Here is a 230,686-nt window from a genome sequence, read left to right as displayed (position 1 = left end):
AACCGTACAGTTGCGTTTTAACTGTGAACTGAAGTCTATCGAGCAGGATGTGAATTTTGTACGCGTTCTTGTCCATGATCGAGCGCAGGAAAAAGATTTCTCGGTTGATGCCGCCTATCTGGTTGGAGCTGATGGCGCGCGCAGCACCGTGCGCGACGCGATTGGCGCAAAACTGGAGGGCACTTATGGACTTTCCCGCAACTACAATATCGTTTTCCACGCACCTGGATTGGACAAGGCGCACGACCATGGCCAAGCCGTTATGTATTGGCAAATCAATGGCGACGTTCCCAGCCTGATCGGTCCGATGGACCGGGGCGACAAATGGTTTTTCATGCCTACCAAAATGCCGGAAGGCGTGAAGATCAATGACGGCGACGCGAAGGAATTGATACATAAAGCCACCGGGATCGATCTTCCTTACGAGGTGCTAAGTACCGATGAATGGGCTGCAAGCCGTTTCCTCGCTGATCGTTATCGCGACCGTCGTATCTTCCTCGCAGGAGACGCATGCCATTTGCATCCACCCTTTGGCGGATACGGCATGAACATGGGTATTGCGGATGGCGTTGATCTAGGTTGGAAGCTTGCGGCGGCTTTGCAAGGTTGGGGTGGCCCCAAATTGTTGGACAGCTATGAGCTCGAACGGCGTCCTGTTCATGAATCGGTTCTTGATGAATCGGTCGCTAACCACGCGATGCTGGGCAATCAGCTGTGGACCGATGGACTGGAAGATGATTCGGAAATAGGAAGTCGATTGAGAAGTGAGGTGGGACAGCGGATTCAATTGGCTAAGCTGCGCGAATTTTCAACGCTCGGCGTCGTGTTAGGTTACCACTATGATCAATCGCCGGTAATTGTGTCTGACGGGACTGTCGCGCCGGCGAAGGACTTTATCAATTATGTGCCTTCCGCAAGGCCGGGCCATCGCGCGCCTCATGCATGGATGCATGATGGCACTTCTTTGTACGACCATTTCGGGATGGGATTTACTTTGCTCGTCACCGATGACGTAGGCGATGACATCGTTGAGACCGTGCGCAGGCAGGCGCATGCTGCTGGCGTACCGTTAGTGGTTCTAAGGCCAATCGAGGCTGGAATTGCACAACTATATGGCAGCCGACTTACTTTGATCCGGCCTGACCAGCATGTCGCTTGGAGAGGTGATGACTGGCCGCCGCACTCCATGTATCTGTTTGAGCGTGTTACCGGACGTTCCACTAACGTCTGAATCAATGCGGAGAGTTAATCATGAATTCCAACAAGCAGACGCAACACAGGCACAGCGCGCTCGGTGTGCACTCGGTAAACCGTTTCGTTTTCTCCGTGCCCGACCTTGAGGTGGCGCGTCACTTTTACGAATCGTTCGGCCTGGATGTACGTCAGCATGGCCGGATTCTCGACCTGTACACGCTAGGCCATCCGCATTGCTGGGCTCAGATTCATGAATCGGAAAAAGGGAAGCTCCTCGAGTACGTCAGTTATGGCATCTATCCGGAAGACGAGGCGGCCTTTCGCGAGAGGCTCGCCTCACTGGGCCTGAATGCAGCTCCTCATCCTTTGAGCGACGGTGCGGGGCTTTGGCTTTCCAGCCCTGACGGAATTCTTTGCCAATTACTCCCTGCGGAAAAGGTATCTCCGTCTTGCAAATCCGTGCATTCCACATCGGATGCATCGGTGCCAGGATGCGGCCGTGCGCCCAAACGCAGTGCCGCCAAAAAAGTAAGGCCTCGCCATCTTTCTCATATCTTGATGTTCACGCCGGATGTGAAGCAAATGATTGCGTTTTCCGAAGATGTATTGGGATTACGCCTGTCGGATCACTCCGGCGATCTGATCGCATTCATGCATAGCCCTCATGGCAGCGACCATCATCTGGTCGCCTATGCGAAGTCGCACGCACCCGGCCTGCATCACTCAAGCTGGGACGTGGGAAGCATTGATGACGTCGGTCTTGGGTCCGAGCAAATGCGGGAACAAGGTTTTGTAAAGGGATGGGGGATCGGACGTCATGTCTTGGGTTCCAATTACTTTTATTACGTTCAGGATCCCTGGGGCAGCTTTGCCGAATACTCGTTCGATATCGACTTCATTCCTTCCAGCATGAACTGGCTTGCGCAGGACCATCCACCGGCTGATTCCCTGTATGTATGGGGTCCTTCAGTACCAGAGGATTTCATTACAAACCATGAACGTGCGGCAGACACGATTTGATACACCGTTTATAGACTTTATTGGGATGGGAATTTTATGAGATTCATTGCTTTTCAAAACTCGGTCGGCAAAGCAGCGCTGGGAGTGCGTGTTAACACTGAACTGGTCGATATCTCCGCGCACGGACTGCCTTCGGACCTGGAAGAATTTCTATTGCTTGGAGAAGGGGCGATCGAAGCTGCGCGGCGTATCGTCGCGAGTTCGGCTGCACGTTTGCCGCTTGCCGGATTGACGTATTTGCCACCCGTGGCAAATCCCCGCAAGGCGCTCGCCATTGGACTTAACTATAGGGACCATGCGGCGGAAAGCAACTTTGAGCCGCCAAAATATCCTGTCATTTTCAGCAGATTTCCTTCGTCGTGGGTGGGCCACGACACCCCGATAATTTGCCCCAAGGTGTCAAGCCAGTTGGACTATGAAGCGGAACTTGTTGTCGTCATCGGCAAGGCAGGTCGCTATATCGCAAGGGACAAGGCATTGGATCATGTGGCCGGCTACTCGCTGTTCAATGATGGATCGATTCGCGACTACCAACTGCGCACGCCTCAGTGGACATTGGGGAAGAATTTTGATGCTAGTGGCGCTTTCGGTCCGGAGTTCGTTACCGTCGACGAACTTCCATCGGGGGCAAAAGGATTGAAGCTGACCTGCCGCCTGAATGACAAAGTTGTACAGCAGGCGAATACCAGCGAGATGATTTTCGATGTCCCGTCGCTTATTTCGATTTGCTCTGAAGCGATGGCACTCCACCCCGGCGACATAATTATCAGCGGTACGCCTGCAGGGGTAGGGCTGGCTCGCACCCCGCAATTGTGGATGAAAGCTGGGGATGTATGCGAAGTGGAACTCGAGGGGCTAGGCATTTTGCGAAATCAGATTGTGAATGAAACTTAAGCCAGCGGATTTCGTGCCCAATATGCGAGCTATTGGCTTTCGCATCTGGTTATACCGCTCTCTGGCCTATTGCCACGTACGTGCTCGTTATGCGCATATGCCGTGCTTTTCTAGCCTGATGCCATGGTGTCCGCCTCTTTCTTAACAACCAAATCGGAGTAAATATGTATTTTGTTCCTGGGATGAATCAGGGGCCGCAGCTTGGACGGTCCGTCCAACTTAATTTTGGCGGCGATTGGGGCCAAGCCAACTTTCACCGTGTCTGCGGCTGGCTATGCCAGGAAGTCTGTGACCGTAGTGAAGCCGGGTCAAGAGTCGCAATCTGGAATACAACCGGCGGCAGCGATGCAATACGATATGTTGCAGACCGCACCCTTGACTTTGCAGTTTCGACGCCAGCCGCTTTCGCGAGAATGGCCATTCGTGGAACCGGGCCGTTCAGCGGAAAACCGTTATCGAAGCTTCGTGCGATTGGAGTGCTTCCGCAAAGGGACAGGTTAGTAATGGCAATCGATGCGAAATACAATGTCCGCACCTATGCAGAATTGCGCGCACTGGCACCGAGTCTAAAGGTGGCAGGCAGCCCGAACGACGGCAATAACTTCATTGGTTATGCCACCGAGCAGATGATGAACGCGTCTGGAATTCCTGCGTCTACAATAACTGCTTGGGGCGGTGACTTCGTGACGAAGGTGCGCCCGGATCAATGCATTGCGCTTGCGCTGGCTGGTGAAGTCGACGCCGTCATTCAGGAAGCGATCATGTCTCCTTGGTGGAGCACTCTGATGAAAGAGAGGAAGATGGTGCTGCTTTCCTATGAGGAAACTGCTCTCAGGACGGTGAATACTGATCTGGGGTGGGAATCAGGGATGATCGAGCAGGGATACTTTCCTCAACTGGAGGAATCCGTGACTGCTCTCGATTTCTCGGACTTTATTTTGCTTGTTCATGCGGATATGCCGGACGATCTTGCGCATCTGTTGACTTGGTGCTTGTGCGAGACGAGAAAATCCCTTGAACGCCACTATCAGCATCTTCCGCCGGAGCGAAGCCCGCTCGGATATCCATTAGATCCGGTAACGATGGCCAAAACTCCGATTCCGCTCCATTCCGGAGCGGTCCAGTATTATCAATCCATTGATGCGTTAGCGGCTTAGTCCGCTTAGCCTGCCAACTTCCAATGGCAGGCTAAAATTGGCTGGTCTGGGCGGGCATCGCATGGCAAACACCATGCGATGCCCGCCTGCTTTGGGGCGTGAACGGAAACGCTGCTTGCTGGTTGTGCGGGGCCGCCGCCTCCTTGTCGCACATAGCGTCCGGCAGGAAAACAGACTGGATTGATGTGAGTAGCGAGCGGACGAGGCCGCTCGGATTCCCTAGAAGCGATGCCGGATACCGGTAGCGACTCCGGTACCGGAAGCAAGGTTCGTTGCGCGGTCGTGGATCAGTGCGGTATACCAGTCGGTCCGTTTGGACAGGATATAGTCATAGCCAATCGTGGCTGTGCTGCGCGTGCGGTCCATGGTTCCAGCTTGTTCACGCTCCGTACGCGCCCAGCCGGCAATGATGCGGCCCGGACCCATAGGCGCTTCTGCATTGAGCGCTAACGTTTGCAAGGATATCTCTGTCGTGCCGCGCGGTTGTAATCTGGCGGACGCAAATTGTGCATACACCTTCGCGACGGTGAAGTTGTAGGACACACTTGCGATGGTACTGGTTTCCTGTTCTGCAATATAGGGCGTGCCGGCAGGGTCCGTACGGGTGCGTGGCACCGTGTAAGCCGCACCGGTGATGCGCCCATGGCTTACTGCGGCAGCGAACTTCTGATTGCTATAGTTCATCGTTGCTTCGATGCGCCTTCCATTTCCGCTTGCTTCATTCAGCGAGTACTGCAGTTGCGTGTTGAATCCGGCGACACTCGGTGAATTGTAGACAATGGAGTTGCTCCAGCTACCGTCGCTATTGCGGGAAGCCAGCATCGGCTGTGAGCCGACAAAGGTATGCATCATGAACGGGCCGAGAAAGGTCGAGTCCTCGAATGGCGTAAATCGCAATGTCTGGACATAACCCCCTGTCGGAATTCTTCCGATACGTAAAGTTCCGGGCTTGCCTCGCAATCCAACCCAAGATGCCCGCGTAAAGAAGCGGTTGGCAGCCGCGTCGCCCGGATGCCGTCCAGCTTCGCCGGTGTCAAGCCGAAAATGGGGGCTCAACTCAAAGATTGCGACATTGCCACCGCCGAGGTCTTCGACTCCTTTGATGTCTATGCGCGACATGCTCATGAGACCGCCCTGGACCGCGTTGATCCTTGTCTCGCCGGCCAATTTGCGTTGGTATGCACCGCCATCCACAATGCCGCCGAGCGTGATGCTGCTCTGGGCATGGGCGGACACAGTGAGCAACGCTGCAGCAGCTGCGGCGGTATGTTGATGTAATCTCAACTGATCTCCTTTACGTTTTTGTAATTAACAATTGTTCACGGTCGAACGTAGTAGGAGGAGTTAATGCAGTAGCCGTACTTATTGGTATAGCTTCTGCAAACCATCTACCAAATTGCAATTGCTCGATCGTGACGCACCTAATTTACGTGGCGGTCGGTGATCTGCGAAGATGATAAAATGAAGGCGGTGATAGCAACCTTGGATCGCATCCCATGAAGTTCAGTGCTGTCAGAGATTTTATTGCTGTTGCGGAAAGAGGCAGCCTGCGCGCGGCCAGCCGCTATCTCGATATTCCGCAACCGACGATCACACGCAGCATTCAGGAACTGGAAAAGGAACTTGGCGTTCCGCTGTTCGAGCGAAGCGCCCGCGGCGTCCAGTTAACCTCCATGGGGCAGGCTTTCCTGCGCAGGGCCAATGCGGTACGCAGTGAACTCCAGCATGCAAAAGATGAGATAGCGCAGCTCAAGGGAGAGATGCATGGCTCGCTGACGGTGGCGATGTCGAGCGTACCGCATCTTGCGTTATTGCCTGGCGCGCTCAAGCCATTCCGCAGCCGCTTTCATGGTGTGACGCTGCGTCTCATCGATGCGGTGCTGCCGAAGGTGGAGGCGTCGCTCAAGGATGGAACGATTGACGTCTATATCGGCCCGGCGCTGAAGGAAAGCAGCGATCTGCGGCGGGAAAAATTGTTCGACAACACTTTTGTGATTCTAGGCCGCAAAGGTCATCCGCTGGCAAACGCCAGTTCGCTGGCGGAGCTGGTGGATGCCGAATGGATCACTACATCAATCACTGCAAAGACGGATGAGGGACTCAATCCGCTGTTCCGGCAGTATGGATTGCCGCCGCCACGGCTGGTAATGCAGGCGGAATCGTCGTTGAGTTTTCTGGTGTCGATGGCGTATTCGGATTTATTGATGATGCTGCCGGTGCAGTGGTTGCAATTTCCATTGTGGCAGGACGTGCTACAAGAGATCCGTGTCAAGGAAGTGTTGCCTGCTCCGCCGATATGCATCGTGCACCGTGAAGGGATGCCGTTGACGCCGGCGGCGGAATACTTTTGCGACATGGTGCGACGCTCAATAGGCCACTTGCAGAAATTAAGCCGGCAACGCTAGAGCACAGTCAATTATCTATTCCCTGTGATCCACAATTCGGATCGGCCGGCGTAATTTCATATCTTCCCGGATCGGCGTGTGCAAAGTAAGGTTGCTTCTCAAGCTGGAATGGCAAATGCATGTTCGTGTTCGAGGTTTGGAGAACACGCATCGACAATCCAGGATTACGTAGAGACGGTGTCATAACTCGCTTCATGTTGGCACTTCGGATAATGTCCGCAGCTTTAGAAATGGGGCATGAGAGCCTGTAGTCATCGCGCTGGAGATGCGTGAGAAGAGCCGGCAAGCGATGTTCGTCCAGATCGTACGATAGCGTCTCAGATCAGGCTTGTACGACGATATTTCTCTCTCAGCGCTCATGTGGTGCGCTTCTGGCTCAGGGTGCCGGAAGTCAACGCGGTACTGCGTGAGTCTTGACGTAGTAGATCGAGCGCTGGATCACCGATACGGACATCGGCTCTCAATAAGCGTCGAGGAGCAAAAATCGTTGCGCCGGATAACGCACTAAGTCCACAGTTTGATTTGCAAGCGATACTACACACCATAATGAGGAGAGACACAGTGAATGTGAAGCAAAGAAAAATCGAACAAGTATCAGCTGGTCGTCGCCTGATACTTCTGGGGGCGCTGATATTGGGTCTCGCGCCCCAGGCTGCGCTGGCGCAAACTTTCCCGGATCGCCTCGTCACAATCGTGGTTCCTGGCCCGCCGGGCAGCTCGGTCGATGCTTCGGCACGCGCTGTTGCGCAATCGATGTCGAAGTCCTGGAAAGTTCCGGTGGTAATTGAGAACCGTCCTGGAGCCAGCGCGACTTTAGGGACTGCGGTGGTAGCGAGGGCGGCCGCGGATGGTCACACACTGCTCTACACTTTCACGCCGTTTGTACAGGCTCCGCATATCTACAAGTCGCTGTCTTATGATCCCGTTAAAAGCTTTGTGCCTGTGATACAAACGGTCAATGCGCCACTTTGGCTTGGTGTCAACGCCTCTCTTCCTGCCCGGTCCGTTAAAGAGTTCGTGGCTCTTGCAAAAGCCGCACCCGGCAAGATCACCTATGCGACTCCCGGCGCTGGCTCGACAGCGCATTTATTCGGCACCTTGCTTGCGCGCACCACCAGCGCCGATATGTTGCATGTACCTTACAAAGGGGTCCCTCCAGGTGTACTGGACGTTTCGACAGGGCTCGTATCTTCTTTGTTCGCCTCTTACTCGGATTTGGCCTCATACGTTCAGTCGGGGAAGATTCGCTTGCTTGCGAGCACAGGGACGCATCGATCAACGCTCACGCCGGACATTCTCACCATGAAAGAAGCGGGGTTCCCCGGCTTCGAAGCGGTCGGCTTTGGCGGCTTCTTCGCGCCAGCCGGCACTCCTGCCTCGACGGTAAAACGCATTGCCGATACCGTCGCGCAGGCAATGGCCCAGAAGGAAATCCAAAATCAAATGGTTGGTTTTGGGCTTGAACCGGTTACATCCAGTCCCGCCGAGTTTGATGCGTTGGTGAAAGCACAGCTGGATTTATGGAAGCAAATTATTATCAATACCGGGGTTAAGCTTGAATAAGGTTCGTCATTCTCACTGCTGAGAACAAGCCGGTTCGACAGTGCGAGCGGCTTAATGAAAACGACCCCGGATCAATGCCCATGAAGTTCAGTGCTGTCAGAGATTTTATTGCTGTTGCGGAAAGAGGCAGCCTGCGCGCGGCCAGCCGCTATCTCGATATTCCGCAACCGACGATCACACGCAGCATTCAGGAACTGGAAAAGGAACTTGGCGTTCCGTTGTTCGAGCGCAGCGCCCGCGGCGTCCAGTTAACCCCCATGGGGCAGGCTTTCCTGCGCAGGGCCAATGCGGTACGCAGTGAACTCCAGCATGCAAAAGATGAGATAGCGCAGCTCAAGGGAGAGATGCATGGCTCGCTGACGGTGGCGATGTCGAGCGTGCCGCATCTTGCGTTATTGCCTGGTGCGCTCAAGCCATTCCGCAGCCGCTTTCATGGTGTGACGCTGCGTCTCATCGATGCGGTGCTGCCGAAGGTGGAGGCGGCGCTCAAGGATGGAACGATTGACGTCTATATCGGCCCGGCGCTGAAGGAAAGCAGCGACCTGCGACGGGAAAAATTGTTCGACAATACCCGTGTGATTCTAGGCCGCAAAGGTCATCCGCTGGCGAACGCCAGTTCGTTGGCGGAGCTGGTGGATGCCGAATGGATTACCACATCAATCACTGCGAACGCGAATGAAGAACTCAATCCGCTGTTCCGGCAGTATGGATTGCCGCCGCCACGGCTGGTAATGCAGGCGGAATCGTCGTTGAGTTTTCTGGTGTCGATGGCGTATTCGGATTTATTGATGATGCTGCCGGTGCAGTGGTTGCAATTTCCATTGTGGCAGGACGTGCTGCAAGAGATCCGTGTCAAGGAAGTGTTGCCTGCTCCGCCGATATGCATCATGCATCGTGAAGGGATGCCGTTGACACCGGCGGCAGAATACTTTTGCGACATGGTTCGACGCTCGGTTTGCCACATGCAGACGCTAAGCCGGTAGGAAGATCGCTGTATCCAACAGTGACTAGCGCCTTTGGCCTGGTTGCCGTCTATTTGCTTACAGTCGTCAAGGCCCGGCTCGAAGGAACGGGAATATTTCATGAATCAGGTAAATCAATTCGCGCGCCACGTGGTGGATAACTATAAAGGTGTAGCGGTTGCAATTGCGGACGGGGTTCACCATACCAAACTGGCCGACATCAATAAGCGGCTCGAACAGCTTCACCTGATTGCACGCCAGATCATGAAGGAAAAGTCCGACGGTAATGATGATGTCGCAAGAGACATGGTGGATGAGTCGTTGATCCCGATGACTAGTGCAGTGTTTGCCGAATTAGCGGATCTGGAACGACAGCAAGAGGTTCTGGTAACCACATTGCTTGATTAGGTTAATGAACACAACCGCAGCGGGAATAACTTGTTTCTTTTGCTGGGAGGCGCCGCAGCCATTATCGGACTTGAATTCGTCTATGCCATCATGCGCCCGCCGCGAAATATGGTGACGCGCATTCAATCCGGCTGTTTACGGTGCAGCAAGCATCGCTACCCGTTTCGTTTCATTTCGGATAGATTGAAATTCGAACTCAATTCGATAATAATAAACTTAAAATTATCTTATTTTGAGAAAAATATAAATATATATAAAATTAATTTCCCTAATATGATATTATTTTCGTTAATTGGGTAGGCAACGGCAAAGTCGCCTCCTGCATCTTTTTAAAGAAGAACCGGGTCACAGTTTTCAAATGAAAGCCCGTTTTAACGACGGCGATTTTTCCTGTTAAGGAGTAAGCATGGGTATTGTGCACGAGCACATCGATACGTTTCCTTTCGAGCAGCCTGTTCGCATCATCAAGCGGCAGGAGGAGCTGCTGCTGGCTCCGCCAATTTCATCCAGAATGAAAAAGGGGCGCGATCATGCGCCGATAGAAGCGGTCCATTTCACTCCGGAATTCGTAGATCAGCCTTTTGGGCATCCGCGCGGCGTGTACGAAAGCGAATTCATCCGTGTCGAATGGCAGACGATGATGGACAACCGTCAGCCTTTTTACCATCGCAACTGCGGAGCGGACGAGATTTCCTATCAGGTATGCGGTGAACGTTTTCTAGTGACCGATATGGGCACCGCCCGTCTCGAGCGTGGCGACTTTTCCCGCTTGCCGAATGGGACCGCGCATGACAATTACGGACGCCGGGAAATCCATCTTTTGTTCTATATCCCTGGCCCGGTCGTGGAGTTGCAGCCAGCCGCCCGGACTTCCGACATGCAGATTCCGCCGTTTCCGGGATGGGAAGCACAGACGATCAATGAAATGCTGACCGAGGGTCTGGGTGGTCCGGGCAAAGACATTGCCATGTTCCCGGTCGACGAAAGAATGCTGCTTGAAACCGCGAACGACGATCCTTCGCGCCTGCAGATCATCCGCGCCGCTGATGTCATTGGCACCACGTGGCTTTATCGTGCTGCAGACGTCATGCTGGGGAGAACCTATGCAGCTGCGTCCGACGGACGGGTATACCGCCGTCATGTCAATGCGCACGAGGTCCAGTATCAGCTCAGCGGGCAGCGCAGCCTTGTTACACAGCGCGGTGTCCTGCAGATCGAACCGGGCGACTTCGTCTGCATTCCCGCAGGTGTTGCGTTCACTAGTATCCACAAGGAGCCCAGCGCGCATCTCACGCTCGTTTCGACGCGCGAAATGCCGCAGGTACCTGAAGCGTCCAAGAAGGGGGCGCCGGTTTCCATGGATGAGCTTGAGCGCCTGCGCAGTTGAAACCCGGTCCTGTTAATTGATGAGAGAGATTTTCCAATGACGGTAATGATCGCCGCACGAGCCTATCAAAGCTCAAATAGATTGCAGCTGGAAACCATTCCTGTTCCAGAGCCGGGACCGCACGATGTTCTGGTCAAGGTCGCCGCCGCCGGTATCGCACCGGGAATGATGAGACTGCTGGAGAACGGACGCTTCAAGCATCTGCCCACCACCCCCGGCCACGAGATTGCTGGGACCGTGAGCGCCATCGGCGCACAGGTCGAGGGCGTCATGCTGGGGCAGCGCGTACGGGTTCATCCTATCCTCGCCTGCGGCCGTTGTGAATACTGTATGTCCGACCGCGAACAGATGTGCGCCGAGACCGCGATGATGGGACACGCCGCCTTTGGTCGCGGGCCCATGCCCTTGTACGAACGCTATCACGATGGCGGACTGGCGGAATATGTACGTGTGCCGGCCCGACTGGTGGATGTACTGCCGGACCATGTGAGCTTCGCCGTGGGGGCCAAGGTGCATGACCTGGCCAACGCGGTGCGCGCGCTGAAATGCGCGGCGCTGCCTGCGACGTCGGGCCGGCTCGTGATCACAGCTCCGACCGGCACAATGGGCACGGCGACGATCAAGCTGGCCAAATTTTACGGTGCGCGCGAGCTGGTGCTGGTGGGGCGTTCGGCCGAACGTCTCGAGAGCCTGCGTCAGCTTGCCGGCGGGTTGCCGGTACAAATCGTTGCCTTCGACACGCTGGCCGCCGGCTGGGAAAGCACCCAAGGCCTGACCAGCCGCATCAATGAAATCCTTCCGATGGGAGCGGATGCCGTCATCGATTACCTGCCGGAGGGGCCGGGAACCGCTCAAGCCTGCGCCGCGATGGCGATCGGCGGGACGCTGGTCCATATGGGAGGCAATCATTCTTCATTGCCGTTTCCGATCAGAGTCATCATGCATAACTGCTGGCGGATCGTCGGAACGCGCTCCTGCACGCGCTCCGATACGTCCGCAGTGCTGGATCTGTTGAAGTCCGGCGAACTGGCGGCGGAAGATCTGATCACGCATCGCTTCGCATTGGCGCAGATAAACGAGGCACTTGCCGCAACCGGCAGCCGACGTGAGCCGATGTGGATGACGGTCGTGCATCCGACCGGAAGCTTTTGACGCCGCGAATGCCATAGATATGTACAGATTTTAATCCGTTCGAGGAGAGACCATGTCAAAGTATGTTGCTACCATCGATGCAATGCGGTGGCTCCCAAAGAGCCTGATCGACAGGCCGTTGGTGAAGTTGGGCTTGCCGCGTTTCGGCAATGCAGTCTTGCTGTCGCTCGCTGCCTCGCTTCCGGCATTATTTGCGTCCCCGGCCAGCTACGCGCAGGATTTTCCAGATGGCCGTCTCGTCAGGATTGTGGTGCCTGGTCCGGCTGGCAGTTCCATGGACAGTTCTGCCCGTGCCATCGCCGATCCATTGTCGAAACTTTGGGGCGTGCCGGTTGTCGTCGATAACCGACCGGGCGGCAGTACGATCATCGGCACCATCGAGGTCGCCAAGGCCGCGGCGGATGGTCATACCTTGCTGTACGCATCTACGCCTATCGTCCAGCTTCCGCACTTGTATCGCAGCGTTCCATTCAGCCCGTTCACCAGCTTTACGCCGGTGATTCAGGCGGTGAACGCGCCACTCTGGTTTGCGGTGGGCGCTCAGGTGCCTGCCAAGACAGTACAGGAATTCGTTGCACTCGCCAAAACTGCCCCCGGCAAGTACACCTATGGAAGTCCCGGCTCCGGTTCCAGTCCGCATATCCTGGGAAGCGTGCTGGCAAAGAATGCCGCCATCGATCTATTGCATGTCCCGTATAAGGGCACGCCGCCGGCCCTGAACGATGTGGTCGCTGGCGAAGTATCAAGCTTGTGGGCGGGTTATTCCGTACTTGCCGCGCAGGCCAGGGCTGGCAAGATCCGCATCCTCGCCAGCAGCGGTCTGGCACGTTCGTCGCTTACACCGACTGTTCCGACCATGAAGGAAGCCGGGTATTCCGGTTTCGAAGCGGTAGGCTTCGAAGGCTTCTTTGCACCCGCCAAAACGCCACAGCCTGTTGTCGACCAGATCGCGCAGGCGGTGACAAAAGTGATGGCAATGCCGGAGGTGAAAGCGCGGATCGCGGGTTTCGGTCTGGAACCGGTGGCGAGCAGTCCACCGTCGTTTGCCAAGTTCGTGAGCGGCCAATCCGAGATATGGAAGAAGGTCATTGTGGATGGCGGTGTTCAGCTTCAATAATTTCGCTATCCGGGCACACACGCAACAAAAGAATTGGAAGTTTCATACATGACGACAGTGACTCATCCGTATCGACGCTTTTCCCTGCAGGAGCGCGACCGCCGCTGGGCGGCGGTACGCAGGCTGATGGCGCGTGAAAATATCGCAGCGATCGTTGCCCCGCCGAATCCCGGCAATTCGACGGACTGGCAAGCAGATGCTCGGTATCTTTCGCATTGCGGCGGCGGCGCAGATACCTCGATCGGCGTCGTCTTTCCACTGGAAGGCGATGTGACCGTAGTCGCGGCCTCCGCCCGTGAACGCTGGGGCTCAGCCGTGCAAGACTGGGTCAAGGATGTGCGCAGCGTTAATCGTCAATATGGCTCGGCGATGGCCGAGCGCCTGCTCGAACTGGGGCTCGACCGCCAGCGTATCGGTATCTCCGGATTGAATGGCGGAACCCGTACGCCGGAAGGGACCATCATGCATGGCACGTTCCGGGCGCTTGCCGAGGCGCTTCCGAACGCTGAATTTATCGATGTCGGCGAACTGATGCAGGAAGTACGCGAAGTCAAAAGTGCAGAGGAAATCGCGGTGCTGCAGTGCTCGATCGATATCGTTGAGTGTGCGCTTGATGCACAGCTCAACGCGGCCCAGCCCGGCGTGCCGGATTACGTCGTGTGGGCGGAAACCATGCATGCGATGTTTCGCCGCGGCTCGGAGCTGTCCGTTCATTTCAACTGGTTAAGCGGATCCAATCCGGGCAGGACATTGACGCGCCCCACCGCCCGCCCGCTGGAGGAAGGCGACCTGATTCTCGGCGAGATCGAAGCTTCGGTGCTGGGATACCGCGCTCAGCGCCTGCCGGTCGTCGCGGTCAACAAATGCCCGGACATTATTCGCGATCTGTCCGCCGCACATGGCGAGCTTTACAGCGCGCTGCTTGAAAAGTTCAAGCCCGGCGTCAGCGTCAGGGAGCTGATCAACGAAACGGTCGGCATTGCCCGGCGCATTGCACCGGGCAGCGGCCCTCTCGCAGGGCTGCGTGCTTCATTGATTCTGCACGGCCGCGGCCTCGGAGACGACCGGCCGCTCGTGTTGACCCATCTTGACGGCGTGCCGTTCTATGATGCGACGACCAGAGCACTGGACTTCACGATACCTCAGGATGGTATCTACATATGCAAGCCCGCGGTCGCTACGGCCGATGGCGCCTATCAGTTCGCCTGGGGCGATACAGTTCATGTCCAGGCCCGCGGCGCGCAACGCATGGGAAAAATGCCGCACGGCGTGCAAGTCTCGCCGAGGCGCTCCTTTACGGACTGGCCCACGGATGTCACAGTCTATTCACAGCCGGCCGGCGGACAATGACTTGAGAGGGATGACAACATGTGCAGCACAGCGGGAAATGCAATAGATGCCGCAGTCGGCGATGTTCATGCGTCGATGCAGGCGCCGAGCATGGCGTTGATCGAAGATCTGGTCATAGCCAATCACATTCTTTTCGATCAGGGCGTGGTCGACGCATTCGGGCACGTCAGTGTCCGTCACGACAGGCAGGCCGACCGCTTTCTGCTCGCGCGCAATATGGCGCCCGGACAGGTGACGGCAGACGATATTATCGAATTCACTCTGGATGGCGCCCCGATCAATGCGAACGGACGCCGCGTCTATATCGAGCGCTTCATCCATAGCGAGATTTATCGACGCTATCCGGAAGTCCATGCAGTCGTGCATAGCCATTCCTCGGCAATTGTTCCGTTAAGTACCGTGAAGAGCGTCCGGTTGAGGGCACTGTTTCATATGGCCGGTTTCATCGGCCAGGATACGCCGACGTTTGAAATCAGGGATGTTGCAGGACCGGCATCGGATCTGCTGATCCGGGACAGCATGCTCGGTGCGGAGCTTGCCCGTTGTTTCGAACATAACGAGATCGTGCTGATGCGCGGGCATGGCTCCACGTTGGTTGCGCGCACCGTGCAGCAAGCAGTCTTTCGCGCGGTTTATGCCGAGCTGAACGCCCGCTATCAGACCGCCGCAATGAATCTGGGCGAAGTCACTTATCTCACGGCTGAAGAAAGCAAGGCGTGTGCGCAAAGCCATGAAGCACAAGTTCAACGGCCATGGGATTTGTGGAAGGAACAGGCCGCGCAGAAGCGCCTGCGCAGCTGAGCGTTGTCGCTCCTGTCATGTGTGCCGGGCGGCACCACAAACGCTCAACGCATCTGTCTTATTCTGTGTAATCAATGAGGAATATCATGCAATCTGAAACCATCGTCATTTCCGGGGACTTCCACGGCTTCGTGGTCAAGTCCGACAAGCCGAACGCACCCGGCCTGCTGCTGATCCAGGAAATTTTCGGCGTGAATGCCAATATGCGGCAAGTTGCGCATGACTACGCGGCGCTTGGTTATACCGTGTTGGTCCCGGATCTGTTCTGGCGCACCGCGCCCGGTATCGATCTCGATCCTGCAGTTCCTGCCGACCGTGAGCGCGCGATGGAACTCAACAAGGCTTTCGATGATGCAACCGGCATCGCGGATCTGCGCGAAGCGGCGCAACTGTTGCGTACGCAATTGACGCCCGGCCAAAAGGTGGGCGCGGTCGGATACTGCCTGGGTGGACGTTTGGCATTTCGTCTGGCGGCAGAGAAAACGGTGGATGCTGCGGTGTCCTATTACGGTGTCAACATCCATGGTTTTTTGCAGGAAGCAAAAAAACCGTCGCCGTTGCTGATCCATGTTGCTGGCGCCGACTATCTGTGCCCACCGGATGCGCAGGAAGCCATCAGGCGGGCGTTTGCCGATGTGCCGTCGGTCGAGGTAAGACACTATGACGGTGCCGGCCATGGCTTCGCCCGCGCTCATTCCCAGCATTATTCCGCGAGCGCAGCAACGTCTGCGGGGGAAGCGACAAGCAAATTTCTGATGCGGAACCTCAACGAAGAGGGCTGATTCTTAAGTCTGGTTCCGACCCGATGTTACGGCGCCGCAGGCGCCGTTTCGCTGTTCCAGCCCCTGTTCCATTACGGAGCCCGTTCGATAATATCCTTAACCCGAGGCGCAGGCGCAGGCGCATTGACGGCGCCATTCTTTACAGCAGTTTCGCCCTGACTGTTCCGATTATGCCGGACGCTTTGCCAGCGGCGCCGCGTTGTCGCGGGCCCGCCGAGGCCTTCTTGTCACGGGTCGCCATGTCGACCCGGCTCTAGCCAGCTGCGACATGTGCGTGATGTACCGGTTGCAGCGATTCGTTTTTCAGCGATGTTTCGATTTCCCTCGCTGCGGCCTGAACCAGGCTGGCGAGGAGAGGGACTGAAGTATCGTCTACCGCGCTCGGGACTACATAGCTGATGCTGCCGATCGCATGTTTGTCGTCGTTCAGCAAAGCTGCAGCGATACCGATTCTTCCGGGATCGATTTCACCACGCGACACCACATGACCGGTCTTGCGCAGCTTGGCCATATTGGCACGGAAGTCATCCCAGGATTCCCCCAGGCTGCTTTCCCGGATTTCATCCTGATGCGTTGAGTAAAACTCCTTCAAGAGGCGCAGTGGCTGATACGCAAGAATGATCCGGGAAGTAGCGCCGCGAAAGAGCGGCATCGGTCGTCCACGCTCATAACTGATGAGAGGTTGCGGCCCTTTGGTATGCACTTGATGCATGCAGAGCACGCTATCGCCGAACGATCTGCACAACAGGACTACTGCGCCATCCGGTGCAAAGGTCGAGATCTTTTCCATGACCGGCCGGGCAACTCTCAACAAGGGATCGGTAAGCTGTATTTGCCGATCGAGCTTGATGATGGCGGGCCCGAGAACGTATTTCCCTGTGCTCGCCGTGGTGACCAGGCCCACCTCTTCCAGCGCCAGGACGTAGCGATAAGCGGTGCTCATCGACACCTGCAATTCCTTCGCGATTTCCTCGACTGTCCATACAGGATTATCAAGCGTGAATAATTTGAGGACGCTAAGCGAGCGATCGGTCGTAGCCATGTCGTTAATTTATTTTGTAGCGGCAACTGAGGATGGGTATGAGAAGAAGGTGGAGCGATTTGAAGCCAAGCGTATTGGAATGCGCATGAAAAATTTTTCCATGTATATCGAAACGTGATGTTGCTTCATACATCAACCCCTATGATTCGCATTATAAGAGAAGAATGCCATGGAGAATGTGGGAAATTTGTCGGTCGTTCGCCAAAAACGCTGGCTGAAAACTTTACATTGATTGATTAATGGTCAGAACATCCTAGGTAACGCCTCCATTACGTGAGCCCGCCCCGAGCAACATTTCCGGAGCGAACAAAATTTCTCTTACTTTAATTTAAATAGCGAATAATGATCGTACTATTTGCAAAATAAGACATAGCAATAAAATTAAATAATAAAAATTCTCAAAATACGATATTATTTAGTCCTTGATCTAACTTTTGTGCAAGTAAAAGGGGCTAAATATGAAACTCGTCAGTTATCGGTATAAGGAAAAACAATCGTTTGGGGTCGTCGTGGGCGACAAGCTTATTGACGCGTCCGGTGTGATCGATGGCGCCGACTCTATAAAGACCCTGCTGGCGAGAGATATGGTCCCGCAACTGCAAGCGGCTGCACTGGAAGCCAAGGCACACATTCCACTGTCGGAGATCGAGTTTCTACCAGTAATACCGGATCCGGGCAAAATCTTGTGCGTGGGTATCAATTATCTTTCACATGTCAAGGAAACCGGACGCGAGGTACCGAAACATCCGATGATCTTCACGCGCTTCGCCGATTCGCAGACTTCGCATGAGGCGGCTATCGTCCGTCCGGCGGTTTCGGAAAAGCTGGATTTCGAAGGCGAGCTCGCGGTCGTCATCGGCAAGACAGCGCGTCATGTGAAGGCGGAACACGCGCTCGGCTACGTCGCCGGTTATGCGTGCTATAACGATGGAAGCGTGCGTGACTGGCAGAAGCACTCGATTCAATTCATCCCCGGAAAGAACTTCCCGTCCACGGGCGGCTTCGGCCCATGGATGGTGACTAGCGATGAAATCGCCGATCCGGGCTCGCTAGACCTGGTCACGCGTCTCAATGGCGTCGTCGTGCAGCAGGCGAATACCAGCGACTTCATCTTCTCGATTCCAGCACTGATCGAGTACTGCAGCACCTTCACCGAACTTCATGCAGGCGACGTGATCATCACCGGAACCACAGGCGGCGTGGGCGCCTTCCGCGAGCCTCCGCTCTGGATGAAACACGGCGATGTGGTCGAAGTCGAGATTCAGGGCATCGGTACCTTGCGCAATACCGTGCGTGATGAGGCGGCCACTTGAGCGGCGGATGCAAACGACAGGAACTTTCTCGTTGCTGAACCCGTGCAAGAGGACATAAGCAAATGACTCATCAATTACACTCTGCCGACGTACTCATCGTCGGTGCTGGCCCGACCGGTCTGACGCTGGCGAATTTGCTCGGGCAGGAAGGCGTCAATGTGATCCTGATCGATCGCAAGCCATCAACGGTCGGCGAGCCCCGCGCCGTGTCGATCGACGATGAATCGCTGAGAACCATGCAGGCAGCCGGACTGGCTGACGAAGTCTTGAAAGACGTTGTACCCGGTTACGGTGTTCATTACTACACACGACCAGGTGGAAGATGCTTCGCCAAAGTGGAGCCAACCGCGAGCGAATATGGTTTTCCACGCCGTAACGCCTTTCGGCAACCGTTGTTCGAAGCAAGCTTGCGCCAAGGATTGAAACGGTTTTCCAATGTACACGTACGCTTCGGGCACAACCTGGTGTCATTCGGCAACTCGCACGCCGGCGTGAAGGCGCAGATCGAGGTCGAAGGTGGAAATCCGATTACCGTACAGGCAAGGTATATGGTGGGCTGCGACGGCGGCCGCAGCCCAGTGCGGGAAATGCTTGGCATCGTGCTAGCGGGTTCGACCTTCAAATCGCGCTGGCTGGTGCTGGACACCGAAGATGACGATGATCCTTTCTGGCAGACGCGTGTCTATTGCGATGCGCGCCGTCCGGTAGTCGATGTGCCAGGGCCGCATCATACGCGGCGCTTCGAATTCATGATTCATCCGGACGAAAACGGCGACGACGCCATGCAGCCGGAAACAATGGCGGAATTGTTGCGCCCATTTCGCGGCGACCGACCGACCAACATCATCCGCAAGGTGGTCTACACCTTTCACGCCCGCATGGCTGAACGCTGGCGCGTGCAAAGCGTTTTTCTGGCCGGCGACGCGGCGCATCTGACTCCGCCTTATGCCGGACAAGGCATGAACAGTGGCGTGCGTGATGCGCATAACCTGGGCTGGAAGCTTGCGGCCGCCATCCGTGGCCGGATTACCGATGCGGCACTGGACTCTTATGAAATGGAACGGCGTGGACACGCCTGGGCATTGATCCGTCTCGCGCTCAACCTGGGTGAGGTCATGGCGCCGCGATCGCGTTTTCATGCGTGGCTGGCGCATACCTTCTTTTCGCTGACGAGATATGTCCGTCCGGTCAATGACTATTTCCTGCAAATGCGATTCAAGCCCAAGCCGCGCTATGACGCCGGCTTGCTTGGTCCTGTGGACACACTGGGCAAGTTCAGCTTGCGCGGACGCATGTTTCCCCAACCTAGGGTGGCATGCAGTGGGCTGGAAGACACGCCGCTCGACGACGTGATCGGCAACCGCTTCGCCATCATTTGTTATGCACCGGATTCGATTGATGCGCTTATGGCGCCGACGCATCCGCTCTGGGATGCGCTGGATATGGCACGCATCGTGATTCATCAAAAGGACAGTCCGCACTTCAATTTAAAAGACCACCCGTCATGGATTCAGGTGAGCGACAAGAACGGTCTGTTGAAAAACTATCTTGCCGCGCACCACGGAAAAATGATTCTGGTGCGTCCCGACCGCTATGTCGCCGGCGTTTTCGACAGGGCAGATGAAAGCCATTTCGCAGATGACCTAGCGAGAAGCATGGGAATCACGCTGGCTGCAAAACCAATGTCGGCCGGTAGTCGTGCCGCTGCTTGAAACAATGAGGAAAGTCATGGGTAATCTACAAACCGATACGCCGCTCCAATTGTATTTTCTGCATATCACGAGCGAGAAGCCCGACAGGTTGGCCGATTTCTATGAAGGTCAGATGGGTTTGCAAAAATCGAAGGATGGCGATAGCTGGGTAATGCGCGGCGGCGCCCGTTCGGCGGTAATCAGCCTTGGTCCATCGGCATCGCTGCTGTATCCCGCCTATGCCGTGGACAGCCAGCAGAGTCTGGTGAAACTGAAAGAACGCCTGCGGGCAAACGGCGTGGAGCTGGAGCCGCTCAGTAGTCCGCTGTATCGCGAAGGAGCATTTCTGGTTGTGGATCCTCAGGGACGCAAAATCGCTTTCGGCGAAAAGATCTCGACGCAAATCCAGGATGCGATGCCAGCTCGCCTGCAGCACACGGTTTTCCAGACGACCGAGCTCGAGACGGTGGTGAAGTTCTATACGGATGCGATAGGGTTTTCTGTCTCCGACGAAGTGGTGAATGAGGAAGGAAAGACCATGGTGGTTTTTCTCCGCTCAGATGATGAGCACCATTCGCTGGCCTTCTTTCGCGGCTCGAAAAACGAATGGGATCATCACTGCTACGAGACCAATGAATGGAACGATATCCGCGACTGGGGCGACAGCTTTGCCAAGCTGAGGATTCCGATCTTTTTTGGCCCGGGACGGCATGGTCCCGGCAACAACCTGTTCTTCATGGTCACAGACCCGGATGGTAACCGGCTCGAGTTTTCGGCGGAACTGCAGCGCGTTTCTCCCGAGGTGGCACCGGGCATCTGGGAGCATGGAGAGTACACGCTCAACTCCTGGGGAAGTGCCTGGATCAGAACCTGAACGTCCGCAACGTGCATTGTTGCCGGTCGTGTAGAGAATCCGGCCGACACCTGTTCTAGCCTATCGGTCTCCAGCCTTTCCTGTCGGAGCCGAAGGCTGGATGGGCGCCGGTGCGTCTCTGTCTCATACAGGGGCATCAGCGTAACGCGAATCATGTTTGCCCAAGCGAGGCGGCAGAACAACTGCCCCTCCGATCCTCGATGCCATGCAGTTAAATCACCGTCTTGCTTGCGCCGATAAAGAACGGCGTTTCTAAAGGATACATCATGTCGATGTTGTTTCAGAACCAGAAGGATTTCTGGTCCGGGCTCATTTTTATTGTCATTGGCGCAGTGGCCGTCTACATCGGGGGCGATTATGCGATGGGCACCGCCGGCCGCATGGGGCCTGCATACTTTCCCACCATACTCGGTAGCCTGCTTGCCATTATTGGCGCTATTGCGGTTGTTAGATCGGTAGCGACCTCCGGGGAGGCAATCGAGAAATTCACGATCAAGGGCATGACCCTGGTGATCGTTTCGACCTTGCTGTTCGGCTTCGTGGTGCGCGGCGCAGGCCTGGCGATCGCCGTGGTGCTGGTGGTGCTGCTCAGCGGACTGGCCAGCATCCGGTTCAAGTTCGTGCCCTTTCTGGCCGTAGCAGGCGGTCTGGCCGTCTTCAGCGTGCTGGTGTTCGTCAAGGCCCTGGGCTTGCCGATGCCAATGTTCGGCCCGTGGCTCGGCTTCTAAGGGGAAGGGATAATGGAAATTCTAAATAACCTCGCACTGGGCTTCGACACCGCGCTGACCTTGTCCAACCTGCTGTACTGCCTGATCGGCGTCTTCCTCGGTACCGCCATCGGTGTGTTGCCGGGCCTCGGGCCGGTGGCCACCATTGCGATGCTGTTGCCGATCACCTTTTCGCTGCCACCAGTGTCGTCGCTGATCATGCTGGCCGGTATTTACTACGGCGCGCAGTATGGAGGGTCGACCACGGCTATCTTGGTCAACCTGCCAGGCGAATCGTCGTCGGTGGTCACCGCGCTCGACGGCTACCAGATGGCACGCAACGGCTACGCCGGCAAGGCGCTGGCCACGGCTGGAATCGGTTCCTTCTTCGCCGGTACGGTGGCCACCCTGTTGCTGGCCTTGTTTGCGCCGCCACTGGCCGAACTGGCGCTCAAGTTCGGTCCGGCCGAATATTTTTCGCTGATGGTGCTGGGTCTGGTGGCGTCGGTGGTGCTGGCGCACGGCTCATTGCTGCGTGCGATCGGTATGATCATCCTGGGCTTGTTGCTGGGTCTGGTGGGCACCGACGTGAACTCGGGCACGCCGCGCTACACCTTCGATGTGCCGCAACTGGCAGATGGCATCAACTTCGTGGTGGTCGCCATGGGCATGTTCGGCCTGGGGGAAATCATCCGCAACCTGGAAGACCAGCACAGCCGCGACCTGACCATCAAGAAAGTCACTGGGCTCATGCCGAGCAAGGACGACTTCAAGCGCATCGTAGCGCCCATCCTGCGCGGCACCGCGCTCGGCTCGGCGTTGGGTGTCCTGCCCGGCGGCGGCGCGATGCTCTCGTCGTTTGCTTCCTATTCGATCGAGAAGAAGATTTCGAAGAATTCCGCCCAGTTCGGCAAAGGCGCCATTGAAGGTGTGGCCGCACCAGAAGCTGCCAACAACGCCGGCGCGCAAACTTCCTTCATTCCGATGCTGACCCTGGGGATTCCATCCAACCCGGTAATGGCATTGATGATCGGCGCCATGATTATCCAGGGCATCCAGCCGGGACCGGCAGTGATGACGGAACAGCCGGCGCTGTTCTGGGGCATCATCGCCTCGATGTGGATCGGCAACTTCTTCCTGATCGTGCTGAACCTGCCGATGATCGGGCTGTGGGTGCGCATGATCATGGTGCCTTACCACTTCCTGTACCCGGGCATCCTGGTGTTCTGTGCGATTGGCGTATTCAGCTTGAACAACAGCGAATTCGACGTGTTCGTGATGGCAGGCTTCGGATTGTTCGGCTATATCTGCGCCAAGCTTGAGATGGAAGCCGCACCGATGCTGCTGGGCTTTATCATCGGGCCGATGATGGAAGAGTACCTGCGGCGTGCGCTGCTGCTGTCGCGCAGTGATCCGATGGTGTTTTTGCAGCGTCCGATCAGCGCCACGATGTTGATCGTGTCGGCGATTGCGATGGCAGTAGTGCTGCTGCCATCCCTGCGAGCGAAACGGGAAGAAGCGTTCGTCGAGTAAGCGATGACATTACTGAATACATTACCGGGCGTGCGCGATGTCTGATACAGGCACGCAGGAGGGTGGAAGGTACATCTTTACCGAAGACGAGATACGCTCGGTCTTGCTCGGGTTGATGTTGACGATGGCCTTGGCCGCACTTGATCAGACCATCATCTCGGTGGCATTGCCTACGCTGGCGACGGACCTGCAGGGTCTTGACCTGATGGCATGGGTGGTGTCGGCCTATCTGATCAGTGCTGCGGTGGTTACTCCTGTCTTCGGCAAGCTGAGCGACCTGTACGGGCGACGAATAACGCTTTTGTCCGCCATTTGCCTGTTCATGCTGGGCGCCGCCTGCGCTGCTATTTCGCAATCGATGTGGCAACTGGTGATTGCACGCGTGGTGCAAGGACTGGGGAGCGGAGGCCTGATCGCCGTATCGCAGGCGGCAATTGCCGATGTGGTATCGCCGCGGGAACGCGGACGGTATCAGGTATATTTCAGCACCGTGCACTTGGTATCCAACGCGGTCGGCCCGTTGCTGGGAGGACTGCTGACGCAATATCTGTCCTGGCGCTGGATCTTTGGATTCAACCTTGTTCTTGGCGCGCTGGCGTTTTTCGCTTGCGGCAAGGTACTGACCCGTCTGCCGGTGCCCAGGCTCAAGCGCCCCATTGATTATCCCGGCGCGCTACTGTTAAGTGCCGGATTGACCTTGCTGCTGTTAGGCCTGACCCAGATTGGCAAGGCAGCATGGCCGCCCGGTCCGGTAACGGCATTTCTATTCATCGGCGCCGCAATTCTGCTTGCCTGTTTCCTTGTGCATGAGAGCTACGCCACCGAACCGATCCTTCCTTTGCAGCTGTTTCGGCTCCCGGCGGTCTCCATCAGCTATGCGATGCTTTTCATCGCCTACATGCAGCTCGTTGCGCTATCGGTGTTGATTCCAATGCGCGCGCAGACGGTTCTTGGCCTGTCGACCAGTGCTGCGGCGTTGTATTTGATGTCCATGACCTTGTCCGGCCCTGTCGGTGCGTTCCTCGCCGGGAAGCTCATGGCGCACACCGGAAGAGCAAAGTGGTGCCAGGTTGCCGGTGCTGCGTTTGTAGCCACAGGTCTTTCGGGGCTCGGGCTGATGGATGAACATCCTCCCCGACTGACGTTCGCGCTACTGATGCTGATTGGCGCCGGCGTCGGATGGCAGCTTCCCACATCGCTGGTAATGATACAGAACGCCGTCCCTGCCGGTCACGTCGGCGTGGCTACCGCTACCGCTGCATTCTTCCGATCATTGGGCGCGGCAATCGGTACTGCAGTCCTTGCCGCGCTTCTGGTGTCTTTGCTCGAGGAAAAAGTTTCGTCTGCGCTAAGAGCAACAGCCGGGAACAACGTGATGAGCCTGCTGATTGACGGCAGCGTGAAAGCTTTGAGACAAGCTGAGCAGGAACAGCTACTGAAGGCCGCATCCGAGGCGTTCCGCGATCTATTCCTGATTAGTGGCGCATTCGCCTTTGTCGGCTTATGCCTATCCCTCTGTCTCCCCGACACAAAATTAAGCGGAAAAGACCCCGGTTCTCAAGCATAAAAAGAGTGCCGGACAGCGAATGCCCGCTCGATTGCGATAAAAATTAAAAAATAAAAAACTAAATAAATTATCAAAATAAGACAAAAATATTGACTTTAAAAATAATAATAATCATATTATGAATTTGTATCACTGAAGAAGCCTTAAACCAAAACTGCCGGTGTGGGCCGGCAAGGGAGACATTATGAAGCACTATTTAGGACCTATTCTGGTAACAGCCGGCCTGAGCGCGCCTGTAATTGCGATGGCGGAATCGAATCTGGCGATTTATGGCGTCGTCGATGCCGCAGTCGAATCCATCAAGTCCGGCGACGCAAGGGCGCTACGCGTGCAATCCGGCGGTCTTTACCAATCCCGTATAGGCTTGAGAGGCAGCGAAGACATGGGTGGTGGACTAAAGGCCATTTTCAATCTGGAAAATCGCTATAACCTCGATGATGGCTCGCTCGTGCAAGGCATTTTGTTTGGCGGACGCGCAGTGGTCGGATTGTCCGGCAACTGGGGCACGGTTACGGCAGGACGCGAATACAATCCGATCTATCAGATCAAGGTGTATTCCAATCCATTCGGAGTCGATCCCTACAGCGTGACGCAGGTGTTGATGCGTGGCGGCGCATCGAGGGCAAACAACGCGTTGCGCTACGATAGTCCAACCTGGTCCGGCATATCGGTCGGTGCCATGTACAGTGCCGGCGACGAGAATCCCGCGAATTCAAGTGCGGGACGGCATGCTGGTCTCAGCGTGCAGTATGCAAATGGTCCATTGTGGATGGGCGCAGCATGGAATCATGTGAACGTTGAGTCAGCCGCAACAGAAGATACCGATGAATGGCTGATCGGTGCACGTTATAACTTCGGTCCTGCGAGCCTGTATGGTAATTACTGGGAATTCAAGACAGCCAACCGTACAACGCCCGATGCAGAAACGGTAGGCTGGGTACTGGGCGCTACGGTCAAGGCGGGTGCACGCGGCCTGGTCCTGGCAAGCTATGGGGTTCGGAATTCGCGTAGTCCGGCAGCGGTGGCGAATGACGATGCGGATCAATTCCTGATCGGATACGAATACAGCCTGTCCAAACGAACTACGGCATATACGCAGTTCACAACCATCACGAACAAAGGGCGCTCCAATATCACGGTCAGTGGCTTCGCCAATACTGGCGCTGGTACGGCCAATGTCTCTGATCCACGGGCCTTTCAAGTCGGGATACGCCATACGTTCTGATTTCATGGGATTGTGCTCAGTTTTATTTATCTGCGATTCAACAACTAATGCAGACCCGCGAGCACTACAACAATGCGAGAAATGTTGTAAAAACGCTAAATTTATACGAATATTGATACCCGTAAAGCGAGCGCTAAACTACCAGACCGCTTTGGAATTCTTCTTTACGTCTCCAGTTGAAAGAATAATTCTGCTGATATCGGAGCACCTATTTGATGAAACATTCCGATAGGTCGATTTACTGTTCGAATCCAAATGAATCTAGGGCGCCCACTATGTGATCCCGTAGGTGAGATCCAGCATTGGAGAATGCGTCACCGGGAAAACAAAAAGCCCGGTCACATGACATGGACCGGGCTTTTTGCTTGAATTCGTTGGTGGGTCGTGAGTGGCTCGAACACTCGACCTACGGATTAAGAGTTCCGTCTGCTACTTGGCCGCCAGACAAGGCAGGAATTAGGGACGGCAGAGAGAGTTGTCTAATACTCCGCGTATTTCAACTGGCCGCAAAGCCGCGAAACATTAGGGTGGTTTTCTCTTATTAGACGTGATTAGCGACGAAACATTAAGCGTTGTCCCAGCAATTCTTCGTGCTACATTGCTGTTTTGCAACCAGCTTCTTCGAAATCTTGGACTTAAATAAAAACTCAACTCAGTCGAGCACAGCAGCGCGAAAGTTAGAAAAGAGGCATATAAAAATTTTCGTAGCGTTGTTTGCCTTAGGTGTCGGAGCAGCGACCATCGGGGCCGGAATTTATGAAATTCTCCACTTAGGCAAACCAAGAGGCAGCTTTCTTCCACAAGGCGCCGTACCAGTTATGGCGGCGGTACTTTTCGTCGTTATAAAGTTTCTCGAATTTGACGACAAGCGATCATCGGAAAAGAAAATAGCCAAGATTGAAGAGCGCGCTCTCGAGCATCCTGAGAAGCCTCAGCTGGCATGGGACTTGGCGCGTGCGAAGCTAGAAAGTTACCTTGATCGAAATTTGTCGCAAGTACGATCAATCTATTGGCTCACATTGTTCGTAATGGCATGTGGGTTTGGATTTGTCCTGTATGGGCTTATGAGGGCATTTGACGAACCAGAAAAACTGGCTGTATCCATAGTTGCGTCGGCATCCGGGGTAATAATCAGCTTTATTGGTGGGTCGTTTATCCTTATCTATAGATCTATACTGTCACAGTCGCGAGATTACGTCACGGTTCTCGAGCGTATTAACGCAGTAGGGATGGCGGTCCAAGTGATCGAGAACATCCCAGATGACATGGCTCAGCTTAAACACGAAACGACTGCGGGTCTGGCAAAGCAACTATTGGGGCTTTATGCAACACGTCCCGATACTAGGACGCCATCTGCACCTGGTTCGGAGTGACTGTCCCGCGCCAACGACACTTCACGTAAATCTCTGTGGTCGTCACAGATTCATGACCGCAAAGCACCTGAATTTTTTCCAATGACACGCCACTGAGCAACATGGCCGTGGCTCCTTTTCCCTTGAGATCGTAGAAGCCGAAGTTCTCGACCTTGGCCTTCTTGCGATATCGCTGCAGCATCGAGCATAGGCCGCTGTAGGTGTATGGCTTCCCCTTCTTCGTGTGGATAAGGGGCATACCAAAAAACGGGCCCAGCGTGCCGTATAGCGACTGCAGGACAGCGTCGATCTCCGGTGTGATTTCGATATCGAGGTCCGCGCCGGTCTTTCCCTGCTTCGTCCGGATAACCCGCTTCTTCGTGCCTTGGTCAATCTTCGTCGTGATGTTTTTGGACGTCCAGTTCATGATGTTCTCAGGCCGCTGCAAGGTGCGGTAGGTCAGATCCATGAAGGCCCGGACTGGCTTCTCAGTGATCGCATACACGGCATTGAATTCGGCATCCTCGACATATCGTTCCCGCTTCTGTTCCGGATTGCGCTTGATGCCAACGCATGGATTCAGCTTGATGCCGGAGTCCGGTTGCCGAAGCATCCAGCTGAACGCCGCTGACAGGCACGACTTCTCACGGTTTGCACGCACCGGACGGCCGTCCTGCGCGCCAATGTCCAGATATTGCGCAACGTGAAAGGGCTGCACCTGCGACGGAAGCATCGCGCCGAAGAAGTCCTTTAGCACCGCAACGTCCTTCTTGTAGTCTTCGTATGTTCGTTGAGCAAGGCCGCGCTGAGCCTTCGACAGCCCGACGCTCTTTTCGCAATACAGCACGAATTCATCCAGCCAGTACGTCATGGTCCCGAAGGTGCCAGTGGCGTCGTTATAGTGCTCAGCCTTGGCTTTGGCCTCGGCCAGATCCGCCCCCAATCGTTCCCAGCGGTTGTCCTTATGGACGTAGTAGAACGCTCCATGCTTCGGGTATAGCCTGGCGTGTTTCTTCGGATCTAGCCCGAGTTGGTTTGTTTTGCTTTTGCGTCCCATTGTCATAATTTACACTTTCGTGCTGACTAGCCTGACTTTGGCATTCCGGCCGTGCTTCTGACGGAATGCCTCGATATTCGGTTGCCCTGAGCTAGAGAGTTCGTCAGGCACCCGAGGCGTTTACCGGGGGTGACCTGATCGAAGTAGGCTCGTGCGATCAGAGGCATGCCGTTCGGACGCACCTTCACATCTGTAAATCTGTTGTGTTTAAACCAGCGCACGATCGCGGCCGGCTGCGTCAACGGGTGAACAATTGCGAAGATTTCCTCGTTCGAGAGAAAAAGGGGATTTGCGCTCATGATGTGCTCCTATCCTGCTTTCCATAGTTCGGCGTCAACGCGCCGGAATTCCACTACCCAGATCCAAGGGTTTGCCGCCCAGCTGCCGGCGCCGTTGATAGCTTCCCAAAGCGTGCGGTATGAATCTACCGGGTTGATGCCCATCTGGCAGCTCGGGTTGCTGTAGTCGAGCCAGCTGTCCAATTCCCGTCGGATGCCCTCAGTGATCGCGTCCGCTTCACTGCAGTCGTTCAGCTGCTCAATGCGCACGCCCGTCACGTCCAGGAGAATGCGGCTCTGATTACGGCGCATGAACAGCGAAGATTTCCACTTCACTGGCTCAACTGGGCGGTCGTCATGGACAAGCGTATCGCCAGGATAGTCAGCGCGGTAATACAGGCCGCGTTGAATTGGATCTAAGCCAGGATCAGACGTACGGACATTTTCCAGTGGCGTCCAAGTTTCTTTTACCCAGAGCCGGTCGCCTGGCTGGCCGTAGGGGTTATCGCTCATCAGCCATTCGCGATTTCCCGGATCCATAACGTATTCATCAGACCATTCGCTCGGTTCCAACAGAGATGGTTTCCGGCGGGGCTTAGCTATCCGCCGCGTCTGCGTCTTCGATCCGTCGAGGATGGTGCGCACCATCGGCGCGCTGAAAAGGATAGGGCGTTCTTTCATGCTACGATGCGCTCCAAAAAAGGGAGGGAATATGTGGAAGTGGTTTCAGCGGGGTGCAGAATTTATAGTGATTAGCACAGTCATTTCGCTCTGCGTAATTGTGCTGCTTAAATTGTTGAGTTTTGAAAGCAAAATTATTTGGAGCGAAGAAGCAGCCGGATGGGTTCAAGCAATCGGCTCTATTTTGGCAATCGGCGTGGCGATATGGGTATCGCATGACCAGCATGTAAAACAGCAGGGTCGCGAGCAAGCACGCGAGACATATGAAGTTAGTGGAATTTTGTTCAGTCTCAGGGGGGAGCTGGAGTCGTCCCTGGCCGGAATTAAGCGCAATATCGGAACGTTGATTGAAGTGTCCCCTGGTCCAGAATTTAACGTTACGTATCCACTTCCTGAAGATCCGTTCGTAATCTACGCGGGGCTTATTCCAAAGCTGGGTATGATTCCCGACCATGTGCTCCGGACTCAAATTATTGAGACATATGCAAAAGCCAAAAGCTTGGTGCTGACTTTCATTTTTAATAATCAGCTGGTTGAAGAGCATGCCCTCGCTAAACAGCGGGCGGAGAATACCAAGCAGCCGGAGGACATCCAGGCGCAAGACAAGGCGTGGAATCACTTGAAGACTTATGGGATAACACTTCGTAGCAGCTACAGGAGTGCTATGAGCGACGCTGAGCAGCTTCTGATTAAATTGCCCAAACCTTAAATTGACGTGGCCACGCAAAATAACAGAGTTCTTCTTGAACCGTCGCTGCTCATAAATTGCAGGTATCGCGATACGGACTTCAGTTTGCTTCATGCTAGGATTCCCGCAAAAAGGGAGGGGTATGGAAAAGCTGAAATTTTGGGAGTGGATTGGCTATGCTCTTTTTGCGATTGCGGGAATCGCTGCAATTATTCTTATTGCCCGCGCGATTGGCGATGACGACACAGACTGGCCAGCCTGGGTTCAAGCGGTCGGCTCGATCATTGCGATTGGCATAGCAATCTGGATCCCTGCACGGCAACGGGAAAGGGAGCTCAAAGAAAAGCGCCTTCAGCAAGCTGAATTGGAGTTGATATTGGCGCAGCAGGTGTATTTTCTTCTGATTAATTTGCGCGATGAACTTAAGACCATCGAAAAATACTCGCATATGCCGCGACGTGTTTATCGCGATGAAGTCAGCCGTGTCTTTGAGGATATGTTGCAGCGAATTTCGGCTATTGAGGCTCGAGAGATCAATTGGATTCGCACCCAAAGTTTGTTTTTTGCACGTAACGCTATTTTTGATACCCACACGTCGCTTATGGAGCCTCGCCTTTTTGAGCACCCATACTCCGGTGAAGAAAAAGCCGTTTTGGCTACGCGAATCGAGGCTATCAACACGGAGGGACAGCGAGCACATAGAACCATGGCAGAAGCAGAGAAGGCCATTGAAAATTTGAAGTAGGCTCATACGAAAGATTCCGTTTTAAACAATTCCAAGTTGTTTTGCTTTGCCCGTCGAGTGGCTCGGGAATTCTTGGCATGGTGCTCGGCGTCATACCGCAGATGGCAACGCTGGCACCAGGCGCGCAGGTTTGCCGGATTGCAGTTCTCCGGCGTGTGGTCGAGATGGGCAATCGTAAGAACGACGTCGATCCACTTGCCGGTTCCTTCGTAGTCGAAATGACAAACACGGCCGAGCTGAACTCCGTTGTCGGCGTCGAAGACATAACCGTCCATGTCCATGAAAGTGTCTGCACTTTCACCAACGCCGCGAACGATCCGAGAACGGTTCGGTACCCCGCATCCTTCGCAGGCGTTTCCGGCGCGGGCTAGGATTGCTGCCCGGATTGCCTTCCAGTTCGCCGGGTACCGCCCCTTGTTCTCTGGCTTGATCGGCATAGTGCTTACGCTGCTTCCTGCAGCTGGTCGCCAATCTCGGAAATGAGACTGACGTGGACCTCGCTCTGGATTATGGTCAGCAGCTTAGCTGCGTCTTTCTCGGTCGGGTGTACCTGCACACGGAAGCTGATCACGACTGTGCCGCCTTCCTGACAGGTGAACTTGAAGTGGTCTACTTTGGATTCCGAAAAGGCGATATCGTCCTCGTCGTGTACACCGTGGTGCACACGGAATTGCATTTGCTCGAAGGTGTCGTCCCATTTAAGTGCGCCCAGCTTCGGATTGCGCAGGTTAGGCGCATGGGTCTTGTCGTCGATCAGTTCACCCTGGACGGATTCGTCACGGAAGTAGATCGCGTTCTTGAGGGTCGAGGAGAACATCGAGAGTGCATCGTTTGACATACGTGCATCGATAGCAAGGTCGCATGCAAGGATGTTGTCTTCGCCGTGTTTCTCAGTGCGGGCGTTAACGTTGGCGAGTTTTACGAGCTGGTGGTCGAATCGAACATTGTTAATCCTGTTTTTATGGTTGAGTTACGCAGCAAGCTGCTCGGCGAACTGACGGCCGTTCAAGGACGCATACAACCGCCTGGTTGCTGCTGCCAGGCTGGCCGGTAAGCCCGCTACTTGGACTGTCTCGCTTGGCTGGGACGACCCGCCGGGAAGAGAAAACCTGTAAAGGGTGCGAACACGAAAATAAGTATCTGGCATTTGGCAAGGTCATCTGGATCTGCCTTAGCAAAGATCACAAAGGCAACCGCCGCAACCACGGCAAACGATGCAAGGGGGATATGTGAACGACGAACCTATTTTTACATCCACGGGACAGGCGCTGTCTGTCTCGTTCTTGATCATGTCGGTCGAGGCACGGCAGAAGAATGCGTTCCGCCTGGTGCTCATGCGCATCATTGAATCGGTGGAGGAGCCCAGCGCTCGCCTGCGTGCATGGTACAAGGAACTCCAGGGGGAGCCGGGCACGGTCAACTTTGCTGGTCTAGACCCTTACGAGGTGCGCGGCCAGTGCGCCATGGTGGCCCGGGAAGTTCAGGATCACCTGCCGGCGCCAGAGCGGGATGTGGTCTGGCGAAGTACGGACAGCAAAAAGAGAAGGGCGAGGGAGTACTCGGCTTCGCTCGCTACGTCCGGCCGCAGCTCACCATTACTGACGAGATTGCCCTGCGCGCTGGTCTATGGATACTTCGATAGTAACTTGCGCAAGCCGAAGGACGAAAAGAAGAATATCGGCGGCCTGTCATACCAGGAGATCAGCGAAGAGCGCGGTATTCATGTGAAGACGCTCAAACGTGCAAATTCCATCATTGCTGGCACGTCCAACATCCTTATGGAAATGGCACACGAACGGCTGACACCGATGTTCTTAAGAGACGGGCTTATTAGGATGTAACACAAGGATCGGGACTAGGATGGTAGCAATCCTTGTTCCGAAATTCTTGGGGCTAAGATTAAACCGAGACTTAATCTTCGCGACTTCTGCTACTTTCCAAGGCTGCGAACCGAGCTCTCAATTTTTTGCGGAGATCCTCCTCAGAGGACCACTGAATAAATCGGTGACCTTCAAGATCAAAATGTATTTTTTCTTTCTTGTTTGACAGTAAGATGAGTTCCTTGCCTAGAGCGTGCGCAAAGCCAGTTTCGTAATAACAGTTTGGTCTTGCTCCAGTTAGATCACACAAAACATATTTACTTTCCGCGATTTGCTCGAGAATTTGGTCCGAAATCTTTCCTGAATCTTGAACCTCGTCGATACGGACGCAATCTAACCCGAACTCATTAGCTACGGCCTTATAGGCGCCAGCATAGGCCGAGTCCATCTCTTCATCGCCAAATTTCATCACGACAAAGATTTGTTGTTTTGAAGGTTGAAGCGCTTTTTGGATCAAAGAAGAGAGGGCCTTAGCGGAATACCGACTTTGCACTTTTCCAAGGACCTCAGCTGTACAATCGTACTCAGCAAATGATTCCTCCTTGATTTGCTCAATAATGCTCTTATCTTCAGTGGCCTTGAGAGCTACTTTAGTCTTATAAATCTTTACGAAAGTGGCATTCTTCATATTGAAGAGTTTCGGACCATGTTTCGTATTCAAGAGCACAACTTGGCCGTTAACAAAAGGAACGACCACGTCGTTAATTATTGCCTCTTCGCTGTAGTTATAAAACGTATAGAACGAGCTGTACTCAATACGAGCATGATATTTCATAGTTCAAGTAAATTAGATTGTCAAAATGCAATTTATAACATGTATTAAGCCAAGCTCACAAAGTGCATTACGTAAATGTTTCTCATGGTCTACGATATGACCATACTGCAAATCAGTGTGACTAAAACCCGCCTCTGAGCGGATTTTTCCTTTTTGATGCCCCATAACCTTGGGATAGATTCTGTCTGGAGCACAGGTTAGAATGTTGCTCATGAGCTATGAAGACCATCAAAAGCAGTTAATGCGCAGGCAGAATGAAGAGATCGCGAGGAAGAATAGCGAAGGCGGGGGTGAAGCTGTTGTAGGTATCTTAGGCCTGCTCTGGCTAATGGTCATTTATCTCCCGTTTGTGATCATTGCGGTAGCAGTCGGTATCTACGCAAACAAGCACTGGGGTTTTCAAACTTTTCCTGCCTTCATTACAGCTGTCCTGGTGGCGTTTGCAGCCTACTTTCTAATCAACCTCATTGAATCGTTTTCAGACGGATTAAAGGAAGAGGGCAATTACTGGTATATCCCGATAAAGCTCTTTGTACTTGTGACAGTAACTGGAGCTCCGTTCGTTTTGGGATACCAGTTAGGCGCGTCGGCAGTTGATAGCAATCACCCTTGGCAACGTATGTTAGCCGGTGGTTTTGTAGGGCTGCTTCTCGCTGGACCGGCATACGCTCAGGTCATTTTGTCAAATAAGGAAGGCTACTGAACACTAGCGCCGCCAAAGAAATTTGATGTAGCAAAGCTTTTGGAGCCCGCACCTTAATAGGTTGCGGGCTTTGTTGTTTTCAGGCTGCCGATTGTCTCTTACTCCCTCCCAGTGGAGTTGGCTTACCAGTGATCGACTAGAGTCCTTCGTTCACTGGCTTTCTATTCGAGGCCGCCAGCGTGATCCGAGTGGCGGTATGAGTTACGGCCACAGTTGCAGACGAACCAAGGCCCGGCGGGACCCAGACGTGAGCAATCGTGTGCTGCTCCCAACCGCAGTGCATCGCGGTGTTCCGCTTGGCGCGGACTGCCACACTTACGAGCGCATGATCTTCTACCTTCAACAGCACACCAAGAACGGACGCTGGGTGATCGACTCGTCGTTCCCTGTAAATGCTCACCGTGTGCAGGATTCGCGGGATGCACCGGAATGGCTGGAAGCCAAGCGCCTGTTCGGATTCCCACTATCGCCGGTTCAAGAGTTCCTGCTCACTAAACATACAGGCAACGCAGTGAAGCGATCACCTCTGCAAACACTTAAGCCGCGCCTTCAGAACGTCGGCTCCCGGCTCAAGGTGGTGGAGTCTGTATCTTGGCGTAGTGACAAGCAGAACAGTGTGCAGCGTGGATACAACTACAAGTGGCAGCAGGCCCGAGCCCGTTATCCACTCATCGATATCGGCTTGTTCGCATCGCCGGTCCGTATCCGTGAAAAAGAATGCGCGGCGCTCGGCACACCAGCGTGCCTGGCGCTGTTCGCCGGTTTTCAGGACCGCCATGCAAAGCTCATTGTGTTTGAGGCGGGAAAGGGCGTTGTCCATGGACTTTGCGGAGCAAACAAAGAATTGCGGAGCAAAAGAAAACGGCCTCCTTGTCTGGAAGCCGCATATTCATTGGTGGGTCGTGAGTGGCTCGAACACTCGACCTACGGATTAAGAGTCCGCTGCTCTACCAACTGAGCTAACGACCCAACGAGGCCCGAATTATAGCAACATTTCGCTCAAGCGGAAGGGGCGCGTTATTAAATTGTTCTTCCTGCTGGAATGCATCGTTTCATCCGCAGGCATGTACCTGCAGATGCCTTGTTGCATCACTTCTTTGCAGAGCACGCCGGCAATGTCGGCCGGACCGTGGCAAGCGCCGGAAGATCGTCAGGACCAGCGGTGTTGTTGGTAAATGTACAGCCGTAGTCGGGTTCGGCGATTACCGATGGCGTCAACATGTCATCACCAGCTGGCTTGATGCCGCGTTGTTCCCAATCCGTCATGGCCTGGAACGCCGACACCTGTTCCGCCACGGAAAAATCGCAGTGACTCGGTGCACGGATCGCTCGTTGTACCAGCAGGTTGTCGGTGCCTTTTTCTATGGCACGCTTGCGATAGATCTGTTCCATGTGAAATGGCACGTACATGTCGCCCAAGGTATGCAACGTAACTACAGGCACATCAAATTCGGCATTGACCTTTGGCACCCAGCGCAGGCGATCGCTGCGCAGACGATTGGCATCGCGTGCGGCTTTGATGCGGAGAATATCCTTGTTCATTGCAGCTTCATCTACGGTAAACGGCATCAAACTGAAGACAGGGGACTGCGGGTGCGGCGCCACAGAGCGGGGCTGAGAGGTGCGAAGAGGCGTAAAGACGAAGGCTAATATCGTCAGGGGGCTTTTGTTTGGGTTATTGAGGTTTCTGGATGAATTCGGGATTTAGTCGCATATAGCTGGACGACTTCTTCCCACTTAAGGGGAAGGTTGGGATGGACACGGGCGTGGAGGCGTGAAGTGGTTATGCAGAATCAGGGGCTTGCTCGACCTTCACACCCCCACCCTAACCCTCCCCCTACAAGAGGGAGGGGATTTGACGGTGGATGGTAGTGGAGTTTGTTCGACTCATTTACACGGGTTGTATATTCAATTCGTCAGAACGGAACACCAGACTGGTTCGTTAGCCCTCATCAATCCACCCAAATCAACCCATCGCCGAAGTCACCTTCAACACTTCCTCCGCGGTCGTTGCACCTTCACTGATCTTGAGCGCGCCGGCAATCCGCAACGGCTTCATGCCGTCGGCGATGCTTTGTTTGCGCAGCGCATGGATATCGGTTTCTTCCTTGATCAGCCGGGAGAAGGGTTGCGTAATGTTGAGCAGTTCGTACAAGCCGGTACGGCCGCGATAGCCGGTCTGGCGGCATTCGGGGCATCCGACGGGCCGGTAGATCTTGTCGGGCCTGGGCAGTTTCCAGCCTTCGGTCAGGCCGTTCCAGACATCGTCATTGAGTTCGCCGTCGGGTTGCTTGCAGTCGGGGCACAGCGTGCGCACCAGGCGCTGCGCCATGATGCCGATCAGTGTGGCTTCAAGCAGGTAGTACGGGACGCCGAGTTCGAGCAGGCGCATCACCGCGGATGGGGCATCGTTGGTATGCAGCGTCGACAGCACGAGGTGGCCGGTGAGGGCTGCCTGGATCGCCATCTCTGCGGTTTCAAGGTCGCGAATTTCGCCGACCATGATGATGTCCGGGTCCTGGCGCATCAGGGCGCGTACGCCGTCGGCAAAGGAGAGGTCGATGCCATGCTGCACCTGCATCTGGTTGAACGAGCCTTCCACCATCTCGATCGGGTCTTCGACCGTGCAGACGTTGACTTCGGAAGTGGCCAATGCCTTGAGCGTGGTGTACAGCGTGGTGGTCTTGCCAGAGCCGGTCGGACCGGTCACCAGGATGATGCCGTGCGGTCGTGCGGTCAATGCATCCCAGCGTTGCGCATCATCGAGCGGGAAGCCGAGTTCGGGCAGTGTCTTGACCACGACGTCCGGGTCAAAGATACGCATCACCAGCTTTTCGCCGAAGGCGGTTGGCAAGGTCGACAGACGCAATTCAATTTCCTGCCCGCCGCCGGTCCGTGTCTTGATGCGGCCGTCCTGCGGGCGGCGCTTTTCGATTACGTCCATGCGGCCAAGCAGTTTGATACGGGCGGTCATCGCGATCATGACGGCAATGGGTACCTGGTAGACCTGATGCAGGACGCCGTCGATACGAAAACGGATTACGCCGAGGTCGCGTTTCGGTTCGAGGTGGATATCCGATGCGCGTTGTTCAAATGCATATTGCCAGAGCCAGTCGACGATGTTGACGATGTGCTGGTCATTGGCATCGAGCGTCTTGTTGGCCTTGCCGAGTTCAACGAGTTGTTCGAAATTGCTGCGCAGTGAAACATCCTGATTGCCGAATTTGTTGGCACCCTTGATGGACTTGGCCAGTGTGAAGAACTGGCTGGTGTATTGCGCGATGTCGAGTGGATTGGCAATGACCAGGCGAACATTGCGGCGCGTGATTTTCGAGATCTCGGCCTCCCACTCTATCGAGAGCGGTTCTGCGGTGGCGACGATGACTTCGCTCTGCGTGAGTTCGACCGGAAGGATATTGAAGCGCGTGGCATAGGTGGCGGACATCACATCGGCCACCTTGGTGAAATCGATCTTGAGCGGGTCGATGCGTAAAAAGGGCAGCTTGACCTTGCCCGCCATCCATTCGGTCAGCCAGTCTAGCGTCAGCAGTTTGTGCGGCGGCTGCGCGGACTGCACCTTGCACTGTGCGACCGCGGTCAGCGGATGCATGGCCATGGTAGCGTTGCGCAGCAGGGCCTGAGCCTGGTTGAACTGAGCCTTGACCTGCGCTTTTTCCACGATGCCGTCCGCCAGCAGCCATGTGAAGATCTGCTGCAGGTCCAGTCCCCTGGACGCAGGCTTGGTCGTACTCTGCGCCGGCTGCTCGAGTTTCGTGCTCATTCCGCTGTATCCTCGGTTCTGGCTTGCCGTGCCATGTGCCAGGCCTTGAGCCCGTTGACCCACGACTTGGTGGGGAGTTTGGTCGCACTGGTGACCTGCTTGCCACGCTCATGCAATGCGGCGAAGTCGAGTTCACGTTGCGTCTTGAAGGCGACGGCGACGACATTGCCCTCATGGACGGGCGCGAGGCACATCACGTCAGCGAAGGCATAGCGCATGGCCTTGTAGTTCTTGTTGTAGCTGGGATGGTCACCGAACAGGTTGACTGTGAGGATGCCCTGCGGCGTCAGGCAGGCGTTGCAGGCTTCGTAGAACTCGGGCGTGTCGAGCACCGGGCCTTTGGCGGTCGCGTCATACAGGTCGACCTGCAACACATCCACGGTGCCGTGATTGGCCGGGTCGCTGACGAAGTCCAGCGCATCCATTTCAATCACAGCGAGGCGCTCGTCGTCTTCCGGCAGGCGAAACATCGAACGGCAGACGGTGATCACGCTCGGATTCAGCTCGACGGCAGTCACATGGGCTTCGGGAAAATGCTTGTTGCTGAACTTGGTCAGCGCGCCGGTACCCAGGCCAAGCTGGACGATGCGGTCCGGCTTTTCAATGAACAGCATCCAGGCCATCATCTGCTGCGCATATTCCAGTTCGATCCAGTCGGGTTTGCGGATGCGCATTGCGCCTTGTATCCACTCGGTGCCGAAGTGCAGGAAGACGACGCCGTCCTGTTCCGACAGCGTGATAGGTTCGAATTTCGGCTTGCGCGGCTTGGCCGGCGCTTTCGCCTTGCCGGGGCCGGCTTTGCGATTGGCTTGCGCTTCCATGGAATTGCGTTTGATGAGCATGGCTGATGTCTGACTAGGTCCGGCTGGGTCCGGCGTCTTGGCCCTGTTAGGCTGAGACGCCCGGGAAATGTTTCTGCCATTCTACAGAATGATGTTCTTCCATTGCGCCAGTTTTTCGTCGAACGACAACTGGGCGTTGGCCGGGGAAGACGAAGGCAGGACCAGGGTTTCAAAACCGGCATCGGCAAACTGGGGTGCAAATTTGCCGGAAGTCTTGCCGTTAAAGCAAACCCGGCGCAGCTTCGGGCATTGCTGCCGTAGAAGCGCAAAATCGTTGGCCTGCGCGCGGCGGATATCAGCATCCAGGCTGCCTTCCCGTTCGCAAAGTGCGATCACGTCCCACAAACCTATGCCGTGGGAAAGCACACGCTGCAGGCGTTGTTCATACGGCAACCCTGTCAACGGGTCGTCCAGTACCGCCGATAGCAGCCGCCAGAACTGATTCCGGGGATGCGCATAGTATTGATCGGCTGCAAGTGATGCAGCCCCAGGAAAGCTGCCAAGGATGACGATACGGGTCGAACGGTCGAGGACCGGCGGGAAGCCGGCGAGGAGGGCGGTAGATAAGGACGATGACATAGGGAAATTGTAGCAAGCGGTTCTGCGGGCAAGTGGCGGTTAATGTTATTGTTTGGGTCACAAGTGCGGGTCGCGAGTTCCGCCGGAGGTAGGTAATCCGGGGCCGGTTAAGGACATCATCGCGGGCGCAATGACAGGCTTTTGATGGAGGTTGAACGATGACCAGGAAAGTCATGGTGATTACTGGCGGCAGCCGCGGTATCGGTGCTGCCACCGCCCAGTTGGCCGCAACCCGCGATTATGCGGTGTGTATCAGCTATGTGCGCAACCGTGATGCCGCCGATGAAGTCGTGCGTGCCATTGAGAATTCCGGTGGGGAAGCAATCGCGGTACAGGCCGACGTTTCGTCGCAGGAGGACGTGATCAAACTGTTCGAGGCGGCCGACAATACGCTCGGCACCGTTGATGCACTGGTCAACAATGCCGGCATCCTTGAGCACCAGATGCGCGTCGAAGATATGGATGCAGGGCGGCTGGCACGCATCTTTGCCACGAATGTTACGGGCAGCTTCCTGTGTGCAAGGGAAGCAGTGCGTCGCATGTCAACCGCACGCGGCGGCAAGGGTGGGGGCATTGTTAATGTGTCGTCGATTGCCGCACGCCTCGGTGCGCCGGGAGAGTACGTTGACTATGCGGCATCAAAAGCAGCAATCGACGCCATGACAATCGGCCTGGCACAGGAAGTCGCAGCCGAGGGCATACGCGTCAATGCTGTACGCCCGGGCGTGATCTATACGGAAATCCATGCCAGCGGCGGCGAGCCGGGACGCGTTGACCGCGTCAAGGACGCGGTGCCCATGAAGCGTGGCGGCGATGCGGTGGAGGTCGCCAATGCGATTCTCTGGCTGCTGTCTGACCAGGCTTCATATACGACCGGCTCTTTCATCAATGTCACAGGCGGCCGCTAACACCTTCGCCACGATGCCGTCTTCGCCGATATCCGTGCCCGCCATACCAAAGGAGGGACACACCAGCATGTACCTCTGGCATGGGAGCGCCATGTTGATCGGTCCCGGCATTGATTCGAGTCCGCATGCGCATTTTGCGGTGCAATTGACGCTTGGGCTGGACAAGCCATTCCGCGCGCGCCTTGGTCCTGATCAGCCCTGGATCGAAACGCGTGCCGCCGTGTTTGCGCCCAACCAGTTTCATCAGATCGATTGCGGCGGTGACATGCTGGCGCACCTGCTGGTGGAGCTGCCGCAGCGGCAGCAAACGGTATCGACGGTGATCCCGGCGCAGTACGATGCATTGCCGCATTTTGCTCAAGTGCGTGCCGTCTTCGCTGCGGCGAGGCACGGACAGCTGGACAGTGACACGGCGCGCGCTGCGGCGCACCAATGGCTGCATTGCGCGATCCCGCAGGCACAGTCGCCAACAGGTTTTGATCGGCGCATTGCCAGGGCGCTCGAGTGGCTTGCCGCCAATCCGGGTAAAGAACCCGGCGGCGCCTTGCTGGCTGCCGAAGTGCACCTGTCCGAGAGCCGGTTCACCCACTTGTTCCGCCAGCAGACCGGTATGTCGCTGTCGCGCTATCTGCTGTGGATGCGCCTGCTGGCCGGTGTGGCGGCAGTGGCCCGTGGCGAGAACATGACCAATGCGGCCCATCAGGCAGGCTTTGCCGACCTGGCGCATATGAGCCGCACTTTTCGCAGCACCTTTGGCGTGGTGCCGTCGGAACTGCAAAAGATGACGATTGCGTTCAAGCAGAACCCGGCATGACGGCCTAAGATGAGAATCGTATCGGCCCACAAGAGCCGGCGTATTCACATTGGAGACCCTCATGACCACCTTCTCGCAGTCCCAGGAACGCCAGATCGATAGCCTGCTGGCAAAGTATGGCGAAAGCCATCTCAATCCCACCAACGAAGTCATCCACTTCATCTGTATCCCGGCCATCGTGTTCTCATTTCTGGGCATGATCTGGGCATTGCATCCGCTGGCCGCAGTCGCCGTGACAATCGCGTCGCTGCTCTATTATTTCCGCCTGTCCGTTCCGTTCGCGATCGGCATGCTGCTGATGTCCGGCATCATGCTGTGGATCTTGTCGGTGCTGCCCCAGTCACAGGTTCTTAACGTGTCGCTGGTCGTCTTTGTCGTAGCGTGGATCGGTCAGTTCATCGGCCATAAGATTGAAGGCAAGAAGCCTTCCTTCTTTGACGACCTGCGTTTTCTTTTGATCGGTCCGCTCTTTGTACTGAGCTTCCTGTACCGCCGTTTCCGTATCGCCTACTGAGCGCCGGCACATCATGAAAATTGCGGTTTTCGGCGCGGGTTCCATCGGTGTCTACGTCGGTGTGTCGTTAATGGCTGCAGGTGCCGATGTCGTGCTGATCGGACGCAAGGCTATGGCCACGCGAATTGCGGCCGAGGGCGTGGTACTCACGGATCTGCATGGCGGGGAGGTGCGTCTTGATGGCGGCGAGATCCCATTTGCTGAAGATCCGGCGGCGCTTGCCGGCGCGAGGTTGATCCTGGTGACGGTCAAAAGTGCGGATAGCCGTGCCGCAGCATTGGCGATCAAGTCACATGCGACGCCGGGGGCGCTGGTTCTAAGTCTGCAGAATGGAATCGGCAACGCAGACATTCTCAAGGAAGTGCTTTCCGGACATGAAGTCATTGGCGGCATGGTGCCATTCAATGTGGTGCAGATGCCCGGTAACCGGTTTCATCGGGGGACGGAAGGAGAGTTGATGGTTGCGGCCTCCGCTTCCCTGTCGCCGTGGCTCGAAGTTTTTCGCAAGGCGCGCCTGCCGCTGGTGGAGCGTCAGGACTTCCATGCCGTGCAATGGGGTAAGTTGCTGCTGAATCTTAATAATCCGGTCAATGCCTTGTCTGGCCTACCGCTCAAGTCGGAATTGTCGCAACGGGCTTACCGGCGTTGCCTGGCCCTTCTGATCGATGAGGCACTCGTGGTATTGAAGGCCGCGGGCATCAAACCGGCGAAGGTCGCCCGTATCGGGCCGCATTTGCTGCCGCGCTTGTTGCGCCTGCCGGATTTTCTGTTTACCCGCGTTGCCGCCGCAATGTTGCGCATTGATCCTGAGGCTCGGTCATCGATGTGGGAAGACATGCAGGCAGGGCGCAAGACCGAGATCGATTATCTCAATGGCGCCGTCGTGCGGCTCGCCGCGTCGGTGGGTCGCAAGGCACCGGCAAACGAACGTATCGTTGCGCTCATCCATATCGCCGAGCAGCAAAGAGAGTTGACTCTGGACGGCAAGAGCCTGCTGGATGCGTTGAAGTCGGGGGCGCCTACGCTCGCACAGTCAGGGGTATTGCACTGAATAACATCGCCGCATCACGGCTTCAACGCATTCCAGGCCGCTTCTGCAAAAATCTCCCTATATGCCTTGATATCCGTCTTTGCGCGTCCGGATAGCCACAAGCGCGCATAATCATGTGCCGGTCCGGTCATCAGGGAACCGAGCACTTCCTTTGGCAAAGACTTGAGGCTCCCCTTGTCCAGGTAAGGCTGAAACCATTCCAGCACTGCCATTAGATGGGCACGCGTGCGTTCACGCATTTCGCCCGCCATCTCGCTTCTTGCCAGTGCACCACGACTGTAGAGGACAAAGCGCGCCTTGTCCGGATTGGCAGATACCCAATCGACATAGGCATACGCGATCGCCTTGACCGCGTCTTCCGCGCTGGTCGCAGCCTGTAGCAGCTGATGCTGATATGCATTGTGTTCAGCCAATGCATCCATGTAGAGCGTCGCTGCAATGCTCTCCTTGCTGCCAAAGTGGTGATACATGCTGCCCACGCTGGCCTGTGATCGCTCGCGAATCATGTCGATGGTAGTCGCCTCAATGCCGTGTTCGGTAAAGCAGGCGAGGGCGGCATCAAGAATTTCCTGTTTGCGACTTTTCTTTGTGTCCTTCATGGTCGAGCGCATTTGACTAGAATATTCTTCTAGAATACTATTCTAGTTCGGTAATTGCTGTAGTTTCGGAAGCCGCACCATACCGCGTACCGGGCGCGGCGGCAAATTTCATCTGAGATACCTGAGCGAGGACACACATGAACCAGACGCTGGCGATGTACAAACAAATGGGCAATCAAGGCTTTAGCAAGGCAGTAGCCAATTTTGCGCCCTATTTCTCGACGATAGCTCCGACCTTCCTGGACCTGCGCCCAGGTTATGCCGAGGTGACGTTTGCCAATCGGCGTGAAGTCCACAACCATATCGGCACCGTGCACGCGATTGCCTTATGCAATGCGGCCGAACTTGCCGCCGGCACCATGACCACTGTGTCGATTCCGGATGGCCGTCAATGGATTCCCGTGGGCATGCAGGTGCAATACCTTGCCAAGGCTAAAACCGATATAAGGGTTATCGCCGACGGTGCTGCAGTCGATTGGCAGCAAACCGGGAATGTCGACGTGCCGGTGGCTGCGTTCGATAGCGCAGGCAAAAAGGTATTCACCGCCCGTATCACCATGAACTTGAAGTAAGGCGGTCATAACAGGAGCCGGACATGAATCTTTTGCTGCGCATGTTGTATGTATTCATCCTGTCGTTTTTCAGAGAACGACTGCCGGCCGACGCGATGATCAGCAGGCTCCGTCTGCGAACTTTGCCAAACGACCTGGATGTCAACCTGCACATGAATAATGGGCGCTATCTTACGATCTGCGATTTGAACCGGGTAGATCTCTTCATTCGTTCAGGCCTTGCCAGAGTCATGCTGAGGCGCAAGTGGATGCCGATCATTGCAGAGCACACAATGACTTATAAGAAACCGCTGAAGCTGTTTGAGCGCTTTGAAGTTTCGCTGGCTGTGACCCACTGGGACGAAAAGTATTTCTACATGACGCATACCTTTATGGCCGGAGACCGGGTCGTGGCAATCGGCACGTCCAAGGGCGTCATCAAGTCACGTCAAGGTGTTGTGGATCCGTTGACGGTCATGCAGGCAGTAGAAGCGTCGCGCGGGGTCGTCGGCACAGCGGCCTGAAGGTTTAAGAGCGGGTACATCCGCTTATTCTTGCCTGATGCATGCTCGCCTGCCTCAGGCCAGTTCTCTTCTACGCACCCTTAGTTTTCCGTTGCGAAATATTGCCTATTACGGCATTAACATATCGCAAGTTCTTGCCGTGTTGAAGGAGATTTCAATCAATTAATTATTTCGGCCGCTCAATAACATGGAGGCTTCTACCATTAATTACAAATTAAAGGAGCGTCGACATGAGGAGAATGCGTCCCCCGGTTCTTAATAGTCTTCTTCTCACCATGTTGAGCGGGCTGGCTGCCTGCGGTGGAGGTACCGATAGCACTGGTGGCGGTGCAACAAGTCAGGGTGGGACAGGCAGTTCAAGTTTCGCGGCCGAAGCGGTTACCGTGACATGGACTAAATGTGCGGAAGAGTATGGGACGTGCTCCTTTTCGGGTACCACACAGGTTCGCTACGGATTGAACGGAACCTATGCAACGCGTACGGCTACAAGCAGTATTGGTTGCAGTAATGAAGTATTCGGCGATCCACTGCCTGGCGCGGACAAGATTTGCGAGTATGCGGTGACTACACCTTCTCCGACACCGACACCGACACCGACACCGACACCGACACCGACACCGACACCGACACCGACACCGACACCGACACCGACACCGACACCGACGCCAACGCCAACGCCAACGCCAACGCCAACGCCAACGCCAACGCCAACGCCAACGCCAACGCCAACTTCCTGGACAAAATGCGCAGATGAATACGGAACATGCACATTTACAGGGACACGCACGGTGCGTTACGGACTCAACGGTACCTATGCGACACGGACTGCAACCGGTTCGATTGCCTGTAACAACAACGTGTTCGGCGACCCGCTTCCCGGTGCAAACAAGATTTGTGAGTACGACTCATCAACGCCGACACCTACTCCTACGCCCACACCGACGCCCACACCGACGCCCACACCGACGCCCACACCGACGCCGACTCCTACGCCGACTCCTACGCCGACGACGTGGACAAAATGCGCAGATGAATACGGAACATGCACATTTACAGGGACACGCACGGTGCGCTATGGACTCAATGGCACCTATGCAACACGGACCGCGACCGGTTCGATTGCCTGTAACAACAACGTGTTCGGCGACCCGCTTCCTGGTGCTAACAAGATCTGTGAATACGGTTCCACGACGCCGGCGCCCACACCAACCCCCACGCCTACTCCTACGCCCACACCAACCCCGACCCCATCGCCAGGCACCGACTGCAGCGCCATCGTCGATCGCTGCTTCGACCTGACCGCGCCCCAGGTGACGCGGTATAAGGGCGGCAAGGAAGCGGCGGCGTCTTATACATTCGACGACGGCTATACATCAAGCGACAAGATCGCGGCAATTTTTGAAAACCGTGGATTCAGGGCGACGTTCTACATCGTGCCGACGACAGTCGAAGGCACGACGGGTTGGGACTTCTGGAAGACCCTGCACAACAAGGGGCATGAGGTTGGCAACCATTCGATGACGCATACGATCGATATGTCAGATCCAACGCTCAGTGACCAGACCCTCAATACCGAGATCAATGGTGCGCAGCAATTGATCGAGCAGAAGCTGGGCGTACGTCCGCTGACGTTTGCCTTCCCCTGGCACCAATACACAAGCAAGGCCTTCTCCATCGCCAATCAGAATCACTTTTCCGTGCGTCAAAAGGAAATCAGCGGAGGTAACTATGCCTTTGCGTTCTTCGATCAGGACCACACAGCGACGCTTGCTGAAGCTCTTGCAACTGCAAACAATCAGCTGACCGATATGGTGAATTCCGGCGGCTGGCTGGTCGCGGGTGGGCATGGGGTCGATGGTGATGGATGGAGCCCGGTGACGTCCCAGTTCCTGCAGGATCACTTAAGCCATGCAAGTCAGTATGCCTCCAGACTGTGGATCGACACCTATGCGAATGTCGCTCGCTACCGCCTGTGCAGGCCGCAGGTGACGCCGACCGCGACCGCAGCGTCGTCAAGCAGGGCGACCGTACGACTCGCGGGCAGTTTTAATGCAGGCGTTTGCAATGCGCCTCTTACAGTAGGGTTGCCGGTGAAGGAGACATTGAAGGGTCAGGTGCAGGTGCGTAACAGTGCCGGGAATACCGTGGCCTCGACGATCTCCGGCGGGAAGTTACTGTTTGATGTGCGGCCTGGGGAGACGGTGACGGTGGAAGTTACGCCGTGATGTGGCAAGTGCTAGTGAGATATTGAATGATGGGTAAATAAAAAGCGGGGCGTTGAAGCCCCGCTTTTTATTTCGAGTAACCGGACAAATTAGTCCAGCTACAACCGTAGGTCAAAATGGTTGAGGGCCGCTCCGTAAAGCTCCTTCCTCCTTCTAGGGGGAAGGTTGGGATGGGGGTGGAATGGTTGTTCGATCGATTGTGATTGTTCGACCGCAGTACCCTCTCACTAGCCCTCCCCCTACAAGGAGGAGGGGATCCTACGGTGCGTACTGGCAGGGCATTGAAACTATCAGAACAGTATGTAATTCATCGAAACTTCACTGACTACGAGCGGGAAATGCGCAGGAAGCGAACCCGTTCCCTTACTTCCCTGCCATCCCCAGCAACATCTCATTCAACCTCTTCACAAACCCTGCCGGATCGGCAAGGTTGCCGCCTTCAGCCAGCGTTGCCTGATCAAACAGGATGTGTGCCCAGTCGTTGAACTTCGCTTCCTCGTATTTCAGTCGCTGAACCAATGCATGGTCAGGGTTGATCTCAAGGATGGGCTTGGACTCGGGCGCATTCTGACCAGCTGCCTTCAGCATGCGCAGCAGGTTGCCGGACAGTTCATGCTCGTCCGCGACCAGGCAGGCCGGAGAATCGGTAAGGCGGAAAGTCACGCGCACATCCTTGGCTTTGTCGGACAAGGCGGACTTCATCTTCTCGACCAGGTCCTTGTACTGGTTCTCGGTTTCCTCATGCTGTTTCTTCTCGGTCTCGTCTTCGAGCTTGCCGAGATCAAGATCGCCCTTCGCCACCGATGCCAGTTCCTTGCCTTCCACTTCGTGCAGGAAGGAGAGCATCCATTCGTCTACACGATCGGTCAGCAGCAAGACTTCAACGCCTTTCTTGCGGAAGATTTCAAGATGGGGGCTGTTCTTCGCTGCCGCATAGTTGTCGGCAGTGACGTAGTAAATCTTGTCCTGGCCTTCTTTCATGCGGCCAATGTACTCTTCAAAGGATACGGTCTGTGCATCGCTGTCGTTGTGGGTCGATGCAAAACGCAGCAGCTTGGCGATACGTTCCTTGTTGGCCTGGTCTTCGCCCACGCCTTCCTTGAGCACCTGGCCAAATTCGGTCCAGAACTTTGTGTACTTGTCCTTCTGCGCCTGGTCTTCGCTGTTGGCGAATTCCTCCAGCAGGCCCAGCACGCGCTTGGTCGAGCCTTCACGGATGACCTTGACGTCGCGCGACTCCTGCAGAATCTCACGCGAGACATTGAGTGGCAGGTCGGCGGAGTCGATCACACCTTTCACGAAGCGCAGGTACACCGGCATCAGCTGTTCTGCGTCGTCCATGATGAAGACGCGCTTCACGTACAGCTTGATGCCGCCGCGCTTGTTGCGGTCCCACAGGTCGAACGGCGCGCGGGCAGGGATGTAGAGCAGCTGGGTATATTCGCTGCGTCCCTCAACGCGGTTATGGGTATAGGCCAGCGGCGCTTCGAAGTCATGCGAAACATGCTTGTAGAATTCTTCGTACTGCTCGGCGGTGATGTCGGATTTGCTGCGGCTCCAGAGCGCGCTCGCCTGGTTGACCGTCTCGAATTCGTCCTTGACGACGGTTTCCTTTTTCTCTTCGTCCCATTCTTCTTTCTGCATCAGGATGGGGAGCGAGATATGGTCTGAATACTTGCGGATGATGGATTTCAGCTTCCAGACGGACAGGAACTCATCTTCGCCTTCGCGCAGGTGCAGGGTGATGTCGGTACCGCGTGTCGCTTTTTCGATCGGTTCGACGCTGAAGTCGCCTTCGCCGGCTGATTCCCAGCGCACGCCCTGGTCAGCGGGCAGGCCGGCGCGGCGGCTGTCGACCGTGATGCGGTCGGCAACAATGAAAGCCGAATAGAAGCCGACGCCAAACTGGCCGATCAGTGCCGCGTCCTTTTGCTGGTCGCCGGACAGTCTCGAAAAGAATTCCTTGGTGCCCGACTTGGCAATGGTGCCGAGGTGCTCGATCGCCTCGTCGCGGCTCATGCCGATGCCGTTGTCGGAAATGGTGATGGTGCGTGCCGCCTTGTCGAAAGTGACCTTGATCTTCAGGTTCGGATCGTTTTCAAACAGGGCGTTGTTGTTGATCGCTTCAAAGCGCAGTTTGTCTGATGCATCCGACGCGTTGGAAATCAGTTCCCGCAAAAATATTTCCTTGTTGGAGTACAAGGAATGAATCATCAATTGCAGCAGCTGCTTGACTTCTGCCTGAAAACCCAGGGTTTGCTTTTCGGCTACGACCATTTTTACCTCGAAATCAATGAAAGAATTGTCAGGGGGCCAAACCTGCACATGCCCGGAACGGTTTCCAAATCTACGCACCGGAAGTGTTGGTATGACAACTCCTGCCAGTTGGGGATAGTTTGGCCAATTTCAAGACCCTGAATGTCCGCCGGCAACGCGACCTTGAAGGCATTCAGGCTTTCCCCAGCTCCTGCTCAAGGAAGCGCAGCACCGACACATCGCTTGCCGAGGCGACATTGACGCGCATCCGGGTAGATGGCAACTGGCTCGGCGAGAACAGGCTGCCTGGGGCCAGCAGAATCCCTTGTTCCAGCGCTTTTTCGGTCAGCACATGAGTGTCCCGCCCGGTGTCGGCCCACACAAACATGCCGGCGGGCGTGGTGATATCGATGGTCAGGCCGACCCGTTCCAGCTGTTTGACGGTCTTGTCACGCACGGTATCGAGTTTGCTTCGTAGCCGGTCGACATGCTTGCGGTAATGGCCTTCGGACAGGATCTTGTAGACGATGCGTTCGCCAATATCGGAAGTCGTCAGGGTGGACAGCATTTTGCGGTCGGACAGGCGTTTGGCCATGTCTTCCGAGGTGGCGATGAAGCCGACCCGCAGGTTGGCGGCCAGGGTTTTGGAAAATCCGCCCAGGTAAATGACGCGGTTCAGCTGGTCCAGCGAAGCGATGCGGGTGGCAGGCTGCACGGTGCTGCCCGGATGCAGGTCGCAATAAACGTCGTCCTCGACAATAGTGAAATCATGCTGTTCGGCGATTTTCAGGATCTGGAAGGCTTTGGCGGCCGACAGTGAAGTCGACGTCGGATTGTGCAGCACGGAATTGATGACATAGAAGCGTGGCTTGTGCACCGCCGCCAGCTCGGCCAGCTTGGTGATATCCGGCCCGTCCGGCAGACGCGGAATGCCAACCACCTTGGCGCCAAGTGTGGCGAACGAGCCGAACATCAGAAACCACGCAGGATCATCGACGAAGATGGTGTCGCCCGGCTGCGCAAAATGCCGGGCTACCAGATCCAGGCCTTGCGTGATGCCAGACGTGGTAACGATCTGTTCGGGTGTCGCCGCGATTTCCAGCTCTGCCAGTTTCAATTGCAATTGCTGACGCAAGGGCAGAAAGCCTTGCGGGTTGCCATACTGCAGCAACAGGCTCAGGTTTTGCCGGCTGATCGCACGCAAGCCGTTGGCAATCAGTTCGCCGTCCAGCCAGTCACTTGGCAGCAAACCCGAACCGGGCGTGTGCTGGGCCGGATACTGACGGAACATGTTGCGCACCAGCCAGACTACATCCAGCTGTTGTGGCGGCATTTCGGCAGGGCGGGAATTGCCCGCCGCGATCATCGGCGAACGTTCACGCACATAGAATCCCGAGCCGCGCCGGGATTCCATATAGCCTTTGGCCACGAGCCTGTCATACGCCTCCACCACGGTAAAGCGCGATACGCCATGCGTCTCGGCGAATTGCCGGATCGACGGCATGCGCGCTCCACTGCGCAATAATTTGTCGTCTATCCGCGCTTCAATGGAACGCACGATCTGGTCGACCAGCGATTCGCTTCCTTCCCGGGACAAGGTCTGCGAGCTGACTACGCTGAGTGCGGCGGCTTTACGCGAATTGGCTGTATTGGTCATTTTGCCGTGACAGTGATTAGGATTATTTGAGGAACTGTACTGGTACTGTATTGGTTTTGTCGATTAGCATAGTCCAACCTTCTTTACACTGCAACCGAAAGCCGACGATGACCATGCCGCTCCCGACCCGTGAACAACTTGACGCTGCGGCACAGATTATTTATCGGGCGATGCCACCAACACCCCAGTATTCGTGGCCGCTGCTCAACGAAGCGCTGGGTACCGAGGCTTGGGTCAAGCATGAAAACCATACGCCGACCGGTGCCTTCAAGGTGCGTGGCGGACTGGTGTACATGCATGAACTGGCAAGGCGTGCGCCGCATGTACGTGGCGTGATTTCGGCCACACGCGGCAATCACGGCCAGTCCGTCGCATTTGCCTGCGGGCGTCAGGCAATGCAAGCTACCATCGTGGTCCCGCAGGGCAACAGCAAAGAAAAGAATGCGGCGATGCGCGCACTTGGCGCCAACCTGATTGAACATGGCAGGGAATTTCAGGAAAGCCGCGAACACGCTGTCCAGCTGGCCGAGGAACAACGTTTGCACATGATCCCTTCCTGTCACCATGATCTGATCAACGGTGTCGCCAGTTACTGGATGGAGCTCTTCTCCGCGCAGCCAGACCTCGACACCGTATTTGTGCCGATCGGGCAGGGCTCCGGCATCTGTGGCGCGATCGCCGCGCGGCACGCGCTAGGCCTGTCTACCCGGATCGTCGGTGTGGTTTCCGCACATGCGCTGGCCTACAAGCTCTCTTACGAGCAGAAGCGCAAGCTGGAATCGCCGGTGACGACTATTACAGCGGACGGCATGGCATGCCGCGTTCCGGACGAAGCATCGCTGGCATGGATCATCCGCTATGCGGACGACGTGGTCGCGGTCACCGACGATGAAGTCGAAGCAGCCATGCGTCTGTATTTCATGACGACGCACAATGTCGCGGAAGGGGCGGGAGCTGCGTCGCTGGCCGCCGCAATGCAGATGAAGTCCCGGCTGGCAGGCCGCAAGATCGGAATCCCGCTGTGCGGGGGCAATGTCGATGGCGAACAGTTTGCCCGCGTCCTGCAAGGGCATCCACATACTCATTAATACTTTGGGAAATTGTCATGGAATCGTTGCTGCCTCTCGCCTTGTTTGCCTTTGTCTCATCGATCACGCCCGGGCCGAATAACATCATGCTGACTTCGTCGGGCATCCTGTTCGGCTTCCAGCGTTCGATTCCGCACATGCTGGGTATAACCTTCGGCTTCGGCGTCATGCTGGCGCTTTGCGCTGCAGGTGTCGGCAGTTTGTTACTGGCTGTTCCGGCAATTCATATCGTACTCAAGGTATTGGGCTCGACCTATCTGGTCTATCTTGCGTGGAATTTGCGCAGCATGGCTTTCCGTCAGCATGAAAACCAGCATGCACGGCCAATGTCCTTCATGGGCGCGGCGCTGTTCCAGTTCGCCAACCCGAAGGCATGGGTCATGGCGGTAACAGGAGCTTCGGCTTTCCTGCCGCTGATGCAGCCGGTATGGTTTGCGATTGCCTTGTTCTGCCTCGTATTCTGCACCGTCAATCTGCCGTGCATCGGTATCTGGGCCGGCACAGGAGCGGCATTGCGTCGCTATCTTGCGGAACCACACTGGCAGCGTTTGTTCTGCGTAATGATGGTGCTGTTGACCTTGTATTCCGCCGTGGCGATCTGGCTGTGAATGTGCCAGATCGTAAGCCATTAAGCACCTAACGGGTAAGCAGGCACGCAACTAATCGAATAAGCACGTACCAGGGGAAAGCGGATGAACGCAGCAATGAGCCAGGAAAATCGTGGCATGTGGATGGGCATGGTGGGCGTGGCGATCTTCAGCCTGACCTTGCCTTTTACCCGGATGGCAGTGGCGGAACTGAATCCGGTGCTGGTCGCGCTAGGGCGTGCCGTCGTGGCGGCCATGGGCTCCGCCGCATTGCTTTGGTGGGTGGGTGCGCCGCGTCCCACACCAAGACAATGGCGTGCGTTGACTATCACTTCACTCGGTGTGGTGGTCGGCTTCCCGGTATTCAGCTCCATTGCCATGCGGTACGTACCGGCGTCGCATGGTGCGGTGGTCATCGGTATTCTGCCACTTGCCACCGCGCTATTTGGCGCATTGCGTTTTGGCGAACGTCCTTCCGTCGGCTTCTGGATTGCCGCGTTTTTTGGCAGTGCATTGGTCGTTGGTTTTGCGTTGTGGCAGGGTGGCGGCGAATTCCATGTCGCGGATCTGGCGCTGTTTGCCGCGGTCATCGCCGCCGCGATGGGTTATGCAGAAGGTGGACGCCTGTCGCAATCCATGGGCGGACAACAGGTCATCTCCTGGGCGCTGGTGCTTTCAATGCCTATTCTGCTGCCGATCACCGTCTGGCTTTGCTGGAATTACGGTTTGGATGCCTCTCCGCGCGCATGGATAGGATTTGGTTATGTGTCGTTATTTTCGATGTTTATTGGGTTCTTCTTTTGGTATAAAGGCTTGGCCCTCGGCGGTATCGCACGTGTAGGACAGGTGCAACTGCTGCAGCCTTTCCTGACGCTGATCGGTGCCGCCCTGATTCTTGGCGAAGCGCTGGATGCGCGAAACTTTCTGTTTGCGATTGCAGTGGTGGCCGTCGTCGCGGTCGGCAGGCGGATGAGTATCCGGCGTTGAGTCGTTGACAGTTAAAATAATTGTCCATGCCAACCCTTCAACCGTTTGGTAACCCCTTCGACAACCCATTACTGGAGAATACCGTGTCCTATTACGACAAACTCAAAGCCCTTAACATCGAATTGCCTGCCGTTGCCGCCCCCGCTGCCGCCTATGTGATGTATGCGCAGTCCGGCAATACGGTCTTCCTTTCCGGCCACATTGCCAAGAAGGACGGCAAGCCATGGGTCGGCCAGCTCGGCAAGAACATGGAAACCGAAGAGGGGAAGCAGGCCGCACGCGCGATTGCCGTCGATCTGATAGCGACTCTGCAGGCCGCCTGCGGCGGTGACCTCAATCGTGTCAGGCGCATCGTCAAAGTGATGAGCCTGGTGAATTCCACATCGGAATTCACCGAGCAGCACCTGGTGACCAACGGCGCATCCGAACTGTTCGGCGAAGTGTTCGGCGAGGCAGGCAAGCATGCCCGTTCCGCCTTCGGCGTCGCGCAAATCCCGATGGGCGCTTGCGTTGAAATTGAATTGATCGCGGAAATCGCATGATTTCGCGTTATCGCCCGGACCAGGGTTGAAACCAACGGAGTACACATGATCCAGCGCCGATTCAGGCAAGTCGATGTCTTCACCACGCTGCCTTATCAGGGCAATCCCGTTGCCGTCATCCTGGATGGCGACGGCTTGACGACCGAACAGATGCAGGCGATCTCGCGCTGGACCAACCTTTCCGAAACGACCTTTGTCTGCACTGCCGCCGATCCCTCGGCCGATTACCGGTTGCGTATCTTTTGTCCGGCCAGCGAAATGCGTTTTGCCGGGCATCCTACCATCGGTAGCGCGCACGCCTTGCTGACATCGGGCTTCCGCCCTAAACAGGAAGGAATGCTGGTGCAGGAATGTGGCGTTGGATTGGTCAATCTGAAGACCGGTCCGGAGGGCGTTTCGATCGCCTTGCCCAAGGCGTATTTCAAAGAAGTTGACGAAGCGGCACGCACGGCCGTCGAGGACGCGATCGGTGCACCGCTGCTGGATACACCGGTGATTGTCGATCTTGGCGTAGCGTGGTTGACCGCACAGGTCGCGAGTGGCGAGGCATTGCGTCAACTGAAACCGTCCATGGAAGCCATTTCCGCAATCGCACGGCGCGTTGGGGCCAACGGTCTCAATCTGTTTGGCCTGGACAGCGATACGCCGGAAGTCCGTTCGTTTGCCCCGCATGAAGGAACGCCGGAAGATCCGGTGTGCGGCAGTGGCAATGGGGCTGTGGCCTATTACCTGCGACAGCGGCGTGGTGCTGTGGATTACCAGGCACGACAGGGCAGGTGCGTCGGCCGCGATGGACATATCCGTATCGTCCATGATGGCGACACCATCTGGCTTGGTGGCCAGGCAGTGAACTGTATTGAGGGATACATCGTTGCCTAGAGCGGTCATACGAACCTGCATCAATCCAGGCTGTCGCGGGGCATTACTGGCAATCGCAGGTAAAACAAGCGGCAGCCAGCGGCAACTACCTACAAAATTTTGCGGTTCCGTCGAACGATCAAAACCGGGATCGCGCTGCATGCACTACAATCTCCATTCCGGCCTGCGTCTACCCGATGCCGGTTTGACAAAAGCCCGCCACGAGCAAGGCTTAACAAGGTGAATGAGCGGTGCGCCATTTGCCATCAACCAAGTGAGACAAGTATGAAAATGGAAAATCCTACCCCGATTCAGTGGCAATTCTCCGAGCGCGCACAACAGCTGCAAAGCTCGGCCATCCGTGAAATCCTGAAGGTGACAGCCCGTCCGGAAGTCATCTCTTTCGCGGGCGGATTGCCTTCTCCCGAGACCTTCCCGGTCGAGCGCATGCGCGCCGCCTTTGACACCGTGTTGTCGAAGCAGGGCAAGGTCGCACTGCAGTACGGTCCAACCGACGGCTATGGCCCGCTGCGGGAATGGATTGCCAATTCCCTGTCCACCGATGGCGCCAAGATCGTGCCGGAACAAGTGCTGATGGTCTCCGGTTCTCAGCAAGGCCTCGACCTGCTGGCCAAGGTCCTGGTCGATGAAGGCAGCAGAGTCCTTGTCGAGACGCCGAGCTACCTCGGCGCGCTGCAGGCTTTTTCCATGTACCGTCCCGAATTCGTTTCCGTTCCCACCGATGAGTACGGCCTTCTGCCCGAGCATCTCGCTTCCGTCGGCAAGGGCGCCCGTCTGCTGTACGCACTGCCGAACTTCCAGAATCCGACCGGCCGCACCATGCCGGTCGAGCGCCGTATCGCTCTTGTCGAAGCCTGCGCGCGCCTTGGCCTGCCGCTGATCGAAGACGACCCGTACGGCGCACTCAGCTATCGCGGCGAACCGCTGCAAAAGCTGCTGACCATGAATCCGAACGGCGTCATTTACATGGGATCGTTCTCGAAAGTGCTGACGCCCGGTATCCGCCTTGGCTATGTCGTTGCCCCGGTTCCATTGATCCGCAAGCTGGAGCAGGCGAAGCAGGCCGCCGACCTGCATACCGCGACACTGACACAGATGGTGGTCTATGAAGCGATCAAGGACGGCTTCCTCACCGAGCATATCCCGACCATCCGCAAGCTGTATGCGGACCAGTGTAATGCGATGCTGCAGGCACTGACGGAATTCTTCCCGTCCTCGGCAACCTGGACCAAGCCGGAAGGCGGTATGTTTATCTGGGTAACGCTGCCCAAGCATATCAACAGCATGGAATTGCTGGATGAGGCGATCGAGCAGCTGGTCGCCTTTGTCCCCGGCGCTCCGTTCTATGCGAACACGCCGGAAAACAATACCCTGCGCCTGAGCTTCGTGACGGTTCCGCCGGCAAAGATCCGTGAGGGTGTGGAGCGTCTTGGCAAGCTGATTGCGACAAAACTGTAAGCTTGTACATCGCCGCTGCGAGTTTGGTTCTGCAAAGGTGATGTGCGGTGAATAAAAAAATGCCCCGACAGGGGCATTTTTTATGACATCGATCACGCGCGCAGCACGATTGAATGATCTCGACCAAGCCGTTCATTTACTTCCCCGTTATTCCAAATAGGAAAAATCTATGTTGTAGTTTTCCTGAAAACCAATGCTTTGAGGAAACTCTTTTGTTAGACTCGCCTGAGACCCGGTGTTTTTTCCGGGCATGCATCTACACAAGAGTGGTCAATGAACATCTACGGCACCAGCGGCGACGACAATCTCACGGGAACAGCAGGTAACGACGTTCTATACGGGAGCGCTGGCAATGACACCCTGGACGGTGGTACGGGTAACAACGCCCTGTACGGCGGCAACGGCAATGATTTTTATATCATCCGCAATCGCTTCGATTCGATCTGGGATGCTGCCGGAACCGATAGCGGCATCATTTACGCTGATTTTTACAAGACGAATGAGGACATAGAAAACTGGACGTGGGCCAGCGGCGTGCAAAAGCTGCCGTACTGGATCGACTCACTGGTGCCGGGAACCGCGCCAAGCTTCCAGTCGCTGCTGATGGGTGGCAAGACAATCTACTACACCTTTCCCACCGCTGCGCCTGCTCACTTTACGGCTGAAGACGCCTACGGCTTCAAGGCCTTCACAGCACAACAACAAACTTTTGCACGACAAGCCTTCGCGTATATCTCCAGCGTCATCGGCGTCCAGTTTGTCGAGACGACCAATCCCGCAGCCTCCAACACCATCGTACTGGCAAATAATGTACAGACCGGATCGGCAGGTTACGCGTATTTCCCGTTTGACGACTATCAGGGTAGCGATTTGCTGCTCAACTACACAGGCAGCAGCGCGCGCAACCTGACGCCGACCAATGGCGATTATTCTGCGTTGACGCTGATTCATGAGCTGGGGCATGCGCTCGGTCTCAAGCATCCGTTCACGTCTGTCGATTCGCTTGGCAATGCTAGCGACGGTCCTGCACTTCCCATTGCGGAAGATACCTCGCAATGGACGGTGATGAGCTATAACAGTCGCCCTGCGGAATACAGCTTGCGTTACTCGCCACTGGACATCGCCGCGCTCCAATACCTGTACGGACCGAGTACCAGCGCGCAGACCGGGGACAATGTGTACACCCTGAGCGCGTCTACGCCAAACTTCATCTGGGACGGCGGCGGTATCGACAGCCTTGATGGCACCAACACCACACAGGGCGTCACGCTGTACCTCGAGGCGGGTTATTGGGGTTACCTAGGCAGCAAGGCATCGCTGATTACCTCGCCCGCTCAGGTGACGGTCAATTTCGGTACGGTGATCGAAAACGCCAAGGGTGGAACGGGTAGCGACACCATCATCGGCAATGCCGTCGACAATCATCTCTATGGTTATGCCGGCGACGATACCCTGAGCGGTGGGAGTGGCGGCGATGTTCTCGAGGGCGGGGACGGCAACGATACCTTCCTTGGCGTGTCCGGCGCTGACCTGATCTATGGTGGCGCTGGCACCGACGTGCTGTTGCTGTCCTCTGGTATGACGAAAACCCAGGTGCTCAAGCTGCGCAGCGATGCAACGCTGGTCACCGACAGTAGCGACAATGTGGCGGTGTGCCGCGGTGTTGAACAAATCCGGTTCAGCGACGGCATACTGGGCGTGAGCGGATTGACGGCTGGCCCCAGCCTTGATTCCATGCTTGGTCAGATCTATGTTGCGGCGTTCCGTCGTGCGCCTGAGACCGAAGGTTATAACTACTGGGCCAAGGATGTAGCCACACGTGGTTATGTCGCCGTGGCGGACACCATGTTTTCGCTAGACGTTGTCAAAGCGATTTACCCGACGTGGATGACGTCGACTGAATTCGTCACAACAATTTACAACAACGTTTTTAACCGTGCGCCGGATACTGAAGGGCTCAACTTCTGGGTGAAGCAACACGCTTCCGAATCACGCGGACAACTCGTGATGGCAATGACCAATGCCGCGCTGGGCTCGCCGGATGGTACTCCTGGCAAGGATTTCTTCCAGAACCGTCTCGACTGGTCGCTGTATGCAGTCAATTATCAGAGCGAGCATCAGCAGGCAATGACCCCCGAGCATCTGGCTACGCTGACCAACAGTGTTGGCGCAGACGGGGCCAGCCTGGTTACACTGATCGGGCAGGCGGCAAGTGGTGTACTGGTTTAATATCAATTCCAATCTGTAACGTAACGAATGAAACAGCCACCAATGCCGCATGTGGCAATGATGGCTGTTGCGATACAGATCGCAGGACAGGGAAGACAGCAAGCAGAAACAGGAGAACAAACAAGCAGGGCGCAAGCCGCACCCTGCAACCCTCTGTTTAATTCGACACCAGGCCAGCCGGCTTGATCTTCGACTCCAGCAATTTGCCCTTGCGTGCCCGCTTGCCGATATGGCCTGTCAGGTCGGATGCGGTCAGACGAAGCTCCTGCGATTTGCCGCCGCGCCCGATGCCGATCACAGTTACGCCTTTCTGGCTGATCGGTTGCGCCGCAACCAGCTTCTCGTTCTTTTCGAGCTCCATCAGGATCACGCCGCGTCCGCCGCCGGACAAAGCCTTGATCTCGTCCATGCCGAACACCAGTAGTTTTCCCTTTTCGGATATGCAGGCGATTGCGCTGGCATTGGCGCTCACCGGACGGGGCGCGACAGGTTCGTCGCCTTCGTCCAGCGTCATGAAGGCCTTGCCGGCCTTGATGCGGCTGACCATTTCGCCGGCCTTGGCGGTAAAGCCGTAGCCCGCCGTCGACGCCAGCAACAGCAGCGTATCGGACGGCCCGACAAAGTAATGCAGCAGCCGTGTGCCGCTCGCCAGTTCGATCAGGGTGGTGACCGGTACGCCGTCACCACGTGCGCCCGGCAGGGATGTCACGGGCACCGAGTAGATCCGTCCATTCGAACCGAAGGCGAGCAGGGTATCGACAGTGCGGCATTCGAACGTGCCATACAGGTTGTCACCCGCCTTGAACGTGAACTGCGCCGGATCGTGGCCATGGCCGGTACGCGCGCGGACCCAGCCCTTTTGCGAAATCACCACGGTGACCGGTTCGTCGATGACTCTTTGCTCGACGCTTGCGCGTTCGGCTTCCTTGATCAGGGTGCGGCGGGCGTCGCCGAATTGCTTGGCATCGGCTTCGATTTCCTTGATCACCAATCTCTTCATTGACGCCGGATTGTCGAGCAAGTCGTGCAGAGTGGTTTTTTCCTTGCGAAGCTCATCCAGCTCCTGCTGGATCTTGATGGCTTCGAGGCGTGCCAACTGGCGCAACCGGATTTCAAGGATGTCTTCGGCCTGGCGATCGGACAGCTTGAAGGCCTGCATCAGGGCGGGCTTCGGCTCGTCGGACTCGCGGATGATGCGAATCACCTTGTCGATGTTCAGCAGGACGGCTTCGCGGCCTTCCAGGATGTGGATGCGGTCATCGACCTTCTTTAGCCTGAACTGGGTGCGGCGGGTGATGGTCGCAAAACGGAAATCGATCCACTCGCGCAGGATATGGGTCAGGCCCTTCTGGCGCGGACGGCCGTCGCCGCCGATCATCACGAGGTTGATCGAGCTGCCGGTTTCCAGTGAAGTCTGGGCCAGCAGAATGTTCATGAACTCGGTCTGGTCCTGGTTCTTCGACTTGGGTTCAAGGACCAGGCGTACCGGCGCATCCTTGCCGGATTCGTCGCGCACCGTATCGAGCACGGACAGGATCATCTGCTTGGTCGCCAATTGCTCGGGCAGCAGCGATTTTTTGCCGACCTTCACCTTCGGGTTGGTCAGTTCCTCGATTTCTTCCAGCACTTTCTGGGACGAGGTGCCCGGCGGCAGTTCGGTAATGACCGCCTGCCATTGTCCGCGTGCCAGGTCTTCGATTTTCCAGCGTGCGCGCACCTTGAGCGTGCCGCGACCGCTCTCGTACATTTCCGAGATTGCGGAGGTCGGGGTGATGATTTGTCCGCCGCCTGGGAAATCCGGGCCGGGGATGAATTCCATCAGTTCGGCATGCGTCAGCTTCGGGTTGCGAATCATCGCGACCGCGGCCTTGGCAACCTCGGTCAGGTTGTGCGAAGGGATTTCCGTTGCCAGGCCGACCGCGATACCGGATGCGCCGTTGAGCAGTACGAAAGGCAGGCGCGCCGGCAGCAGCTTCGGCTCTTCCGAGGTACCGTCGTAATTCGGCGCAAAATCCACCGTGCCCATGTCGATTTCATCGAGCAGCAAGCGGGAGATCGGCGTCAGCCGCGCTTCGGTATATCGCATCGCCGCGGCACCATCGCCGTCGCGTGAGCCGAAGTTGCCCTGCCCATCAATCAGCGGATAGCGCAAGGAAAAGCCCTGAGCCATGCGCACCAGCGCGTCATACACGGATTGGTCGCCGTGCGGATGCAGCTTGCCCAGTACGTCGCCAACCACGGCTGCGGATTTACGCGGCTTCGCGGTGGCGTTCAGACCGAGTTCATGCATGGCATACAGAATGCGGCGCTGCACCGGTTTCTGCCCGTCACTGACGTCGGGCAGGGCGCGTCCCTTGACGACCGAGATCGCGTAGTCCAGATAGGCGCGTTCGGCAAAAGTGGCCAGCGTCAGCGCTTCGCCGTCGCCAGACGGCATCTCATCAAACAGAGTGGCTTGTTCAGTCATGTGTTCAGAATTTATTCGAGTGTGGATGCCGGCATGTTGCGGCGTCCGGGTATGGTCATGTGTATGCGTTTTGCACCGGACATTTCGCCGGCGAACGAAGCAGAAGCAACGGCCAGCGTCTGCGCAGCCGGCTTGTACATCTGGTAAAACTGCTTGACGATCTGTACATAGTTGCGCGTTTCCGGATAGGGCGGGATGGCATTGTTGTACTTCTGCACCGCGCCCTCACCAGCGTTATACGACGCGATCACCAGTTCCGGGCGGGATGGAAACAGCTTGTGCAGGTCGCGCAGGTAACGCGCCGCCAGCCGGATATTGGTTTTCGGGTCGGTCAGTTTTTGCGCGATGCTGCGTTTGCGGTCGCCTTGCATGCCGTAGCGTTCCGCGGTTGCCGGCATGATCTGCATCAGTCCGATGGCCCCCTTGGGCGATACCGCATGCGTGTTGAAGCCCGACTCGGCCGCCATCACCGCTTTCAGCAATGCCGGATCGAGAGAGAATTCCCGCGCCGCGTCATGCACCAGGGTTTCCACTTTCTTCAGGCCGGGATGACGGGAGAGATAAGCCGACAGTGGCGTTTCGATTCGCTCAGCCGATGCGGCCGACGCCCCGAGTTGCGAGGTATCAAACGATGTCGTTCCCCGCAAATAAAGCTGATAGCGCGCGTCGATTTTCTCGGTGGAGAAATGCGCGACGCCCTCCGCATCGACGTAGCCGTAGATGTCGGCTCGCGCTGGTAGCGCGGCCAACATCAGCAAGGTCAGGCAAAGGGCAACGAGAAGTCGCATCGCGTGTTTTGGCTTGGTTTCGGCTTGGCTTAGATATCGGCTTCCGCTTCGTTGCCGTGCTCTTCCAGCCATGCGCGGCGGGCAGCGGCTTCGCCTTTGCCCATCAACATGTTGAATCGCAATTCGGAGGCAGCAAGGTCAAAGTCGCCAAGTGACACCGGCAGCAGGCGGCGGGTATCCGGATTCATTGTGGTTTCCCATAGCTGCTCGGCATTCATTTCACCCAGGCCTTTGAAGCGTGAGATTCCCCAGCTGCCATCCTTCAGCCCATCCTTGCGCAGCTTGTCTTCAATCGCTTCGAGTTCACCATCGTCGAGCGCGTACAGCTTCTGCGCCTGCTTCTTGCCGCGTGCCGGCGCGTCGACACGGTACAGCGGCGGACGGGCGACGCAGATATGGCCGCGTGCGATCAATTGCGGGAAGTGTTTGAAGAACAAGGTCAGCAATAGCACCTGGATGTGCGAACCGTCGACGTCCGCATCGGAGAGGATGCAGATCTTGCCGTAGCGCAGGCCGCTCAGGTCGGGCGTATCGTTCGGGCCGTGTGGATCGACGCCAATCGCCACCGCGATGTCATGGATTTCATTGTTGGCGAACAGTCGGTCGCGCTCGGTTTCCCAGGAGTTGAGCACCTTACCGCGCAGCGGCAGGATGGCCTGGAATTCCTTGTCGCGGCCCATCTTGGCCGAACCGCCCGCCGAATCGCCCTCGACCAGAAAAATCTCGTTGCGCGAGATGTCGTCGGATTCACAGTCGGTGAGCTTGCCGGGCAGGACCGCCACGCCTGATGATTTCTTTTTCTCGACTTTCTGGGCGGAGCGCAGGCGCGATTGCGCCTGCTTGATCACCAGGTCAGCCAGTTTCTTGCCGTAGTCGACATGATGGTTCAGCCACAATTCGAGCGCTGGCCTGGTATAGGTCGACACCAGGCGGACGGCATCGCGCGAATTCAGCCTTTCCTTGATCTGTCCCTGGAACTGCGGGTCGAGTACCTTGGCCGAGAGCACGAAAGAAACACGGGCAAACACGTCTTCCGGCAACAGCTTGACGCCTTTGGGCAGCAGCGAGTGCATTTCGACGAAACTCTTGACCGCGCCGAACAAGCCTTCCCGCAAACCGGCTTCATGCGTGCCGCCCGCAGGCGTCGGGATCAGGTTGACATAGGATTCGCGCACCACGTTGCCGTCTTCGGTCCATGCAACCACCCAGGCGGCGCCTTCACCTTCGGCAAAACCTTCCACGTCGTTGCCGGCGTACTGCTGGCCTTCGAACAATGGGATCAGCGGTTCGGCATGCGAAGCCTGGGCCAGCGATTCGACCAGGTAGCCGCGCAGGCCCTGGTCGTATTGCCAAGTCTGGGTATCGCCGTTTTTAGCGTTTGTCAGCGTGACTTTCACGCCGGGCAGCAGGACTGCTTTTGAACGCAACAGGCGCTGCAATTCGGCGCCGGGAATCACGGGGGAATCAAAGTACTTGGGATTCGGCCAGACAGTGACGCGTGTACCGGATTTTTTCTCGTCCTTGACCAGCGGACGGGATTTCAGCTTTTGAATCACATCGCCGTCGGCAAAAGTGAGTTGGTGCATGCCGCCTTCGCGCCAGACAGTGATTTCCAGCCGAGTGGACAGGGCATTGGTGACTGAAACACCGACGCCATGCAGGCCGCCGGAAAAGGAGTAGGCGCCGCCCGATCCCTTGTCGAATTTGCCACCCGCATGCAGCCGGGTGAACACGATCTCGACGGTCGGAACCTTTTCTTCGGGATGCAGGCCGACCGGGATGCCGCGGCCGTCATCTTCCACGCTGACACTGCCATCGGCATTCAGCGTGACCATAATGTTCTTGCCGTGTCCGCCAAGTGCTTCGTCGGACGCGTTGTCGATCACTTCCTGGATGATGTGCAGGGGATTTTCGGTACGGGTGTACATACCCGGCCGCTGCTTCACCGGCTCAAGGCCCTTCAGGACCCGGATCGACGATTCGCTATATTCGGAGGCGGAGGATTTTTTAGTTGCCATTCAAGTGAAAACGCCAAAGATGCGGTTATTTCCAGAGGGAATGTATTTAAACATAAGTCCCAGCATTCTAATGAAAAACGTGCCGGGCGTTGAGAAGAAACGCGATTGCCGGAGGCCCGGCAGAACCAGTTCTATTTGGGGGTGCAATGGTGATATGCAACGCTTCTGTATCGTTTGTGGATAAAAAAACCAGGGGTTGGGTCAGTGTAGTTTCATACGCCGTTTCCGGTCGATTTTTCATGGTTGCTGGAAGTTTAAGTAGTCCGGTATCACAAAATGTTTATAAAATGTAACCCCATGCCAAATACCATCTTTCCCTTTGCCGTGCGCCCCATCGGCTTCTCCGACGAGGAAGAAGCCGCATTTGACGTCGCCTTCGCGGAAAGCCATGGCAAAGGATACGGGTATTTCAGGCTGGCGGAGGACAATCTTCAGGATCCAGACCTGTATGTGGTCAATGCAGAACAGCTGAAGGCAATGATTATCCTGTCCGATTTGGGGGCCAGCGATGTTCGACCGGCACTCCTGGTTGGCACACCGCAGATTGACTTGTCGTATCCACGGGTTGCCCGCCCCCTGGAATGGCCTGCGTTTTTCGTCGCGCTGGACGATCTGGTGGAGAAAAGGGCGGATGCACTTGCCCGACTGGAAGCGTCCGACGTGGTCATCGTTCCGGAACGCCGCCGTCGGCAGAGACTGGATATTGACCTGACCGATCCGGCCGAGTACGAAAAGATGCGGACAAAAATCCCTGAAGATGGCGCAGTCCTCATCGTCGACAAGAACACCGCCTCCCGCGATTACCTGTCCGATTTACTGGCACGGCAGCCAGGGCAGGTGTCGGTGCCGGTGCTATGGGCAGGCGATGAAATGGCGGCAGTCGATATTTGCAAGCAACAGCCGATTGCCGTGGTGCTGATCAATACCTCGACGCCGGGTGTCGATCCCTATCGTCTTTGCTGGGGGATCAAGGAAAAAGACTCGCCGGTGAAAACCACCGTCATCCTGTTGATCAGCAAGCCCTTTGAGTACGACAGGGAGCAGGCTCATTATGTTGGCGTGGAAGGTTTTCTCAACAAGCCTCTGGCCAGCAATCACCTGATCACGGTACTGAAGAAATATTTGCCATCGGCCAGATAATCGAACACGCCGAACAGGAGCTCTGCAGCCGGGGTGGCGCCCCGGCGCGCTTGCCACATTTGCTTATTTGCTAAGGAGCCGCATACCGCGTTCCAGGCCTTCGATGGTAACCGGGAACATCCTGTTGTTCATCAGCTGACGAATTACCGCAATCGACTGGCGATACTGCCAAAGGCCTTCCGGTTCCGGATTGAGCCAGATGAACTTCGGGAAGGTGCTGGTGAAACGCTGCAGCCATTCCGCGCCGGCTTCCTCGTTGTTGTACTCCACCGAGCCGCCCGGCTGCAAAATCTCGTACGGGCTCATGGTCGCATCACCAACGAAAATCACTTTCGTATCCGGTGTGTACTTGCGCAGGATGTCCCAGGTCGGAAAGCGCTCCGCATGCCGGCGCCGGTTGTTCTTCCACAGGTAGTCATAGACACAGTTGTGGAAGTAAAAGAACTCCATGTTCTTGAATTCCGTTTTCGCGGCCGAAAACAGCTCCTCGGTACGGGCAATGTGGTCGTCCATCGTCCCGCCGACATCCAGCAGCATCAGCACCTTGATGTTGTTCTTGCGTTCCGGTTGCATCTTGATGTCAAGGTAGCCGGCATTGTTGGCGGTGGCGCGGATCGTATCGTCGAGCGCCAGTTCTTCTTCGGCGCCTTCACGCGCGAACTTGCGCAAACGCCGCAGCGCAACCTTGATGTTACGGGTGCCGAGTTCGCGCTCATCGTCGTAATCGCGATAGGAACGTGCTTCCCATACCTTCACCGCGGTACGGTTGCCGCCCTCGCCGCCAATGCGTATGCCTTCCGGATTCTGACCGCCATTGCCGAAAGGGGATGTGCCGCCGGTACCGATCCATTTGTTGCCACCCTCATGGCGCTCCTTTTGCTCCTTCAGCAATTCCTTCAGGCGGTCCATCAGCTTGTCGTAGCCAAACTTCTCGATAGCCGCCTTTTGCTCCGGAGTGAGTTCGCGCTCCATGCGTTTTTGCAACCACTCGAGCGGGATCTCGGGATGCTTTTCAAAGATCGCATCGATGCCACGGAAGTACAAGCCAAAGGCCTTGTCGAACTTGTCGTAATGCGCTTCGTCCTTGACGAGCGTGGTCCGGGACAGGAAGTAGAAATCGTCGAGCGAAGGACTGATGACGTTCTTCTGCATTGCTTCGAGCAGGATCAGGAATTCCTTGATCGAAACCGGGATCTTTGCATCCTTGAGGGTAAAGAAAAAATCAATCAGCATGGGACTCTCCTGCCTCGAGTTTGAATTGCAGGTTGGTTTTCACCCCCGGCCATTCATTTCGGATGATGCTGTACACGACGGTGTCGCGGATGCGGCCATCGGCCATGATCATATGATTGCGCAGCACGCCGTCACGCTTGGCGCCGAGGCGTTCGATCGCTGCCTGTGAACGGTGGTTGAACCAGTCGGTGCGGAATTCGACCGCGATGCAGTCAAGCTTCTCGAACGCATGCGTCAGCATCATCAGCTTGCATTCCGTATTGATGCCGCTGCGCTGCATGCTCTTTGCATACCAGGTGCCGCCGATCTCGACACGGCGATGTGCTGGGTCGATGTTCAGGTAGCGACTGCCGCCGATAATGCGTCCGCTCTTGTTGTCACGCACCGCAAATGGAAAGGCGAGGCCGCGCTCACGCAATGCGAGTAAGCCGTCGATGTAGTCCTGTACGGCTTCCGGCTTCGGCACCATGGTGAAGAAAAGCTTCCACAGTTCGCCATCCTGGACCGCGACGCGGATTTCGTCCGCGTGTTGCGGTGCCAGCGGCTCCAGTGTCGCATGCCGTCCCTGCAGCGTGACCTGTTCAACAAAATTCATGGACTATTGCCTCGGTGCCTTAACGATTACTCAACAGGGATTCAACGATTGGTACGCGACATGAACACCAGGCGTTCAAACAGATGCACGTCCTGTTCATTCTTCAGCAGCGCGCCATGCAGCGGTGGAACAATGCTCTTGGCGTCCTTGCTGCGCAACGCTTCCGCCGGAATGTCTTCCGCCAGCAGCAGCTTGAGCCAGTCGAGCAGCTCGGATGTCGACGGCTTCTTCTTGAGGCCGGCGACTTCACGCACTTCATAAAAGGTCTGCAGCGCCTGTGCCAGCAAATCTTTTTTCAGATCCGGGAAGTGCACATCGACGATCTGCTGCATCGTGTCCTTGTCCGGGAATTTGATGTAGTGGAAGAAGCAGCGGCGCAGGAAAGCGTCAGGCAGTTCCTTCTCGTTGTTCGACGTGATGATCACCAGCGGGCGATTTTTTGCCTTGACCATCTCGCGTGTTTCGTACACGTAAAATTCCATGCGATCGAGTTCGCGCAGCAAGTCGTTCGGGAACTCGATGTCAGCCTTATCGATTTCATCAATCAGCAGCACAACCTGCTCATCCGCCGTGAAAGCTTGCCACAACACGCCTTTCACGATGTAGTTGTGAATGTCCTTGACTCGTTCGTCGCCGAGTTGTGAATCGCGCAGTCGCGACACCGCATCGTATTCATACAAGCCTTGTTGGGCCTTGGTGGTGGATTTGATGTGCCACTGGAGTAGCGGCATGCCCAGCGCAGCGGCGACTTCTTCCGCCAGCATGGTTTTGCCCGTACCCGGCTCGCCCTTGATCAGCAAAGGGCGCTGCAGCGTCAGCGCCGCATTGACGGCGAGCTTCAGGTCGTTGGTAGCTACATAATTTTGGGAACCTTCAAAGCGGGTATCTTGTCGCATGGCGGGTGTTGTCCAGAAGAAGTAGAAGAAACAAGAACAAGTATAAGCGAGAACGCGGAGGCCGGCAGAACGCCTGAAACGATTGGCGTACGCCGAATTTGCTCACTTTTCCCACCAGATAGCCACACCATGAAAATATCCCTGATGAAGTTAAAGGTGATGTGGCGTCGTTTCCGACGCAGTTCGCCGGAATACAACGACCATCATCTCCGCTATGTGGCGCAAATCCAGGCGCTGATGCGTCGCGCCGATCCCTTCGCTTCGTGGAACGAGCGTGCAAACTGGATGATCGATATTGCGCAGTGGCTCAGAATGACGCCCCGTGATGGGATCCCTGACGCCGAAACATGGGAGCGGCTGAGACATCAGCGCACACGCTTTCTGCTTGACTGGCTGGACCGCAACCGCGATACCAAACGGATAGTGCAGGCGACATTGCAGAAAACGCTGCGCGAGGCGGTTGGTCCCGAACTGTTCTGCGTTACCGGCCTGCCGCGCGAGCCGGCTTTTTTCAGCGAACTGTGGGAGCGCGTCATTCGCATGCTGCTGCCACGTCCGCCAGGCAAGCAGGATTTGTCAACGCTCTTTACGGCAATGTTTCCCAAGCCCGCCGATGCCGACTGGCTGCTCGGTCTTGATCAAAACACATTGACACGCATCTGGAAGCTCTGTGCCGATGAAGCGATTGCGCACAACTATCGTCAGCAAATCGATGAAGCTTTAACCTATCTGGTTTCGATGATCATTGCGGTCGGCGTCGGTTCCGAATTCCGGCAGCGTCTGGAACCGCGAATGCCGCTACAGGCAACGCCATTTTTTGCCTTGCGACGCGAACTTGAAAAATACCTGCTCTCCGGCGTGCATGACGAATCTTGCCTGCGCAGCGTACGCATGCTGGTTGCCGTCTGTCAGGCGCAGACCGATCGCATCTACGCCGACCTTGATGAGCACGGCGTATCGGTCAGCCTGGTTTATCGGGTAGAGCGCATGCGCGCCCAATTGACACGCATGTCCCGCTTGATCGACCTGCGCTCCGCACTGCCTGAGGAAGAGAGCGCGGCACAGGTGCATGCTTTGCTCATCGACCTGATCGAAGCGCATCATCACCGCTCCTCCGTGCAGGGTCTGGCCGGCCGCAGTTTTTCCCTGTTGGCGCGCAAAATGGTCGAGCGTAATGCCGATCATGGGGAGCACTACATCGCACGCGACGGCAATGAATACCGTGCGATGTTCAAGGCGGCTTTGCGCGGCGGCACATTGACTGCCTTTACCGTACTGGTCAAGGGTATCCTTCCCGCCGGAGGTACCGCACGCTTTTTCGAGGGTGCATTCGCGTCGCTCAATTATGCGTCGAGTTTCCTGCTGATTTCCGCAGTGGGCGGCACACTCGCGACCAAGCAGCCGGCCATCACGGCGCCAGCCTTGGCGGCAAAGATGCAGTCGCTGGATACCCTTGAGGGTTTGCGCAAGCTGATGCAGGAAATCGCCTATCTGCTGCGTTCCCAAGCTGCGGCCGTGTTTGGCAACCTGATGGCTGTCATTCCGGCGATGCTGGTCATTTCCCTGGTGTTTATCTACGCGGTCGGCTCGCCTGTCATGGATCCGGCCAAAGCCATGGCATCGATAAACAGCTTATCGCTGGTCGGCCCGACGCCGCTGTACGCGGCCTTTACCGGTATCCTGCTCTGGATATCGAGCCTGGTTGCCGGCTTTGCCGACAACTGGTTCGCGTTGCGCAAGATGCGGGAATCCATCACGCATCATCGCCGCCTGGTGCACGCACTGGGCACGACGCGTGCGGAGCGGTGTGCGAAGTGGATCGAAAGGCACGTTGCCAGCGTGTCCGGCAATGTGTCGCTTGGGGTCTTGCTCGGCATGTCTCCGGTGCTTGCGCAATTTTTCGGGCTGCCGCTGGACGTCCGGCACGTGACCCTGGCAACCGGGACGCTCACGGCTGCGGTCGCCAGCCTTGGCTGGCATAGTCTGCTGACGCCAGAATTCTGGCTGGCCGTCTTTGGCATCCTGGGTATCGGCGCGCTGAATGTCGGTGTTGCGTTTGCCTGTGCGCTCGCGCTGGCATTGCGTGCACGAGACGTTCCGCGGCGCGTGCAACGACTGGTGTATCGTGCGGTGCTGCGGCGATTTGCGGCGTCGCCATGGCTGTTCCTGTTTCCGGAGTGGCGCGAGAGTAGTGTGGAACCCTTGCCGGCGCAACCGGCTGTCGAGCAACCGCCCGAAGAACGGCGTACCGGATCCGACCGGTAAATAGCTGCGATTTCTGGAGAGTTCGCGCCCCATCATGGCGGCGTGGACTCCCCGGAAGTCTTAATGTAGAATTAAGCGGTTTTGGTGCGTGAAAGCAATAACCGTCTGTTTCAGCGGCCGCGCTTAAAGTTTATCCGCCAGCGATTCGACCGGCGCCGTCCGCGAACCCGAATTTCACCAGTCTCTCTACGGTGCTCGGGTCAGTCGAATCCCTTGCGGATAAGTTTTGAAAATTCGTATTAATTACCCAGCTATCATGAAAAAAATCTTTGCGCTTCTCGCGCTTGCGGGTGTTGCGAACTTCGCTGCCGCGGCAGACATCGTCGGCAACGCCAAGGCAGCAGAAAATAAGGTGGCAATGTGTGTCGGCTGCCACGGCATCCCCGGTTACAAGGCCACATTCCCCGAGGTCTATCAGGTGCCCATGCTGGGCGGGCAGTCGGCCAAATATATCGAGAACGCGCTGAATGCGTACAAGAAGGGTGAGCGCAAGCATCCAAGCATGCGCGGTATCGCCGCCGGCCTGTCGGATCAGGATATCGCCGATGTTGCGGCCTATTACGCACAACAAAAATAAGAGGGGACGGATAATGAAAAAGATTCTCGCAGGCGCAGCCGTGCTGCTGTCGTTCAACGCATTCGCCGCTGGTAATATCGAACAGGGTAAGGCCGCAGCGGAGAAGTACAATTGCGCGTCCTGCCACGGCAAGGACTACAATTCACCGATCGATCCGAGCTATCCAAAGCTTGCGGGCCAGCACGAGGATTACCTGGCGCAAGCGATGATCCAGTACAAGCGTGGTGGCGATGGCGCCAATGGCCGCGGCAACGCAATCATGGGTGCGCAGGTAAAACCCTTGTCCCGTCAGGATATCCAGAACATCGCCGCTTACCTGCACAGCCTGCCTGGCTCGCTGGTGCTGCGTAAATAAAAAAACCGCTCCAACTCGGCGATACACCAGCGGTATAACTATTAGCTATAACTGCGAACTATAACCGCGGCACAAAAACGTGTCGCAAGCCAGTCCTTACAAAATGCCACGCTTGTCGTGGCATTTTGCGTTACCGGGTTCAGAAAACAATAGTTTTCCTGGTCGGTTGCATTGACGGCGCCTTCACTGCGTTGCTTTGTTTCCTTTTGGCACCGCCACTCCACGATCCCACCATCCGACCGGTCTTTTTATAGTCTGGATACCGTCTCCGCGCTCTAGGCTGGCGGTTGAACACTCTCGTCCGGATGATATCCAAGGCAATAGAGGGAAACGATTGTGCCGCGCCGGTATCAGCTGGCCGTGGTTGACATTCTTATCAAGGTAAGGAGGTTGAAATGAAACTGGATGAACTGAAGCAAGGACTGACGTCGTTCTGGGATTCGATGGCAGAAGGCTGGCAGCATATGCGACAGTCGGCATCCAGCGCACTGACGCGCTTCAAACCAGGCGATACGACCAGTCTTCCTGCGCGGACCGAGGTGGACGACGCATTTTTCATCCCATCAGGTACATGGTCGATGTTGGGAGGCGACTTATTCGAAGACGAAAAGCGCGTGATCGTCAAACTGGAGATCCCAGGCATCGACAAGAGCGATCTGGATATCGAGGTGCAGGACGGGACCCTGATCGTCAATGGCGAGAAACGTTTCGAGCGTGAAAGCACTGAAGGCCGTTACCGCGTGCTGCAATGCGCGTACGGCAGTTTTCGCCGTGTATTTCCATTGCCGGTTACCGTGATTGCCGATCAGGCGCAGGCGACATATCGCAACGGTGTGCTACGGGTAGAGCTACCCAAGGCGGATTTTGAAAAACCGCGGAAGATGTCGATCAAGGTGGAATGATGGTCGGGTAAAAATCGACTGCGGTACACCAGTCGTGCAACGGAAGCGGCCTGACAATCAGCGCCGCTTCACACATTCGATATACGCAGCGCCATCTGGTGGTAAGCCGCTACGCTGCGAATTCCATATCATTTCACCGAGGCATTCCATCATCTCGTGATGCGCGTCATGCTCGGACCCTAGTCGTTGGGCCAGCCCGAGAAAGGCTGCACGTATTCCTGGTGGCTGGTCGATAGAAATCTGCTCCGCGATGGACAGATGCATGGACAGATGCAGGAAGGGATTGCTCTGCCCGCGTTCGACGGAATAGTCCGCAGCCAGCGCGTTTTCGACATCCGACAGATCATCCGCATATTCCTGATGCTGAACGATCCAGTCGCGCGCAATCGCTTCCAGCGGCGTCAGAATTTCGTTCGCGCGCACCTTGCGAAAAGTTTCGCAAAAGAAGCGGCGAACGTCATGCTGTGAAGGGGTAAACATCGTCAATGGCTCAGCCGTAAAAACAAGACATCATTGTATCGCCTGTATCCGATGGCGACAGGCGATACGCGAGCGTGCCCGCATCGCAGACATCTCTCAACACCTTTTTCAAACGCCTTTTTCAGGCAGCGGCGTCTTGTCCTTGTACTCGCAAAGATCGGCAATGATGCAGTTCCAGCATTGCGGCTTGCGCGCGATGCAGGTGTATCGTCCATGCAGGATCAGCCAGTGATGCGCATCGTGCCGGAATTCATCCGGCACAAACTTGAGCAGCTTCTGCTCGACTTCATCGACATTCTTGCCGGGCGCGAGGTTGGTACGGTTCGACACGCGGAAGATATGGGTATCCACCGCGATGGTTGGCTCGCCGAATGCGGTATTCAAAACCACATTCGCCGTCTTGCGTCCTACACCGGGCAGGGCCTCCAGCGCTTCACGCGAACGCGGCACTTCGCCATCGTGCTGCTCGATCAGAATGCGGCAAGTTTCGATGACGTTCTTTGCTTTTGTGCGATACAGGCCAATGGTCTTGATGTAGCTTTCGAGCTCCTCAACACCCAGCGCGTAAATGGCAGCAGGTGTGTTCGCGACCGGGTAGAGCCTGCGGGTCGCCTTGTTGACCGATACATCGGTGGCTTGCGCCGACAGGATGACCGAAATCAGAAGTTCGAAAGGTGTCGTGTACTCGAGTTCGGTGGTCGGGTGGGGATTCGCTTGGTGGAAGCGTCTGAAAATTTCCAGGCGTTTTACGGCATTCATTGCTGGTCGTTCGCTTGTTCGTCGAGCTTGCTGTTGATGTCGGCCACCTGCTTGCGCACGCCACGGGACAAGTCATCCATGGTGGTCGTCGTCGGCGCCGGCGTGGCGGCCATCTTTTCTTTCTGAACGCGGGCGCGTTCCATCGCTGCCTGGATGATGGCTTTTTTACGTGCCTGTGCCGCCATCTCCTCGGGTGTCAGCGTCGATTCGGCTTCTACCGCCTTCAGCTTCGCGGCAGCTTTTGCTGCCAGGCGTGCATCGTTTTCTTCCTTGTCACGACGCAGGCGAAAAATCCTGAACCGATGCCGCTCACGAGCGGCGTCGGCTTGTTGCTGGGACCACGCCGCCCAGCCAGTCTTGCCTGGCGTGACGTCGACCATCGCAATGCAATCGACCGGGCAGGGCGCGACGCAAAGATCGCAACCGGTGCAGAGGTCGGGAACGACGCTATGCATATGCTTGGCCGCGCCGACGATGGCATCGACCGGGCAAGCCTGAATGCACAACGTGCAACCTATGCACAAGGATTCATCGATCACGGCAACCGGACGGGGCCGTTCGACACCGTTGACCGGATTGAGCGGAATGACGGGTTTGCCGAGTAGAGCGGCGAGACGCGCCACGCCTTCCATGCCGCCAGGCGGGCACTGGTTATAGTTGGCTTCACCGGCGGCGACCGCCTCGGCATACGGACGGCAGGCGGCATAGCCGCACTTCGTACATTGCGTCTGCGGTAACAGGTCTTCGATCTGGTCGGCCAGGGTGGGAATGTGGGACACGGCAGGTTTTGCGGGGAAAAAGAGGATTATCCCGGGAAACCGCTGCTGCCACAAATAAAAAAGCCGTTCGCAATCTGCGAACGGCTTTTTCGGGGAGTTATACGCTCAGGCGTTGAATCAGGAACTGGCCTTGATAAATTCGCCAATCTTCGGACAGATCACTTCGCGCCAGCGGCGGCCAGAGAAAATGCCGTAGTGACCGCATTTCGGCGCGGTGAAGTGCTGTTTCTTCGACTCGGGAATGCTCGAGCACAGGTCATGTGCTGCCTGGGTCTGTCCCGTGCCGGAAATGTCGTCAAGTTCACCTTCAATCGTAAACAACGCGACGTTCTTGATGTCCTGTGGACGTACCAGTTTGCCTTCGACTTCCCAGGTGCCTTTGGGCAAGTTGAATTCCTGGAATACCGTCTTGATCGTCTCGAGGTAATACTCGGCTGGCATATCAAGGACCGCGTTGTACTCATCGTAGAACTTGCGATGTTCTTCCGCCGACTCGTTGTCGCCTTCGCGCAGATGCATGTAGAAATCCCAGTGGCTTTGCGCATGTCGGCCAGGGTTCATGGCAACGAAGCCGGCATGCTGCAGGAAGCCGGGGTAGACCTTGCGGCCAAAGCCGGGATAGTTAGGCGGGACGCTGTAAATCACCTTAGTCTCGAACCAGGAGTAGGGCTTTTTGGTTGCCAGATCATTCACCTGCGTCGGTGAACGGCGCGGGTCGATCGGTCCGCCCATCATCGTCATGCTCTTCGGCAGCTTGGGATCGTTGGCACTGGCCATCAGCGAAATCGCGGCCAGCACCGGCACAGTCGGCTGGCAGACGGAAATCACATGCACATCGGGGCCAAGGCGGCGGATGAAATCCTGCACGTAATAGATGTAATCGTGCAAATGGAAAGCACCGTCGCTCATCGGCACCATGCGGGCATCGGTCCAGTCGGTGATGAAAACGTCATGTTCCGACAGCAAGGCGCGCACGGTATCGCGCAGTAGTGTCGAATGGTGGCCGGACAGTGGCGCCACCAGCAGCACCGTTGGCTGCTTGAGGCTGGCAAACTGTTTGTTGCTCAGGTCTTTCTTGAAATGGATCAGGCGACAGAAAGGTTTCTGTTCCTCGATTTCTTCGAACACGCCAACCGGCTTGCCGGCGACGGGAACGGTTTTGATACCGAACTCCGGCTTTTCGTAATCCTTGCCTAGTCGGTACAGTAATTCGTAGCCGGCAGCGATGCGCTGCGCATAAGGCGTATGCGCAAGAGGCGAAACTGGATTCGTGAAGAGCTTGGCAGAGGCTTCCGCCCATTGAATAAGCGGGTTCAGAAAAGTCCGATTCAGCTCGTGGAATTGATAAAGCATAGTGGCCTCTTTCAGGGGGTACCGGTATCGCTAGATTCTGCAGGGAAATTTTCCTTGCTGCAATGCATCACTTACAATTTTCGGTTGTTTTCGTCAAAAAATAGTCTGACCGGTCGGTCGAATTTTGCCAAACAATCAAGACATGCTTGATGAACAAACGGCGTTCACCAGACTAGCTCTTTCCGTTAAGTAACATAGCACAGAAATTAGCGGAAGCAACAACAGACTCGAACACTTACTGTATCTTGGGGCCCTAGCTACTATATGGGTCCATTAAAGCTTCCAGCAAGATACACTTAAATGAGATTTGCCTTGTAAATAGCCCCGCATTTTTCAATGTGCTCTACCTAAAGACAGCGATATTTAAATCGCTCAATTGCTAGGTGGGCTTTCGGTGCACTTACCCAAAAAAGCAACAGTGTCGGCTGTCTCCATACTGTTTATTGCGTCTTGAACAGTACTGAGCACGACTCGTGCCAGAGCGATTTCCGAGCGCGATGAAACAAATTGCGTTGAAATTTCAAGTGATATCCTGGAAATCGTCCAAAAGATTGCGCTACGGCACTCTGCAATGCATCAAAAACGCAAAATGGTTGTAATTTTTACGGTGACAATGAGCGACGCGGGTAGCGGTTTGAAAATCTGCGTACATTCGAGCCTGCTAATCAGATAGTCGAACCGAGTACTCATTTCTTTTGCTCAAGTTTGGTTAATCACGGCGATAGTCGCAATCCACCCTCTCAACATGTGCGGTAAGTCAGTTTTAGCATAACGTTTTACACAGATGTGATCGCGCATCCAACAGTAATGACGAGCAATATTGAGGAGTGACAGGAAATTATGTCGAAGCAGTCCATGTCGCTGGGGCTGTTCTACACAAACAGGCAAATCATCAATTGCGCTTACGTTTTACCGATGCGAGCCGGTATGATGCGGTTTTGTACCCGAGACAAGCGTGTATCGATAAATGGGTTCAACAGGAGACGGCTATGCCAGTAAGCTTCAGAAGTTTTGCGATATCGGCGGTATTGTCCCTGGTCACCATCACGGCCTCGGCTGCGGAGACGATCCAGCCGTTCGAAGCAAACACGATGAAGCGCATTGTCGATACCCAAAAGGGCAAACCTTTTGTACTCGTTGTCTGGTCGCTCGACTGCGAATACTGTCAGGCGAGCCTGAAAAACCTTGCGGAGGAAAAGCGCAAGCGCAAGGACCTTCATGTCGTTACGCTCTCAACCGATCCTCTGGGCGATCCGCAAGCTGTTGCATTGATGAAGAAGAAACTTGAGTCCACAGGGATGAGCAGCAACGCGTGGGCTTACGGCGATGCGCCTCCTGAGCAGCTACGTTATGCGATTGATCCAAAATGGCATGGCGAAATGCCGCGCAGTTACTGGTTTAATGCACGCGGCGAACGGGTGGCGTATTCAGGCCTAATCACTGCCGAAATCATTGCAAAACTGGCAGCGCGATAAGCGCATGATCAACAAGGTGCTGTCTGTGCACGCCAAGCGACCTCCTCGATTGAAAATGTTTGTGATCCCGTTTGTGATTCGCGGCTTGCCAAACGCCATGATTTGCTGCACTATTGATTAAAACAGACTTCAACATCGTTGAAAACATATGACTTTCGCGCGCTTTTACTTTTATTTTTACTTTAGCTATTCCAGCCCAATGGCGGTGGAGAAGCGGTAAGCGCGCGAATAAAAGAGCCGAACCGAATCCTAGAAAAACCGCCAGCGATGGCGGTTTTTTCATTTGTACAGTCTTGAACCTTTCTACTTGGAGAAAAACATGCCGCGCACCGATGACTTACGCATTCGCGAAATGAAAGAACTGCTGCCGCCTTCGCACCTTATCCGCGAGTTTTCCTGCAGCGAGCATGTGGCTACCACCGCCGCCAATGCGCGCCTAGCGTTGCATCGTATCCTGCACGGACAAGATGATCGCGTCATGGTCGTTATCGGGCCGTGCTCCATTCACGACACCAAGGCCGCGATGGAATATGCGCGGCGTCTGGTCAAGGAACGCGATCGCTTTGCCGGTGAACTTGAAATCATCATGCGGGTATATTTCGAGAAGCCACGTACCACGGTAGGATGGAAGGGGCTGATCAACGACCCTTACATGGACAACAGCTTCCGCATCAACGACGGCTTGCGCATGGCGCGCGAACTGCTCATGAATATCAATGAATTGGGCCTGCCGGCGGGTACCGAATTCCTCGATGTGATCAGTCCGCAATATGTGGCCGACCTGATCAGTTGGGGCGCGATCGGTGCGCGTACCACGGAATCCCAGGTCCACCGTGAACTCGCCTCAGGCCTCTCTTGCCCGGTGGGCTTCAAGAATGGAACCGACGGCAACATCAAGATTGCAGTCGACGCAATCAAGGCGGCGTCGCAGTCCCACCATTTTCTCTCTGTAACCAAGGGCGGTCACTCGGCGATCGTTTCTACCAGCGGTAATGAGGACTGCCACATCATTCTGCGTGGCGGCAAAGCGCCGAATTATGATGCGGCCAGTGTTGACACCGCTTGCAAGGAAATCGCGGCAAATGGTCTGGCTTCGCGCCTCATGATTGATGCATCACATGCAAACAGCTCGAAAAAGCCCGAGAACCAGGTGCCGGTCTGTGCCGACATCGCAGCGCAGATCGCCGCAGGCGACACGCGTATTGTCGGTGTGATGGTGGAGTCGCATCTGGTGGCGGGTCGCCAGGATCTGATTCCCGGTAAGGAACTCACCTACGGCCAGTCCGTCACGGACGGCTGCATTGACTGGGATTCCAGCGTCAAGGTGCTGGAAGGTTTGGCGGAAGCCGTGAAGCAGCGTAGGTTGCAGGAACAAGACTAAGCAGTTGTGTATGTCATGGCGGTGTCGCGGGCTGCGTCCTGATTCGGGGCGCAATCCGCATGGCGGACTGTTGAAAAGCTTCATCTCAATCCGGCCTGCGGCACTTCAACGTGCTGATATTGCGGTGTTTTTGTTGCTTTTTTAGAATCGTTTGGTCAACACCATTTGCTCGCCGTCTCGGTGCATTTCGGTGCGGTTCAGGAAAGTCATTCCGAGCAGGATGAAGGGCAGACCCTGCTCCTGCACAACCGCATCGACCTGGTTCAGTTCGATGTCACCCACCTTCACGGTATTCAGCTTGACCGCATAAGCAGGGACGGCGCCGTTGGCCGTATTGAGGTAAGTGACCCGGCCCTTACGGTAATCTATGCCAAGACGCGTTGCGTCGGATGCCGGAATAGCCACCATGGTTGCGCCTGTGTCGAGCAGCATGCGCACCGTGCCGCCGTTGATCTGTCCCGGCACCACAAAATGCCCGCGGCTGTCTGCCTGCAAGGTTACGCTCACACGTCCATTGGATGCGCCGCTGCGGCTGACGTGATCCCCGATGGCAATTGCCTGGCGTTTACCGTTGGCTTCTATCGTGGCCGAGGACTCGCTCGCACTGACCAGACGTATGCCTTCAGTGATTGTCGCCCCGACTGAATAGGTCTTCGGTGCCCCGCCGTTGACAACCAGTACTGCTTTGTTGGGGAAGAGGCCGACCACGCTGATGTCGGCTGCGTGGACAGCGGAAACTGTGAGAAGCAGGCCGGCAGCGGAAACGAAAGAGCGCATGGATGACAGGTGAAAGTTAGATGGGGAAGCTTTCGGTAGTAGGAAAGCTTCGCCAAAAGCATAGCATCTTCTATTCCCTATGAACAACACCGGCGGCAGTACGCAGGTTCCAGGCGAGGGCTTCATATGCCCGTTTCGAGACCTGCGGTCCACGAAACGGAGGTCATGACGGTTCAATCCCTGAAGTTGTTGAATTCCAGTGGCAATTCGCTTACTTCCTTGCGCAACAGGGCCATGGCAGATTGCAGGTCATCGCGCTTGGCACCGGTAATACGTACGGCGTCGCCCTGAATGCTGGCCTGTACCTTCATCTTGCTGTCCTTGATGACGCGAACAATCTTTTTTGCGTCGTCAGACTCGATGCCGTTCCGGATCTTGATAATCTGTTTGACCTTGTCGCCGCCGATTTTTTCAACTTTGCCAATATCGAGGAAGCGGACATCGACATTGCGTTTGACCATCTTGGCGGTCAGTACGTCGCGCACCTGACTCAGTTGAAATTCGCTGTCGGCATAGGCCGTGAGTTCGTTTTCCTTCTGTTCGACTCGGGCATCGCTGCCTTTGAAATCAAAGCGGTTGGTGATTTCCTTGTTTGCCTGGTCAACAGCGTTTTTGACTTCGACGGTATTGGCTTCGGATACGACATCAAAAGATGGCATGGCTATTCTCTCTTGCTATGTTGATTAGGTTATTGCCCGCTGCTATCCATTATTCTGTTGTTCTGTCGGGCAGCGACTTGTCATGCTGAAAACATGGCCCATTCTAGCTGACAAAAAAACGGGTGACTAGTTTGGCGACCCTCTATAATTTCAGCCCTATGACTGCAGCGCTCCCACTCCATCGCGACTTTTCCCTGAAGCATTTCAATACCTTCGGTATCGATGCCAAGGCAGCCTTCTACCTCTCTGTAAGCGACGACGATATGCTTGATGCCGTACGTCGGGATCCGGACCTGTCGCGCATGCCGCGACTGGTGCTGGGGGGAGGCAGCAACCTGCTGTTGACCGGCGATTTTCCCGGCCTGGTGCTGCATATGAGTACCAGGGGAATTGCCATCGTCGGGGAGGATGAGCGGTTCATTTATGTCAGGGCCGCAGCCGGGGAGAACTGGCACCAGTTTGTATTATGGACACTGGCGCATGGGCTCGGCGGGCTTGAAAACCTGTCGCTGATTCCCGGTAGCGTGGGCGCAGCTCCCATCCAGAATATCGGCGCCTATGGAGTTGAAACAAAGGACAGCTTTCATTCCCTGACAGCTTTCGATTTCACGACCGGTGAGCGGCTGGCACTCTCGGCGGAAGAATGCCGATTTGCCTATCGCGATAGTATTTTCAAGCATGAGCTACGGGATCGTGCAGTCATCCTTGACGTGACATTCGCCCTGCCACGCCATTGGCGGCCAAACCTGCAGTATGCCGATGTGGCTCAGGAATTATCCGCACGTGACATAACGGCCCCTGACGCCAGGCAAGTGAGTGATGCCGTAATTGCGATCCGTACGCGCAAGCTTCCCGATCCCGCGTTGATCGGCAATGCAGGCAGTTTCTTCAAAAACCCCGTGGTGCCGCGCGAACAGCGTGACGCTCTGCTTACGCAGCATCCAACGATGGTGAGCTACGCACAACCGGATGGAAGCTTCAAGCTGGCAGCAGGATGGCTGATCGATCAGTGCGGCTGGAAGGGCAGGACCTTGGGCGCTGCGGGCGTGTATGAAAAACAGGCGCTGGTGTTGGTCAATCGCGGCGGCGCGAAAGGTGCGGATGTCGTCGCGCTGGCAAAGGCTATTCAGGCCGATGTAATCTCGCGCTTCTCGGTGCGGCTGGAGCCTGAGCCGGTGTACATCTGATCTGGTCGATCCTCAGCCAGCAGTTGAACAGGCGTTCCAGTGTAGGCTCTGAGTAGCGATGCACCTTGCCAGTCGAAAAAATCCATCGATCTCATTTGTCACGTTATGACTTGGGATCGGTATAACACACCATAACGCCCAATAAAAAAGGTGCGCAGCGCACCTTCTTGCATTCATCTATGGCGGAGCCGGCGAGGAGGGCGCATCGTAGCGCTCTCCCGCCCACTCTTCACTATTACCTTACGCCGTGACGAAGTGGCAGACGTAATCCAGCGTCTCCAGTGTTTCGATATCGAAGCTGGAATTGCCTGGCACATTGAAGCTCTGACCGCCTTCGAACGTATTCCAGGCTTCTTCGCCTTTCAGACGGATGCGGCATTTGCCAGCATTGAGTTCCATGATTTCCGGCGCGCCGGTATTGAACGTCAGCGAGGATGGGAAAATCACGCCGATGGTTTTTTTACTTCCGTCTGCGAACTGGACGGTGTGCGAAACGCACTTGCCGTCGAAGTAGATGTTGGCTTTCTTGACGACGGAAACGTTGTCGAATTGAGTAGTCATGATGTCGAGTTTAATAATGATTTTTAGTCGCCGCTTTTCTTGTCAAGACGTGGCAGTGCAACGGACGGATTAGCGGTCAACAGGCCGGCTTTGCCGTAGATGTTTAGTTTGTCCCGCGTATCGATGATGTCGAGGTTGCGCATTGTCAGCTGTCCAATACGGTCTTGCGGCGTAAATGCACCTTCGCCTTTTTCCATCGTCAGGCGATCCGGATGATAGGTCAGGTTGGCCGACTCGGTGTTCAGGATCGAATAATCATTGCCGCGGCGCAGTTCCACGGTCACTTCACCCGTGATCGCGCGCGCCACCCAGCGCTGCGATGCTTCGCGCAGCATGATCGCTTGCGGATCGAACCAGCGACCTTGGTACAGCAGGCGACCGAGTTTGCGACCGTTGTCGCGGTATTGTTCGATGGTGTCTTCGTTGTGGATGCCGGTCACCAGACGTTCGTAAGCAATGAACAGCAAGGCCAGGCCTGGAGCTTCATAGATGCCGCGACTCTTGGCTTCAATAATGCGGTTTTCAATCTGGTCGCTCATGCCGAGGCCATGACGACCGCCGATGCGGTTGGCTTCCATCATCAGGTCGACCGGATTCGAAAAGACGATGCCGTTGAGCGCAACCGGACGGCCTTCCTCGAAACGGATGCTGACTTCTTCGCGCTTGACTTCAACATCATCACGCCAGAAAGCGACACCCATGATCGGTTCGACAATCTTCATACCGCTGTTCAGATGTTCGAGATCTTTCGCTTCATGCGTTGCGCCCAGCATGTTGGAGTCGGTGGAATAGGCCTTCTCGACCGACATCTTGTAGTTGAAGCCGGACTTGATCATGAACTCCGACATTTCCTTGCGGCCGCCCAGCTCCTGGATGAAACGGTCATCGAGCCAGGGCTTATAGATACGCAGCGCCGGATTCACCAGCAGGCCGTAGCGGTAGAAACGTTCAATGTCGTTGCCCTTGAACGTACTGCCGTCACCCCAGATATCAACCTGGTCTTCCTGCATCGCGGCCACTAGCATGGTGCCGGTCACCGCGCGGCCCAGCGGCGTCGTGTTGAAGTAAGTCACACCAGCAGTCGAGATGTGAAACGCGCCGCTTTGCAGCGCAGCGATACCTTCTGCGACCAGTTGCTCGCGGCAGTCGATCAGGCGAGCCTGTTCGGCGCCGTACTGCCTGGCTTTTTCCGGGATTGCATTGTAGTCGGGTTCGTCAGGCTGGCCCAGGTTCGCGGTGTACGCGTAAGGAATTGCGCCTTTCTGACGCATCCAGTGCAGGGCTGCGCTGGTGTCGAGGCCGCCGGAAAAGGCGATACCTACTTTTTGATTGACGGGAACGGACTGAAGTATGGTCGACATGATCTCTGCTTCGCTTGCTGGGATTGTGGATGATGAATCGGAAAAGACGGTGGGCCTGAGGCGTTAGGCGTTATTTATTCGAGCTTGCCTAACACCAGATATTCAAGAAGCGCCTTCTGGACGTGCAGGCGGTTTTCCGCCTCGTCCCATACCACCGACTGCGGGCCGTCAATCACGTCGGCGGCGACTTCCTCGCCACGGTGCGCGGGCAGGCAGTGCATGAAGAGGGCTTCAGCGTTGGCGCGCTGCATTTTCTCGGTATCGACGATCCAGCCGTCGAATGCCTTCAGCCGCGCCGCGTTTTCTTCTTCGTAGCCCATGCTGGTCCAGACGTCGGTAGTGACCAGATCGGCACCGGCACAGGCGTCGGACGGGTTGGGGAAGAAAGTGTAATTGGTGTTGCTCGGCGCAACCAGTGACTGGTCGATTTCATAGCCCTTCGGCGTCGATACATTCACATGAAAATCAAAGACCTGTGCCGCCTGCAGCCATGAGTACAGCATATTGTTGGCGTCACCGATCCAGGCGACGGTCTTGCCTTTGATGGAGCCGCGATGCTCGATATACGTGAATACGTCGGCCAGTACCTGGCAAGGATGGTGTTCGTTGGTCAGGCCATTGATCACCGGTACACGTGAATGCGCCGCAAAGCGGTCGATGATGTCATGCCCAAAGGTGCGGACCATGATGATGTCGCACATGCGGGACATCACCTGTGCCGCGTCCTCGACCGGCTCACCGCGACCGAGCTGGCTGTCGCGGGTGTTCAGGTAAATGGCGGCGCCGCCGAGCTGGTGCATGCCGGCTTCGAACGACAGGCGGGTGCGTGTCGAGTTCTTTTCGAACACCATGACCAGCGTGCGGTCGACCAACGGGTGGTGCGGCTCGTAATTCTTGAATTTGCGCTTGATGATTCGGGAACGTTCGATCACGTACTCGAATTCATCAAGCGTAAAGTCAGAAAACTGCAGGAAGTGTTTGATAGCCATAAATGAAAACGGCGGCAAGTGCTTGGTTGGCTCCTGCCGCCGGATGGTTGTAAGCTGTTCAATTATAAGAGATTTTCTGTCGAAAAGATAACTCGGCGCCATCCAGCGGAGCACTCGAGGTCAGTACAGCTTTTGCGACGACTCGTGCACCAGTTGTTGGTAAAGCGCATGTCGCAAGGGTGCAATCTCACCGGAATCGACAGCGGAAAGAACTGCACAGCCCGGTTCTGTCAGATGATGACAATTGTAGAACTTGCAATTCCCCAGGTGCGGGCCGAACTCACGAAAGGCACGTTCCAGCATGCCTTCACTCAGGTGGTAGAGGCCGAATTCCTGAAATCCCGGTGAATCGATGATGTTGCCGCTCTTGTTCAGCATGAAAAGACGCGTAAACGTCGTTGTGTGCTTGCCGGAATCAAGTGCGGCGGAAATTTCCCGGGTAGCCAGTTCCGCGTCCGGCACCAGCAGGTTGATCAACGACGACTTGCCCATGCCGGATTGGCCGATCAGGATGGTCGACTGGCCTTCCAGAAGTGGTTGGAGGGTCGCGCAGGTGTGTTCCGGATCCTTGCGCGCCGAGACCTCATGGATAGGGTAGCCAATCCGTGTGTACATGCCGAGGCGCTCGCGAGTCTTGGGCAGCAGATCGGCAACATCGATCTTGTTGAGGATGATATGCGGGGCGATGCCGCCGGCTTCGGCCGCAACCAGTGCTCGCGACACCAAGTCGTCTGAATAGCCCGGTTCCGTTGCGACCACAATGAATAGCTGCGTCAGATTGGCCGCCAGCAGCTTGGATTTGTACTGATCGGAACGGTAGAGCAGGGTCTTGCGTTCCTGGATGGATTCAATGACTGCCTGATTGGCCGAAGTCCGCTTCAGATCGACGATATCGCCGACGGCGACGTCGCTTTTTTTGCCACGGGTGACGCACTGCAACTTTTCTTCACCCGCCTGTACCAGATAATGCCTGCCGTGCGCTGCGATGACGGTCCCGGTTGCTCCACTCATCGTCACTGGGCGGCTTGCCGATAGATCGCATCCACCTTGGCTGCGCTGATGAAGTCGTTTTCGGAAATTCCCCCGCGACCGCCATTGACAGAGTGTGTATCGAACTTCGCCACACAGCGGTTATAGGTAATGATCAGTTCCGGGTGGTGATCATCGGCGTGGATGGCATAGGCGATGGCATTCACGAACGCCAGGGTTTCATAATAGTTCTTGAAGTTAAAAGTCCTGACGATCTTGCCGTCCTTAAGCTCCCAGCCTTCGACAGCAGCGAGATGCTCGGCGATTTGCGCATCAGTCAATGCCGTTTCAGTGTGCCGGCCTTTTTTCTGGATGAGTTCTGCAGCGGTTACCATGGTGAAATCCTTGTTGTCTTTATTGGCTGGCAAGTAAATGTTGAATACGGACGCTTGCCGGCGGGTGTGAATCGTAGAATGCGGAATGCAAAGGGTCGGGTGTCAGGGTCGATGCATTGTCTTCGTAAAGCTTGACCAGCGCCGAGACCAGGTCCTGGGCATTTGTGTACTGGGCGGCAAACGCGTCTGCTTCAAATTCATGCTTGCGCGACGTGATCGAGTTCAGTGGCGAGAGTACGAACGTGAATACCGGCAGTACCAGCATGAACAGGATCAGGGCCATCGCGTCGTTGTTGCCGATCAACAAAGGGTCAACGCCAAGACCGGTATAAAACCATACCTGCGTCTTCAGATAGCCGAGCAGGGCAAGGAAGCCCAGCGAGATCGCAAACATGACAACGATACGCTTGACGATGTGCTTGAGCTTGAAATGTCCCAGTTCGTGCGCCAGCACGGCCTCAATTTCCTGCGGACCGAGACGGGCGAGCAAGGTATCGAAGAAAACAATACGCTTGGCGCCGCCAAAACCGGAAAAATACGCGTTCCCGTGTGCGCTGCGCTTGGAACCGTCCATGACGAACAGTCCTTTGGAAGCAAAGCCGACGCGCTGCATCAGGTTTTCAATCCGGCTACGCAGACTTTCGTCCTGCAGCGGCGTGAATTTATTGAATAGCGGCGCGATCACGGTTGGATACAACACCAGCATCAACAGCTGGAAGCCGGTCCAGACAAACCAGGCATACAACCACCAGAGGTCGCCGGATTTGTCCATCAAGGTCAGGATTACCCATACGAGCGGCAGTCCAATGACAATGCCGACCAGGGTGTTTTTGACCAGGTCACTGATGAACAGGCCAAGGGTCATCTTGTTGAAGCCGAACTTTGCTTCGAGCACAAACTGCTTGTAGTAATCGAAAGGCAACTCGATCAGCGCGCTGATCAGGCCGAACGACGCCAGCAGCGCAAGCTGATAAGTCATGCCTGGACCGGTCATCTTGAACAGCGTAACAGACAGCCATTGCAGACCACCAAGCAGGGTGAAGCTGATCAGTACGACGGTATTGACCATCAGGGAAAGCATGCCAAGCTTGGTGCGAGCCACGGTGTAATCGGCCGCTTTCTGGTGTGCATACAATGGAATTTTTTCTGCAAACTCCGCCGGTACGGCATGGCGGTGGGCGACCACATGGCGAATATGCCGTGAACTCAGCCAGAAACGGAGGAGCACGGTTACGCCGAGGAAGCTGATAAACAATACGGAGAACGCAAGTGAAGACATGCTGTGCCTGTGAGAAAATGGCGGTTTACCAAGGAACAAATTATGTCACAAGCTACTGAAACGAATAACGGTGCAGACGCAATCGTGCGTCCAAATGAATTTAATCTGGTTTGGGTGGACATGGAAATGACCGGGCTGGACCCGGATTCCGACCGCATTATCGAGGTTGCGGCGGTCGTTACCGACGCCAACCTGAATGTGCTTGCCGAAGGGCCGGTATTTGCAATTCATCAACCTGATGAAGTGCTCGACAAGATGGATGCCTGGAACAAGGGTACCCATGGCCGTTCCGGCCTGATCGATCGTGTCAAGGCATCCACGGTGAGCGAGGCGGATGCCGAAGCAGAACTTGTCGCTTTCCTCAAGCGCTATGTGCCTGCGGGCAAGTCGCCGATGTGCGGTAACAGCATTTGCCAGGATCGCCGCTTCATGGTGCGTGGCATGCCGAAGCTGGAAGCCTTTTTCCATTATCGCAACCTTGATGTATCCACACTCAAGGAATTGTGCAAGCGCTGGAAGCCTGAACTGGCAAACGGCTTCAAGAAGCACCAGAAACATACGGCGCTCGCCGATATCATTGAGTCGATTGAGGAATTACGCTATTACCGCGAGCATTTCATCAAGGCATAGCGCTAAAGGCCTTCAATAAGTTCGTATAGATCCATTTCATGTTTACCGGTTTGCCGGACAGGCAAGCAGGATTCGACTTCAGGGTCGGGAGCCGGTAAACTTCAGTCCCTTTTTTCAAAAGCCGAAACATGGCCTCCGCTACAGATATTCCGTCGACCGACGCGCTCGACACCGCACCCGATAACCGCAAGGTTCCGACCGAACTGATTGCGAAGGAGGTTGCACGCCGCCGCACCTTCGGCATCATTTCCCACCCGGACGCCGGTAAAACCACGCTGACTGAAAAACTGCTGCTGTTTTCAGGCGCGATCCAGCTCGCCGGCACGGTCAAGGCCCGCAAGAGCGGCCGTCACGCCACCTCCGACTGGATGGAAATTGAAAAGCAACGCGGCATTTCGGTGGCTAGTTCGGTCATGCAGTTTGAATACCGTGATCACGTCGTCAACCTGCTCGACACTCCCGGCCACCAGGACTTTTCCGAAGATACCTATCGCGTGCTGACGGCCGTCGACTCGGCGCTCATGGTGATTGATGCTGCCAAGGGCGTGGAAGAACAGACGATCAAGTTGCTCAACGTCTGCCGCATGCGTGCGACGCCGATCCTGACGTTCATGAACAAGATGGACCGCGAAACGCGTGATCCGCTGGAACTGCTCGATGAAGTCGAGTCCGTCCTCAAGATCCAGTGCGCGCCGGTGACATGGCCCATCGGCATGGGCAAGAACTTCCGCGGCGTTTATCACCTGCTGCGTGACGAGATTTTGCTGTTCAAGGCCGGCTCGGAAAGGGCGGACCAGGAGTTTGAGGTCATCAAGGGTATCGACAACCCTCGATTGACTGAAATGTTCCCGCAGGAAATCGAGCAACTCAAGATGGAAGTGGAACTGGTGCATGGCGCCTCGCACCCTTTTGATCTTGACGCTTTCCTTGCCGGCACGCAGACTCCCGTGTTTTTCGGATCGGCAATCAACAACTTCGGTGTGCGCGAAATCCTCAATGCGCTACTGGAATGGGCGCCGGCACCGCGTTCGCGCGATGCGACCGTGCGTGCCGTGGAGCCGGTCGAAGCGCCGTTTTCCGGTTTTGTGTTCAAGATCCAGGCCAATATGGATCCGGCGCATCGTGACCGCATTGCCTTCCTGCGCGTATGCTCCGGTCGCTTTGAGCGCGGCATGAAAATCAAGCATCTGCGCCTGAATCGCGAAATCAAGGTGTCGAGCGTGGTGACTTTCATGGCGTCCAGCCGCGAGCAGGTGGAAGAGGCTTACGCTGGCGACATTATCGGCTTGCCCAACCATGGCAACATGCAGATCGGCGATAGCTTCTCGGAAGGAGAATTGTTGCAGTTCACCGGTATTCCGTATTTTGCGCCGGACTTTTTCCGTTCGGTGCGGATTCGCAACCCGCTAAAGATCAAGCAACTGCATAAAGGTTTGCAGCAATTGGGTGAAGAGGGCGCGGTGCAGGTGTTCAAACCGGTGCATGGCGGCGACCTCATATTGGGAGCGGTCGGTGTGCTGCAGTTTGAAGTAGTCGCCAGCCGTTTGCTCAATGAATACGGCGTCGATGCGGTATTTGAAAGCACTAGCATCAGTAGTGCCCGCTGGATTTCAAGCGATGACAAGAAAGCGCTGGCCGATTTCGAAAAATCGGCTGCCGGCGCGAACATCGCTTTCGATGCGGCAAACAACATGGCCTACCTCGCCACATCGGGCGTCAACCTGAAATTAACCCAGGAGCGCTGGCCGCAACTTACTTTCCACGCTACGCGTGAGCATGCGGTAAAGGTCGGCTGATATCCTGACACGCCCAACAGGGCCAGCACGAGAAGCCCTTCAAACCGCCGGTTTGAAGGGCTTTTTTTATTTTCCCGCCGATAGGAATGCGAATGATCAGTGACGTCAGCTCGATATCGAAAAATTCGCGTGTTGCGTGCAGTTACACGCAATTACCCTGCAATTGATGGGGGAATCGGTGCAGGGGTTTGTCGTGTTTGCGCAAGATCAAACAAATCCGAGGTCTCCCGCCTATACTCACCCAACGTTTTTCAGAACCCGCTTTTTGCGGCTTTTTGGTGCGGGGAAAGCCCGGCACACTTCTCGCTCCTACGTCTCCATCTTGCACTTTTCTGAATCAAGAGGTATGCATGCTAACAGCAACATATGCAACGATCGCCATCGCAACCGAACAGGACAAGACGCGCAACATGCTTTGCCGGCTGCAGCAGTACGTTGAAACCGCGTGGAAGAGCCTGCACAACCTGGATCTCGCTTTTATTGATACAGCCTTTGGGAAACTTACTCAGTACGACCGGTTTTTCCGGACACGAAAGATCGAGCTTTACCTCATTCCCTCGTTACGTGGCATGAGCAGGGATGCCGAGATCGTTATAGCCGAACTCGACAGCATCTCTGCCAGGGCAGCTACAACCCTTCGTACGATTAGTGAACAACTCACCAATGCTATCGAACTCGGTAGCAGCAAGGCGACGGAAATTTGTCATTCCATGCAATTGTATTGCCGTCATATGGACATGCGGCTGGAAAAGGAAGAAAGGGAACTGATGCCGCTCGCTCGCAGAATGCTGTCGGTCGAGCAATGGTTCTCGATTGCCGCGCAACTCCTGTCGGAGCAATCCGGTGGTCTGCCTGATCGGCGCCGTCGCGGCGAAAGTTCTCAGCCGTCCAACGGTTTCAGGCACCGCAGGACTTCCGCTAACCTGCATTAAGCTTCACGCTTCGTCACAGCACCTTCGCTTTACAACATCCCGTAACATTCGATCAATTTCGGAGTGCTTTGTCGCTCCCGAATTGATCGGCACCGCATTTTCCATGCTTGCATAGTGTGATGTTTCTTGGCATGGTGTGGCCCATGATTTCATTCCGGTCGCGCATGCCAAAAATTCTCAAGTTCACCAGGTTTTCCCTGCGTGATTTCCTCGTCGCTGCCGGGCCGGCTGTCATAGCGATTCTGGCAACATGTCTGCTTGCTTACTGGCTTGTGGATCCGTCGCCGCCATCCGTGGTGACGCTCGCCACCGGGCAGGACAATAGCGCCTACCAGGCCTTGGGCAAAAAATATGCGGGTGCGCTGGCAAAACACGATATTCGCGTAATCCAGCAGGACTCCCTTGGATCTGAAGAAAACCTGCAGCGACTGAAAGATCCGGCGTCACGTGTCGATATCGCTTTCGTGCAGAGTGGTTCCACGGAGCAGGAAGACGCCGAACGTGTCGGTTTGGTTTCGCTGGGAAGCCTGTTCACGGAACCGGTCTGGCTGTTTCTGCGTGGTGACCGCGGTGGACGCAGCGTGACGCACCTGACCCAGTTGAAAGGTTTGAAAATCAACGTGGGCCCGGAGGGGACCGGCGTACCAAACCTGTTTCGCAAAATCTTGTCGGTCAATGGGGTGGAAGCAGGGGATCTGAAGCTGGGTGCGCTGGAAAATACACCAGCAACGGTGGAATTGCTCGCAGGCCGTATCGATGGCCTGGTGTTCAGCTCGGCGCCGGACGCACCGCTCATCCAGATGTTGCTACAAACTCCCGGGATCAGGCTCTTCGACTTCGCCCAGGCCGAAGCTTATACGCGGCGCTTTCCTTTTCTGTCGCATGTAGTGCTGCCACGCGGGATCGTCGACCTTGGCAAAGATCTTCCTCCCAAGGATTACCATTTGATCGCGCCGACCGCGACGCTGGTGGCGCGGTCGGACCTGCATCCCGCCATCATCGACCTGTTTGTTGAGGCTGCGACAACCATCCATGGAAATGCGGGCTGGTTCAACAGGAAGGATGAGTTTCCGACGGCAAGCTATACCGAAATTCCTGTCTCGCCGGCGGCGCAGAAGTTCTACAAGAACGGGCCGCCGTTGTTGCAGCGATATCTGCCGTTCTGGCTGGCCAATTTTTTTGAGCGCATGTGGGTGGTGGTCGTGGCGCTTGGTGCGTTGATCCTGCCGCTGTCGCGGATCATTCCGCCAATCTACGTATGGAAAGTGCGCTCTCGCGTCTATCGCTGGTACGGCCAGTTACGTGCGGTTGAACAAGCGATCGAAGAAGTGCCGCCCGAAAAACAGGCTGAAGTCTATCCCGCCCAGTTGCAAAGACTGAACGACATTGAGGAACGCGTCAATCGCATCTCCATTCCGTTGTCATTTGCCGATGAATTATATGGACTTCGCAGCCACATCAATTTCGTCCGTCGCCGGGTAGCGTCATTGATGCAGGCGGAGGCGCCAAACCTGCGGCAAGGCACCTCCGGGCATTGAGTCGATCTGCAGGCGATTTAATAACCTCAGGCACCGACCCAGGGCAGGCCGGCCTTGCACCAGCCTCCCACGGATTTTCGATGGCCGTCGGCATCCTTGTCGCCTTCAAAACCCTCCAGTATGTCAAAGCAATGGGGATAGCCGTTCTCGGTTGCCAGTTTGGCCGCGTGACGAGAACGGACACCAGAGCGGCACAAAAACAGCAAGATCTGATTCTTGTCAGCAGTCTGCGCCAGTTCATCCATGAAAGCCGGGTTTGGTACGCCGCCGGGATAAGTGCTCCACTGCACCGCGGCATGCTGGTCCTCAGGGATGGCCACACGACCAACCCAGTCGCGCTCCGCGTTGGTCCTGACGTCGACGAGTTTGACATTCGGGTTAGTCTGGAGAAGGGCGTAAGCCTCCGAGGGGGTAACAGCACCCGCATACGGAAGTTGATTTTCCTGCCCGCGTTCGCGAGCCTTGTCGAGTATGTCCATGATGGTTCGAATTTCGTTGGAGTGAATAAGCAATTTACCGCATGTTCAATTTGCTATTTTATCCCGGCGACGCATGAACTAGACTGACATCGCAATGCACAAAAACCGTGCGTATTTCTGGCCTGTCAGATGCTTTTGCACCAAGTTGGGGATTCGAGGCAAAAACGCACCGAAATGGGGATGGGTTTGCCTAGCCTAAATGCCAAGAAATATGTTTCAACGTCGCACTATTTCCGCTAATTTGCGTGCATCAGGACGGTGCGTGGCATTTGTGATTTCTCAAGTTGGTGGCATGGAATCTGCTATCATTCCGGCCTGAGTTTCGGTCGCACTTCGATGTGTACTGCGCTTGCAGCACGGCGGATACCATCGACTCAAAATTATCCGCATATCTAAGACACATTTTGCTCATTTAGGAGATTCGCATGGCACGTACGGCCGCAGAGGTCTTGAAGTTGGCGAAAGACAACGAAGTCAAATTCGTTGATTTTCGTTTTGCAGACACCCGAGGCAAGGAACAACACGTTACCGTTCCCATTTCGCAGTTCGGCATGGACAAATTCGACTCGGGCCACGCCTTCGATGGTTCCTCGATCGCCGGTTGGAAAGGCATTGAAGCTTCTGACATGCTGTTGATGCCGGATCCCAGTACCGCCAACATTGACCCGTTCATGGAAGAAACCACGCTGTTCATGCAGTGTGACGTTATCGAGCCGTCCGACGGCAAGGGTTACGACCGCGATCCACGTTCCATCGCCAAGCGTGCTGAAGCCTATCTCAAGTCCTCCGGCCTGGGCGATACCGCCTACTTCGGCCCGGAACCTGAATTTTTCATCTTCGACAGCGTTCGCTGGAAGATCGACATGTCCGGCTGCTTCGTGAAGATCGATTCCGAAGAAGCGTCGTGGACCACCGGCGACAAGCTCGAAGGCGGCAACACCGGCCACCGTCCGACCGTCAAGGGCGGCTACTTCCCGGTTCCGCCGGTCGACAGCTTCCAGGACATGCGTTCGGAAATGTCCCTGATCCTCGAAGCGATGGGCATTCCGGTTGAAGTTCACCACCACGAAGTCGCCGGCGCTGGCCAGAACGAATTGGGTACCAAGTTCTCGACACTGGTTGAGCGTGCCGACTGGACGCAGAACATGAAGTATGTGATCTGGAACGTTGCCCATACCTACGGCAAGACAGCGACCTTCATGCCGAAGCCGATCGTTGGTGACAACGGTTCCGGTATGCACGTGCACCAGTCCGTCTGGAAGGATGGCCAGAACCTGTTCGCAGGCGACGGCTACGCAGGCCTGTCCGACTTCGCACTGTATTACATTGGCGGCATCATCAAGCACGCCCGTGCACTGAACGCGATCACCAATCCGGGCACCAACTCGTACAAACGTCTGGTTCCTGGCTATGAAGCACCGGTCAAGCTCGCTTACTCGGCGCGTAACCGTTCGGCTTCGATCCGTATTCCGCACGTTGCCAATCCTAAGGGTCGCCGCGTCGAAGCGCGTTTCCCGGATCCTCTGATGAACCCGTATCTGGGCTTTGCTGCATTGCTGATGGCAGGTCTGGACGGCGTGCAGAACAAGATCCATCCGGGCGAAGCAGCTTCCAAAGACCTGTACCACCTGCCGCCGGAAGAAGACAAGCTGATCCCGACAGTGTGCTCGTCGCTCGACCAGGCGCTCGAGTACCTGGACAAGGACCGCGAGTTCCTGACCCGTGGCGGCGTGTTCAGCGACAGCATGATCGATGCGTATATCGAACTGAAGATGACGGAAGTCCAGCGCTTCCGCATGACCACGCACCCGATCGAGTTCGACATGTATTACTCGCTGTAAGACGCGCAGATAGATCGAGCTTGCAAGCTTGCGTGCCTGGCAACAAGTACGCAAGGTAGACTGATCGATCGTTCGACTGTTGCAGAAAGGGGAAGCTTCGGCTTCCCCTTTTTTGTCGTACGGAACTGTTGTGCTATAAGTCGTTCTGAGTTCGAATGTTTGTAAAGGGCCGCTACTTGTCCTAAACTTGTAAGCACCTTTACTGTTTCCACGCAGAAAGATTATGAAACAACAATTGATTGGACTGGCCTTAGTTGCAGCCGCTGCCGGACATGTCCATGCACAGAGCGAGGTATTTCTTTGTGTCGACGAGACTGGCAAGAAGGAATACAAAAATACTGGCACTACCAAGGGCTGCAAAAAGATTGATCTTCCCGGCATCACCATGATTCCCGCGCCACCAACAGCGCGCAAACCCGTTGTCCAGACCGCTGCGGCAAAGCCGTCGGCATCGCCGTCGGATTTCCCGAAAGTCGATGGCGACACGCAGAAAACCCGTGACAACGACCGCCGCCAGATCCTCGCAGATGAAATGAAGAGCGAGGAGCAGAAGCTTGCGAACCTGAAAAAGGAATTTAACAATGGCGAGCCGGAACGCCGTGGCGATGAGCGCAATTATGCGAAATACCAGGAACGCGTTGCGACCATGAAGGACGATATCAGCCGCAGCGAAAAGAATATCGAGGCACTAAAACGCGAGATTGGTAATCTAAAATAGCAATGCGCGCTTCAGGTATGACGCTTGCATAACAAGGGCCGCCTACGCGGCCCTTTACTTTTGGATGAATGTGAAAACAACGCGAAATCCCCTGGATGGACTGGATCTGCTTTCCTCGGCGGTCATCATCCTCGATCCGGAAAGCCGTATCACCTATGCCAATGCGGCGGCGGAAAACTTGTTCGAGAGCTCGGCCAGGGCTCTCGTGAGCCAGAAACTGGAAGATCTGTTTTTGAACGGAGACCACCTGTCCGAAATTTTCGAGGAAGCCGTACAGCATCGCTTTGCCGACAAGCGTCTTGACCTGACGCTGGAGCGGGCGGGGCGTGAATCGCTGCAGGTCCATGTGATCGTCACGGCGCTCGACAATCCTGACACGCCGGTGCTGATCGAACTACGGGAAAATGTCCAGCAACTCAAGCTCGACCGCGAAGAACGCCTGCTCGACCAGAGCCAGGCCAACAAAGAACTGATCCGCAACCTCGCGCATGAAATCAAGAACCCGCTCGGCGGTATCCGTGGCGCCGCGCAATTACTGGAATTTGAACTGCCCGAAAGACAGTTGAAGGAATTGCGCGAATACACCCAGGTCATCATCAAGGAAGCTGATCGCTTGCAGACATTAGTTGATCGTCTTCTTGCGCCGCATCGTCGTCCGCATATCGTCGGTGACGTCAACATCCATGAAGTCTGCGAGCGCGTGCGGAGCCTGATCGTCGCCGAATTCCCCAATGGTCTGACCATCAAGCGCGACTACGACCTGTCGGTGCCCGAATTCCGCGGCGACAAGGAGCAACTGATCCAGGCAGTGTTGAACATCGCGCACAACGCTGCGCAGGCACTGTCGTCCCGCATGAAAGACGGCGACGCGCAGATTACTTTGCAGACCCGGGTCGCACGCCAGGTGACGCTCGCGAAGATTCGTTACAGGCTGGCATTAGACTTGCATATTATCGACAACGGGCCGGGCATCCCACCCGACATCCAGGATCGCATCTTCTATCCCTTGGTATCGGGCCGGGAAGGCGGCAGTGGACTGGGCCTGACTCTCGCACAGACGTTCGTCCAGCAGCACATGGGCGTTATCGAATGCCAGAGCAAGCCGGGATGCACCGATTTCAGAATACTGATACCGCTGCCCTGAATAACGGGCCGGCTTTGATCAATGCCTTATGACGCGGGATACAAACGAAAATATGAAGCCAATCTGGATTGTCGACGACGACGAATCAATTCGCTGGGTACTCGAAAAGGCCCTTGCCCGCGAAAATCTCGCTACCAAAAGCTTTCCGAATGCACGTGAAGCGCTCGAAGCACTGCAGACCAGCGTGCCGCAGGTACTGGTGTCCGATATCCGCATGCCAGGTGAGTCCGGCCTCGAACTGCTGCAGGTGGTCAAGGCCAAGTATCCAGGCTTGCCGGTCATTGTGATCACGGCGTTTTCCGATCTCGACTCGGCCGTGGCGGCATTTCAGGGTGGTGCGTTCGAATATCTCGCCAAGCCTTTCGATATCGATAAGGCAGTTGAACTGATACGCCGCGCGCTGGAAGAAAGCCTGCGTGAGTCTGGCGTCGAACAGGTGTCGGCCGAGACACCCGAAATCCTCGGCCAGGCTCCCGCCATGCAGGACGTTTTCCGTGCGATCGGGCGCCTGTCGCAATCGAACGTGACGGTGCTGATCACCGGCGAATCCGGTACCGGCAAGGAACTGGTGGCGCGCGCATTGCACAAGCACAGTCCGCGTGCGACCCAGCCATACATCGCGCTGAACACGGCGGCGATTCCCAAGGACCTGCTTGAATCGGAATTGTTCGGCCACGAGCGCGGCGCGTTTACTGGCGCTCAAGCGACACGGCGCGGCCGATTCGAACAGGCAGAAAACGGTACGCTCTTCCTTGATGAAATCGGCGATATGCCCTTTGATTTACAGACGCGCCTGCTGCGCGTGCTGTCAGATGGTCATTTCTATCGCGTCGGCGGGCATCAGCCCTTGAAGGCAAACGTCCGCGTGATCGCGGCGACGCATCAGAACCTGGAACAGCGGGTGAAAGAAGGCCTGTTCCGCGAAGACTTGTACCACCGCCTGAACGTGATTCGGCTGCGTTTGCCCAGTCTGCGTGAGCGCCGCGAAGACATTCCGCTGCTGACCCGTCACTTCCTGGCGCAAAGCGCAAAGCAGCTCGGCGTCGAAGCCAAGCGCATGTCCGATGGCGCGATGCAATTTCTCGCCAGTCTCGATTTGCCGGGCAATGTGCGACAGCTGGAAAACCTGTGTAACTGGATTACCGTGATGGCGCCCGGGCAAACGGTCGAGGTCAAGGACCTGCCGCAGGAGTTGACCCATGGCCAGGACTATGTGCCGCCCCCTGTGAGTGTGAGCATGCCTGTCTCCGTCAGCATGCCAGTGCAGCCACCGCTCATGCCGACGTTGGCCGATGCGCCTGCAACCATGTCTTCCATGTCAGCGTCTTCCTCCTCGTCTCCGGCCCCGACGCCTGTCAACGGCCATGCGGCGGCCGTCAGCGACAAGGCTGGCTGGATCGCCTTGCTGGAGTCCGAAGCGGCTCACATGCTGGCGGCTGGCCAGCCTGAAGTGATGGATGCTTTGGGGCGCCAGTTCGAGTCGGCGCTGATCAAAACCGCACTCAAGCATACGCATGGCCGCAAGAACGACGCTGCTATCCGGCTGGGCATAGGGCGCAACACGATCACCCGCAAAATTCATGAACTTGGCATAGACGGAGCCAAGGACGACTGACCTCAACGGCGTCTGTGGGCGCCGCTCTCCTTTCGCCATTTCCCGACTTGCGGAAGCTGGCTACGGGCAGCACCGTAGGGGCTTCATCGGAGTGTCGCGTAATTTATCCAGTGCCCCAAATCGGACCAACGCTACGCACCAGCATGGAACTTTACCATTCGCAAGGCACCGCAATGTCGCACGCAATACAGTAAGAATATTCCTCATTGCTGCCCAGGGATTCCGTCGGGCGTAGGGCTTTTGTGAAAAATCGCTTTAACTTTGTCCATATCGTCGCTGCGGTGCTGGTGACAGCCGCCGCAATGCTGTTGCTTGGAAATCTTTCCGCTGGTGAAAAAAAGATAGATACCCGTGTCGAAAGCCTGTATAGCGTTACCGATCCGCAATATCTACGATCAATGGGCGTACTTCTCGGGCCGACCATCATTGAAGGAAACACGGTTAAACATCTTGAGAATGGTGTCGAGATTTTTCCGGCCATGCTGGAGGCTATCGGGTCGGCCCGTAAAACAATCACCTTTGAAACCTATATCTACTGGTCGGGGGATATTGGTAAACGCTTCGCCGAAGCCTTGCGTGAACGCGCGCAGGCAGGCGTTAAAGTCCACGTCCTGCTTGACTGGGTTGGCAGCGCCAAAATGGACGAGGCCTTGCTGGAAGAGATGCGCAAAGGTGGAGTCGAAGTGGAGCGCTACCATAAACCGCATTGGCTCAACCTGACACGAATGAACAACCGCACACATCGCAAGCTTCTCATCGTGGACGGACAAGTGGGTTTCACCGGCGGGGTAGGCATCGCCGATCAGTGGAATGGAAATGCGCAGGATAAGGAACATTGGCGTGATTCGCATTTTATGGTGCGCGGACCTGCGGTATCCGAGTTCCAGGCAGTCTTCCTGGACAACTGGATAAAGGCGACCGGGCGTGTCCTGCATTCCGAGGATTACTTTCCGAAGATCGACAATGCGGGAAAGATGCCGGCCCAGATGTTCAGCAGTTCGCCAACCGGGGGCAGTGAGAGCATGCACCTGATGTACCTGCTTTCCATTGCATCCGCACGTCAGTCCATTCTGTTGTCGAGTTCTTATTTCGTGCCGGATGAATTGGCGATCAATGCCCTTGTCGAAGCCGCGAAAAGAGGTGTGAAGATACGCATCATCACGCCGGGTGAGGATATTGACGCATCGGTCGTGCGGCACGCATCACGGGCGCGCTGGGGCGAGTTGCTGGAAGCAGGCGTCGTGATCGCTGAATACCAGCCCACCATGTTTCATTGCAAAATCATGATTGTCGACGGCTACATGGTGTCGACCGGCTCGACCAATTTTGACAATCGTTCATTCCGGCTCAATGACGAAGCCAACCTCAATGTCTATGACGCAGGCTTTGCCGCAGAAATGACCAAGGAGTTCGAGCAGGATTTCGCAAAGACGCGGCCCATTACCTTTGAACAGTGGCGCAACCGGCCGTGGAAGGAGAAAGTGATCGAGCACGCTTCTTCTTTGCTAGGCAAGCAACTTTGATCGGCTGATTGACTGATTGACTGGTGAGTCCACATGCGGCGATTCGGCGTCGCGGTGGCCGGGACATGCTCTATGACTGTCGACGCGGGTAACCTTCCGCAGTGATGCGGTCCCAGACTTTGTCTTTTTCTTCTTGTGTCATGAACACCCAGTTCGCCACCTCGGCAACGGTACGGCCGCATCCGCGGCAGACATCGTCAAAGGTTGTTGAACAGACGGCAACACAAGGCGTGTCCGGGCGGGAAGGTTTTTGCATAGAATAGGGGACCCAAAACGCCAATGATAGGGCAAAACCATGTATCAGCTCTACTACTATCCCAGCAATGCCAGCCTTGCGCCACACATGCTGCTCGAAGAACTGGGCGTCCCTTATCAACTTGTCCTGGTTGATCGGGACAAGAATGCGCACAAGGGCGCCGACTACCTTCGCCTGAATCCGACAGGTCGCATTCCCGCCTTCGTCGATGGCGATCTTGTCTTGTTTGAAACGGCTGCCATCTGCCTGCACCTGGTGGATACGCATCCTGAAGCCGGGCTTGCACCCGCAGTCGGTACGGCGGAGCGCGCGCATTTCTACAAATGGCTGATGTACCTCACCAATACCTTGCAGGCGGAATTGATTACGTATTTTTATCCGGAGCGACTGGCTACGGATCAAGCAGGCGCCGAGGATGTGAAGCAGCATGCGGAGGCCAGGATCGGGGCGATGCTCGACTTGCTGGACGACGCGTTCGCCAAACATGGTGGGCCTTATCTGCTTGGTGAGACATATAGCGTGGTTGATCCATATCTCTTCATGCTGTCGCGGTGGACGCGGATGATGGGTAACCCTGCGCGTAATCGTGCGCATCTTGGGCCGTTTTTGCAGAGGATGGTTGAGCGTACGGCGATCAGAAGGGCGTTGGAGCAGGAAGGGTTGGCGGCGCCGTTCTTTTGATTGCGAGATGGGGAGGGGTTGGATTTATTGATCCCTCGCGCTATTGCCGAAGCAGAAGGATGATCGAGCTTCGCACCCCCACCCTAACCCTCTCCCTAAAAGGGGGAGGGGACCTGACGGAGGATGTGGCGATGTCATCAGAGTTGTGTGGGCGCTTTTCTGTTTTCGTTATACGTTTTTATTCATGCTTGCTTAATCGTCGCCACAAGGTGGTGCGGCTTATGCCGAGATGATTCGCGGCAGCTTCCCGGTTGCCGTTGAATCTTGCAAGCACGGCATGAACCGATTCCTTTTCATTGGACCTTGAGTCAACCATCGAAGGAGCGAGCACCGGCATGGCACCATGCGCAGTTTCCCTGGTCAATTCAGGTGCCACTGCTGCAACGAAACTCGGCGACAAGGCCTGCAACGGTTCTGCGGCCAGAAATAAAGCCGCGCGTTCCATCAGGTTGCGTAGTTCGCGCACATTGCCGGGCCAGCTATAGCTTGCGAGCAAAGGCACACATGCCAGGATCTCCGCATGCAGGTTCGCATGCGGGCGCGTGCCGAGCGCGGCAAGCGCATTCTTCAGCCCCCATTCCGCGAGCGCGGCAAGGTCATCGGCGCGTTCACGCAACGGTGGAAGTGTCAACCGCAATACGCCCAGACGGTAGAACAGATCGGCTCTGAAGCGCCCATCCCGGACGCGCTGGTCGAGATCACAATGCGTGGCGCTGATGATGCGCACATTGACCGGAATCGGCCGCGTGCCGCCGACGCGGACGACTTCCCGTTCCTCCAATACGCGCAGTAACCGGGTCTGCAATGGCAATGGCATTTCGCCGATTTCATCCAGGAACAGTGTGCCCCGATGGGCTGCTTCAAACAAACCCGCATGACCGCCACGACGCGAACCGGTGAAGGCACCTTCTTCATAGCCGAACAACTCCGATTCCAGCAGCGATTCGGCAACGGCGCCGCAATTGATGGCGACAAATGGCTGGCGTGCCCGCTGGCTTTCGCGGTGAATGGCCTGCGCCGCCAATTCCTTGCCGGTACCGGTCTCGCCCTGGATAAGTACGGTGGCAGGGGACTTGGCAAACAGTTCAATCGAATGGCGCACGGCCTGCATCGCCGCCGACTCGCCGCGAAGATCGTTCAAGCCGTGCTTGGCGCGCAAGGCATCGGCAAGGGGATTGGCGCGGGCGCGGCCTGACTCCAGCTGGCTGAAGCGGGCGAGTTCCAGCGCGTCTTCGAATGCCTGTCGGATCGACGCTGCCGAATACACGAACACACCTGCGAGACCGGCTTCTTCGGCCAGGTCGGTGATCAGGCCGGCACCGACGATAGCCTTGATGCCGGCGGCTTTCAGCTCGTTGATCTGGGCACGCGCATCCTCTTCGGTGACATACGTGCGCTGCGCGATTTTCAGGTTGAAGGTCGCCTGGAATTCGGCGAGCTCCTGCATTGGCTCCTGATAGGTGATCAGGCCGATCTCGGCGGTGATTTTTCTGGCGCGTGCGAGAGCCTGCAGAACATCGAAGCCGCTGGCTTTGGCGATGATGACCGGCAACGACAGGCGGCTTTTCAGGTAGGCGGCATTGGATCCGGCGGCGATGACCGCATCGCAGCGTTCTGTTTCCATACGCTCGCGGATATGCCGGACGGCATCTTCAAAACCGAGATGGATCGGTTCAATGCTGGCACGGTCGTCGAATTCAAGGGTGATATCGCGGAACAGGTCGGACAGTCTGGAAATGGCAACTGTCCAGATAACGGGTTTGTCACTCGGATCAGGCAGGGAATGGCTTCGGGAGCGCATGTTTCACCTCGTGTTTCAATGTTTCAAGTGTAACGCAACTTGAACTGGTTGGTGAAACGTGAAATAGAACGTTTCGATAACATCTCGAGCTAAGTTATTGATCTATATAGAGCCTCTTCGATACTTTTCAAAAACTTCCCGTATGGCACACCGATTGCAATACTCACCCGGAATGCAATTCGTTGAAACATCCAACAAGGTGAATACATGACAGTCCCATCCGCAGGAGCCGCCTTTCGTCAGGCAGTACGCGAAGAATCCCCGCTGCAGGTTGTCGGCGCGATCAACGCCAACCACGCGTTGCTGGCCAAACGTGCCGGTTATCGTGCCATCTATCTGTCGGGCGGCGGCGTGGCAGCCGGCTCGCTCGGCCTGCCCGACCTCGGCATTTCCAATCTTGACGACGTGCTGACGGATGTCCGTCGCATCACGGACGTCTGCGACCTGCCGTTGCTGGTCGACGTCGATACCGGCTTCGGTTCATCGGCCTTCAATGTGGCGCGTACCGTCAAGTTGATGATCAAGTTCGGCGCAGCGGCGATCCACATCGAAGACCAGGTTGGCGCCAAGCGTTGCGGCCATCGCCCGAACAAGGAAATCGTCAGCAAGCAGGAAATGGTCGATCGCATCAAGGCGGCCGTCGATGCACGTACCGATGAAAATTTCGTCATCATGGCGCGCACCGACGCGCTGGCCGTGGAAGGCCTGGAAGCCGCGCTGGACCGCGCACAGGCTTGTGTTGAAGCGGGCGCCGACATGATCTTCCCGGAAGCCATCACCAAGCTCGAGATGTACAAGACCTTTACCGATGCGGTGAAGGTGCCGGTGCTGGCCAACATCACCGAGTTCGGTGCGACCCCGTTATATACGGTCGAGGAATTGAAGAGTGTTGATGTCGGCCTTGTGCTGTATCCGCTGTCCGCTTTCCGCGCGATGAACAAGGCTGCGGAAAACGTGTATAACGCGATCCGCCGCGAAGGCACGCAAAAGAATGTGGTCGACACCATGCAGACGCGTATGGAACTGTATGAGCGCATCAACTATCACGATTTCGAGCAAAAGCTGGATGCCTTGTTTGCCCAGCAAAAAGCCAAGTAATCCGCATTCCACGTATCTTATTTTTTCCAGGAGACTTTGATGAGCGAACAACAAGCCGCCGGCTTCAAGCCAAAAAAATCGGTTGCCCTGTCCGGCGTAACTGCCGGCAATACCGCCCTCTGTACGGTGGGCAAAACCGGTAACGATCTGCACTATCGCGGCTATGACATTCTGGACGTCGCGGACACTTGCGAATTTGAAGAAATCGCCTATCTGCTGGTACACGGCAAACTGCCCAACGTCGCTGAACTCAAAGGCTACAAGGCCAAGCTGAAAATGCTGCGCGGCCTGCCGGCCAATGTCAAGGCGGCGCTCGAAACACTGCCGGCGTCCTCGCACCCGATGGACGTGATGCGTACCGGCGTATCGGTGCTTGGCTGCGTACTGCCGGAGAAGGACGACCACAACACGCCGGGTGCACGCGACATCGCCGACCGCCTGATGGCATCGCTGGGTTCGATGCTGCTGTACTGGTACCACTATAGTCACAACGGCAAGCGTATCGAAGTCGAAACCGACGACGACTCCATCGGCGGCCACTTCCTGCACCTGCTGCACGGCAAGAAGCCGTCGGCAGCATGGGAAAAGGCGATGCACACGTCGCTGATCCTGTATGCGGAGCATGAATTCAATGCGTCGACGTTTACTGGTCGCGTCGTCGCCGGTACGGGTTCCGACATGTATTCCGCGATCACCGGTGCAATCGGCGCATTGCGCGGTCCGAAGCATGGCGGCGCGAATGAAGTCGCATTCGAAATCCAGAAACGTTACGACAATCCCGACGAAGCGGAAGCCGACATCCGCCGCCGTGTCGAAAACAAGGAAGTCATCATCGGCTTCGGCCACCCGGTGTACACCATCTCCGATCCACGCAACAAGGTCATCAAGGAAGTCGCACGCAACCTGTCGGCCGAAGCCGGTTCGACCAAGATGTTCGACATTGCCGAGCGCCTTGAAACCGTGATGTGGGACGTCAAGAAGATGTTCCCCAACCTCGACTGGTTCTCCGCCGTGTCCTATCACATGATGGGCGTGCCGACAGCGATGTTCACGCCACTGTTCGTGATCTCGCGTACTTCCGGCTGGGCTGCACACATCATCGAGCAGCGCATCGACAACAAGATCATCCGTCCGAGCGCCAACTACGTCGGTCCGGAAGACCTGAAGTTCGTGCCGATCCAGGAACGCAAATAAAGCAAACAATGCGTAGGGGGTGTCTGTGCACCCTCTACATCGTGACTCTTTTCTTTACTGATCCATGAATCTCGCAAACCGCAAACCCTTGCCTGGGACCAAACTCGATTATTTCGACACGCGTGCCGCCGTCGACGCGATCGCACCCGGCGCGTACGACAAGCTGCCGTACACCTCGCGCGTGCTCGCCGAGAATCTCGTGCGCCGCTGCGATCCGGCTACCCTGACAGCCTCGCTGAAACAGATCATCGAACGTAAGCGCGAACTGGACTTCCCATGGTTTCCTGCCCGCGTGGTCTGTCACGACATCCTTGGCCAGACCGCACTGGTCGACCTCGCAGGTCTGCGTGACGCCATTGCCTCGCAAGGCGGCGATCCGGCCATGGTGAATCCGGTCGTGCCGACCCAGCTGGTGGTAGACCATTCGCTGGCCGTCGAATGCGGTGGTTTCGATCCGGATGCGTTCGACAAGAACCGCGCCATCGAAGACCGTCGTAACGAAGACCGTTTCGACTTCATCAACTGGACCAAAAAGGCGTTCAAGAACGTTGACGTCATCCCTCCCGGTAACGGCATCCTGCACCAGATCAATCTCGAGCGCATGTCGCCCGTGGTGCAGGTGAAGGACGGCGTGGCTTATCCGGATACCCTGGTGGGTACCGACAGCCATACGCCGATGGTCGACGCGCTTGGTGTGATCGCCATTGGTGTCGGCGGTCTTGAAGCGGAAACCGTGATGCTGGGCCGTGCTTCGTGGATGCGCCTGCCGGACATCATCGGCGTCGAACTGACCGGCAAGCCGCAACCCGGCATCACCGCGACCGACATCGTACTGGCGCTGACCGAATTCCTGCGCAAGCAGAAAGTCGTCTCCGCCTACCTGGAATTCTTTGGCGAAGGCGCGGCCAACCTGACGCTGGGCGACCGTGCGACCATCTCCAACATGGCGCCCGAGTTCGGTGCCACCGCAGCGATGTTCTATATCGACGAGCAGACCATCAAATACCTGCGGCTCACCGGCCGTGACGAAGAACTGGTCAAGCTGGTCGAAACCTATGCGAAGGAAACCGGCCTCTGGGCGGACAGCCTGAAGAATGCGGAGTATGAACGCGTGCTGAGCTTCGACCTGTCTTCGGTGGTACGTAACATCGCCGGACCGTCCAATCCGCATAACCGTGTGCCGACCAGCGAACTGGCCGCACGCGGCATCAGCGGCAAGGTCGAGAATGAGCCGGGCCTGATGCCGGACGGCGCCGTGATCATCGCCGCAATTACCAGTTGCACCAACACCAACAACCCGCGCAACATGATTGCCGCCGGTCTGCTGGCCCGTAACGCCAACAAGCTTGGCCTTGCACGCAAGCCTTGGGTCAAGAGTTCGCTGGCGCCGGGATCGAAGACCGTGGCGCTGTACCTGGAAGAAGCGGGCCTCTTGCCCGAGCTCGAAAGCCTCGGCTTTGGCGTTGTCGCTTTTGCCTGTACCACCTGCAACGGCATGTCGGGCGCACTGGACCCGGTGATCCAGAAGGAAATCGTGGAACGTGATCTCTATGCGACCGCAGTCCTTTCCGGCAACCGCAACTTCGATGGCCGCATCCATCCGTATGCCAAACAAGCCTTCCTGGCATCGCCGCCGCTGGTGGTCGCCTATGCCATCGCCGGCACGATCCGCTTCGACATCGAGAAGGACATCCTCGGGACCGATGCGAATGGCAAGCCAATCCGCCTGGCGGACATCTGGCCGAGCGATGCGGAAATCGACGCAGTGATTACGCAAAGCGTGAAACCCGAGCAGTTCCGCAAGGTCTATGAGCCAATGTTCACGTTCAGCGTGGATTCGGGCGAAAAGGTCAGCCCTCTCTATGACTGGCGCCCGCAGAGCACCTACATTCGTCGTCCGCCGTATTGGGACAAGGAAGGGCAGGGGGCGCTGGCCGCCAATCCGCGCACGCTCAAGGGCATGCGTCCGCTGGCGGTCCTCGGTGACAACATCACGACCGACCACCTGTCGCCGTCCAACGCCATCCTGCGGGACAGCGCTGCCGGCGAGTACCTCGAGAAAATGGGCTTGCCGGAAGAGGACTTCAATTCCTACGCAACCCATCGCGGCGACCACCTCACTGCCCAGCGCGCCACTTTCGCCAATCCGACGCTGAAGAACGAAATGGTGATGGTGGACGGCAAGGTCAAAGCAGGTTCGCTCACGCGTATCGAGCCCGAGGGCAAGGTCACACGCATGTGGGAAGCGATCGAGACCTACATGGAGCGCAAGCAGCCGCTGATCGTGATTGCCGGCGCCGACTATGGTCAGGGTTCTTCGCGCGACTGGGCAGCGAAGGGCGTGCGCCTTGCCGGCGTGGAAGCCATCGTTGCCGAAGGTTTTGAGCGCATCCACCGTACCAACTTGGTTGGTATGGGCGTGCTTCCGCTGGAGTTCAAGCCTGGTGTCAACCGACTCACTCTCGGCATTGACGGTACGGAAACCTACGACGTCATTGGAGAGCGCAAGCCGCGAACCGATCTGACGCTTGTAATCCATCGCAAGAATGGCGAGCGTGTCGAAGTACCGGTAACCTGTCGGCTCGATACTGCCGAAGAAGTCCTGATCTACGAAGCCGGCGGCGTGCTGCAGCGGTTCGCGCAGGACTTCCTTGCATCGACGGCAAAGGCAGCCTGAAACCTGCCCGTTAACTGAGGTGCGCTCGCATCAAGCTGGCATGCGCAGCGCACCTCTAAGGTTTTGCAAAGGGTGATGTCGATCGGTATCGATCGGTGTCGATTGATATCATCCGGATTCAAAAGGACAACACCCCATGGCCCACGTACCCCAGATAAAAATTCCCGCCACCTACATGCGTGGCGGCACCAGCAAAGGCGTGTTCTTCCGTCTCCAGGATTTGCCTGAAGCCGCACAGGTACCCGGCGCAGCACGCGATGCGCTGCTGATGCGCGTGATCGGCAGTCCCGATCCGTACGGCAAGCAGATCGACGGGATGGGCGCTGCCACATCGAGCACAAGCAAGACAGTCATCGTCGCAAAAAGCAGCAAGCCCGACCACGACGTTGATTATCTCTTCGGCCAGGTTTCCATCGACAAGCCATTTGTCGACTGGAGCGGCAATTGCGGCAACCTCTCGTCAGCGATCGGACCTTTCGCCATCAGCAATGGGTTGATCGATGCCAGCCGCATTCCGAAAGATGGCATGGCTACCGTGCGTATCTGGCAGGCCAACATCGGCAAGACCATCATTGCGCATGTGCCCATGACCAATGGCGCGGTGCAGGAAACCGGTGACTTTGAACTCGATGGAGTGACTTTCCCGGCAGCGGAAGTGCAATTGGAATTCATGGATCCGGCAGCGGAAGAAGAAGGTGCCGGCGGTGCGATGTTCCCGACAGGCAATCTGGTTGATGACCTCGAGATTCCCGGCATCGGCACGCTCAAGGCCACCATGATCAATGCGGGCATCCCGACCATCTTCGTGAATGCGGAAACGATCGGCTACACAGGCACCGAATTGCAGGATGCCATCAACAGCGATCTCAAAGCCCTGGCCATGTTCGAGACGATCCGTGCCTACGGCGCAGTGCGCATGGGCCTCATCAAGAACGTCGACGAAGCGGCAACGCGCCAGCACACGCCGAAGGTTGCGTTTGTTGCCAAACCGGCCGATTATGTCGCTTCCAGCGGCAAGAAGGTCACGACCGACGATGTCGATCTGCTGGTACGTGCGCTGTCCATGGGCAAGCTGCATCATGCGATGATGGGTACGGCCGCGGTCGCAATCGGCACCGCGGCGGCGATACCCGGCACGCTGGTGAACCTTGCCGCCGGTGGCGGGCCCCGCACAGCGGTACGCTTTGGACATCCGTCCGGCACGCTGCGGGTTGGCGCCGAAGCCACGCAGGTCGATGGCGACTGGAGCGTGACCAAAGCCATCATGAGCCGCAGCGCGCGCGTGCTGATGGAAGGTTGGGTACGTGTACCCGGCGACGCGTTCTAAGGTTCCGACCTTGTGATGTAGTAATGTCTTGACGCCGGTCTGAAAGCGGGTTGGGGCGCAGGCTTATTCTGAATGCGTGCCAACGGAAATGGAGGAATCATGCTGTTGACTACTGCACCTCATTTGCCATGACAGGCGCCATGACATCCACCACGCGCCCCAGCTGGGACAAGGTCCTAGTCGATATCGTCGACTACGTGCTGGACTACCGGATCGACTCCGGTCTGGCCTACGAGACCGCACGTAACTGCCTGATCGACACGCTTGGCTGCGGTCTCGAAGCATTGGAGTATCCGGCTTGCACCAAGCTGCTCGGGCCAATTGTGCGTGGCACGATCGTTCCCCACGGGGCCCGTGTGCCTGGTACGCAGTTCCAGCTTGATCCGGTGCAAGCCGCGTTTAACATCGGCACGATGATACGCTGGCTGGATTTCAACGATACCTGGCTCGCCGCCGAATGGGGACATCCATCGGATAACCTCGGTGGCATTCTGGCGGTGGCCGACTGGCTGTCGCGCAATGCGGTGGCGACTGGCAAGCGACCCTTGGTCATGAAAGATGTGCTGACCGGCATGATCAAGGCGCACGAGATTCAGGGCTGCATCGCACTCGAAAATTCTTTCAATAAAGTCGGACTCGACCACGTCGTGCTGGTCAAAGTGGCATCGACCGCCGTCGTTGCGCAGATGCTCGGCCTGACGCGCGAAGAAATCCTCAATGCCGTATCGCTCGCGTGGGTCGATGGCCAGGCACTGCGTACCTATCGTCATGCCCCCAACACCGGTTCACGCAAATCATGGGCGGCAGGTGATGCGACCGCACGCGCCGTGCGGCTGGCACTGATGGCGAAGACCGGCGAGATGGGATATCCCTCCGTACTGACCGCCAGGACCTGGGGTTTCTACGATGTGCTGTTCGACGGTAAACCCTTCCATTTCCAGCGGCCCTATGGCAGCTATGTGATGGAAAATGTGCTGTTCAAAATTTCCTTTCCGGCCGAGTTCCACGCCCAGACAGCGGTGGAAGCGGCGATGACCTTGCATGCCGCGTTGAAGAAGATCGGCAAGTCTGCGGAAGACATCAAAAAGATCACCATCCGTACCCACGAAGCCTGCATCCGCATCATCGACAAGAAGGGGCCGCTGAACAACCCGGCCGACCGCGATCACTGCATCCAGTACATGGTGGCCGTGCCGCTGCTCTATGGCCACCTTACCGCAGCCGATTATGAGGATGATGTCGCAGTCGATCCACGCATCGACACATTGCGCGACAAGATCGTTTGCGTGGAAGATCCTTTGTTCACCATCGATTACCACGATCCGTTCAAGCGGTCGATTGCAAATGCGTTGACAGTCGAACTCACTACTGGCGAAGTGCTGGACGAAGTTGTCGTCGAGTATCCCATCGGACATGCACGCCGGCGCAAGGAAGGCATTCCCCTGTTGGAAACAAAGTTCAGGAATAACCTCGCCCGCAGGTTTCCGACAAAGCAGCAGAAGGCGATTCTCGATGTGTCACTGGACCAGGCGACACTGGAAACGATGCCAGTGAATGATTACGTGGACCTGTACGTCATCTGAGCCTCAATGTTGTTCCTGCGTTTTCACTTCGCGCACATGGCGCGTAAGTGCTTAGTAAGACAGCTGTCCCATACTTGAACATCAAGATTGGATTACAAAAGAATTGCTTATGCCCTGCGATGAAGCAGGGACATCATTCAGACAGGAGACGCCATGAACTTCTCGGATTTCTACCAGCAGTCGATCACCGATCCACAGGCATTCTGGGACAGGGAGGCCAAGCGCATCGACTGGAATGAGCCCTACACCCAGGTACTGGATTACTCCAATCCACCATTCACCAAATGGTTTGGCGGCGGCAAAACCAACCTTTGTCATAACGCGGTCGATCGCTGGGTCGCAACGCAGGCGGACAAGCCAGCGCTGATCGCTGTCTCGACTGAAACCGACTCCGAGAAGGTCTATAGCTTTAAGGAATTGCAAGCAGAAGTCATGCGTGCTGCGGCGATGATGCAGTCGCTCGGCGTGAACAAGGGCGATCGCGTGCTGATCTATATGCCCATGATTGCGGAGGCGGTTTTTGCGATGCTCGCGTGCGCGCGTATCGGTGCGATTCATTCAGTCGTATTCGGCGGATTTGCTTCCAACAGTCTGGCAACACGCATCGATGACGCGAAACCAACGTTGATTGTGTCCGCCGATGCCGGTTCGCGTGCCGGCAAGGCGGTTGCTTACAAACCCTTGCTGGATGAGGCCATCCATCACGCGCAGCATAAACCCGCGCATGTGCTGATGGTCAATCGCGGTCTTGTGCCGACGACAATGATGGCTGGTCGCGACGTCGACTATGCCGCATTGCGCGAACAGCATTTCAATGCGCAGGTGCCGGTGACCTGGCTGGAATCGAACGAGTCTTCCTACATACTCTATACCTCGGGTACGACCGGCAAGCCGAAAGGCGTGCAGCGCGACGTCGGCGGTTATGCGGTTGCCCTTGCCGCGTCGATGAAGCATATCTTCTGCGGCAATCCGGGTGAGACCTATTTCTCGACGTCGGACATCGGTTGGGTGGTTGGCCACTCCTACATCGTATACGGACCGTTGATCGCCGGCATGGCGACCGTCCTGTACGAAGGCTTGCCGATCCGTCCCGATGCCGGCATCTGGTGGAGCATCGTCGAGAAGTACAAGGTCACGCGCATGTTTTCCGCGCCGACCGCGGTGCGCGTGCTGAAGAAGCAGCCGCCGGAATTCATGAAGAAATACGATCTGTCGTCACTGAAGGCCTTGTATCTGGCAGGTGAGCCGCTTGATGAAACGACGTCGCAGTGGATCGCGTCGGAACTCGGCGTGCCCATTATCGATAACTACTGGCAGACGGAAACCGGCTGGCCGATCCTGACGGTGGCTTGTGGCGTGGAAAACAAGCCGACCCGACTGGGCAGCCCCGGCGTACCCATGTACGGCTACAAGGTCAAGCTGATCAACGAATCGACCGGCGTGGAATGCGCCGCAAACGAAAAAGGCGTTGTGGTGATTGAAGGTCCCTTACCGCCGGGATGCATGCAGACGGTGTATGGCGACGACGAACGCTTTGTCAAAACCTACTGGTCCAATTTCAAGGAACAGGTTTATTCGACGTTCGACTGGGGGATTCGCGACGCGGATGGGTACTACTTTATCCTTGGGCGCACGGACGACGTGATCAACGTCGCCGGGCATCGTCTTGGCACGCGTGAAATCGAGGAGAGCATCTCCAGCCATCCAAATGTGTCGGAAGTCGCTGTGGTGGGTATCGACGACAAGTTGAAAGGGCAGGTCGCGGTGGCGTTTGCGATTGCAAAAAATGGCGACGCCGTTGCCAGTGCGGAAGGACGGAAGGCGCTGGAGGCCGAGGTGATGGCCGTGGTGGATAAGCAGCTGGGTGCGGTGGCGCGTCCGGCGCGTGTGCATTTTGTGTCGTTATTGCCGAAGACGCGGTCGGGGAAATTATTGCGGCGCTCAATCCAGGCAATTTGTGAAGGCCGCGATCCGGGGGATTTGACGACAATCGAGGATCCGACGTCCCTGCAGCAGATTCGGGCGGTGTTGGCTGATTAGGCGTAGTCGTCGTCGCGCATAGAGGAAGGGCTCCTTCCCCCTTTTAGGGGGAAGGTTGGGATGGGGGTGTGAGGGTTGATTGACCGACTGCGCTGGCTCGACCACCCGACCCCCATCCCAGCCTTCTCCCTGCAAGGGGGAAGGAGCCAGAAGTAGGTTGTGCGATGTATGTAGGCGATTCAAATAGTGCGTCAACAACACCTCAACCCCACATCACTCAATCGTCGCCACCACCGGCGTATGATCCGACGGCTGTTCCCACTTGCGCGGCACCTTGTCGACCACACACGCGGTACACCGTGCAGCCAGCGGCGGCGAGAGCAAAATATGGTCGATCCTTAATCCCATGTTCCGCCGGAAGGCCATCATCCGGTAATCCCACCAGCTGTAGATCTTTTCCGGCTGCTCGAACAGCCGGAACGAATCCTTGAAGCCTAGAGCAATCAGCCGCTGGAATGCGGCGCGCTCAAGGTCGGACACCAGGACCTGGCCCTGCCATGCGACCGGATCATGCACATCGCGATCATCCGGTGCAATGTTGTAGTCGCCCAGCAAGGCAATACTCTCATAGGTCTTCAATTCATCTGCCAACCAGTCGTGCAAGGCTTCCAGCCAGCGCAGCTTGTACTGATACTTGTCCGACCCGACCGCCTGTCCGTTCGGGATGTAGGCACAGACCACGCGTATGCCTTCGATGGTCGCGGCGATGATCCGCTGCTGCTCATCCTCGAAGCGGGGATTGTTCTTGACGACTTCGCTGATCGGATGCTTCGACAGAATGGCAACCCCGTTGTAGGTCTTCTGGCCTGTAAAGACGACGTGATAGCCCGCTGCTTCAATCTCAGCGACAGGGAACTTGTCATTGGTGAGTTTGGTTTCCTGAAGGCAAAGAACGTCGACTGGATTCTCGACCAGCCATTGCAATACTTGCGGCAAGCGTACTTTCAGGGAATTTACATTCCAGGTGACAAGTTTCATAGCAGAATAGCCTCAATACCGGCGCGGTGGTCCGCGCGTTCAGAATAAACAATGTCCGCCGCCGGCAGGGCCGGGAGCGGACAGATCGGTGATCCGGAGCGCGCTTATACGCATCCGGACAGGAACAATTAACAAGACGACTACAAGACCGAGAATTAAGCAGCCTTCTTGCCGTTACCGTTTGCACGGTTCAGCAGGAATGTGGTCAGCAGGGGAACCGGCCGGCCTGTCGCGCCCTTGGCCGGGCCGCTCTTCCAGGCCGTGCCTGCGATGTCCAGGTGCGCCCATAGATATTTGCGTGTGTAACGCTCAAGGAAGCAAGCCGCCGTAATGCTCCCACCCGGCGGACCGCCGATGTTGGCCATGTCGGCAAAGTTGGATTTGAGCTGTTCCTGGTATGCGTCTTCGATCGGCATGCGCCATGCCGTGTCGCCGGACGTCTTGCCCGCGGTGAGCAACTCATCGGCCAGATCGTCGTGATCGTCGTCATGGCGTGTGAACAGGCCGGTATTGTGATGGCCCAAGGCGGTCACGCAGGCGCCGGTCAGGGTCGCGATGTCGACCACCGCCGCCGGCTTGAAGCGCTCGACATAGGTCAACGCATCGCACAGGATCAGGCGGCCTTCGGCATCGGTATTCAGGATTTCAATGGTCTGGCCAGACATCGACGTGACAATGTCTCCTGGCTTGGAGGCGCGTCCGGACGGCATGTTTTCGCAGGTCGGGATGACGCCGATGACGTTCAGCTTCAGGTTCATCTCGCCGATCGCGCGGAAAGTGCCGAGCACCGATGCTGCCCCGCACATGTCGTACTTCATCTCGTCCATGTTGGCGCCGGGCTTGAGCGAAATGCCTCCGGTGTCGAAGGTGATACCCTTGCCTACGAGCACCGTTGGGGCTTCCTTGGCCTTGCCGCCCATGTGCTTGATGACGATGAACTTCGGCGGTTCCTCACTGCCTTTGGTCACGGAGAGGAAGCTTCCCATCTTGAGGGCTTCGAGTTGCTTGCGTTCGAGGACTTCAACCCCGAAGCCGAAATCCTTGCCCAGTTGCTTGGCTGTATTGGCGAGGTAGGTCGGGGTGCAGATATTGGGAGGAAGATTACCGAGTTCCTTGGCCAGATCGACGCCGTTGGCCAGGGCGATACCTTGCGCAATCACGTTCTTGGCTGCGGCATCGGCACCCGCGCTCAAAAAAGCGATCTTTTTGACGCCGCGGGCAGGCGGTTCTTTCTCGCTCTTGGTCACGCTATAGCGATACTCCGTGTCGCGCACCGCGAGAATGGCGCAGCGAATGGCCCAGGCGGTATCGCGTTTCTTGATCTGGTCCAGAGGAAGGGCAATGGCACCGTCCGCCGCGCCGATCGACGAGAACGCCTTGGCGGTTGCCTGCAAGGCAGTGACAAATGTTTTGTCGGAGAGTTCGGCATCCTGGCCCAGGCCTACCAGCAGGATACGCTCGGCGGCGATGCCGTCCAGGCCGCGTAGCAGCAAGGTCGATCCCGGCTTGCCGGTGATGTCGCCGGACTTCAGCGCCGCGGCGATCTGACCTTTGCGGTCCAGAGCCTGAGCGGCCTGCGACAGTTTCTTATCTTCAAATACGCCTACGGCGATGCAGCCTGTCTTGAAACCGGCAAGTCCGGTTTTTGCGTCGAATGGTTTTATGCTAAAGTCCATGGTCACTCCTTTTGAGACGCAATTATAGTCTTCAATTCAATGATCTTTCAGCGCGCTCTTCGTCGCGAATTGGTAAGTACCGCCGGCGCTGTCTTCACCACGCTTTTCACGATCACGATTACCGTGATGCTGATCAAGATACTCGGCCAGGCAGCCGGGGGAAAAATTGCATCGCAGGATGTCATCGCTCTGATCGGATTTGCGGCGCTTCGTTACCTTTCCGTGATCTTGATCCTGACCGGATTCATTTCGGTGCTGGTCGTCGTCACTCGCAGTTACCAGGACTCCGAAATGGTCGTGTGGTTCGCGTCCGGCATGAGTCTGTCAAAATGGATTGCGCCCGTGATGAGCTTCGGCGTTCCCATCGTCATACTCATTGCCTTGCTCAGCTTCTTTGTTACCCCGTGGGCCAATCGCCAGAGTGCGGAGTACCGTGAACGCTTTCAGAAGCGCGAGGACATCGCCAGAGTCTCGCCGGGACGGTTCCAGGAATCGTCATCGGCTGACCGCATCTTCTTTGTTGAGGGCGTCAGTGGTGATTCGACCAAGGTCAGGAACGTCTTCGTCAATACCATACAGAACGGCAGAACCAGTGTCGTGGTGGCCAAGGAAGGAACGATCGCCATCGATGAGCGTGGCGACAAATTCCTTCTGATGGACAAGGGCCGGCGTTATGACGGCGTCGCGAGCCAGTCGGATTTTCGTGTCATCGAGTTCGAGCGCTACGGTGTGCTGGTGGCGCGCCAGTCACAGGCACTGGTCGGCGACATGTCGGCCCGTTCATTGTCAACACCGCTGCTTCTGGCGAACCTGAATAATTTCAACGGTGGTGAACTGGTCTGGCGCCTCTCTCTCCCTATCATGGGCTTGCTGCTGATGCTGCTTGCCATTCCGCTGAGCTTTGTCAATCCGCGCGGCGGCCGGTCCGCCAACCTGCTGATCGCGTTGCTGCTATTCATTATCTACAGCAACATGGTCAGCGTGTTCCAGGCTGCCGTCGTGCAAAAACGGCTCTCGCTGGACACCGCCTGGTGGCCGCTGCATGTTGTCGCCGCCTTGCTGATCGCCTTCCTGTTCTCATGGCGCTTGCTGGTGAACCATCCTTATCATCCGGCTAGCCTGTGGGGTGCGTTCAAGCGCACCGTGTTTACCCGGAAGGCGGCGGTCCGATGAAAGTTTTACATCGTTATGTGGCACGCGAGATCATCGCCGCCGTCATCTTTGCGCTGGTAGCTTTTCTTGCGCTGTTTGCCTTTTTCGATCTGATCGGTGAACTGCCGCAGGTAGGTCGTGGCAATTACCAGCTTCAGCATGCTTTCTTGTATGTGACGATGGGGCTGCCCGGGTATGTCTATGACCTGATGCCGATCGCTGCCTTGATCGGTAGCATTTACACCTTGGCACAGTTGGCGGCGCGCTCCGAATTCACCATCATGCGCGCGTCGGGGCTGTCGACCGGCATGGCGAGCTGGATGCTGGCACGGGTTGGGATCGTGCTCGTCATCGTGACTTTCCTGTTCGGCGAATTTATCGCTCCCGCGACCAGTGCAATGGCTGAAAAATGGAAACTGCAGGCACAGGGCGCGTCGATATCACAGGAATTTCGTACCGGCTTATGGACCAAGGATGTGATCCGCCAAAACGGACTAACCGGTGAAACCGTCGGGACGCGCTTTCTCAATGTAAAGGATGTAACACCGGCCGGCCGGCTGCAAAACGTGAAGCTGTATGAGTTCGACCGCGACTTCCGTCTGATTGCGGTGGTCACCGCAGCGTATGCGGATTATCAGGCCAGGAATGTCTGGCGCTTGTCGGATGTGACGGAGACGAGCTTCGGCGCCAAGCTGAGCGATATCACGGCCACCATTACGACCAAGACCCTGCCAGCGCGCGACCTGGTGTCCGAAATCACGCCAAACATCCTGTCGGTGCTGTTTGCCGATCCGGACCGTATGTCGGCGTATGGCCTCGCCGTGTATACCCGCCACCTTGCGGAAAATAACCAGACGACAGAGCGCTACGAAATCGCGTTCTGGAAAAAGGTGTTTTACCCATTTGCCGTGCTGGTGATGATGGCACTGGCACTACCCTTTGCCTATCTGCATTTCCGCGCCGGTGGCGTCAGCCTCAAGATCTTTATCGGCATCATGATCGGTGTCAGCTTCCAGTTGCTCAATAGCTTGTTTTCGCATCTGGGCCTGCTCAATACCTGGCCTCCGCTGGCGACCGCTGTGTTGCCCAGTATGATGTTCCTGGTGATTGCGATCGGATCGCTATGGTGGGTCCAAAAACACTAGGAAACCTGATGAAACATCGTGCCCTCGTCCTGTTTGCTCATGGTGCCCGCGACCCACGCTGGGCCGAGCCTTTCCAGCGTCTGCAGCGGATTGTTGAAGAGCAGAAGCCGGATGTCGCCGTGTCGTTGGCCTATCTTGAATTAATGACGCCGCGCCTGCCGGAACTGGTTAAAGACCTGGTCGAGGACGGCTGCAAGGAATTGACCGTGGTTCCTGTCTTCTTTGGACAGGGCGGACATGTATTGCGTGATCTGCCAGTGATCATCGATGAAATCCGCCATCAGTATCCGCTGTTGCAGATTACGGTGGCACCGGCGGTCGGAGAGAGTCTGGATGTGTTGAATGCGATCGGACGTTATTGTCTTGGCGCGTTGGGGAATGGGTAAGCATCGCCACGACTACTGCGACACTATTTCCCGTCCGAGTCCTTGTCCGAATTTCGCGGCGCAAACGCCTCGCCAATCATTACAAGCACCGGCCCTTGGCAGCCTGATAAACCCTGTTCAAGACCACCCAGGCTAAGACGCATCACGCGTTCATTCTCCCGGCTGCAATTTTCCACCACGACGACCGGCAGGGCAGGTGAGCGCCCCTGTGCCAGCAATTTTTGCGCAGTGGTGATTGCTTCCTTGCCGCCCATGTACTGGATCAGCGTGTCGCAATCCGGAAGCGTCGTTTCTTCGGGGTGATTGGGTGCGGTGCTGGAAGTAAAAAACGCCACGCTGCGGGCGACGCCTCGTTTGGTTAGCGGTTGCCTGGTGGATGCGGCCGCGGCGAGTGCTGCCGTGATGCCGGGAACAATGTCAACGTCGATGCCGGCCGCTTCAAGTGCGCGCAGCTCTTCATCGGCCCGTCCAAACAGCATTGGATCGCCGCCTTTCAGGCGTACTACCAGTTTGTATTTCTTCGCGCAGGCGACCAGCTGTTCATTGATGACATGCTGGGCAGTCGAGCGCTGTCCGGATCGCTTGCCAACGGAAATCTTGTCGGCTTGCGGACATAGCGCCAGCATCTCTTCGGTCACGAGCGCGTCGTACAGGACAACGTCGGCCTGCGAAAGGATACGCGCGCCGCGGATCGTGATGAGGTCGGCGGCGCCGGGGCCGGCGCCAATCAGGTAGACCTTGCCGAGTGCCCGGCCTGCAACTTCACTTGATGGCATCGGCAGTAGCCTTGACTAATTTATTAAGCCAGCCGGATCATGCCGGCCGCCACCGTCTGGTGGGTCACTTCATCGATCAGGATAAAGGCACCAGTGGCACGGATGGCATCGTACGCATCGGCGGCGAGGGGCTGTTGTACGTTGATCGATACGGTAGCGATATCGTTGAGCCTGAGCGCGTCAGCGTTGCGGCGCTCCTGCGTATTGATATCCAGCAGCGTATCAATCGCAGTCACGCGTGCAGCGACCTGCTTGGTGGTGTGCTTGAGCCAGTACTTGCGACGCATGTCCAGCGGATCTTCCGATAGCCAGCAGATATCGGCATTGACAGACTTCAGCAGCGTGGCAGGGGCTGCGGCTGCCGCCAGCATGTCGCCGCGCGAGATGTCGAGATATTCGTCCAGCAGCACAGTCACCGACTGCCCGGACGTAGCGACGTCATGCGAACCGTCGAGCGTCAGGATATCCTTGACGGTCGCAGTCTGTCCGCTTGGTTGCACCACGAGCTTGTCGCCCTTGCGCACCTTGCCGGCTTCGATACGTCCCATATAGCCACGGAAATCGTTTGCTTCATGCCCATTGTGGCGCGCGACCAGCTGCACCGGAAAACGCAGCGGTTCTTCATGCGAATCTTCGTACACCGACAGCGATTCCAGCAGATTGATCAGGGTCGGGCCCTTGTACCATGGCATCTTGTCGCCAGCGACAACCACATTGTCGCCAGCCAGTGCCGACAGCGGAATCGGACGCACATCTTTCAGGCCGAGCTGTTTGGCGAAATCGAGATAAGCGCCGACGATGCGGTCGTACACGGTCTGGTCATAATTGACCAGGTCCATCTTGTTGACCGCGACAATCACGTGTTCAATGCGCAGCAGGTGGGCAATCGTGGAATGGCGCTTGGTCTGTGTCAGCAGCGTCACGCTGCCGTCATCGCCCAGCTTGACCTTGGACACGTCGATCAGGATGATCACCGCGTCGGCGGTCGATGCGCCGGTCACCATGTTGCGTGTGTACTGTTCATGGCCAGGTGTATCGGCAATGATGAACTTGCGCTTCGGCGTGGCGAAGTAGCGGTAGGCGACGTCGATCGTAATGCCTTGTTCGCGTTCCGCTTCGAGGCCATCAGTCAGCAGCGACAGGTCGACGGTGTCGCCCACTGTGCGCTTGTGCTTGGCGCGGGAAATCGCATCGAGCTGGTCGGCGAAGATGCCCTTGCTGTCAAACAGCAGGCGACCGATCAGTGTGCTTTTACCATCGTCCACCGAGCCCGCGGTGATGAAACGCAGCAGGCCGCGTTCGGCGCCGGCATTGATCGACAGGGCTTGTTGTTCAGCTACGGCGTTCATCAGAAATATCCTTCTTTCTTGCGTTTTTCCATCGATGCTTCGGATGTCTGGTCATCCATGCGGGTCGCGCCGCGCTCGGTGATCTGGGTAACAGCGGTCTCGGCAATGATCGCGTCAACGTCTGCCGCGTCGGAAGCGACCGGGCAGGTGCAGGAGATGTCGCCGACGGTACGGAAGCGCACGACGCGCTTTTCAACGGCTTCGCCTTCGCGTGGCGGCGTCAGATCGGTCAGCGGCACCAGCAGGCCGTTGCGTGGAATGACTTCGCGTTCATGCGCGAAATAGATCGGTGGCAGTTCCAGCTTTTCGCGGGCGATGTATTGCCAGACGTCGAGCTCGGTCCAGTTCGAAATCGGGAATACACGCATGTTTTCACCCGGATGCACACGGGTGTTGTACAGGTCCCAGAGTTCAGGACGCTGGGCCTTCGGATTCCACTGGCCAAATTCATCGCGGAAGGAAAAAATGCGCTCCTTCGCACGAGCTTTTTCCTCGTCGCGGCGTGCACCGCCGATGCAAGCGTCAAACTTGTGCTCGGCAATCGTTTCCAGCAGCGTCACGGCCTGCGCCGCATTGCGTGAATCGGTCTGGGGATTGCGCAGCCGCACCGTGCCGCGCTTGATGGAATCTTCCACCGAACCGACGATCAGGCGCTCACCCAGTTCAGCCACGCGCTTGTCGCGGAAGGTGATCACTTCCGGGAAGTTGTGACCAGTGTCGATATGCACCAGCGGGAACGGGAACTTGCCTGGACGGAAAGCCTTTTCAGCGATACGAAGCAGGACAACGGAATCCTTGCCGCCGGAAAAGAGCAGGGCGGGGTTGGTGCATTCCGCAGCGACCTCGCGCATGATGTGAATCGCTTCCGACTCCAGCCAGTCAAGGTGACGGTTGCTGGCAGCATCCAGAAAAAGTTTTTCGACTGCGGTATTCATAATGTTATCCATGCCATCGTTGTTACGCTATTTGGTTCTTCCCCGTTCTCGGAAGAGATCAGGTTGTCGCGACTGCCTTGATTCTTACCAGCTTGCCGTCGACCACATGCAGTCCGCATTCCTTGGATTCGGGGTTTTCCCACCACCAGCGGCCGGCGCGCACATCCTCGCCAGGCTGGATCGCCCGTGTGCACGGCTCGCAGCCGATCGATGGATAGCCTTTGTCATGCAGCGGGTTGTACGGCACGTTGTTGCTGCGGATGTAGTTCCAAACGTCTTCCTCGGACCAGTCGGCCAGGGGATTGAACTTCGTCATTCCATGCGCAACGTCGTCTTCCTGTACCGCCAGTTCGGCGCGGGTGCTTGACTGGGCGCGGCGCTGGCCGGTGACCCATGCCTTGTTGCCAGCGAGGGCGCGGTTCAGCGGCTCGACCTTGCGGATGCGGCAGCATTCCTTGCGCATGTCCACGCTGTCATAGAAGGCGTTGAGGCCATTCTGCGTGACGTAAGCATCGATCGCCGAAGTCTCCGGCTTGTACAGTGCGACTTCGTAGCCATAGGTTTCCCTGATGCGGTCGACCATGGCCAGTGTTTCCTTGTGCAGGCGACCGGTTTCCAGCGTAAAAATGCCGATCGGCAGTTTCGCCTTCAGGATCAGGTCGGTCAGCACCATGTCTTCCGCAGCCAGGCTGGACGCGAATACCGCCGGCGAAAACTCGTCGGCAATACGCTGCAGCGTTGCCGTCGTATTGTCGACCAGGATATTCAAATCGCTCATGCCGACACTCCGGAGCGCTGCACACGACGGAACAGCGGCGACTTCTGGTCCCACGAGGCCTGATAGACCTCGGAGAAATCGGTCAGTCCCTTGAGTGCGTCATGGATGTTCTTGTCTTCACGTACGGCGAAGGCATCGAAGCCCACGCGTTGCATGTAGAACAACTGGTCGCGCAGCACGTCGCCGATGGCGCGCAGTTCGCCGGTATAGCCGAGGCGGGCGCGCAGGTTATAGGCAATGGAATAGCCTCGACCGTCAGCGAACTTCGGGAAGTCGACGGCGACGAGCTTGAAATGCGACAGCTCACCCTTTAGTTCTTCGGGGCGCTCGCTGCTGCCGATCCACACGCCGAGGTCGGCGCGACCTTCCAGTACAGCGCGTTGCTGCTGCCAGACTTTCAGGGGCACGATCACCTTGCCCGCCGGGATCGCAACGGTGTCGGCCGTATCGTTTTCTGTCAGGCGCAATACGGTCCAGTCATCCGAAACGACTGCCTTGTTCTTGATGATGTTACGCATATGCGTCTTCTCCTATCTTGTGTTCGATGACGATCGGCGTTGCGTAAACGAATTCCTTGAACGGCGCGACGCCAATGCGGCGTGCCGTATCGATAAAGAGTTCATCTTCGTGGCGCTCGCGCAGGTAGACCTGCAGGATGCGGTCGATCACTTCCGGCATCTGATGTGCGGAGAACGACGGGCCAATGATCTTGCCGATGCTCGAATTGTTACCTTGTGCGCCGCCCACCGACACCTGATACCACTCGCTGCCGTCCTTGTCGACGCCGAGAATGCCGATATGGCCGACATGGTGGTGACCGCAGGAGTTGATGCAGCCGGAAATGTTCAGCTCTATTTCACCGATGTCGTGCTGGAAGTCGAGGTTGTCGAAGCGCTCGGCGATATCCGACGCGATCGGGATCGACTTGGCATTCGCGAGCGCGCAGAAGTCGCCGCCCGGGCAGCAGATCATGTCGGTCAGCAGGCCGATGTTCGGCGTCGCCATGCCGTGCGCTTTTGCTTCTTCCCAGACCCTGATCAGGTCCGATTGTTTGACGTCCGACAGCACCAGGTTCTGCTCGTGCGTGACGCGCAGTTCGCCGAAGCTGTAACGATCGGCCAGGTCGGCGGCGAATTCCATCTGCTCGGCGGTCGCGTCGCCCGGCGGCACACCGGTTTTCTTCAGCGACAGTACGACGGCAGCATAACCCGGCACCTTGTGCGGCTTGACGTTACGCTTGATCCAGTTGGAGAACGCCTTGTTGTCGGACTTGAACTGTTCGACGGCCGCATCGCTCGCCGGCAGCGTCTCGTAAGCGGGGGCGGTGAAGAAGGCGGCGACGCGGTCGAGTTCTTCCTGGGTCAGCGTGCTCGGACCATCCTTGATGTCCGCCCATTCTGCTTCAACCTGACGCGCGAACTCTTCGATCCCGATGGCTTTCACCAGGATCTTGATGCGTGCCTTGTACATGTTGTCGCGGCGACCGTACTGGTTGTAGACGCGCAGGATCGCCTCGATGTAGCTCATGACGTGCTGCCACGGCAGGAAGGAACGGATTTCGCTGCCAAGGATAGGCGTACGGCCCATGCCGCCACCCACCAGCACGCGGAAGCCGACCTCGCCCTGCTCGTTCTTTACGACCGACAGGCCGATGTCATGCACCATGATGGCGGCACGGTCTTCCAGTGCGCCGTTGATGGCGATCTTGAATTTGCGGGGCAGGAAAGCGAATTCGGGATTGAAGGTGCTCCACTGACGCAGGATTTCGGCGTACGGACGCGGATCGATGATCTCGTCGGGGGCAATGCCGGCAAATTCGTCGGAAGTGATATTGCGCACGCAGTTACCGGAAGTCTGGATCGCATGCATTTCGACCGATGCCAGCTTGGACAGGATTTCAGGTGTATCTTCGAGCTTGATCCAGTTGAACTGGATGTTCTGGCGCGTCGTGAAATGTCCGTAGCCACGGTCATATTCGCGGGCAATGTGCGCGAACAGGCGCATCTGTTTGGAAGCGAGCAGGCCGTAGGGGACGGCAATGCGCAGCATGTAAGCATGGCGCTGATAGTACAAGCCGTTCTGCAGGCGCAGCGGGCGGAACTCGTCTTCCAGCAACTCATTGGACAGACGGCGGCGCACCTGGTCGGCATACTGTGCAACGCGTTCCTTGACGATCTGATGATCATATTGGTCGTAACGATACATCTTCTTCTTCCAATCTTAAAAAACCAATTTGGCGGCGACACCCGTCAGCGTGGTAGCCAGCAGGCCGCGCAGAAATTTTTCCGGGACCGCTTTCGCGACCAGTGAACCGAGGGTAATGCCGGGAACCGAACCGATCAGCAAGGTGACCAGCAGTTCCCAGTTGATGGAACCGAGATACCAGTGGCCGGCAGCAGCAATGGCTGTCAGCGGAACCGCATAGGCGATGTCGGTGCCGGCAATTTCCGCCGGGGATAGGCGAGGATACAGTAATACAAGAATGGTCGCACCTACCGCCCCGGCGCCGATAGAAGAGATCGTGACCAGGGTGCCGAGCAGGACGCCGACAACCACGGTGACGATCGTCAGGTTGCGGCCTTGCAACTGTTTTTCCGGATGGGCCAGCATCCAGGCTTGCATGCGGCTACGGAACAACAATGCGGCGACCGTCAGCAGCACCGACCCGGCGATGGAATAACGAATGATCTGGCCGATCTGCTTGTCCAGTGCGCCAAAGTATTTCAGCGCCAATGTGGCAAATAGGGCGGCAGGTAGTGCTCCGTAGCAGAGGTGGCGGACCACTTCCCAGCGTACTGTGCCGCGCACACGATGGGCAAGGGTGCCGGCCGTCTTGGTGGCGGACGCAAAAGCGAGGTCGGTGCCGACAGCCACTGTTGGCGAAACGCCAAACATGAGTGTAAGTAATGGCGTCATCAGAGAACCGCCACCGACACCCGTCAGGCCGACCAGCAGGCCAACCGCAAACCCGGAAACTATATAAGAAACAGTCATGTCACCTCGCGCAAAGGAGTGTGAATCGTAATAAACTAATTCCTTATTCCAAACTACTTAGTATTTATTTGCTTATATGCTCATTTGGCATATGCAAGAACAAAAAATAAGGTAGTGTTGCCATAAGGGAAACAATGAATCTTCACCAACTGCGGTTTGTGCGCGAGGCCGTCCGCCAAAACTTCAACCTGACAGAAGCCGCAAAGGCCCTCTACACTTCCCAGCCCGGCGTTTCCAAAGCCATCATCGAACTCGAAGAGGAACTGGGCGTCGATATTTTTACCCGGCATGGTAAGCGCATCCGTGGCCTGACCGAGCCAGGTCGCGCCGTGCTTCGCTCGGTTGAACTGATCATGCAGGAAATCGAGGGGCTCAAGCGCATCGGGAAGGAATTCGCGGCGCAGGACAGCGGCAGTTTTACAATCGCCACAACCCATACACAGGCGCGCTATGCGTTGCCGAAAGTCGTGCAGGCGTTCACGCAGAAGTTTCCCAAGGTCAGGCTATCGCTACTGCAAGGCAATCCCAAGCAGATCGCGGAAATGGTATTGAAGGACCAGGCCGACCTTGCCATTGCCACTGAAGCAATCGCCAACATTGACGGCTTGATTACCTTGCCCTGTTATCAATGGGAGCATGTGGTGGTGGTTCCTCACGGCCATCCTTTGCTGGATGCAAAAGTCATCACGCTGGAAGAGATCGTCCACTATCCGCTGATCACTTATGACAGCGCATTTACTGGCCGCGCGAAGATCGACCATGCATTTGCGATTCGGGAGCTGAAACCGGACATTTTCCTGGAAGCCATTGATGCCGATGTCATCAAGACCTACGTCGAACTGGGCATGGGTGTCGGCATTATTGCCGGCATGGCCTTCGATGCGGAACGGGATAAGGGTTTGCAGGCAATTTCCGTTGGCCATCTGTTTGGATCGAACGTATCGCGTGTCGCGCTGAAGCAGGGCGCCTATTTGCGCAGCTATGTATACAGCTTTATCGAATTGCTGACACCGACGATGAACCGTAAGTTGATCGAACAGGTGATGAGTGGTGAAAAGGATAGCTACGAACTATGAAGCCAGTTCCGGGAAGGCAAATGCAGGCATTGGCCACCTGGCCGTTCGACCAGCGCCGGCAGATCGACTTCGTGCTCACAGATATCGACGACACGCTGACGTCGGAGGGTGCACTCCTGCCAGAGGTGTTGGCCGCCATTAATGATTTGCGTAGCGTCGGCATACGCGTGATTGCCGTGACAGGACGTCCGACCTATTGGGCCATGCCCCTGTTGAAACTGTGCCGGTTTGACGCAGTGATTGCCGAAAACGGCGCCAGCGCGTTCTGGCATGACGTGCAGGGTCGGATGCAATCGTGGTTTTATGCAGATGCATCTACGCGGAAACAGCACCGCGCGGCGCTGGAAGAATTTATACCGGTGCTGCAGCGGCGCTTCCCCGACTTGCCGGTCGCCGACGATGCGCCACAGCGGGTGGGTGATCTGGCGTTTGATATCGGCGAAAACGTCCAGCCCAGGTCAGCTGATGGCGTAACTGCCATCGTGGAATTCATTGCCGCGCACGGCTTTTATGCCACCGCCAGTAGTATCCATGCGCATGCGTCCCTAGCGCATTTTTCCAAGCAGGTTGCCAGCCAGCAGGTGCTTGAAAGCGTCTTCGGTATTGTTGATGCGGACGCCTGTAAGCGCTGCCTTTTTATTGGTGATTCAGGCAACGATGCCGCGATGTTTGCGCATTACCCCTATACCGTGGGCGTTGCCAATATCAGCAAGCACCTTGTGCGACTGGATGTCGCTCCGGCTTACGTCACGCAACAAGCCTGTGGCGCCGGCTTTGTAGAGGCCGCGCGCGCGGTGCTGACCGCGCACGGCATCCCGGAACACAGAAACATTTCTGCCCAGTAACCTTTTATTTGGGTTAAAATCGCACCCGTCATTGGGGAGTAGCCGCCCTCCGAAAACGAGAGGGGCTTGCGTCAACAGACTTAACTTGCGTCATCGACAGCAGGTTATGGCGCAAGCGATCCAGGTTTGGCGAGACCTTTGACCATGCCGCCTCAGCTTAGGGCCGGAGGGCGCATGGTCATTGGTAATTGTCCGGCCCTGGAGCACTTATGGAAGCATTCTTCATTTCGACCGGAATTGTCGCCCTCGCAGAAATGGGCGACAAGACACAACTTCTTTCCCTGCTGCTCGCAGCCAGATTCCGGCGTCCGATACCTATCATTCTTGGCATTCTCGTGGCAACCTTGCTCAATCACGCCTTTGCGGGCGCGCTTGGCAGCTGGCTGACTTCGCTCGTCGGCAAGGACGCCCTGCGCTGGATACTTGGTTTGTCCTTTCTTGCAATGGCCGCTTGGACCATGATCCCCGACAAGCTCGACGACGTTGATGCCAAGCCTGCACGCTTCGGCGTCTTTGGTGCGACAGCGGTAGCGTTCTTCCTCGCTGAAATGGGAGACAAGACGCAGGTGGCGACCATCGCATTGGCAGCAAAATATTCTGCTTTTATCCCTGTGGTGGCCGGGACAACCCTGGGCATGATGCTCGCCAATGTGCCGGCCGTATTCATCGGCAGCCGGATCATGCATGTCGTGTCGCTCAAGCTCGTGCATGGCATCGCTGCGGTGATTTTCGCAATCCTCGGCGTACTTACTCTCCTGAACGTCGGCAATCTGCTGTAAGCCACATTACACGGGTCGGTAACCCAGGCGCCGCGACAACTGTTCCGCGTGCGCCCGTGTGGCCCGGGCAATCTCACCGTCCCAGCTCTCATCGATATGCGCAGACGATCCGACGACGGTCAATGCAAAACGCATCCGACCGTCGTGATCGAAGACCGGCGCCGAGAAAGCATTGAAGCCTGCCAGCAAGCGTTCCGCCGCGCGCGTGACTCCCGAGGCGCGGACCGATGCCGGGTCCAGGTGACCGATCATGCGGGCCATCGCATGGCGCCGTGTTTCTTCGAGCAGGGGTTCGAGTTCCTTGCGCGTTTGCGGCGCGTCGAGCTTTTCACTACGATTCTGGGCGAGTTCGCTGCGCAGCATGGCGTCCGTCTCGGTAGACGGCAGGAAGGCAGCAAAACAAAGTCCGCTTGCGGTATAGGTCATCGGCATGACACTGCCGATCTGCAGGTTGATGGTGACCGGCCTGCGCGACTGCAGCAAGCGGATATAGGTAGGACCAAAATTTCCCCAAGTCGCCAGTGCCACAGTTTCGCTGGTGGCATCACGCAAGGCGGCCATGGTTTCGTCGGCAAGTTTGACGGCGTCCAGCCTGCCGAGCGACACCAATCCCAGTTCCAGTGCCATCGGCCCCAGATCATACAGGCCCGTGGCAGCGTCCTGATATACCAGTCCCACCCGGATCAGACTGACGAGATACCGATGCGCCTTGGCTGCCGGCATGCCTGCCGCCTTGGCGAGGATCGATAGTGACACCGGACCGGCTGCATTGGCCAGGGCAACGAGCAAGGGAGCCGCAACCTCGATCGATTGAATGCCTTGTTGACCTGCCGCAGCAGGTTTGCTCGTGTCGTCGCCGGACGTGTTCACCATGCTTTTCATACAATGCTAGAATGACAGGGCGTTATGGAATGGTAAATGCATTTAACAATGCGTAATAATGTTGGAGTGTAAAGCAAATTGGTCGATGCTGGTTGATGCGGACAGAATTAGCGCCGATGACACCTCACACCGATCATTGACAGTCACCGTCACGTTACAACAAGCGAACAAGCGGCCCGTGTGAGGCCGGTATAAAGGAGATCCATGCGTTATCCACTGATTCTCAAGCTTATCGCCGGCACTGCACTCATCGCGGCCGGCACTCTTGCCAATGCGCAGTCCTATCCTTCCAAGCCGGTTCGCTGGGTCGTACCGTATCCGCCGGGAGGCGGTTCGGACGTGATCGCGCGGACTATCGGAGCGCAGTTATCCAAACAGGTCGGGCAGCCAGTCGTCATCGAAAACAAGCCGGGCGCCGGCACTATCATCGGCGCCGAGACGGCGGCACGTTCGCCGGGTGACGGCTACACCGTTTTTTCGGGCGATAACGGGACCTTCGTGTTCAATGGCGCCTTGTACAAAAAACTTTCCTACGACCCGCAAAAGGATTTCGCGCCGGTTTCCCTGATCGCGCGCTTTCCACTGCTGCTGGTCGCTAATCCAGGCGCGGGATTCAAGGATGCCAAGGACCTGATCAGCAAGGTCAAGGCCGCGCCTGGCAAGTACAACTACGCTTCGGTGGGAGCAGGTAGCCCGCATCATCTGGCAATGGAGATGTTCAAGCAGCGCACCGGCGCCTTCATCGTCCATATTCCGTATCGCGGCGCAGGCCCGGCAGTGCAGGATGTGCTGGCGGGACAGGTGCCTATGATGATCCTCGATCTGGCCACCGCGCTGCCGCACATCAGGACCGGCAAGCTTACCGCGCTGGCGGTCGCCTCCGACAAACGTTTGTCGCTGCAGCCTGACGTGCCAACCTTGAAAGAGCTTGGCTACAACGATCTGGAAATGTACGCATGGCAGGGCATGGCCGTTCCGGTCGCGACGCCCAAGGACATTGTCGCTCGCCTGAACAGTGAAGTGAACAAGGCGCTGACCGCGCCGGACGTCACCAAGCGCCTGACCGACCTCGGTATCGAACCGCTGCCGGGTACCCAGGAACAGATGGCTTCCTATATCAAGAGCGAGACGACGCGCTGGCATGCATTGATCAAGGAACGCGGCATCACGCTTGATTAAACCTACCAAGGACAGGATTTTCAGATGAAACTGGCAACACTCAAGGATGGGACCCGCGACGGTCAGCTGGCCGTGGTATCGCGCGACCTCAAGACTGCGCACCTCGCTGACGGCATTGCGCTGACCATGCAACGCGCACTCGATGACTGGGGTTTTATCGCGCCGCAGCTGGAGCAGCTGTATGAACAGCTCAATGCCGGCAAGGCGCAGCGCAGCTTCGATTTCGACCCCAAGCGTTGCATGGCACCGTTGCCTCGCGCGTATCAATGGGCCGATGGTTCCGCCTATGTCAACCATGTCGAGCTGGTCCGCAAGGCGCGTAACGCGGAAATGCCGGAATCCTTCTGGCATGATCCGCTGATGTACCAGGGCGGCTCCGATGACTTCATCGGGCCGACCGACGACATCGTACTGGCATCGGAAGAGTGGGGCATCGACTTCGAGGGTGAAGTCGCGGTCATCACCGATGATGTGCCGATGGGCACGACGCCGGAGCAAGCGGCAAAACATATCAAGCTGCTGATGCTGGTCAATGACGTTTCGCTGCGCAACCTGATCCCCGGTGAACTGGCAAAAGGCTTTGGCTTTTTCCAGTCCAAACCGGCGTCGAGTTTTTCGCCGGTTGCCGTTACGCCGGACGAACTGGGATCGGCCTGGACGGACGGCAAAGTGGGCTTGCCATTGCGTGCCATCTGGAACGGCGCGTTGGTGGGTCAACCGAATGCGGGCGTCGACATGGTATTCAGCTTTCCGCAATTGATTGCGCATCTCACCAAGACCCGCAACGCGCGCGCCGGCTCCATCATTGGCTCCGGTACCGTGTCCAACAAGGATGCGAACAAGGGATATACCTGCATCGCCGAAAAGCGTTGCCTGGAAATGATCGCCAACGGCGAAGCGAAAACGCCGTTCATGAAATTTGGCGACACCATCAAGCTGGAAATGCTCGATGCGAACGGCAAGTCGATCTTCGGTGCGATCAACCAGCAGGTATCGCAAGCAGCTTCGCCGAAGAGACGATAAACCGCAGGACTGGTCTTTCAGTCTTCAGGAGGCACGATGAATACCATTACCGCAACCGAGGTCGGACAAGCGACAAGCCTGCCGGCGGCCGTTCCTGTCCATGGCCTGCATCACTTTGCCTATCGCTGTCGTGACGCGGAAGAAACGCGGCATTTTTACGAGGATATCCTCGGTTTGCCCTTGTTTCACTATATCCGCAGCGACGTCGTACCGTCGACCGGTGAATACTGTCCCTACGTGCATATATTTTTCCGGATGACCGACGGCTCATGTCTGGCATTTTTCGATCTCGGCGACAATGTCATGCCCGCGCCTTCCCCGAATACCCCGGCGTGGGTCAATCACATCGCATTGCGCGTCGATTCGGTCGAGCAATTACAGGACATGAAACAGCGGCTGGAAGGGCATGGCATCGAGGTGCTGGGCGTCACCGACCATCGCATTTTCCGGTCCATTTACTTCTTTGACCCGAACGGGATACGGCTTGAACTTTGTGCACAGCTTGCGCCCGAAACGCAGATGCGTGCCGAGCAACAAGGCATCCATGGAAAGATTGCGGCTTGGTCGCAGGAGAAGGCGGAACGTCTTGCAGGCAAGCAGGGTAGGTAATCGCTTGTGAACGAGCAGGGTGCTACCTATCCGGGCAAGTACTTTGAACTGGATGCCTTCGCCTGACCGGTCGGTTCCGGGTTTATACTGAACAGTCCGTGGGTATTGTCGAGGAGAGTCCCGTGCACAGCCTGTTTCCCGCCTGGCCATTGATGGCCGCTTTCTTCCTGGCCAGTCTGGCACTGGCCGTTACGCCCGGACCAGGCGTGATCTATGTCGTAACACGTACGCTGGCACAAGGCCGCCGTGCTGGCGTGGCGTCAGTCGCCGGGGTGGCACTGGGAAATCTCGGTAATGCGATCGGTGCGGCAATCGGACTTGCTGCGCTGTTTGCCGTTTCGTCGATTGCCTTTACTGTCGTCAAATACGCTGGCGCTGGCTACCTGATCTATCTCGGGATAAAGGCCCTGCGGGCGCCTGTTGCACCTGACGCAGCTGTCGCACCTGAGGCGCCCGCTGCAAATGCTGCACACACTATCAGTCAGGAACAAAAGTTCGATACCACAAACGTCAGGCGCATTTTCCGCGATGGCTTCCTGGTTGCATTACTCAACCCGAAGACGACGATTTTCTTTGCGGCTTTCCTGCCGCAGTTTATGGATCCTGCCGCACCGGCGGTTTTGCAAAGTGTTTCTCTCGGTGCAGTCTTTGTGCTTATCGCCGCGACAACGGATTGCGTTTATGTGTCCGTCGCGAGCGCCGTGGCGCCAATGCTGAACCGGATGCGCGGCGCTGGCGCGATCGGGCGATATGTGACTGCAAGTACCTTTATCGGCTTGGGGGTATTTACTGCTTTTGCGGGCGGGCGTTCGGCTAAATAAACCAGTGTACTTAACCGGTGTATTGCATCGCATGCCGCCGAAACGCTGACATGCCGATCCAAGGCATTCGACAAAAAAAGCCCGGAACTCTTGGCGTTTCCGGGCTTTTGTTTTATGTCGGCCTGATCAGGCGGCCAGCCGGGCCGGGTTGGTGATCTTGCACCCATCGAGCAGGAAGGCAAGGCTGATGACGAGCACCAGTTCGCCTTCAGCCGAGCGGGCAGTACCGTTGACACCCGGAACGGCGAGGGCGGTCAGTGGTTTGATCACGAGGTCCGCCGTACCGTCCACGGCTTCCACCGCCAGAATGTAAGGCTGAGGTGCCGCGATCACGATGCCAACCTTTTCCTTGCATTCTTCGTAACCAAGGATGCCGGCTAGCGAACGTACCGCAAGCGGGCGGCCCTGGTCACGCAGGACCGGTGCGCCTCCGACTTCGGAAAACTCTTCCGGTAATTCAACCACACGCTGCACGACCGCCATTGGCATCGCGAGGGCGGCACCGGCAGTACGTACCAGCATGGTCGGGACGATGGACAGTTCGATCGGCAGGCGGATCGTGAAGCGCGTACCTTCGCCCAGCGTGGAATCAATACGGATTGCGCCGCGATGCTTTTCCACGGCGGTCTTTACAACATCCATGCCGACGCCGCGGCCCGATACGCTGGAGGCGACTTCCTTGGTTGAGAAGCCGGGCAGGAAAATCAATTGCAGCGATTCTTCAGTGGTCTGTGCGGCGTTCTCGCCGATCAGGCCTTTGGCGAGCGCCTTGGTGCGCAGCTTGACCGGGTCCATTCCTTTGCCGTCGTCCGAAATCTCGATCATGACGCTGCTGCCTTCCTGCCATGCTTTCAACAGGATCGTAGCCTTGGCGGGTTTCGGTGTGCCGGCGCGTTCGTCCGCAGTTTCGATACCATGGTCGAGCGCATTGCGCAGCATGTGGACCAGCGGGTCGTACAAGCTGTCGACGACCACGCGATCGACTTCTGTCTCCGCGCCTTCGATGATCAGGTCGACATCCTTGCCAAGATCCTTGGCCAGTTCGCGCACCAGACGTGGAAATTTCTGGAACAAGCGTCCGACCGGTTGCATGCGGGTCGACAGAGTTGCGCGTTGCAATTCCGTCGAATAACGTGATGCGCGACTGAGCGTTTCCTGCAGCGTTGCCATCAGCGCGGCAGCCTGGCCTTCAAACTTGAACTCAGAAAGTTTTTCGAGCAACACGCTAGCCTGATTGGCTGCCTGCACTGATTCGCCTGCGACTTCGAGCAGGGCATCGAGCTTGATCGCATCGATACGGATGCTGTCTTCCTTGACCTGCGCAGTGATCGGGCGGATTTGCTCGTCAGGCGCGGGCTTGGCCAATGGCGTGACATTGGTTGGCGCGCTTGCCGCCAGCACAGCAGCCGTAACGGTATCGGGAAGGGTGCCAGCGGGCACGACCGCGCGATAGAGCGCTTCCCAGTCCAGTTCATCGTCAGACATGGCTGCGTCGCCAGTGGCCGCGATGACAGTCCCAGCCTCGGCCGGCGTCGCGACGGCGACCGGCGCCGCAGGAGCCTCGGCCTTGCCTTCAATCGCCTGCGTCAGGATGTCTTCCAGCGCCGCAGGCATTGCGGGCAAGGAGTCGGGCGATGCACCGTTGGCCAGTTGCTTGAGCTGGTCGCCGACAAAACCGCTGGCTTGCAAGCCAGCCTCGATGGCGGTCGGCGTCACCGGTACCTGGCCGGTACGCAAGCCATCGAACAGGTTTTCCGTCAGGTGGCATGCCGACACGATGGCCGGCAGGTTCATGAAGCCCGCGCCGCCCTTGATCGTATGGAAGGAGCGGAACAGCGCGTTCAGTGTGTCGGTGTCGTCGGGCCGCCGCTCCAGAGAGAGCAGGTGCTCCTCGACGTTCGTTGCCAGGTCAAGCGCCTCGACAACGAATTCCTTGAGCATGTCATCCATTAGAACCCCAGATCAGCAAGCAAGCTATCCACATCGTCCTGTGCCATGGCGACGCCAGGAGCGGCCGGGCCTTGCATCAGATCGACCGGTTTGCTTTCGGCGGCGGCAATAGCGGCTTTTACTTCGGGCGGTGCATTATCGCGCAACACCTGCGCCAGTTCGCGTTCTGCGGTGCTGGTGATATGGACGATTTTCTTGATCAGCTGACCGGTGATGTCCTGAAAATCCTGGGCCATCATGATATCGAGCAGACGCGCCTTTTCGGTTTCCGTGGCTTCCATGACAACGCTGGCAAACTGACGGGAATCGCCGGCCAGCGCCTTGAATTCATCGATGCTCAGTTTGCCGTCGAACAGCATGGCCCAGCGGGTCTCGATGTCTCTAGCTTTTTTGGACAAGGCTTCCTGTTCCGGAATGCAGGTATCGACCGTGTTAAGCACCTTGTTGGCAGCTTGTTCAGTCAGCGAGGCGACGTGTTCGAGACGGCCTTGGGCATCGGTAATCTGGCTGGCCACATCGGACAAGGAACGGTCGTAGCCGAGCTGACGGAGCGAATCGTGCAGCATGCGCACGATGCCACCTAGGCGTTCGTACATCGGCTTGTCGGACTGGTCTTCTTCGTGCTCCGGGGTGGTGGCCTCGCCAACAAGCAGTTCCGTGACGTGTTCGCTGCTTTCGCTGACAACTCCGGATTCAGGTGCGGGTGCCATCGGAGCAGCTGTTTCTACGCGTTGCGCGGCTACTTCGTCAAACAGTGCTTCAAGGTCATCTGCAGCGTCGGTCATATTGGTACATCCCTTTGTTCGTAGTCAGCCTGATCATCGGCGGCGGTCGAGCACCGGTCGCCATGTCGGAATATCTTTTCCCACATCCGTCGAGTATTCGCCGCACGCCCTGGTAAAGACGCTTCAGCCGGAAAGCGCGCGGACACCAGACACGAGCGGCCGCACGTACTTTCCCTGCTTATTGATGACGATTATCGACTACGAATTTCTTCTGCGCAACACGAACATGCTGCGGCAACCTGGATGAACCTTAAACTCGCCCCAAACTGTTGCGATTATTACGATTATCGAGATGCGTATTCGCCGGGCAAACCCGACGGACGCCAAGTTGCCTTATCGTCTATTGAATCTCTGTCAAGAGCTCAAGCGTGGCTTTATATAAAGGATGGTCCGGGTCGGCAAAGGCATCACAGATGGTCAGGTGGTTGAGGCCGGGCAGCGGTACATCGGCGCGGTGATTCGGCTTCCATGCATTGGCAATCAGCTCGGTCTGACGCCGGAACTCGTCCGACTCCAGCGCCCCATAGGCAGTAATGAATGGCGCCGTATTGGGCTGTGGCATGAGGGCTGGTGAAAGCACGGGAACGTCCTCTTCGGTCAGCTTGAGGTCCACATTGACGAAGTCCGCATAGCGCACCGGATCCAGGTCGTACAATCCCGACATCAGGATGCCACCCTTGACCAGGTTGGCCGGCAAGTCACTTCCATAGATATCCCAGTGCGCGGCCATCATCATCGCGGCCAGATGTGCGCCTGCGGAATGACCTGCTACGACAATACGGTCTCGGTTGAAGTCATAGTTGTCGGCATTGCGGTAAAGCCAGGCAAGGGCACGCAATTGCTGCTGTACGATCTCCGCGATCGAGGCGTGCGGCGCCAGCGTGTAGTTGGTCAGTGCGACATTGAAGCCAGCGCGTGCGTAGGCGGGTGCGACGAAGGAAAAGTCAGCCTTGTCGAGCGAGCGCCACCAGCCGCCGTGAATAAATACCAGCAAGGGCGCGTCTCCGCGGCTGGCCGGGAAAAAGTCCAGTCTTTCGCCACTCGCGTCGCCATAGGTAATGTCAAAGAGTGCCGGCTGGCTGCGTCTGACCTGCATCGATTCCTTCAACCAGCGGGTGAAGATATAGGGATGGTCAGGAATGGACGCGCGGGCGTTGTACTGCTGGCTGTAGTAGTCGGTTCTGTCGTTCATGGAAGGCGCATTCATCGTTTGCAGTTATCCGGTCAGTATCCGCTTGTATAGCAGATAAAAGAGAGAGTTTAACGGGGATTGCAGGCGCAAGCTTGACGAATTGACTCACGGTAGGGCGGGGGCTTACACTGCGTGCATTCTGGTGCCCGCAACCGCGATCGCGGTTGCAGTTAAACGGGAAACACGACGCCTGCGCAAGAGTTCAAGAAATCAACTCTTGAACTTGCCGGCCTAACGTGTGCTGCCCCCGCAACGGTAAGCAAGCGTCGTCTTTTGACGGCAGCCGGCCTCTACGCCACTATGCAGTTTGCATGGGAAGGCGGCCCGGTCAGTCTTGTCAGCCCGGATACCGGCCGGAATGGTGCATGAGCGGAACAGGTTCAGGCACCCAGCGCATGCAGGCGGGGTTTCCTGCGGCTCCTTCCTCATTCAGAGTCTGTCACATGCCTATTACGCCTATTCCTTCTGTCGCATTGACAGCCGATACCATCCTGTCCACGCAACTTGATGCCGCGATCAACAACAAGACAAAACCGCTGGGCAGCCTTGGCATGCTCGAATCGCTCGCGCACCAGATCGGCCTGATTCAACGTACGGCATCGCCCCGGCTCGTCGCCCCGACCATCGTGGTGTTTGCCGGTGATCACGGTGTGGTGGAGGAAAAAGTATCTGCATTTCCCCAAAGCGTGACCTGGCAGATGGTCGAGAATTTTCTGGCCAACGGGGCAGCCATTAATGTGTTTGCCCGCCAGAATGGCTGTGCGTTACAGGTCGTCGATGCTGGCGTCAATCACGATTTCGGCGAGCGCCTTAACTTGATCGACTGTAAGGTCGGCTACGGTACACACAACTTTGCGAAAGCACCGGCAATGACCCGCGCGCAATGCGCACAGGCGCTGGAACATGGCGCCGCGTTGGTTGGCCGGCTCGAAGGCAATGTGATTGGCTTTGGTGAGATGGGTATCGGCAACACGACCTCGGCGGCGGCATTGATGCACAAGATGACCGGCGTTTCGCTGGATGCGTGCGTCGGTGCAGGCACAGGCCTGTCGGCGGAAGGCGTTGCGCACAAATTGCAGGTGATTGAGCAAGCGGTAAAGCTTCATGCGAATGCCAGCGATGCGCTCAGCGTGCTCGCCACATTTGGCGGGTTTGAAATCGCGATGATGGTAGGTGCGATGCTGGCCGCGGCCGAACGCCGCATGGTGTTGCTGATCGACGGCTTCATTGTCACCAGCGCTTTACTGGTCGCCGCAAAGCTGCAACCGGCAATTCTCGACTACTGCGTGTTTTCGCATTGCTCCGATGAGCGCGGGCATAGTGAGATGCTGGAACACCTGAAAGCCCGTCCGCTGCTGCAGCTTGGTCTACGCCTGGGTGAGGGCAGCGGCTGCGCTCTTGCACTGCCCCTGCTGCATTCCGCCGTCAATTTCCTCAACGAGATGGCCACCTTTGCATCCGCGCAGGTCAGCGAACAGGACGCGTAAACCCCATGCAGCCCTCCGGCACGCCAGCTATTTCTATCGCAAAGAACTGCCTGCATCAGGTCAGGTTGTTCTTCATTGCCTTGCAGTTTTTTACCCGACTGCCCATTCCGCGCTGGGTAGGTTTCGAGCCGGACTGGCTGCATCACGCCAGCCGCTATTTTCCGGCGGTGGGTATTGTGGTCGCCGCCGTCACTGCCGCTGTGTATTGGCTCGCCAGCTTGCTGCTGCCGCCTGCGGTCGCAGTGCTCCTTTCCACCATCGCAGGGATCTATCTGACCGGAGCATTCCACGAAGACGGATTTGCTGACACCTGCGATGGGCTGGGTGGCGGCATGACCCGTCAGCGCGTGCTGGAGATCATGACGGATTCACGCATCGGCGCGTACGGTGCGATCGGCATCATATTGCTGCTCGCACTGAAATGCGTGACGCTCACTTATTTGCCGACGCAGTCGGTGCTCGCCGCATTGCTGATCGCGCATCCCTTGTCGCGTCTGGCGGCGGCATCGCTGATCTGGCGGCTCGCGTATGCGAAGAGCGAAGGCAAAGCCAAGCCGCTGGCACAACGCATGACAAACAAAGAATTCCTCATTGCGGCAAGCTCCGCGCTACTGCCCGCGCTGGCATTGCTTGGGCTAGGCTGGGTACCGTGGCAGAGCCTGCTCGCCGCAATCGCTGCATGTGTCCTTTCGACGTTTTGGCTCGCCCGTAAATTTACTCGCCGCCTTGGTGGCTACACCGGCGACTGTCTCGGTGCAGTCCAGCAGGTAAGCGAAATCAGCTGTTATCTCGCCTTGCTGGCAATGGTGCACTGACCATGCGCCTGTTTCTCATTCGGCACGGCAAGCCGGAAGTCGACATGGGGACCTGCTACGGCAGCAGCGACCTTTGGGTATGCGAGCAGGAGCACCGTCGCGTGGTGGACGCGCTTCTGCCGGCCTTGCCGCGTGGTGTGCCAATTTTTAGCAGTCCGCTACAACGATGCCGTGTACTGGCTGAAGCGCTTGCCGAAGCCGTAGATGCTCCCGAAATGTCACAGGATAGCCGGCTTGCCGAGATGCATTTCGGAAACTGGGAAATGCGCGCATGGGAGGAAATACCGCGCAGCGAAATCGATGCGTGGGCGGCTGATGTGGTGCATTACCAGCCGGGCAGGGGCGAAAGCGTACTCGACGTCGCTACGCGTGTGCGGGGCTTTTATGACGATATGCGCGGCAGTGGGGTCGCCGAAGCGATTGTCGTTTGCCACGCAGGAACGATCCGGCTCTTACAGCAATGCCCTTCGCATTCATTGCCGAGCGACATTGCACATCATGCTGGCGGGGTCCGACATACCATTCGCTATGGAGAGCTGATTATTCTTCCTTGTTCTTGATTGGTAATGACGAAACGTTGCCTGATTGATCACCATGGATCACCTGCATAAGCCTTTGCTTACCTATAGACGAGCATCGTGCAATTTTCGTTACGCTTGTTGTCGCCCGTTACTGCAAGCTTTACAATAGCGGGGTTTTGGTGCCCGCCCGCATATTCATGCAGGCAGTTAAACGGGAAACACGATGCTCGATCGAGCACAACGTGTGCTGCCCCCGCAACGGTAAGCAAGCGTCACTACAGAAGCCGAAATGGTGACTGTGTGACAGACGGTCCTTCGTACCACTGTGCAGTCCGCATGGGAAGGTCGACCGGTTCATCTTGCCAGCCCGGATACCGGCCAGAACAGGTGGAAGCATGCGGACGGGGACCGTCGCGACGCAGACCGGCAATGCCATAGGCGTTTCAGGCGCGACAGGCTAACCGGGCTCTCTCGATATCGACATCCAGTTCGAATGCTTTCTTTCAATCCAGCCTGCGGGGAAGCAGGCCGGTTGTCTATTCACTGGAATCACAACATGCATTCATTCGTATCCCTGGCCTCTCCGGCAGCTGGAAAGCCGTTGGCCATGGCGCTCGCCGTCTGCGCAGCTTTTTCCGTATCAAGCGTCGCGTTGGCCGAAGAAAAAAAACTCGAATCGGTCGTCGTCACTGCAACGAGAACTCCACAGATCGCCGCCGAAGTATTGAGCGATCATGCGGTCATTACTTCCGAAGACATTGCAAGGTCCGGACGTACCTCGCTGGTCGATCTGCTGCAACGTCAGCGCGGCATGGAAATCGTACGCAACGGAGGGCCAGGAGCCACGTCATCCGTATTTTTGCGTGGAACCGACAACAAGCAGAATATTGTTCTTGTCGACGGCGTACGGGTTGGCTCTTCAACCAGCGGCGGCGCAACCTGGTCGGCGATTCCGCTGTCCCAGATTGATCGTATCGAAATCGTTTACGGACCACTGAGCACCATGTATGGCGCGGATGCTGTCGGTGGCGTTATCCAGATTTTTACCAAGCAGGGTGACGGGCCGCCGAGCCCCACGGTGTCCGCAGGCGTCGGCAGCTACCATACCTACAACCTGGAAGCGGGCGTATCGGGATCGACAGAAGGCTTCCGCTACGCGCTGCGCGCATCCCATGAAAAGTCGGACGGGTTCTCATCAACCAAGAGCGGTGCATTTGGTTTTAATCCGGACCGTGACGGCTATGACAATAACAGTGCCAGCGGACAGTTCAGTATGCAACTGACCAAGGGACATGAGCTGGGATTGACGTTCCTGCATAGCGAGCTTGAAAACCAGTTTGATAACAGCGCAACGTTCGACGACCGCAGCAAACAGAAACTCGCTACCTACGGCGTCTACAGCAAGAACCAGATTACGCAAAACTGGAACAGCCAGCTCCAGGTGGCACAGTCTCAGGACCGCTCGGTATCCGACATGCGTACCGGCCGCACACTGTTCGACACGACACAAACTCAGGTCAGCTGGCAGAACAATATTTCGGTCGCGACCACCGATGTGCTGCAACTGCTGGCTGAACACCGTCGTGAAGAAGTCGATTCGACGACCACTGAACTTATCGGTGCGCGCACGACCAATTCACTGGCGGCTGCCTACCAGTTAAAACGTGGCGCGCACCTGGCGGCAGCCAGTATTCGCAACGACGACAATTCACAGTTCGGATCGCGGACGACGGGCAATCTGTCGTATGGATACCGGCTGAGCAATGCCTTGCGAGCCAGCGCCAGTGCCGGTACCAGCTTCCGTGCGCCTACTTTCAATGACCTGTATTTTCCCGGTTTTGGCATTGCTACCAACCGCCCGGAGAAGGGCCGCAATGCTGAAATGGGTCTGTACTACGACGACGGTAAGTCGCAATACAGTGCCGTGTACTACCGTAATCGCCTGAGCGACCTTCTGGTGAATACCAATGTTTGCCCTGTGGAACAGGCAACACACCCGTTCGGCTGCTCCTACAATGTCAACAAGGCCTTGCTGACCGGATTGACCTTGGGGATGACGCAGGCATTGGGCGATTTCAAGTTGCGTGGTTCGCTCGACCTGCAAGACCCGCAAGATGAAACTACCGGGCGACAACTTGCGCGCCGGGCGAAGAAGCATGGCACGCTGGCGCTGGACTATGGCGTCGGCAAGGCAACGGCTGGCGGCGAGCTGATTTTCTCCGGCAGGCGCTTCGATGACACCAACAACCGTAACCGCCTCGGCGGCTATGGCGTATTCAACCTGTATGCGACCTACGACTTCGCACCCAACTGGTCACTGTTCGGGCGCTGGAACAACGTGTTCGACAAGGATTATGAACTGGCAAGAAACTACAACACTGCCGGCTCCAATGTCTTCGTCGGAGTGCGTTACGGGATACGTTAACTTTCGGAATGCACGTGCATAGCCCAGTCGTCTCATTACCTTCTTTCCAGGAACGCCGGAGAGCGGTCGGCATCCTTGCGATGCTGGCCGCCATCGGCTGCGCCACGGTGCTGTTTGCATGCGCCATCGGCTCCGTCTCCTTGTCGGCATCCGAACTGTTTGGTGCACTGGCGGACATCCTGTCAGGGCAGCCGGCAAGCCTCGCAGCGACGTTGCTGGAATTGCGGCTTGGGCGTGCACTGTCGGCGTTTGTGACAGGAGCGACGCTTGCGCTGGCCGGCGTGATGATGCAGGCCTTGCTACGCAACCCCTTGGCGGACCCGTATGTCCTCGGCGTCTCGGGAGGGGCTGCGGTAGGCGCGCTCGCCGCCATCCTTTTCATGGCGGCAGCCTGGGTAGTGGACGTCGCCGCATTTGGCGGAGCCATAGCGGTAGCGTTTCTGCTGCTCCTGCTTGCGTATCGGGATTTGCGCGGCGGCGGTGGAGACGGCAACGCGCCGATGCTGCTGTTGACCGGGGTGATTGTCGCCGCAGGTTGCAGTGCACTGATCACGCTCATGCTGTCGGTTGCACCGGATAACCGTTTGCGCGGCATGGTGTTCTGGCTGATAGGCGATCTGTCGGCAACACCTTTGCGCTGGCTGCCATGGCTGATCTGGGGCGGAGCGCTGATGTTCGCTGTGCGGGTGGCGCGCGCGATCAACGTGATGGCCTTGCATGCGGAAGCCGCTGCAACGCTTGGTATCTCGGTTGCCAGACTGCGGCAGGGCCTTTTTTTATGTTCTGCCCTATTGACGGCGAGTGCGGTAAGCAGCGCCGGCAGCATCGGGTTTGTCGGTCTGATTGTTCCTCATGCCTGTCGTTTTGCATGGGGCCCCGATCACCGTCTGTTGCTGCCGGCCGCCACACTGGCCGGCGGTAGTTTCCTGGTGCTCGCGGACACCCTTGCGCGCACCATCATCGCGCCACAACAATTGCCTGTCGGCGTGATCACCGCGCTGATCGGCGTGCCGGTGTTTCTGGTGCAGCTGCATCAGCTTTACAGGAAATAGCGCGGATGCAGACAATCAATCTTTCACTGCGTATCGGCTCCCGCGTCCTGGTCACCGGATTGGACTGGCAAGTAGAAGCCGGACAAAGCTGGTGCGTGATCGGACGTAATGGCGCAGGAAAAAGTACGCTGCTGCGTACCCTGGTCGGTTTGCGGCAACCGGACGGCGGCGCTATCCATATCGATGGACGTCCTCTCGCAGACTGGTCGTTGACCGCGCTTGCTCGGCAGCGGGCTTACCTTGCGCAGGGCCGCAACGATGCCTTCGGTTATCGCGCGATTGAAACCGTACTCGCCGCGCGCCATCCCTACCAGGACGATCGATACTGGGATGCGGAGGACGATTACCGTGTTGCGCATGCCGCCTTGCGCGCGCTCGATGTCGCCGAGCTGGCCGAGCGCGACGTCCGTACGCTATCCGGCGGCGAGCGCCAGCGAGTTGCCATTGCCGCGACGCTGGCGCAGGAAGCGCCACTGCTGTTGCTCGATGAACCGGCAAGCGCACTTGATCTCGCACATCAGGTCGGCGTCATGGAATTGCTGGCACGCCTGTGCCGTACGGAGCAAAAATCCATCATCCTCGTCAGTCATGATCTCAATCTGGCGCACAGCGTCGCGAGTCATGCCTTGCTATTGATGGGTGATGGCGAGTGGCAGGCCGGACCGGTGCAGGAAGTGATGACGGCGGACCTGCTAAGCAGCTGTCTCGGTTATCCGATTGATCTTGTCAGGCATGGCAAGCGAACCATTTTTATTCCCGCAGAGGAGTCGTACCATGAGTGACGATATCAACGAACGCCACCGCGCCAGGATGCAGCGCAAGAAGGAAGTGGTCGACCAGAAGATCGAAGCGGCCAAGCGCGATGCTGGCGTACTGCTGGTGAACACCGGCAATGGCAAGGGCAAGAGCTCCAGCGCCTTCGGCATGGCGATCCGGGCATTGGGCCATGGCATGCAGGTCGGCGTGGTCCAGTTCATCAAGGGCGCGAAGTCGACCGGCGAAGAATTGTTCCTGCAGCGCTTTCCCGATGAAGTCAGTTTTCATGCCATGGGCGAGGGCTATACCTGGGAAACGCAAAATCGTGAGCGCGATATCGCCGCCGCCGAGCGTGCCTGGGAACAGGCCAAGAGTTTCCTGTCTGACCCGGCAATCGGCTTCGTTGTCCTCGATGAACTCAACATCGCACTCAAGTACAAGTATCTCGACGTGCAGCGGGTGATTGCTGATCTGCAGGCCCGACCACCCATGCAGCATGTTGTCGTTACGGGCCGAGCAGCGCCGCCAGAACTGATTGAAGTGGCGGACACCGTGACCGAGATGCAACCGGTCAAGCATGCATTCGCCGCGGGCATTGCCGCCCAGCCCGGCGTTGAATGGTAAATGGTAAACCTATGAAGGTAAGCCTATGAAGCACGCTGCATCGGCACGTATCCTTCTTGTCTCGGCCATGTCGTCCGGACAGGGCAAGACCACCGTGACCGCCGCGCTCGCGCGCAAGCTGAAACGCCAAGGCAAGCGGGTAAGGGTGTTCAAGACCGGTCCCGACTTTCTTGATCCGATGATGTTGCAGCGTGCCGCTGGGAGCCCGGTGCATTCGCTCGACCTGTGGATGGTCGGCGAAAACCGCTGCCGTCATTTGCTTGCGCAGGCGGCGGCAGACGCCGACGTCATCCTGATCGAAGGCGTAATGGGCTTGTACGACGGCACCCCATCATCGGCTGACCTTGCCAACGCCTTTGGTGTGCCCGTCATGGCGGTGCTCGACGCGTCGGCCATGGCCCAAACGGCGGGGGCTGTTGCTCGTGGTTTGCGCGACTATGGTCCGGTCCAACTGGCCGGTGTGCTCGCCAATCGCGTCGCCAGCGCAAGGCACGCGCAAATGGTTGCCGACGCCATGCGCGACATTCCCTTGCTGGGCACCCTGGCGCGTCAGGAACAGTCCTTACCTGAAAGGCATCTAGGTCTTGTACAGGCAGACGAAATTGGCAATCTCGACACCTTGCTCGACCATCTCGCCGACCAGCTGGACCTTGATCAGGCGGCCTGGGAGGCGATGCCGGAGATTATCCTGAATGATCCCGCCAGCGATGTGCCGATCGAGCCGACGCTCAAAGGAAGAAAAATTGCAATCGCGCGTGACGCGGCATTTGCATTCCTTTACCCGGCCAACATCGATTGCCTGCACGCGCTCGGCGCTGAATGCCTGTATTTCTCACCGCTGGCAAATGACGTCGTCCCGGCGGATGCCGACGCGGTATATCTGCCGGGCGGTTATCCCGAACTGCATGCGCGGACCCTGTCACAGGCCGACCAATGGCAGGCATCGATCCGTAATGTCCATGCCGCCGATCTGCCCATCGTTGCTGAATGCGGCGGCATGATGGCGCTCACCAATCAACTTGTGGACCTGGAGGGTACGACCTGGCCAATGGCCGGCGTCCTGCCCGGAAAAGTCAGCATGCAAAAGCGGCTTGCCGCACTCGGTCCACAAGCCTGGAGAACTGGCCAGGGAGAATTGCGCGGCCATGCTTTCCATTATTCGCACATGGAGTCGACGTTGCAGCCGATGGCTCACACCATCAAGCACCCGATGAATATCGAGGGTGAAGCGATATATCGCGTCGGTTCGCTCACCGCGTCGTATTTCCATGCATATTTCCCGTCATGTCCTCGGGCAGTGGAAAGTCTCTTTCTTCAAACGGCGGCACCATGACGGCAACACTTGTGATTGGCGGCGCCCGTTCGGGGAAAAGCGCACATGCTGAGGCGCTGGCAACAGCAAGTGGAAAGCGGATGATCTACATCGCTACCGCGCAAGCCGGCGATGCTGAAATGGCCAGCCGTATCGCCCACCATCGCCAGCGACGTGATACGGCGTGGGAGACGATGGAAGAGCCGCTCGTCCTGGGCACGGCGATCACACAATGGAGCAGGCCGGACACGGTGATCCTGGTCGATTGCCTTACGGTGTGGTTATCCAATCTGCTTTTCTCCGGGCAAAATGATTATCCCGACGTTGGCCCGATCGTTCCGCCCACGGCATTTACTATCGAGCGGCAATCCCTGCTTGACGCGATTGCCAATGCAAGCGGAGACGTGATACTGGTGACTAATGAAGTTGGCATGGGCGTGGTGCCGCAAGGTGCGATTTCACGCTGGTTTGTCGACGAAGCAGGGCGCCTGAACCAAGCGGTAGCCGCGCTCTGCGATCGCGCTGTATTTGTCGTGGCCGGCTTGCCGATCATGCTCAAGGGACAGCCATGCTGACTGGCATCTCGCCCTTGTGGATTGCCATCATGATGGCAGCAGGCGTGCTGCTAGACTGGCTGCTGGGTGAGGCGGGCCGTTTTCATCCCCTGGTTGGCTTCGGCAAGCTCGCGGGCAAGATCGAAGGTTTGCTGAACCGTGGAAACGGTGTGACCCTGCGCGGCATCGCCGGCTGGATTCTTGCCGTGGTACCGCTGGTGGCGTTGTCGAGTGTGATCATCCACTTTGCCGCACAACTGCATTGGATATTTGCCACAGCACTGCACGTCATCCTGCTTTATTTTTGCATCGGCCTGCGCAGCCTTCGCGATCACATCATGCCCATCGCAGAGGCGTTGGCAAGCGGCGACCTTGCCGCAGCACGCCAGCTCACATCGCGTATTGTCAGCCGCGATACCGGGCGCGCCAGTAGGAGCGACCTCGCCAAGGCCGCGGTCGAGTCAACACTGGAAAACGGCAACGATGCGGTCTTCGGCACCCTGTTCTGGTTTGCGGTTGCGGGTGGACCGGGCGCATTGCTGTTTCGACTTGCCAATACGCTCGATGCGATGTGGGGATACCGCAATGCCCGATTCCTCGCGTTTGGCTGGATGGCCGCACGTACCGACGACGTGCTCAACTGGATTCCCGCGCGGCTGACCGCGTTGTCGTATGGCGTGCTTGGCGATACCCGACGCGCACGCGAATGCTGGATGACGCAGGCCGCGGCATGGCCAAGTCCGAATGCCGGACCCGTGATGTCGGCTGGCGCCGGTTCACTCGGGGTGGCCTTGGGCGGCACTGCTGAGTACGACGGCATCGTCGAAACGCGGCCACCCCTGGGCATCGGGCGCGAAGCAGAAGGAGTAGACATCGTCCGTGCTTGGCAGTTGGTGGCACGTACGACCCTTCTGTGGCTTATTGCAGCCGGTGTGTTGGCATTTGTGATCGAGAGGATGATCCATGCTTGAACATGGCGGTAACCTGCGCGACGCGGCTGCGCGCTTCGGTCGGCCCGAAGCCGACTGGCTCGATCTGTCCACGGGCATCAATCCGGTGTTCTATCCGATTCCTGCGACCGCACCAAATGCATGGCACCGGCTTCCACAACCCGACCGCGCTTTGGTCGAAGCGGCGCAAGCCTATTACGGCGCCCCACGAATGATGCCGGTGGCAGGAACGCAGGCTGCGATACAGGCCTTGCCAAGATTGCGCGACAAGACGAGCGTCATCATTTCCGCACCTTCTTATGCCGAGCATGCGCACCGCTGGCAACAGGCTGGACACGTGGTTCGGGAGGTAGACTACAACCGGTTGGCGGAGCACGTCGACGATGCCGATGTCGTGGTTGTAGTCAATCCCAACAATCCGACTGGGGCCATGATTGCCCCTGAAATCCTTCTGGAGTGGGCGGAACGACTGGCGGCACGCGGTGGCTGGCTGGTGGTCGACGAAGCATTCGGCGATACCGTGCCGGAGATGAGTGTTGCACACTGGACTGATCGGCCGGGATTGATTGTGCTGCGCTCGGTCGGAAAATTCTTTGGCCTTGCAGGACTGCGACTTGGCTTTGTCGCTGCTGAGCAGAACATGCTGGACCAGCTCGCCGAGTGGATCGGTCCATGGTCGGTCAGCGGTCCGGCGCAACAGATCGGCACCGCTGCATTGTCCGACATCACGTGGCAAAGAGAAATGCATGCCAGGCTGCGCCGCGATGGCGATCGCTTGCGTGGCCTGTTATCGGAGTATGCAGTCGCCTCGAGCGGTACCGCACTGTTCCAGTGGTGGCCCGAGAAGCATGCGGAAGAGTTTGCACATCACATGGCGGAACGCGGTATCTGGGTGCGGTTGTTTGTCCATCAGGCGCATGGTATCCGGTTGGGATTGCCCGGCGACGAAGCAGGATGGCACCGCCTGACCGCAAGCCTGGATGACTGGAAAAGGAAAAGCTGATGATCGGAGTAGAACGCACACGGGTCCGGATAAAAATATGGCTAGGATTGGCTGCACTACTGAGTGCGCAAATTCTTCCTGCCTGGGCTGCGATCAACATGCGCGACGATGCAGGTGACATGGTGACACTCGCGCAACCGGCGCGGCGTGTGATCTCTCTTTCGCCTCATGTAACGGAAATGCTGTTCGCCGCCGGCGGTGCGGAACGCATCGTCGGGACCGTCAACTACAGTGACTATCCGCCTGCCGCGAAAAATATTCCGCGCGTCGGCGACAACCGCTCCGTGGATATCGAACACCTGCTGTCGCTGAAACCCGATCTGCTGGTGGTCTGGCGTCACAATGCATCGTCACGCCAGATGGATCAGCTCAGACGCCTCGGTATTCCACTGTTTTATAGCGACCCCAACAAGCTGGAGGACATTCCGGAGTCAGTGATGCGACTCGGTCGACTCATGGGCACCGAACAGCAGGCACAGCAAAGAGCAGGCGAACTGCGCAGGCAACTCGACACTCTTGTCTCAAAATATCGCAACCGGCCCCAGGTCCGCGTGTTTTACCAGGTATGGGACAAGCCGCTGTACACGCTCAATGAGCGGCACATCATCACCGACGCGATCCGGGTTTGCGGCGGCGAAAACATTTTCGCATCCCTGTCGATGACTGCACCAAGCATTACCCAGGAAGCCGTGGTCAAGGAAAACCCGGAAGTGATCGTCAGCGGCGACAGGAACGACCAGGCTGTCAGCGGCATCGAGATCTGGAAACAGTATCCATCCATGCTGGCGGTCAAGCGCGGCAACCTGTTTGCCATTGACGGCAACCTGATCAATCGTTCCGGACCGCGCATCATCGCCGGTGCGAGTGAACTGTGCGCGCGTCTCGAACTTGCAAGAGGCCGCCGGGGAGACGGTTCATGAACTGCTATCAGCGTATTGCATGTCTTAGCACCGAGGCGGTCGAAACTCTCTACGCGCTTGGTGCGGAAGACCTGATTGTCGGAATTTCGGGATTTACGGTACGTCCTGCACGCGCCCGCAGCGAGAAACCAAAAATCAGCGGATTTTCCTCGTCGCGTATAGAACGCATACTGGCCGTGGAACCGGATCTGGTCATCGGGTTTTCCAACATGCAGGCGGATATCTGCCGTGACCTTGCCGCAGCGGGAATTGAGGTGCATCTGTTCAACCAGCGCGATATCGCCGGCATTCTCCGCATGGTGCGGGTATTGGCCAAGCTGGTCGATCGCACGGACGCGGGCGAACAACTTATCGCCGAGTTACAGACTGCGATCGCCTCGGTCACAAAGCAAGTCCACGCAGAACCCTTGCGCCCTCGTGTCTATTTCGAAGAGTGGAACGATCCACTCATCAGCGGCATCGGCTGGGTATCCGAAATGATTACGCTCGCCGGCGGGGATGACGTCTTTGCCGATCTCGCCGCACATTCGAGCGCAAAGGAACGCATCATCGCCGATCCGGCTGAAGTGATACGACGTGCTCCCGACATCATCGTCGGCTCCTGGTGCGGAAAGAAGTTCCGTGCCGAAACCGTGTGCGGGCGTGAAGGATGGGATGTCATCCCGGCGGTCCGCAACGGCATGGTCCTCGAAATCAAATCCGCCGATATCCTGTCGCCCGGACCGTCCGCCATCACGGAAGGCTTGCCGCAACTGGCCGACATCATTCGCCGCTGGCATCAACAACAATCATGAACTTTCCCTTCTCCACCCTGATGGTGCAGGGCACGACCTCCGACGCCGGCAAGAGTACCGTTGTCGCCGCGTTGTGCCGCCTGCTCGCGCGCGATGGTATCCAGGTCGTTCCCTTCAAGCCGCAGAACATGGCGCTCAACAGCGCTGTGACAACGGATGGCGGTGAAATCGGGCGTGCGCAGGCCTTGCAGGCGCAGGCGGCCGGATTGCAGCCGCACACCGATATGAACCCGGTACTTCTCAAGCCGTCGAGCGATACCGGGGCGCAGGTCATTATCCACGGACACGTGCGCGCCGATATGAACGCACGCGATTACCATCAGTACAAAACAGTGGCCATGGGTGCGGTACTTGAGTCCCACCGCCGGTTGAGTTCTCAGTATCAGGTTGTCATGGTGGAAGGCGCCGGCAGTCCGGCGGAAATCAATCTGCGCGACCGCGACATCGCCAACATGGGTTTCGCGGAAGCGGTCGACTGTCCTGTGATCCTGGTCGCCGATATCGACCGCGGCGGCGTGTTCGCGCATATCGTCGGTACGTTGTCCTGCCTGTCCGAAAGTGAGCGGGCGCGCATCGTCGGCTTCGTGATCAATCGTTTCCGTGGCGATATCAGCTTGCTGCAACCCGGCCTCGACTGGCTGGAGCAGCAGACCGGCAAACCTGTTCTTGCCGTGCTTCCTTATCTGCACGGATTGTTTCTCGATGCAGAAGATGCGGTCAAGCCGGAACAAAACGAGCAGGGCAGTTTCCGTGTCGTCGTACCCGTACTGCCGCGCATCAGTAACCACACGGACTTCGATGCCTTGCGTGCGCAACCGGACATCGATCTGCGCTTCATTGGGCCCGGCCAGTCGATTCCTTCGGCAGACCTGATCGTTCTTCCCGGAAGCAAGAGCACGCGCGCCGATCTGGAATGGTTGTTACGTAACGGTTGGGATGAAGCCATACGCAAGCATGTGCGTTACGGTGGCAAGGTGATCGGCATTTGCGGTGGATATCAAATGCTTGGACGCTCTGTGTCCGATCCGCATGGCGTCGAAGGTACGCCTGGCGTGACGCAAGGGCTTGGATTGCTGGATGTTGATACCGAAATGACGCAGGCCAAGCGCCTGGCGCGCGTGGAGGGACGCTGCGCATTCGCCGATGCCTTGGTGACCGGCTACGAAATCCACATGGGACAATCCAGTGGCCCGGCCACGGAACGGCCAGCTTTCCAGATTGCTGACCGTGCAGAAGGTGCACGTTCGGACGATGATCTGATTCTCGGCACCTACCTGCATGGCGTTTTTGATGCACCAGAGGCGATGCGCGCTTTGCTGGAGTGGGCAGGGCTGAAAGACGTCAAACCTGTAGACCTTGCATCATTGAGGGAAGCAAGTATCGACCGAATTGCGGATGCGGCTGAGTCCTTGTATCAGGCACTGAAGAGATATCGCTGAGATGTAATAAACCAAGCTCGAAGTGCTAACTCGTGTCCGATTTCATCTCGCCTTGAGATTAGCCGGACTTCCGAGTTCGGCCAATAGGAGTCCGTCAGAAGTTTAATTCAGCGCTCTAATTTTGCCGGACATCGCTATTGTTCGCCAAATGCTCCTTGAAATTCCCTAGTTAATATCACGAAGCTGCCGCTGGATTGTAAGTTGAGCCAAGCAACCAAGACACGAAGAAGAGAAATACCAGCAACATCGCGAACAACGTCGAAACCCGACGGCTGTCTGCCGGATTCTCTATCACTGCCGGTTTGCCAAATCCCACGCCAATAAGATAAGCCGTGAATACGGTGGTCAGATAATGCACGGCGCCAAACATCTCTCCCAGTTCGCCTTTGCGTGGATGGTCGATTAGTACGTGCGACAACAAGACAAGTAAAAGATACGCGATTGCCGCCGACAACGGTGGAAGATAAAGCCCAAATGACTCTACCCATCGCTTGACACCAGGCCTCGTACGCGCGATCAAAGGCAGTATAAGGTTATGGGTAATGCCCACAATGAAAATTAGCTTAACGAGAATCGTCTTATGCAAGCTGGCACTTCCCAGTGCCAAGTTGTGGAGATTCGTTTCGTATTGACGATTATTCTGCCGGAAGAACTCGGGAGAATCGACCCCCAGGACCCGCTGGAACCAACTGATCTCCTCGAGCGCTGCCAGCGCCACGAGAGCGCTTAAACCTGCAATGGCAATTACCTCCAAGCTCACCCACGACTGCTTGGTTGCACGGTCCACGGCAATGAAACCTAACATCGCAGCCAGGACCGTAAAACAAAGGAACTGCATCCATTCCACCAACCCGTCTTCGCCGAGCAGGCGCCACATGCGAGGCGAGTCAGCATCTGACCAAGCCAACGCTAATGCAAGCACAACGACATTAATTCCGACTGCTGTAACGATCGCCGGATGCATAAACGAATTACGATTTCCCACAGACCTATTCCTTATTATAGAAAACAAAATATGCAAGTTCTGGACATTGTTGGATATGCATCCTCGAACCAAGTTTATGCATCACTCCCGCTTAGGATGTCCCACCGGATACTGGCGCCGCCATTGTAAACCTGTTGCACAGAGCGACACGAGCGACCATGTCCATAGCAGGGGGTCCAACAACGAATCCCACAGATTACCGGTAGGTAGACGCAGCAGCATAAACATCGCCGCTGCCAGAAGCAATGCGAATGCCGAAGATGGCATCTTGCCAATAACCGCGACAGCGGAACTTGCAATAGCTAGCATTAATGCTAGCAGGGGAGCAAAAACCGGTTCGAACCCGACATAGTAAATACCTAAAGACAAAATGCCAATCGCGTCGAGGTAAAGTAACGCCCCTCCCAGTACGATGGGAACCGAAAGCGTGACAGGCATGACTGTCTTCTCGAGACTACCTCTGAAAGTCAAGTGCAGTTTGACGAGACAGAGTCCGAACAAGAGTCCGCTCGGCCATTGGAAGGCTAGGCCTAGCCAGAACGATATGGACGACTCACCCGGCAAAACGGCGAATAACATGGCACTTGCCAAAAGTAGGCTCACCGCAGTACGTGATGTTCGTCCAAAATGCTGCAGTATTGCGATTCCCAGTGCAGTAAGCACAACGCTCCAGGCGATCCGCCCATAAATAATCTGCCACTCCAACTCGGGCAAATTCATTGTGCTTCCTTCCCTAACGTAATTTGGTACACATGATGCTCAATGGATGTACGCCTGGATGTATAGCTCACATGTAATTCGTCGCCGACCTGCTGCAGAGTAGGATAGGAAAATTCTTCGCCTGGCTCGCCCCAGGCCACATCAAAGAGGTATTCCCATGATCGCGCGTCCTTGGAGATTGACAAACGAAGCATATTGCGCGACGACCCACTTTCTGTGACGTGATTGTGCAAAAGTAGATACCCTCCCTCGGTAAGCCGAAGTGCGGCTACCGAGGTACTGTGATTGGGAAGATCCAGTGGGGGGAGGTCCTCCCAAGTTTCTCCGCCGTCACGACTAAAAGCTTGTTGGATCTTGCGTTCATCACTGGCATCGCGCATCAAAGCATGTGCTTCGAACGATGAAACGGGAAAGACTGTCGGCTGTAGCGAAGTTGTGCGCTCTCCAATACGTGTCAGCCATTCGGGTTCGCCATCATTGTCAAAGGCCATGATCATGGGATACTTGATACCGAGTTCAAAGTATGCAGGCAACCACCATCCGCCATTAGCCAACCCGACCGGGGTCGCTCTCACAAGTACGCTGGTGTTGAATAAAGGCGACATTGGGAGCAGCCGCTTTACCTCAAAACTTTCACCATGATCAGATGAGACCAGATGTACCACCCGCGATGCTGCCCAACCGCCTAGACCAGTAGCTACGACGAACAGATTGATTGTTCCATCGCGGGCGGTCCAGACTACCGGGTTCCCAATTCGACGGATACCAAGACCCAGGGCAGCCCCGAGAGATGATCGACTCGCGACTTCACGCGCATCACTCCATTTTCCGTCACTCCAGTGCGAGGTATACACCTTCACGTCCGGGCCGCTCTCCCGGCTGCCGGCCCACCAAAATGCCAGCATCTCGTCACCTTTAAGTGCGGTTAATGAGCTTGCATGTGCAGACGGAACGCCTTGTGGCATGGGGATGTGAGAGGCTGAAAGCTTACGCAACGAGACGGTGCGATGCTCAGTAACGTCAACCATGGCCAATGCTACGTTCTCTGTGGTGTCGTTGGACCAGCGCACGACCTCCGCTGCAAAACCTCCGAGCAACGCAATACAACAGGCTAGTATTTTGATGAGAGAATTTTCCGATGATCTACGCGGAGTTAAATGGAGCTGTAATCCTGTTTTGATCCTGGTTCCGGCTAATGTACGTCTGAATATGCTCGGGTTAATCCGATCATAAGATTGCTTCTTCGGCAACATGATTCCCCATGTTCTTTCTAAGTGCTAAACGATGTCAAGCTGGCACTGCACCAACTGGTATCCGTTAGTTTTATGAGTAAGTAAACGATTGAGAACTGCGTTATATCCTAGTGACCAACCAACACATCGTGCCCATCATGCTTGTCATGTACGGCAAATTTGTCCACCAGGGTGGCACTAGCTTCGTTTAGGCCATGCACTTCCACTAGCGTACCTGATTTACGAAACTTAAACACGACCTTGTCCAGTGCATTGATTGCGGTGATATCCCATAAGTGCGCGTGGCTAAGATCGATATACACCTTACAATCATCACGATGCTCGAACTCGTCGGGTGTTCTTGTAAGTGTCTGATCGAGTCCCAGTTAAATGTGCCGATGGACACCATGATCATCACGGCAACGAGAGCCGCCATCGGGATCTGCCTGACCCATTCGCCCGAAAACACGACCAGAATTAACAGCACGACACCTGCGGTCAAGGTTGAGAGGCGACCACGGTCCACCGGACTTCACGTTGATGACGGACTGGCCGATCATTGCGCAGCCAGCCATGCCGCCCACGGTACGTATGTCCAGACCCATTGCAATGGATACACCTGTAAGCACCACGATTGCGACCAGTGGGGACGGCACAGCGTGCGTCACATAAGGCAAACCGTAGATGATCGCCAGGTCTGCGGCTGTGACGGCGTATACGTGCCACGTAACGTTCGTCAGCTCAGGCAGCTGGGCGAGGAAGATCAGGATGGCTAGTGCGTTCACGAAACCTGTCACGACCGAGCGTGAGACGAAGCGCATCAACTGGCCGAGTTTTATCCACTCCGCGATAATTTGCAGAACGCCTGCCAGGACCGTGGCTGAAAGCAGGTCGTTGCGGACTTTGGAAAACCAGTCCTGGCGAATACTTGATAAAGACATAGAGATACTTTCTCGGCTAGAGTACGCCGAGTACAAGATGACAAGAACGCTACGTGAACGGCCGTGCGCAGCGTATAGAACAGAACAGTGAAAGGACCGCCGCCGCACGGGTGTCGTCGTTCCATCTGCCGATGAGATGGTGTCCTACGGGGGAGTAACTGAGCAGAAATAACCGCATGGCAATCCTGCTCCTGTGTAGGAGGCTGCTTCTAGGTATGACCGTACAAAACGAGCGCGCTCAGCGATGTGAAATTCGCAAGAAAGCTGGTTCAGTGATGGAAAAGGAACGACCATAGCCCTCTATTTTGCATTGCAGCACAGATTGAGTCAAGATACGTGCGCCCGGCGCATGCTTCACAAGGCGACTATCGTGCAGACGTATTGAGTCCAGGGCTCGCGACAATGCCTTTATAGATCGGCATTCTTTCCCTGAATGCATTTGGCTCTCACGCAGCGAGTAGACGAATGGGCGCTTTCCGGAACGGGCAATTTCCGGTGTGGGTCGAACGCGAAAGTTCGCGATCTGACACATCCTGTCAGATCAAGTCACGATTTATACAGCTAAGATTCCCTCGCATGTATAGTGCGCAGAAATGCGTATCGCGCACCATGGAAATCGATAGATGCCATTGTGCGCGATATGCACCGCCAGGTCGGCTTTACTAATTTTTAGCGAATGCGGCGATCAGGTCCGTCGCGTGCTCTGGTCCGAAGAGCGTGCCTGTGAGCTCACCATGCTTGCCTCGAAAGCCTGCATTTGTACACCCAGCGCCATCATGTCGATATTCGACTGTTGCACCTTCGGGAACAGGCTTTGCTCTTCGCTTTCGACGTGGTGCATCACGGAGTCGCGCAGCTGGGTCATCAGTTGATCGTACTGCGCGTCGCCTACAGTCATGGCACTCAGCTGATCCATCAATTGCCGAGCTTCCTGGTGCTCCTGTTCGCAGTGATCCACCAGTGATGGATCGGCCTCATGCACCTTCGGGTAGAAAACGGTTTCTTCCAGGTTGGCATGCATGTCCAGCAATTCAAGAATGCGCGGCCCCGCTTCCTGCTTTACCTTCATGTCGTGCGTACTGAGATAGCGCTCGAACAGTTGCCGTACAAAGCTGTGGTCTGCCTTCAATGCATCGAGCGGTTGATCGACAGGAAATCCGGCACTGCTACGATGCTCATGGGGATCCATATCCATACGTGTCTCCTTGGTGCCAAAAGTGGCAATGATCTAGAGTCTAGAAGACACCCTACAGATAACAAGGTTTCATCATGCTGTCGTCGGTTTCCAAAAAATCGCACCAACACCGTTTGCTCCTGGTAAAACCGAGATTCAAAGAAAGTCTGCATAAGCGTGACGACCTGTTATCGGTGTGATGACATGCGCGGAATTTGTCTTACGAAATAAATGCGCTGTCTCACATAGAAATAAAAAGGCCGCAACGTAATTTCCGTGCGGCCTTTGTCATAGGCATACTTCCATTCCAGTTCGAAGGTATAAGGAATGCTGCGATTGTTACGCCGCCTTTTCCGCTCTTCGTTGCAACACAAAAATTGGCTGTGCCCAATGCGACTCTTTTTTCTTCTTGCTGGTAATCAGCGTCAGTTCGGAGGGATCGTAAACATCCGTGTTATGCGTCAGCGGCGTTGTCATCAGGTATTGTGCATCGGTATTCTTGAGGAACTCGCCGACCAGCTGAATGTTACGGATATCAAGGTGGGCAAACGGTTCATCGATGAAGACAAATCCACCTGAGCCATCATCGGATTTCAGCAAGCCGATCAACAGGATCAGCGACTTCATCACTTGCTGGCCGCCTGAAGCTTCGCCGTCGTTCAATCCGATCGGACCCTTGCCATCGAATTTGAAGCGTACCTGCAAGCCGGCCTGCGCAAGTTGCACATCATCATTTTCAAGACGTACCGGATCGGTGTGGACTTCGATGTTGGCAAGCTCGCCCAGCTCCTTGATATTGCGGCTGTAAGTCTTGATGGTGTAGCGCAGGCGTTCGATGTAGGCGCCGCGCGCATTCGTGGTCGCTTCTATCGCACGGTTGTTCTGATAGCGGCGTTCTTCGGTCTCGGCCTGGCGCCCTTGTAGCAAGGCGGTCAGACGCACATGCTGGTCGACCACCGTGGAATCCGTTTCCCAGTCATCGCGTTCCAGATCGGTTGCGAGGTGGCCGATACGCAGGTTTACCTGATGCGCATTTTGGTGCAGCTCGACCAGCTCGGCACGACGAGCTGGTCGTCGCCATGCAGCTGGTAGATGACGCCAGTTCTTGCGAATCTCCGACAGCGCCTTTGCGTGAGCGGCGCGGTCTTCCTGCGTACGCCTCTGCGCTTGCCTGACATAGGTTTCGTTGTCGGCAAGCGCGCGCTTGGCGTTTTGCCAGGCACTGTCGGCAAGCGTGCGTTCCTCGGTCGCTTTCTTGATAAGCGGGAAGAGTTCGCCGAGGCGTGAACCCACTTCGGTACGGGTTGCCTTCAGCGGCGCAGCGTTGTGCGTCGCCTCATCGAATTCGGCCTGACGTGCCACCAGCTCTTTTGCCGCATCGACGCCGGCAATACGGGCTTTCAGTGCGCTGACTTCACTCGCCAGCTTGCTGATGCGTATGGTCAACTGGTCTTCCTGCGCTTCGAATTTAGGTAGCGACTGTTGCAGCGCTGCGAGACGCTGGGCGCGACCGGCTTGGCCGAAGCGATAACGCGATGCTTCGACATAGACCGAGCGTCCGCCGCGGCGTTCGCGATGGTAGGCTTCCGGTGTTATCCATTCCTCGTTCGACGACAGCTTCATGCCAGCCTCGGCGGAGTCAACACGCGTAATGCGTGCCAGTTGCTCGATCAGCCATCCCGGCGCCTTGGCCGTAAAGCGGACTACCGACAGCAGGCTCTGATCCTTGACCTCGGGCGCCGACACGCGATCGGCCACGATGAAATGTGCATACTTTTCCTTTTCGCCGATGCGAAAAGCGGCGGCTGCATCGCGTGCATGTTCCAGCAGGATGACCGAGGTATAGCCGCGCAGCATGCCTTCCACCGCGCCTTGCCAGCGCGCATCGGTGACCTCGACGATATCGGGCAGGATGGTGTGCGCAATGTTGGCTTCGCTCAATGCGCGCCGCATGATGCGCACGTTTTCCGGATCGGGCAGGGCGGCCTTGCTTTCCAGGGCGGCGATCGCGGAGCGTTCCGCCGCGATACGTGCGGCCAGGTCGTCGCGCGACTGGCGTTGCCGTATGTATTCGGCTTCCTTTTGCTCCAGTTCGGCAGCGACGTCGGCGATATCCGCGCCGGCATCGGCTGCCAGCTTCTGCAAACGGGTTTTCTGTTCCAGCAGGCTTTCCAGAGGTTTGAGTTTGCCGTTGATTTCGCCGAGGCGTTTTTCGAGTACCGACTTTTCTTCCTCCAAAGTGGTCTCATGCTGATGCGCGCTGCTCAGCGCGGCGGCGCGTTCTGCCAGATCTATGCGTTTCTCGGACAACTGTGCATCCTGTGCGGCCAGCGTAGTCCGCGATTCACGCAAGACGACGCTGGTGGCCTTGGCTTTCTCGCGGATCTCGTGGTACTGCAGCGTCGGCAGCACTTCTTCCTGCAGGTCGCGCTGCTCCTTGTTCAGGCCTTCCCACTGGTGATAATTGGCCGCACGAAGGCGCAGTCGTTCCTGGTTGGTCTGCGCCGATTCGAGTTCGGCTTCGAAACGCTGCAGTTCGGTTTCGGTGTCACGCTGATGCCGCTTCGCTTCGTCGTAGGCATCCAGCACTTCCTTGTCGCCAAAGACCTGGAATACCAGGTCCAGCAATTGCCGGGGCGCGTATTCGCAGAGCTTGTCGGTTTCGCCTTGCTCCAGCGCCAGCACTTTTGCCATGGCTGGCGACAGGCCCGCATTGGCCAGGCGCTTGCGGTAGCTTTCCAGGCCCAGCCAGTCCGTCGCATCCTGGACTTCCTCGATCTGGACCGCGCCGGCGCGCATCAGATATTGACGCTTCCAGTCGCCGCCGTTTTTCTGGATCTGGCAAAACAGCGTCACTTCATCTTCGCTGAAGAAGCCCGATGCGCGAAACGGACGGTTGGAAAGCTGCCGGCCGGTTGCGCGATTGTCGACCACTGCACGCAGCCACGATGTCTGCTGACCGGCATGGCGCGCATAGTGTTTGTAAGAACGCCCCATCGAGCAGTCGAGGCCGAACAGTGTGCGTAATGCATCGAGCAGGGTAGTCTTGCCCGAGCCGTTTTGTCCGGCAATGGTGATGATCTTTGCATCCAGCGGAATGTTCTTGACGCGTTGCCAGTAGTCCCAATGGACCATTTCCAGCGATTTGATATGAAACATGCGTATCCTGTTACTTATTGTTCGGGGTGCGCGGCGGCGGGCGATGATGCCGGATCGCGGTCCTGCGGTTCAGGCTGCGGGAAGTGGATGATGGCGGCTTCTTTCGGCGGCGGACGATGAAAGATATCGGCCAGTGCGCCATTGATGATGCGGTCCTTGAGAGTATCCGTATCCATCATCAGGTCGAGCAGCGGACCTTCGACGATCATGTCGCCGCGTCGCTCGATGAAGCCCAGCTTGTTGAGCTGACCGAGGTTGATATCCATGCGCGTCTTCTTGCCAAGCTTGTCGCCAAAATCCGCAAGCAGCGCCTTGTAGGAAATCCCCATCGATGCATCTTCCGCACGCGGCATGGGCTTGTCCTTGCCGAACATGTCTTCCTGGTTTTCCAAGGCATTCTGGTGCGCTTCCTGCCGCTCGCGCTTGGGCAGGATGATCATCGCCCACAGCACGACGAGGAGGGCGACGCCGTCGCGCGCAAGCCCCATGTTGTTGTTCTGCCAGACTTCGCGTGAACCAAAGATTTTCGGCTCGATCTCGCGGGCTAGCGCCAGCGTGACGTTGTCTGCGTAGACGTTATCGAGAAACTTGAGGCCGCATGCCGCAAGGCGTGTATCGATATCAAGGCGAAATACTTCATCGGTCAGCGCACGCTTGACCAGCTTGTTTTCACGCGACAGGGTCTGATGCGTCATCAGTTGCGCGATCAGGATTTGTGCATCGTCAGTCATGCTTGGTGTCCGGTGTCAGTTCTTGTGGTTCTTGCTTGTCTTGTTCGAGTGCTTTTGCTGTCAGCGTCGCGTTGGAGATGGCTGCAACATGCGGATCTTTCAGCTTGATCATGCCGTCCTGCGGCGCAAACTCCAGCGGTAGTCGCGCCATGGTCGCGGTGCCGCCCTGCAGTGCGGCTTCGCTTTCATCGCCGAGCAGCGGCAGCAGCGAAGCGCGATACGAGGCGACGGCAAAGTTCGCCGGCAGCAAGGTGTCATGGACCTTGGTCGAGGCGTCGGCCGACGTGGCGAAGCTGCTGAGCCGGTTGAGCCAGGACTCCAGTTCGATTGGCGTGGTGCTGGCTTCGCTTTGCATGACCGTGGCATTTTCGCCTGCAGGCAGTTCCGCGACCGGCGCTGCATTCTTGTCGGCGAACAGTTCTGCTTCGGCGACGTCGATCATTTCGGAGGGCGTGATAAACATCGGCGTCACTGGCAAGGCAATCGCGTCGCGGGCGAGGCCCGCAAGGTCTTCATGCGCCATCAGCCAGGTCTTGATGTCGGTGGTCGACAGACCGGACTGGCCCAGATGCACGCGCTGGCGTTCGATCTGGTTGAGTGCGCGGGAGAACATCCCTTGCATATTGAGCAGGGCGCTCTGCGCGCGGCCAATTGCCTGCGCCGCCCTATGGGTCGCCGCGTTCGCGTTCGGGTCGTTGGTGATTGCGTTGAGGACCTGCGAACCCTTTTCCACCCAGTCGCAAGCGGTGTTCCATTTTTCCTGCGCCGCGCGCAGCCGGAACTCGGAACCGGAAGCAATCGCATCGCGAAATTCCTCGGTCAGGTCGACCAGGCGACCCAACAGGTGCTGAAGCTGCTCGACCGTGACGCCGCCCACCGCCTGCGAACCCGCTACCTGGGACAGCAGGAAGCCCATATCGCCGTCGCCTTCGTCCTGGGCCAACGCCATCAGGCTGTCGATGGCCGCGAGCACGTTCCGCGCAAGCGGCGTGATCCGGTAGACACCCTGCGGCGCATCCCAGGACAGAAGCTGGTGCGAGCGCAGGCGGTACAGCACGGTTTCCAGGCTCTCCGGCTCCAGGTAACCCAGCCGGGTATTGATATCGGCACGTGTCAGGGTTGGCGCCGCCGCATCGGACGCCAGTTCCTGCAAGACCAGAAGTCGGACCAGTACCGCATCCGAGCCGCCATAGAACAAGGCGGTGAAGGCAGTCAGTAGCGGCTGGGCGCGCCTGAGTCGGTGGACCTGTTCTATGTCGTCAGGGGAGATGTCCGGCCTGAAGTAGGCGTTGAGAGAAGTCTGCTGCTCCTCATCCGGCACGGTGGCCGCATTCGGTGAAAAATTCTGCATCCCGTTATTTTAAGGCACCCCGGCTGCCCGGCAGAAACAAATGGCCGCAGACTCTGTAACAGTGTGAAAAAGCCTCATGCTATGCTTGCAAGAATGTTGTCCAGATGGAATTTACGGTAGCTTTAATTGGTATTACACGTTACCAGCGGAGGAATCATATGCCAGTCATCGTCATCGCCAATCCCAAGGGAGGCGTCGGCAAAAGTACGATTGCAACCAATCTGGCTGGTTTTTTTGCCAAGCAGGGGCAGAAGGTCATGCTCGGTGATGTGGATGTCCAGCAGAGTTCCCGCGCCTGGCTGGCTTTACGACCGGGAAGCCTGCCCCGGATCGTTCCCTGGGATGTCGCGAATGGCCAGGTCGCCAGACCGCCCAAGGGGACTACTCATATCGTGCTGGACACACCGGCAGGCCTTGCCGGAAGCCGATTGGACGAAATCATGCGGCTGGCGGACAAGGTCGTTGTTCCGCTGCAGCCGTCAATGTTTGACATCCTGGCGACGCAGGACTTCTTGCAGCGTCTTTCCGGCCCTGCGGGTAAGCAAAAAGTAGGTGTGGTCGGTATGCGCGTCAACGTACGTACCCGGGCCGCTGACCAATTGGCCCACTATGTTCAGGGACTTGGTCTGCCGGTGCTTGGCTACCTCCGCGACACCCAGAACTATGTGCAACTGGCAGCCCACGGCGCGACCTTGTGGGATGTGGCGCCATCCCGGGTTGAGCGGGACCTTGAGCAATGGCAGCAACTGGTTGCATGGGTGGGGCAGTAGCAGGAATACCTGCTGATGCCTTGACCGGATGTCATACGGATAGAACCAGTCACCTCGCGAGGTTCAACGCCGGGTATTTTCGTCACCGGCCGCACCGGACTCGCTGGTTGCCGCCTGTGATGCGCCGGAAGCCGATGTGTCGCCGCTGGCAGCGAGGAGACGACCGTTAGCGGTGCGCTGGCCATCCCGGAATTCGCCTTCCCAGACGGCGCCATTTGCCCACGTCAGACGTCCCTGACCGCTGCTTCTGCCTCTGGCCACACTGCCTACATAGACGTCTCCATTGCGAAAACGCGTAACGCCCTGACCATGCGGCAGGCCATCGCGGACATCGCCTTCGTAACGGGTGCCGTCGGCAAAAACCTGGACGCCCCGGCCGTTCGGCACACCATTCCGGATTTGCCCTTCATAACGCGAACCGTCTGAAAACACCAGCACACCGCGCCCGTCCGGCAAGCCGTTCCGGATATCGCCCTCATATCGGTTTCCGTTGGCAAATACCAGAGTGCCCCGGCCATTCGGTTCGTTCCTTGCCCAGTCGCCGTTATAGCGCTGCCCATTGCTCCACACGAACTGTCCTTTTCCTTCCTTGGAACCCTTGACCAGCGTGCCATCGAAGCGATCGCCGTTGTTCCAGACGATCTGTCCCTTGCCGGATACCAGTCCGGTAGACGGATCGGCGGTGAAATCGCCGGTCATGGTCTGGTCCGCATGGCGATAGGTCTTGCGACCGGTAGCGCTTGCAGTGTCGGGAATGCCGGCAGACTCGGTGGCCGGGGAGGTCGATGGTGACGACGATGGTCGTCCCGGGACCGGCGGCTGAGAGGCAGACGACGTTGCAGATGAAGTGGTGCTGCGCTCCGTCCGTGAGGCAACTTGCGTATCTGCCGCCGGAGCCGGCGTGCGCGTTCTGGATTCCGCTGTCGAGGGTGCAGGGGTAGGCGAAGGTAAAGCTTGTGCGTCGGATGCAGCGCTCTTCGATTCGGCAGTCTTTGCGCTGATGCTGCTTGTGCTGCTGGAAGTGCTGCGGTCGGACGCGGGGGAGTCCTGCGCCTTCGACTGCGAACGTTGCGCAGCAGCCAGTTCGGTCTGGGACTTCGCACGCAGGCGGAGTTCGGCAAGCCGTTGCCTCGCTGCGACATGATTGGCACCGGTGGGATAGCGGCTCAGATAGGCTTCATAGGCGGTAATCTGATCGATTGTGCTTGCCACTCGCCATTGTTCGCGTTCCGCGGCAGCAAGACGCTCAGCTTCCTTCGCCTTCGCCTGTTCTTCCTGAGAAGGTTCGGCCGGGACGGCTTTTTCCGGTGTCACCGCAGCTTTCGGGGGCGTTGTCTGCCTCGGTGGAGCGGGTATGGCAGCCTGGGGTGGGATGACCGGCGATTCACCAAAGCGGCCGACGGCGGGAGCGGGGGTTTCCGCTGCCTGACTTGAAGGCGCCGGCGGGGTTTCATTGCTAGCCACAGGAGCGGGAAGCGGGGATCCAAACGGCGGGATCTCGGCTGCTGGTGCCTCGGACGGCGTACTGACAGGGGTGTCGGCTTGTCGTTGGTCGGCTGTGGCGACCGTGGTGCCGCTATTGTTGTCTTCGCTGTCGTCACTGCCGAATAAGTGCCCCCCTCCCACCGCAAGACCGAGCGCCACGCCGGCGACAAGAACGACGCCGGAGGCGATCAGAGCCGACTTGCGGGATTTGGATGCGGCGGGAAACGTATTTTTTTGCTGAGAGGCAGGAAGTCTCCAGTCAGGCTCGGTTTCGGTCTCCGATTTAAGCGTTTTATGTGGGTCGAGTGCGGCGGTTGCGGTGGCTTGTCTTACTTGGGTCTGGGTTGCCAGGGACTCGCGATGGCTGCGTATGGCTTCGCGCCCGTGCGTGGCCCGGCTGGCCGGCGATTCCGATCCCTTGCCCTGCGCATTCAATACCATCCGCATCGCATTGACCGTCTGGATGCGCTGCTCGGGCCGTACAGACAAAGCACTGTCGAGGGCCGCGAGCAGTGCGCCGCTATAGGAGCCTCCGCCGATTTCGCGTGCCGGGCGCAAGGTATCGTTGACAATGCGTTGCATCGCCGGCGGCGGTGCCTTGCAGGCAATCAGATAATAGGCAACGGCGGCGATCGAGTAGATGTCCGTCCACGCACCTTGCTGTGCGCCCGCCATCTCGGGGTACAGTTCGATGGGTGCAAAACCGCGCACCAGTGTGCCGGATTCCCTTCCCAGCGTTTCAGCAATGACCAGTTGCGCGGCATCGATTTCCATCAGCAGCGGAGGGCCGTCTTCCCGAACCAGAATATTGGCAGGAGAAATGTTGCCGTGGCAGGACTGCGCGCGATGGACGGCGTCGACTGCGTTCAGCAAGTGCAGGATTAACGCCCTGATCCATTCTTCGTTGATGGTAATCCTGCGTTCGGCAAATGCCTGTTGCAGCGTCATACCTTCGTATAAGGGCATGACTGCGTATGCGGTATTGTTTGCTTCCCAAAAGCGCCGAATCTGGATCAGCGATGGCGATTGCAGGCGGCTTAGCAACAGCGCCTCGTTGATAAAGCCGCGCAAGCCTGCCTGAAATGGCGCGTAATCTTCTTTGGACTTCGGCCTGAGCGAAAGATCGACATCCCGGGCGGCAATGCCTCTTGGCAAATACTCTCTCAGTGCCATATGGCGGTGCAGGGAGTGATCAAATACCAGGTAAACGATAGACGCCGCACTTTCGCCGATCACGTCGACAATATTGAGCTGCTCTACCCGGGTTCCGGCCGGCAGCGCATAGGACGAGTGCGCTACTCGATGATCGCCATCGATGCGGCTCCGGAGTGGATGGCTAGTGTTTCCGGGTTTAGTGTTGTCATCTGGCATGTTCATTACTTGCAAACTATAAATGGAGCGGATCACCGGTATGGCAAGGATGGCAAGCCGGGATCAGTAGTGCGGGCGGCGCATGGCGATCAAAGGCAAAGTTACCTTGAAGACACGTCACTCTAGAAAGGCGCGCTGAAAGGAGTAAGGCAGGGCGCATCATATGCGACGTTGCTCAGCATAGCCTGCACAGTTTCACGAGTATCGATCTTGGTCAAACAAGCTTGCGTAAAGCTTGATCGACTTCTCCGCTGTATGCTGGCGCAAGAGGACGACGCTACCAATATGCGTCAGCTCAATTCGCCTTGCGATTGCCTGCCTGTAGGTTTGCATGGACTACGCGAACCGCCTGATTGCGTACGTATTCCTATTGCGGAATTTATTGCTGACCTGATTCGCCCGATTACCGTTTCACCCTGACGGCATCGAGTCGTTTGCACAATGCTTCGGTCCCGTCGAGAATGCGGGGGCCGGAGCGGTTGAGCAGTTCGCCATCGATCAGGATGAGGTTGGCGCGTTTGACCGCCGTCATGCCGGGGAAGCGCTTCCAGCCGGCGAGAACGTCGTCCTGTTCGCCGCCGCTGGCAATGATGGCTTCCGGATCCGCCTTGATGACGGCTTCGATGCTTACCGTGGGCGCTATTTGCTTCAGCCCAGAAAACACGTTTTCACCACCGCAGATACGCAGGGCTGACGACACCATGTGTGTGCCATTGAGGGTCATCAGCGGAGTGCGCCAGATTTGGTAAAAGACGCGAACATTGCGACGCTGTTGATAGTTATCCCGAAGGCCTTTTAATCGCTGGCGAAAGTGATCGGCGGCGGCTTGTCCAATGGCGTCGGTACCGGAAAGTCGTGCCAGCTTTTCAAGCGAGGCGGCGATGGCGGCAAAATCGTAGGGTTCACTCTTGTAGACTGTTATGCCGAGTGCTTCCAGTTTCGCAAGCTGTGCGGCGGCATTACCGTTGTTCCAACCCACAACCAGGTCCGGCTTGAGTGCCAGGATGCGCTCCAGGTCGAGCGTGACCCCATTTCCTACCGATGCAATGCGCTTCGCTTCTGGCGGAAAGTCGCTGAATTCAGTAACGCCGACGACCTGCGTGCCTGCGCCGGCGGCAAAAAGCATTTCAGTGGTGTGCGGTGCAAGGCTAACGATGCGGCGTGCAGGGTGGTTGAGCGTAACGGCACGTCCGGCATCATCGGTGACGGACACGGACACGGACACGGCCGCGTGCGCGGCGTCGGCGGATGCAAGGCATGCGGCGGCCAGCAACAGCGATGATGCATACACAATGGATTTTCGCATTGTCGACATCGCTGGCATGGTCGACCGCCAAGGCCTTGGAGGCCGCGTCACCGTGTTCTCAGATTTCGAGATTGTCGATCAGACGGGTCGCCCCGAGTTTGGCGGCGGCGACAACGACCAGGGGTTCGCCCTTGGCGATATCGCCGGCGGAAGGCGGTTGCAGGTCAGCGCGCTTACGGATGGAAATGTAATCAGGCTTCCAGCCGCGTGCCGCCAGTTTTGCCATCGCTTCGCGTTCCAGCTCGAATACATCGAGATGGCCGCCGCGTACCTCATTCGCTACTTCATTGAGCAGCTGGTACAGCGCAGGCGCTTCAGCGCGTTCTTCTGTCGACAGGTAGCCGTTACGGGAAGACAATGCCAAGCCATCTTCCGCGCGATAGGTATCGGCCGCAATGATTTCGGTCGGCATGGCAAACTGCTTGCACATGTTGCGCACAATCATTAATTGCTGGTAATCCTTCTTGCCGAATACGGCAACGCGTGGCTGTACGCAGGAAAACAACTTAAGCACGACGGTCGTCACGCCAACGAAGAAGCCGGGACGGAATTCGCCTTCGAGAATGTTGCCGAGGTCGTCCGGCGGACGTACGCGATATTCCTGCGGCTCCGGATAGAGGTCCTTTTCGGTCGGCGCAAAAAGCACATATACGCCTTCCTTTTCCAGCTTCTCGACGTCGGCCTGGAAAGTGCGGGGATATTTGTCGAAATCCTCGTTCGGCCCGAACTGAAGGCGGTTGACAAAGATCGATGCGACAACCGGATCGCCATGCTTGCGTGCGAGGCGCATCAGCGACAGATGACCTTCATGCAGGTTGCCCATGGTGGGCACAAAGGCAGTACGCAACTGCCCGCGCAACTGGTCACGCAATTCATCGATGGAAGAAATGATTTTCATGGTTCACCGAATTAGGGGAAATAGGTTTTACGCTGAGCGTTTCAACAATGGAGCTGAACGCGCTCGTTCAGAATGATGGGTGTCGTTGCCAAAAAACTCAGCTCGGAGAATAAGCCAGGCGCACGTAGATTGGTGCAAACGCTTCAGCCTGAGTGATTTCGATCAAGGTTTCCTTGGCAAGCTCGAGCAGCGCGATGAAATTCACGATAACGACCGGGACACCTCGCGATGGATCGAACAGGTCTGCGAACTCGACAAATCTCGCCGACTGCAAGCGGCGCAGGATGCCGGTCATGTGTTCGCGTACCGACAGTTCTTCGCGGCTGATCGTATGGTGCGCCGTCAGCTTGGCGCGCTTGAGGATATCTGCCCAGACGGCCTGCAGCTCGCTCATGTTGACATCCGGCCAGCGTGTGACAACGCTTTGCTCGATATGGATTTGTGCGCGAACATAATCGCGGCCTAACTGCGGCAGGGTATCGAGCTGTTGCGCAGCAAGCTTCATTTGTTCGTACTCGAGCAGGCGGCGCACCAGTTCGGCGCGCGGATCTTCCGCTTCCTCGCCGGTGTCGGCTTTCTTGACTGGCAGCAGCATGCGCGACTTGATCTCGATGAGCATCGCAGCCATCAGCAGGTATTCTGCGGCGAGTTCGAGATTGCGCACACGAATCTGATCGACATAGTCCAGGTACTGGCGTGTGACCTGCGCCATCGGAATGTCGAGGATATTGAAGTTCTGCTTGCGGATCAGATACAGCAGGAGGTCGAGCGGTCCCTGGAAGGCTTCAAGGAATACCTCGAGCGCATCCGGTGGAATGTAGAGGTCTGACGGCAGCTTGAACAGCGGCTCGCCGTAGAGTTTGGCGTAGGCCATGCCATCAATCACGTTTGGCGTCGTATCCGGCTGCCCGGCCAGCGCCAGTTCAGGCGCATCAGCCGGCAAATGCGCTAGCAGCGCGTCCTGCTCGGTCGACATCAGAACTTGTTCTGGTAGACGTAAGGCTGTTGCTTGATGCGCGATTCCTCGGCGCGCTTGCTCGCGTCCAGGTCGATAGGCGCCTTATCCCAGAAAATGGCGCGGCCAGCCCGCTGTTTTTGCTCCAGCTCGGGATCCTTCTGTTTCAGTTCTTTCAGAAACTTGGTGAAGTCTGACTCGTATTGCGAGAATTTCATGGTGTTTGCGTATCAGGTCACAAGAAAATTGCTGCCGCTATTCTACCTTGTCTTGCACGCAAAACCTTTACTTTGGCAAGGATATGCGGCGCAGCGACAGGATAGGCGGTGATTGTTGTTACTACGGCAACCTGCTTAGTCACGAAGTATCCGGCGCATCACTGTCGGTGCCGGCTCAAGCGGGTTGACGTGGGTGTACTCCAGTTCCGGCGCGAGCTCGAAACCATAGGCCGCGTAGAGATCGAGCAACCTGACCTGGTCCGACCTTACCCCGAGACGAAGTTCGCAAATGTCGGATGCCTGCGCCTGGTGGATAACTGCTTCGAGCAGATGTTGCGACAAATGTTCACCCCGGTGCTGCGGCACCACGCCCATTCGCATGATTTCCCAGACATCGGAGTCGGATTCCAGCGGAACCCAGCGCACAGAGCCAATCGGCTGCTCATCGCGCAGGAGAATGAATCCGCCGCCGTGCTGCAAATCCTGACGGACGCGTACAGCCGTTTCGCGGTGTCCGCTGGAGGTTACTGCTACCTTGCCAGCCCATGCCGCCCGTGTCAGGTCGGCAATGAGCTGGACATCGTCGAGCGTAGCTTCACGCACAAGGATATTCATAGGCAAGGCATCCATCCAAAAAAGAATGCAGACCACATAACAGGCCGCATGGCAAACGTCCCTCGGCCTTAGCGCACCCGCATGCCAGGTTCGGCACCCGGCCACGGATTGAGGACATAGATCCCCGCATTGCTCTTTTCATCTGCGGCCGATGCTGCCAGTACCATGCCTTCAGAAATGCCGAACTTCATCTTGCGCGGGGCAAGATTGGCCACCATGACAGTCAGCTTGCCGACCAGATCTTCCGGTTTATAAGCGGACTTGATGCCTGAAAAAACATTGCGCATACGGCCTTCACCTACATCGAGAGTCAGGCGCAGTAATTTGTCCGAACCTTCGACGTGTTCACAATTGACGATTTTGGCGATCCGCAGGTCGATCTTGCCAAAGTCGTCAATTTTAATCTCCGGAGCGATCGCTTCGATCGCTCCGCCGTTCTCACCTTCCCCCTCTGAGGGGGAAGGCCGGGATGGGGGTGCGGAGGCCGAGTTGCTATCTGCGGCAGCGCCTTTCGAAGTAATTGCCGCCTGCTCCGGCAACTCAAACAAGGCATCTAGCATTTTCGGATCGACACGCTGCATCAGATGCTCGAAGGTGGCGATCGCCGACGGCGCATTCTGCAAATCCGCCCAGGTAAGTGCACGCTCGATACCGAACAGCGTTGAAACCTTGCGTGACGTGGCTGGAAGAATCGGGGCAAGATAGACCGACAGGTTGAAGAATGCGCGCAGCAGGTTACTGCATACTTCCTGCAATTCCTGGTTGTTGGCGGCGTCCTTCGCCAGTTCCCACGGTTTCTTGGTGTCGACGTACTGATTGACTTCATCGGCCAGGCCCATGACCAGGCGGATGGCCTTGCCATATTCACGCGCTTCGAAAGCTTCGCGGATTGCGGGTTCGTCATCGGCGAAGCGCGGACTCCAGGTCACCGTCGGGCTCAGCTCGCCGCCAAACCGTTTGGTAATGAAGCCCGCGGCGCGGCTGGCGATATTGACATACTTGCCGATCAAATCCGAATTGACACGGGCTACGAAGTCTTCCGGGTTGAAATCGACGTCTTCCACCTTGGCATTCAGTTTGGCGGCAATGTAGTAGCGCAGCCACTCCGGATTCATGCCGATGTCGAGGTAACGCAGGGGCGAAATGCCGGTGCCACGCGATTTCGACATTTTCTCGCCGCTGACCGTAATGAAGCCGTGAACGAAGACATTCGTCGGCACCTTCAGGCCGGAAAACTTGAGCATCGCCGGCCAGAACAGCGTGTGGAAATAAATGATGTCCTTACCGATGAAGTGATACTGCTCGGTAGTCGGGTCATTCATGAAGGCGTTGTAATCGCGGCCTGTCTTGTCGAAGTAGTTTTTCAGCGAAGCGAGGTAGCCGACCGGCGCATCCAGCCAGACATAGAAATATTTGCCCGGCGCGTCCGGAATCTCGATGCCGAAGTAAGGAGCATCGCGGCTGATATCCCAGTCACCCAGTCCTTCGTCGCCTTCCAGCCATTCCTTGGCCTTGTTGACGACTTCGGGTTGCAGGCGGCCGGGCTCCTGGGTCCATTCGCGGAGGAAACTTACGCACTTGGGATCGGATAGCTGGAAGAAGTAGTGCTCGGACGATTTCAGGACCGGTGTGGCGCCGGACAGGGTCGAATAAGGGTTGACCAGATCGGTTGGCGCATACACGGCGCTGCAGACTTCGCAGGAATCGCCATACTGATCCTTGGCGCCGCATTTCGGGCACTCGCCCTTGATGTAGCGGTCCGGCAAAAACATGTTTTTAACCGGATCGAAAAACTGTTCGATGGTCTTGGTTGTAATCAGCTTGGCATTGTCTCGCAGGCGTCGATAGATATCCTGCGACAACGCATGGTTTTCAGGCGCATCGGTCGAGTGCCAGTTGTCGAAACTGATGTGGAAGCCATCCAGATACTGCTTGCGGCCGGCGGCGATCTTGGCGACAAACTCCTGCGGTGTTACGCCTGCTTTTTCCGCGGCGATCATGATCGGTGCGCCATGGGCATCGTCGGCACCGACAAAATGCACCTCGTTGCCTTGCATGCGCTGAAACCGCACCCAGATGTCGGCCTGGATATATTCCATGATATGGCCAATATGGAATGCGCCGTTGGCATACGGCAGGGCGGTCGTGACAAACAGCTTGCGGGACGGTGTGGTGCTCATTTGGCAATGCTTATTGAAAGAGGAAAACTGCCATTTTAGCAGTGCAGGGCCGCTTGACGCTGCATTGGCTGCAAAGGCGCGCCTTGCAGGAACAAAGAGTGGATTGGAACCCTGTTGTCGACAGGGTAAAATAGCGTATCTTTCATTCATCACGGCTTTGGCGTCCCAAGGCCGTTTTTATTTGCCATGACCGTCCGCACCCGTTTTGCTCCCAGCCCGACTGGCTACCTCCACCTTGGTGGCGCGCGCACAGCGCTGTTTTCCTGGGCTTACGCCCGTCACTTCGGCGGCACCTTCATCCTTCGCATCGAAGACACCGACCTGGAACGTTCGACACCGGAAGCTGTGCAGGCGATTCTGGACGGCATGAACTGGCTGGGGCTGCATCATGACGAAGGCCCGTTCTACCAGATGAAGCGCATGGACCGCTATCGTGAAGTGGTGGCCCAGATGCTCGAAGCGGGCACTGCCTATTATTGCTATTGCACGCCTGAAGAAGTGGAAGCCATGCGCGAGCGTCAGCGCGCGGTGGGCGATAAGCCGCGCTACGACGGCACTTGGCGGCCTGAGCCGGGCAAGGCCTTGCCTGCCGTGCCTGAGGGGCGTAAGCCGGTGGTGCGGTTCAAGAATCCGCTTGATGGCGATGTTAGCTGGAATGATGTGGTCAAAGGCCAGATCACCATCTCCAACCGCGAGCTGGATGATCTGGTCATCGCCCGCCCGGATGGCACGCCCACCTACAATTTCTGCGTGGCCGTCGATGACTGGGACATGAAAATCACCCATGTCATTCGCGGTGACGACCATGTGAACAACACCCCGCGCCAGATCAATATCCTGCGCGCGCTCGGTGCGCCCTTGCCGGAGTACGGTCATGTACCGATGATCCTCGGTGCCGACGGTGAAAAGCTGTCCAAGCGCCACGGTGCAGTCAGCGTGATGGAATATCCTGCACAGGGATTCCTGCCGGAGGCCATGTTGAACTATCTTGCGCGCCTCGGCTGGAGTCACGGCGACGAAGAGATTTTTACGATGGAGCAGTTCCGCGAGTGGTTCGACCTGGATCACCTGTCCAAGTCGCCGGCCCAGTTCAATCCGGAAAAACTGGCGTGGCTGAACAACCACTACATCAAGCAGGCTGACAACGCTCGGCTGGAAACGCTGGTGCGTCCGCTGATGGAAAAAGACGGTGCGCAATTTGCCGGTGCGCCCGATCTCCAAGCGGTGATTGCCTTGATGAAAGAGCGTGCCAATACTATTAACGAACTTGCCGACGCTGCGATGCTGTTTTATCGGCAACCTGCGCCGGACGCGGGCTTGGTTGCACAGCATGTGACGGACGCCGTCAAGCCCGCCCTCAGCCAGTTCGCCGAGCAGTGCAACACTATCGATTGGAACAAGGCTGCGATTTCCGCTGCAATGAAGGAAGTGTTGGCAGCACATAAACTTAAAATGCCCCAACTTGCGATGCCATTGCGATTGTTTATTACTGGCCAGTTGCAGACCCCCGGGATTGACGCCGTCCTTGAACTGTTTGGCCGCGACGTAGTTCTTGCACGCCTCAAGCAATTTTCCGCCTGAGGATTTTGGCTAATTTATCGCTTTCTTTGCCAAAGGGATTTACACCTGAGAAAAAACTTTGCTATACTCTCGTTTCTTCGCAAGGGGGGGTATAGCTCAGCTGGGAGAGCGCTTGCATGGCATGCAAGAGGTCAGCGGTTCGATCCCGCTTACCTCCACCAGCAGAAGATTGCGACAAAAGAAGAAGTATAATAGGCTGCAGTATCGACAGGTCACTGTCCCCATCGTCTAGAGGCCTAGGACATCACCCTTTCACGGTGAGTACCGGGGTTCGAATCCCCGTGGGGACGCCACTCAAAACGCCACGCATATGCGTGGCGTTTTTCTTTTCAGAGATACTTGTACTTGTTTCAGTTTGACCTGCGCTTCGGTACCATTCTGCCGGAGAATTTCCGTCGCAAAAATGTTGCACGGGTCTCCAGGTAATTGCGCTGCTTGTCATGCCGACTAGCCACATCATCAATATGGTTCTCAAAGAAAGTCAGGTAACAACCCTCGCCCTGTTCTGCAAAGTCGTTGATAACTTTGGCGATATCGGTATTTGCTGGCGCCTGGCAAGACAACTGCAACAGGAGCACGGTATCCACGTTAGCTTATGGGTAGACGATCTGAACAGCTTTCAGAAGATTTGTCCCGAGGTTCTCCTCCACGCTGACATCCAGCAGATTGGCGATGTGACGGTACATCATTGGCGTACGCAAGACGGGCAATTTTCTCCTGCCGAGATCGCTGATATTGTCATCGAGTTTTTTGGCTGTGATATTCCGCCAGGGTACATTGCCGCGATGGCGGAACGTACACCGCAACCGGTATGGATCAACCTTGAGGGCTTGACTGCCGAGCAATGGGTGGAGGGATGCCATACCTTGCCTTCGTCGCACCCACGTTTGCCCTTGACCAAGTACTTTTTCTTCCCGGGCTTTACAGACAAAACAGGCGGGTTGCTGCATGAGTCTTCATTGGAGGAACAGCGTCGGCAATTTCAAGCCGACCCGGCAGCCATGGCGAATTTTCTTGGCCGGTTCGGCATGCCAGCGGACGAAATGACAGCCTTGAAAGTATCCCTGTTTTGTTATCCACATGCGCCTGTCTCGGCATTGTTTGATGCATGGAAGGACAACGCCCAACCAGTCGTGTGCCTGGTGCCCGAAGGGGTGGCGACCGAAGCAGTGCGCGCTTTTCTGGGTGCTGAGCCAAGAGCTGGCGCTGCGGGGACAAACGGTGCGCTTACGGTAAATGTCATACCCTTCGTTCCGCAATCTGACTATGACAAACTGCTATGGGCGTGTGATCTCAATTTTGTGCGCGGCGAAGACTCCTTTGTGCGTGCGCAGTGGGCCGGCAAGCCATTCATCTGGCATATCTATCCACAGGATGAGAACCTGCATCACAAGAAATTGCGGGCATTTCTGGAGCGGTATTCGGCTGGCATTGATAGCCTGTCTGATCTTTCTCTGGCATGGAACAAGGTCCAGCCTGCCGATGGGCAAGAGAAGGTTGACTGGCGCGCACTTTGGCAAGCGTTTGACGCCGACATGCCAGAAATCGTTTTGCATTGCGAACAATGGCAACAACAAATGCTGGGCAACGGCGACCTGACTTTCAACTTGCTGAAGTTTGTCCGCTCACTTGAGTCGGCCGGTGCTGAAAAGAAGGTATAATGCGCGGTTAATCTACAGCGTTTGTTTTGAATCAAACCTAAGCTGAAGGCGCCGTTGGCCAAGAGGCTGCAGATGCTTTTTATGCAACTTATTTTTTACGTACATTCCTTATGAAACCTGCAAAAGAAATTCGTGTTGGCAACATCATCATGGTTGACGGCAAGCCTTTTATCGTCTTGCGTTCCGATGTGAACGGTTCAAGCCGCACGGGCTTCACTTACAAATGGAAGATGAAAAATCTTCTGACCAATTCCCCTCTTGAAAACGTATTCCGCGGCGACGACAAGTTCGACGTTGTGGTTCTCGACAAGAAGCCAGTGACTTTCTCGTACTTCGCGGATCCACTGTATGTCTTCATGGACGAAGAGTACAACCAGTATGAAATCGAAGAAGAAAACCTCGGCGATGCGCTGCACTACCTGAAAGACGGCATGGAATGCGAAGCGGTTTTCTATGACGGCAAAGCGATTTCCGTTGAACTGCCGACCACCATTGCACGTGAAGTCGTATACTCGGAACCTGCCGTCAAGGGCAATACTTCAGGCAACGTCCTGAAAGATGCACAAATTGAAAACGCCATCGACGCACATCGTCACGTTGTGCAAGTGCCTCTGTTCGTCAGCCAGGGCGATGTGATCGAAATCGATACGCGTACCAACGAATATAAGCGCGTGGTCCGTAACTAAATCAGGTCGACTTGAGCGTTCCATGATCGCTTGATTGTTTCGGCTATGAGAAAAACCGCAGAGAAGTCTGCGGTTTTTTTTCGTCTTCTTGCGGACGCCGTGGCGACATTGGAGACATTGTGGTGACGTTTTGGCGTATGCCTGCCACGACTTTGCATTTATGGTATTGCACGGTATAAACTGTTGCTGGTTATTTTTTACTCTCAAAGAAAGCCATGCCCATGATGCGACTGATTCCGCTTGCCTTCCTGACGATGTCTGCCTTGCTGGCCGGTTGCTCATCAATGTCCGGACTGTCTGGCGATGAGGCGGCAAGCGCTTCTGCATCGACAGCGCCCGTTTCCCGGCAAGCAGCAAGAGCTGCTGCGAACGTCGTGCAAATTCAGGATGACGCCGGTAGCGTCGCGGTGCAGAAAGTGGAATATCGGCCAGGCGTATCCTCGGCATCGGTAGAGCGGTTGGCAAGGAGGTTCGGCTGCGAGGGCGCCAATGGAGCAGGTCTCGTCACCGAAAAGGGTCCGGTCGAGGTGTATCGCATGCGGTGCGAGAACGGTACAAGCTTTCTTGCGCAATGCGAGCTGCGGCAGTGCAGGCCGATGCGCTGATTTCAACTTATCAGGCTCCATCATGTAAAAAGCCCTTTGTAAAAACAAAGGGCTTTTTTATGCGAGGTAGCTAAAGGAGGGCAGCGTTACACGCAATGCTTTCATTCCTTTGGCCACCGCCGCTTTGGCTTAGTCGTCGTTGGCAACTTGCAGAATCAACTTGCCAAAGTTCTTGCCTTCAAACAGCATCAACAGAGTTTCGGGAAACTTTTCAAGACCCTGGACGATGTCTTCGCGTGTCTTGAAGGTGCCTTCCTTCATCCACTTGGCCATTTCAGCCGCGGCGAGATGATAGCGGTCCGCATAGTCGAATACCACGATGCCTTCCATGCGCGCACGGTTGACCAGCAACGACAGGTAATTTGCAGGGCCCTGGACTGGCGTAGTGTTGTTGTACTGTGAGATCGCACCGCAAATGATGATTCGCGCCTTCATGGCCAGTTTTGCGAGGACATGGTCGAGGATTTCGCCGCCGACGTTGTCGAAATAAATGTCCACACCTTTCGGGCAGTGGGTCTTCAGGCCTTCACGGACCGACTCGTTCTTGTAATCGATGCAGGCATCGAATCCGAGTTCGTTAACCACGAAGTCACACTTGTCCTTGCCACCCGCAATGCCAACGACACGGCAGCCTTTGTGTTTGGCGATCTGGCCGACGGTCTGGCCGACCGCGCCTGCGGCGCCCGACACGACCACCGTTTCACCCGGCTTGGGCTGACCAACGTCCAGCAGGCCGAAGTACGCAGTCATTCCCGGCATACCTAAGGCGTTCAGGTATTTGGGCAAGGGCGCCATTTTAGGATCGACTTTGTAGAAAGCGCCAGCCTTGTCTTCGGCCGCGCCGACCCAATACTGTTGCACGCCGATGGTGCCGGATACGTAATCGCCCACTGCGAATTTCGGGGATTTCGATGCCACGACCCTGCCGATGCCGCCAGCGCGCATCACTTCGTCAATAGCGACCGGGCGAATATAGGACTTCCCTTCATTCATCCAGCCGCGCATGGCGGGATCGAGTGAAAGATACAGCGCCTTGACGGCGATCTCGCCATCAGCCAGTTCACGGACCGGATCCGAAGCGAACTTCCAGTCAGTCGGTTTGGGCATGCCGACAGGGCGGGCGGCAAGGCGAATTTGTTGATTGGTTAGGGTGGATGTGGTCATCTTTGTCTCCTATTTGGCGGGGTGTGAGGCACTATACAACAATATGAACGGTCGTGCTTTTTTATAAAGTGTAACAGACGAAAATCCTTTTGAACTTTCCTTAGGGCATGCGGACAAAGTGAGAAGCCGCAACATTGCTGCGGCTCAAGAAGTGGGGAGGTGGAGTCAAGAGCTCGTTTTCCTGCAGCGCAACCGCAAGTTCAGTGTTGCCTAGTTTTTGATGTAACGGAATGCTGATGCGTTCGATGACATTGCAACCGTTACGTTCTAACCATACAGATTTTTTAGGAGTTCACATGCTTCGTTCCGAAACACTCTTTGGCAAGCGCGATGCCAACACACCAAACTCTCCTCTCAATACAGCCAGCGGCATCGTACCGACCGGCACATCGAGCATCAACAAAACCATCACCACTTCCGTCGGCAGTTCCAATTCCACCACCAGCAACGTTACGACCAACATGGACACAACTTCCAGCACCAACGAAGGCGGCAGCAAATTGATCGTCGGCCCGAATATCAAGCTCAAAGGCGTTGAAATCACCGATTGCGACACGCTCGTCGTCGAAGGCCGTGTTGAAGCCACTATCGATTCACGCGTGATCCAGATCGCTGAGCGCGGTGCCTTCAAGGGCTCCGCTGAAATCGACATCGCTGAAATCCATGGCGAATTCGACGGCGACCTGACAGTCCGCCAGAAGCTGGTTATTTACTCGACTGGCAAGGTTACCGGCAAGGTCCGTTACGGCAAGGTAGTGATCGAAGAAGGCGGTCAGCTGGCTGGTGACATCCAGGTTGGCACAGCAAGCGCAGCAAAGAATCTGTCGGTTGCCAAGGTTGGCTAAGGTAATACGCGGTTAAGTAGTCGCAATTCTGACGCCGTTAAAAAGCATTTCAGGAATCATAAAAAGGGATCACGCCAACGCTTGGAGTAACCGCACTGGCGTCCCAACACTTCCGCTTTGCAGCCGCGCGCCTTGCGCGACATATCGGCTGTACCTGAGGTAGCGAAGTCCCGAGGGGTTTCGGACAACCCGGATCACGCATCGCGTATCCGGGTTTTTCTTTTCCCGTCGCTTATTGCAGGGATCGGCCAGTTTGCCTGCATAACCTACCTGACCTGCTCGCAACCCGGCGAGGCATGCGACAATAGCGGACTTTGGTTTGCCGCATTATCAAAAACATCATCATGACGCATCCGGAATACATTCTTACCTTATCCTGCCCCGACCATCGGGGCATTGTGCACCGCGTATCAGGCTTCCTGGCCGAACACGGCTGCAACATCATCGACTCTGCGCAATTTGGCGATGCGCAGTCGCAGTTGTTCTTCATGCGCGTACATTTTGCCGCCGAGGACGCGTCGGTCAGTGATGCCACGCTGCGCGCGGACTTCGCCGCGATTGCCGACGAGCTGAATATGAATGCGCAGTTGCACGATGCGGGTAAGAAGCCGCGCATGATGCTGATGGTGTCAAAAATCGGCCATTGTCTGAACGACTTGCTGTTCCGTTACAAGAGCGGTCTGCTGCCGGTCGAGATTCCGGCAATCGTCTCGAACCACACCGATTTCTATCAGCTGTCGGCAAGCTATAACATTCCATTCCATCATTTGCCGCTGGCAACCGGCGCATCGCCTGAAGCCAAGCGTGCGCAGGAAGAGCGAGTACTGGAAATTGTCAAAGCCAATGACATCGATCTCGTCGTGCTGGCCCGTTACATGCAAATTCTTTCACCTGAAATGTGCGCTGCACTCAAGGGGAAGGCAATCAACATTCATCACTCCTTCCTGCCCAGTTTCAAGGGCGCGAAACCGTATTACCAGGCGCATGAACGCGGTGTAAAGCTGATCGGTGCGACCGCGCATTTCGTCACCAGCGACCTGGACGAAGGTCCTATCATCGAGCAGGATGTAGAGCGGGTTGACCATTCGATGGGGCCGGATACGCTGACAGCAATCGGGCGCGACGTTGAATGTGTGGTGCTGGCCCGTGCCGTGAAGTGCTTTGTCGAACACCGTATTCTTCTCAATGGCCACAAGACAGTGGTATTCAAGTAAGAATGCTGGAACGAGATGCGCCGACCATTGAGGTTAGGCGCCAGGCTTCTACGCTGCATTTCTGAATACAAAAACGCATTGCTGTGCCTGCACAGCAATGCGTTTTTCGTTTTACTCTGACGAGTGCTACTGAAGCTAGGTCAGGATGCGTTTGAGCCATGCGCTGACGTCGTCGATTTCTTCAGCGCATACCGAATGCGGCATATTATAGGAATGCCATTCAACGTTGTAACCAAGGGACTGCAGGATGTCGCGCGACTTTTCTGCACGGTCGATTGGGATCACCGGGTCGCCGCGGCCATGCACAAGGAAAATGGGTGTGTCGTGGTTGGCGCTGTGGCGTTCGTCGGGAACGACGGCATGCAATGGCAGGTAACCGGACAAACAAAGCAGCCCGGCGAGTTTTTCAGGATACCGCAATCCAGTCTGCAAGGTCATTGCGCATCCTTGCGAAAAGCCGGCGAGAACGATTTTGTCGGCCGGAATGCCGCGTGCTTTTTCCTGAGCGATCAGTTGTTCGACCATCGCCTGGGATTTCCGCAGGCCGGCCTCATCTTCGCGTTTGGCCAGATCGGTACCGAGAATGTCGTACCAGGCGCGCATCACATAGCCATTATTGATAGTCACTGGCATGGTCGGCGCATGCGGAAAAACGAAGCGGATGCTCGGGCATCCGCTAAGGTTGAGTTCGCCCACGATAGGCACGAAGTCATTGCCGTCAGCACCCAATCCATGCAGCCAGATAACAGACGCGGTCGGGTTGGGCGCGGTTTCGATCTCGATGGTCTCCAGCGAGTTTGTGCTCATGAGTTTCCTTGTTTCAAGCAGGCCTGCCCAGATGGGGCAAGGTGCTCATTTCTGGCGAATGGCCGACTTGGGACGGAATGCCTTGCAGACTGCTTCATTGGTCTCGATATACGGTCCACCGATCAAATCGATGCAATATGGCACCGCAGCGAAAATACCGGAAACAATCTGCTTGCCGTCGGCATCCTTCAAGCCTTCCAGGGTTTCCTTGATCGACTTCGGCTGACCGGGAAGGTTCATGATCAGGGCCGCATGATCATCCGTCTCGCGAATCACGGCCACTTGCCGCGACAGGATGGCCGTCGGTACGAACTTAAGGCTGATCTGGCGCATCTGTTCGCCAAAGCCCGGCATTTCCTTCGTGCCTACCGCTAGTGTCGCTTCGGGCGTTACGTCACGCCGCGACGGACCAGTCCCGCCAGTGGTCAGGACAAGATCGCAGCCTGCCTTATCGACCAGTTCAATAAGCGCCTGTTCGATTTGGCCGCGCTCGTCAGGGATTAGTCGCGTCTCCATCCTCCAGGGACTGGTCAATGCTGTCGTGAACCAGTCGCGCAGGGCTGGAATGCCTTGGTCTTCGTAGACGCCGGTCGAAGCGCGGTCAGAAATGGAGACCAGGCCGATCAACAGTTCGTCGGGATTACTCTTCTTCGGTGTCGTCATTTTCGTCGGAGGTTGCGGGTGCTGCGGCCGAGCCTGCAGCGCCCGAGGACTTGCCCTGCAGCTGTTTGAGGATCTGGAAAATTTCGCGGTAGGCCTTGGGCGGCTTGCTCTCCGCCTGTTCCTTGCGCGCGTTGCGGATCAGCGTGCGTAACTGCTGGACATCGATCTCAGGATGCTGTTCCTTGAGGTCGGTGAGCGCCTTGTCGTCGGCCAGCAATTTATCGCGGCGCCGTTCCAGCGCATGCATCGCAGCGGTTTCCGCCTTCGAGGCACCTTTCCAGCTATCGATAACTTTCTGGATGGCCGCGATTTCGTCATCTTCGAGCGTACGCATTTTCTTTCCGACGAACTGCATCTGCCGGCGGCGGCCCTCGTGATCCTTGATCTTTTGACATTCCAGGATCGCATCCCGGACGTCTTCCGGCATGGGGACGCGCATGACGCGTTCCTTGGGCTCGGCGACGAGTTCCGCGCCAAGTTTCTGGAGCGCGGTCATGTCGCGCTTCAGCTGGGATTTGGACGGGCGGTCGTATTCCTGTTCGAACTCGGTGGACTTGAAGCCGACTGCACCTCTGTTTGGATTAACCATGATGAATTGAAGCCATTCTGTAAACGACTGCTATGATAACTGTTTTAAATCGAACTCCAAAAAAACAAGCCCATGAGCACACCCGTATTTACTCACAGCCATGACCAGCTCAAGCAAATCGCAGAAGATGTACTTCGTTTCGCACGAGAAATGGGGGCTTCCAATGCTGCAGTGGAAATCAGTGAAGGCAGCGGGTTATCCGTCAGCGTGCGCAAAGGCAAGATTGAAACCATCGAACAAAACAAGGACAAGGGCATCGGCGTTACAGTCTATTTGGGCGAAGAACGCCATGTGAGACGGGGTAACGCCAGCACCTCCGACTTTTCCCAGGACTCGCTCAAAGCCACCGTTGAAGCAGCTTACAACATCGCACGTTTTACCGCCGAAGACGACTGCGCCGGCTTGCCGGACGAGGATATGCTGGAAATGGCGCCGCGCGATTTGCAGCTCTGCTATCCATGGCCCATTACGACGGAAGAAGCGGTTGCAGTGGCAACGCGTTGCGAAGCAGCCGCGTTTGCGGTCGATAAGCGCATCACCAATAGCGAAGGCTCAAGCGTCTATGCGCAGCAATCGCATTTCGTGTCAGCCAATACGCGGGGGTTTATGGGGGGCTACCCGTACTCGCGACATACGATCTCGGTATCGCCAATCGCCGGCAAGGGCGCCAACATGCAGCGCGACGACTGGTACACTTCCGGCCGCGATCCCGCCAAACTCGCACGTCCCGAAGACGTCGGTCGCTATGCCGCCGAGCGTGCGCTAGCCCGTCTAAACGCACGCAAGCTGGACACCCGCAAGTGCCCGGTGCTGTTTGAGGCACCGCTTGCCGCCGGACTGGTGGGGGCCTTTGTTCAGGCCATCTCCGGCGGAGCCTTGTATCGCAAGTCGACCTTCCTGCTCGACTCGCTCGGCAAGCCGGTGTTCGCGCCCCACATACAGGCCCTGGAAGACCCGCATATTATTGGCGGCGTGGGTTCTTCGCCATTCGATGAAGAGGGTGTCAAGACCTTCCGTCGTGACGTGGTCAAGGATGGAGTGGTGCAGGGGTATTTCCTGTCCACATACTCCGCCCGCAAGCTCGGCATGAAGACGACCGGCAATGCAGGCGGCGCGCACAATCTCACTTTCACATCGACGCTGACACGTCCGGACGACGACTTTGAAGCCATGCTGAAAAAGTTGGGAACAGGTTTGCTGGTCACCGAGCTGATGGGGCAGGGTGTCAACTATGTCACCGGTGATTACTCTCGCGGTGCGTCGGGTTACTGGGTGGAGGATGGCGTCATCCAGTACCCGGTAGAAGAAATCACGATCGCCGGCAACATGAAGGAAATGTTCCAGCAAATTGTCGCCATTGGTGCTGATACGGTGGTACGTGGCACGAAAGTGACGGGCTCTATCCTTATCGAGAACATGACGGTGGCAGGTAGTTAATAAGCACGCTAAGTACGCTGACTAGAAAGCACCAGTCGCCCTGCAGAACACCTTGGCTACCGATAATTGCGGCCACTACCTGAAAAAGTACAGCGATTTGCAGATACGCTCTTTGCAGGCGGTCGTAATCATGGATGGCTCCGTTTAAATCGCAGGAACGTTGCATTCTGTTGGATCCAATATGCTCGCACGCAGTTGTGGCCATCCAGTAGAAACGTTCGCTGCGACGATGCTTGAAATGGCGGTCGATGAAATTTACCATCGACATGCCTTCAAAATTTTCATCAAGGCCGTATCGGCAGCGCCGTGTAGCTTGTGCTCCTACACTGAACCCGGGGCGGCGCCTATGAAAAAACGGCATAACTTGAATTGCGCATTCACGTCAGCGCACGTCACTCCACATTCTCTCTACGTATTTCTACCTAAGCACTGCTACCACCTACGTGGATTAGTATTGCTTCCAGCATATTCAGGCCTCTAGAATCCCTAGGCTCGCGATCCGGCTATCCGCTGGACACCAATGCGCGGTTCCGCATACAACCTGTGTTCAATTCTCAAGGAGACAAAATGGAACGTCGTTCGTTTATCAAGAAGGCTGCTGCCGGCACGGCAGTCGGTGCCGTCGCGGCACCGGCGCTTGCCCAGACGCAGCCAACCATCAACTGGCGGCTTGCATCGAGCTTTCCGAAGTCGCTCGATACTATCTATGGCGCAGCAGAAGTATTTTCCAAGCGCGTCGCTGCTCTGACAGGCGGCAAATTCAATATCCGCGTGTTCGCGGGCGGTGAGATCGTTCCGGCGCTACAGGTCATGGACGCGGTTCAGGCTGGCACCGTGGAAATGGGACACAGTGCTTCCTACTACTATTTCGGCAAGGATCCGACATTCGCCTTTGATGGCGTTGTGCCTTTCGGCCTCAACTCGCGTCAGCAGACAGCATGGTGGGACCAAGGCGGCGGCAAGGCGCTGACCCGCGAATTCTTCAAGGATTACGGCATCATCAACTTCATGGGCGGCAACACTGGCGCACAGATGGGTGGCTGGTTCCGTAAGGAAGTAAAGACCGTGCAGGACCTGAACGGCCTGAAGATGCGTATCGGCGGCTTCGCTGGACGCGTGATGCAGAATCTGGGTCTGGTGCCGCAGCAGATCGCTGGCGGCGATATCTACCCGGCACTGGAAAAGGGTACGATCGATGCGGCGGAATGGATTGGCCCGTACGACGACGAAAAGCTCGGCTTCAATAAGGTTGCCCCGTTCTACTACACACCAGGCTGGTGGGAAGCAGGCCTTCAGGTTTCCTTTTACATCGGTATCAAGGAATGGGAAAAACTGCCGAAGGAATACCAGGCCGCTGTCGAAGCCGCCTCGTATGAATCGCACGTTACCATGCAAGCCGAGTACGACGCGAGAAACCCTGCGGCGCTCGCTCGTTTGCTGAAGAATGGTGTGAAGCTGCGTCAATTCTCCAAGGAAATCATGGAAGCCTGCTACAAGGCGACCAATCAAGTCATGGAAGAGGAAGCTGCCAAGAACGCCAAGTTCAAGAAGATTTATGAGCCCTGGAAGCGATTCCGCCAGGACCAGAACCAGTGGTTCTCGGTGGCTGAAGTGCCGCTGCAAAATTTCATGATTACACGCAAGTAAGCGCCGTAAGAAGTGAAGGCGCAGTTGCATTGCGCAGTTGCAGTGATTAAGGCCCGCAGCACGAACGTGCAGCGGGCTTTTTCATTTGGTGCGCGCGATGCGCCAGCGACCATTAATAGCTAATTCCCGGACGAAATGGCATTTTTATGGCATTCTTCTGGGTTGTCGGGCAGGTGTCGAAGTGGACGCAAAACATGCCTTGCCATGCCTTGCGATCTACGGCGTCCGTCACCAGTCCGCTGGTTAGTGTCAGGTTTTGCGCAATGCCAGCAAGGCGCAAGACTCACCATGATTTGTGGCTTCATTCAACAGGAGACAAAATGGAACGTCGTTCCTTTCTAAAAAAAGCAGCGGTTGGCGCATCGATTGGTGCAGTAGCGGCTCCCGCCCTCGCACAATCCCAGCCGACCATCAACTGGCGGCTCGCTTCCAGCTTCCCTAAATCACTGGACACGCTGTTCGGTACAGCCGAAGTGTTCAGCAAGCGCGTGTCTGCGCTTACTGGCGGCAAGTTCAACATTCGCGTGTTCGCCGGTGGTGAAATTGTTCCGGCTCTCCAGGTGGTCGATGCTGTACAAAACGGTACCGTCGAAATGGGGCATACCGCGCCTTACTACTACTTCGGCAAAGACCCGACATTCGCCTTCGACTGCGCAGTCCCGTTCGGCATGAATTCCCGCCAGCAAACCGCATGGTTCGACCAGGGCGGTGGACGCGACCTGATGCGTGAGTTCTACAAGGACTACGGCATCATCAATTTCCTGGGCGGGAATACCGGTGCGCAGATGGGTGGCTGGTTCCGCAAGGAGATCAAGACACTGGACGACATCAAGGGCCTGAAGATGCGTATCAGCGCATTTGCCGGCAGGGTGATGGCGCCGCTGGGCCTTGTGCCTCAGCAGCTCGCCGGTGCGGATATTTATCCGGCGCTGGAAAAGGGTACGCTGGACGCGGTCGAATGGACCACACCCTACGACGACGAGAAGCTCGGCTTCTACAAAGTCGCTCCCTATTACTACGCACCGGGCTGGTGGGAAGCTGGCGCGCAGCTGTCTTTCTACGTCGGTATCAAGGAATGGGAAAAGCTGCCCAAGGAATACCAGATGGCGTTTGAGGCGGCTTCTTATGAAGCACACGTCACCATGCAGGCCGAGTACGACGCCAAGAACCCGGCAGCGCTTGCACGCCTGATCAAGAATGGTGCGAAGCTGCGCTTCTTCTCGAAAGCCATCATGGAAGCTTCCTATAAGGCGGCTGTCGCCACAATGGAAGAAGAAGCATCCAAGAACGCCAAGTTCAAGAAGATCTACGAGCCGTACAAGCGCTTCCAGCGTGATCAGAACCAATGGTTCTCGGTCGCTGAAGGGCCGCTGCAAAACTTTATGTCGGCACACAAGTAACTTAGATCTCATCCTGCAGTAATGTCCTGCAACGCACCGCCTTGCCGTGCGCTGCAGGACCCCGCATGAAATGCGCTGAGTACTGAGGTCGGCTTGATGAATGCTCGCCTCTGGCGGCATTGCTTGTTGCTTCGTGTAACGCCGTTACGACGTTTTCCAGATTTATCGCGCTGCTAGAGCGCTTTCACCCTGACCGGGCCAGGCGAGGCTGAGGTGATTTGGCTGCGGAACAAGGCGCGCCGACGCGACATGGCGAGCCATGGCAAGGAGGCCTCGGCGGCCCCGCGACAACGCCGTGCCGCGGGCAAAGCATCCGGCATCGTCGGTACGGTCAGGGTGAAAGCGCTCTAGCCAGTACGAATTCACTCTGAACCTTGCTTTGCAGATTTCCCTTCTGCGCTCTTGCAAGATTTTTCCACCGTCCCCGTCTCTCATGCGCAGTCGCTCCAGTCTGAATAAGATATGGGACGTTCGCTTCTTTCATGGTTCCCCAAGTCGCGCCGTCGCGCCTTCCGCAAAAACATCACCTTGACCTCGCTTTGCTCGGTCAGGATGTAAACGCTTTAGCAGCTTCCAGTAAAAAAGGCCCCGCGCGGTAATCCGGGCGGGGCCTTCAACTAAGTTAAAACTTATTTTTTCTCTTCGTCCGTCGAGAAGTTGAGCTGTGGCGCATCACTGCTTTCTTGCTGCTGCTCGTTCTCATTCGAGAAATTGAGCTGCGGTGTGCCGCTATCAGGCGATTCTTGCTGCGACGGAATGTCGATCTTCAGCTCGAGTTGCTCCTTCATGTCGGTTTTCTTTTCGATCGACACAAGCTGCGGGAAGGCAATGATCAAGGCGACCATGATCACCTGTATCAATACGAAAGGTACCGCACCCCAGTAAATGTCCGAGGTTTTAACCTCTTTCGGTGCAACCGACCGCAGATAGAACAGCGCGAAGCCAAAGGGCGGGTGCATGAAGGAAGTTTGCATGTTCACACCCAGTAGCACGCCAAACCAGATCAGGTCGATACCCAGTTTTTCGGCAACCGGTCCGACCAGCGGCACCAGGATGAAGGCCAGTTCAAAGAAGTCCAGGAAGAAGGCCAGCAAGAAAAACATGATATTGACGACGATGAGGAAGCCCAATGTGCCGCCCGGTAAGGAGGTCAGCAGATGTTCTACCCACAGGTCGCCATTGACTGCACGGAAGGTCAGGCCGAATACGCTCGAACCAATCAGAATGAAGACCACGAAGCACGACAGGCGCGTAGTGGAATCCATCGCTTGCTTCATCAGTGACCAGGACAGGCGACGATTCATCATGGCCAGTACGAGCGCACCGAATGCGCCCATGCCGCCACCTTCGGTCGGCGTAGCGATACCAACGAAGATCGTACCGAGTACCAGGAAAATCAGTGCCAACGGCGGGATCAGGACGAATACGACCTTTTCAGCCATGCGCGAAAGCAGGCCCAATTTCAGCTTGCGGTTTGCCAGCGCGAGAACGAAAGCCACTGCGATGCCGACCGCGGCCGAATAAATGCCCACTTCGTCACTGGCCGCATTGGGGTGCGAAGACCCATAATACTCGGCAAACCCAAAGGAAATACCGACTGCAGCGAGCAGCAGCACAAGCAGTGAAACAACACCGCTGCGACCATTCGGTTCGCGCAGATTGCGCGCTTCCGGTGGCAGGGCAGGAACTGCAGCCGGCTTGAAGATTGACACTGCCAACACGTAGCCGGCATACATTGCCGTCAGCATCAGACCGGGTCCGAACGCGGCCTTGTACATGTCGCCGACAGAGCGTCCCAGCTGGTCGGCCATCACGATCAGCACCAGCGAGGGCGGGATGATCTGTGCAAGCGTGCCCGAGGCGGCAATGACACCGGACGCGATACGCTTGTCATAGCCATAACGCAGCATCACAGGCAAGGAAATCAGACCCATTGAGATCACCGACGCAGCGACCACGCCGGTAGTCGCGGCCAGCAGCGCACCGACGAAAATCACCGCATAGGCAACACCGCCGCGGATCGGGCCGAACAACTGCCCAATCGTATCCAGCAGATCTTCCGCCATCCCTGAGCGCTCGAGAATGAGGCCCATGAAAGTAAAGAACGGAATCGCCAGCAGGGTGTCATTTGCCATGATGCCGAAGATACGGTTCGGCAGCGCCTGCAGGAGTTCGGGTTTGAGCAAGCCGAATTCAATGCCAAGCAAGCCGAAGAACAGACCGTTTGCGGCAAGTGAAAAGGCTACCGGGAAGCCCGATAGCAGAAAGACGACGAGGGCGCCGAACATGATCGGCGCCATGTTTGCGATCAGAAACTGCTCCATTATGTGTTCTCCGGCGATCAGTTAAGTTTATTCGCGGCTTTGATCGCCTCGATTTCTTCTTCGGGTGTGGTTGCCTGCTTTTCGAACGCACTGGCATCGAGCTCGCCGCGCAGGAAACCGATACGCTTGATCAACTCGGAAAGACCCTGCAAAGCCAGAAGCAGGAAGCCTACTGGAATCAACAACTTTGCCGGCCAGACAATGAGGCCGCCGGCGTTGCTTGATATTTCCTGGCTTTGGATGGAATCCCAGGCATAGGGAATCGCGTAGTACAGGATGATGCAGGTAATCGGCAGCAGGAAAAGCAGGAAACCAAAAACATCAATCCAGACTTGGATACGCTTGGAAAAGCGACCGGCGACGACGTCGATACGAACATGCTCGTTACGACGCAATGTGTATGCGGTAGCCAGCAAAAAGATTGCCGAGAACAGATACCACTGGATTTCAAGCCAGGCATTTGAGCTGGTGTTGAACGCATAACGTACAAGCGCGTTACCTGTACAGATAAGTACCGAGAGCAGAAGCGCCCAACTGATACCGTTTCCTATCTTTTCATTGAGCGCATCAATGAACCTCGATAGTGAAAGCAAGAAAGACATGATTTGTCTCCATCAATAAGAAATCATCGGAGCGCCCACAGAATTGTAGTTGTTGGCGGACGCAATGCCATATATAGGGTAGGTAAAACTCGGGGGAGTATATGTCATTTCAACTTGCAAACGAATGGTTCCCGAATGCATGCGCAATTCTTTTCATGTTGCGCTGCAAAAGCCCATGGTTTTTTTCATTTTCCCGGTACAAGCGCGTACGTAGAACTACGGATAACCCATTAAAACCAGGTACTTGAGAGGATTTGGATGTGACGGGAGACGAGCGGCCCGACAGAGAAATGGTGAGGTAATTCGATGCGGTGCAGCGAGTTCAAAGCATACGTGTTTTCACGATCGGCTGCCGCCACCTGTAGCAACTCAGCAACGTTTACAGAACACTCAATCTTTTCGGGTAGGTCTTGCGTGCGGAGGCAGGGCGCCGTGTCAGCACCCTGCTTCTCTGACCTTGTAAGCTAGATGACCGAAATGAGACTTTGGATCAGGCCAGCAGTTTGCGATGGTAAGCAATCGCGGCGCGCACCTGATTGGGGGCGGTACCACCGATATGATCGCGTGCAGCAACGGAGCCTTCCAGCGTCAATACTTCAAACACATCCGCTTCGATCAACTGCGAGTATGTCCGCATTTCATCCAGAGTCAGGTCGGTCAAGTCGCATCCGCGCTGTTCGCAGGTACGCACCGCATGGGCGACCGCCTCGTGTGCATCGCGGAAGGCCAGGCCTTTCTTCACCAGGTAATCGGCCAGGTCGGTGGCGGTAGCATAACCCTGCAGCGCAGCGGCACGCATCGCTTCCGGCTTGACGGTGATGCCGCGCGCCATGTCGGCAAAAATACGCAAGGTATCGACGACGGTATCCACGGTGTCGAACAGCGGTTCCTTATCTTCCTGGTTATCCTTGTTGTAAGCCAGTGGCTGGCCTTTCATCAGGGTCAGCAAGCCGATCAGGTGACCGTTGACACGTCCGGTCTTGCCGCGGGCCAGTTCGGGAACATCCGGATTTTTCTTTTGCGGCATGATCGACGAACCGGTGCAGAAGCGGTCGGCGATATCGATAAAGCCAACGCGTGGGCTCATCCAGATCACCAGTTCTTCCGACATGCGCGAGATATGCGTCATAACCAGTGCGGCAGCAGCACAAAATTCGATGGCGAAGTCGCGATCCGACACGGCATCCAGAGAGTTGCGGCAGACCTCATCGAAACCAAGGTTTTTTGCTACGCGCTCACGGTCAATCGGGAAAGTGGTTCCAGCGAGCGCTGCAGCGCCCAGGGGCAAGCGGTTGACGCGCTTGCGGCAATCTGCCATGCGTTCGGCATCACGATTGAACATTTCCACATAAGCCAGCATGTGATGACCGAAGGTGATCGGCTGCGCTACCTGCATATGGGTGAAGCCCGGCAGGATGGTGTCGGCATGCTGTTCCGCGAGATCGAGCAGCGCGAGGCGGAAGTCGCGCAGCAGTCCGCTGATGTCGTCGATTGCCGAGCGCATGTAAAGGCGGATATCGGTCGCCACCTGGTCATTGCGCGAGCGGCCGGTATGCAGACGCTTGCCGGCGTCGCCGACCAGCTCGGTCAGGCGTTTTTCGATATTCAGGTGAACGTCTTCAAGGTCGAGCAGCCACTCAAACTTGCCCGAAGCGATTTCTGCCTGGATTTGCGCCATGCCGCGCTGGATGTCGGCATAATCCTGTGCACTGATGATGCCTTGATGCGACAGCATTTCGGCATGGGCGAGCGAACCTTGTATGTCGGCGTCCGCCATGCGCTTGTCGAAGAACACGGAAGCGGTGTAACGTTTGACCAGGTCGGAGACCGGTTCGGAAAAGCGGGCCGACCAGGCTTCGCCTTTTTTGGAAAGTTGTGCTGTCATAATGGAATTCCGGTGAATCCGTGATTATAAAACAAGCGCTGGAACGTATGCCGTTATCTCAAGCATCTCAAGCCCATGCATCCCAAACCCACGCGGCCCCGAGGCCGACCGACATTGTCATTCCTGATTGCTGCAACCTTGGCGTGGTGTTTCGTACACTACTGGGAGTCAATGCCGCTGCGTTTGGCTGGGTGATGTTGCAAGCAGTCAGCTGGCGGGTGGGGCTATTCGAGTTCGTGGAAGCCTCCATTGTGCTGGAGTTATCCTGCCTGTGGTCCCTGTTCTTCATGTGCCTGATGCGCCGGGCGGTGCCGAGACTAGGCCCGCATGGACATCACTTGCTCTGGGCACAGCGGCTTGCCTGCGCCGTCGTTCCTGCCGTCGTCACCGGGATCATTGTCTATCTGTTCACGACAGTCGATTGGCTGATCAGCAATTTTGTGCGCATGACGCTGATTAAGAGCATTGTGCTTGCCGCCTTATTTGGCGCGATATTCCAGCATTACTTTGAATTGCGGACGCGAGCGTTTTCGCCGGCGCTGGTCGAGGCACGACTGCAGGCGTTGCAGGCACGTATCCGTCCGCATTTCCTTTTCAACAGTCTGAACGCCGTACTTTCGCTGATCCGGACCGAACCGCGACGCGCGGAAACCACGCTGGAGGACCTTGCCGATCTGTTCCGGGTGCTGATGACCGATCCTCGCAACATGACAACGCTGGATGACGAGATTCGCCTCTGCAAACAATATCTGTCCATCGAACAGATCCGTCTTGGTGACCGGCTGCAGGTGTCGTGGCAAATGGACAATATTGATGAGCAGGTGATGCGCAAGGCGCAGATTCCCGTTCTTCTGCTACAGCCGCTGCTGGAGAATGCCGTTCACTACGGTGTCGAACCCGCAGCTGGTCCTACCCAGGTGCAGATTCGCCTGAGCCGCATGCTGGACCGCATCGAAATCCAGATACTTAATCCCTATCATGCGCAAGTCAGCGGGGCAGGCAACCATATGGCGCTGGACAATATCCGCGAGCGCCTGGCGCTGCTTTACGACGTCGAGGGACAGATCACAACGACGGTTGTCGACGGTTTCTTCGACGTGAGATTGCAGTTTCCGTATTTAAGGGGATAGGGCATGAAACCACGCTTGTTTATTGTGGATGACGAAGCGCCGGCACGGTCACGCCTGAAGACGCTGCTGTCGGATATCCTGGAAGAGTGCCCGCATGAGCTTGTTGGTGAAGCTGCGGACCCGCAGGCTGCGCTTGACGGAATCAGTGACGTGGCACCGGACATTGTGCTGCTCGATGTGCAGATGCCGGGCATGACGGGACTGGAATTGGCTGCGCACCTGACCAAGCTGCCGGTTCGGCCTGCAGTGGTGTTCGTTACCGCCTATGACGAATATGCACTGAAAGCTTTCGAAGTGCATGCACTGGATTACTTGCTCAAGCCGGTGCGTGCGACACGTCTTGCCGAAGCGCTGCGCAGGGTGACTGAGCTGCGGGGGCAGTCGGCACCAGCCACGTCGTTCCCGCAGACGGTGCGTCGCCATTTTTCCGTACAGGAGCGCGGGAGATTGCTGCTGGTGCCGGTGGCGGATGTGCTGTACCTGAAAGCGGAATTGAAGTACGTGACCTTGCGCACACGGCAGCAGGACTACCTGATCGAAGAGTCGCTGACTTCAATTGAAGATGAGCTTGGCGCGAGCTTTGTACGGGTACATCGGAATGCACTAGTGGCGCGAGCTGCGATCATCGGAGTGGAACGGGCAACGGTGTCAGTCGATGGGGAAGGGGAGCACGACAAGGCGCAGGAAGCGTGGCAGGTGATCCTGAGGGATGTCGAGGAGCGATTGCCGATTTCACGACGACAGTGGCCGGTGGTGAAGGCGTTGGTGAAGTGAGGGAGCAGGGATTTTTTCGTGAGATAGCGAGCAGGTGAAGGCGGTCGGATCAGACCGGTTGTTACTCGACCTGCTCACCCCATCCTAACCTTCCCCCTACGAGGGGGAAGGGACGGGTAGTCTGGTCGCGGCCCGTCAGGGTTGGTGCGGGCATGGGTTGATACCGGGCGCCATGCTGAGTGATGCCATCCGGCAGGTCGAGATAAAAAATTTAACCCGTATTTCGCAGGCCTGCTGCAATACCGTTGATCGACAAATGAATCCCGCGACGCACACGCTCATCAAGTTTTCGACCATCCGCCGTCGCAGCACGGTGACGCTTGATCAGTTCAACCTGCAAGTGATTGAGCGGATCAAGATAGGCGAAGCGATTCTTGATCGACCGGGCCAGCAAGGGGTTGCCTGCCAGTCGCTCCTTCGCGCCGGTGATTGTCGTCAGGCAGGCCGTGGTGCGCTCGTGCTCGTCGACGATACGCTTGAAGATACTGTTGCGCAGCTTGCGGTCCACTACCAGGTCTGCATAGCGCGACGCCACGGCGAGATCGGTCTTCGATAACACCATGTCCATATTCGACAGCAGTGTGGCGAAGAATGGCCACTCCTTGAACATGGCGCGCAGCTGCGCTACCCGGCGCTTCTGCTCCTTGCTGTCGTCATCTTCCGCCAGCCAGGATGCCACGGCGCTGCCGAAGCCATACCAGCCCGGCAGCAGGAGTCGGCACTGTCCCCAGGAAAAACCCCATGGAATGGCGCGCAGGTCTTCAATGCGACGCGACGACTTGCGTGATGCCGGGCGGGAGCCGATATTGAGCTCGGCAATTTCGGCAATCGGCGTGGCCGAGAAGAAGTAATCGGTAAAACCGGGCGTCTCGTACACCAGGTTACGGTAAGCGTGGTAAGCACGTTCCGACAATTCTTCCATCACCTGTTCAAAGCCGGCCAGCTTGCGCGCTTCCTTGCCTTGTGTGCCATTCGGCATCAGGCTGGCTTCCAGCGTGGCTGCGACCAATAGCTCCAGGTTGCGGCGGCCGATTTCGGGATTGGAAAATTTGGACGCGATGATTTCGCCTTGTTCTGTCAGGCGAATCTGGCCGTTTACCGTGCCTGCCGGCTGGGCAATGATTGCTTCGTAGCTTGGTCCGCCGCCGCGCCCGACAGTGCCGCCACGACCGTGGAAAAGGCGTAGCTTGACGCCGGCGTTATTGAACAGCTCGATGAGGCGCGTTTCCGCTTTGTACAGCTCCCAGTTGGACGTCAGGAAGCCGCCATCCTTGTTTGAATCCGAATAACCGAGCATTACTTCCTGCAGCTCACCCTGTTTGGCGATCAGGTGACGTACCTGCGGCAGCGCCATGAAGCGCTGCATGATGTCGGCGGCGCACCGCAAGTCCGGAATGGTTTCGAACAGCGGGATCACCATCAATTCCATCTGCGCCTGCAGACCCCGTTGATCATGTGCACCCTGTGCCGACGTGCTGTCCCATTCAATGTGCAGTAGACCGGTTTCCTTTTGCAGCAGCAAAACTTCCAGCAGATCCGATACAGTCTCGGTATGCGAAATGATGTAGTTGCGAATCGCCCGGTCACCATAGCGCTGCCGCACTTCTCGCGCCGTACGCAGAATGGTGAGTTCGGAATCGGTTTCGTCGGAATAGGCGAGGTAAGGCGAATACAGGAGACGCGGCTTGCCGAGTTCATCGAGCAGCAGTGCGATCTTGTCTTCTTCGCCCAGAGCGGCGTAGTCGTCAGCGACCCGTGCACGCGCAAACAATTCAGCAAGCACGCGCTCATGCACATCCGAACTTTGGCGCATATCGAGCGTGGCGAGATGGAAGCCGAAAATCTCGGAGGCGCGTTTCAGTGTAGCGAGACGCGGCTTGATCAATGCGTTGCCGTGATGGGACTTGAGCGAATCGGCAAGAATCTGCAAGTCTCGAGTGAATTCCGCAGTGGTCGCGTAGGGTGCCGCCGTGCCAACTTCCTGGCGCAGGACATGGGCCGCGCCTAGATTGCGCGCGGTCGCCGCGAGACGTGCATATAGTCCGATCAGGGCGCGCCGATAGGGCTCGTCCATCCGATGATCGGACTGATCCGGTGAAGTCTTCGCAAGCGCCTCGAGTTCGGGGCTGACACCGACGAGCAAGGTCGAGATCGACAGTTCGGCGCCGAGTGCATGTACCTCGTCGAGATAGAAATCGAAGATCGCCGTGGACTGGCGCACCAGCGCGTGCTTCATTGTGCCGGCATTGACGTTCGGGTTGCCGTCGCGGTCGCCTCCGATCCAGCTTCCCATTTGCACAAAGGGCGGCAATTCCTTTTCGGCGGCCTGACGCTGCGGGAACTGTGCCGCGAGCTCGGACTGGATGTCTTCATACAGTCCAGGCAGTTCACGCAGGAAGGTAATCCGGTAGTACGACAAGGCATTGTCGATCTCGTCGGCCACTGTCAGCTTGGAGTAACGCAGCATGCGTGTCTGCCAGAGTGTCGCCACACGTGCATGTAATAGCTGGGTGTTGTGCGCCAGTTCCTTTGGTGTCAGCGGATGATCGCGCTCGGCCAGCAGGCGGGCGATTTCGCGTTCGGCATCAAGGATACTTTTGCGCTGTACCTCGGTGGGGTGAGCCGTCAGCACCGGCGACACCAGCGCATCCTTGAAGAAGTTGCGCACGGTTGCGCCGGATACGCCCGCATCATCGAGGCGGGACAGTGCCCAGGCAATACTGCCGCGTTGGGGCGCCGAACCCGCCAGCAGGTGGGCGCGCCTACGACGGTTGTGATGCTGGTCTTCGGCAATATTGGCAAGGTGTGAAAAATACGAAAAAGCCCGCACCACCGATACTGTCTGGTCGCGTGTCAGTTTCTTCAACATACGGTTGAGTTCGGCCCCGGACTGGGCGTCGGATTCACGACGAAAGCGTACCGCCGTCTGGCGAACAGTCTCGACCACCTGGAACACGGCATCGCCTTCCTGCTCACGGAGCACATTGCCGAGCAGCCGTCCAAGAAGACGAATATCTTCTTTCAACGGGGCGTCTTTATCGACTGCCGGCTTTTTAGGGACGGACGGGGTATTCGCTTGTTTTGCCATGGTGAATGCTTATCAGAAGGAATGAAAGCGGCTTTTGACCGGGGATTGCTGACGCACGCATGATAAAATCTGCGCGCTGGTGCGACCAGCACACCTATGAATTTGAAAGAGCCGTCGTGAAAGTTTCTCCTCCGTCCAAGTTAGTGATCGCCTCGCGCGAGAGCCGCCTCGCCATGTGGCAGGCAGAGCATGTCCGTGCAAAACTTTCGGCATTATATCCGCAGTGCAGTATTGAAATTCTCGGTATGACTACCAAAGGCGACCAGATCCTTGACCGCACCCTGTCCAAGGTGGGCGGCAAGGGGCTGTTCGTCAAGGAGCTGGAAGTGGCAATGGAGGAGCGCCGCGCCGATCTGGCCGTTCACTCTCTGAAGGATGTGCCGATGGAATTGCCGGAAGGATTTGTTCTGGCGGCCGTGATGGAACGAGAAGATCCCCGGGATGCCTTCGTGTCCAATGATTACGCCTCGCTGGATGAACTGCCCGACGGCGCCATCGTTGGTACCAGCAGCCTGCGACGCCAGGCGCTGATCGCTGGACGGTATCCGAATCTGGTGATCCGTCCGTTGCGCGGCAATCTCGATACCCGGCTCGGTAAGCTCGATCGTGGCGAATACGCCGCGATCATCCTTGCTGCGGCCGGTCTCAAGCGACTGGGACTGCCGCATCGCATCCGTGCCTTGATCGAACCCGAGCAAAGCCTGCCGGCCCCCGGGCAAGGAGCCATGGCGATCGAGATTCTCAATGGTCGGGACGACCTGCTGGAATTACTGGCTCCGCTGAATCATGAGGCCACCGCACAAGCGGTCAGTGCCGAGCGCACCGTGTCGCGGGTGTTCGGCGGAAGCTGCCAGATACCGCTGGCGGCATTTGCCACAGTGAACAATGGCAGCATACATTTGCGGGCGATGGTCGGGACGCCGGATGGAAAACGTATTGCGTACGCCGAAGTGGACGGCGCTGCAGGTCTTCCGGAATCCGTGGGCCGGCAAGTCGCCGCGTCACTAGAAACCAAAGGCGCGTCGGATATTCTCGCTGCATGCAGGGCAATGGATGCGGGTTGAATACCCTTATCCGGTAACACGAGCCCCCGATAGCCGCTAAGCTGCCTGACCACATGCGCATAGCCGCCACATTTTTCTGATTGTTTTCAATACCCATGACTGACGCCTTCCTTCCACCGGTTGTGATCACGCGCCCGCTGACGCAAGCGCAGCCGCTTGCGGAGCGGTTGCGTGCGGCTGGCCGGGATACCCTGGTTTTTCCTTTGCTGGAGATTCTCCCGCTGGAAGATGAAAGTAAGCTGAAGTCCAGTCTGACCACGCTCGATACCTTCACTCTGGTGGCGTTTGTCAGCCCCAATGCGATTGATATGACTTTCCGGCACCTGACAGCCTGGCCAGAAGGCGTCAGTATTGCCGTGATGGGGGAGGGCAGTCGGGTAGCGCTTGAGGCGCACGGCATCACATCGGCAACCACTCGGGTCATTAGCCCGGCCAATCGGCTTCGTACCGACTCCCAGACACTGCTGGAAACGCTGGATATCGATGCTTTACGTGGAAAGCGCGTGCTGATCATTCGTGGCGAAACCGGCCGCGAATTGCTAGCCGATGCCTTACGCGCCAAAGGCGTGCAGGTTGAACAGCTCGCAGCATATCGCCGGGTTGCGCCAGCGCTGGACCATGCACGCCGCCGGCAGTTGTCGGAGCTTGTCCATGGCGATGCCGAGTGGATTATTACCAGTTCAGAAGCGCTGCGTATCCTGCTGGACCTGGTCAGAGACCTTGAAGGCGCGCGTGGCGTAGCGAAAATGCAACAGCATCGACTCGTTGTGCCGCATGTCCGCATCGCGGAAACCGCACGCTCGCTGGGATTTCATCGTATCGCCGAGACCGGTTCTGGCGACGATCAACTCATTGCCGCGTTACAATTTCGAGCATGAACGAATTACCTTCCTCTTCCGATGGCGGCCAGTCCGCAACCGCAACTCCGCATACAGCATCTCCTGGACCGGACGTTGTCTTGCCGCCCACGCCTTTGCAAAATGATCATGCCGCCATGAACCAGCGCAAACTGATTTATGGGGGCCTGGGAGCCTTGGCTGTGCTGTTGCTGGCACAGTGGTGGGCAACGCAGAAAGAACTAGGTAACCTGCGGGAAGACATTGCGCAACGCCTGAAGACCGGCGAATCCATCAGCGCCGAGACGCGGGTCGTTGCCAAATCCTTGCAGGACGCCACCAAGGAGCTGCAGGCCAAGGTGAATGTCCTTGAAAGTAAGCAAACCGAAGCGCAAAGCCAGCAACTGGCACTTGAACAACTTTACCAGGAGCTCAATCGCAATCGCGACGACTGGGCGCTGGCGGAGATCGAGCAGGTCCTTTCGACCGCCAGCCAGCAGCTGCAACTCGCCGGTAATCTCCAGGGTGCCATCATTGCCCTGCAAAATGCCGATAACCGACTGTCCCGTTCGGACAAGCCGCAATTCATCATCATCCGTCGCGCCATCGCCAAAGATCTGGAACGCTTGAAAGCCGTGCCCGCAGTTGACCTGACCGGCATTGCGCTACGCCTTGACAGCGTCATTGGCCAGATTGACAGCATGCCTTTGCTGTCGGATGAAAAGCCGGTGCTGCCGGCGAGCCAGCCAAAGACTTCACGCCGCGCGGAAAAGGCGGCCGAGGCGCGGACGTCGACCGGCAAGGGAAGTGACAATTCCGACTGGATCGCCGATCTCGAAAACAAGTGGTATAGCTGGACCAACGAAATGTGGACGGAAATCCGGCAGTTGATCCGGGTGCGCGAAGTCGAATCACCTGATGTCCTGTTGCTGTCGCCGACGCAGGCCTACTATGCCCGTGAAAACCTGAAGCTGCGATTGCTCAATGCACGTCTTGCGCTTTTAACACGTAATGAATCGGCATTTCGCAGCGATCTGATCGCGGCACAGGATGCTATCGCACGGTATTTCGATACGCGCGCGAGGCAGACGCAGACCACGCAAGCACTGTTGCGACAGGTGCAGGCAAGTAATCTTTCCATCGAAATGCCCACGCTCAATGAAAGTCTGAGCGCCGTGCGCAATTACAAGGCGAAGCCATAACGATGCGCTTGCTCATTTCGCTCGTCATCCTGCTGGCCACGGCGATCGGCCTCGCCGTCGGCGCCCGTTTCAACCCTGGCAATGTGGTGTTCTTTTATCCGCCGTATCGTATTGACCTGTCGCTGAACCTGTTCATCGTCCTGGTCGTGCTGCTGTTTGTGCTGGTCTACGCCATCATGAACGCCATCCGAAGCACGCAACAGATGCCGCAACGGGTCGCGGCATATCGCCGCGAAAAGCGTGAACGCGAAGGCAACCGTGCGTTGCGCGATGCGCTCAAAGCGCTGTTCGAGGGGCGTTTCGGCCATGCGGAAAAGGCGGCCGCCCGTGCAGGCGAATCTCCGGAGAATGCCGGCCTGTCCGCTCTGATCGGGGCAAGAGCGGCACATCGCATGAGCCAGTCCGCCCGCCGCGACTTCTGGCTTTCAAAAGTACAGGAGCCCAGCCTCAAGACAGCACGACTGATGACCACCATCGAGCTGTCGACCGATGGGCATGAACCGGAGAGTGCGCTTGAAGCGGTGAGAGAGCTCAACTCCAGCGGTACCCGGCATATCCATGCCCTGCGACTCGCACTGAAGGCAAACCAGCGCGGCAAGAACTGGCCGGAAGTGCTTCGCCTGGTGCGCCTGCTGGACAAGCGTAATGCATTGCATCCTGCCTTGTCCCGGCGCTTGCGCGAACTCGCCTATGAAGACCTGTTGACGACGCAGGCGCATGATGCCGAATCAATTCGTCGTGTATGGGCCGCCATTCCGACGGAAGACCGGGTTCAGCCTTATGTCGCGGTGCGCGCCGCCATGGCATTTAATGCCAGAGGATTGCATGACGATGCCAGAATGGTCGTCGAGAAAGCCTTGAGCGTGGAGTGGGACGACCGGCTTGTACGAGCCTACGGCGAATCTGCGGCAGCCGAAGGTTCGCCGGCATTGCTGTCGCAAATCGAGCGTTGCGAGGAATGGGCTCAGAAACACCCGACGGACCCCGAACTCGCGCTCACACTCGGTACGCTTTGCCTGCGCCAGAAGCTGTGGGGCAAGGCACAACGTCACCTTGAACAAGCGCTTTATGAAGCCGCGGATTCGGGCATTGTGCGTCAAGCACATCTTAAGCTCGCGCAGTTGCATGAGGCATTGAACCAGCCCGAGCAGGCGGCATCACATTATCGACAGTGCGCACTGGCGACAATGCTGTGATTTATATCTTGTGCAACGTGTTGCACAAGGTGCCGGTATCACCGCCCGGATCACGCCTTCCGGGTTCAGCCTCGTGTAAGCCACGGTTGCTAGGCTGTCTCCATTGATTGCGCGCAGAGCTTGGTCTGCTGCGCCGCACAAGCCCTTGGCGAAGCCGTTATAATCGCGCATTGTGAAATTTTCTTTACCTTTTGAGAGAGCAACATGAGCCTGAATAAAGTCCCGGCCGGACGCAATCTTCCTGACGATTTCAACGTAATCATCGAGATTCCGATGAATGCCGACCCAATCAAATATGAAGTAGACAAGGAAACCGGCGCCATTTTCGTCGACCGTTTCATGGGCACGGCCATGCACTATCCTTGCAATTACGGCTACATTCCGCAAACCATCTCCGACGACGGCGATCCGGTCGATGTCCTCGTAATTACGCCGTTTCCGCTGATTCCCGGCGTGGTGGTCCGCTGCCGCCCGATCGGCGTACTGAAAATGACGGACGAAGCTGGTGGCGACGCAAAGCTGCTCGCAGTTCCGGTGGACAAGGTTCTCCCCATCTATACCCACTGGCAGAAGCCGGAAGACATCAATGATTTGCGCCTGCAGCAGATCCAGCATTTCTTCGAACACTACAAGGATCTGGAAAAAGGCAAGTGGGTAAAGATCGAAGGCTGGTATGGCCCGGAAGAAGCGAAGAAGGAAATTCTTGCCAGCGTAGAAGCCTACCGCAAGTCACAAGACCAGTAATCGGCGCGCCATGATGCCTCTTCGGTGAGGCGATGGTAAACATGCTGATGTTTTAAAAAGCGCACTTTGCAGTGCGCTTTTTATTTGGCAAATCTCGTTACGAGCATTCCGCCGAACTGGTTCAGCGCCAGTCCGCACAAGACCAGCATGCCGGCTGCAATCTTCCACCACTGCAAGGGTTCGCCTAGCACAAGCGACGCACTGATCATGCCGGCAACGGGAACCAGCAGGCTGAACGGTGCAATGGTGGCGGTGGGATACCGGCGCATCAACACTGACCAGATTCCGAAGCCGAGAATCGTGGTCGGATAAGATTGGAACAACACCGCGCCGATGGACAGCCAGTTCAATCGGGAAAACGCCGTTGCAATGGCGTACGGTCCTTCGATCAGCAGGGATGCGACGAACAAGGGCGGTGCCGCGAGAAGCGATCCCCACACTACCAGGGCCAACGCATCCACCTTTCCCATGCGCTTGGTAAAGATATTGCCCACTCCCCAGGAAAACGCGGCGGCGATTACAAGCAGAAAGCCAATGATTGTGGTGGTGGCCTGCAGATGCATGGCCACCAGGCCCATCCCGCTGAAGGCAATGAGTGCGCCAAGCAATTGTGCTTTCATCGGGCGCTCACCCAATAACATCACTGCAAGACCAATGCTGAAGAAAGCCTGCAGCTGAACCACAAGCGACGCCAGGCCAGGCGGAAAACCGAGCTTCATCCCTGAAAAAAGCAAGGTGAACTGTAGCGCAAACTGGAAAATCGCATATCCCGCAAGAAGGCGCCATGGCACGGCAGGCCTGCGTACGAAGAAAACCATCGGTAGTGCAGCACAGGCAAAACGCAAGGCGCTGAATAATACCGGTGGCAGATCTTGCAAACCGACCTTGATGACAACGAAATTAAAGCCCCAGATTACGACGACAAGCAAGGCAAGGAGGATATCCGCAGGTTTCATGACAGTGAGCCGATGGCAGTTGGTCGTTATGCGTGGTGGTTGGTAGGGGGACGATGTGAAGATTGTATTATTTCCGTGTGATGATTAAAGTGGATCCTGGAAAAGGATTATTCTCATATAGAAAATATGCTAGATCTTCAGCGCCTTGTTGTCTTTGCCGCCGTTGCGGATACGCGCAGCTTTTCGCTCGCTGCCGCGCGGCTGGAAGTGTCGAACTCGCATGTCAGCAAACAAGTCTCCGCCCTTGAAAAAGAATTGCATACGCGCCTTTTGCATCGCACGACGCGAAGCATCAGTCTGACCGAGGCAGGCGAAATCTTTCATCGCCGTTGCAAGGCGATACTGTCCGATGTGGCCGCCGCCGAACAGGAGGTCTTGCGGCGTCTCGATACACCGCAAGGTGTATTGCGTGTGACGGCGCCACCAAACCTCGCCAATGCCAGCCTTGGCGACATCGTCCATGATTTCATTGCGGCCTATCCGCAGATTCAGCTCGATTTGACGCTGTCAAACCAGTTGTTCGACTTGGCGGAGGAGTCGATTGATATTGCGCTGCGCATCGTCGATGACATCCCCATGAACGTCTACGCACGGAGGCTGCGTAAGATAGGCTGGAATCTTGTCGCCAGTCCGGCCTATCTCAAACGGCGAAAAGTCCGTGATCTCGCCGACCTGGCCCCCCTCGACTGCCTGTCGGATAGCACGACTTCGCCGAGGGATATATGGCTGTTTACGTCCGGAGGTCGAAGCATCGAAGTGCCGGTGACACCTCGTGTCCGCTGCGGCAATAGCGAGTGGCTCAGACAATGCGCGCTACGCGACATGGGCCTCGCCCTGCTGCCGGATTTCATGATCGAGGGTGATCTCGCCCAAAAACGGCTGGTGCGCCTCCTTCCCGGATATGAGGCGCAGCCGCAGAAGTGGTTGTACGGAATTTATCTGCCGAACCGCTACCTGTCATCCAAGGTAAGGTTATTCCTTGATGCCGTGGAAAACGGTTTGCGAAAGGACTAGTGCTGATCAATGCCTACTGTACCTGTCCAGCCATAAAAACCTTGGACACTAACCTCAATATTGTTGCATTCATGCCGATAAAGGAAAAGGGATCCGCATGTCTGAACGGCGCGGCGCATCGACAAGGTGCAGGCTATGGCTCATCATAGGTCCTATCAGCGTACGCATACTCAGGAGCCTATAAGTGGTTTTCGAAAATACGGCACCAAGTGGAACTGTGGTTGCACCTGTATCGTCAGGCGGTGTCAATGACGATGATTCCGCCGTCCGCGCGCGCGACCGCCTGTTGCAAAAGATCAGCGCAGAAGCGGACTTGCCCGCGCTGGGCAGTTCGGTTTCCAGGGTTGTGCAAATGGCATCCTCAGACGATGAAGCGGTAAGGGCGCTGGCGCATTTCATCCTGTCCGACGTAGCACTGACGCAAAAGATTTTACGCATTGCTAATACGGTATCCTATCGCACCGCTGCCGGCAGGCCGGTCACCACGGTATCGAAGGCAATCTTCTTGCTTGGCTTCGACGTCGTGAAAACCAGCGCGCTGGCGATGCTGCTGGTCGACGGCATGTCCACGCGGCATGGCAAGAACGTTCGCACCGAACTTAACCATGCATTATGTGCCAGCATCGTCGGTCGCGAAATGGCACGGCGCAGTCAGTACAAGGATGCAGAAGAAGCGGTAATCGCAGCGCTATTCAAAAATATCGGACGGCTTTTGGTTGCATCACACGATCATGGTCTTTATACCGAGATTGCCCGGTTGGTCGAGAGCGGTAAGTTCACCCCGGTCCAGGCGTCGATGCAAGTCTTGGGTTGCAGTTTCGACTTGCTGGGTGAAGCTGTGCTACGCGAGTGGAATATCCCCGAGACGATCATCCTCGCCTTGGCGCCGCCGCCCGCGGGCGTACTGAAGCCTGCCAAGGGGCGGCAGGAATGGATGCAGCAGGTTGCGGCCTTCAGCTCCGCGGCGGCGCGTCTCATTCCCGACATGAATGATCCGGGACAGGAGGCGCCCGGCAAGGCCGTGCTGACCCGGTTTGGGCACGCACTCAATCTCGACCAGGCCAAGCTGAGCCAGTTGTTTGCCAGCGTAGCCGAAGAAACCCGGGTTCTTGCCAGCAATGCGGAGCTGGTCATGCGTGTGGAAGATCATTCGGATGTTGTGGCTGAACCCTCTTCGACAGCTGACAACAATCATGGCAATTACAGCAAGCATGCTAGTGCCGACTCAGACGCATCGAATGCAGATACCGGCCTGCCCAGCGAACTGCTGCTGGATCTGATTGATGACGACCGGGCGGTGTTCGTCAGTGACCGTCATGCTAGCGGGAAGCCAATGAATGCACGCAACCTGTTGCTTGCGGGCGTGCAGGACGTGACGCACATGATGGCGTCCGGCCGTTGCAAGGTAAACGATTTGCTGCTTCTTGTGCTGGAAACGCTGTACGGCAGCATGGGTTTCAGTTTTGCCACGATTTGCCTCAAGGATGCCCAGACACAGCAATTTCGCGCGCGTATTTCGATGGGCGACAACTTCGCGCAAAGGCAGGCCGGATTTGCATTCCCGGCCGCCGCGTCGCACGACCTGTTTCATCTGGCGATGGAGAACGACGCGGACCTGATGATTTCCGACGCCAGCGTGCCAAAGATCCGCGCTTTGTTGCCCGAGTGGCATCGATCGCTTCTGCCTGACGCACGCAGTTTCATCGTCCTGCCAATGGTGGTTCAGAATAAGCCGCTGGGCTTCCTCTATGCAGACCGCACACAGGCCGCTCCGGAAGGGGTGCCTCCTGACGAAACCGTGTTGATCAAGACCCTGAAAGGGCAGGTTCTGACGGCGCTGCGGCCACGTTGATTGTTGTTGGCCTGCGGTACCGCGCCGATCGCAAATGTGTACGACTCGCCAGGATTTTTGGGTGAGTGGTGCACGATTGATTACGAATCAGCGCAGCAATACATAGGCGACACAGGCAACTGCAACCGCAACGGCACCCGCGGCCACTGCGCGCGCATTGACGGTAGCCGATGATGTCGTTTCATTGCTGTCAGATGTGGTCGATACAGCAGGAATAGCAATCCGCATGCTCTTGCGTGCACGTCTTTCCTTGAGCAGGTAGCGCTTCAGATCCAGCGCAAGTTCTTCAGCCGTCTGATAGCGTTTCTCCGGGCGTTTTGCCATGGCCTTCATGACGATATGCGACAGACTTGCCGGCACCCGTGCGTCGACTTCGATGGGCGGCACCGCTGCCTTATAGGCGATCTGCTGAATCAGTTTGTCTGCGCGCTCGGCGTTGAAGGGGGTGCGTCCTGTAAGCATTTCATACATGACGGCACCGAGCGAATAGATATCGGTACGCATATCGACGGCTTTGCCCGCAGCCTGTTCGGGAGACATGTAATTGGGTGTGCCGAGAAGCTTGTTATCGCGCATCATGGTGTACGGTTCATCCGCGGGCGCATGTCGCTCCGCGAGGCGGTTCGGCGAACGTGCGATGCCGAAGTCGATCAGTTTTGGATGATCATCCTTCACCATGAAGATATTGGACGGCTTGATGTCGCGATGAATGACTTCGCGGCCATGCGCATGATGCAAGGCATCTGCGATTTTCCATGCGAGCGAAGCCACTTCATCGGGTGTATAACGATGTCCGCTTTCCAGGATGCGATTCAGTTCGCGTCCCTGCAAATATTCCATCGCCAGATAGGTGGTGCCGTTTTCATTAAGCGCATCGTACACGGTGACGATATGCGGGTGGGACAGGCGTCCTGCGGCGCGCGCTTCGTTGATGAATTGCTGTTCGAAACGCGCCTTCTCAGCAAGATTGAGATGTGGATTAAAGGTCTTGATAGCGACATCGCGGGCAATCACGGGGTCATGCGCCAGATAGACACACCCAGCTGTGCCGCGCCCCAGTTCGCGGGTAACGCAAAAACGGCCGATCCTGCTGTTGGCGGGCAGGCTAGGAGAAAAAACGGCTGGTGTCGGCATCGTCATGATGGCGTGAGAATGCCGTCAAGTGGTGTTTTTGGCAAGCAATTTGCGCAGTAAATTTGTACGATTACCACTGCCCAACCATATATGACGGCTTTGATTGACTGTCGGTTATTTTATCTGTCTGAAGGGACTGTGTTCGTTCAATTCGTCAATGTAGGCGTCAATGCCGCCCGCTTCCTGTTCGAGAAAACGTTCGATCGCGTCAGCGAACGCAGGATGGGCAAGCCAGTGTGCGGACCAGGTTTTTTGCGGCAGAAAGCCGCGCGCCATTTTGTGCTCGCCTTGCGCGCCGCCTTCAAAACACTGAATGCCACGTTCGATGCAGAATTCAAGCGGCTGGTAATAGGCGGTTTCGAAATGCAGGCAGGGCACTTCTTCGATCGCCCCCCAATATCGGCCGTACAGGTTGCGTTCGTCATGGATGACGAGAGAAGAAGCGATGGGGCGGCTGTCACGCTCGGCAATGATGATCAGTATATTGTCTGGCATCGACGTGCCGATCCGACGAAAGAAATCGAGGTTCAGATACGGGGTGGAATAGTGCGCGGCATAAGTATGGTCATAGCAGCGCTTGAAGAAGCGCCAGTCGGCATCCGTGGCATCGTGTCCGCCAATGCGGCAAAAACGTACGCCGGCTTCTTGCACCTTGCGGCGCTCGGCACGGATATTCTTGCGCTTTTTGCGATCGAGCGTGGACAGGAATTGTTCAAAATCCTGGTAACCGTCGTTCAACCAGTGGAACTGCACACCACTGCGCAGCATGAAGCCTGCTTCGTGTAACGCCTCGGCTTCCGCTTGCGGAGGAAACAGGATGTGTGTCGAGGACAGATCGTTTTCCACCTGCAGTTCGCACAAAGCTTCGATCAGTGCAGTTCTTGCTTCCGGGCTGTTTGCCAGCAGACGGCTTCCAGAGACTGGCGTGAAAGGAGTCGCTGATAATAATTTCGGGTAGTACGCCAAGCCGTTTCGCCGGTAGGCATCAGCCCAAGCCCAGTCGAAAACGTACTCACCGTAGGAGTGCGATTTGACATAGAGAGGCAGTGCGGCTTCCAACACTTCGGCTTTCCATAGCGTCAGGTACTGTACTTGCCAGCCGGATCTGGGTGACGCCGAGCCGGACTCATGTAATGCATGTAGAAAGGCGTAAGACAGAAACGGATTGCGCTCTGTTTGCTGCAAGACAAGAGAGTCCCATGCCTGCTGGCCAAGTTCCGAGAGAGAAGAAATGATTCGCGTGCGATAATTCACTATTGATAACTTGACTATCCGAGAGTCGAAACCGTTGCCTTTGTGAAAGCGAAAACGTCGTTAAAACATTGTTTTATACGGACTTATCCTTCATGGGTCTGCCCGGTTATAAGACTCGCCCGTTGCGTTGTTCATTCTACGCAAAAACGCTAGGCATGTTTGACGTCGTGAACAGCCTGTGGCAGTCATTACGGTAATTGAGAGTCATTCATTGCGACATTGCGCAACCATGCAGGCATACAGCATTAAGCTTGGACGTGTCGCTTCCCGGAGGTAACGCAAAAAGATGGCTAAAGAATTTTTCAGCATTTATTCTCATGACTTTGCACGTGTTGCAGTAGGCGTTCCACGTTGCCGCGTTGCGGATCCTGTATCGAATGCCGCCGAGACAATCGCCCTTGCTACCAAGGCGGCAGGCGAGGGCGCAGCACTCATCGCTTTTCCGGAACTGGGCCTGTCGGCCTATACGTGCGATGACCTGTTTCATCAACGCGCCTTGCTTGATGCTTGCACCGAAGCACTAGCGACGATAGTCGAGGCTTCCCGGACACTGCCGATCGCCATGATTGTCGGTCTTCCGTTAAGGGTCGAACACCGGCTGTTCAATTGTGCGGCCGTCGTGTCCGGCGGGCGCATCCATGGCATCGTTCCCAAAAGCTACCTGCCTAACTATGGTGAGTTTTATGAGGCGCGCCAGTTCAATGCCGCGGACAGTACAACGGCCGAGGTGATCACGCTGTGTGGACAGGCCGTTCCCTTTGGCGCGGCGCTGCTGTTCGAGATAGAAAACCTTCCGCTGTTCCGGTTCCATGTCGAGATCTGTGAAGATGTATGGGTGCCGATTCCGCCATCCTCTTTCGCTGCACTTGCGGGCGCCACCGTGCTGGTCAACTTGTCGGCATCCAATATCGTGGTTGGCAAGTCCGGCTATCGGCATCAATTGGTGTCCCAGCAGTCGGCCCGCTGCCTCTCCGCTTATTTGTATTCATCGGCAGGAAAGGGTGAATCGTCGACCGACATGGCTTGGGATGGGCAAGCGCTGATCTATGAAAACGGTGAGAAGCTCGCCGAATCGGAGCGCTTTTCGGATGATTCACATTTAATCTACGCCGACGTCGACTTGGAGCGTTTGTCTCGCGAACGCATGCGTACCGGCACCTTCGGGCATTCGGTCCAACGGCACAAGCTGGAAGTGACGAAATTCAGGGTCGTGTCTTTCCAGCTCGACCTGCCACTCGACAAGCCAATGCGCCTGAACCGCAGTGTCGAGCGCTTTCCTTATGTGCCTTCCGATGCAAGGCGACGCGACGAGCGCTGCGAGGAAGTCTATAACATCCAGGTCCAGGCATTGGTGCAGCGCCTGTCGGCTTCCGGCATATCCAGGGTTGTCATCGGCGTATCGGGGGGGCTTGACTCGACGCATGCACTGCTGGTCTGTGCCAAGGCCATGGACAGGCTGGGCCTGCCGCGTACCAACATCATCGGTATCACCATGCCCGGCTTCGCCACCAGCGACAGGACCTTGCTGCAGGCAAGGCAGTTGATGGAGGTGGTCGGCTGCTCCGCAAGCGAGGTCGATATCCGGCCGAGTTGCCTGCAGATGCTCAAGGACATCGGACATCCGTATTCGGAAGGCAAGGAAGACTACGATATCACCTTCGAGAACGTGCAGGCGGGCGAGCGTACCAGTCACCTGTTCCGGATCGCCAATTTCCGGAACGGCATTGTCATTGGTACCGGTGACCTGAGTGAGCTTGCGCTCGGGTGGTGCACTTATGGCGTCGGCGACCATATGTCGCACTACAACGTGAACGCCAGCGTACCCAAGACACTCATCACACATCTGGTGCGCTGGGTCGCCGAAACCGGGCAGATTGGGGGTTCCGGGTCAGACGTGCTGATCAATATTCTCGATACCGATATTAGTCCCGAACTGGTGCCTGGCAAGTCCAATAAGCAACCCGGGCAAAAGACGGAAAGCGTCATCGGGCCCTACGAGCTACAGGATTTCAATTTGTATTACACGCTGCGATTTGGCTTTGCACCGTCCAAGGTGGCGTTCCTTGCGTACTCCGCCTGGAACGACCGGGAAGCCGGTCGATGGCCCGAGGGAGGGCACGTTGCACGTAACGAATATGACCTGGCAGCGATTAAGCGTAACCTGGGAATTTTCCTGTACAGGTTCTTCAAGACCAGCCAGTTCAAGCGGTCCTGCGTGCCGAATTCGCCGAAAGTGGGATCAGGCGGCTCGCTTTCTCCACGCGGCGACTGGCGCGCGCCGAGTGATTCCGAGGCCGTTGTCTGGCTTGAGGACCTGAAGAATATTCCCGATGCATGACATGTCGAAATATAATCGTTGGATAGAACTTGCCGGCCTTGAGATTTCGTAGACGATTTACTAAGAAGGAGCTGTTATGAAGCTGGTTACCGCAATCATCAAACCATTCAAGCTGGACGAAGTGCGCGAGGCGCTCGGGGAAATCGGCGTAACTGGCCTGACCGTCACGGAAGTGAAGGGTTTTGGCCGTCAGAAGGGGCATACCGAACTGTATCGCGGCGCCGAGTACGTCGTCGACTTTCTGCCCAAAGTGAAGATCGAGGCGGTCATTGATGAAAAGCAGGTCGAGCAGGCAGTCGACGCGATCATCAAGGCGGCGCGCACGGGCAAGATCGGTGACGGCAAGATTTTCGTCCGCGAAGTCGAGCAGGTTATCCGCATTCGTACCGGCGAAACCGGCCCGGACGCAGTCTGACCCCCTGGGCGACAAGCCGGGTTACTCCAGCCGCACGCCCCGGTGCCAGGTGACCAGTCGCGCGACCGCGATCGCAAGCGCACTGGTCCACAGTGAAAAATCCGGTGGAATACCGGTTTTTTGCATGAGCAGGTACATCCAGCATCCCCCGAACGAGCAGATGGCATAAGGCCGGCCATCCCGCAACACCATCGGGATTTCATTGCAGACGATATCGCGCAGTACACCCCCAAAAATGCCGGTGATGACCCCCATCATCGAAGCGATGAAGATCGGCATGCCGGCTTCCAATGCCTGCGACACCCCGACGATGGAAAACAGCCCGAGACCAAGCGCATCCGCAATCACGATCATGCGTTCTGAAATCAGTCTGCGTAGCGTCTTGATGGCCTGTGCCGCCACCAATGCCAGCATGAAGATAAGGATTGCGTATTCCTGATGGGTGACCCAGAACAGCGGGCGCTTATCGAGCAGGATGTCGCGCAAGGTTCCACCGCCGAACGCGGTAATAAACGCTACTGTAAAGATCCCGACCACGTCCATCTTCTTTTGCCTCGCCTCGATGAAGCCGGAAAATGCACCGACCAGGATAGCGAGGATTTCGAGGATTTTGATCAGGGACATGCGCTTAGAATGGAGTGGTAATCAGCGCATGATACTGGGGAAGCAGAAAAATGCACAATTGCCTGTCAAAGCTGCCCCTGTGTTGCGTGCAGATTGGGAACAACCTGAACGCGTCCCGGTATGGGGTGATTGTGTACCTATGTGATCGTGTAACCGGATTGCGGCCAGGCGGAGAGCAGGTTGTACGGACTCGTCCAAGTTTTACACACGGACAATCAAGCCTTTAGCAACACCACCAACGCGCCTGCGCCGCCATCTGCTGCTCGCGCCTGGCAAAAGGCGATCACTTCCTCCTTCTGCACGAGCCAGCTGCGTACCTTGCTCTTCAATACCGGTTCCTTGTTGATCGAACCCAGGCCTTTGCCATGGATGATGCGGACACAGCGTATTCCTCGCTTGACGGCGTTGCGCAAGAACTCCGCCAACGCCTCGCGGGCTTCCTCGCGACGCAATCCATGCAAGTCGAGCTGTGCCTGAATAACCCAGTGGCCACGACGCAACTTGCGCAAGGTGTCCGGTCCGATATTGGCCCGCGCATAGCTGAGCGCTTCGTCAGTGTCGAGCAGCGTATCGACATTGAACTCGTCGGAGAGCGATTCCTGCAGCGCGGCCTGTTCATCGGCTAGATGCTGACGGGCGATTGGGGCAGGGCGCGGTGTGACGGGTTGCGCCTTTGGTGCGGAACGCAAGGGAGCAACTTCGCCAATCGCACTGCGAAACAGTTCGGCATCGCGCCGGCTTTCTTTCTCGCGACGCAGCCGTTCTTCTTCCGCTGCCTTGCGGGCTTCTTCCTTTGCCTTGATTTCCGCTCGCAGGGACTTGAGCGCGGCAAAATCCTTGATGGGGCCAGACATGATGGGCTATTCCTTTGGCCGGGATGCAGAGGGCCTTCAATGGCGTCCCGGGATACTACTTTGTACGGAATCCGCGTTGCAGGTTCCGTACACGCGAGGTCTTATACCAATTCTGACCTGTTACGTTTTGGGCTGGAACCGGTATTAGCCCTCAAGGCTTTCAAGATAGCGCTGGGCGTCCAGTGCGGCCATGCAACCCGTGCCGGCACTGGTAATGGCCTGGCGGTACACATGGTCCTGTACGTCGCCGGCCGCAAATACGCCAGGGATATTGGTTGCAGTTGCCATCCCTTCAAGGCCGGTCTTGGTCTTGATGTAGCCGTTCTGCATGTCGAGCTGGCCTTCGAAGATGCTCGTATTCGGCTTGTGACCGATGGCAATGAAGAGTCCATGCACGTCGACCTTGCTAAGGCTGGCGTCCTTGACCGATTTGATGCTGATCCCGGTCACGCCACTGTCGTCACCCAGCACTTCTTCCAGGGTATGGTCCCATTTCACCTCGATCTTGCCTTCGGCGACCTTAGCCATCAGGCGATCAATCAGGATCGGTTCCGCGCGAAACTTGTTGCGACGGTGAATGACAGTCACCTTGGTCGCGATATTCGACAGATATAAGGCTTCTTCGACCGCGGTATTGCCGCCGCCGACGACTGCCACGTTCTGGCCCTTGTAGAAAAAACCGTCGCAGGTAGCGCAGGCGGACACACCCTTCCCCATGAAGGCTTCTTCGGAGGGCAGGCCGAGGTACTGGGCCGACGCGCCGGTCGCAATGATCAGCGAATCGCAGGTGTACTCACCGGAATCGCCGATCAGGCGCATCGGTTTTTCAGTCAGTTTGGCAGTGTGAATGTAATCGAAGATGACTTCGGTATCGAAGCGCTCGGCATGCTGCAGCAGGCGCTGCATCAGTTCCGGACCTTGCACGCCCATCGGGTCGCCGGGCCAGTTTTCGACGTCGGTCGTGGTCATTAGCTGGCCACCTTGCTCGACACCGGTAATCAGGACGGGTTTCAGGTTAGCGCGGGCAGCGTAAACGGCGGCGCTGTAACCAGCCGGGCCGGAGCCGAGAATCAGAACGTGGGCGTGTTTGGTGGTTGCCATGGCAGTAGAAAAGTAAGTAATTGTGACAATTAAGCGCGTGGGTGCAGTGAAAACGGCGCCTCTGCGATTCATATGTCGCCAAAAGGCAAAATTTCAACAGCCTGTCAGTATTGCACCCGAAAAACTGGTTAAGATTATAGTCGAACATGCCCTGCGAGGCGGAGCGTCGACCAAAATCCGCTAATCACACGCCCGGAAGCGGCGCTTCCCGAATTTCACATAAGTTATGAGTAGAACAACCCAAGCCTATACCCGTAATACCAGCCCGCCGGAAGCCAATCCGCTGCCCAACCGGCTGGTGCGCCTGCTGTCGGAAGCACGCTGGTTCGTGCTGACGGTGGTTACCGTCTATCTGGTTCTTATTTTTCTGACCTATTCCAAGACCGATCCCGGCTGGTCGCAAGCCAATGTGGTGCCGCATCTGCACAACTGGGGCGGGCGCATCGGTGCCTGGCTGGCCGACTTGATGTTGTTCATCTTCGGTTTTTCGGCCTGGTGGTGCTGTGTCTTCCTGCTGCGCTCCGTCATGAAAGGCTATCGCCGGCTTTCCCAGCGGTTTCTGCTCCAGACTGAACCCGAGCCCGAACACCATACCGAAGCATGGGTACGCGCCATCGGTTTCGTACTGATGCTGTTCGGCAGTGTCGCCATCGAATATCTGCGCATGTATTCGTTGAAGGCCCAACTGCCTCGCGCGCCGGGCGGCGTACTCGGAGAACTGATCGGCGGCGCCGCGCAGCATGCATTCGGCTTTACTGGCGCGACCTTATTTTTGCTGCTGCTGTTCGGTGTCGGCTTCAGCCTGTTCTTCCATGTATCCTGGCTTGCTGTGGCGGAGCGTATCGGCGGCGTCATTGAAACCTTGGTCGAGCGCGTGCAAAACCTGTATGCCGCACGCGAAGACCGTAAGGTCGGTCAGGTTGCCGCAGTCAAGCGCGAGGAAGTGGTGGTGCAGGAGCGTGCCAAGATTGTTGAGGCGCCGCCGATCCGCATCGAGCCACAGGTGGTCGCGGTACCGAAATCCGAGCGCGTGGAAAAGGAAAAACAGGTTTCCCTGTTTGCCGATCTTCCCGATACCAACCTGCCGCCGCTGTCGCTGCTGGATGAGCCGCCGCCGGCGCAGGAAACCGTCAGCATCGAAACCCTGGAGTTCACCAGCCGCCTGATCGAAAAGAAGTTGTCCGACTTTGGCGTGGAAGCCAAGGTGGTCGCCGCCTATCCTGGTCCGGTGATCACCCGTTACGAAATCGAGCCGGCGACCGGCGTGAAGGGCAGCCAGATCGTCAACCTGGGGCGTGACCTTGCGCGTTCGCTGTCGCTGACGTCGATCCGTGTGGTCGAGACCATCCCCGGCAAGAATTACATGGGACTTGAACTGCCGAATCCGAAACGCCAGATCGTGCGCCTGACCGAAATCCTCGGTTCCAAGATCTACAACGACAGTGCGTCAAGCCTGACTGTCGCGCTCGGCAAGGACATCGCCGGCAATCCGGTGGTGGCCGACCTGGCCAAAATGCCCCACCTGCTGGTCGCCGGTACGACGGGCTCCGGCAAGTCGGTAGGTATCAATGCCACCATCCTTTCGCTGCTGTACAAGTCCGATCCCAACAATGTGCGGATGATCCTGATCGACCCGAAGATGCTGGAAATGTCCGTCTATGAAGGCATTCCGCACTTGCTGGCGCCGGTCGTCACCGACATGCGTCAGGCGGGTCATGCACTGAACTGGGCGGTCGCCGAAATGGAGCGTCGCTACAAGCTGATGTCCAAGCTGGGCGTACGTAACCTTGCAGGCTATAACACCAAGATCGCCGAAGCGGAGAAGAAGGAAGAAAAGATTCCCAACCCCTTCAGCCTGACCCCGGATGCGCCTGAGCCGCTGGAAAAATTGCCGACGATCGTCATCATCATCGACGAATTGGCTGACCTGATGATGGTGGTCGGCAAAAAGGTGGAAGAACTGATTGCGCGTATCGCGCAGAAGGCGCGGGCAGCCGGCATTCACCTGATCCTCGCCACGCAGCGCCCGTCGGTCGACGTGATCACCGGCCTCATCAAGGCCAACATCCCGACGCGCATCGCCTTCCAGGTTAGCAGCAAGATCGACTCGCGTACCATCCTTGACCAGATGGGCGCCGAAACGTTGCTCGGCATGGGCGACATGCTTTACATGCCGCCCGGTACCGGCTTGCCGGTGCGCGTGCACGGCGCCTTCGTATCGGACGATGAAGTGCACCGCGTGGTCGAGCACCTCAAGGCCCAGGGGGAACCGAATTACATAGAAGGAATCCTAGAAGGAGGCGTAGCCGAAGAGGGTGGCGATGCCGCATTCGGCGGAGAAACCGCCGCAGGCGGTGGCGAGTCGGACAACCTGTACGACCAGGCCGTCGCCGTCGTACTGAAGAACCGCCGCGCATCGATCTCCCTCGTGCAGCGACATTTGCGGATCGGCTACAATCGCGCAGCCCGGTTGTTGGAACAGATGGAGCAGAGCGGTTTGGTTTCCTCGATGCAATCGAATGGCAACCGCGAAATTCTTGTTCCGGCCGGCACTACCCAGGAATAGGAAAACGCTTTGATACAAACAAGATCCGTTCGCTTTCGCCGTCTGCTTCCCGCCATGCGCGCGCTCGCTGTGCTGGCGGTGGCATTGCCCGCCGTTGCAAGCGCATCGGCGCTCGATCAGTTCAAGTCTTTCGTCAAGTCGACCAAGTCGGCAAAGGGTGAATTTTCGCAGCGCCAGGTCAAGATGATGGACGGCAGTACCAAGGTCTCCAACGAGTCGACCGGTACCTTCATGTTCGCCCGTCCAGGTAAGTTCATCTGGACTTACCAGAAACCGTATGAACAGCTGCTGCAGGCGGACGGCGAAAAGCTCTACATCTATGACAAAGATCTGAACCAGGTGACCGTCAGGCAGCTCGGCAATGCGCTCGGCTCGTCACCGGCGGCCATTCTGTTCGGCAGCAATGACCTTGAAAAGAATTTCACTTTAAAGGACGCCGGCACCAAGGACGGGCTGGAGTGGCTGGAGGCCACGCCCAAGAGCAAGGACACGACCTTCGACCGCATTGGTATCGGCCTCAAGGATGGCGTGCCGCTGGCAATGGAATTACGCGATTCCTTCGGCCAGGTGTCACTGCTGTCGTTCAAGAAATTTGAAAAGAATCCGGCAATGTCTGCCGACCAGTTTCGCTTTACGGTACCCAAAGGCGCCGACGTCTTTCAACAATAAAAAATAAACAATGGCGGCGCCCGGATACGGCGCTGTTTTCGTACAGATTAAAACAAGAAAGGCGGGGCTGACCCGTCCGACGCCATGAACTCCATCCCACTCGCCGAAAGGCTACGCCCGCAAACGCTTGACGACGTAATTGGCCAGCATCATCTGCTGGGCCCGGGCAAGCCCTTGCGGGTTGCCTTTGAATCCGGCGAGCCGCACTCCATGATCCTCTGGGGACCGCCCGGTGTCGGCAAGACGACGCTGGCCCGGCTGATGGCTGACAGCTTCAATGCGGAATTCATCGCGCTGTCCGCGGTGCTGTCGGGTGTCAAGGATATCCGCGAGGCTGTGGAGCGTGCCCAGGTGGTCAAGGCCAATTCTGGGCGGCGCACCATTCTGTTCGTGGACGAGGTACATCGATTCAACAAGAGCCAGCAGGATGCATTCCTTCCCCATGTTGAAAGCGGGCTGTTCACCTTCATCGGCGCGACGACCGAGAATCCCTCATTCGAAGTTAACGGCGCGTTGTTGTCGCGAGCCGCAGTCTATGTCCTGAAATCCTTATCCGACGAGGATCTTGATGCGCTAGTGGATAGGGCCTGCATCCAGGAACTCGACGGTCTGGATTTTACGCCGGAAGCCAAGGCTATCCTCGTCGCCAGCGCCGACGGAGACGGCCGCAAACTGCTGAACAATCTCGAAATCGTCGCAAGGGCGGCCGCCGCAAACAATCAGCCGGAAGTGGACGAAGCCTTGCTCTCCACCGCGCTGGCGGAAAACCTGCGCCGCTTCGACAAGGGCGGTGATGCTTTCTACGACCAGATATCTGCGTTGCATAAATCGGTGCGTGGCTCGAATCCGGACGCATCACTTTACTGGTTCGTGCGCATGCTCGATGGCGGCGCCGATCCGCGCTACCTCGCACGTCGCATCATCCGCATGGCGGCGGAAGACATCGGCCTCGCCGACCCACGCGCCTTGCGGCTTTCACTCGATGCGGCAGAAACATATGAACGACTCGGATCGCCAGAAGGGGAACTCGCGCTGGCCGAAGCCGTGGTGTATCTTGCCTGTGCGGCAAAGTCGAACGCTGTCTACAACGCTTATAACGCCGCCCGCGCCTACATTGCCAAGGACAAATCGCGACCGGTGCCGGAACATCTGCGCAATGCGCCGACCAAGCTGATGAAGGAACTCGGCTACGGCAAGCTCTATCGCTACGCACATGATGAGCCGGATGCCTATGCGGCCGGCGAAACCTATCTGCCGGAAGGCATGCGGGAGCCGCACTGGTATCAGCCTACGCCACGCGGCCTGGAAGGAAAGATAGGGGAGAAACTTGCGTACCTGAAGATGCTGGACCGGGAAGCGAAGAAGAACGAGAAGAAGTAGGGTGGTGAAAAGCGGCGTTTTGTATAACGCTCGTAACTTGTCTTTATCGAGCGGAACCAAGGACGCTTGTAACTACCACCGACGGGTTCCCTCCCCCTGTTAGGGGGAGGGTTAGGGTGGGGGTGTGAAGGTCGAGCAAGCGCCTTCTTATGCATAACCTTTTCACCCCCATCCCAACCTTCCCCCTAACAGGGGGAAGGGGCCGCTCAGCGATGTACGACGGTGCCTTTTCGTTCGCTGCTAGAAAACGCACCACCGAAATACGCCTTACCGCAAAGCCTCGACCAATATCTCCAGCTTTACCGCATCCGCGCAGAACAACCGAATTCCTTCGGACAGCTTCTCCGTACCCATCGCATCTTCATTCAGCATAAAGCGGAACGACTTTTCATCCAGTGTCAGCTTCTGCAGGTCGGCTCCCTGCGCTTCTTCGACGTTCAGCTTGCGAGTGACCGCCGCATCGCTGTCGGCCAGTTTCTGCAGCAGTTCGGGACTGATGGTCAGCAAATCGCAGCCAGCCAGTTCCGTAATCTGTGACGTGTTGCGGAAGCTCGCCCCCATGACTTCAGTCTTGTAGCCGAACTTGCGGTAGTAGTTATAGATGCGCTTGACGGACTGGACACCTGGATCGTCTGCGCCGGTGTATTCCTGGCCAGTCGACTTCTTGTACCAGTCATAGATACGGCCGACGAACGGCGAGATCAACTGCACTTGGGCATCGGCGCAGGCAATCGCCTGCGGCAGCGAAAACAGCAGTGTCATGTTGCAGCGAATACCTTCCTTCTCCAGCACTTCGGCTGCGCGGATACCTTCCCAGGTGGAGGCGATCTTGATCAGGATACGCTCGCGCGAAACACCGGCGGCTTCATACAAGGCGATCAGCGCACGGCCTTTGTCGATGGTGGCTTGCGTATCGAAGGAAAGGCGGGCATCGGTTTCGGTCGATACGCGCCCAGGGATGATGTTGAGAATTGCCGTGCCAAATGCGACCAGCAAGCGGTCGATGACTTCGCCTGTCGGTTTGCCTGCGTTGTCACGCACGGCTTTTTCCAACAGCGGCTTGTACTGATCCTTCTGAACCGCTTTCAGGATCAGCGAGGGATTGGTGGTGGCGTCGCGTGGTGCGAACGCCTCGATAGACTGGAAATCGCCGGTATCGGCAACGATGGTCGTGTACTGCTTCAGTTGTTCGAGCTGGTTCATGGGAAATGCGCCAATGAGGAACGGGAAACCAGCATGATAACCCCATCGGATGACTATGGTTAGATGTGCGTCATGACAAGATGCAACTAGAGCTTTGGCGGATGGCGCAGGAAGGAGTCGAACTGCATATCCAGCTTCTGCAGCGCCTTTTGTGCATTTTGCATTTTTTTGCGAAATTCCGGGCCGCCTTTCAGTGCCAGGCCGACCGCAAGAATATCGATGACCACGAGATGCGCAAGTCGCGCGGAAATCGGCGTGTACGGGTCGATATTGAAGCTGAGGTCGATCGGCACCAGCACCGTCGCCAGGTCGGACAGCGGTGTACCGCTCGGCGTCAGGGCAACTACATCTGCGCCGACCTTGCGCGCGAGTTGCACGCTGTGCAACAAGGCAGTGCTGTTACCGCGCTGGGAAATGGCGACCACCGTATCGCCTTTCTTGAGCAACGCCGCCGAAATGGCATGGATATGCGGGTCTGCATAGGCGACGGTCGGCACGCCCGAGCGGAAAAACTTGTGCTGGGCGTCGGATGCGACGATGCCGGACGTGCCCTGTCCCCAGAACTCAATCTTATGCGAACGGCTAAGTACATCCAGTGCACGTTCGATGGCTGCTGGCTGCAAATTATTGCGGAGGTCGAGCAGCGTGTTGATCGAACGGCTGCAGATCTTGTTGACCAGGTCGGCCGCCAGATCGTCCTGCAGCGGCGATTCATCCGCCTGCGGCAAGGCCAGCGCAAGGGTCTGCGCAAGCTTGAGCTTGAACTCATGCCAGCCGTCATAGCCGAGCGCACGGCAAAAGCGAACGACCGTCGGCTCCGACACCTGCGCATTCTTTGCGAGCGCAGTGATGTTGCCGGAAACCGCGAGGTCCGGATTCTTGAGCACCGCCAGCGCCACCTTCTTTTCCGACTTGGAAAGCGCGTCCAGCTGTGTACGGATAGAATCAAGCAGCATGGCTCATTTCTCAGGAATGGATTCTTCGCGCCACTGCAGGCCGTCGCGACTGATCAGCGCGCTGGCGGCCGCAGGGCCCCACGTGCCGGCAGTATAAGGCAAGGGATCGTCGCCTTCCTGTTCCCAATGTTCAAGGATGGGTTCGACCCATTCCCATGCGGCTTCGAGTTCATCGCTACGCATGAAGAGCGTCAGTTGCCCGCGCAGTACATCGAGCAGCAGGCGCTCATAGGCATCCATGCGCGGCATCTTGAAGGTTTCGCGGAAATCCAGCTCCAGTTCCACCGGGCGCAAACGCATGCCATCTCCCGGCGTCTTGGCCATCAGGTTCATTTGCAGGCCTTCATCCGGCTGCAGGCTGATGATCAGGCTGTTGGACTGAAAACTGCTGTTGGGACGGGCAAAAATGGAATGCGGAATTTTCTTGAAACGCACAACGATTTCCGCAAGCTGGTCGGCCATGCGTTTGCCAGTACGCAGGTAAAACGGCACGCCGGCCCAGCGCCAGGTATCGATCTCCGCTTTTACCGCGACGAAGGTTTCGGTACGCGAGGTCGGAATGGCATTGGGCTCCTTGCGGTAGCCCGGCACCGCGACACCATCGACATGCCCGGACCGGTACTGGCCACGCACCACGTTTTGCGCCAGCATCTGCGGGGTGAAACGCTTGAGCGAGCGCAGCACCTTGAGCTTCTCGTCGCGGACGGCGTTCGGTGAGGTGGATACCGGCGGTTCCATGGCAACGATACAGAGCAGTTGCAACAGGTGATTTTGCAGCATGTCGCGTAGTGCGCCAGCGGTCTCGTAGTAATCGAGGCGATTGCCTACGCCGAGTTCTTCGGCGATGGTGATCTGGACATCGGAAATCCATTCGCGTCGCCACAATGGCTCGAACAGGACATTGCCGAAGCGCAGGGCCAGGAGATTTTGTACCGTTTCCTTGCCGAGATAATGGTCGATGCGGTAGATCTGCGATTCGGCGAATACCTGGCCGACGTCATGATTGATTTGTCGTGCGCTGGCAAGGTCGCGTCCCAGAGGTTTTTCGAGTACGACGCGCGATTCTGGTGTCGCCAGGCCGCGTTCCTTCAGGTGACGGCAGATCGTGGCAAACAGGTTGGGCGGCATAGCGAGGTAGAACACGCGCGTGACTGGCGTTCCTGTCTTGTTGTCCGCTTCATGTCGCATTGCATCCACCAGCGCGCCGTAGGTGCTGCCGTCGCTGGCATCGAGCGATACATAGGACAGGCGTTTGCGAAAGCTCTCCCAGGCTGCATCATTGAAATGTTCCTGAGGGATGTGCGGTCGCGCGTTCTGTTCCAGCGTGTTAAGAAATTCGTCCTGGCTCCACGGATGGCGTCCGACAGCGATGATGCGCGCAGCGGAGGGCAAGTCATTGGCACGGTGACGGTTGTACATCGCCGGCAGCAGTTTGCGCATGGCGAGGTCGCCGCCGCCGCCAAAGAGTACAAGATCGAAGTCGGATAAGGCCATGATGTGTCGTGGATGTGGTGCGTTGGAAAGGGAAGCTTGTCGCTTCGGTTGAAGTTTGCTGGTGTGAGCCCCGCATGCATGTTGAGTCCGTTAATGCACGTGGAAACATGCGGCGCACCATGCAATGCGCAATACAGTCGCTTAACTCATTGCACACATCGGTTTGGCTTAATCACCCAGCGCTGCTTTCGCCCTTGCAATCAATCCATTTGTTGAACTGTCATGCAAATCCGGCTGCAGCGCGCCATTGATCTCCGGCTCGATATTCTTAGCCAATACCTTGCCGAGTTCGACCCCCCACTGATCAAAACTGTTGATCCCCCACACCACGCCTTGCACGAACACCTTGTGTTCATAAAGCGCAATAAGTGCACCGAGCGCTGCCGGCGTAAGCTTCTCCATCAGGATGGTATTACTTGGTCGATTGCCTGGGAAAACCTTGTGCATCAACAAAGCGTTAATCTGGACCTCAGGCAAACCCTGATCCTGCAACTCCTTACGTACTTCATCAGCGTCCTTGCCGCGCATCAGCGCTTCTGATTGCGCAAAACAATTGGCAAGCAGTACCGCATGATGCGACGGTAAAGCATGTGTCGGCTGCAAGGCAGCAATGAAATCGACGGGGATCATCGTCGTTCCCTGATGCAGCAATTGAAAGTAGGCATGCTGTCCGTTCGTACCGACATCGCCCCAGACTACAGGGCCGGTATCAGTGCCCACCTTATTGCCGGCCACTGTGACCTGCTTGCCATTACTTTCCATATCCAGTTGCTGCAAATACGCGGGAAACTGGGCGAGGTCCTGGTGATAGGGCGCAATCGATATCGAGCCGCACTGAAAGAAGTTGCGATACCACACGCCAAGCATACCCAGGATAACAGGCATATTGCGTTCCACCGGCGCCGTGCGGAAATGCTTATCCATGGCATGGGCGCCGGCAAGAAAGTCGCGGAACCCATCAATGCCGATGGCGAGCGCAACCGGCAGTCCGATCGCCGACCAGACCGAATAGCGGCCGCCGACCCAATCCCAGAACGGAAACATGTTGTCAGTGTCGATGCCGAATTCGCTTACCGCCTTTGCATTTGTGGATACCGCGACAAAGTGCTTGGCAAGATCGGTTTCCTTGCCTGATTGCAGGAACCATGCGCGCGCCGACTGGGCGTTCATCATGGTTTCCCGCGTGGTAAAGGTCTTGGAGGCAACGATAAAGAGCGTGGTCTCGGGCTGTACCTTGGCAAGCACGGCGTCCATGTCGTGGCCATCGACATTGGCGACGAAGTGCAGATTGAGTCCGGACTGGGTATGCGTGCGCAACGCCCGGCACACCATTTCAGGGCCAAGATCGGAGCCGCCAATGCCGATATTGACGATGTCCGTCATTGGCTTGCCGCTACGGCCTAACCACTTTCCCGAGCGCACGCGCTCCGTGAACTCGCCCAGATGATCCAGCACCGCATGAACCTCTGGCACCACATTTTGTCCATTGACGATTACTGTCGCGTCACGCGGTGCGCGCAATGCTGTATGCAGTACCGCGCGCTGCTCCGTGGTGTTGATTTTTTCGCCGGCAAACATTGCATCGCGATGCGCGAGCACATGCCGTTCCCGCGCCAGTTCCATCAGCAGCGAGAGCGTCGCCCCGTCCATCCTGTTCTTGGAGTAATCAAGAAACAAACCGGCGGCTTCGAGCGAAAATTGCGTGAAGCGGTCGGGGTGCCTCGAAAACAAGGTGCGCATGTGCCACTGGCTGGCATCCGTGTAATGCCGCTGCAGCGCCTGAAAGGCGGGTGCGTCGTGAAGAGGAGGGAGCTGATGCATGTCGATTCGTTGCGGGCCGGAGGTCGTCATTAAATTTAACTATACATAAATTCTGGTAAATTCACTACATCATATTTAATTCCTGTCTGTCGAGTCTTGCGTTTTCTCAGTAAGCGATGTGTGCATTTGTGGTGTGAGTTTCCCATCGATAGCAGAGAAAAAACCGGGCAAAGTTTCTGATGAAGAGGTCTGGAACAGTCTTCAAAAATACGTAGTAAAATTACGAAAAACAGCGGAATCCGAATTATGTCACTTCATCCTGTCATTCATACCGTCACGCAACGCATCATCGCGCGCAGCAAACCCTATCGTTCTGCTTATCTTGCAAGAATCGAGGCCGCCCGCACGCAGGGCGTACACCGTGGCGCGCTTGCGTGCACCAATCTCGCCCATGGTTTTGCGGCATTTCCCGCAAACGACAAACTCAGACTCAAGGAGCAAAAGGCACCTTCCGTCGCCATCGTCTCGGCCTACAACGACATGCTGTCGGCACACCAGCCTTTTGAACGCTTTCCTCATATCATCAAAGAAGCCGTGCGCAGCGTTGGCGGAGTCGCCCAGTTTGCCGGCGGCACGCCTGCGATGTGCGACGGCGTCACGCAGGGCCAGCCGGGTATGGAGCTGTCGCTGTTCTCGCGCGACACGATAGCCATGGCGACCGCCATTGCACTGTCGCACAACATGTTCGATGCCGCTGTCTACCTCGGCGTCTGCGACAAGATCGTTCCCGGCCTGCTGATCGGCGCACTGCATTTTGGGCACTTGCCGGCTGTCTTCATTCCTGCGGGGCCGATGACCACCGGTATTTCCAACTCTGAAAAAGCCAAGGTGCGCCAGTTGTATGCCCAGGGCAAACTCGGGCGTGACGCATTGCTGGAATCCGAATCGCAGTCTTATCATGGTGCCGGCACCTGTACGTTTTACGGCACCGCCAACAGCAACCAGATGCTGATGGAGGTCATGGGCCTGCATATGCCCGCCACCGCCTTTGTTACTCCCGACACCGAATTGCGGGATGCGCTAACTGCTGCCGCAGCGCGTCGCGCGGTCGAGATCAGTCAGCAGGGCAAGACGTATATTCCCGTGGGGCGCATCGTCGATGAAAAAGCGATCGTCAATGCCATCGTGGCCTTATTGGCGACCGGCGGCTCGACCAATCATACGTTGCACCTGGTGGCGATGGCGCGCGCCGCAGGGATCGTGATCGACTGGAACGATTTTCATGAATTGTCAGGCGCGGTGCCGCTCCTGTCGCGCATCTATCCGAACGGCGAGGCCGACGTCAATCATTTCCATGCCGCCGGCGGCACAGGCTTCGTCATCCGCGAACTGCTGGATGCCGGACGTCTGCACGAAGATGTCACGACTGTCATGGGGCAGGGTTTGCGCGCACATTGCGCCGAGCCTTTCCTCGACGGCCAGCAAGTTGTATGGAAGGCACCGCCTGTCGAAAGCGGGGACGCGAAAGTGCTGCGTACCGCAAAAGATCCGTTCTCTGTCGACGGCGGCCTGCGCCTGCTACAAGGCAACCTCGGTCGCGCGGTCATCAAGGTATCTGCCGTCAAACCGGAACATCGCGTCGTCGAAGCGCCTGCCATCGTGTTCAATTCACAGGAAGACTTCATGGACGCCTACAAGGCGGGCAAACTTGACCGTGACTTTGTTGCCGTCGTCCGTTTCCAGGGACCGCGCGCCAACGGCATGCCGGAACTGCATGCCATGACTCCGGCCTTATCCAATCTGCAGGACGCCGGCCGCCGCGTTGCGCTAGTCACCGATGGCCGCATGTCGGGTGCGTCCGGCAAGGTTCCTGCAGCGATCCATGTGTCGCCGGAAGTGCTGGCCGACGGACCGCTGGGCCGCGTGCGGGATGGGGACATGATCCGTGTCGATGCGGAAGCCGGCACCTTGCAGGCGCTGGTTGCAGACGCAGAGTGGAATGTGCGCGGTACGCCATCGGTTGATCTGACCAGCAGTCACGTCGGCATGGGTCGCGAATTGTTTGCGATGTTCCGCGGCTCAGTCAGTACCGCGGAAGAGGGTGCGGCGACGTTCGGATTGCCGCCGCCGCTGAATATGCCTCAGGAGCAGGATAATTCACTTGCGGTGCCGGAGCAGCAATCTTTCTCCGATGAAGATTCGCTCATTACCCGTAAATAACCACAATAGCCAAAATAAACACAACCATTCATCACGCTAAACACATCATGAATCTTCTCGACATCATGCGCAGCTCGCCGGTGATTCCGGTGATCGCGATTGAACGTATCGAACACGCCGTTCCCTTGGCCAGGGCATTGGTGGCCGGCGGTATCCGCGTGTTGGAAGTGACCTTGCGCACCGAGCACGGTTTGCCGGCAATCCGTGCCATGGTGGAGCAGGTGCCCGATGCAATTGTGGGTGTCGGGACGCTGACGCAAGCCGAGGAGTTCCGTGCGGCGCGTGACGCCGGTGCTGTATTCGGTGTGTCGCCCGGTCTGACGCCCGGCCTGATCGATGCCGCAAAATCGAGCGGCCTGCCGTTGCTGCCCGGCGTGATGTCGCCGTCCGAAGTCATGGCGGCGCGCGAAGCGGGGTTTCGACAACTGAAACTGTTTCCTGCCGTGCCGGCCGGTGGGGTCGGCATGCTCAATGCAATCGCAGGACCGCTGCCGGATGTCAGTTTTTGCCCGACCGGCGGCATTTCACAGGAAACTGCGACGCAATTCCTCGCCTGCAAGAACGTGGTATGCGTTGGCGGTTCGTGGCTGACGCCGAAAGAGGCGATTCAGGCAGGAGACTGGACAATGATTACTTCATTGGCGGCGGCAGCGGCATCGCTACGCAAATGATGGCAGCATAGCCAAGGCGCAGTTCAGTACGCCATGCAGGGCGCATGGCTCCTGCCTATTTGCCTTCGCTATTCACCATCACGCAATTTCGGCCTGAGCGTTTGGCCTGATACAACGCGCGATCCGCGGCATGTACCAGGCTACTGGTCGTCGTGGTATGTTCGGGCACCATCGTGCTGACGCCCAAGCTGATGGTCACATGTCTGGCCACGCCGGAAAAGCCATGCTCGACGCACAAGCCCTCCACTTCCGCGCGCATCGCTTCGGCCACCTGTAGCGCGCCATCTTCATTCGTGTCCGGCAAGACCACGGTGAATTCTTCGCCGCCATAACGTGCCACAAGGTCTCGTGCCCGGTTGAGCACGCGTACGAGCGCAGCGGCAATCTCGACCAGGCAGGCGTCACCGCGCTGGTGGCCATAGTTGTCATTGAAATCCTTGAAGGAATCAACGTCGATCATGATCAGTGAGATCGGCGATCCATTGCGCTTGGCACGCCGGAATTCATCATCCAGATGCAGGTCGAAACGGCGACGGTTGGCGATGCCGGTGAGGCCGTCGACTAGCGTCTGGGATTCCAGTTCGAGCGCCATCTCGCGCAGTTTGCGTTCGCGCGAAACCGCCATGCTGACATCGGTGATCTGCACCACGCAATGACGCGGCATGGTGTCGACTTCGAGCGGCATCACATGAACCGCCTGTTGCATGCGCAGGCCGCTGTCGGCATCGGCCGGATTGACGAAAAGCGGGAAGGGCGCCTTGTTCAGGGTCTGGGACAGCAGAGAGGCAAAATTGTGTTGCAGGGCCGCGTCGATCGCGACGTGGGTACGGCCATCGACCATGTCAGGAAAGACCTCGCTGAAAGCCTTGCCGAGCACCGAAGATGCAGCAACGTGCGAGTGCTGCTCCATCCAGTGATTCCACAGGACGATGCGCTGCTCGGCATCAAACACGATGATGCCAGTCCGGACAGCTTTCAGCACGCCTTGTAGCAAGCTTTGCATTTGCCTCTTTTCCGTTTTGCAGTAAGGTTAACCGGTCAATTTGGCCAGGTAGCCATCGATATAGTGTTGCAGGTCCTGCAGTGCCGGCATGTCGAGGAGGAAGGCGACATAGCCGTAAATATGATGGCGCTCGATGTTGAAATCGATTGTCAGGGTCAGCACCACGCCGTCCCATTGCTTGCCGTTCTGGCCGAGGATGTCGTCGCTGGTGCCCACGTGGTACATCGGCAGCGAGCCCTGCAGTTCGCGCCCGGACGCATTAGCCAGGGTCGCCATGCAGGAATTCAGGATGATGTTGCCGATTTCGCTCATCGCCTCCTGTTCCATCTCGCTCAGTTCTTCGAGAGAGAGGCTTTGTCCCACCATCAGACGGACAATTTCCAGGCTTTTCTCTTCGGGGAACATCAGGAACGCTTCGGTATTGAATGCGCCGTTGAATTGCTGCGCAATCGCGCAAATACGGCGGCCTTCATTGCACCCCAAGGTCTTTGCCACTTCGGCACGGCTCTGGAACTGGACCATCGGCACAGACATCGTGACTTCTTCGTTCACGATGCGGCTCATGGCCGCAGCGGCCTGTCCTACGCCCTGGTTGAACATTTCCACCAGCGCGTCATGCTGAAGTTCGGTGAGCTGAAACATTACGGTTTCTCGAAATAGGCGATGATCTGGTCGATACGGGCTTCGGTAATCGGTTTTTCCGCAAAGCCGATGCCCATGGCTTTGGCTTTGTCACGGATTGCGTCTTGCACGTTTGCGGTCAGGAGGATGATGCGTGTGCCCGGGCATTTCGCCTGGATCCCGGTTACGGCGGCCAGTCCGCCCATGCCGGGCATATTCAGGTCCAGCAACACCAGGTCTGGCGTTACGCTGTCAAGTTTGTCAATCGCTTCCTCGCCACTGGCTGCCTCGGCAATCGTCCAGTGGGGCTGCTTCTGCAACAGGAATTGCCGGGACAGCATCCGGGATACTCTGCTGTCGTCTACTACCAATACGGTTGTCATTTTTACATCACTTCAGAACGGATTGACGCATACTAATGCTTTATGGCAAGTCTACCATTCCATTTGCCGGCGTCGGACAGTTGAAAAAGAAAAAACCTGAATCCGCACGCCTCAGCCCTTAAAATATCGGCTTCCATCAACCAACACTGCCATCGCTCTGCGCAATAACTTCGCACTTAGCAAGACCGGCAGCACTGCATCATGACCCAAGACGAACTAAAACAAGCTGTGGCCCGCGCCGCAATCGCGTATGTTCCTTCCGGCGAAATCATCGGCGTCGGCACCGGTTCCACCGCCAATTTTTTCATCGACGAACTCGGCAAGATCAAGGACCGCATCAAGGGCGCGGTCGCGTCTTCAGAAGCAACCGCAGAGCGCCTGCGTTCCCACGGTATCCAGGTGCTGGACCTCAACGACGTCGAATCGATGTCCGTCTATATCGACGGCGCTGACGAAATTACCAACGCCGGCGCCATGATCAAGGGGGGCGGGGCAGCGCTGACTCGGGAAAAAATCGTGGCATCCGTGGCCAGGCAATTCATTTGCATTGCCGACGGCTCCAAGCTGGTCGATATGCTCGGCAAGTTTCCCCTGCCGATCGAGGTGATTCCGATGGCGCAGGCGGCCGTTGCCCGCAAACTGAAGGCGCTCGGCGGCGAGCCACGCCTGCGCCTGAAGGACGGCAAGCCGCTGCTGACCGATAACGGTTGCATGATTATCGATCAGGTCGGCTTGCAAATCGCCGATCCAAAGGCATTCGAGGCGGAAATCAACAATATCGTCGGTGTGGTGACAGTCGGCTTGTTCGCGCAGCGCGGGGCGGATGTAGCGTTGCTGGGCACGGCGGACGGTGTAAAAAAGTTGACCTTCTGACAGGTAATCTTGGTAAGCCGGCGATAGTCAGGCATGCTTGAAAAACAAAAGCCCGCGGCATGATGCCGGCGGGCTTTTGTTTTTGGTCAGACGATTCCGCCTGCTTGTCTTGCGTACTTCTGTATTTTTCTTACTCCGAGGGTGGTACGTAACCGGACGCGGCATCCGCGCCCGAACCAAAGAAGTGGTTCTCCATTTGGGTCGCGAGATACTTGCGTGCGCGCACATCAGCGAGATTGAGGCGATTTTCATTGACCAGCATGGTCTGGTGCTTCAGCCAGCCGGCCCATGCTTCCTTGGAGACGCTTTCGTAAATCCGTTTGCCGAGTTCCCCGGGATACGGCGGAAAATCCAGGCCTTCGGCTTCCTTGTTCAGCTTGACGCAGTGGACCATGCGGGCCATGTTCTACTCCTTATCGATTCAAATTGCTGGCCCCCAATCGGGTAGAGGACCTGCGGTTTTTAAAGTTGCTTGATCAGTACCAGTGACTTGCGTTGCCAGTTATACATATGTTGCCTGTCCTTGGGCAAGTCGTCGACCGTGGCCGGCACGAAGCCACGCTTGATAAACCAGTGGGCGGTACGCGTCGTCAGGACGAACAACTTGTTGAAACCGGCGGCGCGCGCCCGGTTTTCCATATGCTTGAGGATGCGTTCTCCATCGCCTTGGCTCTGCACCTCCGGATTGACGGTAAGGCATGCCATCTCGGCCATTTTCTCTGCGGGGAAAGGATAGAGCGCGGCGCAGCCAAAGATAACGCCATCGTGCTCGATGACAGAAAAATAGTCGATTTCGCGTTCGATCAGTTCGCGTCCGCGCTTGACCAGCGTGCCGTCGGCTTCCAGCGGTTCAATCAATTTGAGGATGCCGCCCACGTCTTCAATGGTCGCTTCACGCAGGGTTTCGAGGTTTTCAGTGCTGACCATGGTGCCCACGCCGTCGTGGGTAAAGATTTCCAGCAGCGCGGAGCCATCCATCTCAAAAGGTACGATATGGCAGCGCGGCACCCCGCTACGAGATGCCTTGACGCAATGCTGTAGATAGAAAGCCGAATCAGGGGGCAGAACGCTGGCATTGAGCAAGGTATTGGCTTGCGCTGCAGTCAATTCCCGCACGTCGCGGCCCTCGACATCGCTCATTAGCGGGGTTTCAGTGATGAAAATCAGCTTGTCGGCACGCAATGCCGTCGCGGCAGCCACTGCCACGTCTTCCATGGTCAGGTTGAAGGCTTCGCCGGTCGGGGAGAAACCCAGCGGCGATAACAGGACCAGGCCGCCGGCACTTAATATCGGATGGAGGGTCTCATAAGCAATCTTGCGCGCCACGCCGGTAAATTCGAGATCGACCCCATCGATGACACCAATCGGTCGGGCAGTCACGAAGTTGCCGGAAATGATACGAATCGCAGCATGCGCCATCGGAGTGTTCGGCAAGCCCTGGCTGAACGCGGCTTCGATGTCGAGGCGCAGCTCACCGGCCGCTTCCTTGACGCATTCCATCGCCGGCGCGTCCGTGATCCGCAGCCCGTTGTGGTAACGGGCTTTCAGGTTGCGCAAGGCAAGCTGCTCCTCGACCTGTGGGCGCGAACCGTGAACGATCACGACCTTGATGCCGAGTGCATGCAATAGCGACAAATCCTGCGCCAGCACGGGCAGGGCGCCGGCCATCACCAGTTCGCCCGGGAAGGCCACCACGAAGGTTTTGCCGCGAAAAGCGTGAATGTACGGCGCAACCGAGCGCAGCCATTGAACGAACTCTATTGGATTTTCCATGATGCGCATTATATACAGAGCTTGTCACTGAGTCGGCTATACCAATCCCATGTCATGGAATGTCTTGGGATTGGTCTTGGTTCAGGCTCTGTATAATTCGCCACGATATGTCAGCACCAGAACAAGCCCAAAAAACACCGCAAAAGCCGCGTCATCCGCAGGCAAAAGCTCCTGTAACTCCCGCGCCGGTTGTCCGCAATCCGCTGCCGCCCATCACCTTTCCCGAAGAGCTGCCCGTCTCGGGCCGGCGGCGCGAGATTGCCGACGCCTTGCGCGCGAACCAGGTCATCATCGTGTCCGGCGAAACCGGTTCCGGCAAGACCACGCAGTTGCCCAAAATCTGCCTGGAGCTTGGACGCGGGAGCAAAGGCCTGATCGGCCATACACAGCCACGCCGTATTGCCGCATCGTCCACCGCCAAGCGCATTGCCCAGGAACTCGGCACGCCGCTCGGTGAACATGTCGGCTTCAAGGTGCGCTTTACCGACACCCTCTCAAAGGGCGCGTCAGTCAAACTGATGACGGACGGCATCCTTCTGGCTGAAACGCAGACTGATCCGCTGCTCAGGCAGTACGACACGATCATCATTGACGAAGCGCATGAACGCAGCCTCAACATCGACTTCCTGCTCGGGTACCTGAAGCAACTGCTGCCCAAACGTCCTGACCTGAAAATCATTATTACATCGGCAACCATCGATGCCGACCGGTTTGCCCGGCATTTTGCCCGTGGCGACAAGCTGGCGCCGGTCATCGAAGTATCGGGTCGGCTGTATCCGGTGGAAGTTCGTTACCGCCCGGTGGAACCGGCGGATAAGAATGATGGCAAACCCGATGGCCGGTCGGCCGCCCAGAAGGAGCAGCGCGACCTGATGGATGCTGTGGTCGACGCCGTCGATGAACTGGCCCGGATTGGTTCCGGCGATGTGCTGGTATTCCTGCCCGGCGAGCGCGAGATCCGCGACGCGGCGGAAGCCTTGCGCAAGCATCATCCGCCGCATGTCGAAATCCTGCCTCTGTTTGCGCGCCTGTCCGTGCAGGAGCAGGAAAGGGTGTTCAAGACCTCGAATGCGCGACGCATCGTGCTGGCCACCAATGTCGCAGAAACCTCGTTGACCGTGCCCGGCATTCGCTATGTCGTCGATGCCGGCCTTGCCCGCGTCAAACGCTACAGCTATCGCAACAAGGTCGAGCAACTGCAGATCGAACCGGTAGCCCAGTCGGCGGCCAACCAGCGCGCCGGACGTTGCGGCCGGGTGGCTGCCGGTGTCTGTATCCGCCTCTACGACGAGCAGGATTTCCTGCAGCGTCCGAAATTTACCGATCCGGAGATCCTGCGCTCTTCGCTGGCATCGGTGATCCTGCGCATGAAGTCGCTGCGGCTGACCGATGTCGAGACTTTTCCCTTCATCGAGCCGCCGATGGGCCGCGCCATTGCCGACGGCTATCAGCTGTTGCAGGAGCTGGGTGCGGTCGATGATTCCAACCAGCTGACGCCGCTCGGCAGGCAGCTTGCCAAGCTGCCGCTGGACCCGAGGGTGGGGCGGATGATCCTGGCGGCGCGTGACAACGCCGCGCTGAGCGAAGTGCTGATCATCGCATCGGCCCTGTCGGTGCAGGACCCGCGCGAGCGTCCTGTCGAGGCGCAGGATGCGGCGGACAACGCCCATAAAAAATTTGCGGACGAAAAGTCTGAATTCCAGACCTACCTGAAGATCTGGAAATGGTTCGAGGAAGCCATCGAACACAAGAAGTCGAACCGGCAGCTAATGGACAACTGCCGAGCGAACTTCCTGTCGCAGCTGCGGCTGCGCGAATGGCGCGACGTGCACTCCCAATTGCTGACGCTGGTGCGCGAGCAGGGTTGGCGCCTCAATGAGGCACCGGCCACCTACGAGCAGTTGCATACGGCCTTGCTGACCGGCCTACTTGGCAACGTGGGCTACAAGGCCGACGACGAGCCGCATTACCTTGGAGCGCGCGGCATCAAGTTCTTCATCTGGCCAGGATCGACTCTTGCCAAGAAAGCCGGACGCTGGGTCATGGGTGCCGAGCTGGTGGAAACGACACGCCTGTATGCGCGCTGCATTGCGCAGATCCAGCCCGACTGGCTGGAACGCGTCGGCGGCCACCTGCTGAAAAAATCTTATGGCGATCCGCGCTGGGAAAAGCGCACTGCGCAGGTCACGGCCAGCGAGCGCGCTACGCTCTACGGCCTGGTGGTCTACAGCCAGCGCCGCATCAACTATGGACAGATTAATCCGGCGGAAGCGCGCGAAATTTTCATTCGCAGCGCACTGGTCGATGGCGAATACGAAACACGCGCTCCGTTTCTGGCGCATAACCAGGAACTGGTCCGTGAAATCGAAAATCTTGAGCACAAGTCGCGCCGCCTGGACGTGCTAGTCGACGAGGAACTGATTGCTGCCTTTTACGACAAGCTGATCCCGCAGGAAATACACACCGGTATCGCGTTCGAGAAATGGCTGAAGGAAGCGACTGCCAAGAACCCCAAGCTTCTGCATCTGAACCGGGATGATCTGATGCGGCACGAGGCCGCAGGCATCACGACCGACCTGTTTCCCAAGACGATGACGGTCAGCGGCGTTGCGATGACCTTGTCCTATCACTTCGAGCCGGGCAGCCCACGCGACGGCGTTACGCTCGCCGTGCCGCTGTATGTTCTAAACCAGATATCGGCTGATCGCTGCGAATGGCTGGTGCCCGGCATGCTGAAGGAAAAGGTGCATCTCCTGCTGAAGTCGCTGCCGCAAAAGCTGCGCCGGCATTGCGTGCCGTTGCCGGACTACGCCGCCCGATTCTGCGAGCGAGCCGAGTTCGGCAAGGGCAACCTGCTCGATGCCGTGATCGCTGATGTGCGCGAACAGACCGGCGTCACGCCCAAGACCACGGATTTCAAGCTGGAGACGCTGCCGGCGCACCACTTCATGAACTTCAAGATCATTGATGAGCATGGACGCCAGCTGGAGATGGGACGCAACCTGTCAAACCTGCAGGCGGAGTTCGGCGGGCAGGCGCGCGAAAGCTTCCAGAAGATCGCCGAGAAAACCACGGTTGCTCCAGTGGTCGGCGACGGCGGAGCACCAGTGGCATCCGCTGCGGCAAAGCCGCAGGCAGCCGTGTCCGGCGCATCCGGAGCGTCCAGGTCATCTTCTGCGGATCAGCTAAACCTGACCAGCTGGTCCTTCGGCGAACTGCCCGAACTACTGGAAATCCAGCAAGGCAAGCAAAGCCTGATCGGCTTTCCGGCTCTGGTGGACAAGGGCAGTCACTGCGATCTCGAAGTCTTCGACGATCCTGCCGAAGCGGCGCGAGTACACCGGGTCGGCTTGCGCAAGCTGTTTGCGCTGCAGCTCAAGGAGCAGATCAAGTTCCTTGAAAAGAATATCCCCGGACTGCAGCAAATGGGTATGCAATACATGACGCTGGGATCGCAGGAAGAGTTGCGCGACCAGATCATTCAGGC

At 56.8% G+C, this 230,686-nt stretch carries 207 protein-coding genes, 3 tRNA genes, 1 pseudogene and 3 riboswitches (2 of these 214 cut by a window edge); of the genes and pseudogenes, 119 read left to right on the top strand and 92 right to left on the bottom strand.

What is annotated here, in order from left to right:
• From ACFQUU_RS06295 to ACFQUU_RS06280, 4 genes are all read left to right on the top strand, one after another.
• Window positions 1-1,231, top strand: the 3' portion of a protein-coding gene (locus tag ACFQUU_RS06295) for an FAD-dependent monooxygenase (RefSeq protein ID WP_382244256.1). 404 nt of this gene lie to the left of the window's left edge; only the last 1,231 of its 1,635 coding nucleotides appear in the window; its start codon lies beyond the left edge, outside the window; its stop codon occupies window positions 1,229-1,231.
• 20 nt (window positions 1,232-1,251) lie between these two features.
• The gene (locus tag ACFQUU_RS06290) at window positions 1,252-2,214 is read left to right on the top strand and encodes a VOC family protein (RefSeq protein WP_382244253.1); all 963 of its coding nucleotides are present in this window, start codon (window positions 1,252-1,254) and stop codon (window positions 2,212-2,214) included.
• 36 nt (window positions 2,215-2,250) lie between these two features.
• The gene (locus ACFQUU_RS06285; protein ID WP_382244250.1) at window positions 2,251-3,108 is read left to right on the top strand and encodes a fumarylacetoacetate hydrolase family protein; all 858 of its coding nucleotides are present in this window, start codon (window positions 2,251-2,253) and stop codon (window positions 3,106-3,108) included.
• 164 nt (window positions 3,109-3,272) lie between these two features.
• A complete protein-coding gene (locus ACFQUU_RS06280; protein WP_382244247.1) occupies window positions 3,273-4,265 on the top strand; it encodes a TAXI family TRAP transporter solute-binding subunit in 993 nt (330 codons plus the stop codon).
• A gap of 219 nt (window positions 4,266-4,484) precedes the next feature.
• On the opposite strand, the gene ACFQUU_RS06275 is transcribed toward ACFQUU_RS06280, so the two are convergent.
• Window positions 4,485-5,549 carry a porin gene (locus ACFQUU_RS06275; protein ID WP_382244245.1) on the bottom strand — a complete coding sequence of 355 codons (1,065 nt, stop codon included), beginning with the start codon at window positions 5,547-5,549 and terminating at the stop codon, window positions 4,485-4,487.
• A 212-nt stretch (window positions 5,550-5,761) separates the two neighbouring features.
• Here ACFQUU_RS06275 and ACFQUU_RS06270 point away from each other — a divergent pair, with 212 nt between their 5' ends.
• The 10 genes from ACFQUU_RS06270 to ACFQUU_RS06225 all read left to right on the top strand — a co-directional run bounded on the left by ACFQUU_RS06270 (window position 5,762) and on the right by ACFQUU_RS06225 (window position 16,192).
• Window positions 5,762-6,670 carry a LysR family transcriptional regulator gene (locus ACFQUU_RS06270; RefSeq protein ID WP_382244243.1) on the top strand — a complete coding sequence of 303 codons (909 nt, stop codon included), beginning with the start codon at window positions 5,762-5,764 and terminating at the stop codon, window positions 6,668-6,670.
• 561 nt (window positions 6,671-7,231) lie between these two features.
• Window positions 7,232-8,233, top strand: a complete 1,002-nt coding sequence (locus tag ACFQUU_RS06265) for a Bug family tripartite tricarboxylate transporter substrate binding protein (protein ID WP_382244240.1) — start codon at window positions 7,232-7,234, stop codon at window positions 8,231-8,233.
• A gap of 80 nt (window positions 8,234-8,313) precedes the next feature.
• A complete protein-coding gene (locus ACFQUU_RS06260) occupies window positions 8,314-9,216 on the top strand; it encodes a LysR family transcriptional regulator (protein ID WP_382244237.1) in 903 nt (300 codons plus the stop codon).
• A 99-nt stretch (window positions 9,217-9,315) separates the two neighbouring features.
• Window positions 9,316-9,603, top strand: coding sequence for a hypothetical protein (locus tag ACFQUU_RS06255; RefSeq protein WP_382244234.1), 288 nt, complete (start codon window positions 9,316-9,318; stop codon window positions 9,601-9,603).
• A 406-nt stretch (window positions 9,604-10,009) separates the two neighbouring features.
• The gene (locus tag ACFQUU_RS06250) at window positions 10,010-10,990 is read left to right on the top strand and encodes a hypothetical protein (protein ID WP_382244231.1); all 981 of its coding nucleotides are present in this window, start codon (window positions 10,010-10,012) and stop codon (window positions 10,988-10,990) included.
• Window positions 10,991-11,026: 36 nt separating this feature from the next.
• Complete coding sequence (locus ACFQUU_RS06245; RefSeq protein WP_382244228.1) at window positions 11,027-12,142, top strand: alcohol dehydrogenase catalytic domain-containing protein; 1,116 nt, start codon at window positions 11,027-11,029, stop codon at window positions 12,140-12,142.
• A 52-nt stretch (window positions 12,143-12,194) separates the two neighbouring features.
• Entirely contained in the window at window positions 12,195-13,259 is a 1,065-nt protein-coding gene (locus tag ACFQUU_RS06240) for a Bug family tripartite tricarboxylate transporter substrate binding protein (protein ID WP_382244225.1), read from the top strand.
• A 48-nt stretch (window positions 13,260-13,307) separates the two neighbouring features.
• Window positions 13,308-14,609, top strand: a complete 1,302-nt coding sequence (locus ACFQUU_RS06235; RefSeq protein WP_382244222.1) for a M24 family metallopeptidase — start codon at window positions 13,308-13,310, stop codon at window positions 14,607-14,609.
• 18 nt (window positions 14,610-14,627) lie between these two features.
• Window positions 14,628-15,410 (top strand): class II aldolase/adducin family protein, encoded by a 783-nt coding sequence (locus ACFQUU_RS06230; protein WP_382244220.1) that lies wholly within the window; start codon window positions 14,628-14,630, stop codon window positions 15,408-15,410.
• 86 nt (window positions 15,411-15,496) lie between these two features.
• A complete protein-coding gene (locus ACFQUU_RS06225) occupies window positions 15,497-16,192 on the top strand; it encodes a dienelactone hydrolase family protein (protein WP_382244217.1) in 696 nt (231 codons plus the stop codon).
• A gap of 253 nt (window positions 16,193-16,445) precedes the next feature.
• On the opposite strand, the gene ACFQUU_RS06220 is transcribed toward ACFQUU_RS06225, so the two are convergent.
• Entirely contained in the window at window positions 16,446-17,234 is a 789-nt protein-coding gene (locus ACFQUU_RS06220) for an IclR family transcriptional regulator (protein WP_382244214.1), read from the bottom strand.
• Window positions 17,235-17,692: 458 nt separating this feature from the next.
• Between ACFQUU_RS06220 and ACFQUU_RS06215 the strand changes: the two genes are divergently transcribed.
• The 8 genes from ACFQUU_RS06215 to ACFQUU_RS06180 all read left to right on the top strand — a co-directional run bounded on the left by ACFQUU_RS06215 (window position 17,693) and on the right by ACFQUU_RS06180 (window position 27,517).
• Window positions 17,693-18,547 carry a fumarylacetoacetate hydrolase family protein gene (locus tag ACFQUU_RS06215; RefSeq protein ID WP_382244211.1) on the top strand — a complete coding sequence of 285 codons (855 nt, stop codon included), beginning with the start codon at window positions 17,693-17,695 and terminating at the stop codon, window positions 18,545-18,547.
• A 62-nt stretch (window positions 18,548-18,609) separates the two neighbouring features.
• The gene (locus ACFQUU_RS06210; protein ID WP_382244208.1) at window positions 18,610-20,259 is read left to right on the top strand and encodes a bifunctional 3-(3-hydroxy-phenyl)propionate/3-hydroxycinnamic acid hydroxylase; all 1,650 of its coding nucleotides are present in this window, start codon (window positions 18,610-18,612) and stop codon (window positions 20,257-20,259) included.
• 16 nt (window positions 20,260-20,275) lie between these two features.
• Window positions 20,276-21,112, top strand: a complete 837-nt coding sequence (locus tag ACFQUU_RS06205; RefSeq protein ID WP_382244205.1) for a VOC family protein — start codon at window positions 20,276-20,278, stop codon at window positions 21,110-21,112.
• A gap of 266 nt (window positions 21,113-21,378) precedes the next feature.
• The gene (locus ACFQUU_RS06200) at window positions 21,379-21,840 is read left to right on the top strand and encodes a tripartite tricarboxylate transporter TctB family protein (RefSeq protein ID WP_382244202.1); all 462 of its coding nucleotides are present in this window, start codon (window positions 21,379-21,381) and stop codon (window positions 21,838-21,840) included.
• Between the two features lie 12 nt (window positions 21,841-21,852).
• Entirely contained in the window at window positions 21,853-23,352 is a 1,500-nt protein-coding gene (locus tag ACFQUU_RS06195; protein WP_382244200.1) for a tripartite tricarboxylate transporter permease, read from the top strand.
• Window positions 23,353-23,389: 37 nt separating this feature from the next.
• Window positions 23,390-24,919, top strand: a complete 1,530-nt coding sequence (locus tag ACFQUU_RS06190; protein ID WP_382244197.1) for an MDR family MFS transporter — start codon at window positions 23,390-23,392, stop codon at window positions 24,917-24,919.
• Window positions 24,920-25,103: 184 nt separating this feature from the next.
• Window positions 25,104-26,144, top strand: a complete 1,041-nt coding sequence (locus ACFQUU_RS06185) for a porin (RefSeq protein WP_382244194.1) — start codon at window positions 25,104-25,106, stop codon at window positions 26,142-26,144.
• Window positions 26,145-26,716: 572 nt separating this feature from the next.
• A complete protein-coding gene (locus tag ACFQUU_RS06180) occupies window positions 26,717-27,517 on the top strand; it encodes a hypothetical protein (protein WP_382244191.1) in 801 nt (266 codons plus the stop codon).
• Here ACFQUU_RS06180 and xerC read toward each other — a convergent pair.
• The 3 genes from xerC to ACFQUU_RS06165 are packed head-to-tail and all read right to left on the bottom strand — an operon-like array spanning window position 27,486 to window position 29,512.
• Window positions 27,486-28,559: a tyrosine recombinase XerC gene (xerC, locus tag ACFQUU_RS06175; RefSeq protein ID WP_382244188.1), complete on the bottom strand. Its 1,074-nt coding sequence runs from the start codon at window positions 28,557-28,559 to the stop codon at window positions 27,486-27,488. The two genes, ACFQUU_RS06180 and xerC, sit on opposite strands and share 32 nt — an antisense overlap.
• A 20-nt stretch (window positions 28,560-28,579) precedes the next feature.
• Window positions 28,580-28,852 carry a hypothetical protein gene (locus ACFQUU_RS06170; RefSeq protein WP_382244185.1) on the bottom strand — a complete coding sequence of 91 codons (273 nt, stop codon included), beginning with the start codon at window positions 28,850-28,852 and terminating at the stop codon, window positions 28,580-28,582.
• Between the two features lie 9 nt (window positions 28,853-28,861).
• Window positions 28,862-29,512 (bottom strand): hypothetical protein, encoded by a 651-nt coding sequence (locus tag ACFQUU_RS06165; protein WP_382244182.1) that lies wholly within the window; start codon window positions 29,510-29,512, stop codon window positions 28,862-28,864.
• Window positions 29,513-29,543: 31 nt separating this feature from the next.
• Here ACFQUU_RS06165 and ACFQUU_RS06160 point away from each other — a divergent pair, with 31 nt between their 5' ends.
• Window positions 29,544-30,221: a hypothetical protein gene (locus tag ACFQUU_RS06160; protein WP_382244180.1), complete on the top strand. Its 678-nt coding sequence runs from the start codon at window positions 29,544-29,546 to the stop codon at window positions 30,219-30,221.
• 121 nt (window positions 30,222-30,342) lie between these two features.
• Complete coding sequence (locus ACFQUU_RS06155) at window positions 30,343-30,945, top strand: hypothetical protein (RefSeq protein ID WP_382244177.1); 603 nt, start codon at window positions 30,343-30,345, stop codon at window positions 30,943-30,945.
• A gap of 2 nt (window positions 30,946-30,947) precedes the next feature.
• Here ACFQUU_RS06155 and ACFQUU_RS06150 read toward each other — a convergent pair whose 3' ends face one another.
• Window positions 30,948-31,382: a hypothetical protein gene (locus tag ACFQUU_RS06150; protein WP_382244174.1), complete on the bottom strand. Its 435-nt coding sequence runs from the start codon at window positions 31,380-31,382 to the stop codon at window positions 30,948-30,950.
• 5 nt (window positions 31,383-31,387) lie between these two features.
• A complete protein-coding gene (locus ACFQUU_RS06145; protein WP_382244171.1) occupies window positions 31,388-31,783 on the bottom strand; it encodes a hypothetical protein in 396 nt (131 codons plus the stop codon).
• A 391-nt stretch (window positions 31,784-32,174) separates the two neighbouring features.
• On the opposite strand from ACFQUU_RS06145, the gene ACFQUU_RS06140 reads away from it, so the two are divergent.
• On the top strand, window positions 32,175-32,786 hold the full coding sequence (locus tag ACFQUU_RS06140) for a hypothetical protein (RefSeq protein ID WP_382244168.1): 612 nt from the start codon (window positions 32,175-32,177) through the stop codon (window positions 32,784-32,786).
• 70 nt (window positions 32,787-32,856) lie between these two features.
• On the opposite strand, the gene ACFQUU_RS06135 is transcribed toward ACFQUU_RS06140, so the two are convergent.
• Window positions 32,857-33,600 carry a hypothetical protein gene (locus tag ACFQUU_RS06135; protein ID WP_382244165.1) on the bottom strand — a complete coding sequence of 248 codons (744 nt, stop codon included), beginning with the start codon at window positions 33,598-33,600 and terminating at the stop codon, window positions 32,857-32,859.
• Window positions 33,601-33,811: 211 nt separating this feature from the next.
• Between ACFQUU_RS06135 and ACFQUU_RS06130 the strand changes: the two genes are divergently transcribed.
• Window positions 33,812-34,303 carry a hypothetical protein gene (locus ACFQUU_RS06130; RefSeq protein WP_382244162.1) on the top strand — a complete coding sequence of 164 codons (492 nt, stop codon included), beginning with the start codon at window positions 33,812-33,814 and terminating at the stop codon, window positions 34,301-34,303.
• Between the two features lie 520 nt (window positions 34,304-34,823).
• Here ACFQUU_RS06130 and ACFQUU_RS06125 read toward each other — a convergent pair.
• The 6 genes from ACFQUU_RS06125 to ACFQUU_RS06100 form a co-directional block, all read right to left on the bottom strand.
• A complete protein-coding gene (locus tag ACFQUU_RS06125) occupies window positions 34,824-35,081 on the bottom strand; it encodes a hypothetical protein (RefSeq protein ID WP_382244159.1) in 258 nt (85 codons plus the stop codon).
• A gap of 115 nt (window positions 35,082-35,196) precedes the next feature.
• Window positions 35,197-35,272: transfer RNA gene (locus tag ACFQUU_RS06120), tRNA-Lys, on the bottom strand.
• A 120-nt stretch (window positions 35,273-35,392) separates the two neighbouring features.
• Window positions 35,393-35,845, bottom strand: a complete 453-nt coding sequence (locus tag ACFQUU_RS06115) for a hypothetical protein (protein WP_382244156.1) — start codon at window positions 35,843-35,845, stop codon at window positions 35,393-35,395.
• Window positions 35,846-36,269: 424 nt separating this feature from the next.
• Entirely contained in the window at window positions 36,270-38,084 is a 1,815-nt protein-coding gene (locus ACFQUU_RS06110; RefSeq protein ID WP_382244153.1) for a GspE/PulE family protein, read from the bottom strand.
• Window positions 38,081-38,926, bottom strand: coding sequence for a spermidine synthase (locus ACFQUU_RS06105; RefSeq protein WP_382244150.1), 846 nt, complete (start codon window positions 38,924-38,926; stop codon window positions 38,081-38,083). The genes ACFQUU_RS06110 and ACFQUU_RS06105 overlap by 4 nt, the downstream gene beginning before the upstream one ends.
• Before the next feature lie 81 nt (window positions 38,927-39,007).
• On the bottom strand, window positions 39,008-39,505 hold the full coding sequence (locus ACFQUU_RS06100; RefSeq protein ID WP_382244148.1) for a DNA-deoxyinosine glycosylase: 498 nt from the start codon (window positions 39,503-39,505) through the stop codon (window positions 39,008-39,010).
• Between the two features lie 158 nt (window positions 39,506-39,663).
• Here ACFQUU_RS06100 and ACFQUU_RS06095 point away from each other — a divergent pair, with 158 nt between their 5' ends.
• The 4 genes from ACFQUU_RS06095 (at window position 39,664) to ACFQUU_RS06080 (ending at window position 42,792) form a co-directional block, all read left to right on the top strand.
• Window positions 39,664-40,413 carry an SDR family oxidoreductase gene (locus ACFQUU_RS06095; protein WP_382244145.1) on the top strand — a complete coding sequence of 250 codons (750 nt, stop codon included), beginning with the start codon at window positions 39,664-39,666 and terminating at the stop codon, window positions 40,411-40,413.
• A 91-nt stretch (window positions 40,414-40,504) separates the two neighbouring features.
• Window positions 40,505-41,227 (top strand): helix-turn-helix transcriptional regulator, encoded by a 723-nt coding sequence (locus tag ACFQUU_RS06090; protein WP_382244142.1) that lies wholly within the window; start codon window positions 40,505-40,507, stop codon window positions 41,225-41,227.
• Between the two features lie 61 nt (window positions 41,228-41,288).
• Entirely contained in the window at window positions 41,289-41,741 is a 453-nt protein-coding gene (locus tag ACFQUU_RS06085) for a DUF962 domain-containing protein (protein ID WP_382244140.1), read from the top strand.
• Window positions 41,742-41,754: 13 nt separating this feature from the next.
• Window positions 41,755-42,792: a 2-dehydropantoate 2-reductase gene (locus ACFQUU_RS06080; RefSeq protein ID WP_382244138.1), complete on the top strand. Its 1,038-nt coding sequence runs from the start codon at window positions 41,755-41,757 to the stop codon at window positions 42,790-42,792.
• A gap of 14 nt (window positions 42,793-42,806) precedes the next feature.
• On the opposite strand, the gene ACFQUU_RS06075 is transcribed toward ACFQUU_RS06080, so the two are convergent.
• Window positions 42,807-43,391 (bottom strand): TetR/AcrR family transcriptional regulator, encoded by a 585-nt coding sequence (locus ACFQUU_RS06075; RefSeq protein ID WP_382244135.1) that lies wholly within the window; start codon window positions 43,389-43,391, stop codon window positions 42,807-42,809.
• Between the two features lie 137 nt (window positions 43,392-43,528).
• Between ACFQUU_RS06075 and ACFQUU_RS06070 the strand changes: the two genes are divergently transcribed.
• Together ACFQUU_RS06070 and ACFQUU_RS06065 are read left to right on the top strand one after the other, a co-directional pair.
• The gene (locus ACFQUU_RS06070) at window positions 43,529-43,963 is read left to right on the top strand and encodes a hotdog fold domain-containing protein (protein ID WP_382244133.1); all 435 of its coding nucleotides are present in this window, start codon (window positions 43,529-43,531) and stop codon (window positions 43,961-43,963) included.
• Between the two features lie 23 nt (window positions 43,964-43,986).
• Entirely contained in the window at window positions 43,987-44,466 is a 480-nt protein-coding gene (locus ACFQUU_RS06065) for an acyl-CoA thioesterase (protein ID WP_382244130.1), read from the top strand.
• A 466-nt stretch (window positions 44,467-44,932) separates the two neighbouring features.
• Here ACFQUU_RS06065 and ACFQUU_RS06060 read toward each other — a convergent pair whose 3' ends face one another.
• Together ACFQUU_RS06060 and ACFQUU_RS06055 are read right to left on the bottom strand one after the other, a co-directional pair.
• Window positions 44,933-45,253: a hypothetical protein gene (locus ACFQUU_RS06060; protein WP_382244127.1), complete on the bottom strand. Its 321-nt coding sequence runs from the start codon at window positions 45,251-45,253 to the stop codon at window positions 44,933-44,935.
• A gap of 24 nt (window positions 45,254-45,277) precedes the next feature.
• The gene (locus ACFQUU_RS06055) at window positions 45,278-45,532 is read right to left on the bottom strand and encodes a hypothetical protein (RefSeq protein ID WP_382244125.1); all 255 of its coding nucleotides are present in this window, start codon (window positions 45,530-45,532) and stop codon (window positions 45,278-45,280) included.
• Window position 45,533: 1 nt separating this feature from the next.
• On the opposite strand from ACFQUU_RS06055, the gene ACFQUU_RS06050 reads away from it, so the two are divergent.
• The gene (locus tag ACFQUU_RS06050; RefSeq protein ID WP_382244122.1) at window positions 45,534-46,691 is read left to right on the top strand and encodes a polysaccharide deacetylase family protein; all 1,158 of its coding nucleotides are present in this window, start codon (window positions 45,534-45,536) and stop codon (window positions 46,689-46,691) included.
• Window positions 46,692-47,054: 363 nt separating this feature from the next.
• On the opposite strand, the gene htpG is transcribed toward ACFQUU_RS06050, so the two are convergent.
• Both htpG and ACFQUU_RS06040 read right to left on the bottom strand, forming a co-directional pair.
• On the bottom strand, window positions 47,055-48,968 hold the full coding sequence (gene htpG, locus ACFQUU_RS06045) for a molecular chaperone HtpG (RefSeq protein ID WP_382244119.1): 1,914 nt from the start codon (window positions 48,966-48,968) through the stop codon (window positions 47,055-47,057).
• A gap of 172 nt (window positions 48,969-49,140) precedes the next feature.
• Complete coding sequence (locus ACFQUU_RS06040) at window positions 49,141-50,604, bottom strand: PLP-dependent aminotransferase family protein (protein ID WP_382244117.1); 1,464 nt, start codon at window positions 50,602-50,604, stop codon at window positions 49,141-49,143.
• 107 nt (window positions 50,605-50,711) lie between these two features.
• On the opposite strand from ACFQUU_RS06040, the gene ACFQUU_RS06035 reads away from it, so the two are divergent.
• The 7 genes from ACFQUU_RS06035 to ACFQUU_RS06005 all read left to right on the top strand — a co-directional run bounded on the left by ACFQUU_RS06035 (window position 50,712) and on the right by ACFQUU_RS06005 (window position 58,374).
• Window positions 50,712-51,692 carry a threonine dehydratase gene (locus ACFQUU_RS06035; protein ID WP_382244114.1) on the top strand — a complete coding sequence of 327 codons (981 nt, stop codon included), beginning with the start codon at window positions 50,712-50,714 and terminating at the stop codon, window positions 51,690-51,692.
• Between the two features lie 17 nt (window positions 51,693-51,709).
• Window positions 51,710-52,300: a LysE family translocator gene (locus tag ACFQUU_RS06030; RefSeq protein WP_382244111.1), complete on the top strand. Its 591-nt coding sequence runs from the start codon at window positions 51,710-51,712 to the stop codon at window positions 52,298-52,300.
• 84 nt (window positions 52,301-52,384) lie between these two features.
• Entirely contained in the window at window positions 52,385-53,266 is an 882-nt protein-coding gene (locus ACFQUU_RS06025) for a DMT family transporter (RefSeq protein ID WP_382244108.1), read from the top strand.
• Window positions 53,267-53,349: 83 nt separating this feature from the next.
• Complete coding sequence (locus ACFQUU_RS06020) at window positions 53,350-53,808, top strand: RidA family protein (protein ID WP_382244584.1); 459 nt, start codon at window positions 53,350-53,352, stop codon at window positions 53,806-53,808.
• A 45-nt stretch (window positions 53,809-53,853) separates the two neighbouring features.
• The gene (locus ACFQUU_RS06015; protein ID WP_382244105.1) at window positions 53,854-54,687 is read left to right on the top strand and encodes a PhzF family phenazine biosynthesis protein; all 834 of its coding nucleotides are present in this window, start codon (window positions 53,854-53,856) and stop codon (window positions 54,685-54,687) included.
• Between the two features lie 264 nt (window positions 54,688-54,951).
• On the top strand, window positions 54,952-56,145 hold the full coding sequence (locus ACFQUU_RS06010; RefSeq protein WP_382244103.1) for a PLP-dependent aminotransferase family protein: 1,194 nt from the start codon (window positions 54,952-54,954) through the stop codon (window positions 56,143-56,145).
• A gap of 273 nt (window positions 56,146-56,418) precedes the next feature.
• On the top strand, window positions 56,419-58,374 hold the full coding sequence (locus ACFQUU_RS06005) for a DUF4214 domain-containing protein (protein WP_382244100.1): 1,956 nt from the start codon (window positions 56,419-56,421) through the stop codon (window positions 58,372-58,374).
• Window positions 58,375-58,531: 157 nt separating this feature from the next.
• On the opposite strand, the gene parC is transcribed toward ACFQUU_RS06005, so the two are convergent.
• From parC to ACFQUU_RS05990, 3 genes are read right to left on the bottom strand one after another with little or no spacing between them, the layout of a single operon-like run.
• Entirely contained in the window at window positions 58,532-60,841 is a 2,310-nt protein-coding gene (gene parC, locus ACFQUU_RS06000) for a DNA topoisomerase IV subunit A (RefSeq protein ID WP_382244097.1), read from the bottom strand.
• A gap of 11 nt (window positions 60,842-60,852) precedes the next feature.
• Window positions 60,853-61,629 (bottom strand): lytic transglycosylase domain-containing protein, encoded by a 777-nt coding sequence (locus ACFQUU_RS05995; RefSeq protein WP_382244094.1) that lies wholly within the window; start codon window positions 61,627-61,629, stop codon window positions 60,853-60,855.
• Between the two features lie 29 nt (window positions 61,630-61,658).
• The gene (locus ACFQUU_RS05990; protein WP_382244092.1) at window positions 61,659-63,647 is read right to left on the bottom strand and encodes a DNA topoisomerase IV subunit B; all 1,989 of its coding nucleotides are present in this window, start codon (window positions 63,645-63,647) and stop codon (window positions 61,659-61,661) included.
• Between the two features lie 297 nt (window positions 63,648-63,944).
• Between ACFQUU_RS05990 and ACFQUU_RS05985 the strand changes: the two genes are divergently transcribed.
• Window positions 63,945-64,787: a response regulator gene (locus ACFQUU_RS05985; protein WP_382244089.1), complete on the top strand. Its 843-nt coding sequence runs from the start codon at window positions 63,945-63,947 to the stop codon at window positions 64,785-64,787.
• A gap of 63 nt (window positions 64,788-64,850) precedes the next feature.
• On the opposite strand, the gene ACFQUU_RS05980 is transcribed toward ACFQUU_RS05985, so the two are convergent.
• The 3 genes from ACFQUU_RS05980 to ACFQUU_RS05970 are packed head-to-tail and all read right to left on the bottom strand — an operon-like array spanning window position 64,851 to window position 67,511.
• Complete coding sequence (locus tag ACFQUU_RS05980) at window positions 64,851-66,020, bottom strand: VWA domain-containing protein (RefSeq protein WP_057290466.1); 1,170 nt, start codon at window positions 66,018-66,020, stop codon at window positions 64,851-64,853.
• On the bottom strand, window positions 66,010-66,615 hold the full coding sequence (locus tag ACFQUU_RS05975) for a GNAT family N-acetyltransferase (RefSeq protein WP_382244085.1): 606 nt from the start codon (window positions 66,613-66,615) through the stop codon (window positions 66,010-66,012). The genes ACFQUU_RS05980 and ACFQUU_RS05975 overlap by 11 nt, the downstream gene beginning before the upstream one ends.
• 41 nt (window positions 66,616-66,656) lie before the next feature.
• The gene (locus ACFQUU_RS05970) at window positions 66,657-67,511 is read right to left on the bottom strand and encodes a MoxR family ATPase (RefSeq protein ID WP_057290464.1); all 855 of its coding nucleotides are present in this window, start codon (window positions 67,509-67,511) and stop codon (window positions 66,657-66,659) included.
• Between the two features lie 129 nt (window positions 67,512-67,640).
• Here ACFQUU_RS05970 and ACFQUU_RS05965 point away from each other — a divergent pair, with 129 nt between their 5' ends.
• The 4 genes from ACFQUU_RS05965 (at window position 67,641) to ACFQUU_RS05950 (ending at window position 71,610) form a co-directional block, all read left to right on the top strand.
• Entirely contained in the window at window positions 67,641-69,776 is a 2,136-nt protein-coding gene (locus tag ACFQUU_RS05965; RefSeq protein WP_382244081.1) for a site-specific recombinase, read from the top strand.
• Window positions 69,777-70,032: 256 nt separating this feature from the next.
• Complete coding sequence (locus tag ACFQUU_RS05960) at window positions 70,033-70,353, top strand: c-type cytochrome (RefSeq protein ID WP_382244078.1); 321 nt, start codon at window positions 70,033-70,035, stop codon at window positions 70,351-70,353.
• 13 nt (window positions 70,354-70,366) lie between these two features.
• Window positions 70,367-70,708, top strand: a complete 342-nt coding sequence (locus ACFQUU_RS05955) for a c-type cytochrome (protein WP_382244075.1) — start codon at window positions 70,367-70,369, stop codon at window positions 70,706-70,708.
• A 395-nt stretch (window positions 70,709-71,103) separates the two neighbouring features.
• Window positions 71,104-71,610, top strand: coding sequence for an Hsp20/alpha crystallin family protein (locus ACFQUU_RS05950; protein WP_382244072.1), 507 nt, complete (start codon window positions 71,104-71,106; stop codon window positions 71,608-71,610).
• A 57-nt stretch (window positions 71,611-71,667) separates the two neighbouring features.
• Here ACFQUU_RS05950 and ACFQUU_RS05945 read toward each other — a convergent pair whose 3' ends face one another.
• The 4 genes from ACFQUU_RS05945 to ACFQUU_RS05930 all read right to left on the bottom strand — a co-directional run bounded on the left by ACFQUU_RS05945 (window position 71,668) and on the right by ACFQUU_RS05930 (window position 74,981).
• Window positions 71,668-72,090: a DUF1841 family protein gene (locus ACFQUU_RS05945; protein ID WP_382244069.1), complete on the bottom strand. Its 423-nt coding sequence runs from the start codon at window positions 72,088-72,090 to the stop codon at window positions 71,668-71,670.
• 108 nt (window positions 72,091-72,198) lie between these two features.
• Complete coding sequence (gene nth, locus ACFQUU_RS05940) at window positions 72,199-72,849, bottom strand: endonuclease III (protein WP_382244066.1); 651 nt, start codon at window positions 72,847-72,849, stop codon at window positions 72,199-72,201.
• The gene (gene rsxB, locus ACFQUU_RS05935) at window positions 72,846-73,628 is read right to left on the bottom strand and encodes an electron transport complex subunit RsxB (protein ID WP_382244063.1); all 783 of its coding nucleotides are present in this window, start codon (window positions 73,626-73,628) and stop codon (window positions 72,846-72,848) included. Before rsxB ends, nth begins: the two co-directional genes overlap by 4 nt.
• 117 nt (window positions 73,629-73,745) lie before the next feature.
• A complete protein-coding gene (locus ACFQUU_RS05930) occupies window positions 73,746-74,981 on the bottom strand; it encodes a polyhydroxyalkanoate depolymerase (RefSeq protein WP_382244060.1) in 1,236 nt (411 codons plus the stop codon).
• 989 nt (window positions 74,982-75,970) lie between these two features.
• Between ACFQUU_RS05930 and ACFQUU_RS05925 the strand changes: the two genes are divergently transcribed.
• Window positions 75,971-76,456 carry a hypothetical protein gene (locus ACFQUU_RS05925; RefSeq protein WP_382244057.1) on the top strand — a complete coding sequence of 162 codons (486 nt, stop codon included), beginning with the start codon at window positions 75,971-75,973 and terminating at the stop codon, window positions 76,454-76,456.
• Here the strand turns inward: ACFQUU_RS05925 and ACFQUU_RS05920 are convergent.
• Window positions 76,431-76,739, bottom strand: a complete 309-nt coding sequence (locus ACFQUU_RS05920) for a hypothetical protein (RefSeq protein WP_382244054.1) — start codon at window positions 76,737-76,739, stop codon at window positions 76,431-76,433. The genes ACFQUU_RS05925 and ACFQUU_RS05920 overlap by 26 nt on opposite strands.
• Before the next feature lie 36 nt (window positions 76,740-76,775).
• On the opposite strand from ACFQUU_RS05920, the gene aroG reads away from it, so the two are divergent.
• Entirely contained in the window at window positions 76,776-77,837 is a 1,062-nt protein-coding gene (gene aroG, locus ACFQUU_RS05915; protein WP_382244052.1) for a 3-deoxy-7-phosphoheptulonate synthase AroG, read from the top strand.
• Window positions 77,838-77,978: 141 nt separating this feature from the next.
• Here the strand turns inward: aroG and ACFQUU_RS05910 are convergent, their stop codons facing one another.
• Entirely contained in the window at window positions 77,979-78,614 is a 636-nt protein-coding gene (locus ACFQUU_RS05910; protein WP_382244049.1) for a TIGR02281 family clan AA aspartic protease, read from the bottom strand.
• 173 nt (window positions 78,615-78,787) lie between these two features.
• On the bottom strand, window positions 78,788-79,273 hold the full coding sequence (locus ACFQUU_RS05905) for a YajQ family cyclic di-GMP-binding protein (RefSeq protein WP_382244047.1): 486 nt from the start codon (window positions 79,271-79,273) through the stop codon (window positions 78,788-78,790).
• Window positions 79,274-79,431: 158 nt separating this feature from the next.
• Between ACFQUU_RS05905 and murB the strand changes: the two genes are divergently transcribed.
• Window positions 79,432-80,460: a UDP-N-acetylmuramate dehydrogenase gene (gene murB, locus ACFQUU_RS05900; protein ID WP_382244044.1), complete on the top strand. Its 1,029-nt coding sequence runs from the start codon at window positions 79,432-79,434 to the stop codon at window positions 80,458-80,460.
• Between the two features lie 240 nt (window positions 80,461-80,700).
• On the opposite strand, the gene ACFQUU_RS05895 is transcribed toward murB, so the two are convergent.
• The 6 genes from ACFQUU_RS05895 to ACFQUU_RS05870 form a co-directional block, all read right to left on the bottom strand.
• The gene (locus tag ACFQUU_RS05895; protein ID WP_382244041.1) at window positions 80,701-81,021 is read right to left on the bottom strand and encodes a pyrimidine/purine nucleoside phosphorylase; all 321 of its coding nucleotides are present in this window, start codon (window positions 81,019-81,021) and stop codon (window positions 80,701-80,703) included.
• A 23-nt stretch (window positions 81,022-81,044) separates the two neighbouring features.
• Window positions 81,045-82,382 carry an argininosuccinate synthase gene (gene argG / locus ACFQUU_RS05890; protein ID WP_382244038.1) on the bottom strand — a complete coding sequence of 446 codons (1,338 nt, stop codon included), beginning with the start codon at window positions 82,380-82,382 and terminating at the stop codon, window positions 81,045-81,047.
• Window positions 82,383-82,456: 74 nt separating this feature from the next.
• Window positions 82,457-83,371 (bottom strand): ornithine carbamoyltransferase, encoded by a 915-nt coding sequence (gene argF / locus ACFQUU_RS05885; protein WP_382244035.1) that lies wholly within the window; start codon window positions 83,369-83,371, stop codon window positions 82,457-82,459.
• A 120-nt stretch (window positions 83,372-83,491) separates the two neighbouring features.
• Window positions 83,492-84,382: a ribosome small subunit-dependent GTPase A gene (gene rsgA / locus ACFQUU_RS05880; protein ID WP_382244032.1), complete on the bottom strand. Its 891-nt coding sequence runs from the start codon at window positions 84,380-84,382 to the stop codon at window positions 83,492-83,494.
• 2 nt (window positions 84,383-84,384) lie between these two features.
• Window positions 84,385-84,735 carry a 4a-hydroxytetrahydrobiopterin dehydratase gene (locus ACFQUU_RS05875; protein ID WP_382244029.1) on the bottom strand — a complete coding sequence of 117 codons (351 nt, stop codon included), beginning with the start codon at window positions 84,733-84,735 and terminating at the stop codon, window positions 84,385-84,387.
• Between the two features lie 19 nt (window positions 84,736-84,754).
• Window positions 84,755-86,014, bottom strand: coding sequence for a M48 family metallopeptidase (locus ACFQUU_RS05870; protein ID WP_382244025.1), 1,260 nt, complete (start codon window positions 86,012-86,014; stop codon window positions 84,755-84,757).
• Between the two features lie 42 nt (window positions 86,015-86,056).
• On the opposite strand from ACFQUU_RS05870, the gene orn reads away from it, so the two are divergent.
• The 4 genes from orn (at window position 86,057) to ACFQUU_RS05850 (ending at window position 90,910) form a co-directional block, all read left to right on the top strand.
• A complete protein-coding gene (gene orn, locus ACFQUU_RS05865) occupies window positions 86,057-86,644 on the top strand; it encodes an oligoribonuclease (RefSeq protein WP_382244023.1) in 588 nt (195 codons plus the stop codon).
• 128 nt (window positions 86,645-86,772) lie between these two features.
• Window positions 86,773-88,440, top strand: coding sequence for a peptide chain release factor 3 (locus ACFQUU_RS05860; protein WP_382244020.1), 1,668 nt, complete (start codon window positions 86,773-86,775; stop codon window positions 88,438-88,440).
• A gap of 350 nt (window positions 88,441-88,790) precedes the next feature.
• The gene (locus ACFQUU_RS05855; RefSeq protein WP_382244017.1) at window positions 88,791-89,372 is read left to right on the top strand and encodes a hypothetical protein; all 582 of its coding nucleotides are present in this window, start codon (window positions 88,791-88,793) and stop codon (window positions 89,370-89,372) included.
• Between the two features lie 164 nt (window positions 89,373-89,536).
• A complete protein-coding gene (locus tag ACFQUU_RS05850) occupies window positions 89,537-90,910 on the top strand; it encodes a TAXI family TRAP transporter solute-binding subunit (RefSeq protein WP_382244581.1) in 1,374 nt (457 codons plus the stop codon).
• 26 nt (window positions 90,911-90,936) lie between these two features.
• On the opposite strand, the gene ACFQUU_RS05845 is transcribed toward ACFQUU_RS05850, so the two are convergent.
• Window positions 90,937-91,389, bottom strand: coding sequence for a rhodanese-like domain-containing protein (locus ACFQUU_RS05845; protein WP_382244015.1), 453 nt, complete (start codon window positions 91,387-91,389; stop codon window positions 90,937-90,939).
• A 425-nt stretch (window positions 91,390-91,814) separates the two neighbouring features.
• Between ACFQUU_RS05845 and glnA the strand changes: the two genes are divergently transcribed.
• The 5 genes from glnA to cls all read left to right on the top strand — a co-directional run bounded on the left by glnA (window position 91,815) and on the right by cls (window position 98,230).
• The gene (gene glnA / locus ACFQUU_RS05840; RefSeq protein ID WP_382244012.1) at window positions 91,815-93,230 is read left to right on the top strand and encodes a type I glutamate--ammonia ligase; all 1,416 of its coding nucleotides are present in this window, start codon (window positions 91,815-91,817) and stop codon (window positions 93,228-93,230) included.
• Between the two features lie 223 nt (window positions 93,231-93,453).
• Window positions 93,454-93,948, top strand: coding sequence for a DUF4124 domain-containing protein (locus tag ACFQUU_RS05835; protein WP_382244009.1), 495 nt, complete (start codon window positions 93,454-93,456; stop codon window positions 93,946-93,948).
• Window positions 93,949-94,018: 70 nt separating this feature from the next.
• Entirely contained in the window at window positions 94,019-95,092 is a 1,074-nt protein-coding gene (gene glnL / locus ACFQUU_RS05830; protein WP_382244006.1) for a nitrogen regulation protein NR(II), read from the top strand.
• 52 nt (window positions 95,093-95,144) lie between these two features.
• Window positions 95,145-96,707 carry a nitrogen regulation protein NR(I) gene (ntrC, locus tag ACFQUU_RS05825; protein WP_382244003.1) on the top strand — a complete coding sequence of 521 codons (1,563 nt, stop codon included), beginning with the start codon at window positions 95,145-95,147 and terminating at the stop codon, window positions 96,705-96,707.
• 302 nt (window positions 96,708-97,009) lie between these two features.
• Entirely contained in the window at window positions 97,010-98,230 is a 1,221-nt protein-coding gene (gene cls, locus ACFQUU_RS05820; protein ID WP_382244578.1) for a cardiolipin synthase, read from the top strand.
• A gap of 70 nt (window positions 98,231-98,300) precedes the next feature.
• Here cls and ACFQUU_RS05815 read toward each other — a convergent pair whose 3' ends face one another.
• Window positions 98,301-98,486: a DUF1289 domain-containing protein gene (locus ACFQUU_RS05815; RefSeq protein ID WP_382244002.1), complete on the bottom strand. Its 186-nt coding sequence runs from the start codon at window positions 98,484-98,486 to the stop codon at window positions 98,301-98,303.
• Between the two features lie 39 nt (window positions 98,487-98,525).
• Between ACFQUU_RS05815 and ACFQUU_RS05810 the strand changes: the two genes are divergently transcribed.
• Window positions 98,526-99,167, top strand: coding sequence for a glutathione S-transferase family protein (locus tag ACFQUU_RS05810; RefSeq protein ID WP_382243999.1), 642 nt, complete (start codon window positions 98,526-98,528; stop codon window positions 99,165-99,167).
• Window positions 99,168-99,345: 178 nt separating this feature from the next.
• Here ACFQUU_RS05810 and prpR read toward each other — a convergent pair whose 3' ends face one another.
• Window positions 99,346-100,968, bottom strand: a complete 1,623-nt coding sequence (prpR, locus tag ACFQUU_RS05805; protein WP_382243996.1) for a propionate catabolism operon regulatory protein PrpR — start codon at window positions 100,966-100,968, stop codon at window positions 99,346-99,348.
• Between the two features lie 207 nt (window positions 100,969-101,175).
• Here prpR and prpB point away from each other — a divergent pair, with 207 nt between their 5' ends.
• From prpB to ACFQUU_RS05775, 6 genes are all read left to right on the top strand, one after another.
• Window positions 101,176-102,066 (top strand): methylisocitrate lyase, encoded by an 891-nt coding sequence (gene prpB, locus ACFQUU_RS05800; protein ID WP_382243993.1) that lies wholly within the window; start codon window positions 101,176-101,178, stop codon window positions 102,064-102,066.
• Between the two features lie 39 nt (window positions 102,067-102,105).
• Window positions 102,106-103,260 carry a 2-methylcitrate synthase gene (prpC, locus tag ACFQUU_RS05795; RefSeq protein WP_382243991.1) on the top strand — a complete coding sequence of 385 codons (1,155 nt, stop codon included), beginning with the start codon at window positions 102,106-102,108 and terminating at the stop codon, window positions 103,258-103,260.
• A gap of 64 nt (window positions 103,261-103,324) precedes the next feature.
• A complete protein-coding gene (gene acnD / locus ACFQUU_RS05790; protein WP_382243988.1) occupies window positions 103,325-105,937 on the top strand; it encodes a Fe/S-dependent 2-methylisocitrate dehydratase AcnD in 2,613 nt (870 codons plus the stop codon).
• Window positions 105,938-106,073: 136 nt separating this feature from the next.
• Entirely contained in the window at window positions 106,074-107,264 is a 1,191-nt protein-coding gene (gene prpF / locus ACFQUU_RS05785) for a 2-methylaconitate cis-trans isomerase PrpF (RefSeq protein ID WP_382243985.1), read from the top strand.
• Window positions 107,265-107,392: 128 nt separating this feature from the next.
• Window positions 107,393-108,847, top strand: a complete 1,455-nt coding sequence (locus tag ACFQUU_RS05780) for a bifunctional 2-methylcitrate dehydratase/aconitate hydratase (protein WP_382243982.1) — start codon at window positions 107,393-107,395, stop codon at window positions 108,845-108,847.
• 153 nt (window positions 108,848-109,000) lie between these two features.
• The gene (locus tag ACFQUU_RS05775; protein ID WP_382243979.1) at window positions 109,001-110,887 is read left to right on the top strand and encodes a propionate--CoA ligase; all 1,887 of its coding nucleotides are present in this window, start codon (window positions 109,001-109,003) and stop codon (window positions 110,885-110,887) included.
• Window positions 110,888-111,100: 213 nt separating this feature from the next.
• Here ACFQUU_RS05775 and xth read toward each other — a convergent pair whose 3' ends face one another.
• Entirely contained in the window at window positions 111,101-111,865 is a 765-nt protein-coding gene (gene xth, locus ACFQUU_RS05770; RefSeq protein ID WP_382243976.1) for an exodeoxyribonuclease III, read from the bottom strand.
• A gap of 155 nt (window positions 111,866-112,020) precedes the next feature.
• Window positions 112,021-113,541: a leucyl aminopeptidase gene (locus ACFQUU_RS05765; protein WP_382243973.1), complete on the bottom strand. Its 1,521-nt coding sequence runs from the start codon at window positions 113,539-113,541 to the stop codon at window positions 112,021-112,023.
• A 39-nt stretch (window positions 113,542-113,580) separates the two neighbouring features.
• Between ACFQUU_RS05765 and lptF the strand changes: the two genes are divergently transcribed.
• From lptF to ACFQUU_RS05750, 3 genes are read left to right on the top strand one after another with little or no spacing between them, the layout of a single operon-like run.
• Complete coding sequence (lptF, locus tag ACFQUU_RS05760) at window positions 113,581-114,714, top strand: LPS export ABC transporter permease LptF (RefSeq protein ID WP_382243970.1); 1,134 nt, start codon at window positions 113,581-113,583, stop codon at window positions 114,712-114,714.
• Window positions 114,711-115,838 (top strand): LPS export ABC transporter permease LptG, encoded by a 1,128-nt coding sequence (gene lptG / locus ACFQUU_RS05755; protein WP_382243967.1) that lies wholly within the window; start codon window positions 114,711-114,713, stop codon window positions 115,836-115,838. Before lptF ends, lptG begins: the two co-directional genes overlap by 4 nt.
• Window positions 115,839-115,846: 8 nt before the next feature.
• Window positions 115,847-116,224: a sirohydrochlorin chelatase gene (locus ACFQUU_RS05750; RefSeq protein ID WP_382243963.1), complete on the top strand. Its 378-nt coding sequence runs from the start codon at window positions 115,847-115,849 to the stop codon at window positions 116,222-116,224.
• Between the two features lie 23 nt (window positions 116,225-116,247).
• Here ACFQUU_RS05750 and cobA read toward each other — a convergent pair whose 3' ends face one another.
• The 7 genes from cobA to ACFQUU_RS05715 are packed head-to-tail and all read right to left on the bottom strand — an operon-like array spanning window position 116,248 to window position 123,056.
• Window positions 116,248-117,000: a uroporphyrinogen-III C-methyltransferase gene (gene cobA / locus ACFQUU_RS05745; protein ID WP_382243960.1), complete on the bottom strand. Its 753-nt coding sequence runs from the start codon at window positions 116,998-117,000 to the stop codon at window positions 116,248-116,250.
• Between the two features lie 23 nt (window positions 117,001-117,023).
• Window positions 117,024-118,349 carry a sulfate adenylyltransferase subunit 1 gene (locus tag ACFQUU_RS05740; protein WP_382243957.1) on the bottom strand — a complete coding sequence of 442 codons (1,326 nt, stop codon included), beginning with the start codon at window positions 118,347-118,349 and terminating at the stop codon, window positions 117,024-117,026.
• On the bottom strand, window positions 118,349-119,284 hold the full coding sequence (gene cysD, locus ACFQUU_RS05735; RefSeq protein ID WP_057290425.1) for a sulfate adenylyltransferase subunit CysD: 936 nt from the start codon (window positions 119,282-119,284) through the stop codon (window positions 118,349-118,351). The genes ACFQUU_RS05740 and cysD overlap by 1 nt, the downstream gene beginning before the upstream one ends.
• Window positions 119,285-119,342: 58 nt before the next feature.
• Window positions 119,343-120,062: a phosphoadenylyl-sulfate reductase gene (locus ACFQUU_RS05730; protein ID WP_382243954.1), complete on the bottom strand. Its 720-nt coding sequence runs from the start codon at window positions 120,060-120,062 to the stop codon at window positions 119,343-119,345.
• Window positions 120,059-120,580 carry a DUF934 domain-containing protein gene (locus ACFQUU_RS05725; protein WP_382243952.1) on the bottom strand — a complete coding sequence of 174 codons (522 nt, stop codon included), beginning with the start codon at window positions 120,578-120,580 and terminating at the stop codon, window positions 120,059-120,061. The genes ACFQUU_RS05730 and ACFQUU_RS05725 overlap by 4 nt, the downstream gene beginning before the upstream one ends.
• On the bottom strand, window positions 120,573-122,267 hold the full coding sequence (locus tag ACFQUU_RS05720) for a nitrite/sulfite reductase (protein ID WP_382243949.1): 1,695 nt from the start codon (window positions 122,265-122,267) through the stop codon (window positions 120,573-120,575). The genes ACFQUU_RS05725 and ACFQUU_RS05720 overlap by 8 nt, the downstream gene beginning before the upstream one ends.
• Before the next feature lie 15 nt (window positions 122,268-122,282).
• A complete protein-coding gene (locus ACFQUU_RS05715; protein ID WP_382243946.1) occupies window positions 122,283-123,056 on the bottom strand; it encodes a sulfite exporter TauE/SafE family protein in 774 nt (257 codons plus the stop codon).
• 134 nt (window positions 123,057-123,190) lie between these two features.
• Between ACFQUU_RS05715 and ACFQUU_RS05710 the strand changes: the two genes are divergently transcribed.
• The 3 genes from ACFQUU_RS05710 (at window position 123,191) to ACFQUU_RS05700 (ending at window position 125,756) form a co-directional block, all read left to right on the top strand.
• On the top strand, window positions 123,191-124,132 hold the full coding sequence (locus ACFQUU_RS05710) for a CysB family HTH-type transcriptional regulator (RefSeq protein ID WP_382243943.1): 942 nt from the start codon (window positions 123,191-123,193) through the stop codon (window positions 124,130-124,132).
• The gene (locus tag ACFQUU_RS05705) at window positions 124,129-124,977 is read left to right on the top strand and encodes an HAD-IIB family hydrolase (protein WP_382243940.1); all 849 of its coding nucleotides are present in this window, start codon (window positions 124,129-124,131) and stop codon (window positions 124,975-124,977) included. Before ACFQUU_RS05710 ends, ACFQUU_RS05705 begins: the two co-directional genes overlap by 4 nt.
• Window positions 124,978-124,998: 21 nt before the next feature.
• Window positions 124,999-125,182: riboswitch (yybP-ykoY riboswitch) on the top strand.
• A gap of 4 nt (window positions 125,183-125,186) precedes the next feature.
• Window positions 125,187-125,756, top strand: a complete 570-nt coding sequence (locus ACFQUU_RS05700; RefSeq protein ID WP_382243937.1) for a TMEM165/GDT1 family protein — start codon at window positions 125,187-125,189, stop codon at window positions 125,754-125,756.
• 6 nt (window positions 125,757-125,762) lie between these two features.
• Here the strand turns inward: ACFQUU_RS05700 and ACFQUU_RS05695 are convergent, their stop codons facing one another.
• Window positions 125,763-126,629: an IclR family transcriptional regulator gene (locus ACFQUU_RS05695; protein ID WP_382243934.1), complete on the bottom strand. Its 867-nt coding sequence runs from the start codon at window positions 126,627-126,629 to the stop codon at window positions 125,763-125,765.
• A gap of 213 nt (window positions 126,630-126,842) precedes the next feature.
• Between ACFQUU_RS05695 and ACFQUU_RS05690 the strand changes: the two genes are divergently transcribed.
• The 4 genes from ACFQUU_RS05690 (at window position 126,843) to ACFQUU_RS05675 (ending at window position 130,270) form a co-directional block, all read left to right on the top strand.
• On the top strand, window positions 126,843-127,817 hold the full coding sequence (locus ACFQUU_RS05690) for a Bug family tripartite tricarboxylate transporter substrate binding protein (protein WP_382243931.1): 975 nt from the start codon (window positions 126,843-126,845) through the stop codon (window positions 127,815-127,817).
• A gap of 24 nt (window positions 127,818-127,841) precedes the next feature.
• Window positions 127,842-128,840 carry a fumarylacetoacetate hydrolase family protein gene (locus ACFQUU_RS05685; protein ID WP_382243928.1) on the top strand — a complete coding sequence of 333 codons (999 nt, stop codon included), beginning with the start codon at window positions 127,842-127,844 and terminating at the stop codon, window positions 128,838-128,840.
• 36 nt (window positions 128,841-128,876) lie between these two features.
• Entirely contained in the window at window positions 128,877-129,449 is a 573-nt protein-coding gene (locus ACFQUU_RS05680) for a VOC family protein (RefSeq protein WP_382243925.1), read from the top strand.
• A gap of 122 nt (window positions 129,450-129,571) precedes the next feature.
• Window positions 129,572-130,270, top strand: coding sequence for a LysE family translocator (locus ACFQUU_RS05675; protein WP_382243922.1), 699 nt, complete (start codon window positions 129,572-129,574; stop codon window positions 130,268-130,270).
• 126 nt (window positions 130,271-130,396) lie between these two features.
• On the opposite strand, the gene ACFQUU_RS05670 is transcribed toward ACFQUU_RS05675, so the two are convergent.
• The 3 genes from ACFQUU_RS05670 to ACFQUU_RS05660 form a co-directional block, all read right to left on the bottom strand.
• A complete protein-coding gene (locus tag ACFQUU_RS05670) occupies window positions 130,397-132,220 on the bottom strand; it encodes a chemotaxis protein CheA (RefSeq protein ID WP_382243919.1) in 1,824 nt (607 codons plus the stop codon).
• Window positions 132,220-133,005 carry a protein phosphatase CheZ gene (locus ACFQUU_RS05665; RefSeq protein ID WP_382243916.1) on the bottom strand — a complete coding sequence of 262 codons (786 nt, stop codon included), beginning with the start codon at window positions 133,003-133,005 and terminating at the stop codon, window positions 132,220-132,222. The genes ACFQUU_RS05670 and ACFQUU_RS05665 overlap by 1 nt, the downstream gene beginning before the upstream one ends.
• A gap of 340 nt (window positions 133,006-133,345) precedes the next feature.
• Window positions 133,346-134,197: an alpha/beta hydrolase gene (locus ACFQUU_RS05660; protein WP_382243913.1), complete on the bottom strand. Its 852-nt coding sequence runs from the start codon at window positions 134,195-134,197 to the stop codon at window positions 133,346-133,348.
• A gap of 123 nt (window positions 134,198-134,320) precedes the next feature.
• Window positions 134,321-134,570, top strand: a riboswitch (cobalamin riboswitch).
• A 70-nt stretch (window positions 134,571-134,640) separates the two neighbouring features.
• Here ACFQUU_RS05660 and cobT point away from each other — a divergent pair.
• The 14 genes from cobT to ACFQUU_RS05590 all read left to right on the top strand — a co-directional run bounded on the left by cobT (window position 134,641) and on the right by ACFQUU_RS05590 (window position 148,849).
• Entirely contained in the window at window positions 134,641-135,684 is a 1,044-nt protein-coding gene (cobT, locus tag ACFQUU_RS05655; RefSeq protein WP_382243910.1) for a nicotinate-nucleotide--dimethylbenzimidazole phosphoribosyltransferase, read from the top strand.
• Between the two features lie 5 nt (window positions 135,685-135,689).
• Window positions 135,690-136,499, top strand: a complete 810-nt coding sequence (locus ACFQUU_RS05650; protein WP_382243907.1) for an adenosylcobinamide-GDP ribazoletransferase — start codon at window positions 135,690-135,692, stop codon at window positions 136,497-136,499.
• A 2-nt stretch (window positions 136,500-136,501) separates the two neighbouring features.
• Window positions 136,502-137,059 carry a histidine phosphatase family protein gene (locus ACFQUU_RS05645; protein ID WP_382243904.1) on the top strand — a complete coding sequence of 186 codons (558 nt, stop codon included), beginning with the start codon at window positions 136,502-136,504 and terminating at the stop codon, window positions 137,057-137,059.
• Window positions 137,060-137,180: 121 nt separating this feature from the next.
• Window positions 137,181-137,418: riboswitch (cobalamin riboswitch) on the top strand.
• 158 nt (window positions 137,419-137,576) lie between these two features.
• Complete coding sequence (locus ACFQUU_RS05640; RefSeq protein ID WP_382243901.1) at window positions 137,577-139,445, top strand: TonB-dependent receptor domain-containing protein; 1,869 nt, start codon at window positions 137,577-137,579, stop codon at window positions 139,443-139,445.
• An 80-nt stretch (window positions 139,446-139,525) separates the two neighbouring features.
• The gene (locus ACFQUU_RS05635) at window positions 139,526-140,497 is read left to right on the top strand and encodes a FecCD family ABC transporter permease (protein ID WP_382244575.1); all 972 of its coding nucleotides are present in this window, start codon (window positions 139,526-139,528) and stop codon (window positions 140,495-140,497) included.
• A gap of 5 nt (window positions 140,498-140,502) precedes the next feature.
• Window positions 140,503-141,279 carry an ABC transporter ATP-binding protein gene (locus ACFQUU_RS05630; RefSeq protein ID WP_382243898.1) on the top strand — a complete coding sequence of 259 codons (777 nt, stop codon included), beginning with the start codon at window positions 140,503-140,505 and terminating at the stop codon, window positions 141,277-141,279.
• Entirely contained in the window at window positions 141,272-141,877 is a 606-nt protein-coding gene (cobO, locus tag ACFQUU_RS05625) for a cob(I)yrinic acid a,c-diamide adenosyltransferase (RefSeq protein ID WP_382243895.1), read from the top strand. Before ACFQUU_RS05630 ends, cobO begins: the two co-directional genes overlap by 8 nt.
• 25 nt (window positions 141,878-141,902) lie before the next feature.
• A complete protein-coding gene (locus tag ACFQUU_RS05620) occupies window positions 141,903-143,210 on the top strand; it encodes a cobyrinate a,c-diamide synthase (protein WP_382243892.1) in 1,308 nt (435 codons plus the stop codon).
• Window positions 143,207-143,764: a bifunctional adenosylcobinamide kinase/adenosylcobinamide-phosphate guanylyltransferase gene (gene cobU, locus ACFQUU_RS05615; protein WP_382243889.1), complete on the top strand. Its 558-nt coding sequence runs from the start codon at window positions 143,207-143,209 to the stop codon at window positions 143,762-143,764. The genes ACFQUU_RS05620 and cobU overlap by 4 nt, the downstream gene beginning before the upstream one ends.
• Window positions 143,758-144,714, top strand: a complete 957-nt coding sequence (gene cbiB / locus ACFQUU_RS05610; RefSeq protein ID WP_382243886.1) for an adenosylcobinamide-phosphate synthase CbiB — start codon at window positions 143,758-143,760, stop codon at window positions 144,712-144,714. Before cobU ends, cbiB begins: the two co-directional genes overlap by 7 nt.
• The gene (gene cobD / locus ACFQUU_RS05605) at window positions 144,707-145,696 is read left to right on the top strand and encodes a threonine-phosphate decarboxylase CobD (protein ID WP_382243883.1); all 990 of its coding nucleotides are present in this window, start codon (window positions 144,707-144,709) and stop codon (window positions 145,694-145,696) included. The genes cbiB and cobD overlap by 8 nt, the downstream gene beginning before the upstream one ends.
• Complete coding sequence (locus ACFQUU_RS05600) at window positions 145,696-146,616, top strand: cobalamin-binding protein (RefSeq protein ID WP_382243880.1); 921 nt, start codon at window positions 145,696-145,698, stop codon at window positions 146,614-146,616. The genes cobD and ACFQUU_RS05600 overlap by 1 nt, the downstream gene beginning before the upstream one ends.
• Window positions 146,613-147,410: a cobalamin-binding protein gene (locus ACFQUU_RS05595; RefSeq protein ID WP_382243877.1), complete on the top strand. Its 798-nt coding sequence runs from the start codon at window positions 146,613-146,615 to the stop codon at window positions 147,408-147,410. The genes ACFQUU_RS05600 and ACFQUU_RS05595 overlap by 4 nt, the downstream gene beginning before the upstream one ends.
• Window positions 147,407-148,849, top strand: coding sequence for a cobyric acid synthase (locus tag ACFQUU_RS05590; RefSeq protein ID WP_382243874.1), 1,443 nt, complete (start codon window positions 147,407-147,409; stop codon window positions 148,847-148,849). The genes ACFQUU_RS05595 and ACFQUU_RS05590 overlap by 4 nt, the downstream gene beginning before the upstream one ends.
• A gap of 175 nt (window positions 148,850-149,024) precedes the next feature.
• On the opposite strand, the gene ACFQUU_RS05585 is transcribed toward ACFQUU_RS05590, so the two are convergent.
• The 8 genes and pseudogenes from ACFQUU_RS05585 to ACFQUU_RS05550 all read right to left on the bottom strand — a co-directional run bounded on the left by ACFQUU_RS05585 (window position 149,025) and on the right by ACFQUU_RS05550 (window position 159,142).
• On the bottom strand, window positions 149,025-149,834 hold the full coding sequence (locus ACFQUU_RS05585) for a hypothetical protein (protein ID WP_382243871.1): 810 nt from the start codon (window positions 149,832-149,834) through the stop codon (window positions 149,025-149,027).
• Between the two features lie 81 nt (window positions 149,835-149,915).
• A complete protein-coding gene (locus tag ACFQUU_RS05580) occupies window positions 149,916-150,554 on the bottom strand; it encodes a hypothetical protein (protein ID WP_382243868.1) in 639 nt (212 codons plus the stop codon).
• The gene (locus ACFQUU_RS05575) at window positions 150,551-151,807 is read right to left on the bottom strand and encodes an exo-alpha-sialidase (RefSeq protein ID WP_382243865.1); all 1,257 of its coding nucleotides are present in this window, start codon (window positions 151,805-151,807) and stop codon (window positions 150,551-150,553) included. The genes ACFQUU_RS05580 and ACFQUU_RS05575 overlap by 4 nt, the downstream gene beginning before the upstream one ends.
• Before the next feature lie 107 nt (window positions 151,808-151,914).
• Window positions 151,915-152,727: pseudogene (locus ACFQUU_RS05570) on the bottom strand (SulP family inorganic anion transporter).
• A gap of 685 nt (window positions 152,728-153,412) precedes the next feature.
• Window positions 153,413-153,922, bottom strand: coding sequence for a hemerythrin domain-containing protein (locus ACFQUU_RS05565; protein WP_382243862.1), 510 nt, complete (start codon window positions 153,920-153,922; stop codon window positions 153,413-153,415).
• 318 nt (window positions 153,923-154,240) lie between these two features.
• Window positions 154,241-157,060, bottom strand: coding sequence for an ATP-binding protein (locus ACFQUU_RS05560; protein ID WP_382243859.1), 2,820 nt, complete (start codon window positions 157,058-157,060; stop codon window positions 154,241-154,243).
• A 14-nt stretch (window positions 157,061-157,074) separates the two neighbouring features.
• A complete protein-coding gene (locus ACFQUU_RS05555; protein ID WP_382243856.1) occupies window positions 157,075-157,791 on the bottom strand; it encodes a hypothetical protein in 717 nt (238 codons plus the stop codon).
• Entirely contained in the window at window positions 157,784-159,142 is a 1,359-nt protein-coding gene (locus tag ACFQUU_RS05550) for a hypothetical protein (RefSeq protein WP_382243853.1), read from the bottom strand. Before ACFQUU_RS05550 ends, ACFQUU_RS05555 begins: the two co-directional genes overlap by 8 nt.
• A 158-nt stretch (window positions 159,143-159,300) precedes the next feature.
• On the opposite strand from ACFQUU_RS05550, the gene ACFQUU_RS05545 reads away from it, so the two are divergent.
• Window positions 159,301-159,912, top strand: a complete 612-nt coding sequence (locus ACFQUU_RS05545) for an AAA family ATPase (RefSeq protein ID WP_382243850.1) — start codon at window positions 159,301-159,303, stop codon at window positions 159,910-159,912.
• A gap of 63 nt (window positions 159,913-159,975) precedes the next feature.
• On the opposite strand, the gene ACFQUU_RS05540 is transcribed toward ACFQUU_RS05545, so the two are convergent.
• The 7 genes from ACFQUU_RS05540 to metG form a co-directional block, all read right to left on the bottom strand.
• Window positions 159,976-162,768 (bottom strand): hypothetical protein, encoded by a 2,793-nt coding sequence (locus ACFQUU_RS05540; RefSeq protein WP_382243847.1) that lies wholly within the window; start codon window positions 162,766-162,768, stop codon window positions 159,976-159,978.
• A gap of 403 nt (window positions 162,769-163,171) precedes the next feature.
• Window positions 163,172-164,074 carry a cobalamin-binding protein gene (locus ACFQUU_RS05535; protein WP_382243844.1) on the bottom strand — a complete coding sequence of 301 codons (903 nt, stop codon included), beginning with the start codon at window positions 164,072-164,074 and terminating at the stop codon, window positions 163,172-163,174.
• 58 nt (window positions 164,075-164,132) lie between these two features.
• Window positions 164,133-164,972, bottom strand: coding sequence for a pantoate--beta-alanine ligase (gene panC / locus ACFQUU_RS05530; RefSeq protein ID WP_382243841.1), 840 nt, complete (start codon window positions 164,970-164,972; stop codon window positions 164,133-164,135).
• Between the two features lie 97 nt (window positions 164,973-165,069).
• Window positions 165,070-165,948: a segregation and condensation protein A gene (locus tag ACFQUU_RS05525; RefSeq protein ID WP_382243838.1), complete on the bottom strand. Its 879-nt coding sequence runs from the start codon at window positions 165,946-165,948 to the stop codon at window positions 165,070-165,072.
• The gene (locus ACFQUU_RS05520) at window positions 165,948-166,145 is read right to left on the bottom strand and encodes a DUF3460 family protein (RefSeq protein WP_382243836.1); all 198 of its coding nucleotides are present in this window, start codon (window positions 166,143-166,145) and stop codon (window positions 165,948-165,950) included. The genes ACFQUU_RS05525 and ACFQUU_RS05520 overlap by 1 nt, the downstream gene beginning before the upstream one ends.
• 135 nt (window positions 166,146-166,280) lie before the next feature.
• Window positions 166,281-166,760: a GNAT family N-acetyltransferase gene (locus tag ACFQUU_RS05515; RefSeq protein ID WP_382243833.1), complete on the bottom strand. Its 480-nt coding sequence runs from the start codon at window positions 166,758-166,760 to the stop codon at window positions 166,281-166,283.
• A gap of 68 nt (window positions 166,761-166,828) precedes the next feature.
• Complete coding sequence (gene metG / locus ACFQUU_RS05510) at window positions 166,829-168,940, bottom strand: methionine--tRNA ligase (protein ID WP_382243830.1); 2,112 nt, start codon at window positions 168,938-168,940, stop codon at window positions 166,829-166,831.
• Window positions 168,941-169,126: 186 nt separating this feature from the next.
• Here metG and gltX point away from each other — a divergent pair, with 186 nt between their 5' ends.
• The 6 genes from gltX to ACFQUU_RS05480 all read left to right on the top strand — a co-directional run bounded on the left by gltX (window position 169,127) and on the right by ACFQUU_RS05480 (window position 173,473).
• Window positions 169,127-170,521 (top strand): glutamate--tRNA ligase, encoded by a 1,395-nt coding sequence (gene gltX, locus ACFQUU_RS05505; protein ID WP_382243827.1) that lies wholly within the window; start codon window positions 169,127-169,129, stop codon window positions 170,519-170,521.
• Window positions 170,522-170,606: 85 nt separating this feature from the next.
• A tRNA-Ala gene (locus ACFQUU_RS05500) sits at window positions 170,607-170,682 on the top strand.
• A gap of 56 nt (window positions 170,683-170,738) precedes the next feature.
• A tRNA-Glu gene (locus tag ACFQUU_RS05495) sits at window positions 170,739-170,814 on the top strand.
• Between the two features lie 147 nt (window positions 170,815-170,961).
• The gene (earP, locus tag ACFQUU_RS05490) at window positions 170,962-172,182 is read left to right on the top strand and encodes an elongation factor P maturation arginine rhamnosyltransferase EarP (protein ID WP_382243824.1); all 1,221 of its coding nucleotides are present in this window, start codon (window positions 170,962-170,964) and stop codon (window positions 172,180-172,182) included.
• A 110-nt stretch (window positions 172,183-172,292) separates the two neighbouring features.
• Window positions 172,293-172,868 (top strand): elongation factor P, encoded by a 576-nt coding sequence (locus tag ACFQUU_RS05485; protein WP_382243821.1) that lies wholly within the window; start codon window positions 172,293-172,295, stop codon window positions 172,866-172,868.
• Window positions 172,869-173,089: 221 nt separating this feature from the next.
• On the top strand, window positions 173,090-173,473 hold the full coding sequence (locus ACFQUU_RS05480; RefSeq protein WP_382243818.1) for a hypothetical protein: 384 nt from the start codon (window positions 173,090-173,092) through the stop codon (window positions 173,471-173,473).
• A 129-nt stretch (window positions 173,474-173,602) separates the two neighbouring features.
• On the opposite strand, the gene ACFQUU_RS05475 is transcribed toward ACFQUU_RS05480, so the two are convergent.
• Complete coding sequence (locus ACFQUU_RS05475) at window positions 173,603-174,637, bottom strand: NADP-dependent oxidoreductase (protein ID WP_382243815.1); 1,035 nt, start codon at window positions 174,635-174,637, stop codon at window positions 173,603-173,605.
• Window positions 174,638-174,933: 296 nt separating this feature from the next.
• Between ACFQUU_RS05475 and ACFQUU_RS05470 the strand changes: the two genes are divergently transcribed.
• Together ACFQUU_RS05470 and purU are read left to right on the top strand one after the other, a co-directional pair.
• The gene (locus tag ACFQUU_RS05470) at window positions 174,934-175,482 is read left to right on the top strand and encodes a polymer-forming cytoskeletal protein (RefSeq protein WP_382243812.1); all 549 of its coding nucleotides are present in this window, start codon (window positions 174,934-174,936) and stop codon (window positions 175,480-175,482) included.
• 344 nt (window positions 175,483-175,826) lie between these two features.
• Complete coding sequence (purU, locus tag ACFQUU_RS05465; RefSeq protein ID WP_382243809.1) at window positions 175,827-176,696, top strand: formyltetrahydrofolate deformylase; 870 nt, start codon at window positions 175,827-175,829, stop codon at window positions 176,694-176,696.
• Between the two features lie 135 nt (window positions 176,697-176,831).
• Here the strand turns inward: purU and ACFQUU_RS05460 are convergent, their stop codons facing one another.
• The 3 genes from ACFQUU_RS05460 to yjgA are packed head-to-tail and all read right to left on the bottom strand — an operon-like array spanning window position 176,832 to window position 178,755.
• Window positions 176,832-177,503, bottom strand: a complete 672-nt coding sequence (locus tag ACFQUU_RS05460) for an alpha/beta hydrolase (RefSeq protein ID WP_382243806.1) — start codon at window positions 177,501-177,503, stop codon at window positions 176,832-176,834.
• Window positions 177,504-177,548: 45 nt separating this feature from the next.
• Window positions 177,549-178,166 (bottom strand): molybdopterin adenylyltransferase, encoded by a 618-nt coding sequence (gene mog, locus ACFQUU_RS05455; protein WP_382243803.1) that lies wholly within the window; start codon window positions 178,164-178,166, stop codon window positions 177,549-177,551.
• Window positions 178,144-178,755, bottom strand: coding sequence for a ribosome biogenesis factor YjgA (yjgA, locus tag ACFQUU_RS05450; protein ID WP_382243800.1), 612 nt, complete (start codon window positions 178,753-178,755; stop codon window positions 178,144-178,146). The genes mog and yjgA overlap by 23 nt, the downstream gene beginning before the upstream one ends.
• A gap of 72 nt (window positions 178,756-178,827) precedes the next feature.
• Between yjgA and pmbA the strand changes: the two genes are divergently transcribed.
• From pmbA to ACFQUU_RS05430, 4 genes are all read left to right on the top strand, one after another.
• Complete coding sequence (gene pmbA, locus ACFQUU_RS05445) at window positions 178,828-180,192, top strand: metalloprotease PmbA (RefSeq protein ID WP_382243797.1); 1,365 nt, start codon at window positions 178,828-178,830, stop codon at window positions 180,190-180,192.
• A 567-nt stretch (window positions 180,193-180,759) separates the two neighbouring features.
• The gene (locus ACFQUU_RS05440; RefSeq protein ID WP_382243794.1) at window positions 180,760-181,839 is read left to right on the top strand and encodes a TRAP transporter substrate-binding protein; all 1,080 of its coding nucleotides are present in this window, start codon (window positions 180,760-180,762) and stop codon (window positions 181,837-181,839) included.
• Window positions 181,840-182,159: 320 nt separating this feature from the next.
• Entirely contained in the window at window positions 182,160-183,239 is a 1,080-nt protein-coding gene (locus ACFQUU_RS05435) for a TRAP transporter substrate-binding protein (protein WP_382243791.1), read from the top strand.
• 213 nt (window positions 183,240-183,452) lie between these two features.
• Window positions 183,453-183,590 carry a hypothetical protein gene (locus ACFQUU_RS05430; protein ID WP_382243788.1) on the top strand — a complete coding sequence of 46 codons (138 nt, stop codon included), beginning with the start codon at window positions 183,453-183,455 and terminating at the stop codon, window positions 183,588-183,590.
• A gap of 278 nt (window positions 183,591-183,868) precedes the next feature.
• On the opposite strand, the gene ACFQUU_RS05425 is transcribed toward ACFQUU_RS05430, so the two are convergent.
• From ACFQUU_RS05425 to argH, 3 genes are all read right to left on the bottom strand, one after another.
• Window positions 183,869-185,563: a TRAP transporter large permease subunit gene (locus ACFQUU_RS05425; RefSeq protein ID WP_382243785.1), complete on the bottom strand. Its 1,695-nt coding sequence runs from the start codon at window positions 185,561-185,563 to the stop codon at window positions 183,869-183,871.
• A gap of 17 nt (window positions 185,564-185,580) precedes the next feature.
• Window positions 185,581-186,165, bottom strand: coding sequence for a TRAP transporter small permease subunit (locus ACFQUU_RS05420; protein WP_382243782.1), 585 nt, complete (start codon window positions 186,163-186,165; stop codon window positions 185,581-185,583).
• A gap of 490 nt (window positions 186,166-186,655) precedes the next feature.
• Entirely contained in the window at window positions 186,656-188,050 is a 1,395-nt protein-coding gene (argH, locus tag ACFQUU_RS05415; RefSeq protein WP_382243779.1) for an argininosuccinate lyase, read from the bottom strand.
• A gap of 20 nt (window positions 188,051-188,070) precedes the next feature.
• Here argH and ACFQUU_RS05410 point away from each other — a divergent pair, with 20 nt between their 5' ends.
• Window positions 188,071-189,180, top strand: a complete 1,110-nt coding sequence (locus ACFQUU_RS05410; protein WP_382243776.1) for a histidine kinase — start codon at window positions 188,071-188,073, stop codon at window positions 189,178-189,180.
• A gap of 3 nt (window positions 189,181-189,183) precedes the next feature.
• Window positions 189,184-189,954 carry a LytR/AlgR family response regulator transcription factor gene (locus ACFQUU_RS05405; RefSeq protein WP_382243773.1) on the top strand — a complete coding sequence of 257 codons (771 nt, stop codon included), beginning with the start codon at window positions 189,184-189,186 and terminating at the stop codon, window positions 189,952-189,954.
• 211 nt (window positions 189,955-190,165) lie between these two features.
• On the opposite strand, the gene ppc is transcribed toward ACFQUU_RS05405, so the two are convergent.
• Window positions 190,166-193,042 (bottom strand): phosphoenolpyruvate carboxylase, encoded by a 2,877-nt coding sequence (ppc, locus tag ACFQUU_RS05400; RefSeq protein ID WP_382243770.1) that lies wholly within the window; start codon window positions 193,040-193,042, stop codon window positions 190,166-190,168.
• 116 nt (window positions 193,043-193,158) lie between these two features.
• On the opposite strand from ppc, the gene hemC reads away from it, so the two are divergent.
• The 5 genes from hemC to ppa all read left to right on the top strand — a co-directional run bounded on the left by hemC (window position 193,159) and on the right by ppa (window position 198,084).
• Window positions 193,159-194,106 carry a hydroxymethylbilane synthase gene (gene hemC / locus ACFQUU_RS05395; RefSeq protein WP_382243767.1) on the top strand — a complete coding sequence of 316 codons (948 nt, stop codon included), beginning with the start codon at window positions 193,159-193,161 and terminating at the stop codon, window positions 194,104-194,106.
• A gap of 95 nt (window positions 194,107-194,201) precedes the next feature.
• Window positions 194,202-194,984 carry a uroporphyrinogen-III synthase gene (locus ACFQUU_RS05390; RefSeq protein WP_382243764.1) on the top strand — a complete coding sequence of 261 codons (783 nt, stop codon included), beginning with the start codon at window positions 194,202-194,204 and terminating at the stop codon, window positions 194,982-194,984.
• Window positions 194,981-196,144 carry a uroporphyrinogen-III C-methyltransferase gene (locus ACFQUU_RS05385; RefSeq protein WP_382243761.1) on the top strand — a complete coding sequence of 388 codons (1,164 nt, stop codon included), beginning with the start codon at window positions 194,981-194,983 and terminating at the stop codon, window positions 196,142-196,144. The genes ACFQUU_RS05390 and ACFQUU_RS05385 overlap by 4 nt, the downstream gene beginning before the upstream one ends.
• A 2-nt stretch (window positions 196,145-196,146) precedes the next feature.
• Window positions 196,147-197,340, top strand: coding sequence for a heme biosynthesis protein HemY (locus ACFQUU_RS05380; protein WP_382243758.1), 1,194 nt, complete (start codon window positions 196,147-196,149; stop codon window positions 197,338-197,340).
• Window positions 197,341-197,544: 204 nt separating this feature from the next.
• Window positions 197,545-198,084 (top strand): inorganic diphosphatase, encoded by a 540-nt coding sequence (gene ppa / locus ACFQUU_RS05375; RefSeq protein WP_382243755.1) that lies wholly within the window; start codon window positions 197,545-197,547, stop codon window positions 198,082-198,084.
• Between the two features lie 80 nt (window positions 198,085-198,164).
• Here the strand turns inward: ppa and ACFQUU_RS05370 are convergent, their stop codons facing one another.
• Complete coding sequence (locus ACFQUU_RS05370; RefSeq protein WP_382243752.1) at window positions 198,165-199,040, bottom strand: EamA family transporter; 876 nt, start codon at window positions 199,038-199,040, stop codon at window positions 198,165-198,167.
• 126 nt (window positions 199,041-199,166) lie between these two features.
• On the opposite strand from ACFQUU_RS05370, the gene ACFQUU_RS05365 reads away from it, so the two are divergent.
• Entirely contained in the window at window positions 199,167-200,054 is an 888-nt protein-coding gene (locus ACFQUU_RS05365; RefSeq protein ID WP_382243749.1) for a LysR substrate-binding domain-containing protein, read from the top strand.
• A 184-nt stretch (window positions 200,055-200,238) separates the two neighbouring features.
• Window positions 200,239-201,906 (top strand): HDOD domain-containing protein, encoded by a 1,668-nt coding sequence (locus ACFQUU_RS05360; RefSeq protein WP_382243746.1) that lies wholly within the window; start codon window positions 200,239-200,241, stop codon window positions 201,904-201,906.
• An 87-nt stretch (window positions 201,907-201,993) separates the two neighbouring features.
• On the opposite strand, the gene ACFQUU_RS05355 is transcribed toward ACFQUU_RS05360, so the two are convergent.
• Window positions 201,994-203,046 carry a serine/threonine protein kinase gene (locus ACFQUU_RS05355; RefSeq protein ID WP_382243743.1) on the bottom strand — a complete coding sequence of 351 codons (1,053 nt, stop codon included), beginning with the start codon at window positions 203,044-203,046 and terminating at the stop codon, window positions 201,994-201,996.
• A 108-nt stretch (window positions 203,047-203,154) separates the two neighbouring features.
• Entirely contained in the window at window positions 203,155-204,294 is a 1,140-nt protein-coding gene (locus ACFQUU_RS05350) for a GNAT family N-acetyltransferase (protein WP_382243740.1), read from the bottom strand.
• 286 nt (window positions 204,295-204,580) lie between these two features.
• On the opposite strand from ACFQUU_RS05350, the gene ACFQUU_RS05345 reads away from it, so the two are divergent.
• Both ACFQUU_RS05345 and ACFQUU_RS05340 read left to right on the top strand, forming a co-directional pair.
• Window positions 204,581-206,632 (top strand): NAD(+) synthase, encoded by a 2,052-nt coding sequence (locus tag ACFQUU_RS05345; protein ID WP_382243738.1) that lies wholly within the window; start codon window positions 204,581-204,583, stop codon window positions 206,630-206,632.
• Between the two features lie 76 nt (window positions 206,633-206,708).
• Complete coding sequence (locus ACFQUU_RS05340; RefSeq protein WP_382243735.1) at window positions 206,709-207,047, top strand: P-II family nitrogen regulator; 339 nt, start codon at window positions 206,709-206,711, stop codon at window positions 207,045-207,047.
• Window positions 207,048-207,068: 21 nt separating this feature from the next.
• On the opposite strand, the gene ACFQUU_RS05335 is transcribed toward ACFQUU_RS05340, so the two are convergent.
• From ACFQUU_RS05335 to trxB, 3 genes are all read right to left on the bottom strand, one after another.
• Entirely contained in the window at window positions 207,069-207,671 is a 603-nt protein-coding gene (locus tag ACFQUU_RS05335) for a trimeric intracellular cation channel family protein (RefSeq protein ID WP_382243732.1), read from the bottom strand.
• 215 nt (window positions 207,672-207,886) lie between these two features.
• Entirely contained in the window at window positions 207,887-208,525 is a 639-nt protein-coding gene (locus ACFQUU_RS05330; RefSeq protein ID WP_382243729.1) for a Smr/MutS family protein, read from the bottom strand.
• Between the two features lie 144 nt (window positions 208,526-208,669).
• On the bottom strand, window positions 208,670-209,626 hold the full coding sequence (trxB, locus tag ACFQUU_RS05325; RefSeq protein WP_382243726.1) for a thioredoxin-disulfide reductase: 957 nt from the start codon (window positions 209,624-209,626) through the stop codon (window positions 208,670-208,672).
• Between the two features lie 226 nt (window positions 209,627-209,852).
• Between trxB and ACFQUU_RS05320 the strand changes: the two genes are divergently transcribed.
• The 3 genes from ACFQUU_RS05320 to ACFQUU_RS05310 all read left to right on the top strand — a co-directional run bounded on the left by ACFQUU_RS05320 (window position 209,853) and on the right by ACFQUU_RS05310 (window position 214,241).
• On the top strand, window positions 209,853-212,192 hold the full coding sequence (locus tag ACFQUU_RS05320; protein WP_382243722.1) for a DNA translocase FtsK: 2,340 nt from the start codon (window positions 209,853-209,855) through the stop codon (window positions 212,190-212,192).
• A 9-nt stretch (window positions 212,193-212,201) separates the two neighbouring features.
• Window positions 212,202-212,861, top strand: a complete 660-nt coding sequence (gene lolA, locus ACFQUU_RS05315) for an outer membrane lipoprotein chaperone LolA (RefSeq protein WP_382243719.1) — start codon at window positions 212,202-212,204, stop codon at window positions 212,859-212,861.
• An 84-nt stretch (window positions 212,862-212,945) separates the two neighbouring features.
• The gene (locus ACFQUU_RS05310) at window positions 212,946-214,241 is read left to right on the top strand and encodes a replication-associated recombination protein A (protein ID WP_382243716.1); all 1,296 of its coding nucleotides are present in this window, start codon (window positions 212,946-212,948) and stop codon (window positions 214,239-214,241) included.
• A 267-nt stretch (window positions 214,242-214,508) separates the two neighbouring features.
• Here the strand turns inward: ACFQUU_RS05310 and tal are convergent, their stop codons facing one another.
• The 4 genes from tal to pgi form a co-directional block, all read right to left on the bottom strand.
• Window positions 214,509-215,444: a transaldolase gene (tal, locus tag ACFQUU_RS05305; protein WP_382243713.1), complete on the bottom strand. Its 936-nt coding sequence runs from the start codon at window positions 215,442-215,444 to the stop codon at window positions 214,509-214,511.
• Window positions 215,445-215,530: 86 nt separating this feature from the next.
• The gene (locus tag ACFQUU_RS05300; RefSeq protein ID WP_382243710.1) at window positions 215,531-216,400 is read right to left on the bottom strand and encodes an SIS domain-containing protein; all 870 of its coding nucleotides are present in this window, start codon (window positions 216,398-216,400) and stop codon (window positions 215,531-215,533) included.
• Window positions 216,401-216,403: 3 nt separating this feature from the next.
• Entirely contained in the window at window positions 216,404-217,894 is a 1,491-nt protein-coding gene (gene zwf, locus ACFQUU_RS05295) for a glucose-6-phosphate dehydrogenase (protein ID WP_382243707.1), read from the bottom strand.
• Window positions 217,895-218,062: 168 nt separating this feature from the next.
• Window positions 218,063-219,715, bottom strand: coding sequence for a glucose-6-phosphate isomerase (gene pgi, locus ACFQUU_RS05290; RefSeq protein WP_382243703.1), 1,653 nt, complete (start codon window positions 219,713-219,715; stop codon window positions 218,063-218,065).
• Between the two features lie 246 nt (window positions 219,716-219,961).
• Here pgi and edd point away from each other — a divergent pair, with 246 nt between their 5' ends.
• Both edd and eda read left to right on the top strand, forming a co-directional pair.
• Window positions 219,962-221,875, top strand: a complete 1,914-nt coding sequence (gene edd, locus ACFQUU_RS05285) for a phosphogluconate dehydratase (protein WP_382243700.1) — start codon at window positions 219,962-219,964, stop codon at window positions 221,873-221,875.
• A 47-nt stretch (window positions 221,876-221,922) separates the two neighbouring features.
• Window positions 221,923-222,546 carry a bifunctional 4-hydroxy-2-oxoglutarate aldolase/2-dehydro-3-deoxy-phosphogluconate aldolase gene (eda, locus tag ACFQUU_RS05280; protein WP_382243697.1) on the top strand — a complete coding sequence of 208 codons (624 nt, stop codon included), beginning with the start codon at window positions 221,923-221,925 and terminating at the stop codon, window positions 222,544-222,546.
• 55 nt (window positions 222,547-222,601) lie between these two features.
• Here eda and ACFQUU_RS05275 read toward each other — a convergent pair whose 3' ends face one another.
• From ACFQUU_RS05275 to ACFQUU_RS05265, 3 genes are read right to left on the bottom strand one after another with little or no spacing between them, the layout of a single operon-like run.
• Complete coding sequence (locus ACFQUU_RS05275) at window positions 222,602-223,549, bottom strand: GGDEF domain-containing protein (protein WP_382243694.1); 948 nt, start codon at window positions 223,547-223,549, stop codon at window positions 222,602-222,604.
• Between the two features lie 27 nt (window positions 223,550-223,576).
• The gene (locus ACFQUU_RS05270) at window positions 223,577-224,191 is read right to left on the bottom strand and encodes a chemotaxis protein CheX (protein ID WP_382243691.1); all 615 of its coding nucleotides are present in this window, start codon (window positions 224,189-224,191) and stop codon (window positions 223,577-223,579) included.
• Window positions 224,191-224,553, bottom strand: a complete 363-nt coding sequence (locus ACFQUU_RS05265) for a response regulator (RefSeq protein ID WP_382243688.1) — start codon at window positions 224,551-224,553, stop codon at window positions 224,191-224,193. The genes ACFQUU_RS05270 and ACFQUU_RS05265 overlap by 1 nt, the downstream gene beginning before the upstream one ends.
• Before the next feature lie 201 nt (window positions 224,554-224,754).
• Between ACFQUU_RS05265 and rpiA the strand changes: the two genes are divergently transcribed.
• A complete protein-coding gene (rpiA, locus tag ACFQUU_RS05260; protein ID WP_382243685.1) occupies window positions 224,755-225,426 on the top strand; it encodes a ribose-5-phosphate isomerase RpiA in 672 nt (223 codons plus the stop codon).
• 130 nt (window positions 225,427-225,556) lie between these two features.
• Here rpiA and ACFQUU_RS05255 read toward each other — a convergent pair whose 3' ends face one another.
• Both ACFQUU_RS05255 and argA read right to left on the bottom strand, forming a co-directional pair.
• The gene (locus ACFQUU_RS05255) at window positions 225,557-225,829 is read right to left on the bottom strand and encodes an oxidative damage protection protein (protein WP_382243682.1); all 273 of its coding nucleotides are present in this window, start codon (window positions 225,827-225,829) and stop codon (window positions 225,557-225,559) included.
• Window positions 225,830-225,888: 59 nt separating this feature from the next.
• Entirely contained in the window at window positions 225,889-227,199 is a 1,311-nt protein-coding gene (argA, locus tag ACFQUU_RS05250; RefSeq protein WP_382243679.1) for an amino-acid N-acetyltransferase, read from the bottom strand.
• A 107-nt stretch (window positions 227,200-227,306) separates the two neighbouring features.
• Here argA and hrpA point away from each other — a divergent pair, with 107 nt between their 5' ends.
• Window positions 227,307-230,686, top strand: the 5' portion of a protein-coding gene (gene hrpA / locus ACFQUU_RS05245; RefSeq protein ID WP_382243676.1) for an ATP-dependent RNA helicase HrpA. It continues 544 nt past the right edge of the window; only the first 3,380 of its 3,924 coding nucleotides appear in the window; its start codon is at window positions 227,307-227,309; the stop codon falls past the right edge of the window.

The sequence above is a fragment of the Herbaspirillum sp. GCM10030257 genome (assembly GCF_042666555.1).
In the GTDB taxonomy this organism is placed as follows: Bacteria; Pseudomonadota; Gammaproteobacteria; order Burkholderiales; family Burkholderiaceae_D; genus Noviherbaspirillum.
The sequence above is the reverse complement of the archived record's forward strand: the minus strand, read 5'-3'. Positions and strand labels throughout refer to the sequence as shown.

Bases quoted from the DNA above. Each gene is read 5' to 3' on its own strand.
- ACFQUU_RS06290 (WP_382244253.1), top strand. From the start codon at position 1,252: ATGAATTCCAACAAGCAGACGCAACACAGGCACAGCGCGCTCGGTGTG.
- ACFQUU_RS06285 (WP_382244250.1), top strand. From the start codon at position 2,251: ATGAGATTCATTGCTTTTCAAAACTCGGTCGGCAAAGCAGCGCTGGGA.
- ACFQUU_RS06280 (WP_382244247.1), top strand. From the start codon at position 3,273: ATGTATTTTGTTCCTGGGATGAATCAGGGGCCGCAGCTTGGACGGTCC.
- ACFQUU_RS06270 (WP_382244243.1), top strand. From the start codon at position 5,762: ATGAAGTTCAGTGCTGTCAGAGATTTTATTGCTGTTGCGGAAAGAGGC.
- ACFQUU_RS06260 (WP_382244237.1), top strand. From the start codon at position 8,314: ATGAAGTTCAGTGCTGTCAGAGATTTTATTGCTGTTGCGGAAAGAGGC.
- ACFQUU_RS06255 (WP_382244234.1), top strand. From the start codon at position 9,316: ATGAATCAGGTAAATCAATTCGCGCGCCACGTGGTGGATAACTATAAA.
- ACFQUU_RS06250 (WP_382244231.1), top strand. From the start codon at position 10,010: ATGGGTATTGTGCACGAGCACATCGATACGTTTCCTTTCGAGCAGCCT.
- ACFQUU_RS06245 (WP_382244228.1), top strand. From the start codon at position 11,027: ATGACGGTAATGATCGCCGCACGAGCCTATCAAAGCTCAAATAGATTG.
- ACFQUU_RS06240 (WP_382244225.1), top strand. From the start codon at position 12,195: ATGTCAAAGTATGTTGCTACCATCGATGCAATGCGGTGGCTCCCAAAG.
- ACFQUU_RS06235 (WP_382244222.1), top strand. From the start codon at position 13,308: ATGACGACAGTGACTCATCCGTATCGACGCTTTTCCCTGCAGGAGCGC.
- ACFQUU_RS06230 (WP_382244220.1), top strand. From the start codon at position 14,628: ATGTGCAGCACAGCGGGAAATGCAATAGATGCCGCAGTCGGCGATGTT.
- ACFQUU_RS06225 (WP_382244217.1), top strand. From the start codon at position 15,497: ATGCAATCTGAAACCATCGTCATTTCCGGGGACTTCCACGGCTTCGTG.
- ACFQUU_RS06220 (WP_382244214.1), bottom strand. From the start codon at position 17,234: ATGGCTACGACCGATCGCTCGCTTAGCGTCCTCAAATTATTCACGCTT.
- ACFQUU_RS06215 (WP_382244211.1), top strand. From the start codon at position 17,693: ATGAAACTCGTCAGTTATCGGTATAAGGAAAAACAATCGTTTGGGGTC.
- ACFQUU_RS06210 (WP_382244208.1), top strand. From the start codon at position 18,610: ATGACTCATCAATTACACTCTGCCGACGTACTCATCGTCGGTGCTGGC.
- ACFQUU_RS06205 (WP_382244205.1), top strand. From the start codon at position 20,276: ATGGGTAATCTACAAACCGATACGCCGCTCCAATTGTATTTTCTGCAT.
- ACFQUU_RS06200 (WP_382244202.1), top strand. From the start codon at position 21,379: ATGTCGATGTTGTTTCAGAACCAGAAGGATTTCTGGTCCGGGCTCATT.
- ACFQUU_RS06195 (WP_382244200.1), top strand. From the start codon at position 21,853: ATGGAAATTCTAAATAACCTCGCACTGGGCTTCGACACCGCGCTGACC.
- ACFQUU_RS06190 (WP_382244197.1), top strand. From the start codon at position 23,390: ATGTCTGATACAGGCACGCAGGAGGGTGGAAGGTACATCTTTACCGAA.
- ACFQUU_RS06185 (WP_382244194.1), top strand. From the start codon at position 25,104: ATGAAGCACTATTTAGGACCTATTCTGGTAACAGCCGGCCTGAGCGCG.
- xerC (WP_382244188.1), bottom strand. From the start codon at position 28,559: ATGACAATGGGACGCAAAAGCAAAACAAACCAACTCGGGCTAGATCCG.
- ACFQUU_RS06170 (WP_382244185.1), bottom strand. From the start codon at position 28,852: ATGAGCGCAAATCCCCTTTTTCTCTCGAACGAGGAAATCTTCGCAATT.
- ACFQUU_RS06165 (WP_382244182.1), bottom strand. From the start codon at position 29,512: ATGAAAGAACGCCCTATCCTTTTCAGCGCGCCGATGGTGCGCACCATC.
- ACFQUU_RS06160 (WP_382244180.1), top strand. From the start codon at position 29,544: ATGTGGAAGTGGTTTCAGCGGGGTGCAGAATTTATAGTGATTAGCACA.
- ACFQUU_RS06155 (WP_382244177.1), top strand. From the start codon at position 30,343: ATGGAAAAGCTGAAATTTTGGGAGTGGATTGGCTATGCTCTTTTTGCG.
- ACFQUU_RS06150 (WP_382244174.1), bottom strand. From the start codon at position 31,382: ATGCCGATCAAGCCAGAGAACAAGGGGCGGTACCCGGCGAACTGGAAG.
- ACFQUU_RS06145 (WP_382244171.1), bottom strand. From the start codon at position 31,783: ATGTCAAACGATGCACTCTCGATGTTCTCCTCGACCCTCAAGAACGCG.
- ACFQUU_RS06135 (WP_382244165.1), bottom strand. From the start codon at position 33,600: ATGAAATATCATGCTCGTATTGAGTACAGCTCGTTCTATACGTTTTAT.
- ACFQUU_RS06130 (WP_382244162.1), top strand. From the start codon at position 33,812: ATGAGCTATGAAGACCATCAAAAGCAGTTAATGCGCAGGCAGAATGAA.
- ACFQUU_RS06125 (WP_382244159.1), bottom strand. From the start codon at position 35,081: ATGGCGGTCCTGAAAACCGGCGAACAGCGCCAGGCACGCTGGTGTGCC.
- ACFQUU_RS06115 (WP_382244156.1), bottom strand. From the start codon at position 35,845: ATGAACAAGGATATTCTCCGCATCAAAGCCGCACGCGATGCCAATCGT.
- ACFQUU_RS06110 (WP_382244153.1), bottom strand. From the start codon at position 38,084: ATGAGCACGAAACTCGAGCAGCCGGCGCAGAGTACGACCAAGCCTGCG.
- ACFQUU_RS06105 (WP_382244150.1), bottom strand. From the start codon at position 38,926: ATGCTCATCAAACGCAATTCCATGGAAGCGCAAGCCAATCGCAAAGCC.
- ACFQUU_RS06100 (WP_382244148.1), bottom strand. From the start codon at position 39,505: ATGTCATCGTCCTTATCTACCGCCCTCCTCGCCGGCTTCCCGCCGGTC.
- ACFQUU_RS06095 (WP_382244145.1), top strand. From the start codon at position 39,664: ATGACCAGGAAAGTCATGGTGATTACTGGCGGCAGCCGCGGTATCGGT.
- ACFQUU_RS06090 (WP_382244142.1), top strand. From the start codon at position 40,505: ATGTTGATCGGTCCCGGCATTGATTCGAGTCCGCATGCGCATTTTGCG.
- ACFQUU_RS06085 (WP_382244140.1), top strand. From the start codon at position 41,289: ATGACCACCTTCTCGCAGTCCCAGGAACGCCAGATCGATAGCCTGCTG.
- ACFQUU_RS06080 (WP_382244138.1), top strand. From the start codon at position 41,755: ATGAAAATTGCGGTTTTCGGCGCGGGTTCCATCGGTGTCTACGTCGGT.
- ACFQUU_RS06075 (WP_382244135.1), bottom strand. From the start codon at position 43,391: ATGAAGGACACAAAGAAAAGTCGCAAACAGGAAATTCTTGATGCCGCC.
- ACFQUU_RS06070 (WP_382244133.1), top strand. From the start codon at position 43,529: ATGAACCAGACGCTGGCGATGTACAAACAAATGGGCAATCAAGGCTTT.
- ACFQUU_RS06065 (WP_382244130.1), top strand. From the start codon at position 43,987: ATGAATCTTTTGCTGCGCATGTTGTATGTATTCATCCTGTCGTTTTTC.
- htpG (WP_382244119.1), bottom strand. From the start codon at position 48,968: ATGGTCGTAGCCGAAAAGCAAACCCTGGGTTTTCAGGCAGAAGTCAAG.
- ACFQUU_RS06040 (WP_382244117.1), bottom strand. From the start codon at position 50,604: ATGACCAATACAGCCAATTCGCGTAAAGCCGCCGCACTCAGCGTAGTC.
- ACFQUU_RS06035 (WP_382244114.1), top strand. From the start codon at position 50,712: ATGACCATGCCGCTCCCGACCCGTGAACAACTTGACGCTGCGGCACAG.
- ACFQUU_RS06030 (WP_382244111.1), top strand. From the start codon at position 51,710: ATGGAATCGTTGCTGCCTCTCGCCTTGTTTGCCTTTGTCTCATCGATC.
- ACFQUU_RS06025 (WP_382244108.1), top strand. From the start codon at position 52,385: ATGAACGCAGCAATGAGCCAGGAAAATCGTGGCATGTGGATGGGCATG.
- ACFQUU_RS06015 (WP_382244105.1), top strand. From the start codon at position 53,854: ATGATCCAGCGCCGATTCAGGCAAGTCGATGTCTTCACCACGCTGCCT.
- ACFQUU_RS06010 (WP_382244103.1), top strand. From the start codon at position 54,952: ATGAAAATGGAAAATCCTACCCCGATTCAGTGGCAATTCTCCGAGCGC.
- ACFQUU_RS06005 (WP_382244100.1), top strand. From the start codon at position 56,419: ATGAACATCTACGGCACCAGCGGCGACGACAATCTCACGGGAACAGCA.
- parC (WP_382244097.1), bottom strand. From the start codon at position 60,841: ATGACTGAACAAGCCACTCTGTTTGATGAGATGCCGTCTGGCGACGGC.
- ACFQUU_RS05995 (WP_382244094.1), bottom strand. From the start codon at position 61,629: ATGCGACTTCTCGTTGCCCTTTGCCTGACCTTGCTGATGTTGGCCGCG.
- ACFQUU_RS05990 (WP_382244092.1), bottom strand. From the start codon at position 63,647: ATGGCAACTAAAAAATCCTCCGCCTCCGAATATAGCGAATCGTCGATC.
- ACFQUU_RS05985 (WP_382244089.1), top strand. From the start codon at position 63,945: ATGCCAAATACCATCTTTCCCTTTGCCGTGCGCCCCATCGGCTTCTCC.
- ACFQUU_RS05980 (WP_057290466.1), bottom strand. From the start codon at position 66,020: ATGCTGATTGATTTTTTCTTTACCCTCAAGGATGCAAAGATCCCGGTT.
- ACFQUU_RS05975 (WP_382244085.1), bottom strand. From the start codon at position 66,615: ATGAATTTTGTTGAACAGGTCACGCTGCAGGGACGGCATGCGACACTG.
- ACFQUU_RS05970 (WP_057290464.1), bottom strand. From the start codon at position 67,511: ATGCGACAAGATACCCGCTTTGAAGGTTCCCAAAATTATGTAGCTACC.
- ACFQUU_RS05965 (WP_382244081.1), top strand. From the start codon at position 67,641: ATGAAAATATCCCTGATGAAGTTAAAGGTGATGTGGCGTCGTTTCCGA.
- ACFQUU_RS05960 (WP_382244078.1), top strand. From the start codon at position 70,033: ATGAAAAAAATCTTTGCGCTTCTCGCGCTTGCGGGTGTTGCGAACTTC.
- ACFQUU_RS05955 (WP_382244075.1), top strand. From the start codon at position 70,367: ATGAAAAAGATTCTCGCAGGCGCAGCCGTGCTGCTGTCGTTCAACGCA.
- ACFQUU_RS05950 (WP_382244072.1), top strand. From the start codon at position 71,104: ATGAAACTGGATGAACTGAAGCAAGGACTGACGTCGTTCTGGGATTCG.
- ACFQUU_RS05945 (WP_382244069.1), bottom strand. From the start codon at position 72,090: ATGTTTACCCCTTCACAGCATGACGTTCGCCGCTTCTTTTGCGAAACT.
- nth (WP_382244066.1), bottom strand. From the start codon at position 72,849: ATGAATGCCGTAAAACGCCTGGAAATTTTCAGACGCTTCCACCAAGCG.
- ACFQUU_RS05930 (WP_382244060.1), bottom strand. From the start codon at position 74,981: ATGCTTTATCAATTCCACGAGCTGAATCGGACTTTTCTGAACCCGCTT.
- ACFQUU_RS05925 (WP_382244057.1), top strand. From the start codon at position 75,971: ATGCCAGTAAGCTTCAGAAGTTTTGCGATATCGGCGGTATTGTCCCTG.
- ACFQUU_RS05920 (WP_382244054.1), bottom strand. From the start codon at position 76,739: ATGAAAAAACCGCCATCGCTGGCGGTTTTTCTAGGATTCGGTTCGGCT.
- aroG (WP_382244052.1), top strand. From the start codon at position 76,776: ATGCCGCGCACCGATGACTTACGCATTCGCGAAATGAAAGAACTGCTG.
- ACFQUU_RS05910 (WP_382244049.1), bottom strand. From the start codon at position 78,614: ATGCGCTCTTTCGTTTCCGCTGCCGGCCTGCTTCTCACAGTTTCCGCT.
- ACFQUU_RS05905 (WP_382244047.1), bottom strand. From the start codon at position 79,273: ATGCCATCTTTTGATGTCGTATCCGAAGCCAATACCGTCGAAGTCAAA.
- murB (WP_382244044.1), top strand. From the start codon at position 79,432: ATGACTGCAGCGCTCCCACTCCATCGCGACTTTTCCCTGAAGCATTTC.
- ACFQUU_RS05895 (WP_382244041.1), bottom strand. From the start codon at position 81,021: ATGACTACTCAATTCGACAACGTTTCCGTCGTCAAGAAAGCCAACATC.
- argG (WP_382244038.1), bottom strand. From the start codon at position 82,382: ATGTCGACCATACTTCAGTCCGTTCCCGTCAATCAAAAAGTAGGTATC.
- argF (WP_382244035.1), bottom strand. From the start codon at position 83,371: ATGGCTATCAAACACTTCCTGCAGTTTTCTGACTTTACGCTTGATGAA.
- rsgA (WP_382244032.1), bottom strand. From the start codon at position 84,382: ATGAGTGGAGCAACCGGGACCGTCATCGCAGCGCACGGCAGGCATTAT.
- ACFQUU_RS05875 (WP_382244029.1), bottom strand. From the start codon at position 84,735: ATGGTAACCGCTGCAGAACTCATCCAGAAAAAAGGCCGGCACACTGAA.
- ACFQUU_RS05870 (WP_382244025.1), bottom strand. From the start codon at position 86,014: ATGTCTTCACTTGCGTTCTCCGTATTGTTTATCAGCTTCCTCGGCGTA.
- orn (WP_382244023.1), top strand. From the start codon at position 86,057: ATGTCACAAGCTACTGAAACGAATAACGGTGCAGACGCAATCGTGCGT.
- ACFQUU_RS05860 (WP_382244020.1), top strand. From the start codon at position 86,773: ATGGCCTCCGCTACAGATATTCCGTCGACCGACGCGCTCGACACCGCA.
- ACFQUU_RS05855 (WP_382244017.1), top strand. From the start codon at position 88,791: ATGCTAACAGCAACATATGCAACGATCGCCATCGCAACCGAACAGGAC.
- ACFQUU_RS05850 (WP_382244581.1), top strand. From the start codon at position 89,537: ATGCCAAAAATTCTCAAGTTCACCAGGTTTTCCCTGCGTGATTTCCTC.
- ACFQUU_RS05845 (WP_382244015.1), bottom strand. From the start codon at position 91,389: ATGGACATACTCGACAAGGCTCGCGAACGCGGGCAGGAAAATCAACTT.
- glnA (WP_382244012.1), top strand. From the start codon at position 91,815: ATGGCACGTACGGCCGCAGAGGTCTTGAAGTTGGCGAAAGACAACGAA.
- ACFQUU_RS05835 (WP_382244009.1), top strand. From the start codon at position 93,454: ATGAAACAACAATTGATTGGACTGGCCTTAGTTGCAGCCGCTGCCGGA.
- ntrC (WP_382244003.1), top strand. From the start codon at position 95,145: ATGAAGCCAATCTGGATTGTCGACGACGACGAATCAATTCGCTGGGTA.
- cls (WP_382244578.1), top strand. From the start codon at position 97,010: ATGCTGTTGCTTGGAAATCTTTCCGCTGGTGAAAAAAAGATAGATACC.
- ACFQUU_RS05815 (WP_382244002.1), bottom strand. From the start codon at position 98,486: ATGCAAAAACCTTCCCGCCCGGACACGCCTTGTGTTGCCGTCTGTTCA.
- ACFQUU_RS05810 (WP_382243999.1), top strand. From the start codon at position 98,526: ATGTATCAGCTCTACTACTATCCCAGCAATGCCAGCCTTGCGCCACAC.
- prpR (WP_382243996.1), bottom strand. From the start codon at position 100,968: ATGCGCTCCCGAAGCCATTCCCTGCCTGATCCGAGTGACAAACCCGTT.
- prpB (WP_382243993.1), top strand. From the start codon at position 101,176: ATGACAGTCCCATCCGCAGGAGCCGCCTTTCGTCAGGCAGTACGCGAA.
- prpC (WP_382243991.1), top strand. From the start codon at position 102,106: ATGAGCGAACAACAAGCCGCCGGCTTCAAGCCAAAAAAATCGGTTGCC.
- acnD (WP_382243988.1), top strand. From the start codon at position 103,325: ATGAATCTCGCAAACCGCAAACCCTTGCCTGGGACCAAACTCGATTAT.
- prpF (WP_382243985.1), top strand. From the start codon at position 106,074: ATGGCCCACGTACCCCAGATAAAAATTCCCGCCACCTACATGCGTGGC.
- ACFQUU_RS05780 (WP_382243982.1), top strand. From the start codon at position 107,393: ATGACAGGCGCCATGACATCCACCACGCGCCCCAGCTGGGACAAGGTC.
- ACFQUU_RS05775 (WP_382243979.1), top strand. From the start codon at position 109,001: ATGAACTTCTCGGATTTCTACCAGCAGTCGATCACCGATCCACAGGCA.
- xth (WP_382243976.1), bottom strand. From the start codon at position 111,865: ATGAAACTTGTCACCTGGAATGTAAATTCCCTGAAAGTACGCTTGCCG.
- ACFQUU_RS05765 (WP_382243973.1), bottom strand. From the start codon at position 113,541: ATGGACTTTAGCATAAAACCATTCGACGCAAAAACCGGACTTGCCGGT.
- lptF (WP_382243970.1), top strand. From the start codon at position 113,581: ATGATCTTTCAGCGCGCTCTTCGTCGCGAATTGGTAAGTACCGCCGGC.
- lptG (WP_382243967.1), top strand. From the start codon at position 114,711: ATGAAAGTTTTACATCGTTATGTGGCACGCGAGATCATCGCCGCCGTC.
- ACFQUU_RS05750 (WP_382243963.1), top strand. From the start codon at position 115,847: ATGAAACATCGTGCCCTCGTCCTGTTTGCTCATGGTGCCCGCGACCCA.
- cobA (WP_382243960.1), bottom strand. From the start codon at position 117,000: ATGCCATCAAGTGAAGTTGCAGGCCGGGCACTCGGCAAGGTCTACCTG.
- ACFQUU_RS05740 (WP_382243957.1), bottom strand. From the start codon at position 118,349: ATGAACGCCGTAGCTGAACAACAAGCCCTGTCGATCAATGCCGGCGCC.
- cysD (WP_057290425.1), bottom strand. From the start codon at position 119,284: ATGAATACCGCAGTCGAAAAACTTTTTCTGGATGCTGCCAGCAACCGT.
- ACFQUU_RS05730 (WP_382243954.1), bottom strand. From the start codon at position 120,062: ATGAGCGATTTGAATATCCTGGTCGACAATACGACGGCAACGCTGCAG.
- ACFQUU_RS05725 (WP_382243952.1), bottom strand. From the start codon at position 120,580: ATGCGTAACATCATCAAGAACAAGGCAGTCGTTTCGGATGACTGGACC.
- ACFQUU_RS05720 (WP_382243949.1), bottom strand. From the start codon at position 122,267: ATGTATCGTTACGACCAATATGATCATCAGATCGTCAAGGAACGCGTT.
- ACFQUU_RS05715 (WP_382243946.1), bottom strand. From the start codon at position 123,056: ATGACTGTTTCTTATATAGTTTCCGGGTTTGCGGTTGGCCTGCTGGTC.
- ACFQUU_RS05710 (WP_382243943.1), top strand. From the start codon at position 123,191: ATGAATCTTCACCAACTGCGGTTTGTGCGCGAGGCCGTCCGCCAAAAC.
- ACFQUU_RS05705 (WP_382243940.1), top strand. From the start codon at position 124,129: ATGAAGCCAGTTCCGGGAAGGCAAATGCAGGCATTGGCCACCTGGCCG.
- ACFQUU_RS05700 (WP_382243937.1), top strand. From the start codon at position 125,187: ATGGAAGCATTCTTCATTTCGACCGGAATTGTCGCCCTCGCAGAAATG.
- ACFQUU_RS05695 (WP_382243934.1), bottom strand. From the start codon at position 126,629: ATGGTGAACACGTCCGGCGACGACACGAGCAAACCTGCTGCGGCAGGT.
- ACFQUU_RS05690 (WP_382243931.1), top strand. From the start codon at position 126,843: ATGCGTTATCCACTGATTCTCAAGCTTATCGCCGGCACTGCACTCATC.
- ACFQUU_RS05685 (WP_382243928.1), top strand. From the start codon at position 127,842: ATGAAACTGGCAACACTCAAGGATGGGACCCGCGACGGTCAGCTGGCC.
- ACFQUU_RS05680 (WP_382243925.1), top strand. From the start codon at position 128,877: ATGAATACCATTACCGCAACCGAGGTCGGACAAGCGACAAGCCTGCCG.
- ACFQUU_RS05670 (WP_382243919.1), bottom strand. From the start codon at position 132,220: ATGGATGACATGCTCAAGGAATTCGTTGTCGAGGCGCTTGACCTGGCA.
- ACFQUU_RS05665 (WP_382243916.1), bottom strand. From the start codon at position 133,005: ATGACCGACGCTGCAGATGACCTTGAAGCACTGTTTGACGAAGTAGCC.
- ACFQUU_RS05660 (WP_382243913.1), bottom strand. From the start codon at position 134,197: ATGAACGACAGAACCGACTACTACAGCCAGCAGTACAACGCCCGCGCG.
- cobT (WP_382243910.1), top strand. From the start codon at position 134,641: ATGCCTATTACGCCTATTCCTTCTGTCGCATTGACAGCCGATACCATC.
- ACFQUU_RS05650 (WP_382243907.1), top strand. From the start codon at position 135,690: ATGCAGCCCTCCGGCACGCCAGCTATTTCTATCGCAAAGAACTGCCTG.
- ACFQUU_RS05645 (WP_382243904.1), top strand. From the start codon at position 136,502: ATGCGCCTGTTTCTCATTCGGCACGGCAAGCCGGAAGTCGACATGGGG.
- ACFQUU_RS05640 (WP_382243901.1), top strand. From the start codon at position 137,577: ATGCATTCATTCGTATCCCTGGCCTCTCCGGCAGCTGGAAAGCCGTTG.
- ACFQUU_RS05635 (WP_382244575.1), top strand. From the start codon at position 139,526: ATGCTGGCCGCCATCGGCTGCGCCACGGTGCTGTTTGCATGCGCCATC.
- ACFQUU_RS05630 (WP_382243898.1), top strand. From the start codon at position 140,503: ATGCAGACAATCAATCTTTCACTGCGTATCGGCTCCCGCGTCCTGGTC.
- cobO (WP_382243895.1), top strand. From the start codon at position 141,272: ATGAGTGACGATATCAACGAACGCCACCGCGCCAGGATGCAGCGCAAG.
- ACFQUU_RS05620 (WP_382243892.1), top strand. From the start codon at position 141,903: ATGAAGCACGCTGCATCGGCACGTATCCTTCTTGTCTCGGCCATGTCG.
- cobU (WP_382243889.1), top strand. From the start codon at position 143,207: ATGACGGCAACACTTGTGATTGGCGGCGCCCGTTCGGGGAAAAGCGCA.
- cbiB (WP_382243886.1), top strand. From the start codon at position 143,758: ATGCTGACTGGCATCTCGCCCTTGTGGATTGCCATCATGATGGCAGCA.
- cobD (WP_382243883.1), top strand. From the start codon at position 144,707: ATGCTTGAACATGGCGGTAACCTGCGCGACGCGGCTGCGCGCTTCGGT.
- ACFQUU_RS05600 (WP_382243880.1), top strand. From the start codon at position 145,696: ATGATCGGAGTAGAACGCACACGGGTCCGGATAAAAATATGGCTAGGA.
- ACFQUU_RS05595 (WP_382243877.1), top strand. From the start codon at position 146,613: ATGAACTGCTATCAGCGTATTGCATGTCTTAGCACCGAGGCGGTCGAA.
- ACFQUU_RS05590 (WP_382243874.1), top strand. From the start codon at position 147,407: ATGAACTTTCCCTTCTCCACCCTGATGGTGCAGGGCACGACCTCCGAC.
- ACFQUU_RS05580 (WP_382243868.1), bottom strand. From the start codon at position 150,554: ATGAATTTGCCCGAGTTGGAGTGGCAGATTATTTATGGGCGGATCGCC.
- ACFQUU_RS05575 (WP_382243865.1), bottom strand. From the start codon at position 151,807: ATGTTGCCGAAGAAGCAATCTTATGATCGGATTAACCCGAGCATATTC.
- ACFQUU_RS05565 (WP_382243862.1), bottom strand. From the start codon at position 153,922: ATGGATATGGATCCCCATGAGCATCGTAGCAGTGCCGGATTTCCTGTC.
- ACFQUU_RS05560 (WP_382243859.1), bottom strand. From the start codon at position 157,060: ATGTTTCATATCAAATCGCTGGAAATGGTCCATTGGGACTACTGGCAA.
- ACFQUU_RS05555 (WP_382243856.1), bottom strand. From the start codon at position 157,791: ATGACTGACGATGCACAAATCCTGATCGCGCAACTGATGACGCATCAG.
- ACFQUU_RS05550 (WP_382243853.1), bottom strand. From the start codon at position 159,142: ATGCAGAATTTTTCACCGAATGCGGCCACCGTGCCGGATGAGGAGCAG.
- ACFQUU_RS05545 (WP_382243850.1), top strand. From the start codon at position 159,301: ATGCCAGTCATCGTCATCGCCAATCCCAAGGGAGGCGTCGGCAAAAGT.
- ACFQUU_RS05540 (WP_382243847.1), bottom strand. From the start codon at position 162,768: ATGCCAGATGACAACACTAAACCCGGAAACACTAGCCATCCACTCCGG.
- ACFQUU_RS05535 (WP_382243844.1), bottom strand. From the start codon at position 164,074: ATGCGAAAATCCATTGTGTATGCATCATCGCTGTTGCTGGCCGCCGCA.
- panC (WP_382243841.1), bottom strand. From the start codon at position 164,972: ATGAAAATCATTTCTTCCATCGATGAATTGCGTGACCAGTTGCGCGGG.
- ACFQUU_RS05525 (WP_382243838.1), bottom strand. From the start codon at position 165,948: ATGTCGACCGAGCAGGACGCGCTGCTAGCGCATTTGCCGGCTGATGCG.
- ACFQUU_RS05520 (WP_382243836.1), bottom strand. From the start codon at position 166,145: ATGAAATTCTCGCAATACGAGTCAGACTTCACCAAGTTTCTGAAAGAA.
- ACFQUU_RS05515 (WP_382243833.1), bottom strand. From the start codon at position 166,760: ATGAATATCCTTGTGCGTGAAGCTACGCTCGACGATGTCCAGCTCATT.
- metG (WP_382243830.1), bottom strand. From the start codon at position 168,940: ATGAGCACCACACCGTCCCGCAAGCTGTTTGTCACGACCGCCCTGCCG.
- gltX (WP_382243827.1), top strand. From the start codon at position 169,127: ATGACCGTCCGCACCCGTTTTGCTCCCAGCCCGACTGGCTACCTCCAC.
- earP (WP_382243824.1), top strand. From the start codon at position 170,962: ATGCCGACTAGCCACATCATCAATATGGTTCTCAAAGAAAGTCAGGTA.
- ACFQUU_RS05485 (WP_382243821.1), top strand. From the start codon at position 172,293: ATGAAACCTGCAAAAGAAATTCGTGTTGGCAACATCATCATGGTTGAC.
- ACFQUU_RS05480 (WP_382243818.1), top strand. From the start codon at position 173,090: ATGATGCGACTGATTCCGCTTGCCTTCCTGACGATGTCTGCCTTGCTG.
- ACFQUU_RS05475 (WP_382243815.1), bottom strand. From the start codon at position 174,637: ATGACCACATCCACCCTAACCAATCAACAAATTCGCCTTGCCGCCCGC.
- ACFQUU_RS05470 (WP_382243812.1), top strand. From the start codon at position 174,934: ATGCTTCGTTCCGAAACACTCTTTGGCAAGCGCGATGCCAACACACCA.
- purU (WP_382243809.1), top strand. From the start codon at position 175,827: ATGACGCATCCGGAATACATTCTTACCTTATCCTGCCCCGACCATCGG.
- ACFQUU_RS05460 (WP_382243806.1), bottom strand. From the start codon at position 177,503: ATGAGCACAAACTCGCTGGAGACCATCGAGATCGAAACCGCGCCCAAC.
- mog (WP_382243803.1), bottom strand. From the start codon at position 178,166: ATGACGACACCGAAGAAGAGTAATCCCGACGAACTGTTGATCGGCCTG.
- yjgA (WP_382243800.1), bottom strand. From the start codon at position 178,755: ATGGTTAATCCAAACAGAGGTGCAGTCGGCTTCAAGTCCACCGAGTTC.
- pmbA (WP_382243797.1), top strand. From the start codon at position 178,828: ATGAGCACACCCGTATTTACTCACAGCCATGACCAGCTCAAGCAAATC.
- ACFQUU_RS05440 (WP_382243794.1), top strand. From the start codon at position 180,760: ATGGAACGTCGTTCGTTTATCAAGAAGGCTGCTGCCGGCACGGCAGTC.
- ACFQUU_RS05435 (WP_382243791.1), top strand. From the start codon at position 182,160: ATGGAACGTCGTTCCTTTCTAAAAAAAGCAGCGGTTGGCGCATCGATT.
- ACFQUU_RS05425 (WP_382243785.1), bottom strand. From the start codon at position 185,563: ATGGAGCAGTTTCTGATCGCAAACATGGCGCCGATCATGTTCGGCGCC.
- ACFQUU_RS05420 (WP_382243782.1), bottom strand. From the start codon at position 186,165: ATGTCTTTCTTGCTTTCACTATCGAGGTTCATTGATGCGCTCAATGAA.
- argH (WP_382243779.1), bottom strand. From the start codon at position 188,050: ATGACAGCACAACTTTCCAAAAAAGGCGAAGCCTGGTCGGCCCGCTTT.
- ACFQUU_RS05405 (WP_382243773.1), top strand. From the start codon at position 189,184: ATGAAACCACGCTTGTTTATTGTGGATGACGAAGCGCCGGCACGGTCA.
- ppc (WP_382243770.1), bottom strand. From the start codon at position 193,042: ATGGCAAAACAAGCGAATACCCCGTCCGTCCCTAAAAAGCCGGCAGTC.
- ACFQUU_RS05390 (WP_382243764.1), top strand. From the start codon at position 194,202: ATGACTGACGCCTTCCTTCCACCGGTTGTGATCACGCGCCCGCTGACG.
- ACFQUU_RS05385 (WP_382243761.1), top strand. From the start codon at position 194,981: ATGAACGAATTACCTTCCTCTTCCGATGGCGGCCAGTCCGCAACCGCA.
- ACFQUU_RS05380 (WP_382243758.1), top strand. From the start codon at position 196,147: ATGCGCTTGCTCATTTCGCTCGTCATCCTGCTGGCCACGGCGATCGGC.
- ppa (WP_382243755.1), top strand. From the start codon at position 197,545: ATGAGCCTGAATAAAGTCCCGGCCGGACGCAATCTTCCTGACGATTTC.
- ACFQUU_RS05370 (WP_382243752.1), bottom strand. From the start codon at position 199,040: ATGAAACCTGCGGATATCCTCCTTGCCTTGCTTGTCGTCGTAATCTGG.
- ACFQUU_RS05365 (WP_382243749.1), top strand. From the start codon at position 199,167: ATGCTAGATCTTCAGCGCCTTGTTGTCTTTGCCGCCGTTGCGGATACG.
- ACFQUU_RS05355 (WP_382243743.1), bottom strand. From the start codon at position 203,046: ATGACGATGCCGACACCAGCCGTTTTTTCTCCTAGCCTGCCCGCCAAC.
- ACFQUU_RS05345 (WP_382243738.1), top strand. From the start codon at position 204,581: ATGGCTAAAGAATTTTTCAGCATTTATTCTCATGACTTTGCACGTGTT.
- ACFQUU_RS05340 (WP_382243735.1), top strand. From the start codon at position 206,709: ATGAAGCTGGTTACCGCAATCATCAAACCATTCAAGCTGGACGAAGTG.
- ACFQUU_RS05335 (WP_382243732.1), bottom strand. From the start codon at position 207,671: ATGTCCCTGATCAAAATCCTCGAAATCCTCGCTATCCTGGTCGGTGCA.
- ACFQUU_RS05330 (WP_382243729.1), bottom strand. From the start codon at position 208,525: ATGTCTGGCCCCATCAAGGATTTTGCCGCGCTCAAGTCCCTGCGAGCG.
- trxB (WP_382243726.1), bottom strand. From the start codon at position 209,626: ATGGCAACCACCAAACACGCCCACGTTCTGATTCTCGGCTCCGGCCCG.
- ACFQUU_RS05320 (WP_382243722.1), top strand. From the start codon at position 209,853: ATGAGTAGAACAACCCAAGCCTATACCCGTAATACCAGCCCGCCGGAA.
- ACFQUU_RS05310 (WP_382243716.1), top strand. From the start codon at position 212,946: ATGAACTCCATCCCACTCGCCGAAAGGCTACGCCCGCAAACGCTTGAC.
- tal (WP_382243713.1), bottom strand. From the start codon at position 215,444: ATGAACCAGCTCGAACAACTGAAGCAGTACACGACCATCGTTGCCGAT.
- ACFQUU_RS05300 (WP_382243710.1), bottom strand. From the start codon at position 216,400: ATGCTGCTTGATTCTATCCGTACACAGCTGGACGCGCTTTCCAAGTCG.
- zwf (WP_382243707.1), bottom strand. From the start codon at position 217,894: ATGGCCTTATCCGACTTCGATCTTGTACTCTTTGGCGGCGGCGGCGAC.
- pgi (WP_382243703.1), bottom strand. From the start codon at position 219,715: ATGCATCAGCTCCCTCCTCTTCACGACGCACCCGCCTTTCAGGCGCTG.
- edd (WP_382243700.1), top strand. From the start codon at position 219,962: ATGTCACTTCATCCTGTCATTCATACCGTCACGCAACGCATCATCGCG.
- eda (WP_382243697.1), top strand. From the start codon at position 221,923: ATGAATCTTCTCGACATCATGCGCAGCTCGCCGGTGATTCCGGTGATC.
- ACFQUU_RS05275 (WP_382243694.1), bottom strand. From the start codon at position 223,549: ATGCAAAGCTTGCTACAAGGCGTGCTGAAAGCTGTCCGGACTGGCATC.
- ACFQUU_RS05270 (WP_382243691.1), bottom strand. From the start codon at position 224,191: ATGTTTCAGCTCACCGAACTTCAGCATGACGCGCTGGTGGAAATGTTC.
- ACFQUU_RS05265 (WP_382243688.1), bottom strand. From the start codon at position 224,553: ATGACAACCGTATTGGTAGTAGACGACAGCAGAGTATCCCGGATGCTG.
- rpiA (WP_382243685.1), top strand. From the start codon at position 224,755: ATGACCCAAGACGAACTAAAACAAGCTGTGGCCCGCGCCGCAATCGCG.
- ACFQUU_RS05255 (WP_382243682.1), bottom strand. From the start codon at position 225,829: ATGGCCCGCATGGTCCACTGCGTCAAGCTGAACAAGGAAGCCGAAGGC.
- argA (WP_382243679.1), bottom strand. From the start codon at position 227,199: ATGGAAAATCCAATAGAGTTCGTTCAATGGCTGCGCTCGGTTGCGCCG.